The 165,505-nt window shown below is 57.6% G+C and carries 131 protein-coding genes, 2 tRNA genes and 1 pseudogene; 74 read left to right on the top strand and 60 right to left on the bottom strand.

Features of this window, described 5'->3' with window-relative positions; translation table 11 throughout:
* Positions 1-209: 209 nt before the first annotated feature.
* The 11 genes from tssB (at position 210) to AC4HNJ_RS16670 (ending at position 12,271) form a co-directional block, all read left to right on the top strand.
* A complete protein-coding gene (gene tssB / locus AC4HNJ_RS16720; RefSeq protein ID WP_490480731.1) occupies positions 210-716 on the top strand; it encodes a type VI secretion system contractile sheath small subunit in 507 nt (168 codons plus the stop codon).
* A 23-nt stretch (positions 717-739) separates the two neighbouring features.
* Positions 740-2,284 carry a type VI secretion system contractile sheath large subunit gene (gene tssC, locus AC4HNJ_RS16715; RefSeq protein ID WP_490480730.1) on the top strand — a complete coding sequence of 515 codons (1,545 nt, stop codon included), beginning with the start codon at positions 740-742 and terminating at the stop codon, positions 2,282-2,284.
* A 111-nt stretch (positions 2,285-2,395) separates the two neighbouring features.
* On the top strand, positions 2,396-3,742 hold the full coding sequence (gene tssK, locus AC4HNJ_RS16710) for a type VI secretion system baseplate subunit TssK (RefSeq protein WP_490480729.1): 1,347 nt from the start codon (positions 2,396-2,398) through the stop codon (positions 3,740-3,742).
* Positions 3,739-4,386 carry a DotU/TssL family secretion system protein gene (locus AC4HNJ_RS16705; RefSeq protein ID WP_490480728.1) on the top strand — a complete coding sequence of 216 codons (648 nt, stop codon included), beginning with the start codon at positions 3,739-3,741 and terminating at the stop codon, positions 4,384-4,386. The genes tssK and AC4HNJ_RS16705 overlap by 4 nt, the downstream gene beginning before the upstream one ends.
* A gap of 10 nt (positions 4,387-4,396) precedes the next feature.
* Entirely contained in the window at positions 4,397-6,094 is a 1,698-nt protein-coding gene (locus AC4HNJ_RS16700) for an OmpA family protein (RefSeq protein ID WP_490480727.1), read from the top strand.
* 15 nt (positions 6,095-6,109) lie between these two features.
* Positions 6,110-6,595, top strand: coding sequence for an Hcp family type VI secretion system effector (locus tag AC4HNJ_RS16695; RefSeq protein WP_490480726.1), 486 nt, complete (start codon positions 6,110-6,112; stop codon positions 6,593-6,595).
* Between the two features lie 399 nt (positions 6,596-6,994).
* Positions 6,995-7,567, top strand: a complete 573-nt coding sequence (locus tag AC4HNJ_RS16690) for a DUF3828 domain-containing protein (protein WP_490480725.1) — start codon at positions 6,995-6,997, stop codon at positions 7,565-7,567.
* Between the two features lie 63 nt (positions 7,568-7,630).
* The gene (gene tssH / locus AC4HNJ_RS16685) at positions 7,631-10,342 is read left to right on the top strand and encodes a type VI secretion system ATPase TssH (protein WP_490480724.1); all 2,712 of its coding nucleotides are present in this window, start codon (positions 7,631-7,633) and stop codon (positions 10,340-10,342) included.
* Positions 10,339-10,773 (top strand): type VI secretion system baseplate subunit TssE, encoded by a 435-nt coding sequence (gene tssE / locus AC4HNJ_RS16680; RefSeq protein WP_490480723.1) that lies wholly within the window; start codon positions 10,339-10,341, stop codon positions 10,771-10,773. The genes tssH and tssE overlap by 4 nt, the downstream gene beginning before the upstream one ends.
* Positions 10,774-10,885: 112 nt before the next feature.
* Positions 10,886-11,671, top strand: a complete 786-nt coding sequence (locus tag AC4HNJ_RS16675; RefSeq protein ID WP_490480722.1) for an alpha/beta fold hydrolase — start codon at positions 10,886-10,888, stop codon at positions 11,669-11,671.
* An 18-nt stretch (positions 11,672-11,689) separates the two neighbouring features.
* Positions 11,690-12,271 (top strand): GNAT family N-acetyltransferase, encoded by a 582-nt coding sequence (locus AC4HNJ_RS16670; RefSeq protein ID WP_490480721.1) that lies wholly within the window; start codon positions 11,690-11,692, stop codon positions 12,269-12,271.
* 67 nt (positions 12,272-12,338) lie between these two features.
* Here the strand turns inward: AC4HNJ_RS16670 and AC4HNJ_RS16665 are convergent.
* From AC4HNJ_RS16665 to AC4HNJ_RS16655, 3 genes are all read right to left on the bottom strand, one after another.
* Positions 12,339-12,412, bottom strand: a tRNA-Cys gene (locus AC4HNJ_RS16665).
* Positions 12,413-12,494: 82 nt separating this feature from the next.
* Positions 12,495-12,570 (bottom strand) — tRNA-Gly (locus AC4HNJ_RS16660).
* A gap of 369 nt (positions 12,571-12,939) precedes the next feature.
* A complete protein-coding gene (locus AC4HNJ_RS16655; protein ID WP_490480720.1) occupies positions 12,940-14,601 on the bottom strand; it encodes an MASE1 domain-containing protein in 1,662 nt (553 codons plus the stop codon).
* Positions 14,602-15,044: 443 nt separating this feature from the next.
* On the opposite strand from AC4HNJ_RS16655, the gene AC4HNJ_RS16650 reads away from it, so the two are divergent.
* From AC4HNJ_RS16650 to AC4HNJ_RS16640, 3 genes are read left to right on the top strand one after another with little or no spacing between them, the layout of a single operon-like run.
* Positions 15,045-16,400 (top strand): TolC family protein, encoded by a 1,356-nt coding sequence (locus AC4HNJ_RS16650; RefSeq protein WP_490480719.1) that lies wholly within the window; start codon positions 15,045-15,047, stop codon positions 16,398-16,400.
* Entirely contained in the window at positions 16,397-17,479 is a 1,083-nt protein-coding gene (locus tag AC4HNJ_RS16645) for an efflux RND transporter periplasmic adaptor subunit (RefSeq protein ID WP_490480718.1), read from the top strand. The genes AC4HNJ_RS16650 and AC4HNJ_RS16645 overlap by 4 nt, the downstream gene beginning before the upstream one ends.
* Positions 17,480-17,481: 2 nt before the next feature.
* Positions 17,482-20,526 carry an efflux RND transporter permease subunit gene (locus AC4HNJ_RS16640; protein WP_490480735.1) on the top strand — a complete coding sequence of 1,015 codons (3,045 nt, stop codon included), beginning with the start codon at positions 17,482-17,484 and terminating at the stop codon, positions 20,524-20,526.
* A 47-nt stretch (positions 20,527-20,573) separates the two neighbouring features.
* On the opposite strand, the gene AC4HNJ_RS16635 is transcribed toward AC4HNJ_RS16640, so the two are convergent.
* Positions 20,574-21,776, bottom strand: a complete 1,203-nt coding sequence (locus AC4HNJ_RS16635; RefSeq protein ID WP_490480717.1) for a cation:proton antiporter — start codon at positions 21,774-21,776, stop codon at positions 20,574-20,576.
* A gap of 43 nt (positions 21,777-21,819) precedes the next feature.
* The gene (locus AC4HNJ_RS16630; protein ID WP_490480716.1) at positions 21,820-23,277 is read right to left on the bottom strand and encodes an MFS transporter; all 1,458 of its coding nucleotides are present in this window, start codon (positions 23,275-23,277) and stop codon (positions 21,820-21,822) included.
* A gap of 224 nt (positions 23,278-23,501) precedes the next feature.
* Here AC4HNJ_RS16630 and ligA point away from each other — a divergent pair, with 224 nt between their 5' ends.
* Together ligA and epmA are read left to right on the top strand one after the other, a co-directional pair.
* Positions 23,502-25,892, top strand: a complete 2,391-nt coding sequence (gene ligA, locus AC4HNJ_RS16625) for an NAD-dependent DNA ligase LigA (protein ID WP_490480715.1) — start codon at positions 23,502-23,504, stop codon at positions 25,890-25,892.
* Positions 25,893-25,896: 4 nt separating this feature from the next.
* Positions 25,897-26,871 (top strand): EF-P lysine aminoacylase EpmA, encoded by a 975-nt coding sequence (gene epmA / locus AC4HNJ_RS16620; RefSeq protein WP_490480714.1) that lies wholly within the window; start codon positions 25,897-25,899, stop codon positions 26,869-26,871.
* Between the two features lie 40 nt (positions 26,872-26,911).
* Here the strand turns inward: epmA and AC4HNJ_RS16615 are convergent, their stop codons facing one another.
* Positions 26,912-28,297 (bottom strand): aminotransferase-like domain-containing protein, encoded by a 1,386-nt coding sequence (locus tag AC4HNJ_RS16615; RefSeq protein WP_490480713.1) that lies wholly within the window; start codon positions 28,295-28,297, stop codon positions 26,912-26,914.
* A 262-nt stretch (positions 28,298-28,559) separates the two neighbouring features.
* Between AC4HNJ_RS16615 and cyoA the strand changes: the two genes are divergently transcribed.
* The 5 genes from cyoA to AC4HNJ_RS16590 are packed head-to-tail and all read left to right on the top strand — an operon-like array spanning position 28,560 to position 32,808.
* On the top strand, positions 28,560-29,450 hold the full coding sequence (cyoA, locus tag AC4HNJ_RS16610) for a ubiquinol oxidase subunit II (RefSeq protein WP_490480712.1): 891 nt from the start codon (positions 28,560-28,562) through the stop codon (positions 29,448-29,450).
* 6 nt (positions 29,451-29,456) lie between these two features.
* The gene (cyoB, locus tag AC4HNJ_RS16605) at positions 29,457-31,472 is read left to right on the top strand and encodes a cytochrome o ubiquinol oxidase subunit I (protein WP_490480711.1); all 2,016 of its coding nucleotides are present in this window, start codon (positions 29,457-29,459) and stop codon (positions 31,470-31,472) included.
* A gap of 2 nt (positions 31,473-31,474) precedes the next feature.
* Complete coding sequence (gene cyoC, locus AC4HNJ_RS16600) at positions 31,475-32,083, top strand: cytochrome o ubiquinol oxidase subunit III (RefSeq protein ID WP_490480710.1); 609 nt, start codon at positions 31,475-31,477, stop codon at positions 32,081-32,083.
* Entirely contained in the window at positions 32,002-32,436 is a 435-nt protein-coding gene (cyoD, locus tag AC4HNJ_RS16595; RefSeq protein WP_490480709.1) for a cytochrome o ubiquinol oxidase subunit IV, read from the top strand. The genes cyoC and cyoD overlap by 82 nt, the downstream gene beginning before the upstream one ends.
* Before the next feature lie 48 nt (positions 32,437-32,484).
* Positions 32,485-32,808, top strand: a complete 324-nt coding sequence (locus tag AC4HNJ_RS16590; protein WP_490480708.1) for a hypothetical protein — start codon at positions 32,485-32,487, stop codon at positions 32,806-32,808.
* A 13-nt stretch (positions 32,809-32,821) separates the two neighbouring features.
* Here AC4HNJ_RS16590 and AC4HNJ_RS16585 read toward each other — a convergent pair whose 3' ends face one another.
* The 6 genes from AC4HNJ_RS16585 to AC4HNJ_RS16560 form a co-directional block, all read right to left on the bottom strand.
* On the bottom strand, positions 32,822-33,820 hold the full coding sequence (locus AC4HNJ_RS16585; RefSeq protein WP_490480707.1) for an NAD(P)H-quinone oxidoreductase: 999 nt from the start codon (positions 33,818-33,820) through the stop codon (positions 32,822-32,824).
* Positions 33,821-33,848: 28 nt separating this feature from the next.
* Entirely contained in the window at positions 33,849-34,550 is a 702-nt protein-coding gene (locus AC4HNJ_RS16580) for a pirin family protein (protein ID WP_490480706.1), read from the bottom strand.
* A gap of 93 nt (positions 34,551-34,643) precedes the next feature.
* Positions 34,644-36,050 (bottom strand): MFS transporter, encoded by a 1,407-nt coding sequence (locus tag AC4HNJ_RS16575; protein WP_490480734.1) that lies wholly within the window; start codon positions 36,048-36,050, stop codon positions 34,644-34,646.
* 277 nt (positions 36,051-36,327) lie between these two features.
* Positions 36,328-37,533 (bottom strand): acetyl-CoA C-acyltransferase, encoded by a 1,206-nt coding sequence (locus AC4HNJ_RS16570; protein ID WP_490480705.1) that lies wholly within the window; start codon positions 37,531-37,533, stop codon positions 36,328-36,330.
* A 132-nt stretch (positions 37,534-37,665) separates the two neighbouring features.
* Positions 37,666-40,053 (bottom strand): 3-hydroxyacyl-CoA dehydrogenase/enoyl-CoA hydratase family protein, encoded by a 2,388-nt coding sequence (locus tag AC4HNJ_RS16565; protein WP_490480704.1) that lies wholly within the window; start codon positions 40,051-40,053, stop codon positions 37,666-37,668.
* Positions 40,054-40,139: 86 nt separating this feature from the next.
* Positions 40,140-40,796, bottom strand: a complete 657-nt coding sequence (locus AC4HNJ_RS16560) for a TetR/AcrR family transcriptional regulator (RefSeq protein WP_490480703.1) — start codon at positions 40,794-40,796, stop codon at positions 40,140-40,142.
* Positions 40,797-40,984: 188 nt separating this feature from the next.
* On the opposite strand from AC4HNJ_RS16560, the gene ndk reads away from it, so the two are divergent.
* The 12 genes from ndk to tadA all read left to right on the top strand — a co-directional run bounded on the left by ndk (position 40,985) and on the right by tadA (position 53,937).
* Positions 40,985-41,410: a nucleoside-diphosphate kinase gene (ndk, locus tag AC4HNJ_RS16555; RefSeq protein WP_490480702.1), complete on the top strand. Its 426-nt coding sequence runs from the start codon at positions 40,985-40,987 to the stop codon at positions 41,408-41,410.
* Between the two features lie 12 nt (positions 41,411-41,422).
* The gene (gene rlmN / locus AC4HNJ_RS16550) at positions 41,423-42,544 is read left to right on the top strand and encodes a dual-specificity RNA methyltransferase RlmN (RefSeq protein ID WP_490480701.1); all 1,122 of its coding nucleotides are present in this window, start codon (positions 41,423-41,425) and stop codon (positions 42,542-42,544) included.
* Positions 42,534-43,328 (top strand): type IV pilus biogenesis/stability protein PilW, encoded by a 795-nt coding sequence (gene pilW, locus AC4HNJ_RS16545; protein WP_490480700.1) that lies wholly within the window; start codon positions 42,534-42,536, stop codon positions 43,326-43,328. Before rlmN ends, pilW begins: the two co-directional genes overlap by 11 nt.
* On the top strand, positions 43,325-44,371 hold the full coding sequence (locus AC4HNJ_RS16540; protein WP_490480699.1) for a helix-turn-helix domain-containing protein: 1,047 nt from the start codon (positions 43,325-43,327) through the stop codon (positions 44,369-44,371). Before pilW ends, AC4HNJ_RS16540 begins: the two co-directional genes overlap by 4 nt.
* A 119-nt stretch (positions 44,372-44,490) precedes the next feature.
* Complete coding sequence (locus AC4HNJ_RS16535; protein ID WP_490480698.1) at positions 44,491-45,240, top strand: YfgM family protein; 750 nt, start codon at positions 44,491-44,493, stop codon at positions 45,238-45,240.
* Complete coding sequence (gene bamB, locus AC4HNJ_RS16530; RefSeq protein WP_490480697.1) at positions 45,237-46,436, top strand: outer membrane protein assembly factor BamB; 1,200 nt, start codon at positions 45,237-45,239, stop codon at positions 46,434-46,436. The genes AC4HNJ_RS16535 and bamB overlap by 4 nt, the downstream gene beginning before the upstream one ends.
* Before the next feature lie 18 nt (positions 46,437-46,454).
* Positions 46,455-47,855, top strand: a complete 1,401-nt coding sequence (gene der / locus AC4HNJ_RS16525; protein ID WP_490480696.1) for a ribosome biogenesis GTPase Der — start codon at positions 46,455-46,457, stop codon at positions 47,853-47,855.
* A gap of 60 nt (positions 47,856-47,915) precedes the next feature.
* The gene (gene moeB, locus AC4HNJ_RS16520; protein ID WP_490480695.1) at positions 47,916-49,082 is read left to right on the top strand and encodes a molybdopterin-synthase adenylyltransferase MoeB; all 1,167 of its coding nucleotides are present in this window, start codon (positions 47,916-47,918) and stop codon (positions 49,080-49,082) included.
* 78 nt (positions 49,083-49,160) lie between these two features.
* Positions 49,161-50,012, top strand: coding sequence for a bifunctional methylenetetrahydrofolate dehydrogenase/methenyltetrahydrofolate cyclohydrolase FolD (gene folD / locus AC4HNJ_RS16515; protein ID WP_490480694.1), 852 nt, complete (start codon positions 49,161-49,163; stop codon positions 50,010-50,012).
* A 140-nt stretch (positions 50,013-50,152) separates the two neighbouring features.
* Complete coding sequence (gene guaB / locus AC4HNJ_RS16510) at positions 50,153-51,610, top strand: IMP dehydrogenase (protein ID WP_490480693.1); 1,458 nt, start codon at positions 50,153-50,155, stop codon at positions 51,608-51,610.
* Between the two features lie 174 nt (positions 51,611-51,784).
* The gene (guaA, locus tag AC4HNJ_RS16505) at positions 51,785-53,365 is read left to right on the top strand and encodes a glutamine-hydrolyzing GMP synthase (protein WP_490480692.1); all 1,581 of its coding nucleotides are present in this window, start codon (positions 51,785-51,787) and stop codon (positions 53,363-53,365) included.
* Between the two features lie 77 nt (positions 53,366-53,442).
* Positions 53,443-53,937, top strand: coding sequence for a tRNA adenosine(34) deaminase TadA (tadA, locus tag AC4HNJ_RS16500; protein WP_490480691.1), 495 nt, complete (start codon positions 53,443-53,445; stop codon positions 53,935-53,937).
* Here the strand turns inward: tadA and AC4HNJ_RS16495 are convergent.
* Positions 53,908-54,780: an NAD-dependent protein deacetylase gene (locus AC4HNJ_RS16495; RefSeq protein ID WP_490480690.1), complete on the bottom strand. Its 873-nt coding sequence runs from the start codon at positions 54,778-54,780 to the stop codon at positions 53,908-53,910. The genes tadA and AC4HNJ_RS16495 overlap by 30 nt on opposite strands.
* 230 nt (positions 54,781-55,010) lie before the next feature.
* On the opposite strand from AC4HNJ_RS16495, the gene AC4HNJ_RS16490 reads away from it, so the two are divergent.
* Positions 55,011-55,448 (top strand): universal stress protein, encoded by a 438-nt coding sequence (locus AC4HNJ_RS16490; RefSeq protein ID WP_490480689.1) that lies wholly within the window; start codon positions 55,011-55,013, stop codon positions 55,446-55,448.
* A 31-nt stretch (positions 55,449-55,479) separates the two neighbouring features.
* Here AC4HNJ_RS16490 and AC4HNJ_RS16485 read toward each other — a convergent pair whose 3' ends face one another.
* From AC4HNJ_RS16485 to AC4HNJ_RS16475, 3 genes are all read right to left on the bottom strand, one after another.
* Positions 55,480-56,298 carry a CHAD domain-containing protein gene (locus tag AC4HNJ_RS16485; RefSeq protein WP_490480688.1) on the bottom strand — a complete coding sequence of 273 codons (819 nt, stop codon included), beginning with the start codon at positions 56,296-56,298 and terminating at the stop codon, positions 55,480-55,482.
* A 167-nt stretch (positions 56,299-56,465) separates the two neighbouring features.
* Entirely contained in the window at positions 56,466-57,824 is a 1,359-nt protein-coding gene (locus AC4HNJ_RS16480) for an alpha-L-fucosidase (protein ID WP_490480687.1), read from the bottom strand.
* An 85-nt stretch (positions 57,825-57,909) separates the two neighbouring features.
* Positions 57,910-58,659 (bottom strand): IclR family transcriptional regulator, encoded by a 750-nt coding sequence (locus AC4HNJ_RS16475; protein ID WP_490480686.1) that lies wholly within the window; start codon positions 58,657-58,659, stop codon positions 57,910-57,912.
* A gap of 197 nt (positions 58,660-58,856) precedes the next feature.
* On the opposite strand from AC4HNJ_RS16475, the gene fucP reads away from it, so the two are divergent.
* Both fucP and AC4HNJ_RS16465 read left to right on the top strand, forming a co-directional pair.
* A complete protein-coding gene (gene fucP / locus AC4HNJ_RS16470; protein WP_490480733.1) occupies positions 58,857-60,155 on the top strand; it encodes an L-fucose:H+ symporter permease in 1,299 nt (432 codons plus the stop codon).
* On the top strand, positions 60,155-60,511 hold the full coding sequence (locus AC4HNJ_RS16465; protein WP_490480685.1) for an L-rhamnose mutarotase: 357 nt from the start codon (positions 60,155-60,157) through the stop codon (positions 60,509-60,511). The genes fucP and AC4HNJ_RS16465 overlap by 1 nt, the downstream gene beginning before the upstream one ends.
* A gap of 80 nt (positions 60,512-60,591) precedes the next feature.
* On the opposite strand, the gene AC4HNJ_RS16460 is transcribed toward AC4HNJ_RS16465, so the two are convergent.
* Genes AC4HNJ_RS16460 through AC4HNJ_RS16435 form a run of 6 tightly spaced genes read right to left on the bottom strand, consistent with a single transcriptional unit; the run spans position 60,592 to position 66,737 of the window.
* The gene (locus AC4HNJ_RS16460; RefSeq protein ID WP_490480684.1) at positions 60,592-61,797 is read right to left on the bottom strand and encodes an alpha-hydroxy acid oxidase; all 1,206 of its coding nucleotides are present in this window, start codon (positions 61,795-61,797) and stop codon (positions 60,592-60,594) included.
* Positions 61,798-61,817: 20 nt separating this feature from the next.
* Positions 61,818-63,128 (bottom strand): L-fuconate dehydratase, encoded by a 1,311-nt coding sequence (locus AC4HNJ_RS16455; RefSeq protein WP_490480683.1) that lies wholly within the window; start codon positions 63,126-63,128, stop codon positions 61,818-61,820.
* A 44-nt stretch (positions 63,129-63,172) separates the two neighbouring features.
* Positions 63,173-64,048 (bottom strand): fumarylacetoacetate hydrolase family protein, encoded by an 876-nt coding sequence (locus tag AC4HNJ_RS16450; protein WP_490480682.1) that lies wholly within the window; start codon positions 64,046-64,048, stop codon positions 63,173-63,175.
* 13 nt (positions 64,049-64,061) lie between these two features.
* Positions 64,062-64,811 carry an SDR family oxidoreductase gene (locus AC4HNJ_RS16445; RefSeq protein ID WP_490480681.1) on the bottom strand — a complete coding sequence of 250 codons (750 nt, stop codon included), beginning with the start codon at positions 64,809-64,811 and terminating at the stop codon, positions 64,062-64,064.
* A gap of 46 nt (positions 64,812-64,857) precedes the next feature.
* The gene (locus tag AC4HNJ_RS16440; protein WP_490480680.1) at positions 64,858-65,724 is read right to left on the bottom strand and encodes an amidohydrolase family protein; all 867 of its coding nucleotides are present in this window, start codon (positions 65,722-65,724) and stop codon (positions 64,858-64,860) included.
* Entirely contained in the window at positions 65,721-66,737 is a 1,017-nt protein-coding gene (locus AC4HNJ_RS16435; protein ID WP_490480732.1) for an aldo/keto reductase, read from the bottom strand. The genes AC4HNJ_RS16440 and AC4HNJ_RS16435 overlap by 4 nt, the downstream gene beginning before the upstream one ends.
* Positions 66,738-67,582: 845 nt before the next feature.
* Between AC4HNJ_RS16435 and AC4HNJ_RS16430 the strand changes: the two genes are divergently transcribed.
* From AC4HNJ_RS16430 to AC4HNJ_RS16410, 5 genes are all read left to right on the top strand, one after another.
* Positions 67,583-68,713, top strand: coding sequence for a glucokinase (locus AC4HNJ_RS16430; RefSeq protein ID WP_490480679.1), 1,131 nt, complete (start codon positions 67,583-67,585; stop codon positions 68,711-68,713).
* Positions 68,713-69,381 (top strand): alpha-L-fucosidase, encoded by a 669-nt coding sequence (locus AC4HNJ_RS16425; protein ID WP_490480678.1) that lies wholly within the window; start codon positions 68,713-68,715, stop codon positions 69,379-69,381. The genes AC4HNJ_RS16430 and AC4HNJ_RS16425 overlap by 1 nt, the downstream gene beginning before the upstream one ends.
* Positions 69,382-69,547: 166 nt before the next feature.
* Positions 69,548-72,499, top strand: a complete 2,952-nt coding sequence (locus AC4HNJ_RS16420; RefSeq protein WP_490480677.1) for a TonB-dependent receptor domain-containing protein — start codon at positions 69,548-69,550, stop codon at positions 72,497-72,499.
* 63 nt (positions 72,500-72,562) lie between these two features.
* The gene (locus AC4HNJ_RS16415; RefSeq protein WP_490480676.1) at positions 72,563-74,809 is read left to right on the top strand and encodes a glycoside hydrolase family 20 protein; all 2,247 of its coding nucleotides are present in this window, start codon (positions 72,563-72,565) and stop codon (positions 74,807-74,809) included.
* A gap of 158 nt (positions 74,810-74,967) precedes the next feature.
* Positions 74,968-75,234: a hypothetical protein gene (locus tag AC4HNJ_RS16410; protein WP_490480675.1), complete on the top strand. Its 267-nt coding sequence runs from the start codon at positions 74,968-74,970 to the stop codon at positions 75,232-75,234.
* Between the two features lie 57 nt (positions 75,235-75,291).
* On the opposite strand, the gene AC4HNJ_RS16405 is transcribed toward AC4HNJ_RS16410, so the two are convergent.
* Positions 75,292-76,218 carry a polysaccharide biosynthesis/export family protein gene (locus tag AC4HNJ_RS16405; protein WP_490480674.1) on the bottom strand — a complete coding sequence of 309 codons (927 nt, stop codon included), beginning with the start codon at positions 76,216-76,218 and terminating at the stop codon, positions 75,292-75,294.
* Positions 76,219-76,669: 451 nt separating this feature from the next.
* On the opposite strand from AC4HNJ_RS16405, the gene AC4HNJ_RS16400 reads away from it, so the two are divergent.
* The 3 genes from AC4HNJ_RS16400 to AC4HNJ_RS16390 all read left to right on the top strand — a co-directional run bounded on the left by AC4HNJ_RS16400 (position 76,670) and on the right by AC4HNJ_RS16390 (position 80,860).
* Positions 76,670-77,206 carry a low molecular weight protein-tyrosine-phosphatase gene (locus AC4HNJ_RS16400; RefSeq protein ID WP_490480673.1) on the top strand — a complete coding sequence of 179 codons (537 nt, stop codon included), beginning with the start codon at positions 76,670-76,672 and terminating at the stop codon, positions 77,204-77,206.
* A gap of 30 nt (positions 77,207-77,236) precedes the next feature.
* Positions 77,237-79,441: a polysaccharide biosynthesis tyrosine autokinase gene (locus tag AC4HNJ_RS16395; protein WP_490480672.1), complete on the top strand. Its 2,205-nt coding sequence runs from the start codon at positions 77,237-77,239 to the stop codon at positions 79,439-79,441.
* 96 nt (positions 79,442-79,537) lie between these two features.
* On the top strand, positions 79,538-80,860 hold the full coding sequence (locus AC4HNJ_RS16390) for a lipopolysaccharide biosynthesis protein (RefSeq protein ID WP_490480671.1): 1,323 nt from the start codon (positions 79,538-79,540) through the stop codon (positions 80,858-80,860).
* A 51-nt stretch (positions 80,861-80,911) separates the two neighbouring features.
* Here the strand turns inward: AC4HNJ_RS16390 and AC4HNJ_RS16385 are convergent, their stop codons facing one another.
* The 8 genes from AC4HNJ_RS16385 to AC4HNJ_RS16350 form a co-directional block, all read right to left on the bottom strand.
* Complete coding sequence (locus AC4HNJ_RS16385) at positions 80,912-82,096, bottom strand: right-handed parallel beta-helix repeat-containing protein (protein WP_490480670.1); 1,185 nt, start codon at positions 82,094-82,096, stop codon at positions 80,912-80,914.
* A gap of 288 nt (positions 82,097-82,384) precedes the next feature.
* On the bottom strand, positions 82,385-83,554 hold the full coding sequence (locus tag AC4HNJ_RS16380) for a glycosyltransferase family 4 protein (RefSeq protein WP_490480669.1): 1,170 nt from the start codon (positions 83,552-83,554) through the stop codon (positions 82,385-82,387).
* A 34-nt stretch (positions 83,555-83,588) separates the two neighbouring features.
* A complete protein-coding gene (locus AC4HNJ_RS16375; RefSeq protein WP_490480668.1) occupies positions 83,589-84,725 on the bottom strand; it encodes a right-handed parallel beta-helix repeat-containing protein in 1,137 nt (378 codons plus the stop codon).
* Complete coding sequence (locus tag AC4HNJ_RS16370) at positions 84,722-86,401, bottom strand: asparagine synthase-related protein (RefSeq protein ID WP_490480667.1); 1,680 nt, start codon at positions 86,399-86,401, stop codon at positions 84,722-84,724. The genes AC4HNJ_RS16375 and AC4HNJ_RS16370 overlap by 4 nt, the downstream gene beginning before the upstream one ends.
* On the bottom strand, positions 86,398-87,891 hold the full coding sequence (locus AC4HNJ_RS16365; protein WP_490480666.1) for an asparagine synthase-related protein: 1,494 nt from the start codon (positions 87,889-87,891) through the stop codon (positions 86,398-86,400). The genes AC4HNJ_RS16370 and AC4HNJ_RS16365 overlap by 4 nt, the downstream gene beginning before the upstream one ends.
* Positions 87,888-88,943: an EpsG family protein gene (locus AC4HNJ_RS16360; protein WP_490480665.1), complete on the bottom strand. Its 1,056-nt coding sequence runs from the start codon at positions 88,941-88,943 to the stop codon at positions 87,888-87,890. The genes AC4HNJ_RS16365 and AC4HNJ_RS16360 overlap by 4 nt, the downstream gene beginning before the upstream one ends.
* 17 nt (positions 88,944-88,960) lie before the next feature.
* A complete protein-coding gene (locus AC4HNJ_RS16355; protein WP_490480664.1) occupies positions 88,961-89,872 on the bottom strand; it encodes a glycosyltransferase family 2 protein in 912 nt (303 codons plus the stop codon).
* A 23-nt stretch (positions 89,873-89,895) separates the two neighbouring features.
* Positions 89,896-91,068, bottom strand: coding sequence for an undecaprenyl/decaprenyl-phosphate alpha-N-acetylglucosaminyl 1-phosphate transferase (locus AC4HNJ_RS16350; protein WP_490480663.1), 1,173 nt, complete (start codon positions 91,066-91,068; stop codon positions 89,896-89,898).
* A gap of 622 nt (positions 91,069-91,690) precedes the next feature.
* Here AC4HNJ_RS16350 and AC4HNJ_RS16345 point away from each other — a divergent pair.
* Positions 91,691-92,614, top strand: coding sequence for a LysM peptidoglycan-binding domain-containing protein (locus AC4HNJ_RS16345; RefSeq protein WP_490480662.1), 924 nt, complete (start codon positions 91,691-91,693; stop codon positions 92,612-92,614).
* 65 nt (positions 92,615-92,679) lie between these two features.
* On the opposite strand, the gene AC4HNJ_RS16340 is transcribed toward AC4HNJ_RS16345, so the two are convergent.
* From AC4HNJ_RS16340 to AC4HNJ_RS16325, 4 genes are all read right to left on the bottom strand, one after another.
* Entirely contained in the window at positions 92,680-95,007 is a 2,328-nt protein-coding gene (locus AC4HNJ_RS16340; protein WP_490480661.1) for a xanthine dehydrogenase family protein molybdopterin-binding subunit, read from the bottom strand.
* Complete coding sequence (locus tag AC4HNJ_RS16335; protein WP_490480660.1) at positions 95,004-95,465, bottom strand: (2Fe-2S)-binding protein; 462 nt, start codon at positions 95,463-95,465, stop codon at positions 95,004-95,006. The genes AC4HNJ_RS16340 and AC4HNJ_RS16335 overlap by 4 nt, the downstream gene beginning before the upstream one ends.
* Before the next feature lie 182 nt (positions 95,466-95,647).
* Positions 95,648-96,442, bottom strand: a complete 795-nt coding sequence (locus AC4HNJ_RS16330) for an SDR family NAD(P)-dependent oxidoreductase (protein ID WP_490480659.1) — start codon at positions 96,440-96,442, stop codon at positions 95,648-95,650.
* 293 nt (positions 96,443-96,735) lie between these two features.
* Entirely contained in the window at positions 96,736-97,644 is a 909-nt protein-coding gene (locus AC4HNJ_RS16325; protein WP_490480658.1) for a LysR family transcriptional regulator, read from the bottom strand.
* A 123-nt stretch (positions 97,645-97,767) separates the two neighbouring features.
* Here AC4HNJ_RS16325 and AC4HNJ_RS16320 point away from each other — a divergent pair, with 123 nt between their 5' ends.
* From AC4HNJ_RS16320 to AC4HNJ_RS16310, 3 genes are all read left to right on the top strand, one after another.
* Entirely contained in the window at positions 97,768-98,508 is a 741-nt protein-coding gene (locus tag AC4HNJ_RS16320) for an SDR family oxidoreductase (RefSeq protein WP_490480657.1), read from the top strand.
* Between the two features lie 19 nt (positions 98,509-98,527).
* Positions 98,528-99,436: an SDR family oxidoreductase gene (locus tag AC4HNJ_RS16315; RefSeq protein WP_490480656.1), complete on the top strand. Its 909-nt coding sequence runs from the start codon at positions 98,528-98,530 to the stop codon at positions 99,434-99,436.
* Between the two features lie 61 nt (positions 99,437-99,497).
* Complete coding sequence (locus tag AC4HNJ_RS16310) at positions 99,498-99,716, top strand: tautomerase family protein (protein WP_490480655.1); 219 nt, start codon at positions 99,498-99,500, stop codon at positions 99,714-99,716.
* Positions 99,717-99,804: 88 nt separating this feature from the next.
* Here the strand turns inward: AC4HNJ_RS16310 and AC4HNJ_RS16305 are convergent, their stop codons facing one another.
* Together AC4HNJ_RS16305 and AC4HNJ_RS16300 are read right to left on the bottom strand one after the other, a co-directional pair.
* The gene (locus AC4HNJ_RS16305) at positions 99,805-100,545 is read right to left on the bottom strand and encodes a hypothetical protein (RefSeq protein WP_490480654.1); all 741 of its coding nucleotides are present in this window, start codon (positions 100,543-100,545) and stop codon (positions 99,805-99,807) included.
* Between the two features lie 380 nt (positions 100,546-100,925).
* Positions 100,926-101,717, bottom strand: a complete 792-nt coding sequence (locus tag AC4HNJ_RS16300; RefSeq protein ID WP_490480653.1) for an SDR family NAD(P)-dependent oxidoreductase — start codon at positions 101,715-101,717, stop codon at positions 100,926-100,928.
* Between the two features lie 128 nt (positions 101,718-101,845).
* Between AC4HNJ_RS16300 and AC4HNJ_RS16295 the strand changes: the two genes are divergently transcribed.
* Positions 101,846-102,802, top strand: coding sequence for a GlxA family transcriptional regulator (locus AC4HNJ_RS16295; protein ID WP_490480652.1), 957 nt, complete (start codon positions 101,846-101,848; stop codon positions 102,800-102,802).
* Between the two features lie 81 nt (positions 102,803-102,883).
* Here the strand turns inward: AC4HNJ_RS16295 and AC4HNJ_RS16290 are convergent, their stop codons facing one another.
* From AC4HNJ_RS16290 to AC4HNJ_RS16275, 4 genes are all read right to left on the bottom strand, one after another.
* Positions 102,884-103,723, bottom strand: a complete 840-nt coding sequence (locus AC4HNJ_RS16290) for an HvfC/BufC family peptide modification chaperone (RefSeq protein WP_490480651.1) — start codon at positions 103,721-103,723, stop codon at positions 102,884-102,886.
* Positions 103,707-104,657, bottom strand: coding sequence for an MNIO family bufferin maturase (bufB, locus tag AC4HNJ_RS16285; RefSeq protein WP_490480650.1), 951 nt, complete (start codon positions 104,655-104,657; stop codon positions 103,707-103,709). Before bufB ends, AC4HNJ_RS16290 begins: the two co-directional genes overlap by 17 nt.
* Before the next feature lie 69 nt (positions 104,658-104,726).
* Positions 104,727-106,778: a ferritin-like domain-containing protein gene (locus AC4HNJ_RS16280; RefSeq protein ID WP_490480649.1), complete on the bottom strand. Its 2,052-nt coding sequence runs from the start codon at positions 106,776-106,778 to the stop codon at positions 104,727-104,729.
* Positions 106,779-107,317: 539 nt separating this feature from the next.
* Entirely contained in the window at positions 107,318-107,530 is a 213-nt protein-coding gene (locus tag AC4HNJ_RS16275) for a hypothetical protein (RefSeq protein ID WP_490480648.1), read from the bottom strand.
* A 241-nt stretch (positions 107,531-107,771) separates the two neighbouring features.
* Here AC4HNJ_RS16275 and AC4HNJ_RS16270 point away from each other — a divergent pair, with 241 nt between their 5' ends.
* Together AC4HNJ_RS16270 and AC4HNJ_RS16265 are read left to right on the top strand one after the other, a co-directional pair.
* A complete protein-coding gene (locus AC4HNJ_RS16270; protein ID WP_490480647.1) occupies positions 107,772-107,969 on the top strand; it encodes a hypothetical protein in 198 nt (65 codons plus the stop codon).
* Between the two features lie 82 nt (positions 107,970-108,051).
* Positions 108,052-109,065 (top strand): mechanosensitive ion channel family protein, encoded by a 1,014-nt coding sequence (locus tag AC4HNJ_RS16265; protein ID WP_490480646.1) that lies wholly within the window; start codon positions 108,052-108,054, stop codon positions 109,063-109,065.
* A 279-nt stretch (positions 109,066-109,344) separates the two neighbouring features.
* Here AC4HNJ_RS16265 and AC4HNJ_RS16260 read toward each other — a convergent pair whose 3' ends face one another.
* Complete coding sequence (locus AC4HNJ_RS16260; protein ID WP_490480645.1) at positions 109,345-111,096, bottom strand: DUF2334 domain-containing protein; 1,752 nt, start codon at positions 111,094-111,096, stop codon at positions 109,345-109,347.
* A gap of 355 nt (positions 111,097-111,451) precedes the next feature.
* On the opposite strand from AC4HNJ_RS16260, the gene wecB reads away from it, so the two are divergent.
* The 4 genes from wecB to AC4HNJ_RS16240 are packed head-to-tail and all read left to right on the top strand — an operon-like array spanning position 111,452 to position 118,627.
* On the top strand, positions 111,452-112,564 hold the full coding sequence (gene wecB / locus AC4HNJ_RS16255) for a non-hydrolyzing UDP-N-acetylglucosamine 2-epimerase (protein ID WP_490480644.1): 1,113 nt from the start codon (positions 111,452-111,454) through the stop codon (positions 112,562-112,564).
* Between the two features lie 17 nt (positions 112,565-112,581).
* Positions 112,582-114,819 (top strand): glycosyl transferase family protein, encoded by a 2,238-nt coding sequence (locus tag AC4HNJ_RS16250; protein WP_490480643.1) that lies wholly within the window; start codon positions 112,582-112,584, stop codon positions 114,817-114,819.
* Positions 114,816-117,731: an NfrA family protein gene (locus AC4HNJ_RS16245; protein ID WP_490480642.1), complete on the top strand. Its 2,916-nt coding sequence runs from the start codon at positions 114,816-114,818 to the stop codon at positions 117,729-117,731. Before AC4HNJ_RS16250 ends, AC4HNJ_RS16245 begins: the two co-directional genes overlap by 4 nt.
* Positions 117,731-118,627 (top strand): DUF4434 domain-containing protein, encoded by an 897-nt coding sequence (locus tag AC4HNJ_RS16240; protein ID WP_490480641.1) that lies wholly within the window; start codon positions 117,731-117,733, stop codon positions 118,625-118,627. The genes AC4HNJ_RS16245 and AC4HNJ_RS16240 overlap by 1 nt, the downstream gene beginning before the upstream one ends.
* Before the next feature lie 77 nt (positions 118,628-118,704).
* Here the strand turns inward: AC4HNJ_RS16240 and AC4HNJ_RS16235 are convergent, their stop codons facing one another.
* The 3 genes from AC4HNJ_RS16235 to AC4HNJ_RS16225 all read right to left on the bottom strand — a co-directional run bounded on the left by AC4HNJ_RS16235 (position 118,705) and on the right by AC4HNJ_RS16225 (position 123,059).
* Positions 118,705-119,679: a hypothetical protein gene (locus AC4HNJ_RS16235; RefSeq protein ID WP_490480640.1), complete on the bottom strand. Its 975-nt coding sequence runs from the start codon at positions 119,677-119,679 to the stop codon at positions 118,705-118,707.
* A gap of 783 nt (positions 119,680-120,462) precedes the next feature.
* Positions 120,463-122,370 (bottom strand): M61 family metallopeptidase, encoded by a 1,908-nt coding sequence (locus AC4HNJ_RS16230; protein ID WP_490480639.1) that lies wholly within the window; start codon positions 122,368-122,370, stop codon positions 120,463-120,465.
* Positions 122,371-122,474: 104 nt separating this feature from the next.
* Positions 122,475-123,059 (bottom strand): TetR/AcrR family transcriptional regulator, encoded by a 585-nt coding sequence (locus tag AC4HNJ_RS16225; protein ID WP_490480638.1) that lies wholly within the window; start codon positions 123,057-123,059, stop codon positions 122,475-122,477.
* 174 nt (positions 123,060-123,233) lie between these two features.
* Between AC4HNJ_RS16225 and AC4HNJ_RS16220 the strand changes: the two genes are divergently transcribed.
* The 7 genes and pseudogenes from AC4HNJ_RS16220 (at position 123,234) to AC4HNJ_RS16190 (ending at position 130,592) form a co-directional block, all read left to right on the top strand.
* Positions 123,234-124,394 carry a sensor histidine kinase gene (locus AC4HNJ_RS16220; protein WP_490480637.1) on the top strand — a complete coding sequence of 387 codons (1,161 nt, stop codon included), beginning with the start codon at positions 123,234-123,236 and terminating at the stop codon, positions 124,392-124,394.
* Positions 124,391-125,179, top strand: a complete 789-nt coding sequence (locus tag AC4HNJ_RS16215) for a LytR/AlgR family response regulator transcription factor (RefSeq protein WP_490480636.1) — start codon at positions 124,391-124,393, stop codon at positions 125,177-125,179. Before AC4HNJ_RS16220 ends, AC4HNJ_RS16215 begins: the two co-directional genes overlap by 4 nt.
* Before the next feature lie 87 nt (positions 125,180-125,266).
* Positions 125,267-126,334 (top strand): CPBP family intramembrane glutamic endopeptidase, encoded by a 1,068-nt coding sequence (locus AC4HNJ_RS16210; RefSeq protein WP_490480635.1) that lies wholly within the window; start codon positions 125,267-125,269, stop codon positions 126,332-126,334.
* 408 nt (positions 126,335-126,742) lie between these two features.
* A pseudogene (locus tag AC4HNJ_RS16205) lies at positions 126,743-127,732 on the top strand (1-aminocyclopropane-1-carboxylate deaminase); the annotation flags it as partial.
* Positions 127,733-128,331: 599 nt separating this feature from the next.
* Positions 128,332-128,850 (top strand): hypothetical protein, encoded by a 519-nt coding sequence (locus AC4HNJ_RS16200; protein ID WP_490480634.1) that lies wholly within the window; start codon positions 128,332-128,334, stop codon positions 128,848-128,850.
* Positions 128,851-129,107: 257 nt separating this feature from the next.
* On the top strand, positions 129,108-129,791 hold the full coding sequence (locus tag AC4HNJ_RS16195) for a hypothetical protein (RefSeq protein WP_490480633.1): 684 nt from the start codon (positions 129,108-129,110) through the stop codon (positions 129,789-129,791).
* Positions 129,792-129,812: 21 nt separating this feature from the next.
* Positions 129,813-130,592 (top strand): hypothetical protein, encoded by a 780-nt coding sequence (locus AC4HNJ_RS16190; protein ID WP_490480632.1) that lies wholly within the window; start codon positions 129,813-129,815, stop codon positions 130,590-130,592.
* 240 nt (positions 130,593-130,832) lie between these two features.
* Here AC4HNJ_RS16190 and AC4HNJ_RS16185 read toward each other — a convergent pair whose 3' ends face one another.
* The 4 genes from AC4HNJ_RS16185 to AC4HNJ_RS16170 form a co-directional block, all read right to left on the bottom strand.
* Positions 130,833-131,657, bottom strand: coding sequence for an AbiJ-NTD4 domain-containing protein (locus AC4HNJ_RS16185; RefSeq protein WP_490480631.1), 825 nt, complete (start codon positions 131,655-131,657; stop codon positions 130,833-130,835).
* Between the two features lie 25 nt (positions 131,658-131,682).
* Entirely contained in the window at positions 131,683-132,405 is a 723-nt protein-coding gene (locus tag AC4HNJ_RS16180; protein WP_490480630.1) for a hypothetical protein, read from the bottom strand.
* Positions 132,386-133,462: a hypothetical protein gene (locus tag AC4HNJ_RS16175; RefSeq protein WP_490480629.1), complete on the bottom strand. Its 1,077-nt coding sequence runs from the start codon at positions 133,460-133,462 to the stop codon at positions 132,386-132,388. Before AC4HNJ_RS16175 ends, AC4HNJ_RS16180 begins: the two co-directional genes overlap by 20 nt.
* A 663-nt stretch (positions 133,463-134,125) precedes the next feature.
* Positions 134,126-135,262, bottom strand: coding sequence for a hypothetical protein (locus AC4HNJ_RS16170; RefSeq protein WP_490480628.1), 1,137 nt, complete (start codon positions 135,260-135,262; stop codon positions 134,126-134,128).
* Positions 135,263-135,442: 180 nt separating this feature from the next.
* Here AC4HNJ_RS16170 and AC4HNJ_RS16165 point away from each other — a divergent pair, with 180 nt between their 5' ends.
* Complete coding sequence (locus tag AC4HNJ_RS16165; protein ID WP_490480627.1) at positions 135,443-136,432, top strand: hypothetical protein; 990 nt, start codon at positions 135,443-135,445, stop codon at positions 136,430-136,432.
* 1,588 nt (positions 136,433-138,020) lie between these two features.
* Here the strand turns inward: AC4HNJ_RS16165 and AC4HNJ_RS16160 are convergent.
* The 7 genes from AC4HNJ_RS16160 to AC4HNJ_RS16130 form a co-directional block, all read right to left on the bottom strand.
* Positions 138,021-139,001, bottom strand: coding sequence for an ATP-binding protein (locus AC4HNJ_RS16160; protein ID WP_490480626.1), 981 nt, complete (start codon positions 138,999-139,001; stop codon positions 138,021-138,023).
* 84 nt (positions 139,002-139,085) lie between these two features.
* Positions 139,086-139,889 (bottom strand): hypothetical protein, encoded by an 804-nt coding sequence (locus tag AC4HNJ_RS16155; RefSeq protein WP_490480625.1) that lies wholly within the window; start codon positions 139,887-139,889, stop codon positions 139,086-139,088.
* The gene (locus tag AC4HNJ_RS16150) at positions 139,877-140,827 is read right to left on the bottom strand and encodes a hypothetical protein (protein WP_490480624.1); all 951 of its coding nucleotides are present in this window, start codon (positions 140,825-140,827) and stop codon (positions 139,877-139,879) included. Before AC4HNJ_RS16150 ends, AC4HNJ_RS16155 begins: the two co-directional genes overlap by 13 nt.
* Before the next feature lie 166 nt (positions 140,828-140,993).
* Positions 140,994-141,200, bottom strand: coding sequence for a hypothetical protein (locus tag AC4HNJ_RS16145; protein ID WP_490480623.1), 207 nt, complete (start codon positions 141,198-141,200; stop codon positions 140,994-140,996).
* Positions 141,193-141,918, bottom strand: coding sequence for a hypothetical protein (locus tag AC4HNJ_RS16140; RefSeq protein ID WP_490480622.1), 726 nt, complete (start codon positions 141,916-141,918; stop codon positions 141,193-141,195). The genes AC4HNJ_RS16145 and AC4HNJ_RS16140 overlap by 8 nt, the downstream gene beginning before the upstream one ends.
* A 128-nt stretch (positions 141,919-142,046) precedes the next feature.
* Positions 142,047-142,283, bottom strand: coding sequence for a hypothetical protein (locus AC4HNJ_RS16135; RefSeq protein ID WP_490480621.1), 237 nt, complete (start codon positions 142,281-142,283; stop codon positions 142,047-142,049).
* Between the two features lie 1,598 nt (positions 142,284-143,881).
* Positions 143,882-144,199 carry a helix-turn-helix domain-containing protein gene (locus AC4HNJ_RS16130; RefSeq protein ID WP_490480620.1) on the bottom strand — a complete coding sequence of 106 codons (318 nt, stop codon included), beginning with the start codon at positions 144,197-144,199 and terminating at the stop codon, positions 143,882-143,884.
* 119 nt (positions 144,200-144,318) lie between these two features.
* Here AC4HNJ_RS16130 and AC4HNJ_RS16125 point away from each other — a divergent pair, with 119 nt between their 5' ends.
* From AC4HNJ_RS16125 to AC4HNJ_RS16100, 6 genes are all read left to right on the top strand, one after another.
* On the top strand, positions 144,319-144,648 hold the full coding sequence (locus AC4HNJ_RS16125) for a hypothetical protein (protein WP_490480619.1): 330 nt from the start codon (positions 144,319-144,321) through the stop codon (positions 144,646-144,648).
* A 123-nt stretch (positions 144,649-144,771) separates the two neighbouring features.
* Entirely contained in the window at positions 144,772-145,515 is a 744-nt protein-coding gene (locus AC4HNJ_RS16120) for an SseB family protein (protein WP_490480618.1), read from the top strand.
* A gap of 342 nt (positions 145,516-145,857) precedes the next feature.
* Complete coding sequence (locus tag AC4HNJ_RS16115; protein ID WP_490480617.1) at positions 145,858-147,933, top strand: ATP-dependent nuclease; 2,076 nt, start codon at positions 145,858-145,860, stop codon at positions 147,931-147,933.
* The gene (locus AC4HNJ_RS16110) at positions 147,926-149,689 is read left to right on the top strand and encodes a UvrD-helicase domain-containing protein (RefSeq protein WP_490480616.1); all 1,764 of its coding nucleotides are present in this window, start codon (positions 147,926-147,928) and stop codon (positions 149,687-149,689) included. Before AC4HNJ_RS16115 ends, AC4HNJ_RS16110 begins: the two co-directional genes overlap by 8 nt.
* 230 nt (positions 149,690-149,919) lie before the next feature.
* Complete coding sequence (locus tag AC4HNJ_RS16105; RefSeq protein ID WP_490480615.1) at positions 149,920-154,536, top strand: hypothetical protein; 4,617 nt, start codon at positions 149,920-149,922, stop codon at positions 154,534-154,536.
* Positions 154,537-154,701: 165 nt separating this feature from the next.
* The gene (locus tag AC4HNJ_RS16100) at positions 154,702-156,546 is read left to right on the top strand and encodes a J domain-containing protein (RefSeq protein ID WP_490480614.1); all 1,845 of its coding nucleotides are present in this window, start codon (positions 154,702-154,704) and stop codon (positions 156,544-156,546) included.
* On the opposite strand, the gene AC4HNJ_RS16095 is transcribed toward AC4HNJ_RS16100, so the two are convergent.
* From AC4HNJ_RS16095 to AC4HNJ_RS16080, 4 genes are all read right to left on the bottom strand, one after another.
* A complete protein-coding gene (locus tag AC4HNJ_RS16095; RefSeq protein WP_490480613.1) occupies positions 156,543-158,045 on the bottom strand; it encodes a hypothetical protein in 1,503 nt (500 codons plus the stop codon). The two genes, AC4HNJ_RS16100 and AC4HNJ_RS16095, sit on opposite strands and share 4 nt — an antisense overlap.
* Before the next feature lie 380 nt (positions 158,046-158,425).
* Positions 158,426-158,674: a hypothetical protein gene (locus AC4HNJ_RS16090; RefSeq protein ID WP_490480612.1), complete on the bottom strand. Its 249-nt coding sequence runs from the start codon at positions 158,672-158,674 to the stop codon at positions 158,426-158,428.
* A complete protein-coding gene (locus AC4HNJ_RS16085) occupies positions 158,671-159,588 on the bottom strand; it encodes a hypothetical protein (RefSeq protein WP_490480611.1) in 918 nt (305 codons plus the stop codon). The genes AC4HNJ_RS16090 and AC4HNJ_RS16085 overlap by 4 nt, the downstream gene beginning before the upstream one ends.
* Positions 159,589-159,869: 281 nt before the next feature.
* A complete protein-coding gene (locus AC4HNJ_RS16080) occupies positions 159,870-161,003 on the bottom strand; it encodes a site-specific integrase (protein WP_490480610.1) in 1,134 nt (377 codons plus the stop codon).
* Between the two features lie 78 nt (positions 161,004-161,081).
* Here AC4HNJ_RS16080 and AC4HNJ_RS16075 point away from each other — a divergent pair, with 78 nt between their 5' ends.
* The 5 genes from AC4HNJ_RS16075 (at position 161,082) to AC4HNJ_RS16055 (ending at position 165,496) form a co-directional block, all read left to right on the top strand.
* On the top strand, positions 161,082-161,957 hold the full coding sequence (locus AC4HNJ_RS16075) for a DNA-binding protein (RefSeq protein WP_490480609.1): 876 nt from the start codon (positions 161,082-161,084) through the stop codon (positions 161,955-161,957).
* 56 nt (positions 161,958-162,013) lie between these two features.
* Positions 162,014-162,760, top strand: a complete 747-nt coding sequence (locus tag AC4HNJ_RS16070) for a DUF5131 family protein (protein WP_490480608.1) — start codon at positions 162,014-162,016, stop codon at positions 162,758-162,760.
* A 61-nt stretch (positions 162,761-162,821) separates the two neighbouring features.
* On the top strand, positions 162,822-164,003 hold the full coding sequence (gene tcmP / locus AC4HNJ_RS16065; protein WP_490480607.1) for a three-Cys-motif partner protein TcmP: 1,182 nt from the start codon (positions 162,822-162,824) through the stop codon (positions 164,001-164,003).
* Between the two features lie 95 nt (positions 164,004-164,098).
* The gene (locus AC4HNJ_RS16060; protein ID WP_490480606.1) at positions 164,099-164,884 is read left to right on the top strand and encodes a hypothetical protein; all 786 of its coding nucleotides are present in this window, start codon (positions 164,099-164,101) and stop codon (positions 164,882-164,884) included.
* Between the two features lie 51 nt (positions 164,885-164,935).
* On the top strand, positions 164,936-165,496 hold the full coding sequence (locus tag AC4HNJ_RS16055; protein WP_490480605.1) for a hypothetical protein: 561 nt from the start codon (positions 164,936-164,938) through the stop codon (positions 165,494-165,496).
* The last annotated feature ends 9 nt before the right edge of the window (positions 165,497-165,505 follow it).

Below are 165,505 nucleotides of genomic sequence, written 5' to 3'. Positions count from 1 at the left end.
CGTTGGAGAAATCAGGGTCGCGACATGGACGCGACGCTGTGGCTGCCAAGCATTTTTTACTTCAGATGATTGTGAAAGCGAGTGCAGCGAACGCAATCTGAGACATTTCACCCCTTCGGGATGATCAAGTCGGCGTGTTACTTTTTTTGCGTTCCATGCATACCCATGCGTATTGCATCGTGTCTTTATCTACAAGCAAAGGAAGTCTGATGAGCGCCAGCTTTCAGAATGAAGTGCCGAAGGCGAGAGTCAATTTGAAGTTGGATCTTCATACGGGCGGTGCGCAGAAGAGCGTCGAACTGCCGTTGAAGCTGATGGTGGCGGGCGATTTCAGCAACGGACAGGATTTACGGCCGATCGCTGAAAGAACAAAGCTCCATATCAACAAGAACAACTTCGATGCGGTATTGGCCGAACTTCACCCAAGGGCAAAGATTGCGGTCGAGAACAAATTGGCCGGCGATGCTTCAGAGATGACGGTCGATCTGGATTTTGCATCGATGAACGATTTCCGGCCCGAGGTGGTGGCAGGGAAGGTGCCCGAATTACGCGCTTTGATGGCGGCGCGCAATCTGTTGCGGGACCTCAAATCGAATCTGCTCGATAACCTCGCGTTCCGGCGTGAGTTCGAGAAGGTTCTCAAGGATCCGGCGCTTTCCGAGCGTCTTCGCGGAGAACTGCGAAGCCTCGGCGGCAGTGCGTTGTCCGACGTCTGAACTACGACAGGGAGTCTTTATCCATGGCCAAGCAAGAAACCTCTTCCAAATCGTCTGCCGCGGAAAGCGTTGTATTGGACGCGCCCGAGAAAAGCGTCTATGCCACTCTCTGTGAGAAGATCAATCTTTCGCCCGTCGCAGTCATGCCGCCTGTCGAAGTCTTCCAGGACACGGATGCGCTGGCGGAATCGTCGGCTGACGAGCGTGTCACGCAGGCGATGAGTGTGTTCCTGAAGATGATCCAGTCCTCGTCCAGGCAGATCGATCGCCTCGACAAGAGTGTGCTGGATTTTCACATTGCCCAGCTCGACGCGCAGATCAGCGAGCAGCTGGATGCGATCATGCATCACGAGACCGTGCAGAAGATCGAGTCGGCATGGCGCGGGCTCAAGTTTCTGGTCGATCGCACGGACTTCCGCAAGAATGTAAAGATCGAGGTACTGGATGTTTCGAAGGATGCATTGAGGCAAGACTTCGAGGACACGCCGGAGGTGATCCAGAGCGGCCTCTATTACCACACCTACATCCAGGAATACGACACGCCCGGCGGCGAACCCGTCGGTGCGCTTATCTCGAACTATGAGTTTGACCGTAGTCCGCAGGACATTGCACTGCTACGCCACATTTCGAAGGTATCTTCGGCTGCTCACATGCCTTTCATCGGCGCTATTTCGCCAGCTTTCTTCGGCAAGGAAACGATGGAGGAGGTGGCGGGTATTCGCGACATCGGCAATTACTTCGATCGTGCCGAATACCTGAAGTGGAAGAGTTTTCGCGATTCCGAAGACGCCCGCTATGTAGGCTTGGTCATGCCGCGTTTCCTGGCTCGCTTGCCGTACGGCCCGGATACCACGCCAGTGCGTGCCTTCAATTATACGGAAGGCGTCAAAGGACCTGACCATTCTCGCTACCTATGGGCGAATGCATCCTTTGCCTTTGCGGCAAATATGGTGCAAAGCTTCGTAAAGAACGGTTGGTGTGTCCAGATACGCGGCCCGCAGGCAGGCGGCCTGGTCGAAGATCTGCCGATTCATTTGTATGACCTTGGCACCGGTCACGAGGCGAAAATCCCGACGGAAGTGCTGATTCCCGAAACGCGCGAATTCGAGTTCGCCAATCTGGGATTCATTCCGCTTTCGTATTACAAGAACCGGGACTTCGCCTGTTTCTTCTCTGCCAATTCCGCGCAGAAGCCCATTCTGTACGACACCCAGGAAGCGACGGCGAACAGCCGCGTCAATGCACGGTTGCCGTACATTTTTCTTCTTTCCCGCATTGCGCACTATCTGAAGCTGATCCAGCGAGAGAACATCGGTACGACCAAGGATCGTCGCGTACTGGAAAACGAACTCAATACCTGGATCAAGGCTCTGGTGACGGAGATGAAGGATCCGGGAGATGAGCTGCAAGCCTCGCATCCCTTGCGCGATGCCAAGGTTGTCGTGGAAGACATCGAGGACAATCCGGGCTTCTTCCGCATCAAGCTGTTTATCGTGCCGCATTTCCAGGTAGAAGGCATGGATATCAACCTCTCCCTGGTCTCGCAGATGCCGAAGGCCAAAGAGTAAGCCGCTTCTGCAGCGAGCGAAGCGAGCCATGCGGTAGCAAATACCGCATGGTTCTGGATCCGGTATTAGGAGCGGGTGCCTACGCCTCTGCTCCGCCTTTGACACGAGCCGATGAAAGTCACCCGACCTTTGTGGACCAAGGGCGTCTTCATGACGCCGCAACATTTCCAGCAGCAGGCGCTGTGGAGCAGTCTTTGCGATGAGCGTGTCGCGCGTATCGCTAGCGCCGAACCGTGGGGGGTATGCGGCGTCGAATTCGACAAGCACGCATTATCGGTCAGTCGCCTGAAGCTCGATATGTTGCAGGTACGGATGCCGGACGGCACCTGGATCGATAGCGATAATGCCGACCGGCTTCCTGCCGCCCGCAGCCTGGATGACATTCCCAGTGACGTCGCCGCAGCAGTGGTTTGGCTGGGGCTTCCTCTGTTTGACGCACAAGGCGGAAATTGCATCGACGACGGGCAGGAAACCGCGCGACCGCGCCGCTTTGTACGGGAATATCTGCATGTTGCCGATCTTCATGAGGACGGCAAAGAGGAAATCGGTGTCGAGCGCCATGCGCTAACGCTTCTGTTCGATTTTGAGAAAGGCAGCGATTACATCGTTTGCCCGTTGGGGCGAGTCGTACGCAGTCCACAAGGTTACTTTGAACTTGATCCGGCGTTTGTGCCGCCTTCTCTTATGTTGTCTTCCAGCAGCGTCCTGATAGAACACATGCAAAGGCTGTCGGAGGTACTTGCCGCCAAGAGCGCGAGCCTGAGTGCGCGTCGCAAAGAACGTACGGATCAGATCGCCGATTACGCCGTTGCGGATGTCTCGCTTTTCTGGCTGCTGCACAGCGTGAATTCCGCGTGGCCGGAGTTGGCACGTCTGCGGCAGGCCCCGAATCAGCATCCAGAAAGGCTGTATATCGTGTTGGCCCGATTGGCAGGCGCACTGCTGACGTTTTCCACCACGGAAAGCTTGAAGTCGATCCCACCCTATGACCATGTTTCGCCCGGTCCGGTGTTCGCCCAACTGGATTCGCTGATACGCAACCTGCTCGACAAGGTGATTCCTTCGCGCGTAGTGCCCATTGCGCTGGAGCGCGTGCGGCCGACGTTGTGGTCGGGCAGCTTGAATGACGAGAGGCTGATCGAAGAGGGCGAGTATTACCTTGCTGTGCATGCCGCGGTGCCGGCGCATGAATTGATCGAGCACATGCCGCGGTTGTGCAAGGCCGGCGCGCCGGATGAAGTACAGCAGATCGTCAATTCGGCACTTCCCGGCATTCCGCTGATCGCGATGCCGCGTCTTCCTGCAGCCATTCCGGTGCGGGTTGATACTCATTATTTCGCTTTTGACAGCAAGCATCCCGCCTTTGAGCGAATGAAGTGCGCCCGTGCCTGCCAGATCTATGTGCCGGCATCGATACCGGATGTTTCATTGGAGCTCTATGTGGTGTTGCCCGCATGACCGGATCAAGCCTGCCTTTGTTGCCCATCGCCTTTCGGGACACGGCACTCACGATAGCCACGCTCAACCATGACGTGAAGTCTTCCTCTTTCGAAGAGCTTCGCCAGCGTTGCCATGACCAGATCATCCGCTTGCGTGACGAGCTGGTTGCTCAGGGCGCATCCGAAGGCATCGTTGACGATGCCACTTACGCACAGTGTGCGTTGCTTGACGAAGTGGCGTTGAGCCATCTTGATGGCAAGGATCGTGACGCATGGGAACGCGAGCCACTGCAAGTATCGGAATTCCGCACACACCATGCGGGCGAGGAGTTGGTCGAGCGCATCCGCAAGCGTCTTGCGGAACCCCAGCCAGCAAAGCCTTTGCTGGCGATTTTTCGAGCGGTTCTCGCACTGGGGTTTCGCGGACGGTTCGCGCGTGATGGTCAGGAGGCTCGTACAGCACTTGTCCGCGCTTTGGATGAGCGGATTGGGCCATTCGGTGAGTCGTCGGAAGGCGTGATTATCCAATCCCGCGTACGGCAATTCCGGATGGCCCGCCTCTCGCTGCTTGCCTGGATGCTGGCAGCTGTGGCGGGCGTGGGAACGATCTATATCGTGCTGGATCGATGGTTGTCTGCGGCCATTTCGCAGCTCATGCACTGAGGGAGCAAGTGTGTTGCGCTATCCCTATCGTTTGCAGACCGCATGGATTGCTTCGCTCGTGCTGGCATGGCTGACGCTGTGTTCACCTTGGGGCGGAAGATGGAACGCGCTATTCGCGGTGCTGGTGACGGCGGGAGCCGTTTCGATCATCGTGGCGATGACGCGCCGCTTGCGGCAACGACAGGCGGATGTAGCGCAAGTCTTGTCAGCGGTGGATGGTCCCTTTGAGGCGTTTTCCGATGATTTGAAGCGGAATACTCCCGTGGTGCTCGTGGTGGGTGACCCCGCTACCTTGATGCGCGCCTTCAGCGATGACGTGGTGCGCGTGACGGATGCGGCGATCTGGGTGCGATGCGACACGACCAGCTTGCTGAAACGTCATGCTGCTGCGTTGAAACTCTGGCGCGACGGGCAGCGCCCGGATGCCGTGCTTTTGTTGGTTGCGGCTGACCAGGGCGATGTCGAGATTCCCTTGGCAACTACGCTAAGGCAGTGGCGGGCTGCCATCGACGAAGCGGGACGGGCAGTGGGCGCGCAATTGCCTGCCGGTATTGCCATCTATGCCGAAGAAATTCTGGATGCGCAGCAGGCGTGTCCCTGGTTTGGAGCAGCCGGGAGCAAACCGATCGAGATCGGACCGTTGCTCGGTGAGATCACGGGACGTCTTTGGTGTTACACGCAAGGAGCATCATCGGCGGATATGGAAGTGCGCGCGCATCGCGCAGCACGGCTCGGCGCCCTGACCAAGTGGTCGAGTCACGCTGTTTTATCCGTGCTGACGGATAACCAGCAGGACAGCGGGCCATTGCGCATTCTGGCGTTTGGTGTCACCGCCGTTCCCGGCGCTCCAGTCCATGCATCGCCTTTCGGCCAATACGTGGCTGTTACGACTGGATTGCTATATCAACCAATGTCGAAGCAGATGGACCGTAGCCGGTCACGCTATCCATTGCCAAACGCATTGATTCGTGGCCTCCCGCAACCGTCTTTTCGTCGTGCTCTCCCGCGTGCCTTGGTGCATGCTTTTGTGGGTCTGGCAGTGTTTGTGATGGCCGGCTCGGTTGCTGCAGCGTGGCAGAATCGCGATCTGGCTCAGCGGATCGCAGCCGATACGGCGCGCTATGAAGCCACGCCTTCCAGACCGGATGAGCAGAAGGTGACTGCGCTTCAATCCATCCGGCGCGATCGGAACGAACTGGAGCATTACGCTCTTGCCGGCGTGCCTTTACGCCTGGATTTCGGTTTGTATCGGGGAGCGATCTGGTTACCTGTCGTCGATCGATTGATTGCCAGTTATAGGCCGCCCACCAGCTCCGTAATCGATCTGGATAGCATGTCCTTATTCAAGACCGGTAGCGCGATGTTAGGGCCTGGTACCAACCGTCTCCTTGTCCAGGCACTGGAGATGGTCAAGGCGCATCCGGACAAACGCGTGCTGGTAGCGGGGTACACCGACAATCTCGGTAACCCGCAGGCAAACATCAAGTTGTCCATGGCGCGCGCCCAGGCGGTTCGCGACTGGCTGGTCGATGCGTCGGGTTTGCCCATAACCCGCTTCGCCATACAGGGATACGGCGACACGCGGCCCAAAGTTTCCAATGACACGGCATCGGGGCGCGCGGTTAACCGGCGTGTCGAGATCACGCTCATCCCCGACTGCCGCACTGATGACAGTCGTTCAACCCTAGGCCATTCGGCCTGTTCCTGAAGGAGAAAAAAGATCATGGCAATTCCGGCGTATGTATGGCTCAAGGACGATGGCGGTGCCGATATCAGGGGTTCGGTCACCGTGCATGGCCGTGAAGGAAGCTTGGAAATCGTCGCCTTCGATCACGAAGTCTACATTCCTACGGACAACAACACCGGCAAGCTCACAGGTACGCGGGTGCACAGGCCTATCACGATGACGAAAGAGGTCGATGCATCGACGCCTTATCTCTACAAAGCAGTAACCAGCGGCCAAACGCTAAAGTCTGTGGAGATCAAGTGGTACAGGATTGATGATGCAGGCAAGGAAGAGGAGTACTTCAATACAAAGCTGGATGACGTGAAAGTAGTTTCGGTGAGGCCGAAAATGCTGGATATCAAGAATCCTGCTTATGAAAAGCACAATCATTTGGAGGAAGTGCAGCTCCGTTACGCAAAGATTACCTGGACGTACAAGGACGGCAACATCATGCATAGTGATACGTGGAACGATCGCTCCTAGCGCGTTCACCATACGCTGTTGATCGCTGGCGAGATGACCAGTGCGCGATGCCTGGATTGCTTCGGTCCAGGCATCGTATCGATCAAGTGTCCGCTAGGGCAGGGCGACTTGATTTTCATCATCAAACTTTTTTGGAGGAGTGCGTGCCATACGACGGAGCGTCAGCAGCCAGCTACGCAGGAAGCCATGCCCAACCTGACAGTTTGGGGGAATGCGCTAAATATGTGCGAAGGGCCATCGAGTGGGGAGGAATATCTCTTCCAATAACTCAGTACGCAAAAGACTATGGCCCAATCTTGCGAGCAGCGGGCTTTCATGTGGCGCTTGGCCCTCCGCGAAAGGGTGATGTGATTGTGATCCAACCAGCACCCGGGCATCCTGCTGGGCATATGGCCATCTATGATGGAGCGCAATGGATATCGGATTTTAAGCAGAAGCACGGTTTCTACCCTGGCCCTGCCTATCGCAATGCGCGACCATCCTACGAAATCTATCGTTATGACTGAGGGAAAAATGAAACGCTTCCTTTTTTTAGCGATAACCATCATTTCCATCACTCTTGGAATTTTCAGTCAGCAAGCAGCGATGGCGGGAAGCGCCCAAGACACACCTGAGGCCAGAGTGAACGCGTTTTATACGTGGTTTATAAAAAATGACTCCGATCAAGCCTATCCATTGCGAGAAAAGGACATAGAAAAATATGTGGCTGTGGAAACTGTCAAAAGGCTAAAGGACGATTACGCCCGCAACGGACCACCTAAGGGAGTCGACTATTTCCTGAAGGTTCAAGACTACGATAGCCATGACTGGCTTGCGCACATCAAGACGCATACAGCCATCATGCTGGATGGTGTGGCTGTTGTGCCGGTGACATTTGGATCAAAGGATAAGGTTGATGTATTGGTGTTTATGAGAAGACTGGACGGACTCTGGAAAATTACCAAGGTCGCGGATACATCGGATTACCAGTAAGGCTGTCAAGTTGAACTGCCACAACAACCAGCGTGATCCGCGCAAAGCAAAATTGCCTCCTCTATGACAGCCCACAACTACGCTCCTTATCTTCGCCGTCTCAACGACACCTGCGCGCAAGCGCTCGCCGATGCGGCGAGCCTGTGCGAAGCACGCGCACACCGAAACATCGAGGTCGAGCACTGGCTTCTTAAGTTGCTGGAGCAGGACAACGGTGATCTTGCATGGGTGCTTCGCCGCTACCAGATTGACGTGAATGATGTCTGGAATGGACTGCTTGCGGCCATCGAGCGCTTTCCGCGTGATCTACGGGGGCGACCCGGTTTGTCACCGCGCCTTACGGCCTTGCTGGAAAAGGCTTGGCTGCAGGCATCGATGGATGTTCAGCATAAGACGTCACTTATCCGCTCCATGCACTTGCTGGCTGCTTTAGCGGAGCATCCCCAGTTATTGAATGCACCCGGTGCGTGGCCATTGCTGACGATTTCGGCTACACAGATCGAGCGACTCATGTCGCAGCTAGATACGGAACCGGGTGAGGTCGTCATAAAAAAAGACGTGTCCGGAAGCGCGCGTGGCCTGACGGGAGGCGTCGAGAGAGATCACGCGCAATCGGGAGCTTCGATATCGCAGGATAGAGAAGAAAAGAAGGGAGCGGCGTTAAGCCGTTACACGACAGATGTAACGCAGAAGGCGCGCGAGGGCCGGATCGATCCGGTATTTGGCCGCGACGCGGAAATTCGCCAGATAATCGATATCTTGTTACGGCGCCGGAAGAACAATCCGATTCTTGTCGGCGATCCGGGGGTCGGTAAAACGGCTGTTGTAGAAGGGCTCGCGCTCAAAATCGCGGAAGGCGATGTTCCGTCGGCGCTCCGCGGGGTTAGCGTACTGACGCTCGATCTTGGATTGCTCCAGGCCGGGGCCGGAGTCAAGGGCGAGTTTGAGCAACGTCTTAGATGCGTCATCGACGAGACGCAGCAATCGTCTGTGCCGATCCTTCTTTTTATGGATGAAGCGCATACGCTTATCGGTGCAGGAAATGTCGCGGGCGGAACTGACGCAGCGAACTTGCTCAAGCCAGCCCTTGCGCGTGGTGAATTGCGAATGATTGCCGCCACTACATGGTCCGAATACAAGCAATACTTTGAGCGTGATGCAGCGCTGGAACGGCGTTTCCAATTGGTCAGGCTCGATGAACCGGATGACGACAATGCGTGCTTGATGCTACGAGGTCTGAAAGACCGTTATGCCGCGCATCATGGCGTGCACATTACCGATACGGCAGTAACAGCCGCTGTAAGACTTTCCCGGCGTTACCTGACGGGACGTCAATTACCGGATAAAGCGGTGGACCTGCTCGATACGGCCGCTGCGCGAGTGCGAATGAGCATGGATGCCAAGCCTCAGGAACTGACCTCACTTGAGATTGAGCGCTGTTCGCTTGAGGTTGAGCGTAAGGCGCTGCAACAGGATCAGGGCTTGATGGCCATGGATGCCAAGACGCGGCTGGATGAAATCGGGCAACGGATCGGAGCGCTGACGACCGAATCGGACAGGCTGAAGATCCTCTGCGCCGAGCAGCGGTTCATGGTCGAACAACTTCAGTCACTGCGCGATCAGTGGCGCTCTTGTCCTGAGGGCAGCGATGCACGACGTGTCCTTGAGTCGTCAATCACGCAACTGCATGGCACGCTGGCGCAGCAACCCACCACGCAGCAGCTCGTGCGCGCGCAAGTCGATGAGGCTGTGGTAGCGCACGTGGTGGCGGATTGGACAGGAGTGCCGATAGGGAATTTATTGGCGGACGAGTTTGCGTCATTGCTTGATTTGGAAACGGGCCTTGGCGAAACGGTGTTGGGGCAGGAAGCAGCTCTGGCGGCAATAAGCAAGCGGCTGCGCACTGCCAAGGCAGGACTTGCGTCGGATCAGCAACCGCTGGGAGTTTTTCTGTTGGCTGGGCCTTCCGGCGTTGGCAAGACGGAGACCGCAAAGGCCTTGGCGAACGTCATGTTCGGAGGGGAAGATTCCCTCATTACTATCAATCTGTCCGAGTATCAGGAGGCACACACCGTGTCTCAGTTGAAAGGTTCGCCACCTGGATACGTCGGCTACGGGCAAGGCGGCATTCTCACCGAAGCGGTACGCAAACGCCCTTATAGCGTTGTTTTGCTTGACGAGGTCGAGAAAGCGCATCGAGATGTCCTCAACCTCTTTTATCAGGTCTTTGACCGTGGCTTTATGCGGGATGGTGAGGGGCGATGGATCGATTTCCGCAATACGGTCATTTTGATGACGTCCAATCTGGGCAGTGAGCAGATCATGGAAGTGGCGGAAGCAGCAAGCGCGTCGGGCGCTGAAATAACAGAAACCCTGCTCATGCAGGTTACTCGTCCGTTGCTGCTGGATTATTTTAAACCAGCGCTGCTTGCGCGATTCCAGACTGTCATTTACCGACCGCTGTCAGAGCAGGCATTGGCATCGATCGTGCGAATGAAGCTGGATAAGGTGGCTGAGCGTGTTCGGCAGAATTTCGGCGCATCCCTTTCTTGCGAGGGTGGCCTGGTCGAGGAACTGGCACAGTCCTGCCAGCTTGCTGATTCGGGAGCGCGCGGCATTGATCATGTGATGGATCAACAGATTCTTCCGGTTTTGTCGCGTGAATTGATGGCCTATGTTGCTGATAAAAGGTTCCCCGATGTGGTCTCGCTGAAGTATTCCGGTGACGTGGGCCTGACAGTGGATTTCGAATTCGCGGCCGAGCGTGAGAGATGAATGGCATGGGCCCGGGTTTGTTTGAAAAGGTAACGGGGTATTTCGCGAATGGCGAGAATATCGACGAATACGATGCCGCTACGCAGACCTTTTTATCCGTGCGGGACAATATTCAGCGCATTTTGAATAGCCGGCGTCATGGACTTTTGCATATGCCCGATTATGGCGTGGATGACCTTACCGAAGTCTATCGAAGCCTTCCGGCCTCAACCCTTCGTTTGCAGCGGGTGATCGCGGCTACGCTGCTCGCATACGAACCACGTTTGAAGGCGATCGATGTTGAGGTTGATGATAAGACGACGGGCATGTCGCTGAGTTTTACCATGACATGTCATCTGCATCAGCAAGGCCTCGTGCGTTTTGGGACGCACTTTGCGCCGGACGGGAAAACACGTTTGACTTTGTTGAGGCACGAGCAAGAAAGCTACTGATGGGCCTTCGCCTGTTCGGCCGGTGCCGTACAGGCGGCAATGAAGCGCGGATGCATCGCTATTGCCGGGTTACGGCAGGCACGTTGGATGAACGGCTTATAGGAGGAGCGCTATGGCAATTATGAAAATGAATGATCTCGAGATGTATTACGAGATCCACGGTAGTGGCGTACCCATGGTACTCATCGCGGGCTATACCTGCGACCATTCCTTCTGGGAGAACCTTGTTGCTGCCATGGCGGCGCGTTTTCAGGTAATCACGTTGGATAACCGTGGTGTTGGGCGATCTAAAGACAGCGGCGAACCATTTTCGATCGAGACCATGGCTCGGGATACGGCCTGTCTCATGGAACGCTTGGGGCTGTCTCGTCCCATCGTGGTGGGGCAATCCATGGGAGGAGCCATCGCGCAAACAGTGTTGGCACAGTATCCTGCAGCATGCGGGAAATGCATCATCCTCAATTCAACATCATCCTTTAGCGCAAGGACGTTGATGGTGTTTGAGAACTTATTGGCCTTGCGCAAAGCGGGCGTAGACCTTGATCTTTTGCTGGACGCCTCTTTGGCATGGTTATCGGCTAGCGATTGGATGCTGCAACCTGGAAACGTTGCCGCTTTCAAAGCGGCGGTACGAGACAACCCGATGCCCCAATCGCTGTTCGATCAGGAGCGGCAATTCCACGCGCTGAAAACCTTTGCGCCGAGTACCCATAGCACGGCGTGGAATGATCGTTCGTTGGTGATTTCAGCGTCTGATGATTTGATCACCACAACCCGTGAAGGTAAGTTGCTTGCCAAGCGGTTGGGAGCTGAGTATGTCGAGATTCCGGGTGGCCATCCCAGCCCGGTCGAACAGCCGGAACTCCTTTCCCGGTTAATGCTGAAATTCCTCGCTTAGCGCAGCAAGGGCTTCGCCATGTCGGAAGAGATACCTATTCCCGCTTTGCAGACCGAAAGGCTCGTGCTTCGCGGTGTTACCGAGTCAGATGCGGCCGCTTATGAGCGGCATTTCATCGACTACGAAGTTATCCGGCACTTATCGGATAACGTACCTTGGCCTTACCCGGCGGAAGGCGTCCGTACATTCATTCGTCATGTGGCGCCGCTGCAAGGCCGCGATCGTTGGGTTTGGGGCTTGCATCGTAAAGATGGCGAAGGCCTGATCGGCACCATTGATCTGCGACGACAAGGGAAGCCGGGGCACAGGGGGTTTTGGTTGGGCCGCGCTTTTTGGGGGCGCGGTTACATGACCGAAGCGGTGATCCGGGTAACAGATTTCGCCTTTGATGAATTAGGTTTCGAGAAGCTCGTTTTTACTAATGCGGTGGGTAACCGGCGCTCCCATAACGTGAAGATCAGATCAGGGGGCGAGCAGGTCGGTGTGGCGCCAGCAACATTCGTTGATCCTGCATACGATCGACAGGAGATCTGGCAACTCACCAAGGAGCAGTGGCACGGATGGCACCTGCAACACGCACGGGAGCGGTCGTTTTATTGACCATTGCTAGTGTCCGCGCGTGGCAACAAAAAGCCGCCTGGGAGGGCGGCTCGACAAACTTGCGCGATGGAGGCCAGGGTCGGAATCGAACCGGCGTACACGGCTTTGCAGGCCGCTGCATGACCACTCTGCCACCTGGCCATCGCACCAAGTCAGGACCATGATAGGCCCGGCTCGGCGTTAAAAAACAAAACCCCGGTTTACCGAGGTTTTGGCTTGCAACTGGAGCGGGAAACGAGACTCGAACTCGCGACCCCGACCTTGGCAAGGTCGTGCTCTACCAACTGAGCTATTCCCGCGTCGGAGCGGATCACTATAGCAGAAGCCGGCTTGATGTGAATAGCTGACGCGCACTTTTTCTTTCATGCGTGCTGCTTATCGGGAGGCGTTTCATTCACTGAAACCTGAATAGTGATAGACCTTTGAAGGAGGAGGGGAAGGCCAGATGCCCGGCTCCCTTGAATCAACCCATTACGCTGATGCGACGGCACTCTTCGCGCATGGATTGTTCCGGGCGATGCCTAGGGTCTGTTTGCCGCCATACCGCGTCATCGCTCAGTCGCGGACCAACGTACACGCCTTCGCTCTTGCTTGTCTGGTGCGCAAACACCCCCCAGCGTGAGCCATGCCAATAGGGTAAACAGGCCCGAGCTGCTTCGAGCAGGATGTCACTTCACCCAAAGGCGAAGCGGATGCGTAGAGGCCAGCAACCTTTGCTCCACTTCGTGAGACAGGATGTCATGCAGCAGGACCGTAAGAGATAATCGGTCCCTGGATGTGCGAAGGTGTAGCTTACCCTCGAAGACGCGCACCTGATCTCGCATCTCCGGAATATCGAGCGTGCTTGTCCCCAGCTTTGTGGCAAGGCGCTTGCGTTGTTCGGAGTAATACACCGCGCTGGCGATGCCGGTCTCTTCCAGCACACCCTCTACGCGCAACACAATCCAGCGTCTGCCCTGGGTTTCTCCTCCGCGCAGCGTTAAATTGACGCGCGTGCAAGCAAGCTTGGAGGTCACATACACAACACCTTCGCAAGCTGTTCGATATGCAGCGGTAAGGACGGTGGGGGCTAAACGCGTGAAGCCTCGCCCGCTGATCACGCATCGATAGGCGATGCCTGCTTCATCAAGCGCACGGGTGATTGTTTCGTTGAGCGCGGCGGGCAGGCCGCGCTCCCGCCATGCGACGGGATGCATGCTCTCTGCGAGACGGTAGACCTGGTTCTGCATCGCGGCAGCCTGCTTATAGAACGCATGGCTTTCGATATTCGGCATGATGAGACGCACCTGATCGAGCAACCGACCATGGGTGATATGCAATGTACCGGCAAGGTATTCCAGCGCTTGCGACGTCTGGCGCATGCGTTTTTCACTCAATTGCAGGCTTTGTCTGGCGAAACGTTGCACGTTAAGGGCAGTCATTCGCTCTTGCTCTTCTTGCACGAGCTGGGCGCTGATGCGCGCACCGAGTACGAATAGCGATGTTATGGCGATCGTCAGGAAAACCTGGGCTGCATAGGCCTTTGGATCAGCGTCTTCATTGATATCGATGGAGAGGGAAATACAGGCGATCACGAACGGAGCGCTTACCGCGACAGCGCGCCAGCCGTGTTTGAGCGTAAGCCAGGCCATCGGGAAAAACATCGCGATGGTGGCGATCTGCTTGACTTGTTCGCTTCCCGCATGGTCGAGCCAGGCAAGTGCGCCGAGTGAGGGAATCAAGATGGTTACGGTGTCGAGAAGTAACCGGTTTGTCCACAGGCTATGAAGTGGTTTGCGCAAACGCCCGCTTTGGTAGTCGAGTTTCAACATCAAAACCCATGGCACGATTGCAAGGATCGCCACATAGGGGCCGAGGAAGAAGAGGGCCATCCACGGCACGATACTGGTCAGGCTAGTTACTGTGCGCGCTGTCGCCGAGGCGATCCAGCTGTAGGCCATGTTGCCCAGGGAAACCAGCAGGATGCATACGAGCAAGGCCTTGATGTCGACCAAGGGTTCGGATTTCGATGGGAAGGGGGGCATTCGGCTACGGCACCACCACACGATGGGCATGGCGACCGCAAACGGCGGAATGGAACGAATGGCGACCCACGTGGGGCCTAGCGAATCCAGGCATGGATAAACCTCATAGGCGTTCGGCAGGGCTTCGCCGATGAGGAGTGCAGGCCAGAATCGATAAGGCAGCAGCAACAGACAGGCTAGGCGGATTCCAGCATGGATGGGCCAATGCGCGGTGGAGAAGGGGTGGATTGCAAGGTAGAGGAGTCCGTAGCCGACGGCGACGCCAAGCTGCAATAGCCCATCGCTAGCCCACCCCCGCTTCTCCATGTACCCCGTTCCCGGTTTAAAGTCCGCCAATGTTGATACCGCGCTGTTCTCGCCGGCTTGCATCAAGAATAAGACAACCGGCACGGTGAAACGTCCGTGAGCCATCCTGCGGCTCTCAATTTTCGCATGATGTCCGTGGGGATGTGCTTTGCCTGTGATAAGAAGCCGGGGCCCACCATCGATGGAGTCTGGACCGCGGGCTGGCGTAGCACGGCTTGCAAAATTTTACGACGACTGGCTGGATGCGTCAGGCCCGATAAAGAACGACGTTGTCTCACAGCGTTCCATGCTGGATGAGTCCGCTTATCGATCAAGCCTTTGCAAAGTTAGTGCTAAGCAAAGATCGCTAGTCTTTGTGCCTTCGTTATCATCGGAGACTTCGGGTGCGGTTGCTGAAGGATTCACCGCCTATCACAGGAAAATCCTGCTGGCGCGCAGGGACCATGATCGCGGTGTTTGCTGCGTTATGCCTCACGGGGTGTGCCACCTATTCTCCTTTGCCGTTGGGAGATGGCCAGGGAGCCACGGACGCATCGCAACTCTCAGCGAGTACGGCAAAGATGCCGCTCCCCGCCTTGCGCACGCATCGCTTCGATCCCTCGCGGGGACTGGACGTGACTGATGTGGCGATCTTGGCGGTGGCCAACAACCCTGATCTGAAGGTTATGCGGGACCAGCTTGGCGTTGCACGTGCGCAATCTTTCGCAGCGGGCCTGCTGCCGGACCCGCAAATTTCCATTAATCAGGAATACCTTGCGCACCCGCAGCCCGGCTACTTCACGTCCTATGCCTATGGCCTCAGCGAGGACATCAGCAGCCTGATCATGCGCTCCACCCGCAAAGCTGCTGCGAAGAGCCAAGCCGACCAGGTGAATCTGGATCTGCTATGGGCGGAATGGCAAACCATCGCGCAGGCGCGCCTGTTGTTTAATCAAGTGGTTTCTCTGCGGGCGCAGCAGCAGCGGCTTGCCGCAGAACAGGCTGCGCTGCTTTCTGTGGATGGCTACGTGCGCAAGGCGCTGCAGGAAGGCAACTTGACGTATGACGAAGCCAGTTCAGGCCTGAATGCCTATGCCGATGCCGCCAAGCGATGGTCTGATTGCACGCAACAGTTGCATCAAGCCGAACACGATATGCGGTTGCTCCTGGGTTTGGCGCCGACGGCTGCGCTACCTTTGATTGGCGACCGATTCGAAGCGGCACCGACCCCCGAGCAGGTGCAAGCGGCTCTAGCCAGTTTGCCGCAGCGTCGACCGGATTTGCTTGCTCTCCAGGCAGGTTATAAGGCGCAAGAGGCCGCGCTGCGTGGAGCGATTCGCGCGCAGTTTCCGGCGCTGACGCTTGGTGTCGATCGCCAGAGGGACAACACAGATGTGCTCTCCCATGGCATCAATATCGGATTGACGCTGCCATTGTTCGACCGCAATCGCGGCAACATTGCTATCGAGAAGGCAACGCGGCAGCAGCTGAAGGACGATTACGAAAGCCGTGTGCTGACCACCCGCAACGATATCGCGGAGCTCTTGCTCGATCAGGGCACGCTTGCCAGGCAGCGCCATCTGGCTCAAACGCAGTCGAGACGTCTGGATGCAGCGCTCCGCGCCGCCGAGAGCGCATGGCGGAACGGCTTGCTTGACTGGCCAACGTATCTCTCGATCCGAGCCAGCGCGCTCAGCGCTGACATGGATGCCATTGCGGCGCGCGATCTGGCTTCGCAACAAGCCATTGCACTGGCCACCCTGCTCGGTAGTACCGATCTTCAACTATCCCCTGCTGCTGCTTCGATTTCCAAACCATGAATCGACATGTTTCCATGCGTACCGCACTAGCGGTGTTGATGCTCGCCATGCTGGCAGCGTGCCATAGCGGGGATGGTGCGGCTGATGACGACGACGGCCCGGATATCAAGGGTACCGTGCTCGTCACGACAGCCGAGCCAGTGCGCGAGACCTTTCACGACACCATCGAGGCGTGGGGCACGGCTGTGGGCGATCCCCATCGTGCCAGCGTGATCAGCCTGGGACACGGCGGTCATGTCATCGCCGTGAATGTTGCCGCAGGACAGGCCGTACGGCGTGGGCACATGTTGCTACGTATCGCGCCCGATCCCACGGCGCGAAATAACTATCTGCAGGCACAAAGCGCCCTGGCTTTGGCGCGTGGCGAACTTGAGCGCACTCAGCGCATGGCGGCACAGCATTTGGCGACGCAGTCGCAACTGGCCGCCGCGCGCAAGGCGCTGGACGACGCCAGGGCCGGCCTCGATGCGCAGCGTGCCTTGGGCGGAGGCAGTCCAGAAGAAATGATCGATGCGCCCAGCGACGGCGTGGTCACGGCGCTCAACGTCAACCTCGGCGACCGTTTTCAGGCCGGGGCCGCCTTGCTGACGTTTACGCCGTCGCAGGCCTTGATCGCCCGTCTCGGCGCTCAGCCTGAAGATGGTCCGCGACTCAAAGTCGGCATGTCTGTGCACCTGCGAGGTGTGTACGGCTCTGGGGACGTGTTGAACGGGCACATCGACATGGTCGGGCAGGCCATGGATGCACAGACGCACCTGCTGCCTGTGCAGGTGAATCTACCCCCTGATGCCAGTGCCAGCCTGGCAGCCGGCGCTGCCGTGCAGGCGAGCATCGACACGGCAAGCTATGCGGCCTGGGCACTGCCGCGCGATGCGGTCTTGCATGACGATCAGGGCGATTACGTTTTTGCCGTCGATCACGCGCATGCCAAACGCATTGGCGTGACAGTCAAACATCCCGCGGGCGATACGGTGGGCGTACAAGGTCCACTGGACGGCAAGATGCACATCATCGTGCTCGGTAATTACGAGCTCAACGATGGCGACGCCGTGCGTGAGCAGCAGGGGCCGGCCAAGTGAGCATGACCGCATGGATGCAGCGCCATCGGCGCTCGCTCTTGTTCCTCGTATTGATGCTGGCGATCGGCGGCATTGCCAGTACCATGCTCATGCCGGTCGCCTTGTTTCCAAATGTCGCCTTCCCGCGCATCAGGGTCTCGGTGGATGCGGGTGATCGCCCGGCGGACCAGATGGCGATTGCTGTCACGACGCCGATGGAAGTGGCGCTGCGACGTGTGCGCGGCGTGCGCAACGTGCGCTCGACCACCAGTCGCGGTAGTGCCGATATCACCGTCACCTTTGCGTGGGGCACGGACATGAGTCGTGCCTTCGGCGATGTCAGTGCAGCTGCCAGCCAGGTGTTGCCTGAGTTGCCGGTCGGTACGCAGCTGACCACCCAGCGGATGGATCCCAGTTCCTATCCGATGCTGGCATACAGCCTGCGGTCGCATACGCTGTCGCCAGCTGCCCTGTACGATCTGGCGGAGTACCAGCTGCGCCCACTGCTAAGCGGTATTCCTGGCGTGGCGCGCGTAACCGTGCAGGGAGGCGAGATCGCGGAATTTCATGCCGATGTGAATCCTGACCGGTTGCGCGCACAGGATCTCAGTCTTAGCGACGTCGTCAACGCTGTCAGTCGCGCTGCCACCATCCAGGCGATGGGGCATGTAACGGATCACTACAAGCTGTATTTGTTGCTTGCCGACAATCAACCCGGGACAGTGGATGCTTTGCGGCAGGTCGTCGTGCGCGCAGATAGTCGCGGGATCGTGCGTCTGGGCGATATTGCCCGCGTCACGCTCAGCCACGTGCCGCAATGGATCCGTGTAACCGCAGACGGACAGGATGCCGTGTTGATGCAAGTGCAGCAGCAGCCGGACGGCAATAGTGTCCAGATCGCACGTGACGTAAAGCAGCGCCTGCAGGACTATGCGCCACAGATGCCGGCAGGCGTAAAACTCGCCAATTGGTACGATCAATCGCAGCTGGTGGTGGGCGCTGAAGGAAGCGTACGCGATGCGATCCTGATCGGCATTGTTCTCGCTGGGCTGGTGCTGCTGGCGTTCTTGCGAAACACGCGTGTCATCCTGGTGGCGATGCTCGTGGTGCCTGCGGTGCTGACGATCACGGTGTTGCTGCTGCATGTGCTCGGCATGAGCTTCAACATGATGACGCTCGGCGGCATGGCGGCAGCCGTCGGCTTGATCATCGACGACGTGATCGTCATGCTCGAACACATCATGCGCAGGCTGCAGGACTCCACCGGGCAGGTGAGCGAGCGCATTGCGGGCGCGGCGTGGGAATTCACGCGTCCGTTGACGGGTTCCAGCGCCGCGACTGTAGTGATTTTTTTACCGCTGGCCTTCCTTACCGGGATCACAGGGGCTTTCTTCAAGGCGCTGTCGCTAACCATGGCTAGCGCCCTGATTATTTCCTATCTGCTGACCTGGATCGTGGTGCCGCTGCTTGCGGAACGGCTGCTCGACAAGCGGCATACGGTCGACCCCGCGCCGGGCAGGCTTTCGTTGCGCATCAAGAAGGGTTACGAAAATGTGCTGCAGCGCTGGTTGAAGCGACCGCTATGGATGCTTGCGCTAGTGTTGCCTCTGATTGTTATCGGTGCGTTGGCATACAGCCAGGTAGGCACCGGTTTCATGCCGGCGATGGACGAAGGCGGTTTCACGTTCGACTACATCTCCAAGCCGGGTACGTCGCTGGAGGAAACGGGGCGCCTGCTCGATCAGGTTGAGGAGATCATTCGCTCCAACCCTTATGTGGACACCTACTCGCGTCGCACGGGCCTGCAACTGGGTGACGCATTGACCGAAGCGAATACCGGCGACATTTTCGTGCGCCTCACGAATGGTCCACGTCCCTCCACAGAGGAAGTGATGAACGATATCCGCAAGGAAGTGGAGGAAAAGGTACCGGGACTCGACGTAGAAGTGTCGCAGCTGATGGAAGACATGATCGGCGATCTGGTGGCGGTGCCTGAGCCAATCGAGATCCAGCTTTATAGCGACAATGCCGATGTACTGAATGCCACCGCGCAGCGCGTGGCCGATGCCCTGAGCAAGGTTGGCGGCGTCAACGGCGTACTCAATGGCATCAATCCAGCGGGCGATGCGCTGACCATGACGGTGGATCCGGCCAAGGCCGCTCTGCAAGGACTCGACCCTGCTGCCGTTACCGATCAGGTGACGGCGGCGATCGATGGTGTCGTTGCGGCACAGTTGCCGGCACAAGGCAGGATGGTTGGTGTGCGCGTCAGGCTTCCTGTTTCCGCGTACAAGCACCTGGAGCAAGTAGAGGCGCTGCCTATTCGTGCCGCCGACGGTCACTTGCTACCGCTATCGCAAGTAGCGACTTTGCAAGTTGTGCAAGGGCAGCCCGAGATTACCCGCAACGATCTCAAGCGCATGGTCGCGGTCACCGGGCGCATCAGTGGGCGCAGCCTGGGAACGACCATCCAGGACGTCAAAGCCATGCTTGCCAAGCCGGGGATGTTGCCCAAGGGCATGTACTACGAACTCGGCGGCCTGTATCAACAGCAGCAAGAAGCTTTTCGCGGCTTGACGGTGGTATTGCTGGCTGCCATTGCGCTGGTATTTACGCTGCTGCTGTTCCTCTACGAGAGCTTTCGTGTGGCGCTGGCGATCATGCTGATGCCCTTGCTCGCGATCGGTGCCGTCTTTATTGGCCTCTGGATCACCGGCATCGAGCTCAATATCTCTGCAATGATGGGCATGACCATGATTGTAGGCATCGTGACGGAAGTGGCGATTTTCTATTTTTCGGAGCTGGAGGCCGTTACAGCCGAGATGCCGCTGCATGAGGCATTGCTGGAGGCTGCCCGGCACCGTATGCGCCCGATCCTGATGTCGACACTGGCGGCGATTCTCACCCTGGCGCCCTTGGCATTGGCGCTGGGTTCGGGCTCGCAAATGCAACAGCCACTCGCCGTCGCGATTATCGCCGGCATGTTGGTGCAAGTACCGTTGGTGCTTTTGGTGATGCCAGCGCTTTATGCCGTGTTGATGCGTTCGCGGCGCGGGCATGTTTCGTAATAGAAATCCTTGCGCTCCCTCTCGCTGCTGCAGGGAGCGTTGATGTATCAGGCACCAGGAATTTCGGTAGCGGGTGTTGCCTTGCTGGTTCGCTTGAGCAACCAGGCAAGGATGGGGGGCGTGACCATCGCTGTCAGCAATGACATAGCGACAATGATCGCGTACATCTGATCGTTGAAAACGCCAGCGGCCAGGCCGAGGCTGGCGATGACCACACCCACTTCGCCGCGCGGCACCATGCCGAAGCCGACAATGGTCGCACCTATGCGGCCCAGCGATAGCGACCCGAGGAAGCCGCCGAGCAGTTTGGAAACAATGGCGATGACAGTGACGACAGTGAGTGCAATCAGTGCGTCGGCGCTGCCGAGCTGATGCAGGTCGATCTTGCTGCCGGTCAGCACGAAGAAGAACGGCGTCAGTAATGCCAGCAAGGGTTGGATCTGCTTTTCCAGGATGTGTTGCTGCCGTGTTTCGGAAGCAATCATGCCAGCGAGGAACGCGCCAATGATCGCCGCCAGTCCGAACAGGGTGGATACATAGGCAAGGCCCAGGCACAGCGCCAGCACAATCAGCAGTGGGGAATACGCGCTGCGCGGCTTTTCCAGCCAGGTAGAGTTCCAGCGCATGACGCGCGTGCCGCCCCAGCCGATCACCGCGACAAAGCCGATGGCGCCTGCCAGCACCATGATCAGATGCGTAGGATCGAAGCCTTCACCGCCTTGAAGCGAGGCCACCACACCTAGCAGCAGCATCGCCAGAATATCGTCGATCACGGCCGCGCCGAGGATCACCTTGCTTTCCACGCGCTGCAGCACATTGAGCTCCTGCAACACGCGAGCCGTAATACCTGCCGATGTGGCGACGAAGGCCGCAGCGACGAACAGCGATTTGCTCCAGTCGAATCCGCTCGAATGCGCCCAGACGCTGCCCATGAAGAATGGGATCAATACACCCAGTACGCCCACCAGGAACGCTGCCTTGCCGACTTTCTTGAGATCTTCCAGCCGCGTTTCGATCCCGACCGAGAACAGTAGCAACACCACGCCGATCTCGGCCAGCACGTCCAGCGGTGTACCGGCAGCGATTTGTTCGGGCGTAATCCAGCCCAACAGGGAAGGGCCGATCACACAGCCCGCGGTGATCTCGCCGACTACGCCGGGCAGCTTCAGCCGTTGCGCAATCTCGGAGCCGATTTGCGCGGTGACGAAGACGATGAAGAGCGAGAACAGAATCTCGTTGGCGTGATGCATGGTCGGTGTCGGCGATCATGAGTAGATCCGCCATGCTACCGGTTCAGGTGGCTGTTGACACGCGAACGGCCGGCGGTGTCGTGTCGAGTCGGGAAAATACGCGGCTGGCGACTGCCGTAGTGAGGGCAAGCACGATCACGGTCCAGCGGAAGGCGACCACGTATGCGGCGCTGCTCTGGCCGTGCAGCAGCGTTTGCATCAACAGTGTAGCCAGCGCAATGCCAAAGCTCATGGAGAGGTATTGGGTGGTGGACGCCATCGATGACGCCATCGAAGCATGCTTGATGTCCAAGTCCGTATAAACCAACGTGTTCATCACCGTGTACTGAATACCAGTGAAGCCCCCGTAGACGAACACCAGCAAGGCAATCAGCGCCGTGGGTGTGTGCGGACCAAGCAGCGCAAACATGGCGAGCAGCGCAGCCACCATCAGCGTATTGCCAAATAGCAGTCGCCGGTAACCCAGCCGGACCAGGGTTCGGTTCACCAGCCATTTCGCGCAGATCGAGCCAAGCGCCTGGGGCACCATCATCAAACCTGCCATGAGGGGAGACCAGCCACAACCGACCTGCAAGAACAGCACGATCAACAGGAACATGCCGCTGATACCCAGTCGGGTGAGCAGATTGCCAGACAGTGCCACCCACACGCTGCGCACACGCAGCAAGCCAAGATCTGCTACGGGATGTTCCGTGCGCCGGCTATGCCACACGTAGAGCGCTCCGAAAACTATCGCAAGCACAACGAATGTACCCATTTCCATCCAGTGGATGTTTTCGTCGGCGGCAAATTCCGAGGCCGCCAGCAGCAGGGCAGACGAGGCAGCAAACAGCAAGAAGCCGAACAGGTCGAAGCGATTGGCGGTATCCAGTCGGTATTCAGGCATTTCACGCTGGTTGAGCCATACGCCAACGATGCCTACTGGAACATTGAGCAGGAAGATCAATCGCCAGTTGGTGTATTCCACCAAAGCACCACCCAGCAAGGGACCAAGCACAGAGCCCAGCAGGCCGAAGGTGGCGACCGTACTCATGATTTGCACAAAGTCGCGTTTGTCGATCGTGCGGACCAACACATAACGCCCCACCGGCATCAATGCCGCACCACCGCAACCTTGCAACACACGCGCCAGAACCAGTTCCGTCAGCGTTTGAGAGACACCGCAGAGCAAGGAGCCGATAGCGAATATGCTGATCGCTATGCCGAATACGCGCCGCGTACCGAAGCGGTCACATAGCCAGGGCGTTGCGGGAATCAAGATGGCAAGGGTGAGAACGTAACTGGTCAGCGCGCTGCGCATGTTCAGCGGCGTTTGATGCAAGGCTGTCGCGATGGCTGGCACCGCCGTATTGACGATGGTGGAATCGAGCGCCTGCATAAAAAACGCGGCCGATACCAGCCAGATCAGGCCACCGTAGCGCTGGCGCGAAGAAACGCCCGTTACCGCATCTGCCGTGACTACGTCAGTGGTGGCAGATGGAACGGCGGGCGAGGGAGGCATGAGGGGTATGATAACTGCTATGGCAGCTAATTGGATTAAGGATCACTTACTCGCTTTCTGTTTTGAGGGAAGAGTTGGTATGGCGGTCGATCGCATGGAACGGTCATGATTGTGAACTATGGTTCGAATACCTTCCGGCCAAGAAACGAACCTGTCGCAAGGCTGCCGGCCCGCTCCCGGAAAAGGGAGAGGGAACACCGGCACGGAATCGTTACACTTCGCGCATGAGCAAATCGTCAGCATCCCTTACTCCGGCGCAGCGCGCCCAAGACCTTCGTCAGCGGATCGAGCACGCCAACTATCGCTACTACGTGCTTGACGATCCCGAAATTACCGACGCTGAATACGACAAGCTGCTGCGCGAGCTGGAGAAGCTTGAATCGGACCACCCGGAGCTGGCTACGCCGGACTCGCCCACCCGGCAGGTTGGAGCACGCGCGCGAGGCGGCTTTGCGGAGGTGCGCCATGCGTTGCCGATGCTGTCGCTGGCCAATGCCTTCGAGCAGGATGGCAATGACGATCGCGAACGTTATCGCGAAGTGGCGGAATTTGAGCGGCGCATCGAACAGACGCTTGGGCGCCGCCATCCGGTGTTCTCTGTGGAACCGAAACTGGACGGCTTGGCGATCAGCTTGCGCTACGAGAACGGTTTGTTCGTGCAAGGTGCTACACGTGGCGATGGTGAGACTGGCGAGGATGTCACTGCGAATCTTCGTACCGTGCGCGCCATTCCATTGCGCCTGAGAGGGGATGACTGGCCGCGCGTGCTCGAAGTGCGTGGGGAGGTCATCATGCTGCGCAAGGATTTCGAGGCCTTCAATGCCTATGCACGCGAGCATGGTGAAAAGGCGTTGGCGAATCCACGCAACGGCGCCGCCGGCTCTCTGCGGCAGCTCGATCCGGCGATCACGGCCAAACGTAGGCTTAGCTTTTATGCCTACGCTGTCGGCGTAGTAGAGGGGGCCGATTTACCATCCACCCATTCCGTGACCTTGCAGAAGTTGCGCGAATGGGGCTTCCCCGTATCGCGTGAAGTAAGCACGGCCACGGGCTTTGACGGCCTGATCGCCTATTTCAGGCGCATCGGTACAAAGCGCGACAAGCTGCCCTACGACATCGACGGCGTTGTCTACAAGCTGGACGATTACGTGGGACAGCGTGAGATGGGTTATGTCGCGCGTGCGCCACGCTGGGCGCTCGCGCATAAATTCCCAGCGCAAGAACAGAGTACGACGGTGGACGCGATCGAGATCCAGATTGGGCGCACCGGCGCCGCGACACCGGTGGCGCGCCTTGCGCCCGTGCAGGTTGCAGGGGTCACCGTCACCAATGCGACGTTGCACAATGCCGATCAGGTAGCGCGTCTGGATGTGCGAGTCGGCGATACGGTTATCGTGCGTCGCGCCGGTGATGTGATTCCGGAAGTCGTACGTGTGATTCCTGATCGTCGGCCGGCACAAACGCATCCATGGAAAATGCCTTCGCACTGTCCTGTCTGCGGATCGGCCTTAGTGCGCGAAGAGGGCGAAGCCGCATGGCGCTGCTCGGGCGGACTGATCTGCGCTGCCCAGCGCAAGGAAGCGCTGATCCATTTTGCTTCGCGCCGTGCGATGGATATCGAAGGCATCGGCGAGCGTTTTGTCGATGCGCTGGTCGATTTCGGTTTTGTGCACACGGCGGCTGATCTGTACAAGCTGACATTAGACGATCTGCTCGACATGAAGCGCCGCGCGGACGAGCGCGATGGAACCACGCCGGAAACCGTGAAAGCCGGCAAGATCGCCACCAAGTGGGCCGAAAACCTGATCGATGGCATTGAGGCCAGTAAAAAAACCACGTTGGCGCGTTTTCTTTATGCGCTGGGAATCGTGCATATCGGCGAAAGCACGGCGAAGACGCTGGCTTCATGGCTGGGACGACTTGATTGGGTGCGCAGCATGCCGGCTCCGATCTTGCGGGAGCTGCCGGATATCGGCGCGGAAGTAGCTGGATCGATCGAGGCGTTCTTCAAACAGAAAGGCAATGAGGATGTGGTTGACGCGCTGTTAAAGGCAGGTGTGGTGCTTGGCGACGAGGCGGATCCATCGCCGCGCCTGCATCAGAAGCTCAGCCTGGCTGTGCTGCTGGCAGACGCGGGCATCAATGGCATAGGTGGCCGTAATGCCGAACTGCTTGCGATGCATTTCCCTTCCGTGAGCCAATTGCATAGCAGCGGCATGTCGCATTGGATTACGGCGGGTTTGTCGCAAAATGCCGCATCCAGCCTTGATGTATTTCTTGCCGATCACGCCCGTCGCCGTCAGCTGGAAGCAGCCGAGTCGGCCATGCATCGTTTGCTCGCGGCGACGCCACAACATTCCACGAAGCTTGATGCGTTGCCGCTGGCAGGCCAAACGGTGGTGCTTACCGGCACGCTTGCCAGCATGAGCCGCGACGAAGCCAAGGAAAAACTGGAAGCACTGGGTGCCAAGGTGGCCGGTAGCGTCTCCAAGAAGACCCGTTTCGTAGTGGCGGGCGAAGCGGCAGGCTCCAAGCTCGACAAGGCTCAGGAGCTCGGTGTGGAGGTGTGGGACGAGACGCAGTTGCTCAGCCTGCTCAAGCGTCATGGAGCCTGAAGCCATGGATTTCGGCAGGCAAACAGTGACTCCCTTCCGCCAGCGTTTGCAGGGGCGTGCACAATTGTATGCCATGATCCGCGCCTTTTTTGCCGAGCGTGCTGTCTTAGAGGTGGAAACACCGATCCTGTCGGCAGCGGGTAATACCGATCCGAACATCGAAAGTTTCAGCTCTTTGTTTACTGGGCACGTTGATGCCGGTACACGTGAACGTTGGTTACGCACGTCGCCGGAATATCCCTTGAAGCGCCTGCTTGCCAGTGGAGTGGGGGATTGCTACGAACTCGGGCGGGTGTTTCGCAACGGCGAAGCAGGAGAGCGGCACAATCCCGAATTCACCATGCTGGAATGGTACCGTGTCGGGTGGAATCATCGACAGCTGATGGAGGAAGTGATCGCACTGGTCGAAGCCTCCCTGGCATCGGTGGGTCGAAGGGTAGAGGTTGTCATCGAGGGATATCGGCAACTCTTTCTCGATGAACTTGGTTTGGATCCTTTGCATGCGCCTATTGATGCGTTGCGCGCACCCTTGGACGATTATCACATCGATCCGACCGGACTTACCCGCGATGACTGGCTTGATTTGCTGATAACGCACAAGCTGCAGCCAGCGTTTCCGCGCGACCGCATTACGGTGATTCACGATTACCCCGCCACACAATGCGCACTGGCGCGCATTCGCCCCGGCGATCCACCACTGGCCGAACGCTTCGAGCTCTATGTGGGGTCGCACGAATTGGCGAACGGCTATCACGAACTCAACGATGCCGGAGAGCAACGCACGCGCTTTGAACGCGATAACGTCCGTCGACGCGAACGCGGTCTGCGGGAAATGCCGATCGATGAACGTCTGTTGGCGGTGCTCAGCAGGATGCCTGACTGCGCTGGCGTGGCCTTGGGGATCGAGCGCCTGCTGATGTGCATGGCCGGCACCGACAAAATCGCTGACGTGCTCGCTTTTCCTTTTTCGCAAGCGTGAGGCTTGATCCAAGAGCGGGGGCAGAGGTCGCAGGCGGCTCCTAGATGACAACCGGCCTCGGAGAGGGGGCGTGGACTAACAGGTCGACCAGGCGCGTCAGGGCAGCGGAGAGATCCGGGCGGTTCTGCGCGCCGCCCAAGGAAATTCGAATGGCATTGGGCCGTTCTGGTCCGATAGTGAAGGCTTCAGCTTCAGAGACTGCCAATCCTTCGCGTTGCGCAGCACGCGCCAGATCCGGTGAGGTCCAATGATCCGGCAGCTGATGCCATACGTGAATGCCCCCGTGCTGTGCATTGCCTGCCGAAATGAGCAGGCGAATGGCGATATCTTGCCGGGCTTTGGCTTCGCTCTTGACCCCCTTCAGCAAGGACGCGATCGTGCCGTCGTAAATCCATTGAGTGACCAGCCCCATGGTCAGTGGCGTCGACATCAAGGCGAAGGATCGTAGTGCCGGCAAAAGACGATTTTGTTCAGTGCTATCGGGCAATGCGACATATGCGGTGCGCAGACCAGGGGCAAGGCATTTGGATAGCGTTGCAATGTAGTAGACCTGCGTAGGCGCCATTCTGCTGAGCGGTGAAGGCGGGTCCTCGGCGAGCAACCAGTACGGATCATCCTCAATGATTTTTACGCCGCATGCGATGGCAGTGCGAGCAATGTCTTGCCGGCGTTGAGCGGGCATCGTTAACGTGGTGGGGTTTTGCAAGGTGGGATTGAGGTAGACGGCTCGGATACCCTCACGGCGGCAGGCTTCCTCCAAGCCATCGGGCCGCATACCCGCTGCATCGCTGACGATCGGAACAAGGCGCCGCCCCAACTGCTCCGCGATGGAAAGTAGTCCTGGGTATACCAGTGATTCGCATGCCATGGCGTCGCCGGGGCGGGTGAGAGCAAGCATGAGCGCAGCCAGGGCGGATTGCGCGCCAGGGCAGACCATGATGCGATTGGGTGAGATGGTGCCCAACATGGGTTTCAACCAGATGGCGCCGGCCGCCCGGTCCATCGGGCTACCACCACCGAGGTGATAGCTCATCAATTCATGGGCGTCGGTGCGCATTAACACCTGAGCCAATCCTCGTTGCATCACTTCGCGCAGGTCGACGTCGGCGGGCGGCGGTGGGATGTTCATGCTTAGGTCGATGGACTGCGTGAGTTCGATTTTGGCCGCAGCCACATAGGTACCTAGTGCGCCTCTGGCTTTGAGCAGATGCCGCCGTTTCGCTTCCTCGTACGCGCGCGTCACGGTGGTGAGATCCACCTTGAGAAGATCCGCCAGACGGCGCTGCGGAGGCATGCGATCACCCGCGCGTAAGCGCCCCTCTCCGATGGCCTGCTCGAGGGCGGCAACGATTTGTAGGTAGCGCGGGCCGGCGCCGTGCCGGAGTGGGGTAATCCAGCTGGTATGGGTCCCGTCGGTCATCGCCATGCTGCTGTCCTGCGTCACTTTGTCGTCGATGTATGGATATTGTCTCTGCATAGCATGCATACAACAGCACAATAAATCCATGCATTCGACAAGGGGCGGTAAAGCAATGTTGCCCCCAGGTCGAGCGTGCCCTCACGCGAGCGATTCGCATCAAGCAGGTTCTATGACTCGTCTTACCTCGGTTCGGACGGTTTGCTCTCCTCCCGGGAGGCGCCAGTTTCTTGGCTGCTATAGCCGCGCCTTATGGCGTGCGTTGTGCGTTATGCCGCTTTTGCTGCTGAGCGGATGCGATCTGGCGCTTTTTACGCCACAAGGTGAAGTGGGCATCGAAGAGAAGCGCCTGATTCTGATCGCGTTGGGGTTGATGTTGCTGGTGGTGATTCCCGTCATCGCGTTGACCTTGTACTTCGGATGGCGTTACCGGGCCTCCAACCGTGGTGCTATGTACGCGCCGCAGTGGGCGCATTCCACCCGAATCGAGATCGTGGTGTGGACCATTCCTTGCGTCATCGTCGCCATTTTGGCGGTGCTGATCTGGCGTACGACACACACACTGGATCCCTACAAGCCGATCGATTCCAAGACCGCTCCAGTCCATGTGGATGTGGTGGCGCTGAACTGGAAGTGGCTTTTTATCTATCCGGATTACGGTGTCGCCTCGGTCAATCAACTGGCTATCCCCGTCGATACACCGATCGAGTTCAAGCTCACGGCCGCATCGCTGATGAATTCCTTCTTTATCCCCCAGCTTGGCAGTCAGGTCTATGCGATGGCCGGCATGCAGACACAGCTGCATTTGATCGCCAACCATCCCGGGCACTATCTCGGTTTGTCTTCGGCATTCAGCGGGCCCGGTTTTTCCGATATGCATTTCGATGTGGCGGCCACCGACCGTAAGACATTCGATGCGTGGATTCGTCAAGCGCAAGCCTCTCCGCTGGTCTTGGACAAAAGTGGCTATCAGGTTCTTGAGGCACCAAGCGTCAAGCATCCGGTAACGCTGTATGCCCATGTCGATACGGATCTGTTCGATCGCATTGTCGACCAGTTCATGCGTGGACCGAGAGGCAGTCTTATATGCGGTGCGGTGTTGGGAGATGCCTCAAAGCAAGGCACAGGTTTGCGGCGCAAGGCCGCTACAACGTCGGAGTAAGTCACCATGTTCGGAAAACTCACCCTGGATGCCATTCCGTTCCATGAGCCGATCATCATGGGCACATTGGTGATCGTCATGTTGCTCAGTGCGACGCTATTAGGCGCTATCACCTATTACGGCAAATGGACTTATCTCTGGAAGGAATGGATAACGTCCGTCGACCACAAGCGCATCGGCGTGATGTACATCGTGCTTGCCTTGGTCGTGTTGCTGCGCGGCTTTGCCGACGCGATCATGATGCGTGCGCAACAAGCGATGGCGTACAGCGACGCCGCAGGCTATTTGCCGCCGCACCATTACGACCAGATCTTTACGGCGCATGGCGTGATCATGATCTTCTTCGTGGCGACGCCTTTTATCGTCGGCCTGATGAATGTGGTCGTGCCCTTGCAGATCGGTGCGCGAGACGTCGCCTACCCATTCGTCAATTCGCTCAGTTTCTGGCTGTCGGTAGTGGGCGTGGTACTGGTGATGCTGTCGATGTTCGTCGGTGATTTCGCGGCGACCGGCTGGGTAGCCTATCCGCCGCTGTCAGAACTTGGCTATAGCCCGACAGTGGGCGTCGACTATTACATATGGTCGCTGCAAGCCTCTGGTTTGGGAACGACGCTCACCGGGATCAACTTCATCGTGACCATCCTGCGCATGCGCGCCCCGGGTATGAATCTGATGAAGATGCCGGTGTTCGTCTGGACGGCGCTGATTACCAATATCTTGATCGTTGCCGTGTTTCCGGTCCTGACGGCAACCTTGGCCTTGCTGGCCGCGGACCGCTACCTGGGTATGCATTTTTTCACCAACGAACTGGGCGGCAACGCCATGATGTATATCAATCTCATCTGGGTGTGGGGACACCCGGAGGTATACATCCTGATCCTGCCGTGCTTCGGTGCATTTTCGGAAATCATCGCCACGTTTTCCGGCAAGCCGCTGTTCGGCTACAAGTCGATGGTGTACGCCACGTGTTCGATCGGCATCCTCTCGTTTTTCGTCTGGCTGCACCACTTTTTCACGATGGGATCGGGCGCAAACGTCAATGCTTTCTTCGGCATCATGACGTCGATCATTTCGATTCCCACCGGCGTAAAGCTATTCAATTGGCTGTTCACGATGTATCGCGGACGCATTCGTTATCACTCTGCCACGATGTGGACGATCGGTTTCATGGTGACCTTCGCGGTGGGTGGCATGACGGGCGTGCTGCTGGCTGTGCCGGGGGCAGATTTTGTGCTGCACAACAGTCTGTTCCTGGTCGCCCACTTCCATAACGTGATCATTGGCGGAGTCGTGTTCGGATGCCTGGCGGGGATGAGTTTCTGGTTCCCCAAGGTATTCGGCTTCACGCTCAACGAGTTCTGGGGCAAGGTATCGTTTTGGTGTTGGCTGGTTGGTTTCTATCTCGCCTTCATGCCGCTCTACGTGCTTGGGTTCATGGGTATGACGCGGCGCATGAATCACTATGCCGTGCCTGCCTGGCATCCGTGGCTGGTGGTGGCGTTGATTGGCGCGATGATCATCGGTGCGGGTATCGTGGCGCTGATCATCCAGCTCGCCGTCAGTATCAAAGAACGCGAAGCCACTCGCGACCTCACCGGCGACCCTTGGGATGGTCGGAGTCTTGAATGGGGCACGGCTTCGCCGGCACCGTTTTACAACTTTGCACATGTGCCTGACATCACCTCGCTGGAACAACATTGGGATGATAAGCGGGCAGGGCGGGCTTACCGGCCGAGCGCGTATTACGAAGACATCCATATGCCAAGGAATACGGGCGCTGGCGTGGTGATCTCCGCCTTCAGTCTCGTACTTTGCTTCGCACTGGTGTGGCATATCTGGTGGTTGGCGGTGACTGGCCTGGCAGGAGTGATCCTGACATTTATCGCTCGCAGCTACGACCGGGATGTCGACTATCTCGTTCCTGCTGCCGAAGTAGAGCGGATCGAACGGGCTCGTCTCGTGTCATTGCAAAGCGTCATCAGGCCATTTGACATGACGCGCGAACAGCAAAAGGTAGCCTGACCATGAATCATGCTGTCACGGTTGATCAAACCATTCATTCGCATGCCGTGCACGACGATGGCTCCAGGACCACGCTGGGGTTCTGGATCTACCTGATGAGCGACTGCCTGATTTTCTCGGTGCTGTTCGCGACCTTCGGTGTCTTGATGCGGAATACCGCGGGTGGCCCAGACGGGAAGGATCTCTTCGAACTGCCCTTCGTCCTGGCCGAGACAGTATTGCTATTGCTGAGCAGCTATACGTTCGGTCTGGCCACGCTTGGGTTGCGCGCAGGGAAGAAGCGCCTCGTGCTCGGCTGGCTCATGATGACGCTACTATTGGGCGTCGCTTTCATCGGCATGGAATGCTACGAATTCGCCAAGCTGATTCACGAAGGTGCAGGGCCGGACACCAGTGCCTTTCTCTCTTCGTATTTCACCCTGGTAGGTACGCATGGCTTGCACGTGACCTGCGGATTGCTTTGGATCGTGGTGATGATGCATCAGGTGATGCGCTTCGGGCTGGATGATGTTGTTCAACGCCGTCTCGCATGCCTGAGCTTGTTCTGGCATTTCCTGGATCTGGTCTGGATCTGCGTTTTTACTCTTATTTACTTGCGGGCATTTGTATGAAAACGGCAAAGAGCCATGCATCGCATAGTAGTGCACGCAGTTACGCGGTAGGGCTAATCCTGTCATTGGTGATGACGGCCCTGGCCTTTGGTGTGGTGATGACTCAGGCCGTGTCTCCCGACATGCGCCTGCCAGCCATCGTCGTGCTGTGTGTTCTGCAACTGCTGGTACAGCTAGTGTATTTTCTGCACCTGGGCAGTCATCAGGACCAGCGCGCCAACACGGCGATTTTCATTTGCACGGGGTTTCTTATCATCATCGTTGTCGCGGGCTCGCTGTGGGTGATGCACAATGCGAACGTCAATATGATGCCTGTCCAGATGAGCATCGAACGCGCCATGTCGAAAGACTGAGCAACGAAAAGGCATCGTGCGACCCGATCCCCACATTACTGCGATGCCATGCGCTATCTAGCCTTGCTACTGCTCAGTCCCACCTGGCTGGTTCTGATCTGGCTGTATTGGGCTTACCCGAGAACCACGCGCGTTACGGTGGCTCGTCGTCTATACGACGTCGCCATCATTTGCCTGACGTTGTGGGTATGCGTTGGCATCACGACGCTGACGTATGAGGAAACCTCCGTCAGCATCGGAGTATTCGGTCGCCAAAGCGGCGAGATATGGCATCAGGTCAAACCTGCACTTTGCGGCTATGGCGCATCGACAGGGCTCTTGGGTATCGGCTTGCTGGTTCGAGGTTTGCTATGGCGATCCAAACGATCGTAGCGACGACGGGATATCACCAGCGCAATAACAGCTTGCCGATATGCGCGCTGCTTTCCATCAGCGAGTGTGCACGCGCCGCCTCCTGCGCGGGGAACACTTCATGGATAACCGGATGAAGGCGTCCTTGGGCAAACAGCGGCCATACGCGCTCATACAGTTTTTGCGCAATCGCCGCTTTAAAAGCGGTGGGCCGGGGGCGCAACGTGGAGCCGGTGAGAGTGAGGCGGCGACGCATCAGCTTGCTTATGTCCATGGTTGCCGTATTTCCGCCTAAGGTCGCAATCATGACCAGGCGACCGTCATCGGCCAAGGCGTCGAGTTCGCGAGGGACATAATCGCCGGCCACCATGTCGAGGATCACGTCTACGCCGCGACCATCAGTCCAGCTCTTTACCCGTGCAACAAAATCATCGGTGCGATAGTTGATGGCGCGTGCCCCGAGTGCTTCGCACGCCTGGCATTTTTCCGGGCTGCCGGCGGTAGCGAAGACAGGATGACCCAGTGCGTGCGCGAGCTGGATGGCTGTCACGCCGATGCCGCTGGAGCCGCCCTGTACCAGCAGGCTTTCCGGTGAACCGTTTTCGCGTTGACTCAGTCGTCCGCGATCGAAGACGTTGCTCCACACGGTGAAGTAATTTTCCGGCAGCGATGCTGCTTCAAGCACACTCATGCTTTGAGGCACCGGCAAGCACTGGCCTAACGGTGCGATGGCGTATTGCGCATAGCCGCCGCCGGCGAGCAGCGCACATACCGCATCGCCGCGTTTGAGGCCAAACGGATTGGAGCTGCTGAAGTCGCCATCGATAAGTTCGCCGGAAACTTCCAGGCCGGGCAGTGCCGAGGCGCCGGGCGGCGGCGCATAGTGCCCCATGCGTTGAAAAACATCCGGCCGGTTGACGCCCGACGCCGCGACTTTGATCAATACTTCGCCCGCGCCCGGTTGCGGCACTGGGCGCTCCACAGGAGACAGCACTTCCGGGCCACCGAAGTGGGTGATTTCGATGGCTTGCATCAACGGCATCCTGACGCTCCTCTGGCGTTTAGCGGCTCGAATCGACCAGCACCAGTTCACTGTCTTCGAGCGCCTTGACTTCGAGCTGGCTTTCATCGCGGATCGCGGCACCGTCGCGGGCCTGCAGGCGAATACCGTTGAGCTCCACGACACCGGTGGCCGGCACAAGATAGCCATAACGCTGTTCGCCCAATGTGTAGCGAACGGTTTCGCCGGCTTTGAGCGTAGCGCCGAGCACACGGGCGTTCGTGCGAAGGGGCAGGGCGTCGGTATCGTCCGGCATGCCGCTCGCCAGGGTTACGAAACGCCCCGACCGTTCGCCGACAGGAAACGGCTTCGTGCCCCAGGATGGCGCGCGCCCTTGCTCGTCCGGGATGATCCAGATTTGGAAAATGCGCGTGGCGCCCGGCTCCAGGTTGTATTCGCTGTGCGTGATGCCGCTGCCCGCACTCATCACCTGCACATCGCCAGCCACCGTGCGACCTTCGTTCCCGAGATTGTCACGGTGGGTGATAGCGCCCTCTCGCACGTAGGTGATGATTTCCATGTCCGCGTGCGGATGTGGCGGAAAACCCGTCTGCGAGGCGATGGTGTCGTCGTTCCACACGCGCAGCGCACCCCAACCCATACGCTTGGGATCATGGTATCCAGCAAACGAAAAGTGATGCTTGGCTTGCAGCCAGCCGTGGTTGGCCCCACCAAGACTTTCGAATGGACGGCGTTCGATCATGGGACACCTCTGTTGATTTGGATGGCGCCAAGATAAGGGCGGTCGTAGCAGGGCAGAACCATCGCCAGGGAAACAGTGTGTTGCATAGGTTATTTAGCGTTGGCGGTGACCGCTCATCTCATGCCCGGCGTCCGGTGCAAAGGCGCGATGCCAGTAGGTGGAGCTCAGCGATATCAACGTGACGACCAGAAAAGCCGCCGAGAAATTCAGGCGGCTGGGCTCGGTATTGTGACTTACCGTCATGGCCAGCCTGAGAATCAGGGCGCCGAAACAAACCCCCATCGACAACATGAGCTGCTGCAGGGTGGAATAAAAGCTGTTGGCGGCGCTCATGCGTTCGGTAGGAACGGCCTCGTAGGCGATAGTGTTGTAGGCAGCGAACTGGAACGACATCACTACGCCGCAACCCACAAGCAAGCCGAACATCAGCCAGAATGGCCAATCGGCGTGGAAAAACGCGCATACGGCGTAGCTCATGCTGGCCAATACGCCGTTGTAAACCATGGCGCGGCGGAAACCGATCCAGCGCAACACGCGCGTGGTGAGCACGCGGGCCAGCATGGCACCTACCGAGACCGCCAAGACCAGCTGGCCGCTGCGCAAAGCTGAAAAGCCCAGGCCGATTTGCAGCAGTAGCGGAAGTAGAAATGGCTGGGCGCCCTGCGTGATACGCATCAGCGAGCCGGAAATCACCGACAAGCGGAACGAGTTGATACGCAGCAAGGTGAGATCCACTGCCGGGTTGGTGCAGTGTCTGGCATGCCATACGTAAGCGAGGCAGGAGGCTGCGCCGATGGCCAGCAACATCAACGCCGTGCGGAGGTTGCTGCTTTCGCCGAACAGTTCCAGCCCGAACAGCAAGCAACCGAGTCCGATGCTGCAGAGCGCAAAGCCCAACCAATCAAAACGCGCAGGTTGCGTCACGCTATGCACAACGGGGATATAGCGTCTTACCAGCCAATAGCCCAGTACTCCGATCGGTACGTTGATGTAGAAAATCCAGCGCCAGTCCAGATACTCGACGATGAAGCCACCCAGTGGTGGGCCGGCCATGGTGCCGAGCAGGGCGGGTATGAGCGTCCACATCATGGACGAGACTAAGTGACGGCGTTCTACCGTACGCAGGATGACCAGCCTTCCAACCGGCGCCATCATCGCGCCGCCCGTGCCTTGGACCAGTCGTGCCGCCACCATCATCGGCAGGCTTCGGGTCAACGAGCACAAGATGGACCCGACGATGAACACCACGATGGAGCTGTTGAATACGCGCTTGGCACCCAAGCGGTCCGAGATGGCACCGCTCACCGGAATGAGAATGGCCAGTGCAAGCAGGTAACTGGTAATGGCCATGCTCATGGCTGGAGCGGCGACGTGAAAATCGCGGGCCATGGTAGGTAGCGCGGTGGCCAGCACAGTGCCGTCTACCTGCTCAAGGAAGATTGCGCAGCCTACGATCAAAGAAATGACGCGGTAGTCGGGATAAGCCGGCTGGCTCATCATTGTTGCGTCAATCTTGTCCTCACCCAGCGCGCTCACAAGAGGTGCCTGCGGTGAGCGCAGCGTATCTGTGCCTTGTCGGCAAGCATGCGAAGAGCACTCGGGATGTGGGCGCATCGGGGGTGTGCGCCGCAGCGGAGTGCATTATTCGCTTGCTGAGATATCAGAACAAGCGGTTGACGCTGTTCTTGCTGTGCTGGTGGTCAGCCTTCTGGTAAGGCCCTTCCTCACCTGCACCCTCCCCGTGGGAGAGGAGGGTGCGATCGCTCAATCGATGGGATCAGATGGCCTCGAAAATGCCAGCGGCGCCCATGCCGGTGCCAATGCACATCGTCACCATGCCGTACTTCTGTCTGCGACGGTGCAGGCCGTGCAGCAGGGTCGCCACGCGGATGGCCCCGGTAGCGCCTAATGGATGGCCCAATGCAATGGCGCCACCAAGCGGGTTTACCTTGGCGGGATCCAGGCCGAGGTCTCCCATCACGGCAAGCGCCTGCGCAGCGAAGGCTTCATTGAGCTCGATCCAGTCGAGCTGGTCCTGCTTGATCCCGGTTTGCTGGAGTGCTTTCGGGATCGCCTCCTTGGGGCCGATGCCCATGATGTCCGGACGCACGCCCGCGACGGAGTAGCCGACAAAGCGAGCGAGCGGGGTGAGGTTGTAGTCCTTGATGGCCTGCTCGCTGGCCAGCAATACTGCGCCAGCGCCGTCCGAAGTTTGCGAGGAGTTGCCGGCCGTGACCGTGCCGCCGAACTGCCCATTGCGGAACACCGTCTTCAGCTTGCCAAGCACGTCCGGCGTACTGCCTGCGCGAGGGCCCTCATCGGTGTCGATGAGGCGGCTGTCGGTCTTGATGCCGCGCGTGGCGAGATCCGGGTAATGGTCGTTCAACTGGAAGGGGGTGATCTCCTCCTTGAACTCGTCAGCCTTGATGGCTGCCAGGGCACGTTCGTGGCTTTGTGCGGCGAAAGCGTCTTGCGCTTCGCGCGAAATCTTCCACTGCTTGGCGACGTTTTCGGCAGTGATGCCCATGCCATAGGCGATACCGATGTGTTCGTTATCGAAGATGGCCGGATTCATCGCCACTTTGTGGCCCATCATCGGCACCATGCTCATACTTTCGGTACCGCCAGCGATCATCAGATCAGCTTCCCCCAGGCGAATACGATCGGCTGCCATGGCAACGGCTTGCAGGCCGGATGAACAGAAGCGATTGATGGTGACGCCAGGTACGGTGTCGGGCAGGTCGGCGAGCAACAGGCCGATACGCGCCACGTTCATGCCTTGCTCGGCTTCTGGCATGGCGCAGCCGATGATGACATCGCCGATGCGGTGAGGGTCGATGCCCGGTGCTTGTGCCATCACGGCACGGATGACATGCGCGAGCATGTCGTCGGGACGGGTATTGCGGAATACGCCGCGCGGTGCCTTGCCGACGGGGGTGCGGGTGGCGGCGACGATGTAGGCGTCTTGCACTTGCTTGGTCATGGTCTTTGCTCCGTGGCGTCGCGCGTTGCGCAGCGACGCCCTTTGGTTTTCGTCGTCCCGGCGCAAGCCGGGACCCAGTGTCTTCAGAGGTATTCGAAAGCCGCTGGACTCCGGCTTTCGCCGGAGTGAGGGTCAGTTTCTCAACGGTTTGCCAGTGCTCATGGTGTGTGCAATGCGCGCCTGGGTTTTCTCGGTCTGCGCCAGTTCCACAAAGTGCTTGCGTTCCAGCTCCAGCAACCATTCTTCGTCCACCAGCGAGCCGCGTTCGATGGCGCCACCGCACAGTGTGTCGGCAATGCGCGTGGCGATGGCGACGTCGTGTTCGGAGGCGAAATAACCCGCTTGCAGATTGGCAAGCGATGCTTTGAACGTGGCCGTGCCGACATCGCCGGCAACCGGGATGCCGCGTGCGTACAACGGCGGGCGCCAACCGCTTTCGGCCAATGAGTTGGCGACCTGCTTGGCGACGTAGAGCAATTCATAGGCGTTGAACACGACGACATCGCTTTCGCGCAGCAGCCCGAGCTGCTTGGCCTCCAGTGCGCTGCCGGATACCTTCGCCATCGCTACCGTCTCGAACACTTTTTTCAGTGCTTCGAACGGGTCGGAGGGATTGGATTGCGCGGCGCGAATGGCCAACTCGTGCAGGCCACCGCCCGCGGGCAGCAGGCCTACCCCGGCTTCGACCAAGCCAATGTAGCTTTCCAATGCTGCGACGGTGCGTGCCGAATGCATCTGGAATTCACAGCCGCCACCCAGGGCAAGACCGCGTACTGCAGCAACAACCGGAACCAACGCATGCTTGATACGCATGCTGGTGCGTTGAAAGTTAGCGACCATGGCTTCGAAGTCCTTGATCTTGCCGGCTTGCAACAGGCCCAGTGCGCCCTTGAGATCGGCGCCTGCAGAGAAGGGCTCGCTGGTTTGCCAGATCACCACGGCCTTGAGTTTCTCCTCGGCAATGCCGATGGCGTGTTGAATGCCGTCGAGCACCTGATCGTTGACCGTGTTCATCTTGGTCTTGAACGAGATGATGCCGACGTTGTCGTCGCCCAGCGTCCACAGGCGAATGCCCTCGTTTTCCCACACGGTTGTACCTTGGTCGAAGGTCTCGCCAAGGATGGCGTCGGGGAACAGTTGGCGCTTGTAGACAGGGTGCTCCGACCGCGGCTTGTCGGCATGAGTAGCGGCCGAATACGAACCGTTTTTGCCATGCACGCCATGGCGTCCATCGGTGACCCACTTCGGCAGCGGCGCCTTGCTCATCGCCTTGCCCGCGTCGATGTCTTCTTGAATCCAGGTGGCGACTTGCTGCCAGCCGGCGGCTTGCCAGGTTTCGAACGGTCCCAGTTTCCAGCCGTAACCCCAGCGGATGGCGAAGTCGACATCACGTGCGGTGTCGGCAATATCAGCGAGGTGGTAGGCGGTGTAATGGAAGAGGTCGCGGAAGGTGGCCCACAGGAATTGGGCTTGTGGATCGTTCGATGTGCGCAATTTGCCGAATTTTTCTGCGGGATCTTTGATGGCGAGAATGGCTGATACTTCCTCCGAAGCTTTTTGTTCGGATGGACGATAGTCGCGTTTGGCAACATCCAGGACCACGATGTCCTTGCCCGCTTTTTTATAAAAACCAGCGCCCGTCTTTTGGCCCAGGGCACCTTGTTCGATCAGTGCGCTCAACCAGGCCGGCGCTTTGAAATACGCGTGCCAGGGATCGTCAGCCAGCGTGTCGGCCATGGTTTTGATTACGTGCGCCATGGTATCCAGGCCGACGACATCGGCGGTGCGATAGGTGGCACTTTTGGGACGGCCGATGGCGGGGCCGGTCAGTGCGTCGGCGGTATCGAAACCGAGCTTGTATTGCTCGGTGTGATGCATCGTGGCCAGCATCGAGAACACGCCGATGCGGTTGCCGATGAAGTTCGGCGTATCTTTCGCATAAACCACGCCCTTGCCAACCGTGGTGGTGAGGAAAGCTTCCAGTCCCTCCAATACGCTGGTATCGGTAAGTCGGGTTGGAATCAGCTCGACCAAATGCATGTAGCGAGGGGGATTGAAGAAGTGCACGCCGGTGAAGCGATGGCGCAGGGTTTCCGGCAAAGCATCGGCCAGACCATTGATGGAAAGGCCCGAGGTATTACTGGCCACCACGGCAGTGGGAGAGACGTGCGGGGCGATCTTCTTATAGAGATCCAGCTTCCAATCCATCCGTTCGGCAATCGCCTCGATCACCAGATCCACGTCTTTCAGCTTGTCCAGATCGTCGTCGTAATTGGCTGGGATGATGGCTGCAGCGCGACCACTCTCGGCCAGCGGAGCAGGGGACAGCTTTTTAAGATTTTCGATGGCCTTGAGCGCGATGCTGCTCTTGGGGCCTTCCTTTGCGGGCAGATCGAACAAGATGGTTTCGACGTCGGCATTGGTCAAATGGGCGGCGATCTGCGCGCCCATGACACCGGCGCCCAGCACGGCGGCCTTGCGGATGCGTAGGGCCGATTTCAGTTGGGATGGAGCTGTCATTGGCTTCTCCGTGGTACGAATGCATAGCAGAGGGGTGAAAAGCGCTACACCGGGCGGTTGGGGAGGCGTCCGGGTATGAAGAAAAATCAGGGTGCGCGCAGGCCGGCGGCGGCAAAGCGGATGAGGTGCTCGGCGGTTTGCTCGCGGTGAGTGATTTCACTGACGTCACTCTTGCGCTGGATGATGCCGAAGCCGGACATGGCGTGGGTCAGCGCACCGGTGACCAGGTCGATACGCCAGTACAGCTCCTCCTTGCTTAGTTCCGGCAGCAGGCGGGCGAACTCGGCAGTGAACTGCCGCATGACGTGGCCGTAATTGTCGGAAAGGAATTTCCGCAGGCTGTCATCGTGCTCGGCAAAGGCCCTGGCCAACACTCGCATGAACAGGCCCCCGCCGCCGTCGTGGGAGAGGTCCAGCGCCGGTCGGATAAAGGAGGAGAGCACATCTTCCAGCGTGGTTTCCGGTTGCCCAGATACCCGTTTCAGGGCGCCCAGGCGGCGGGCGCTGAGCTGATCCAGGCGGCGGCGGAACACTTCTTCGACCAAATTGTCTTTGGAGCCGAAGTGATAGTTGACTGCCGCCAGGTTCACGCCAGCAGCAGCGGTTAGCTGGCGAAGGGAGGCTGCCTCAAAGCCGCGTTGGGCAAAGAGCGCTTCGGCTGCGGTGAGGATGCGTTCCTTCGTGGAAGCGGAGCTGTTCACGGGCGTCGCCTGTCGATAGGAATCAAACGATCGTTTGAGCATACGCGCGAGCGCCTGGAGCCGTCAAACGGACGTTTACATTGTCTCGGGGCGGGGTTGCTTATGGGCTAGAATCTGTCAAACTTTCGTGAGCTAAATCCTCATTCTGTGGCGGATTTAGTTCTAAAGTCCCTCTGATGTCTTAAGTCAGACCGCCCATAAAAAACAGTCCGTATACCCGGAGCAGACGCATGGCGCTGGAGCGCACCCTTTCCATCATCAAACCTGATGCTGTTGCCAAGAACGTCATCGGCGAAATTTATGCTCGCTTCGAGAAGGCGGGCTTGAAGATTGTTGCAGCAAAAATGAAGCATCTTTCGCGTAAAGAAGCGGAAGGTTTTTATGCCGTGCATCGCGAGCGTCCGTTCTTCAATGCGCTGGTGGAGTTCATGATCTCGGGCCCAGTCATGATCCAGGTTTTGCAAGGTGAAAATGCGATTCTCAAGCATCGCGACCTGATGGGCGCCACGAATCCCAAGGAAGCTGCCAAGGGCACCATTCGCGCGGATTTCGCGGAGTCGATTGATGCGAATGCTGTGCATGGTTCCGATGGTCCCGAAACCGCGGCAACCGAGATGGCTTACTTCTTTGCGGCTACTGAAGTCTTTCCACGCTGAGATAGAGAGCACGTGAACCAGGTGGAAAAAGTCAATCTGCTCGATTTCGATCGCCAGGGGTTGCGTGAATTTTTCGCGCGACTTGGCGAAAAGCCGTATCGTGCCGAGCAGGTGATGAAATGGATCTATCACCACCTGGAAGACAATTTCGAAAACATGACCGATGTGGGTAAGGCGCTTCGCGCCAAGCTCGAGGCGGCTTGCTACATCGGTCCGCCCAAGACGCTCTTCGATAAGGGCGCCGTCGACGGTACGCACAAATGGCTGCTCGGCATGGACGGGGGCAATGCTGTTGAGGCCGTGTATATCCCCGAGCCGACCCGTGGCACATTATGCGTGTCTTCACAGGTGGGCTGTGGCCTTAATTGCCAATTCTGTTCTACTGCCACGCAGGGTTTTAACCGGAACCTGGCGACGTCGGAAATCATCGGTCAGATGTGGGTGGCGGCCAAGCATCTGGGGAATGTGACGCATCAGAATCGCCGCATCACCAATGTGGTGATGATGGGCATGGGCGAGCCCTTGCTCAATTTCGATAACGTCGTGACGGCCATGAGCCTGATGCGTGACGATCTTGGTTTCGGCCTGGCGTCCAAGCGAGTGACGCTGTCGACGGCAGGCTTGGTGCCGATGATCGACAAGCTGTCCGAAAGCATCGATGTTTCCCTGGCTGTATCGTTGCACGCTGCCAATGACGAATTGCGCACAGAATTGGTGCCCCTCAATAAGCGCTACCCGATTGCTGAATTGATAGCGGCTTGCCAACGCTGGATTGCGCGTAAGCCACGCACCTCCATTACGTTCGAATACACCCTTATGAAAGGGGTGAATGACCAGCCTGAGCATGCACGCCAGCTCATCAAGCTGATGCGCCGCCTGCCGACCTGCAAGGTCAACTTGATTCCATTCAATCCATTTCCAGGTACCCGCTTTGAGCGTTCGGAACCGGAAGTGATCCATGCATTCCAGACGCAGTTGCTCAACGCAAATGTTCTGGCCATGCTGCGCCGCACCCGCGGTGATGACATTGATGCCGCTTGCGGTCAACTTAAAGGCCAGGTGTTGGATCGGACCCGTCGCCAGGCCGAGTTCCGCAAGCGTTTGGATGAGGGGGTTGCTCATCATGTGGCGTAATCGCATCTGGCTTGGTGCCTGCTTGGTCATCACGCTGGCAGGCTGTCACCGTTCCATGGTCGTTCCACCCCCGCCTGCCGATCCGAAATTGCCGGAACAGACGAAGGCAGAAAAGGCACGGAGTGCAGCCGACGTGCATACGCGTCTCGCCCAGCACTACATCGAAATCGGTGATCTGCAGGGTGCGCTCGAAAAAGTGAAGATCGCGGTGACTGAGGATCCGTCCTATGCCCCCGCGCAAACAGTGATGGCTTACATCTACGAGCGCATTAACGATACGGCCAATGCGGAAGCTCATTATCGCCGTGCCGTTGAGCTGCAGCCGGATAAGGGTGATACCAACAATAACCTGGGACAGTTTCTGTGCCATGAAGGCAAGGCACAGGAGTCGCTGCCTTATTTCACCAAGGCTGTGGCCGATCCGTTCTATCAGACTCCGGATGTGGCGCTGACGAACCAGGGGGTATGTCAGCTTCGCTTGAATGATCGCGCTGCTGCTGAGGCCAGTTTCAGGCAGGCGATAACGCGTAATCCCAAGAATGCGGAAGCGCTGTTGCAGCTATCCGATCTGTTGTATCTCAATCACGATTACTTCAACGCCAGTGCTTTTTTGGAGCGTTTCGACGCGCTGGGTCGTCCCAGTCCCGGTTCGCTCAAGCTTGGTTACGAAATCGAATCTCACCTGGGCAACACGGATGCCGCCCAGAACTACAGTAAACGGCTGCTAAGCCAGTTCCCGGATTCGGAGCAGGCTCAGGCCCTCAATCAAACTGTACGCCCATGATTTCCGAGCAGTCCAATCCGGCGGAGCACGAGGTAAAGGCCTCTGACGCACCTGCCACGACCGCAGTGAACATGGATGAAAACGCTGCTGAGTTCCGTTTTCATGAGACCCCAGGGTTCGGTTCGCGCTTGCGCGCCGTGCGAGAGGCACGCGGCTTGGACCTTGAAACTTGCGGACATGCCCTGCGTCTTCCGATACGTGTGCTGAAGCAACTCGAAGGCGATGACTTCAGCGGCATCGATTACCAGATTTACCTTGGCGGATATATCCGTAAATACGCCCGTTATCTGGATATCGACGAGGTCGATATCGAAACGGTCGTTGCGCGGCTGAAGCCTAGTCAGCCACCGCTGGTGGCGACAGGTGGTGTCTCGCATTCGCGATATTTGCTCAATCGCTATGCGACTGCGGCGACTTATGTAGTGCTGACGCTTGTGATCGCTGTACCCACCGTTTGGCTGGGCATGCGCGGCACACTCTCCCACGACATGAGCCATCTGGCACCTTTGGATGCAGCGCCTGTCGCCCAGCAAGATGCGCCACCGGCTACGACTCCGGCACCCTCCGGTAATGCCACAAAGCCTTCTGCAGCGCCCCCCACTGTTGCTGGAGCGGCTGTGGCAAGTGCGCCCGCCACGACGACAGCGTCGACGGTGCGTCCTGCGGCCGAGCAGCCTTTGCTCGCTTCGATGGTGCCCGTTCCCAATCTCGACAGTGATGTCACCATGACGCCGCCCACAGCTACTACGTCAGCCGCGGTAACGGGCAGTGGCGCTCATAGCCTCAACCTGGATCTCCCAAACAGCAGCTGGGTTGAGGTCGTCGATAAAAATGGCGATCGTCTGGAATATGGCTTGTTGCCAGCGGGAACCAACAAAACGTACCGTAGCGATCAGCCCCTCGATGTGCGCATCGGCAATGCGGCGGGGGCACAGGTCAGCATCGATGGACAGGCGTTGACGCTCGATCCTTATCGTCACGCCAACGTGGCGCATTTCCGGGTCGATATTCAGGACGGCAAAGCTGTTCCAGCGGGCGCATAAGAGGCCTGCTTTCGGTCTTCCCGTTTGCCGGCGGCGACAGCGCAGGTAACAAGCCGGCGTCGTTCGTGGACGGTGGGCGGTATAGCCTTGTCCCCCCTGTGATCGGTTATGCTTGCACATTGCTTGCCGGCGTGGCGGTCAGTGTCGGCTGTCGCGGAATACGGCGCTCATACCCCTTTTTTGGCGCTCCCTGGCGTCTCTCCAGATACGGTGATTGCATGGCATTTGATGCTTACGACGACTACGAACAAAGTGAACGCGTTCAAAAGTGGCTGCGGCAGAATGGCCTGTCGATCGTTGTGGGTGTCATCATCGGCCTGATTGCCATCTTCGGATATCAGCAGTGGCGCAACCATCGGATGGCGCATCAGATGCAGGCATCCGGCCTGTACCAGCAGTTGCAGGGAGTCATTGATACAGGTGACGCCAATGCCATCGAGTTCCTGACCCAGGAATTGATGAAGGGCTATTCGGACACTCCATACGCGACGTTCGCGGTCAGTGATCGTGCACGCAAACAAGTGGAAGACAAGCAGCTGGACAAGGCGCTCGAGTCACTCGCATGGGCTGAACAGCACGCGCCGAGCCCCGAATTGAAAGCGCTTGTGGAGTTGCGCATTGCCCACGTGCAATTGGCCAAAGGCAATGCACAAGAAGCACTCAATGCGCTCGACCGGATGCCTGCTGACAGCTACGCCATCGAAAGCCAGGAACTACGCGGGGACGCGCTGGTCAAGCTTGGACGGCACGACGATGCCCGCAAGGCTTACAAGGCTGCCTTGAAGGCCATGGGTCCCGACGTACAGCATGACAATGAAGTGCAAATGAAAATCGACGATCTGGCCACGGCCGGGAAGCAGGGTGCATGAAACGTTTTTGGCTGATCGTATTGACTGGCTCGCTGGTCGCGCTTGCGGGTTGCCATTCCTTCAAGAAAGAAAACATTGAGCCGCCGACGCCGCTGGCCAAGAACTTCAAGCCAACCGTGCAGGTCACGAAGGTGTGGACAGCCAGGGTTGGGCACGGGGCGGGCGTAAGCGGCGTTCGCATGCGCCCGACTGTTGTCGATGGCGTGCTTTATGCCGCAAGCACGGATGGCGCGATTGCCGCCTACGATGCCAATAGCGGCAAAAAGCTTTGGGAGACCAAGCATCGCACGCACGGCTGGTTTGGCTGGGGTGACAAGAAGCGCCCGGATGCTTTCTATTCGGGAGGTCCGGCCGTTTCGGGTGATTTGCTGGTGATCGGCACGCTTGATGGCCATGTCTATGGCCTCAATGCCAAAGACGGCAGCCAGCGCTGGACGAGCACCCTGCCTTCCGAAGTCATCGACTCTCCAACCATCGCCGGCGCACTCACGCTCGTCCGTACGCAGGACGGCCGCGTATATGGCTTGGACAGCAAGACAGGTGAACGTCGCTGGGTGAACGATCAAGGCAATGTGCCGCTGCTGAGTTTGCGCGGTAATGGTCCATTGCTGGTGACAAACGGAGTGGTCTTCTATGGCAGCGACGACGGCAAGCTGGTTGCGTTGCGTGAAGACAATGGTGACAAGCTATGGGAACAGCAGTTGGCAAGCGGCGAAGGGCGCACCGACATTGATCGTATGAACGATGCTGATGGTGGCGTCGTGCTTGATGGCAGCACCCTGTATGCCTCGGCTTATCACGGTAACCTGACCGCCGTGGATGGCCCGAGTGGACGGCCGCTCTGGGCGCGTCCGTTTTCCACCTATACGTCACTGGCGATCAGCGGTAACAGTCTCTTCGGCGTGAACACGGATTCCCAGGTCTGGGCATTCGACAAGAGCAGCGGCGCCGACATGTGGAAGAACGACAACCTGAAGTATCGCTGGTTGACCGCGCCCGCTGTGCAGGGCGACTACGTCGTCGTTGGTGATATCGAAGGCTACGTGCATTGGCTGCAGACCGGTGATGGTGCCCTGGCTGCGCGCGAGCGTCTGTCCAAAAAGGCGATTCGTGCACAGCCAGTCGTGGCTGGCGACCTGGTGTATGTCGAGGACGCATTGGGCCATATCGCCGCTTATCGCCTCGGCACGAAATAATTGCCGGAATGATATTTTGTGCTGCCTGTCATCGCCCTGGTCGGTCGTCCCAACGTCGGTAAATCGACCCTATTCAACGCGTTGACGCGCAGTCGGGACGCCCTCGTGGCGGATATGCCGGGCGTCACACGAGATCGCCATTACGGCGTTTGCCGTGGCGGTCAACGCCCTTTCGTAGTCGTGGATACCGGAGGACTTTCCGGTATCGATCAAGGATTGGATGCGCTTACCGCGCAACAGGTACGTATCGCAGTCGGCGAGGCGCAGATCCTGGTCTTCGTGGTCGATGCGCGGGATGGTTTGCTGCCGCAGGATCGCAGCATTCTTGATGAATTGCGTCGCGCCGGCAAACCGATTGTTCTGGCTGTCAACAAGGTCGATGGCCTGGATCTGCAAACGGCCATGGCCGAATTTTCGGCATTCGGCCTGGCGCTTACCTTGCCGTTATCGGCGGCGCACAACCGCGGTACGGAAGATCTGATTGCGGCGCTGCTGCCGCTGTTGCCCGAAGACTCGCACGAGGAGCTTGCTCCGGAGGACGATGGCAGTGTGCGCGTCGCCATCGTCGGACGCCCCAATGCAGGCAAGTCGACGCTGATCAATCGCCTTCTGGGCGAAAACCGCCTGATCGTGTCCGATGTTGCGGGTACCACGCGTGATCCGATCCGCGTGCCACTGGAGCGTGACGGCAAGCGTTACACCTTGATCGATACGGCTGGTGTGCGACGCAAGGCGCGTGTGGAGGAGAATGTCGAGAAATTCAGCGTCATCAAGACGCTGCAATCGATGGCAGCGGCACAAGTTGTTGTCGTGATGATTGATGCGCGTGAAAACCTTGCTGATCAGGATCTCACCCTGATCGGGCATGTACTCGACGAGGGCAGGGCCTTGGTCATTGCCGTCAACAAGTGGGATGACATGGACGCCTACCAGCGCGAGCAATGCCACAAGGCGCTCGAACGACGGCTCGCCTTCGTCGACTGGGCAAAGCAGGTTTTCATTTCCGCACTGCACGGCTCAGGCTTGCGTGAGTTGATGCGCGCGATCGTACGGGCACATGCTGCCGCGACGCATGAACTGACGTCATCTGACCTTACCCGTACGCTCGAGCGCGCCTACGAGAGCTATCAGCCCCCCTTGGTCAGGGGGCATGCACCCAAGCTGCGATTTGCCCATCCAGGCGGCAACAATCCCCCTACCATTGTCATTCACGGCAGCCGTACCAAACACATCGCTCCCGCGTATCGTCGTTATCTGGAGAACTTTTTCAGGCAACGTTACAAGCTCGAAGGTACGCCTATTCGTATTGAATTTCGTGATGGCGACAACCCTTTCGCTGGGCGGAAGAATGTCCTAACCGAATCCCAGCAGCGTAAGCGCCAGCGCATGATTCGCGAAATGAAGCGGCGCGATCGCTGAGCTTTTGTTGCCTTATCCCGTGCGGAGGAGGGGCTTCGTCCGGCGAGTTACACTAAGTGGATGAACACATCTTTAGACCGCGAATCCTGGCTGGCAGACTTGCGTCAACGCGTGCCGGAAATTTCTCCTGCTGAAGCATTGGGCAAGCAGGCGCAGGGTGCGTTGCTGATTGACGTGCGCGAGGATAACGAGCGGGTTGCAGGATCGCCAGTCGGTGCACTGGCGTTGTCGCGAGGGTTTCTTGAACTTCGTATCGAGGATTACGAACCTAATCGCGATCGCGCACTGCTTGCTTTATGCGGCAGCGGTCGCCGCTCCTTGCTTGCTGCAGAGACATTGCAGCGCATGGGCTACCGTAATGTTGCATCGGTCGCAGGCGGTTTTGAGCGCTGGAAAAACGAAGGCTTGCCTATCAGTGCCAGTGAGTTCGATGCCGATTCGGTAGAGCGTTATGCACGCCAGCTGCGCTTGCCGCAGGTGGGAGAGGCCGGCCAGCAGAAACTTGGACAGGCCCATATTGCATTGCTGGGGGCAGGTGGACTGGGTGCGCCGGCCGCGCTGTACCTTGCCGCTGCCGGTGTGGGACGACTTACCCTCATCGACGACGATCGTGTCGAGCGCTCTAATTTGCATCGCCAGGTCATTCACGCCGATGCACGTGTTGGCATGGCTAAAACCGAATCGGCACGCATGACCCTGGCAGGGCTCAATCCTCGTGTGAAAGTGGAATTGCACAACGAACGCCTGCGAGCCGATAACGTGGAACGTCTCCTCGGCGGTCACGATTTGATTATCGATGGCGCCGATAATTTTCCGGCCCGTTATCTGCTCGCTGCCGCGACTCGCCGCTTGAACATGCCCATGGTTTATGGCGCAGTCGAGCGATTTACGGGCCAGGTGAGCGTATTCGATCCGCGCCACGGCGACTCGCCCTGTTATCGTTGCCTGTTCCCTGAGCCACCGGATGCTGCCGATGCTCCTAACTGCAGTGAGGCGGGTGTATTGGGGGTTTTGCCTGGCATCGTCGGTCTGCTACAAGCCACCGAGGCGCTGAAATTAATGCTGGGCATCGGCGAACCCTTGATCGGACGCCTGTTGTCGTTTGATGCCCTGGGTATGCGTTTTCGCGAAACGCGCTTGCCTCGCGATCCCGCGTGCCCGGGATGTGGCTCGTCAGCCGTATTTCGAGGTTACGAAGATATCGAGCGTTTCTGTTCCGCCCGTTGACCGCAGTACATGCAAACAAAGCATGGCGAGTCGTCGGATAAGCCGGGATAATGTGCATCATCAAGGCCAGGGCACACCATGAGCGCACGCATTCTCGACGGTAAACGTATCGCCCAGGAATTGCTGGACCGCATCGCCAAGCGCGTCAGCGAACGCAAGGCGCAGGGCAAGACGGAGCCCGGTCTTGCGGTGGTGCTGGTGGGGAATGATGCGGCGTCTTCCGTGTACGTGCGAAACAAGCGTAAAGCCTGTCACCAGGTAGGGTTTCGGTCCTTTGATTACGACTTGCCGGCCGCTACGACACAAGAAGAACTGTTCGCGCTAATCGACGAGCTCAATGCCAATCCGGCCGTCCACGGCATTCTCGTGCAATCTCCTCTGCCCAGGCATATCGATGAAGACGAGCTGGTCGATCGCATTGACCCCAACAAGGACGTAGATGGTTTTCAGGCTGTCAACGTAGGGCGTCTCGCATTGCGCCGTTTCGGCTTGCGACCCTGTACCCCCAAGGGAGTGATGACGTTGCTTGGCCATACAGATCGCCCCGTGCGTGGTCAGCATGCGGTCATCGTCGGCGTCTCCAATCATGTTGGTCGTCCGTTGGCGCTTGAGCTACTGATTGCGGGATGCACGACGACGTGCTGCCATCGCTTCACCCAGGGCTTGGAAACCTACGTCCGCCAGGCGGACATTCTCGTCGTGGCCGTGGGCAAGCCGGGGCTAGTAAAAGGGGAGTGGATCAAGCCCGGCGCAATCGTCATCGATGTGGGCATCAATCGGCTGGATGATGGGCGCCTTGTAGGCGATGTCGAATTCGATCCTGCTTTTCAACGTGCCAGTTGGATTACCCCGGTACCCGGCGGCGTGGGGCCGATGACCGTTGCCACCCTGATGGAAAACACGTTGGAAGCGGCCGAAGCGCGCGGCTGATTTTTCGCTGTTTAATGCTGGCTAAACGGAGGTGCCAGCGAAGCGGAAAAACGCCTGGATGTGGCACTGTTTTTGTCGGCGGCAGTCGCATTGGATATGGCTCACGCGTATAATCCTCTCTTTGCAGCGGGACTTAACGCATGCGCATCCTCGCCGAGGCCCTTACTTACGACGACGTCTACCTCGTCCCGGCCCATTCCCGGGTTTTGCCGCGCGATGTGGACACTTCCACGCGACTGACGCGGAACCTTCGACTGAATATTCCCATCGTGTCCGCCGCTATGGATACGGTTACCGAAGCCCGGCTCGCCATCACGATGGCTCAGAACGGCGGCATCGGCATCATCCACAAAAACATGACCGCCGAGCAGCAGGCTGCCGAGGTGCGCCTGGTGAAGAAATTCGAAGCCGGTGTCATTCGCAGTCCGATCACGGTCACGCCGCACACTTCGATCCGCGACGTACTTAAGCTCACCCGCGCCCACAACATTTCCGGTGTGCCGGTGGTGGAAGGGGAGCAGCTGGTCGGCATCGTTACCAGCCGCGATCTGCGTTTCGAGCGCAAGCACGATGATCCCGTGCGCAACATCATGACGCGCCAGGACAAGCTGGTTACCGTTAGCGAAGGCGCGAGTCAGGACGAGGTGCTGCAACTGCTGCACAAGCACCGCATCGAGAAGGTGCTGGTGGTCAACGACGCGTTCCAGCTGCGTGGTTTGATCACCGTCAAAGATATCCAGAAAGCGCGCGACAATCCGAACGCGGCAAAAGATGCACACGAGCGCTTATTGGTTGGTGCTGCAGTGGGCGTAGGCGGCGATACCGAGCAGCGTGTCGAAGCCTTGGTCGACGCCGGTGTGGACGTGATCGTGGTAGATACCGCGCATGGCCACTCGCAAGGCGTGGTCGAGCGCGCTGCCTGGGTGAAGAAGCACTATCCGCACGTGCAGTTGATTGCCGGCAATATCGTTACCGGCGACGCCGCCCTTGCACTGCGTGACGCGGGCGCCGATGCAGTAAAGGTGGGCGTAGGTCCAGGCTCGATTTGCACCACGCGCGTGGTCGCGGGCGTGGGCGTGCCGCAGGTCACCGCAATCGATATGGTTGCGACGGCCTTGAAAGATGACATCCCGTTGATCGCGGATGGCGGTATCCGCTACTCGGGCGACATTCCCAAGGCGCTTGCGGCCGGTGCATCCACGGTGATGCTTGGCTCCATGTTCGCCGGTACCGAGGAATCGCCGGGCGAAGTGGAGTTGTTCCAGGGGCGCTCCTACAAGAGCTATCGCGGCATGGGGTCGCTGGGTGCCATGGCACTGGGTTCCAAGGACCGCTACTTCCAGGAAGAAGCCGACGCGGACAAGCTCGTGCCTGAAGGTATCGAAGGCCGTGTGCCGTATCGTGGTCCGCTGCGCAACATCATCCATCAATTGATCGGCGGTCTGCGCGCCTCGATGGGTTATCTCGGCGCAGCCTCGATCGAAGATGTGCGTCACAAAGCCCAGTTCGTAAAAGTAACCTCGGCCGGTGTTACCGAAGCACATCCTCACGATATCCAGATCACGAAGGAAGCGCCGAATTATCGGCTGAATTCTTGATCGGAACGCTCTGGTTCTGCTCGTCGTTCCGGGAAAAGCCAAAGCCTGGTCGGCCAAGTATGTGAGGTGCATCGCGATAGATGTATCTCACGCGTGGTTTGCACTGCATCTTTTCAATGCCGGATGGTGATGAGCAGATGCCGCCTTCTTCTCGATTCTCCTGATTGTGCCGCCATGACCAATATTCACAGCGACAAGATCCTCATCCTCGATTTCGGTGCGCAGTACACCCAGCTGATTGCGCGACGGATTCGCGAGATCGGCGTGTATTGCGAGATCTGGGCCTGGGACCACAATCCTGCCGAGATTGCAGCGTTCGGTGCCAAGGGAATCATTCTCTCCGGAGGGCCGGAATCAACCACCGTGCATGGCGCGCCCAAGGCGCCGCAAGAAGTGTTCGATTCCGGCTTGCCGATTCTCGGCATCTGCTACGGCATGCAGACACTCGCCGCGCAGCTTGGCGGTGCCACGGAAGCGGCCGATGCACGCGAATTCGGGCATGCGCGTGTCGATGTCATTGCATCGGACGCATTGTTGGACGGTCTCAGCGATCACGATTCTTTCCAAGCCCTGGACGTATGGATGAGTCATGGCGACCACGTCGCCAAAGCGCCCCAAGGCTTCACGATTACGGCAATGACGGATCGCATTCCGGTCGCCGCCATGTCGAACGAAGCCAAGCATTGGTATGGCGTGCAGTTCCATCCGGAAGTGACGCACACCAAGCAGGGCACGACCTTGCTCAAGCGCTTCGTAACGGACATTTGCGGTTGTCGGACGCTATGGACGGCGGCACATATCATCGACGACCAGATTGCCCGCGTGCGTGAGCAGGTCGGCAAAGATCATGTACTGCTGGGCTTGTCGGGCGGAGTGGATTCTTCGGTGGTGGCCGCTTTATTGCACCGGGCGATCGGCAATCAACTCACTTGCGTATTCGTGGATACCGGATTGCTGCGCTGGCAGGAGGGTGATCAGGTCATGGCAACCATGGCCGAGCACATGGGCGTCAAGGTGATTCGCGTGAACGCCGCCGAGCGTTATTTCAAGGCGCTGGAAGGGGTGGCTGATCCGGAAGCCAAGCGCAAGATCATCGGTCGCTTGTTCGTGGAGATTTTTGACGAGGAGTCGGCCAAAGTCACTGCTGCCGGCAGTGGTCATGTGAAGTGGTTGGCCCAGGGCACCATCTACCCTGACGTCATCGAGTCGGCAGGCAGTAAAACCGGCAAGGCCCACGTGATCAAGAGTCATCACAATGTTGGTGGTTTGCCTGAGCACATGAAGCTCAAACTGGTCGAGCCATTGCGCGAGCTATTCAAGGACGAAGTGCGCCGCATTGGTGTGGAACTCGGTCTGCCGCGAGAAATGGTTTATCGCCACCCTTTCCCAGGACCGGGACTGGGCGTCCGCATTCTGGGCGAGGTGAAAGCCGAATACGCCGATTTGCTGGCGCGTGCCGATGCGATCTTTATTGAGGAACTGCGTAAAGCAGAGCTGTATGACAAGGTTAGCCAGGCTTTTGCGGTATTCCTGCCCGTGAAGTCCGTGGGCGTAGTAGGGGACGCGCGAGCTTACGAGTGGGTGATTGCGTTGCGTGCCGTTGAAACCATTGATTTCATGACGGCGCATTGGGCACCGCTTCCCTATGACTTCTTAGGGCTTGTTTCTAATAGAATTATCAATGAATTACGAGGTGTTTCTCGTGTTGTCTATGATATAAGTGGCAAGCCGCCCGCAACGATTGAATGGGAGTAACCCATTCAATGACTTACCATTTAGCCGCGAGCATGTGCTGAGTGGCTTGTTTTAAGAAAATCATATAACTCATTGAAATGGTTGAGGTCATCTCTGACGATCCCACGGCCGGCATCTTCAGTGCCGAAGATGAAGCCTTTATGCGTCGCGCCTTGCAGCTCGCCGAGCATGCACGCGATGCCGAGAATGAAGTGCCAGTAGGTGCCGTGCTGGTGCAAGACAGCCTGATCGTCGGTTTGGGCTGGAACCGCAACATTACCCTGCATGATCCGACGGCACATGCCGAGATCATGGCTTTGCGGGCGGCGGGCGAGAAAATTGCGAATCACCGCATTATTGGCGCCACCCTATTTGTCACGCTGGAACCCTGCGCCATGTGCGCGATGGCGCTGGTGCATGCACGTGTCGGGCGTGTCGTCTATGGCACGACAGACCCGAAAACCGGTGCGGCGGGGAGTGTCTTCGACACGCTGGTTTCCGATCGCCACAACCATCGCATCGATGTTCAAGGCGGCTTGCTTGCCGAAGAATCGGCCGTGCTTTTACGCGACTTCTTCCGCGCTCGGCGTTGATGTATCGGCAAGCAAAAACGCCAATGCCTCTGCGCAAGAGTGCTCCACTTTCAAACTCAATAATGGGTCGGCTCGCGTACGCCCCAGGTTGACTGCGGCAATCGGTTTGCCGGCTTTGGCGGCAGCATGGGCGAAGCGGTAGCCCGAAAACACCATCAACGACGAGCCCACCACCAGCATGGCGTCGGCGGCTTCCAGCGCCTGCATGGCAGCGGCTACGCGCTCACGCGGCACGTTCTCGCCAAAGAACACGACGTCCGGCTTCAAGATGCCTTGGCAATGGGGGCAAACGGGAACGGCGAACTGGCTGAAATCGATGCCATCCAGGTCTGCGTCGCCATCGGGCGCATCGCCAGCATCCAAGGCTGCCCAGCCCGGATTGAGTTCCAACAGGTTCTGCTGCAGAACAGAGCGGGGGAAACGATAGTCGCAGCCCATGCACCGCACCGTATCCAAGCGTCCGTGCATGTCCAACACATTCTGACTGCCGGCGCGTTGGTGCAGGCCATCTACATTCTGTGTAAGCAGCACTGTCAGCTTGCCCTGTTGCTCCAGCCGCGTCAGTGCGTGGTGAGTGTCGTTTGGTGTGGCGCTGCCAAAACGGCGCCAGCCAATCAGGCTGCGTGCCCAGTATCGTTTGCGCGTCAGCTCTTCGCCCATGAATGCTTGAAACGTCACGGGTTGCGCGCGCTTCCAGCCACCATCGGCATCACGATAATCCGGAATACCCGAATCGGTGCTGCAACCCGCACCGGTAAGAACAAACAAACGACGATGATTCGCCAGAAACGCCTGCAGCGTATGGCGATGTATATCGGGCAATGGGGTTTCCGCAAGCGTCATGAGATACCTCAACGTCTGGCGCGTTCCATTATGGCGCGATTCGATCGTGCGGCGCGGTTCGGCCACTCAAGTATTAACCGAAAAGAAAGCGCCATGGGATGAACCGATCACATGGTGCAAGCAGGTGTAAAATTCAAGTCAGGTAAGCAGGGCAGCGATAGATCGATCGCCAAGATGGCACATGGATGAATAGGATGCATTCGAGCAGGGCCTGACCCGAAGGAGGCATCATGTTCTCGCATATCCTGATTCCCACAGACGGTTCCGAACAGGCTATGCACGCTGCGGAAATGGGTATCGAATTGGCATCCCGGCTGGATGCCCGCATTTACACTTTTCATGTGCTCTCTCCGCTCGCGGCGGTAGCCTATTTCTCCGACGTTATCCAGCACGCCGAGGATTCCTACGTGGAGCGGGCCGTGGCGCGCGCGCAGGAGCGCTTGGCTGAAATTGAATCGATGGCGAAAGAAGCCGGCGTGGCGTGCCGTGGTGGATATGCCTTCGACCGACGCCCCTACGTCGCGATCGTCGGCGCGGCCAAGCGGGAGCATTGTGATCTGATAGTCATGAGTACACATGGCTACGCTACTTTGGACAGGCTGCTATTGGGCAGTGAGACGCACAAAGTATTGGGATGCTGCACCATTCCGGTATTGGTTTGTCATTGACGGATTGGCTGCATCGTTGCCTGTTGGATAGCTAGCGATTTCTTGGATCCGGCCAATAGCCCGGCTCTGCATCGAGCGCCTTGTATAAGGGCGACATGCTGGCGAAATGTGGAAGGTGTTGGACGACGCTGCGGAATACCTCGAAATCCTGGCGCCAGCCGAGTTGATCCGTGATCGCGGTGAGGCGCTTGATCTTCTCGCCGTATTTCTGGGTGCGGCGCTTTTTCATATCAGCCATGCGTCGTGCTTTGCGAAGAAATTCCAGTTGATATCGCAGATTTCGTGCACGCCGCCGCCACTGGTGATACGCCACCGCCGTCTGTAACGCCTCAGCGTTGTTATGAGCTCGTTTCATCTTGCGCCGCATTCGCTTGAGAACCTTCTTTGCCGAAGCAGGAGTGATGTCTTGCCACGGCAACGCGTTCAAGGCGTCGCTTAGGTGACGTGCCTCGGTACGTCGCTGGTGCCAATCAGGATCTTCTTCCAGCGCTTCACAGAGCAAGTCATCACTCTGTTTATCCAGAGCATCAAGTACATCCGGCGGCAGGCAAGTCTGGTGCGCGGGAGCTAGGAGCTTTGCCGTCGTCGAAGCAATATGGGCATCTCTTAGTGAAGAAAAGCTATGCACTAAGTGCTTCAAAGCAGGGACCAGATCTTTGGCAGTTGGCTCGAACGACAAAAAACGGAGCAAGTTGCGCAACCGTCGGCCTGATTTGCGTGCTGCATGAAGACCATCCTGGCGTTTCTTTTTCATCGCTAACGCGCGTTGCAGCGTACGGCATTCATGCGCTGCTAGCGCTCCCAGAGCGACACCCAAAGTCGGTGGGCTGAAATGCTTGGTCTCGTTCATCACCCAGGCCGCCTCCGGGAATGCTTACTCGTTCCGACCTGCTCCCATCATAGCTGCCCGGTGAAAATTCCAGGTGGAAGCCGGAGGTGGCGAATCGCAAGGTGCGAATGGCTGTGGCGACCTGGCGAACTCTTTAACGCCAGGTATACAAGTCGACCTCTGGCGCGTCAGTGGCTTTGCCCCACATCGAACAGCTGGAATTCCCGAATCCGTGCCGTGCAGACACTGGAGAGAATGTTCAGTCGTACCTTTGACGTTGTCACCGGCATGAAGTGATCGATTTTCATGTGTCCAATGGCTTCGGCCTTGGCGATGGGCGTCCAGGCATCATGCATCCATGCCTCGATCGCATACTTCTGGATGCATTGCCCATCATTCAACCACTCCATGCTGAGCGCATGATCGAAGGTGACGGGCTGCGCAAAATCCACTTCAAGGGCGGCATGCGCTGAGCCATCCGGAGCCGACCAGAATGTATCGCGATCACCATCCAGCGCCGCACTGATATTCGCGTCCGCGGGCAAGTGATTTCGCACCAGATTCTTGTCTGCACCATAACGTGCCTGGAGGGCAGCACCGAAGGCCTTGAGGCGTGCGACATCCGCTTCAGGTAGAAGGCCACGACGATTGGGCGCCAGTCCCAGCATCAACTGTCCACCACGACCGACGCTGTTCTCCCAGATATCCATCAATTCGGCGACGCTTTTGAGTGTCTTGTCGCTATCCGGATGCCAGAACCACTGGAGTCGATGCAGCGGTGTGTCTACTTCCACCGGGCGCCAGCGTAATTCGCCGTGGCGATCGATGACATTCCAGTTCTCGCCATGGATGTGGCCGTCTTCCTGGCCTACCCAGCGGATGTCGCCGTAACCGAACAATGCCACATCGGCAAACACCATTGTGTTGGGCTGATACGTACGCAGTTCTTCCATGTATTTCTTGAAGTTGTAGACATGGCCAACGCTTCCGGCGCCATCCAGCCACCATTCCACCAACGGTCCGTAGTTTTGAACCAGCTCGTCCATTTGCGCCATATAGAACTTGTCGTAAGCGGCCGGATCGCGGTAGCGCGGTTCGTGTCTGTCCCACGGGGAGAGATAGATGCCGAACGCCAGGCCTTCCTTGTGCGCAGCTTCTTCGGTCATCCGCACCAGGTCGCCTTTGCCATCCATCCACGGACTGCTCTTGACGGAGTAAGTGCTTTGCCCGGTGGGCCATAGTGCGAAACCATCATGATGCTTGGCCACCAGCAACATGTAGGTGGCTCCAGCCGATTTGGCCGCGCGTGCCCATTGATCTGGATTCACATGGTCGGGATTGAACACCTTCGGATCGGCAGTGCCGTCGCCCCACTCGCGATCAAGGAAGGTATTTGTGCCGAAATGCACGATGACGCCGAATTCGAGATCCTGCCAGTGAGTCTGCTGAGGCGATGGCTTGATGTCGGCAAAATTCTGGGCTGAGGCGTTGCTCGTGAGGAAAGCCGCAGACAGGACGGCGATCAGAGCAAATCGACGAATCGGCATCGTTTCAAACTCGCATAAGTTAATGGGCGTAAAAACGTCCAGAAGGACGAGGGGTGACTCAGGCCTGGCGAAGCGGTGTGCCAAATTACAATGCTTTGGAAATTTCCGTCGTGGCGTGGAGCAGGGCGCCAATCACGTCTTCCATTGTTTGCGCAGTGGTCTGCTGCTCGATATAAGGAATGGTAAGCGCGCACACAGCATGTCCATGCTGAAGCACCGGTGCAGAAAGATCGGTCACCGCATCCACTACATGACTGCGTTCGCAGGCATATCCGCGTGTGCGTAGCTGCGACAACAATTTGACCAGCTTCTTGCGTTCCAGTGCGGGCTCGTATCGAGCGATGCGATCCAGCCAGCGCTCACGAACCTCATCTTCCTGAAAAGCCAGCAAAACGTGACCTGAGCTGGATTGAGACATGGGGCGCCGATGTCCGACGCGTACGACCAGTGCCACTTCCCCTGGCGGATCCACGCGTGCGACGACCACAATCTGTTCGCCGGACGGCACGACAAGATGGCAAGCCTGCCCACTGGCATCGGCCAGCCGATGCATGACCGGCAATGCCGTCTCGATCACGCTTTTCACTGGCGGTTGCTCCATACCCATGCGAAATAACCTCGGGGTCACGGAGTAGCCGGCGTCGCCTTCGCCTCGAGTGATGTAATCGCGCTCTTCCAGCACTTGGAGCATGCGGAAGATTTCGCCGCGTGAACGCCCGACGCCTTCGGAGATTTCCGCGATGCTCAAGGGGCGATTGGAGCTGGCCAGGAGCTCCAGAATATCCAGCCCCTTATCCAAAGCAGGGGCGCGGTACTTGGGTGACGGATCGGACATCGTGTTTCCTATTCATGGTTCGACCGCGCCTCTTGCCCATTTCATCAGCATGTTGCGGCGCGACTTGTGCTATCAATGAATAACAGTTTCATATTTGCACAAGATGGACGGAGCGTCACGTAGCATCGAAATACCGACCGCCGACAGGTTTCCGAGCAGTTAGCCGCGTTGTGGGAGAAAAGGTGGACGTGCAGGCAGTGATAAACAATATCCGTGCACCCGCAGCCGATGCCACGGAAAAAGGCCGGCGCTGGCTTCCCCTGATACTGATCGTCAGCCTGTTCTTTCTTTGGGGTGGGGCCAACAACCTCAACGACGTGTTGATTGCGCAGTTCAAAAAAGCATTTGTGCTGAACGATTTTCGTGCCGGCCTGGTACAGAGCGCGTTCTATCTGGGTTACTTCCTGGTGGCCATGCCGGCGGGCATATACATGCGCCGCTTCGGTTACAAAAGTACCGTGGTATGTGGCTTGATGCTTTATGGCATCGGCGCATTGCTGTTCTGGCCAGCCGCATCCATCAATGCCTATAGCCTGTTTCTCGGCGCGTTGTTTGTGATCGCCAGTGGCCTCGCCTTTCTGGAGACTTCGGCCAACCCATTCGTGACCCTGCTGGGACCGGCCGAAACGGCCACGCGCCGACTCAACCTGGCGCAAGCGTTCAATCCCTTGGGATCGATCGCAGGCATCTTGATTGGCCAACACTTCATCTTTTCAGGTATCGAGCCAACACCGGCGCAAATCGCGGCGATGAGCACCTCGGCGCGCATGGCGTACTACGCGCATGAAACCCGCGCCGTGCAATGGCCCTATCTGATTATCGGCCTGGTGGTGTTGAGCTGGGCGATATTGATACTGAGCACACGCTTTCCCAAGAGTGCCGCGCCTGCTGTTGAGACAAGACTGGCAGGCCACGGCGTATGGAAGAAGCTACTGCGTGACCGATATTTCGTCGGCGCCTTGCTTGCGCAGTTCTTTTATGTCGGCGCACAAGTCGGCGTATGGAGCTATACCATTCGCTATGTACAGGCCACCATGTCCGGCACCTCGGCCAAGCTGGCTGCCAACTTCCTTACCGCTGAACTGGTGTGCTTCATGATCGGCCGTTTTGTCGGTGCTTTATTGATGAAATACGTGGCGCCCGTTCGATTGCTGCTGATATTCGCTTTGACCAATGTGCTACTGGCACTTTATGCGGTGACGTCGCCTGGTCACGGCGGTGCCTATGCCCTGGTGATATGCAGCTTTTTCATGTCGGTGATGTATCCGACCATCTTCGCCCTGGGCGTGGAAGGGCGTAGCGATGACGAGCGCAAACTCGGCTCGGCCATGCTGGTGATGACCATCATCGGCGGTGCCGTGTTGACGGCCCTGATGGGCTCGGTGTCCGATCACTCCACCATTGCAACGGCGATGGCGGTACCCGTGGCTTGTTTTGCAGTTATTGCACTGTTTGCCTGGCAAAAAAGGCGCTCCATGACACAGGGCGTGGCCTGATGCGGCGCTTCTACTACGCACTCGATCTCAAGGATGATGCAGAAGCCATTGCCGAATACGAGCGCTGGCATCAACCCGGTCATGTGTGGCCGGAAATCATTGCCTCGATCCGCGCTTCGGGTATCGAAGACATGGAAATTTTCCGTACCGGCAACCGATTGGTAATGGTTGTGCAGAGGGCGGCCGATCATGATCAAAACCCTGCGCGAGAAAGCGGGGGCACCGATGCCAACACGCAAGCATGGGAACAGTTGATGGACCGCTACCAACAGCGCCTTCCATGGGCCGAAGCAGGCCAAAAATGGGTGCCGATGAGCTGTATTTTTTCGCTCAAGCAAGCGCTTGCTGCGATCTGACTGATCCGGGTCAAACCCCTTTCCTGCTTGCGTCGCACCTCGGCACTGCGCGTATCGCTCCCTCCACTGGGCGATGCCTGCTAACGGCATCGAACGTCTGCGCTTCCCACTTGGGTATTGAGGATATTGAGCACACCTTCCGGAGGCTTGTGCCAGATAATGTCCGGAGTGATTCGACGCACATCGGTTTGCCCGGTCAGCGCCATGCTGACACTGAGTTCCCGGCGGATCAGCTCGATGGCTTTGGTCACGCCAGCTTCACCCAGTGCCCCCAATCCATAGAGAAACGCTTTTCCGATCAATCCGGCATGTGCGCCGTAGGCAAGTGCCTTGAGCAAGTCCTGTCCACTCAGAATGCCGCTGTCGAACAGCACTTGCGTACGATCGCCGACCGCCTGGACGATGGAAGGCAGCACGTCGATAGTGGCGGGCGCCCCGTCCAGTTGGCGGCCGCCATGATTGGAAACCACGATCGCGTCGACGCCGTGTTCCGCGGCGATGCGTGCATCGCGCGGGTCGAGAATGCCTTTGATGATCAGCTTGCCGGGCCATGCCTCGCGGATCCATTCCAGATCCTTCCATTCGAGGGTGGGATCGAACTGATTGGCAATCCACTGGGCCAGCGTAGTGAGGCTATCGGTATTCGCGATACGGCCCTGCAGATTGCCAAAAGAACGGCTAGGTGCCCGTAGCATGCTCCATGCCCAGCGTGGTTTGCTGAGCATGTCAAAGAGATTGCTGAAGGTGATCTTCGGCGGCACGGAAAGGCCGTTCTTGATCTCGCGATGACGTTGCCCTTGCACGGTAAGGTCGGCGGTGAGCATCAGGGCAGAACATTCGGCTGCTTTGGCGCGTTCGATCAAGTCACGCGTAAAGCCGCGGTCGCGCATCACATAGACCTGAAACCAGAAAGGTGTCTCCACCGTGGCGCGCACCTGTTCGATCGAACAGATCGAGACAGTGCTCAGGCAGAACGGTATGCCTGCCTTGACCGCAGCACGCGCGGCAAGTATTTCGCCGCTGCCGTGTTGCAGGCCGGTGAGGCCGGTAGGGGCGAGCGCGAGAGGCATCGACACCGGCTGGCCCAGGATGTCGGTATTCAGCGAACGATTGTCCACATTGCGCATCACCCGCTGCCGCAAGGCAATGCGTTCGAACGCGGCGCGATTGGCGCGCAGCGTGACCTCATCATAGGAGCCGCGATCGGCGTATTCGAAGAAGGCGCGCGGCACGCGCCGCTTGGCCAGCGCACGCAGATCGGTAACGTTGGTGATGGGAGCGGTCATGGCGTACTCGCGATCAGGGGTTAGGGTGCTCCAATAGGCTCGTGCCATGCCGGGCCATCCGGATAGCGATAATGCGCCAGCGTGCCCGCATGCATTTCAGCGGAAAACCCGGGCGCTTGCGGTGCCATGTAATGGCCGTTGCGCACCACCACGGGATCGACGAAGTGCTCGTGCAGATGATCCACATATTCGATGGCGCGGTCGTCTTTTTTGCCGGTAATCGCCACGAAATCGGCCATGGCCAGGTGTTGCACCAATTCGCACAGACCGACACCGCCCGCGTGCGGAAAAACGCGCACGCCGAACTTGGCGGCCAACAGCAGGATCGCGAGATTTTCGTTGACACCGCCCACGCGTGCAGCATCGATCTGCACCAGGTCGACCGCGCCGGCCTGGAAAAGCTGCTTGAACATCACTCGATTGTGGGTGTGTTCGCCGGTAGAAATCGGGACGGGGGCGACCGCGTGCCGAATCGCAGCATGGCCGAGAATGTCGTCCGGACTGGTGGGCTCTTCCGCCCACGCCAATGGCACGTTAGCGAGGCGACGCAGCCACGTGATCGCATCCCGCACATCCCAGCGCTGGTTTGCATCTACTGCGATAGCAATATCCGGCCCTAGTGTTTCACGGGCCAGCCGGCAACGACGTACATCGTCCTCCACACTCAGGCCGACCTTTAGCTTGATGGTGCGAAAACCTTCCGCGATCGCCTCGCGCGCCAGACGTAGCATTTTCTCGTCGGTATAGCCCAGCCAGCCGGGCGAGGTGGTATAGGCCGGATAACCTTCGGCCAGCAACTGCGCGATGCGTTTGGGTTTATCGTTGGCGCAGGCCTGCAGCATGGTCAACGCTTCATCGGGCGTCAACGCATCGGTGAGATAACGGAAATCGATCGTAGCCACCAGTTGCTCAGGCGTCATATCAGCGATGAAGCGCCACAACGGCTTTTCCGCCAAACGCGCCGCAAGATCCCAGGCGGCGTTGATCACGGCGCCGATCGCCATATGCATGACACCCTTTTCGGGCCCCAGCCAACGCAACTGGGAATCGTCGATCAAGCGCCTCGAGAAACCGCCAAGATCGCCGACAACGTCACTAAGCCTCATGCCCACGACATGATCAGCCAGCGCGTCGATGGCTGCTTTCTGTACATTGTTGCCGCGGCCGATAGTGAAAGCCAGCCCATAGCCCGCCAAGTCTGGCCGATCGGTATGCATCACCACATACGCGGCGGAGTAATCCGGATCAGGATTCATGGCATCCGAGCCATCCAGTTCGCGTGACGTGGGGAAGCGAACGTCATGGGTCTCCAGCGCCGTGATCCTGGTCATGCAGCGATCGTCCTTGAATCCAAAGGATGAAAGGCTCGCCGCCGTCATGCGTTCGGCTTTCCGTGCGATGCTTCATTGGGATGCGCGCGAACCTGCTGGCGTTGCCTGCCTAGGCCATCGATGCCGAGTTCGATCACGTCGCCAGGGCGCAGGTAGATGGGCGGCTTTTGCCCCAGACCGACGCCAGCCGGTGTACCCGTGCTGATTACATCGCCGGGCAGCAGGGTCATATAGCGGCTGATGTGGCTAACCAACTGCGCCACACCGAAGACCATCGTCTGCGTGTTGCCGTTCTGGTAGCGGTGCCCGTTTACCTCCAGCCACAGCCGAAGGTGTTGGGGATCGGGCACTTCGTCGGTGGTGACCAGCCAAGGGCCAAGCGGACCAAACGTATCGCAGCTCTTGCCCTTCACCCATTGCCCGCCATGATCGAACTGGAATGCGCGTTCGGAAAGATCATTGACGACGAGGTAGCCGGCCACATGCGCAAGGGCATCTTCGACACCAACGCTGCGTGTGGTTTCGCCGATTACGACGCCAAGTTCCACTTCCCAATCCGTCTTCACAGAGTTTTCGGGAATGATCACATCGTCGTTCGGACCCATGATGGCACTCGTAGCCTTCATGAAAATCACCGGTTGCTCCGGTACCGGAGTATGAGTTTCCGCAGCGTGTTCGCGGTAATTCATCCCAACACAAATCAACTTGCTTACGTGCGCCACTGGTGACCCATAACGAGGCGCACCAGTCATCAGCGGCAACGTGCCTGGATCGATCGCGGCAAGGCGTGCACGTCCCTGTCGGCCAAGCGTTTGCGCATCGATGTCGGGAATAATGGAAGACAGATCGCGCAAAGCGCCGGCGGCATCCACCAGACCGGGCTTTTCCCTGCCGATGGCACCGTAACGAACGAGTTTCATGGCGTTCCTTTCGTCAAGAGTTGGACCAGCCGCCATCCACGATGTGGACGGTGCCAGTGGTGAAGGCGGATTCGTCGGAAGCGAGATGCAGTGCCAGTGCAGCGATCTCTTCCGGCTCACCCAAGCGTCCCATCGGTTGGCGTTGGATGAAGCCGCGCCAGTTGGCTTCCTCATCACCGCCTAGCGCGCGTACACGCTCACCGAGTGAAGGTGTTTTCACCGTGCCTGGGCAAATGGCATTGCAGCGGATGCCCCGCGACACGAAATCTGCGGCGATAGAGCGCGTGAGACCGATGACGGCAGCCTTGGTCGTGCCGTAGGCAAAACGATGGGGCACGCCCTGGATGCTGGACGCAACCGACGATATATTGATGATGCTGCCTGCGCCGCGCTCCAGCATTCCTGGAAGAACTGCCTTGCAAAGCCGGAACATGCTGTCCACATTGATCGCGAACGAACGCCGCCAACTCGACTCGTCGGTATCCAGGATCGTGCCTGCATGCACATAACCGGCGCAGTTGAACAATATGTCGAAGGCATGGCCTTCCTGTACTAGTGCTTGAATCTGTTCGGGCTGCGTGACATCGAGAACGCGAGAGGATATCGAAGACTCTTCATCCGTAAGTCTGTTCAGTGCTTCAGCATCGATGTCGGTGGCCAGCACCTTCGCTCCTTCTTTCGCAAAAGCGAGGGCGGTGGCGCGGCCGATACCGACACCCGCCGCCGTGATCAGCGCATATTTGCCCGAAAGGCGTCCGCTCATGCATGTGTCTCCTTGCTTCGCGCTTTACCTTGCGCAGGGTGGAAAGTCATTGCGTACTCTTTGTTTCCGGACATTCGATGTTCAGTGCATAGAAACGCACAGCATTTTCAGCGAATACGGCTGACTGCGATCCGGAGGCGTAGCGCTCAGTCAGACGCATGGCCAACTTCAGCCAATGTGTGTAGTCAGCATGCGTGGTCAACACCGGCCAGTCGCTTCCCCATATCAGGCGTTCGGCGCCAAACCGAGCGAAAAGGGCACCCACATAAACCTCGATGGCCTCTTCATGCGCGGGCTGGTCAAGCAAGGTGAGCAAGCCGGAAAGCTTGCAATGAAGCTGGGGGTGCTGGGTCAACCGGTCCATCCAATCGGCCCATTGTCCGAAGCTGCCCTCACTTATCGCTGGTTTGGCGGCATGGTCCAGCACGATATTCAGACGAGGATGTCGGCGCAGTCGATGCAAAAGCGCCGGCAGTTGTGGCATGCCAACCAGCGCATCGAAGGCGAGGCCGCGCTCCTGGATGCAGTCGAAAGCGCTATCGAGGGAAGGCTTCGCCAGCCAGTCCGGATCGAGCAGGTCTTGCGCCATGGGACGCAATCCGCGCAACAGGCCGCCACCATCACACATCAAGCTATCGATGCGCGCATCGATGTCGTCAGCTTCCATGTCCACCCAGCCGACCACACCCGCGACAGCGGGATCCTCATGCGCCAATCTAAACAGATAGCGCGTTTCATCTTCGGTGGGCGCTGCCTGTACCAAGACGCAAAACTGCACGCCTGCAGCAGCTCGTTGTTGGCGGAGATCCTGCGGCAGGAAGGCGCGTTGCAATGACGCCGCTGCATGGGCAAGCCAACCGTAATCGTTCCGCCGCGGCTCCCAGTAATGCTGATGTGCATCAACGATGATCACGGCGTCGGAACGTTATCCTGCAGCAACTTGGCCTCACGCAAGGTACGCCATGCGTCGGAAGGAACCCGTGCCTGGATGCGTGCCACGGCCTGATCGACTTCCATGACGGAACGCAGTCCGCATACCACGCTCGCGACGGCTGGATGCGCTAGCGGAAATTGCAATGCCGCAGCCCCGACGTCGGTATGTGTGCGGGCGAGGATGTCATAAAACTGCTGCGCCCGCGCCCGCGTTGCCTCGCCAGCAGGTCTGTAGTTGTAGAAACGGCCAGGGCCTGCTTCACTGCCAAGAAGGCCGGAATTGTAGGGGGCCGCCGCGAGTACCGTGATGTCATGCATGTGTGCTTGCGCCATCACTTCTCGACTGTGTTGTTGCTCGAAAAGCGTGTAGCGGCCCGCCAGCATGATGGTGTCGAGAGGGAAGCGTGGAATCACTTCCAGGCATACGGCTTCTTCATTGACACCCATGCCGATGGCTCGGCATGCGCCTTGCGCGCGAAGCTCTGCCATCGCCGGCAAGGCCTCATCCAGGGCTTGGCGCATAACACTCGCATGATTCACACCATGAGTCAGCGCACCGATATCGTGCAGCAGTAACACATCGATACAATCCGTCTGCAGGCGCTTCAGGCTAGCCTCGAATGAACGCAGCACGCCATCACGACTGTAGTCAAAGTATGCACGGCGACCGTCGACCATGAAGCCGTCGCGGTGATCGGTTTGTCGGACATCCACTTCGATGAGCCGCCCAACCTTGGTGGAGAGCGTAAAGCTCTCGCGCGGAAATGCCTGGAGCGCGGTGCCGAGCCGTGCCTCACTCAAACCGTAGCCGTAATAGGGCGCCGTGTCGAAATGCCGGATGCCACATCGCCAAGCGTGTGCGAGGGTGGTGATAGCGGAGTCGTCATCTACCGATTCATAGAGATTGCCGATCGGCGCGCCTCCGAAAGACAGGCGCGAGAACAGCCACGGGTGCGGCCGAGTCGCGACGTGATCGGTATCCGGTCTGGCCATTGATTGCGTCATTCGCTCTCACGGTGACTTTTCAAGCTCTCAGGCTTTGCGTTCCACGCGGCGCCTGCCATCGCCCGGACGCATCATCGCGCATCTTACCTGTCGTGTATATATAAACGATTATTTTATAGGTGACCTAAAGTCACTGATGGACGAGCCTGAAAAGATTGAGACGCTTGAGTTCTTTCCTCTGTTAAACATATATAAAATATAGTTTTGTTAATGAACATGCTGGCACGAACGAAATGTCGAGTGAAATGGGAAGGGCCGCTTTCCCACGGACTTGGGCGGGGCGTGTCGAAATGACAGAGATGGCTGTGGGGACGCCTTTGCCGTCCAAACCTGCGGGCGGGCAGGTCTGCGCAATCGAGTGGCGGCAAAAGAGGTGATGACACCTTTTCGTGACCGACATGGGTGGCATGCATGCCGTGTTGCCCTGAAGACGCAAGGGCGAACATGGGAAGTGCGTGCTGACGCTGGAGCAGCGTCTCGGTGTGGAATGCTTTTATCCCGTCATCGTCCAGACCGGACGGCATGCTTCACGTCGCTTAGACCTGGAAACGGCTTCGTATGGCCCAGGTGGTGCTCGATTCGAAGCGGCTCTAGCCACGTTTGACCGTTTGGTTTCGCAATGTGCTGCGAAACCGCAACATTCTGTTGCGTTGCGGCTTGCCTCGATCTAAATTCGCCCTATAAGCTGTTCCCAAATAAATATGAAATGGATGTTCGCATATGAATGGTTCATGGATGAGCCACAACGTGCGACGCCGGAGGGGATATGAGGGGTTCCGTCCAATTGCGTAGAGCAATCGAAATCCGTCCGGTTTCCGGCATGGAGTCGCGTCGTGCCCGATGACCGGAGCCATCAGTACCAGGGTGATCGGGGAGAACTTCCATCGCCTTCGCATGCGCTCGACGGCGCGCCCGGGGAGTTCGATCTCATGTCACCAGTTCGGCTGACATCGTCTTTCAGCGAGCAGGATCTTTTTCTTGCCGCAGACGTGGGCGGCACGCATGCGCGCATTGGCTTGATCCGATTCAAATCCGCGACGGGCACACCGGAGGTATTGGCCTACCACGTTTACAAATGTGCGGATTTCACTGGCTTCGACCTAATCGTGCAGGCCTTCTGCAACAGGTTTGCGGTAGCGCCGCGGCACCTTGCCCTTGCATGTGCGGGCTTCCTGCACGATGGCGCGGTGGTGAACAACAATCTGCACTGGCCTGTCGTACCGGCTGCCCTTGAAAAGGCACTCGGTTTGAGCGAAGTGAAAGTCCTCAACGACTTTGAAGCACTCGCCTACGGTACGGCTTATCTGGATCCTGGCAGCGTTGTCACCTTACATGCCTCAAGACAAAACACAGCGGCGGAAGAGGGCGCTGCAGTCGTCGTAGGTCCAGGCACTGGCCTTGGCGTGGCGGTGCGCTTGCCGGGCGCGCCACCCAAGGTGCTGGCTACCGAAGCTGGCCACATTCAATTGGCCGCCCGCGTTGGCCGTGAGCAAGCGATCTTGAGCGAACTGGCACAAGCGGATTCCCATGTGCCTTACGACTATGTCTTGTCCGGGCCTGGATTGCTGCGCCTGTATCAGGCGCTGTGCCGCCTTGAAAGGGTGCAGGTCGAATTCGATGAGCCAGCGGCCATTACCGCGGCGGCATGTGCAGGCACCCATGCGCTGGCCGTGGAAACCCTGCAACGGTTTTGCGGTTGGCTCGGTTCCTTTGCCGGCGATCTCGCCATGCTCTACAGCGCCACGGGCGGCATCTATATTGCGGGTGGCTTTCTGTCACGCATGACAGATTTCATGGTGAGCAGCAGCTTCGTCGAGCGCTTTCTCGACAAGGGCGTGATGCGACCTTTCCAGCAAACGGTGCCGGTGCATGTCGTGGACCATGCGCGGCTTGGGGTCATTGGCGCGGCGAGCTGGCTTCATAGCCATGTCCATCATGATGCGCAAGAGGGAGCGGCATCCTGATGATCGAGCACCCATCCATCTCGCGCCGCATGGTTGGTTGGGTCGTCATGATCGCGGTGTTTTGCGGTGCCAACGCTGTCGCGATGAATACGCCGCAAAACATCACACCACCGGATGCGGCAACCATCGAACAACAGTGGGTGGCTGCCAATCGCCCTTACGACGCTGTGCGCCGCGCGATTCTCGCGCGGACTCACGCGATGGCCTGGCAAAGTCTCACGGCTTACCGCACGCCAGAATGGTATCGAGACGCAACGTTCGGCATCTTCATTCATTGGGGTGTGTATTCGGTAGCGGCATGCAAGGGGGAGTGGCATTCGCGCCATATGTATGAGCGCACAGGCGAGTACGCTGATTATTATCGGCATCAAATCGCCACATACGGCCCCATGCCGAAGGCGGGCTACAAGGATTTGATTCCGCGCTTCAAGGCCGAGCATTTCGATCCGCAAGCATGGGCGGCCTTGTTTCGCAAAGCAGGCGCACGCTACGTGGTGCCGGTGGCTGAACATCACGACGGTTTCGCCATGCACGACTCGAAACTGTCGGATTGGACGGCTGTGAAGATGGGGCCGCCCCGTGACGTGATCGGCGAACTGGCCAAGGCCATTCGCGCGCAGGGCATGAAACTCGGCTTGTCCTCGCATCGCGATAGGAGGTGGTGTTGAGTCAACGATGACGGAGGGTTGCGTACAACGTTCATAAATAAATGGCACGAAAGAAAAGAAGCATCACCCCAGAAGATCGCCAGCAATACATCCATAGATGCCAACTTCGGCCACGGCAACGGCCGGACGGCAATAGATATTGATTTTCATCGGGAGGGGAGAAGACATGAGTACCATTCGGATACGCCGTGGCGTATTGGCTAGTTCTTTGGCGTTGGCATTATTTGCTCCATGTGCTTTTGCACAGACCGCGACAACGCCGGCAGGCAATTCCCAGAACAGCGCTTCATCCAACAATCAGCAGCCCAAGACGCTGCAGAAAGTAATCGTGACAGGCTCACGCATTCCGCGTTCCACGATCGAAGGGCCGGCGCCGGTCCAAATCGTCACCGGCGAACAGATCAAGGCCCAAGGGTTCACTACCCTGTGGGAATTCCTCGATTCGATGCCGCAAATTTCCGCACCGGATTTCGCCAATCGCATTTCGACCTGGGGCAACAGCGCCGTCAATGCGCGCGTGGTAAATCTGCGTAACCTCGGTCCTGACCATACGTTGTTGCTGATCGATGGCCATCGCGTCACCGATTACCCTATGCCAGGCAACAACGGCGAAACCACGTTCCAGAACTACAACAACATCCCGGTCGGGATGGTCGATCACATTGAAGTGCTGGGCTCCGGTGCGTCGTCCATCTACGGGTCGGATGCTGTGGCAGGCGTGATCAACGTCATCCTGAAGAAGAACTACGTCGGCGACGACATCAAGGTCACAGCCGGTGGCGCCACCCGTGGCGGTCGTCGGTACGGTGATTTTCTCTACACGGGCGGCCGTTCCGGCGACAAGTGGCACCTGATGTATACGTATGAACACACCAATCGTTCACCGTTATGGGCACGCGATCGTTCTTACACGGATTCCGACGGCGACGCAGGTTATGGTGCTTATAACCCGATCGATCGCGCGTTCGGCTATCCGCGCAGTCCTGGCATCTTTCTGAATGGTCCAAGCGCTTTCAATTCAGTGAATCCGGGTACTCCCGGCAGTCCGGGCGCCGGCAACTTGTTCGTCAATCCACCTGCCGGGGCTTGCAGCCAGTTCGGCAACAACTTCAGCCAGCATAATTATCGCTCCGTCAATACCAGTGGCAGTCAGGTGCTGCCGGGTGTCACCCATTGGGGCTCGTATTGCCAGCAGAACGCGCTTTTCGGCAACTGGGTGCTCTCGCCCGGTTATCGCGCCGACAATGTATACGTAGCGGGCGAATATGACTTCAGCGATGCAGTGCAGGCCTATGGCTCAGTGGGCCTGTACACCAATACCGGCACCTCCAATACACAGCTGCCGGAATTCGGACCCGCCTTCGGGACCTTGCCCAACAATTTCTACGATCAGACGTCCGGCCAGGTCATCACCAACTACGGTCGCCAGCTGACGCCGCAGGAAATGGGTACCTATGGCAATACCCATGACTACGAGACCAACTGGGACATTCATGCCGGCCTGAAGGGCACGTTCCTGGATAACTGGGATTGGGATTTCAATCTCGGCAGCAGCAAATACCTCGTGCACGAGGACTACACGGCCCTGAATTACCAGGCCATGTCCAACTTCTTCTTCGGCAAGCAGCTGGGCACCACCACGATTGGCGGTACGACCTATCCGGTCTACGCCATCAACGCGCAGCGCTGGTGGAGCCCGATCACGCCCGCACAGTACGCGACGTTTGCGGCAGGTGGCGAGAACAGTGCTGTCAGCTGGATGAATCAGGCGACTTTGAATCTCACCAATGGCCAGCTGTTCAACACCTGGGCGGGACCGGTGGGCGCGTCGTGGGTATTCGAAGCCAATCACGAGGGCTTTTCGCTGGCACCTGATCCGCGCGGATTCAGCGATACCTTTGCGGATCCGTTCTTCAACTACTACACCGGCGGCGGCACCCGCACCCGGTTCTCAACGGCCACCGAATTCCGCGTGCCGTTGGCAGAGTCGGTTATCTGGACCATCTCCGGACGTATCGACAAATACGACGACCACAGCAGTGCGGACATCGCTAAAACTTGGGGTACGGGCATCGAGTGGCGTCCGATCGATGGCCTGCTGATTCGCGGCTCGTACGGCACCAACTTCCATGCGCCGGATATGCAGGCCATCTATCTCAACGACTCGGTGCAAACCGTCGGCGATTATTCCGACCCGTTACAATGCATCAAGACCGGCGATCGCACCTGCGCGAATTATCAGCACGCCAACTATTTCCAGCAGTTCCAGGGCGGCAGCCCCAATCTTCTGCCTGAAACGGGGCACTCCTGGACCTATGGGTTCGTGTGGGATATCCCGTGGGTTACGGGACTTTCGTTCTCGACCGACTATTGGCATATGGGCATCAGCAATGCGATCTCGTGGATCGGGCTGCAGCAGGCGCTCACCGATGAGGCGGGATGCCTGACCGGCTTGCAGGTCACCGGTGCGCCGTATATCGAGCACCCGCTTGGTTCGGACTACTGCAAAGAAGCGATTGCCAACGTCGTGCGTGATGCTAATGGCAACATCCTCAGCGTTCACACCGGCCCGATCAACGAAGCCTCGCTATATGTGAGCGGTATCGACAGCACGGTGGATTACAAGCTCTCGACCGAAAATTGGGGTCATTTCAATTTCGATTTGAACTACACCAACAACCTGCAATACAAGGAACGCACGCTGGCATCGGATCCGCTGCTCAATACGCGCTACAACTATCCTGCCACCAAAACCGTGGCAAACGTGCATTGGCATATCAATGCCTGGGATGTCACCTTGCATGGGGAGCGTACCGGCGGCATTCGTGCGGCCAACTATGGCGGTTGCGAAGTGCTGCCCAACGGCATCCAGCCAGGAGTGGGCGATCCGAACTGTACGCTCTACTTCGGACATGTTCCGAATTGGGTGATCTTCAGTACGTCAGCCTCTTATGCCATCAACGACAAACTGAAAGTTGGCCTGAGTATTTCGAATATCTTCAACAAGGTCGGCACGATCACGGACTACGCCGGTGGTTTCGAATTTATCCCCACCCAGCAAGGAGCGGATTACACCGGCCGCGAGATATTCATGAACCTGGATTGGAAGATCGACTGACGAGAAACCAAAGAGCCCGACTTGGTCGGGCTCTTTTTTTGTAGCTGCCAAAGAGCGAAGGCGATGTTGAAATACGTTTTGATCTGTTGCGTGGGGTTATCGGCCATCCTGGCGAGTTCGTATTCAAGGGCTGATATCACGATCATCCCCAAGCCGCAGCAGATGGAGGTAGGGGAAGGTGTGTATCGTCTGGACGCGCATACCGGCGTCGATACGCCTGACAATCCCAGAGCGCGAGACATCGCCTCGTTCTTGCGCGATGCTGTCACCCGGCAAACAGGCATCGTGCTATCGCACAGTCATCACGCGCATGGCATTGAACTGGCCATCGATCCATCCATAAAAGGAGCGGAGGCGTACCGCTTATCCGTGACGCCGCGCGGCATCATCATCCAGGCAGCTACCGATAAAGGGCTGTTCTGGGGTGTTCAGACCTTGCGTCAACTTCTGCCGATGAAACATGCGGCATCGGTACAGGTTCCGGTCGTACGCATCGACGATGCGCCGGCTTTTGCCTATCGTGGCTTCATGCTCGACGTGGGAAGGCACTTTTATCCTGTTTCGTTCATCAAGAAACAACTCGATATATTGAGCTATTACAAAATCAACGTCTTCCATTGGCACCTTACCGACGACCAAGGATGGCGAATCCAGATTCATCGCTACCCAAAGTTGACGGAGATAGGCGCGTGGCGGACAGAGTCGGACGGCCACCGCTACGGTGGCTTTTACACGCAAGATGATATTCGCGATGTCGTGCGCTACGCGCAGCGGCGCAACATCATGGTGATCCCGGAAATTGAAATGCCCGGCCACAGCGTTGCTGCGCTCGCGTCCTATCCCACATTGTCGTGCACGAACCAACCCTTGACCGTACCTACTACCTGGGGTGTGTTCAAAGATATCGATTGCGTTGGCAAGCCTGAAACGTTCACTTTTCTGCAGCACGTGCTGGACGAAGTCGTTGCGCTATTTCCGTCACCTTACGTGCACATCGGCGGGGACGAAACGCCGAAGGACCGATGGAAGACATGCGCTTCTTGTCAGGCATTGATGCATGCGCAGGGGCTCAAGGATGAAGAAGGACTGCAAAGCTATTTCATCCAACATATCCAGCGTTATCTGGCCAGCAAAGGCAAAACCTTGATCGGTTGGGATGAAATACTGGAGGGTGGAGCGGACAAGAATGCCATCATCGAGGTTTGGCGTGGCGATGATGAAGCTCGCAAGGCATTGTTGAATGGCAATCGCATCATTGTTGCGGGACCGTTCTACCTGGATGCGCCATTGGACAAGCTCACGACAGAGGATATCTATCGGACACAGATCGCGGGCAGCGGATCGTCAGCGAAGATAAGTGACGCAGACGATGTCTTCCGGATCCACCGCGCGCAGATACTCGGCGCTGAAGCTCCTCTGTGGAGCGAGCGCGCCAATCCGGTCAATGCCGAGTGGAAAATGTATCCGCGTATGCAGGCTCTCGCTGAAAACCTGTGGGATGGCAGTCATGGTGACGATGCCGCTTATGCGAATTTCGCTCGGCGGCTGAAGGCGCAATCTCCGTGGCTGGATGCGCAACAGGTGGCTTATGGCCCCGAAGATGGCCCGGTAGTGACATACAACATGACGGTCGATGCCGATGGCCACGGCTGGCAACTGCATGCCAAGCGCGGGTTTTCCGATTTGCACAATGCCTATACGCAGAATGGCTCCGAACCAACAGATCACTCTCCGATGTTTGACGACGTTCTCCACATCGAGCGGCCTGGCACCATCGATGTCGTGCCTTTCCGGCACGGCCTTCGTTATGACGAGCCAACGCATTTCGTTCTGAGAGCCAATCTGGCGCTGGGGCATCCTATTAGGTTTGCTCAGCCTGCATCGTCGGACTATGCCCCGGGTCGTGTGCTGCTGGATGGGGTCCTTGGCACCACCGATGTCCACGATGGGCGTTGGGCGGCGTGGCATGACAGCGACCTGGATGCCACCATCGACCTGGGCCGGGAGACGTCAATTCATAGCATCGAGGTTGGTTTTTTGCAGGCGCCGCAGTCCAGGATTCTGTGGCCGGGGCGGCTTGTGTTTTCCGAGTCCATCGATGGCAAGCATTGGACGCAGGTCTATACCCAAACCCCCACGCTGGATCTCGCATCGCCGCCGGCCATACAGCGATTCCAATTCCGTGCGGAGAAACCTTTTCCTGCCCGGTATGTACGAATCCAAGCCACTCGCCAAACCGACCTGCCAGCGTCGTTTGCGGACGGCGCAAACGACATCTGGCTGTTCGCGGACGAAATTCTCATTCAGTAATCCATTTTGTCGTCGCAGTCGGTGAGTCACATCGGGGGCGTGCGCTTTTTGAACGCCATTCATGGCCCCCGAGAAGCCCCTTTCAGGGGCTTTTTCTCGTTGCAATTATCGTAACGTTACACTAACATAGATTCATCAAAAATAAGGGGTTACAGAACATGGTTGATCCTTTAGATCCAGGAACTATCGCCATGCTGCTTCCGCAGCGTTCTCGTCGCGGCCGTCCGCCGACAGGGAAAGCAAAAACGGCAGCCGAACGCATGCGCGTATACCGCGCCCGTCATGTGCTGGTCAAATCTGAAGTGCTGCGCACGGTGATTTCGCAATGTCAGGAAATTCGCCAGTTGCTGGACAGCAACCAGGCATTGCGCAGCGAGCTTGATGAGGCCTATGCAGAGATTGCGCGTTTGCGCTCAGGCCAATAAAGGCAAAAAAGACAGGTGCCAACCCGCAGCACCTGTCCACGGAAAAACGATCCCGAATTATGGTGTCGCGTTGATCTGTTCTCTCGCGAAAGCGGCATTGCCTACGAGGCTGGACAGCGGTACCAGCTGACTGAGAAAACGGCCCCACTGCGTGATGGCTGCGGCACCCACCCAGACGACGTCACCAGCTTTTACGTGGAAGTTGTCCGCCAGGGCGAATGCGGCTGGTGAGCGTGCATTCAAGTGATAGACCGTGGCGGGCTCTCGCGCCAGATCTTTCACTCCGCGAATCACGTAGACCGACTTGGCGCTGGCGGTGACGGGATCCAATCCACCGGCACGTCCTAGCGCCTGGGTGAGGCTGAGATCATCCGTCTTGAACGTTATGGCCATCGGCCGCATCACTTCGCCCATTACGTAAATTTCTTTGTTGTCGTTGTAGGGCAGGAACAAGCGGTCGCCGGGCTTCAGATAAATTCTGTGCTCGGTGGCTTTGCCGATCGTGTTGAGATCGATGTGGTAGTTATGCCCATCTCGCGTCAGCACCAAATCGGAGAGATCGGCCTGTGCAAGATTGATATTTGCACTGCCGACGGCTTGCGCCAGTGTGAGCGGAATCGTCGTTGATTGCTGGGGCGTCGTGTTTGTAAAAGCACCGGCAAGCGTGATTTGCTGGCTTCCATAACTGATCACGCTGACATCGACTTGTGGGCTCTTCACGTAGCGGGTGAGCTTGCTTGTGAGTGTCTGCCGCAATTGATCCACCGTCATGCCCGCTGCATGGATCACTCCCGCATAGGGATAGAACAAGGTGCCGTCCGAACGCACAAGACGGCTGTTTGCAGCCGCCTGCTGCTGCGCGCCAGCAGGCGCAGTCAATTCCGGATGGTCCCACACCGTGATGTAAAGCGTATCGCCAGGCCCGATGTGATATGGCTCAGGCCGATAGTTCAACAGCTCCGGCGAAACGGACGGAGTCGACACAATAGGCTGGTTCTCAACCCACTGCGGCGTAATTTGAACCAATTGGACACGGCCCTTTTCTGGGTTCGATAAAGCGCTTTCAGACATGTGCTGCCCAGGCACAACAGCGCACCCATTGAGGAAAAGGGTTATCAGAACAACAGCCAGAACAGTCAATGCTTTCATGTGCACTCCACAGTGGCGCGTTGTGTCGGGATCGCTAAGGAACGAGGGGATGGATTTAAAATAGAACTCTCGAATCGGCCACGTTTAATTAATTAAACCCCCCGTCACCGTTAGTCGGCCGTATATGAACTATGGTCGAGCGCAACTTTTTTTCGTCACTTACGTATAGAGAACGTCTTGCAACGAGAACTGATGCAAATAGATGTCGCTTTGACAAACGAAGTCCTATAAGTGGATTTCGTTGTTTAGATGCGGAAAAGTAAATGTGTATGTGGGTGCAAGTTAGTTGCCATTCGTTTTGCTAGGTGTTTTTTTCGTCAACACAAAGAGGCCGCAACGGGCTGCAAGTCAGTGCCATGGTATCTATGCGGTGGGAGTGCATTTCTGCGTGTTCAAAAGCATTTTGATTGTATGCATAGGCAATATATGCCGTAGTCCTACCGCGGAATTCTTATTTCGCGACAAACTCATGCATTGCGATATTCATGTCAGCAGCGCAGGGCTTGGCGCATTGGTTGGCCGGCCTATCGACATACACGCCATGCGGATCCTGAAAAAGAAAGGTATTGATGCCGCACAACATCGTGCGCGGCAGGTCGAGCCTGAGATGCTGCGTGAGGCTGACCTGATACTGGCCATGGAGCGCGCTCATTTGGCAGCGGCGTCGCGCCTGGCGCCGGAAGCAAGCGGAAAAATGTTTCTGCTTGATAAATGGCACGACGCCAACGATGTACCCGACCCCTATCGCCAGCCGCAGCGCGTGTTCGAGAAGGTGCATAACCAGATCGAGCGCGGCGTCGAAAGCTGGCTTCGCTATTTATAAACGCTTCACCTGTTTGAGGAGCGGCCTTCCATGACCACCAAGCAGACCTTCTCGACACGCGACGATGACATCGATCTGCGTGCATTGCTCGGCACCTTGTCCGATCACAAATGGCAGATTGTTGCCATTACGATCGCGTTTCTCGTCCTCAGCGTGGCTTATGCCATTCTTGCCACACCGGTGTATCAGGCCAGTGCGTCGGTCCAAGTTGAGCAAAAGGCACCGACCTTGCCTGGCCTCGAGGATCTCAGCGAAACGCTCGGTATCTCCACCTCCCAGGCCATCACTGAAATCCAGTTGCTTACTTCGCGTTCAGTCGTCGGGAAGGCTGTCGAAAACCTGAAGCTTGATGTCGAGAGTTCACCAAAGCACTTCCCGATTTTTGGTTCATTCATGGCGCGCCGATTTGTAGCCAATCATCCGGGCGAGGTGGCATCGGCGCCGGCGGGACTTAGCCGGTATGACTGGGGTGGATCGCAGTTGGACATCTATCAGCTGCAAGTGCCGGCCGACTTGCTCGATGAGAAGATGTTGCTGATCGCTGGCGACCATGGCTCCTACGCCCTGCAAGACTCCGACGGCGATGTGTTACTGAAAGGACAGGCTGGCCAGGTCGCTACCGGAAACGGCGTGACGATGCAGGTGAGAACGTTGCGCGCCAATCCCGGCACGCGCTTTACGGTTATCCGTCACTCGCATATGGATACCATTGCCAATCTTCAGAAGCACATTAACGCTGAAGAGCAGGGCAAGGATTCGGGCATCATCGCATTGACTTACAACAATGCCGATCCGGTGCTTGCCACTAATCTGCTCGGCCAGGTCACCGCACTCTATGTACGCCAAAATGTCGACCGTAGCGCTGCGGAAGCAGCCAGCAGCTTGAAGTTCGTAAGAGAGCAACTGCCTAAGGTGAAGCAGGAACTGGAGCACGCGACGCAAGCGCTGAATGCTTACCAGCTGCGTGCTCACTCCGTGAACCTGGACATGCAGACGCAATCGCTGCTGGATCAGAATGTATCCATCGACACCAATCTCGATCAGCTGCGCATGCAGATGGCCGATGTCGAGCGGCATTTCACTCCTGAGCATCCTCAATACCAGGCTTTGCAACAGCAGATCAGCCAGCTGGAGGCTGAGAAGGGTGCACTTCAACATAAGATTGGACAGTTACCCAATACCCAGCAGGAACTGCTCAAGTTGAAGCGTGACGTTACAGTTACCAATCAGACCTACACCAATCTCCTCAACCAAGCCCAGCAATTGGATATTGCTCGTGCAGGTTCGGTTGGAAACGTGCGGATCATCGACCCCTCTGCGGTCAATCTGGCCAAGCCTTGGTGGCCGCGTCCGCTCTGGGTCATTCCCGGCGGTGCCGTGCTTGGCTTCCTTGCTGCGCTGGCATTCATTTTTACGCGCCAGCTGCTGAGTCGTGGGGTTGAAGATCCGGTGGCGATCGAACGTCTGGGCTTGCCGGTGTACGTCTCCATCCCGATGAGCGATGCTCAGCGCAAAAGCGGTATGCGCCTTAGTCGGAGTCGAGCGAGCAGCCATCAACATCTGCTGGCTTTGAAAGCGCCGGCGGATATGGCAACGGAGGCATTGCGCAGCTTGCGCACTAGCTTGCACTTTGCGCGTCTGGAGACGAAAAACAATGTGTTGATGATCTCCAGCCCCAGCCCCGGCGCCGGCAAGAGCTTCACCGCATCCAATCTTGCCGTGGTGATGGCCCAGGCGGGGCAGCGCGTATTGCTCATCGACGCAGACATGCGCAAAGGTACCTTACACAAGATGGTGGGGGGCAGGGCCGAAAACGGCTTGTCTGAATTGATTTCCGGACAGATTGATACGCCGCAGGCGGTCCGTCCCGTCAATGGGGTCAATCAGTTGTTCTTTATTGCACGCGGCAAGGTTCCGCCCAATCCCTCTGAGCTGTTGATGCACGCCAACTTTTCAGCCTTGCTCGAGAAGGTGAAATCACGCTACGACCTCATCATCATCGATACGCCACCTGTGCTGGCCGTCACCGATGCCGCTGTTATTGGCCATCATGTCGGTACGAGCCTGATGGTCGTTCGTTTCGGCGTCAACCAGACACGTGAAATCGCACTCGCCAAGCAACGCCTTGAGCAGAATGGCGTGCCGATCAAAGGCGCGATCTTCAACCTTGTAGAGAAGCGTGCCGCTGGCTATTACGCCTATGCTTACTACGCCTATGCGCCAACTGAAGTCTGACGTGTCCTTAACGGGTAGGGGGTCGGCAAGCGTGGATGGCCTGCCGGCTTCCTTCCCCTTGGCGGTTCGCGTGGCGGTTTCATTTGCTGGCGCGCCATGAATTCATCGACACCGGATGTTCGTCTGAGGATGGCCTTACCCCAAGGTTGGCGTCGTGCGCTGGGTGCCGTATCGATGCTTTGGGTCGCCACGGCACTGGGCGCGGTGCTGGCGTTTCTCACGCAGGCGTTGCTTGCGCGTGAACTTGGGCCCGCCAATTACGGCTTATTCGCATCGTCGCTGGCCACCATCACGATGGTGGCGCCGCTAGCCGGTTTCGGATTGCCGCAATACTGGCTGCAAATCTATGGAGTGGAAGGGTGGGGAGGGAATCGCTGGCTGCGTCCGTCATTGCGTTTCATCGCCGGAAGCACCTTGGTAACGATTGCCATTGTTGTGCTTTGGTCGATCCTGGGTGCGCCGCCAGATGCGCGGGATCTATTGCTGCTGTTGCTGCCTGTCGTGCTGGGAATACTGGCAGTCAATCTGATTAGCAGTCAGTTGCGTCTGGAGGAGCGTCACCTCACCTTGGCGACGTGGCAATTGATGACCCCGGGAAGCCGAGTCATGGTTGTCGGGTTGCTATGGTTTGTTCAGGCGCCCGATCTTCGGCTGGTCGCCATAGGATTCAGTGCTATTTCGCTGTGCGTGGCCGCGCTCGCATGGCCCGCGCTGCTGACGATGTTGCGTGGAGGCATTCGGCTTTGGGGGCATGGTTCCCCGCCTGCAGCGGACCCTACTCAAGTGTCCCCTCGCGTGCGGCAGCTGTGGTCGCAGGCCTGGGCTTATGGCACGGAAGCGGTGCTGTATCCGATCTTTTTCCAGATCAGCACGGTATTGCTCAAATATCTTGGCGGTAACGCGCAAGCAGGCATTTTTGGTATTGCACTGGGTGTGATGACTGCCATCTATCTCATCCCAGCCACGGTGTATCAGAAGTTTCTGCTGTCCAAGTTGCATCGCTGGGCGGTGCACGATCCGGGTAAATTCTGGACGGTCTACCGGCACGCGAACATGGCAATGCTGGCATGCGGTATTTTGGTGGCGGTTGTGCTGGTATGGGTGGCGCCTTGGGTAGTACCGATTATCTTTGGCGAGAAATACCGGCCGGTCATCCATGTTTTGATGATCCTTGCGCTGTGCGTTCCCATCCGCTTCCTTTCCACGGGCGTGAGCTCCGCCTTGCTGAATGAGCGGCACATGCGCTACCGCGTGCTTGCCATGGGTACCAGCGCGGTGATCGTTGTCATAGCCAACATCATATTGATCCCGCGGTATCACGAATGGGGCGCGGCTATCGCGACCGTTATCGGCGAAACATCGCTGTTGGCGGCGATGTTCATCGGAATGCGTCGATTCCACGCCAGGCGCGCGGCCTGAAGAAGAGAGTCGGTCGCATCGCCTGGCATGACGATGCGACCGGAACGGTTTTTACTTCAGGGGGGAAACTTTGTTGTTCGACTGAGAAACATTGGTTGCTGTACTGGCGATCATGATGTCTCTCGCTACCCATCCGGCTGAAAAGATCGACTGGTTGTGTGCATAAAACCAGGCGGCGCCATTGTAGTCGATGGTGTTGTTGTCGATCTGCACGTTATTGGTCGTGCCAGCAATGTCGACGCCGAACAGGTAGTTCTCGCTCAGAAGGCTGTTCGTGATCGAAAGATTGTCAGTACCGCTATCGAACACGCCGTAACCTTGGTTGTTCTCAGCCGTACATGCAGCCAGTACGACGCCGGTAACGTTGTCGTGCAGTTCAAGGCCATTGCCGACGTTGCCCGACATAACCGTTCCTTCGAGGCGCACCTGCTGGGTCTTTCCCTGGGTCTGCGGCTCGATGTCGATACCCGCCTGAGGCGCGGCGCCGTTGGATCCGGTAAAGCTGCTGTCGTACACATATACCTGCGTGGCCGGGCCGATCGTCAGGCCTTGGCGGCGATTGTTCTTGGACTTGACGCGCGTCAGCGTTACGCCCTGCGAAAGCACCGCGCTGCTGCCCGAGCCGGTAGCGCCCACTAATACGCCATCGCCCCAGCTGTTGGAGACGGTCGTGTCGTGCACATAGACCGTGCTCGAACCTTCGATGTTGATGCCATAGCCCCATTCGCCGCCGGTACCCTGGTGACTGTTACGCTCACCAACGAAGTTGCCGCCAACGATCTCCACGTTGTTCACGTTCCACACCTTCACGATCCAATAGCGCTGGGCGTTATTGGGAATGGCGGTGAGATACGCACCACCGTACAGCGACAGGCGCGTGTGCGAACGCATGTTGATGCCCTTCAGGGCGTTGATCATATACGTGCCGTTCGGCACCACGACCGTGCCGCCGCTGGCGGGCAATGCATCGACCGCGGCCTGGAATGCGGCGGTATCATCCGTCGTGCCATTTCCCATGGCGCCCATGTTGCGAACATTGATAACGGTCGAACCGATCGACACCGACGGCGTCGGATTCCACCAATTTGTTGCGGATGCCGGCAAAGACACCGCTGCCATCGCCACCGAGGCGGCGACCGCCAGCAACGATTTACGATAAGAAACGGATTTGATCCCCTTTGTTGTGAATGTGCCCGAATTCGGGGCGATACCTACCTTCACGCTTTTCGGCGTCAACTTATTTTCCACCTTTGAAACAGCCTCTTTTGTGTCAAGTGCGAGGCTAAGGTGCGTCATTTATGCGTGAAAGCGCAAGAGCGGAAATGTGTTTCCGTTCACACTAAATTGCGGTACGCGAAATTAGAAGCGGCAAAACGTTAACTTCAGCGTGAATGACTTCAAGTACATGAATCATATAGACGTCTAAACGTCTATATTATTCATGTATGTGATGGAAATTAATGGGAGTGAGACAAACTGCAAGGCGCCTGTCTGTATGCTTTCCTTGCTTATTTTCTTGGATTTTCACGCCTCGATGCGGGTGACGCGAGCATCGCCATCGTTTTGGAGGAGTTCGCTATAGACGTCGATCGTTTTCTGGATCACGGTGCGCTCATCAAAATCCCGTAATGCGCGCCAGCGCGCGGCTTCGCCCAGTCGCACCAGCAATTCGCGATCATCATCCAGGCGTATGATGGCGGCGGCCAGGGAGGCCGCATTGCGAGGCTCTATCCGCAGGCCATCCACGCCATCCTGCGTGACGACTTCCCGGCAGCCAGGGCGATCGGTAGTTACCACGGCCAACCCACAAGCCGCACCTTCGATCAGGCATTTTGGCACGCCTTCGCGGTAGTAGCTGGGAAGAGCGATCACATGCACACTGCCGAACAAGGCTGGCATGTCGTTGACATGCCCCAGCCAGCGAATCAGGCCGGCATCGGCCCAGCCATGTACCTGATCGGGCGCTACGGCGTGGGGGTTGCCAGGGTCCGGCGAGCCGGCCAGCACGAATTCCACGTCCCGGCCTTGTTGCTGCAAAAGCGCCGCTGCATCGACGAATTCCTGGATGCCCTTTTCCCAAAGCAGCCTCGCAGCCAGCAATACACGTAGCCGCTCGTCCGGTTTGTTCGATCGGCGAGCGGGGTGGAATCGTGTCGTATTGACCCCAGAGCTGCGGATGACGCGAACCCTTTCTGAGGAAACGAGCCCTGCGGTGAGAAATGCTTCCGCGTCATCGGGATTTTGCAGAATGAGCAGCGAACGGCCGCTGCTGAGCGTGGCACGCAGCAGCCCTCTTACGATGGGGCGAAGCACGCGAGCCTTGAAACTGTCGCTGGTAAATACGTACCCCATCCCCGCGACGGCATTAACGACGTGCGGCACGCGCGCCAGGCGCGCCGCGAGTGAGCCATACACAGCACATTTGAGGGTGAAGTTATGCAGCAGATCAGGCCTTTCCCGGCGCAGAACCTTTGCGAGGTGATAAAGCGTGTGGGTTTCCCAGAGCGGATTCAGGCTCGCCCGATCCATAGGCAGCGTAATCCAGCGAAGTCCATGGGAAGCAAAGCGAGCACCGAAATCGCCTGACGGTGAAACCATGACCACTCCATGCCCCTCCGATTGCAATCGCAACGCGGTAGACAGTCGGAAGTTGTACAGATACCAATCTGTATTGGCGAAAAAAAATATTTTCATGGCTGACGAACCGTAGTGGGGAGTTTTCGTCGTGCTACTGCGAGAACGTGTTGCCGGAGGCCTTGACGTCGCTGGTGGTTTTATCGATACGCAGTTCGGCGCTTTGCGAGGTGGTGTGTCCGGACAGCGCCGACGCGAGGCGCCGCACATATCGGGCGCTATTGCCAGCTAGCGTATTTCCGGTGATCTGGACGTGCATCGTCTTGCCGCCGATGGTTACGCCGACCAGTCCGTTGGCACGGATGACATTGTCGGAAATGGTGACTTGCTGTGGATCGACCGTCAGGACACCGTAGCCGTTATTGCCCTGAATGGTGCAATTCTTGATGATCACGTTTTCGACGTTGTAGTGGGACTCGAGACCGGTTCCCTGATTGCCGGTGATCGTGCAGTGACTGATTGTGATATTGCGAGCCATGCCTTGCGCCTGCGGTTCGATGTCGATGCCCGCCTCCGGCTTGGTGCCATGCGTATTGCTAAAGGTGCTGTTCATCACGGTGACCCCATCGACAGGGCCGATTGACATGCCCTGACGGCGATTGTTGGTCGATACCACGCGATTGATCGTTACATTCGTGGCCGGTATTGCATGCCCGTCGGGTCCTATCGCACCCACCCAGATGCCATCGCCCCAGCAGTCGGAAATATGCATGTCGGAAACGCTGACATGGTTTGATGCTTCGATGTTGAGCCCGTAGCCCCATTCACCCGTAGTGCCGAGGTGACCCTCGCGTTCGCCCACAATGCGGCCACCAACGATGCGCACGTTGTTTACTTTCCACACCTTGATCACATGCGAACGAGGCAGGTTGTTCGCCATCGCGGTGAGCTGGGCAGTGGGCGCCATCTGCAGCAGCATGTTCGAGCGAAGGCTGATGGCTCGCGATGCATCTATCAGGTAATTGCCGGGCGGCACCATGACGGTCCCGCCGCTGGCGGGTAAGGCATCGATGGCGGCCTGGATGGCTGAAGTATCGTCATGCACACCATCGCCTTTGGCCCCCTTGTCGCGAACATTGATCACGACCGTGCTACTGCTCGATGTTGCGGCGGCAACCCGCTCAACGATAGCGCCGGAAAACAGCAAAGGGGCCAAGCCAAGCCAAACAGACTGCCGGAGGAAGTCCCGGCGTTTCAGCGAAGCGCAATCGATGACGATTCTATGCTTCATGACAGCTGCCTTTGTTCCGGCGACCGCGAGGGCTTCGTGGGGCTACGCATGCGGCTTAAAAGCCAGGGCAGTGTTATCGCCAATAGATAAAACTTGGACGCAAAATACTTGTTTTCGAGCCGGTCGCGATGTTCTTCCAGCCAGCGCGGAGCGCCGGGCAATAACGCCTGGGTCTGCGTGGCAAAAGCATGCACTTGATCAAAGCGCTGCTGGGCGAGCCCGCATAGGTTGAAGCGGAACGAGCCCTTGGATACGACGTAGGGAAGTTGTTCGAAGTGCCGAGCAATGTATCGGCGCATCAAAACTTTGTTGACGCCTCCGGCGCTGATCAGGCGATCATCAGGGACGTCATTGAAAATCCAGTCGCGGAAACGTTCATCGCAATAGGGATAGACCAGGCGAAGCGCCAACGCGCGGGTGGTATACATGCCTTTTGCCATGGCTGCCGATTCGGCAATCACGACCGACATACGACGTACCGCTTCGGCTGATTGCGCGGCGACGATGTCGGCGTGGAACGTACTCATACGCTGCCGCGAATACTCGGCGACGCTCCAGCCAAATAGCGTATCTACCTCGTCGTCGCTGAAGCGAGAGCCCGGGAAATAGCGCTCGAATTCGTCCATTTGCAACGTTGCGAGCGCAAAGCAAAGCCTGAAGCTGCGACTGATGAGCCGTGACTGGAATATACGTTGGGGAAAATGGACGCCGCGTGCCAGGAAGGCCAGTGCGCGTTCCTTGCCGTGCAGGGGCGTACCGAAGTATTGATCCGAGCCAAGCGCATCAATGATGCCGTCACCGTGGTGCAGGCTTACTTGTGTTGCCAGATCGGCGTAGGAGAGCGCCGCAAAATCAGCGGTAAGCAGTGGCATCCGAGGAACTAGGGCGAGGTAGCGGTCGTAAGCCCGCCCCGGATCACAGACCAGTGCCTCATGCCGCAAGCCGAGCTTCTTGGCCACAAAGCGTGCCGATGCGATTTCATTCTCTTCATTGCCGCCCAGGTAGGTGAGGCATGTGGTGTCCGGACGTGCGTCCGCCACGGCAATTGCCATGGAAGTGGAATCCTTTCCGCCACTCTGCAGCAACCAGGGGGAGCGCATGTCCGTCGTCGAGCGCGCTACGGCATCACAAAGCAGCCGGTGATAGGTTCGAAGAAGTGCTTCGTCATCTTCGGCGTCTGCGGGTGGACGCGAAGGCGCCAGGGCGGACTGGTACGCAAAGTGGAAACGCGGATTCGCATGCATGTCCTGTCGTGGATCGAAGCCGGACGATGCGATCTTTACGTTCCGATAAATGGAGTGGGGCGGATAAACAAAACTGTTGCGGAGAAGATCGGCCACTGAGATCGGATCAAGGCTTGCTTCATGATGCTCAAGCTTTTCGATGGCCGAAAAATCGATCTTGTCCTGGTAGGGCGATATGGCGACCTGAATACGCGATCGCACAGCCGTATTGTCTACTTGTTTTGGCAGCATGGCGGGTGTCATAGGGTTGCCAGGGGAGGGACGTGAAAATAAATGTCGACGAAGTCGGCCAAAGAGTTTTTTACGGCGCAGCAAGGGCGCGCGCGGCAATGCCGCCCGGATTTTGAGAAGACGTGGCTTGGCGCGAAAACTGACGTTGACGCGCCTGTTGGCTGAGATAGGGCCGAAACGGAAGCGCAGGTTGTCGCTCATGAGATGACACCTTCCACACGCGCGACGCCTCTCTGGGGCGCTCCCGCGTGCATGTGGCTCACCAGCCATGGAAGTACCATGGCAAGCAAGTAGAATTTGGATGCGAAGTACTTGTTGTCCAGTCGGCTGCGATGTGCCTCCAGCCATGGGGCGGCGCCAGGCAGCAAAGCCTGGGTCTGCACGGCGAACGCATACACTTGGTCGAATCGCTGCCGCGCCAGGCCGCGCAGATCGAAGCGGAAGCAGCCCTTGGCTTTGACATAGGGCAGATGGTGGAAACGCTTGGCGATGTATTGACGCATCAGGACTTTGTTCAGGCCATCGGGTCCGATCAGGCGATCATCCGGAACGTCATTGAAAACCCAATCACGGAAGCGCTCATCACAGTAGGGATAAGCCAACCGCATCGACATCGCCCGGGCGGCATACATGCCCTTGGCCAAGTGAGCCGACTCACCGACGACCAATGAAATGCGCCGGATCGCCTCAGCGGAAGCGGCAGCCGACACATCGGCTTCGAAGGTCTTCATCCGTTGACGGGAGCAGCCGGAAATATTCCAGCCGAACAACGCATCGACTTCTGTATCGCTGAATCGCGAGCCAGGGAAATAGCGCTCGAACTCATTCATTTGCATCGTAGCCAGCGCAAAGCACAACTTGAAGCTTTGACGGATCAGGCGGGAGGTGAACAGATCCGGGGGGAGGCGCAGTCCGCGCGCCAGCATCGCCAGGATGCGATCCTGGCGATGCAACGGTACGCCGAAATACTGATCTGAGCCGAGTGCGTCGATGATGCCGTCGCCCTGATGCAATCCGACCTCGGTGGCGAGATCCACATACGACAGCGCGGCGAAATCCGCTGTCAGCAGGGGAATGCGTCGGACGATAGCGAGATAACGGTCGTAAGCCCGCCCCGGATCGCAAACTAGTGCCTCGTGACGAAGGCCGAGGTGGTGCGCCACGAAGCGCGCCGAGGCAACTTCGTTCTCCTCATAGCCACCGAGATAAGTGATGCAGGTGGTGTCCGGACGTGCATCGGACACCGCGATAGCCATCGACGTCGAATCCTTGCCGCCGCTTTGCAGAAGCCAAGGATGTTGAATGCCTGCAGTGGAGCGGGACACTGCCTCGCTCAGCAGCCGGTGATAGGTGTGCAACAGGGCCTCATCATCCGCCGATTCCGCCGGCGGACGTGACCGGGCCAGCGCAGATTGGAAGGCGAAATGAAAAGGTGGATCGTCGTGCATGTCCTGGTTCGGGTCGAAGCCCGTTGCGGCGATCTTCACATCCCGGTAGATGGTGTGGGGCGGATAGACAAATGCATTCCGCAAAATATCGGCAATCGAAACCAGGTCCAGCGGCGATGGGCCAAGGTCGTACCCGTCGAGTGGTGAAAAGTCGACTTCCCCTCTATTCGGACACGTGTCAATCTGAATTCTCTTGACGGCGTCCAAAGGCGCTTCCTGGCACTCGCTGAGCGACGCACTCATACAATCACCTGATTGTTGACGTAGTAGTAGAAGACTGCGCATGCAACGAGCAGTCCGCCGCGGAGAAGAATCGGATTGCGAAATATCAAAAGGCGGTTGTGAAAGAAAATAGCCGCGACCATCAATGACGCTGCCAGATACACCGACAGTAGATAGCGATTTGAGAAATTGCCCCATCCGACCAGGAAGAAAGGAAGCAGCATCACGAGGTATACCGCCGTGCTGTCCTTGATGCGGGTGGCGAAGGGGGTTCGCACCATGCGCGCAAGCAAAAACGGCAGCAGATACCAAAAGATCGAGAAAACGGCGAAATCGATGCGGACACCGGATCGATATTCGGCCCCAAGCCTGTAGTCCATGACGGCGTTATAGATAAAGGGGGCGGCCGATCGCACCACGATCATCGTCAGCCCGGTGCAATAAGCCACGAACGCAAGCGCCGCAATAACCCGAAGCCATTTCAGAGGAAGCAGCAGCAGCGGAGCAAAGGCGATGTACAGCAGCGACGAGTAGTGAAAACTGGTGGCAAGTGCGCCATAGAAAATGAACGTACGCCATTGGCGCCGATGGAACGCCATCAGGGCGGTAAACACCGGAAGTGCCGCAAGCCCTTGCCGTACCGCATTGATCGATGCGTTTACGAACATCGGCGAGATCAGCAGGAACATCAGGCAAGCGATGAGAAAGGTCAGAAAGCCGCGTTCGCTTCCCAGGTACGTGAAGTAATGACGACTCGCGATCACCGCTACGACAAGCAGGATTGCGCATAATGCCGATTGATAGCCATCGATGCTGATGCCTGTCGCGCTCAGCAACCGCGAGATGATAAGAAATCCCGGTTCGAATCGCGTCCTGACATAGCCGCCATGCAGTTCATGAAAAAAGGAAGCATAGACATAGGTATCCGTTCCGACATTGACGCCCCGCGTGCCTACCACCATATCGACAAAGACACATGCCATGACGATCAGCATCAAGCTGAGCAAGGCACGCGCGTTCGATGTAATGTTTGAGGCGCCGGAATATTCGATGTATGGCGTGGTTGAGTTCACGGGATGCTCCGCATCGTTTAGGCGTTTCGTCTGGCGAGGAACAGTCCGCCGCGATGTCGTTTGTAAGTGATAAAGCGTCGCCGCATATAGCGCGCCACACTGAACGCGTTCGCAATGTGGAGTTGCCATCCGCTGAGGAGGCCCTGCCGGTGAAGCGTTTTTCTTACGTCCATGGCGGCCTCGTACATGGCGGCGAGATCGCCGCTGAGCCCACTGGCGCCAAAAGGCGGCTTATGCCAGGACGCCAGGATCTGGTTGATTTTGGCGCAGCGGTAGCCGGAGAGCAGAATCTGCGCCCATAGCAGAAAGTCTTCCGCCCGCCTGCGTTGCTCGTCGAAGCGGAAGGGCAGATCTTTGCGCAGCATGATCGAAGCGGTGGGAAACGGGCTGCGCAGCATCAACAAGTGGCGCGGGAAAACCCGCAATCGAAGGGGGTAGCGCAAGGCGGGAGAGGGAGACCATCTCGGTTGCACGTTCATCTCGTGCGCAATCAGCGCAATCTGGGAATCTCCAGCAAGCGCTTCCATCTGCAACTTCAGCTTTTGCGGATGCCAGCTGTCATCCGCGTCGAGGAAAGCAATCCACGGCTGGCGTGCATGCTCCCACCCGCTATTGCGCGCAGCGGAAGGTCCCTGGTTGTGGGGAAGTGCAATGAGCTTGATCCAGCCTTTCGGATACGCGCGGGCCAGTTCCTTCAAGACGCCAAGCGTTCCATCGCCGCTGCCATCGTCTACCAACAGTACTTCAGCCGGACGCACAGCCTGGTTCGCTACCGACGCTATGGCAGCAGCGATCGTGTCCGCGCAGCGGTAGCAAGGGACAACCACGCTGACAGGAGCAACGTCCGCGACAAACGCATGGTCGCTTTCATGGACCGACACGGTCACGTGGTTTGTAAGGGCTGTATGAGTTTGATTGGTTGTATCCATGGCACCCTTCAACCCGTCAGATATCATTGGTCCGAAGACTCCATGGCGTCGTTGGAAAGCTCGTCATTACCATGCTTGTAGGGCGTGCCCAGCGAGGGTGCTTGCAGCTGTGCAAACATCGGATGTCTACGCACGAATGGCTTCAACACCGGCATTCCCGTCGCACTCATGGCGCGGCGAACCTTTTGTGCACGATAGACGCGACCGACCAGTGCTATGTAGATCGCGGCAAGCGCGATGAAGGTAAGCAGGTTGCTGCCAGGTGCAAGCTTGTTCGTCCAGGTACCGATGAAGACAAAGGTCATGGCCACACCGACGAGCACCACCAAGGTGGTGTGTGCACTGAAACCGGCTTCCATCAAAATATGATGAATATGTCCGCGGTCAGGCTTGAAGGGCGATTTGCCTTCGCGGATCCGCCTGACCATCACGGCAAGCGTGTCGAGCACCGGTAGCGCAACGCACCACAAGACGTCGATCGTTGAGAGATGCGGATGCGGTGCCTGGCTGAGTTGAATGAGTGTCCAAGCCAGAAAGTAGCCAATCATCACGCTGCCGGCGTCACCGAGAAACACCTTGCGGCCGATGAGGTCGAGGTTTGCCGCCAGGTCCGGCAGCAGTGCCGCACCCAGGAGCAGTAGAAGAATGATGCTTTGCCAGTGCGAGAAACCTTGAAATACGCTGATCGCGCCAATGCTCACAAGGGTCAGCATGCCGGCCAGTCCATCGATGCCATCCATCATGTTGAAGGCATTTAGAAGGCCGATAACGGCCACCAGGGTCAGCGGTACACCGAAGGCGCCAAGCTCAAGGCGATGGCCGAACAAATGGCCAAGGGTATGAACGTACACGCCGGTGATGGAGATCATTGTCAATACGGATGCAGCCTGGATCAGCAGGCGAAGGCGAACGCTGAGATCAAATCGATCGTCGATGGCACCGGTTAATGCGAGCACGGCGCCCGTGCCGAGCAGGGCATTGGTAAAGATGTGCGATTGACCGTCGAAACACACGCTGACGATGACGCCGAAGAAAGCCGACAAGCCCCCGATCAGGGGGATGTTTCCAACGTGACGTTTTCGATCGCTAGGACGGTCGACCAGACCGATCGACTCTGCATGGTGATATAGAAGGATCATCGCTGCTGCAGAAGACAACACGGCCATGACACATGAAATTAGCAGGCGATATTGCATGGGTTCTCCCGGACTACACGACGTGCACATGTAGCGCGACGGATCACCCCTGATTCCCTCGCGAGCATCAACAACAGGTGTGATGCCTGGTGAGCGATGCTAGGTGTCGTGCGGTGTATGTGGCGTTAAAAAACATGCTTCGTGTCGCATATTTTCATTCAATAATGTGATAGCGGAATTCGGTCATTCAGTGAGAAGCGAGTGAACGTCGTCGTCGAGTGAAGTAGCGCTGTCGGCAAACTTTCGCGTGATTCGTGATCCATCGAAACCATGCATCTGCGGACGGACTCATCCATGAAATGACGAATCAACTATTGCGTGGCTTTTGTGATGATCGGGTGCATCGGCGAACGAAGCATCATGATGTGTTCATCATTGTGCATTCGTTTTTTTGTAACGAAACAAAAGTGCGATCATGCGTCGAGCCTTCATCATGCTCGTCGTGATGACGTTTTCATGACTCGAATCGCTGCAACATCGCGTCTGGTTGGCATCGTCAGCGACACGGTTGGGGAAAGTCAGGGCAATGGATGACTGGCGGGAGGTGCGCAAGATGTTTGAAGTGCTCAGATCCTCACTACGGTCATGGAGGGTTGCGCTGGCTATCGGATGTTCCGCCCTCATGCTGGCAGGATGTACAAGGGTCTTTGTCGAGCCGGCCGCGCATGGCGATGAATCACGTCGCACTATTCAGGCTGACCGCAGATACGACGGCCGTGTAAATGCCGATACCGTTGCGTCGCTGGCGACGATCGTCAATCGGGAATTGCAGAATGGGCATTACGCGGAGGGTGAAAAGGCGTTGCAGCGCTACGTGCATGTCCATCCTGATAATCAGGAGGCGCAGATGTTTCTTCGTCAATTGACCGAGGATCCTAAATCCGCGCTTGGAGCAACCTCCAGTCCTCACATGGTGCAGTCGGGCGACTCTTACAGCACGCTCGCGGCACAGTATCTCGGCGATCAGAATCTATTCGTGGTGCTTGCGCGTTACAACGGATCGAATAATCCTTCCCTGATACGAGCAGGCTCTACCATACAGATACCTGTATCGCGCAGCGCTGCCCTCGACGCAGCGACAGCCACGCAAGCCAAGGTTTCCGTATCGATGGTACCGGCTGAGGCATCACTGCTTCCCGTACCCATGCCGGCACGATCTGCTGGAGTCGGTGCTCCGATCAAGCTGGCGGCGAACGTATCACGATCGACACCGCTGACCGGATCGCCGGAACAGCGGGCGGAGCAATTAAAAATACGGAGCCTTGAACTCTATCGACAAGGCCATGAGCAGCAGGCGCTTGCCATGCTTGACCAGGCCTTGTTGCTCAACCCCCAGCTCACATCCCGCGATCCCGCTTTCGCCACACTGCGCCAGACCTGGATCACGAATCAGCACCAGCAGGCCATGGTGCTGTATCTGGATCAACAACCCGATCAGGCGATTGCACTTTGGAACCGTGTCCTGGCTGTCGATCCGGGCTATGAGCCGGCAGTGATCTACCGGCTTCATGCATTGGAACTGCAGCAGCACATGAAGCAATATTGAAAGCGGCATCTCTGCGGCGAACTTCATGGCATGGCCGCCATGCGGGCGGCCATGCCATGGTTTGCTCAGGCAACCTGTTTCGCCTTGGCCAATTGTTGGCGAATGGGAAGACTGCGGATGCGCTGACCGGTTGCCGCGAAAATGGCATTGGTGAGAGCGGGTGCAATGGGTGGCAATCCAGGTTCGCCTACGCCGCTGAGCGGCACCGAGTAGTCGTCGGGTGCAACCATATGCACATGAATTTCCCGTGGTGCTTCATTCATGCGCAGCACCAGGAAGTCATTGAAGTTGGATTGCTGGGCGCGCCCGTTCTTGAAGCTGATCTCACCATGCAAGGCAAGACCGATGCCCATGATGACGGCACCTTCCATCTGTGAACGCACGCGCTCCGGATTAACCTGCGGACCGCAATCGATGGCAATGTCGACCCGCGGAATCGTCAGTTTGCCGTCGGGTGAGACGTCGACTTCGCAAACCGCCGCGGTGTAGCTGACGAAGCTGCGATGTGCGGCGAGGCCTTGGCCGCGTCCCTGGGGCAGCTTGCGCCCCCATTGCGCGCCTGCCGTTACCGCCTCAATGACACGTTTCATGCGCCCGGTGTCGACCGGATAAAGATCCGGATCTTCACCGTAATTGACGAAGCTGACCTGAGTAACGGGTTGGAATTTGCGGTCAGGGCCAATCAATTCCAGCAAGAAGTCGCGGTGGTCGCGCCCGGCTGCATGTGCCAATTCCGCCACGAAACTTTGAATGCCGAAGGCATGCGGAATGTTGTAGACGGAACGAAACCAACCAATACGCGTATGTGCCTCGGCCTCTGGGTTTTCAACACGGATATTGGGAATGGCGAAAGGCAGGTCGATAATGCCCTGGTTCAATTCGCCGACCGCTTCGTGTTCGATCCCTGCCTGGAAGGTCGATTGGATAGAAGGTGCTGCGGTTCGATGCAGCCAGCCGGTGACCTTGCCGGAGCCATCAAGCGCTGCCTCGAAGTGTTCGGATGAGACGGCATGGAAGTAATCGTTGATGATGTCGTCCTCGCGCGTCCAGAGCAGCTTGACCGGCTTGCCCATGGCTTTGGAAAGCAAGGCTGCTTCCACCACGTAGTCCGGTTTGGATTTGCGCCCGAATCCGCCACCGAGCAGCGTGACATTCACGGTGACATTCGCTTCCGGCAGTCCCAATGCTTTGGCCAGTTCATCACGGGTGACCTGGGGAGCCTGCGTACAGGCCCACACTTCGCATCGGTCACCGACAACATGGGTTACGGCGGATGGAGGCTCCATGGTGGCGTGTGCAAGGTGCGGGATGTAGTAATCAGCATTGACGCGCTTGGCGGCATGATTCAAGGCTTGCTCGATGTTGCCGTCGTTGCGTATGAGTTTGCCTGGTTTGCGGTTGGCAGCTTCCAACTGTGCACGGTAGGCCACGGAGTCGTAGCTTGCATTCGGTCCGCTGGCCCACTGAATGTTCAGTTGCTCGCGTGCCTTGATGGCGGTCCAACTGTTTTCTGCCACGACTGCAATGCCGCCCAGCGGCTGAAACCCGGATGGCGGCGGAGTGGCATCAAGAGGTAGCACTTTCACAACGCCGGCTATTTTTTCAGCAGCCTTGCCGTCGAACGAAGCAACATGGTCGCCATACACCGGGGGGCGTGCGACGACGGCATACAGCATGCCATCCAGCCGGGTGTCGATGCCGTAGTGGGCGTGACCGGTCACGATATCGTGACCGTCGATCAACGGAGTCTTACCCTTGCCGATGAAGCGGAATTCCGCGGGCGTTTTCAATGCCAAGGTATTCGGATCCGGCGCGGGCAGGGCGGCGGCTTTTGTTGCAAGCTCGCCGAAGCCGAGCTTACGTCCGCTCTTGCTATCCACAACGTCGTGGATGCCTGCTTTCACTTGGCTTATATCCACATCCCATTGCGCAGCAGCGGCTTGCTCCAACATCAGGCGTGCAGCCGCGCCGGCGCGGCGCAGCGCAGCAAAGCTTTGACGCAGACTGCGCGACCCATCCGTATTTTGATTGCCGTAACGTTCCTCATCGCCTGGGGCCTGACGAACCTTCACGCGTGCCCAGTCGGCACCCAACTCGTCGGCAATGACCATGGCTACGCTGGTGCGCACGCCCTGGCCCATTTCAGAGCGTATGCAAACCACGGTTACGGTGCCGTCCGGCGCGATCTCAACGAATAAATGGGGATCATCACGGAGACCGTGCTCCATGCCAGCGCCTCCATATTTGCGGGTACTACGGGAATCGGTGGCTGGCCTGGCTGTGGCGCGTGCCAGTGATGGCAGGCCGAACGCCAGCAACAAACTGCCTGCGCCAAAGCCGAGTACAAAGGCGCGACGACTTTCGTTGCAGATCTGTAGCGTATCGTTTTTCATGCCACGCCACCTTCGCCGGCAGCGAGCTTGATGGCGGCGCGAATACGGGTATACGTGCCGCACCGGCAAATATTGCCGGACATGGCGGCATCGATGTCGGCATCGCTAGGGCGAGGATTGCTTTTCAACAATGACGCAGCCTGCATGATCTGCCCCGGCTGGCAATAGCCGCATTGAGCCACGTTAAGCGTCATCCATGCGCGTTGAACCGGATGGCTGCCGTCCGGTGACAAGCCTTCAATCGTAGTCACCTGTTTGCCGGCCGCCGCCACGACCGGCGTAACGCAGGAGCGCACCGCCGTGCCATCCAGATGCACGGTGCATGCGCCGCACAAGGCCATGCCACAGCCAAATTTGGTGCCGGTATGGCCCAACGTATCGCGCAAATACCACAGCAGGGGCATATCCGGTGGGCCGTCGAACTGATGTTCGCGTCCATTGACGTGTAACGTGATCATGGCAAACCTCGTCAAACAAGCAAAAAAAGCAGGGTACTTGGCTAATGTATTGGGGAGCAGGGGACGGCAAGCACGATAGCCATCTCGCTTTGCAGGCTGAATACCGTAATTTACCGGCTTGTTGCCCAATCCTCGAATGATTCAGGCGAAGCGCCGTTACTCCTGTGGTCGGCGAGCAATGGTTAGATAATCGATCGCACGACGCCACCGTCTACTCGCACCGCCGCTCCGGTAGTTGCCGACGCTTGCTCCGAGGCCAGATACACGCATAGATTGGCTACTTCTTCCACCGTGGCGAGGCGTTTGATCAGCGACGTGGGACGGTGCGTGGCGATGAAGTCGCGCTCGACTTCTCCCTGGGAGAGGCCCTTGTCAGCGGCGATCTTGCCGAAGAAATCGCTGACGCCTTCGGAACGTGTCGGTCCGGGCAATACGGCATTGACGGTGACGCCTGTTCCGGCCAGCGTTTCGGCAAGGCCACGCGACACGGCGAGCTGCGCGGTCTTGGTCATGCCGTATTGAACCATCTCTACCGGAATCTGTATGCCTGACTCGCTGGAAATGAATTGGATGCGCCCCCAGCCGCGCTTGGCCATGCCTGATGCATAGTGCCGCGACAAGCGCACGCCGCTCATGACATTGACTTCGAAGAAGCGCTGCCAGTCTTCGTCTGGAATATCAAAGAAAGGCTTGGGCTCGAAGATTCCCAGATTGTTGACCAGGATGTCGGTATCGGGTTCTTGCCTGATCAGTTGCTCGATTCCTTCGCGTGCGCCGAGATCACCCGCTATGCCGCTCAAGCTTGCTCCCGGTATCTGCTTGCGGATGGTGGTGAGCGCTGCATCTACGCGTTCTTGCGTGCGGCCGGTGATGACGACATGTGCCCCCGCTTCAGCAAGGCCTGTTGCAATGGCAAGACCGATGCCTGCGGTTGAGCCCGTAACGATGGCGCGGCGATTTTTAAGGTCGATTTGCATGGAAGCCTCAATGTGACATGAATGGATGAACGCTGTGGCTCAAACTGGTTGAGCGTGGCCCTGGGGGCAATGGCTGATCCTACGGAAAAAATGCCTGAAAACGTTCTGCTCCCTTTACCGCCCCTTGTCATGCCATGGCGTTGAGCTGCAGGTGCCGCTGGGATCGTTAGGGTCTGTTTGCACGCCATGCCGCTTCATCGCTCAGTCGTGTACCGACGTACACGCCTTCGCTCTTCCTTGTCTGGCGCGCAAACAGCTTCCAGCGCGAGCCACGCCAGCAGTGTAAACAGGCCTTAGCGCAATGGTCCGAATTGCTTTTCGTACAGATGGCTCAACCAATCCACAAATACGCGCACGCGCGGCGAAAGTTGGCGCCGATAAGGATATAAGGCCGATAACGGGAGATCGGGACTGGGCCACTGCGCCAATACCTCAATCAGCCGACCGTCGTGTAAGGCATCTTCGACGTGGAAACGTGGCAGCTGAATAAGGCCGTATCCCTGTAATGCACTTATCACATAGTTTTCCGCATCGTTGACCGCGACCCAGCCGCCCACGGCGTACTCGCGGACTTCGCCGTCGACGACCAGTTCGAAGGGATAGTCGATGGCGCCGCTACTGGAGAAGAATTTCACTGCGTGATGGGCCGACAATTCATCCGGGTGTTGCGGCGTGCCGAAGTGCTCGATGTAGGCGGGGCTAGCGCAAATTACCTGCGGCATGAAGGCCAGCTGCCTTGCTACAAGCATCGAATCCCGCGGATGGCCCGCGCGGATGACGCAGTCGACTCCTTCGCGCACCAAGTCCACCAGGCGATCGCCGCTGCTGATGACTAACTCGATACCAGGGTAGCGGCGATGAAAGTCGGCCAGGTTCGGCAGGACGATGCGCGTAGCGTGGGTGCCATGCATATCGAGGCGCAAGACACCGCGCGGGTTCGATGCGACGTTTCGGAGCGAGGATTCCGCATCGTCCAGTTCGCTGAGGATATGCACGCAACGCTCATAGAACGCCCGCCCATCCAGCGTGGGCCGCACTTGTCGCGTAGTTCGTTCAAGCAGCCGGGTGCTGAGCCGCGTTTCCAGTTGCTGGATGGTGTAGGTAGCCGTGGCACGAGGCATGTCCAACATGTCGGCGGCACGGCTGAAGCTGCCGGTCTCCACGATGCGGGCGAAAAGCTGGAGGGCGTCAAAACGGTCCATGGCACGACCATTATTCAGTAGAGATGAATTGTGTTGCCAATTTATCAGGATTTATCCATTGCAATTGAATGGAAAGAATAGGCTTCGACGGGCGATCGGCCCGGCCAGACAGAGGAGCCAGATATGAATAAGCAACGAGTGAAAAGTGCCATCGTGACGGGAGGTTCCCGCGGTATCGGCCAGGCCATTGCCTTGCGCCTGGCGGCGGATGGTTTTGCAGTGGCCGTGAATTACGCCGGTAATACGGTCAAGGCCCAGGAAACCGTCGCGAAGATCGAGGCTACCGGCGGCCAGGCCATTGCCGTTCGCGGCAGTGTTAGCCACCCGGACGATGTGGCGGCCCTGTACGAAAGCACCAGGCAGGCATTCGGACAGGTGGATGTCGTGGTCAACAGCGCTGGTGTCATGGTGCTTGCGCCGATTGCGCAAATGATGATGGCTGATTTCGACCAAAACATCGCCATCAATCTGCGCGGCACCTTCCTGATGATGGCGCAGGCTGCCAAACATTTGGAGCAGGGTGGTCGTTTCATTGCGCTGTCATCGAGTGTCATAGCCAAGAACATGCCGGGTTATGGCGCATATATCGCCTCGAAGACTGGGGTGGAGGGCCTGGTGCGCGTATTCGCCCATGAGTTGCGGGGACGGAATATCACGGTCAACGCTGTGGCCCCCGGGCCTGTCGCAACCGAATTGTTCCTGGAAGGCAAGAGCGACGAATTGATCGCGCAGATCGTCAAGCAGGCTCCGCTGGAGCGAATCGGTCAACCGGAGGATATCGCTAGCGTGGTGTCCTTTCTGGCTGGCTCGGATGGCGCGTGGGTGAATGCCCAGGTTCTTCGCGCCAATGGCGGTTTCGCCTGAGACTTCAAGGAGTGCAATCATGAATGACGTGATCTTGGTGACCGGCGCTTCCAGCGGCTTTGGTGCAATGAGTGCTCGCGCACTCGCCGAAGCGGGGCATACGGTCTATGCCGGCATGCGCGATATGAATGGGCGCAATGCACCGCAGGTCGATGCCTTGAATGCCTATGCGGCAGAGAAGGGCCTTCGTTTGCATGCGGTCGAATTGGACGTGCAATCGCAACCCTCCGTCGATGCAGCTGTGCAACGGATCCTCGCGGAGGAAGGGCGCATCGATGTATTGGTCCATAACGCAGGCCATATGGCATTCGGCCCAGCCGAAGCCTTCACACCGGAGCAATATGCCCAGCTTTACGACGTGAACGTGCTCGGCACCCAGCGCGTAAATCGCGCGGCACTTCCACATCTGCGCCGCCAAGGGCGCGGACTGGTGTTATGGGTCGGCAGCAGCAGCCATCGAGGTGGAACGCCGCCTTACCTGGCACCGTATTTCGCGGCCAAAGCTGCGATGGATGCCGTAGCAGTGAGCTATGCCGGTGAGCTTGCGCGATGGGGCATCGAAACTGCCATCCTGGTTCCTGGCGCCTTCACCCAAGGCACCCAGCATTTTGCACACGCCGGCGTGCCGTCGGATCGCGCGCGTGCCGCCGAGTACGAAAGCGGCCCCAATCAGGGCTTGGCGAATGACATCCTGAAAAATCTGGCGGCTTGTGAACCGCCGGATGCAGATCCGGCCAGTGTTGCGCGCGCCATGGTCGATATCGTCAATACGCCCTATGGGCGCCGCCCTTTCCGCGTACATGTTGATCCATCCGATGACGGCTGTGCCGTCGTTGCCGCTGTGGCGGACCGCATTCGCGTGGAATTCCTGCATCGGATCAAGCTGGGCGATCTGTTGTCGCCGCGCCATAACGCGCAAGTCTGCTAGCGCGTAGACGACGTTCCCACCTATCGCAAATCACTCACTTCTCATTCTCCAGGAGAGCAGCATGCCATTCGCCAATTTCAAATTTCCAGAAGGAATCGTTGATGCAGCACGCAAGGAAGAAATCATTCACCGCACTACCGCGATGTTCGTCGAGTATTTCGGCGAAGGTGTCCGTCCGTACTCGATGGTACTGGTCGAGGAAGTCGCCGACGGTGGCTGGGGGCGTGCTGACGAGACACTTACGCTCGCAAAGATGGGGCTTCCACCGAAAGGCAAGTAGCGCTTAGAAAGCGACCTCGCGCAAGCTATGCAAGGATGGCGCCGGCAACACCTATGCCGGCGCCATGCCACGAAGCGATACCGCGATCTCAACGGGCGTAGAACATATCCAGATAGCGGAATCTGCGTTGGACGAGCGTTGATTTCATCGGCGCATAGGAAAAGACGACTTTTCCCGCTTTGATGATTTGAATGGCATACGGCTGATGAAGCATGGCCGTCATGTCGTGCCATGCAACCAGTTCTGCAACATCGTCGTGCCAGTTATTGCTTCCGTATAACGATGCAAACGGCGTCTTTTCGAACGCCTTATACACACCTATGGCATCTGCGATGGGTATTTTCTTGCCGGCTACATGCCAGCAGGTCGCATCCAGGATGGGGTCGCGATAAGCCGGCTTTGCATGAACGCGATCCTGCCAGATGGCTGCAGTGAGCGGTAATGCCTCTGGATCGACTTTGCCTGTGTCAGGGGTGAAATTGAGGACACCGTCGACGACATGGGTGGCCTCATGCAGAAGAATGTAAACCAGCGCATTCATCTGCCCGGCATCAATGGACACCTTCATAGTGGACCCGCTGGAATCGAAGCAGCTGTTCTCTTTGTTGGTAACGAGCTGAGAGACCGTTTCGTTCAACACGCCAGCACGTATCGTGATGTCATAAAGCTTGAGGGCGTTGTTCGACCGCGCATCCTGGTAGGTGAGCGCATTATTGGGCATGCCCTCGACAAAGCTTATGGATCGTAGATGACCCGTCAGAATTCTTTGCTGCAAAGGTGTCAATTGCGCCAGCGCAAAGGCCAGCTTGTCACGGTCGTTTTCTGTCAAAACATGCGAATGCGCAGACTTCAGGCCAAGCATGTCAAAAAAGGCGCGCGGGGCGGGGCCGGTCCGATCCACTAGCGGCACCGCCGTATCGAAGGGCCTGCGGGACAGTGAGGCATCGGTATGCGATAGGGCAGATTGGCTTGCGCAGATGCCCCATGCCAAGACGAAAGATATAAGCAGTATCCGCATGGAATCCCCGATGTGAGCGAAAAAATGTTCAACGCGTACTTATTATTCCAGCAGACTGCTACCACCGGCAGAGATGCACTCGGTGAAATCCGCTTTCGCGCAGACGGTGGCGACATAGAGGATGCCCGTCGAAAGGCCTGCTTGCTTTCGACGGGCTCCCTGTTGGCATAAGGCAAGCTAGCGCAAACGCGTCAAACGTAGCGAGGCGCCGGGGTATTGCGACTGAACAAACCCGACAGCTCGCGGCGTGCCGCTTCAAAGCTATCCCACTTATCGCCCTCATGCAGGCTCGGAATGGTTATGCGTTCGCCCGCGGCAAGACCTTTGAGAGATGCATCGACCATCGCCTCCGTCGTCATGACGATTTCCTTTGGCAAATGTTCCACCGGCATACCTGCGGTGGACCAGAAATCCGTGGCGGTAGCACCCGGCAATACTGCTTGTACGCGAACGCCTTTGTCCGCCAGTTCATGATTCAGGGAGTGGCTGAAGCTGAGCACAAATGCTTTGGACGCGCCGTACACCCCATTGAGGATTTCAGGGGCGACGCCCACGATCGACGAGATATTGATAATCGTGCCGCTTCCACGCGCGACGAAGCCTGGGACGATGGCGTAAGTCAGGCGCGTAAGCGCTGTGACATTTAACGTGATCATCTGCTCCATGTCGTCCACCTTGCTATTGAGCAGAGGCAGGACCCCGCCAACGCCGGCATTGTTCACCAGCAGGCTGATGCTGGCATCTGTCTTCAGCACGGTTTCTACGCGACGGATGTCCTCGCCGTTGGTGAGGTCGGCCGTCACGACTTCCACGCTGCGACCGGTTTCATCGGCCAGACGCTTGGCCAGTGCATTCAGCTTGTCGCGATTGCGTGCCACCAGGATCAGGTCGTACCCCTGCTTGGCCAGGCGGTCGGCGTAGACGGCACCGATCCCGGAAGAGGCGCCCGTAATAAGAGCTGTGCCCTTGGATGAAAGATTCATTGCTTGGTCTCCTATAGATAGGCGAACCGTCATGGCTCGTCCTTGGAGTGATTTATAGGGGGATTGGTCCATGTCTTAAATGTCGTATATAGTACGTATTTAGGACATGAGCCGATCGAGGTCCAGTCATGCAAACCATAGGCGTCGTGGTGTTCGACGGTTTCCAGTCGATGGCCCTGGCTGCGCAGCCGGTCTTCGAGTACGCCAACATGACCGCTGGCAAGAAAATCTACGACTCGGTCTATGTGTCAGAACACGGCGGCCCGGTTCGTTCGTCCGGTGGCATGACGATCGTGACCGAACCTTTCGACAGCCGGACTTTCGATACAGTGATTGTGTGTGGCGGCGATTCGATCATTGACGACGCCCCGCTGGGAGTGCTTGAGTTCGTGAAAACAAGCGCGACGACAGCAAGACGCACGGCATCCATCTGCTCCGGTGCTTTCGTGCTGGCGCAAGCCGGCTTGCTCAATGGGCGGCGTGCGACGACGCATTGGGCTTATGCGCGGGAGCTGCAGATGCATTTCCCGCGCATTTCCGTGGAAGAAGATCGCATCTTCGTCATTGACGGAAACATCTGGACTTCAGCCGGCATGACCGCTGGCATCGATCTCGCGCTGGCGATGGTCGAGAAAGACCTTGGCATGGAGATGGCGCGCAAGACAGCGCAAAAGCTGGTTGTCTATCACCGCCGTGCCGGAGGGCAGTCCCAGCATTCCGCATTGCTCGAACTCGCACCCAAATCAGATCGCATCCAGAAAGCATTGACGTACGCGAAGGAACACCTTGCTGCTCCCTTGACTGTCGAGCTACTGGCTGAAATCGCAGCCTTGAGCCCTCGGCAATTCAGCCGGGCTTTTCGTGCGGAGACAGGTCAGACACCTGCAAAAGCTGTCGAAAACCTGCGCCTGGAAGCGGCACGCATGATGATCGAAGGCAGCCGGCTCACCATTGACGAAGTGGCGGCTGAAACAGGCTTCACCGACAGGCGCCATATGCGCGAAGCATTTTTGCGCAGCTTTGGGCAGCCACCGCAAGTCATTCGGCGAAATGCGCGTCTTGAAACGACAAGCCTGGATGCGTGACCCGCTTATGCGTGTTGTGTCGGCCGCTTCGCTTGGGTGGCTGATTCAGACCGTTTTTCATTGATTGGGCCTTGGTGCGGACTAAGAATGGCTCGCCACGAGCAGTCCCAATTCTTGCGCCACTGCTGTCCATAGCGTCCAATCGGCGAGCACGTGCTCCTGTGGCATGTCGTGGCTTGCCGCACACTGCGATGTCTGAAGCAGATCGCGTCCCTGACGCAATCCCTCCAGCATGCGGTATTGCCAATAAGTCAGTTGGCAAGCCGATACGCGGTAATGCATGCGCGTGATGGCGACCATGCTTCGTGCCGGTTGGGGGCACGGAACTATTTCATCGCTAGCCCTCATTACCTGCCAAAACGGAATCAGGGGGAGTTTCAGATCAAGCAGCCGCACGCATGGAGGAACTTCCCACTGCGTGACCTCCTGTGCCATCCATGGTGATGCAGCCAGTGCAGCGGGGTGCGCGCGTTCCGGTCCATGATCACGCATGGTTTCGAGCCACGCACGCTCGAATCGCGCCAGTTCAACCGGCAGCAGCCAGCTGCCTTCGGCTGGTTCGGTTTGCGCTGGGCGATGTTGTGCAAGGAAGGTGGGAAAGCCTGCGCCAAGGTCGTAGAGCGTTGGGGATTGCGAAGGGTTTTCCCATAGGAAGGCCCGCGCGAAGAAACCGAATACCTCGTCTCCCATCACGCGTCGCAGCACCGGGTAGTCTGCGGCAAGGCAATCAAGCAGTCGCAACAGATAGCCATCCGCATAGACGGCTAATCGTTGCATCGGGTCGGCGGGGCCGTGAGAGCGAATCAGCTGGTCCACCGCGAGTCCCTTTCGTTGCTGCGCCAGCACCGCACCGCTTCCAGCACCGCCAGGGTTGGTCATGACGGTCAGCAACCAGTGTTGAACGTCATGGAGCGATGGCATGTTCTTCTTCTAGTTGAAACGCGATAGGTGTGGAATAGCCAAGCGGCGTGGAGGTGCTCCCGGCATCGACCGCGTGCGATGCGATCTGTCCGCGCAATGCTTGCCGAGCTTTATCCAGCTCAGCCAACAATTCCGGATACGCGGGAATGTTTGCATCCCATTCGAGCAGGGTCGATACGGCACCATGGCCGGACGAATCCGCGCCACAGTACTGCTGCGCGAGTACGTAAAGTTGCCAGACCCGCTCTGGTACGGGGCGGTCATGGGTGTCGATCAGCAGATCCCCGGCATCACTGGGGCCTGCGAGATGGATTTGTACAATATGGTCGGACGGCAATCGGCGAATGTAGTGTTCTGGGTCAAAACCGTGGTTACGACCGGACACGTAAACGTTATTGACATCCAGTAGCAGACCACAACCGGTTTCCCGGGCAAGAAGCGCGAGAAAGTCGCACTCAGCCATCGGGGAGCAAGTGAATTGCAGGTAGCTGCTTGGATTTTCGAGAATCAGTGGCCGTTGCAGCAGCTCTTGCACGGCTTCCACCCTTTGCCGTACATGCTGGTAAGTGGATTCATTCAGCGGCAGCGGCAGCAAGTCGTGCGCGTTGACACCGACGACACCGGTCCAGCACAGATGATCGGAGATCCACGCGGGTTCGATCTCGTCGGCGAGCTGCTTGAGCTTGGCCAGATAGAGGTGATCCAACGGATCGGTGCTGCCGATCGACATGGAAACACCGTGCATGACGACCGGAACCGTGGCGCGAATGCAATCCAGCGCATGGCGTGCGTAGCCGTGATGACCGATGAAGTTTTCGCTGATGATTTCGAACCAGTCGACACCGGGTCCGTGGCGCAAGATGTGATCGAAATGCGTGCTTCTCAGGCCCACGCCGAATCCGAGGTTAGGTAGGCCAAGCCGGGGAACAATCATGATTTACCTGCTGAAATAATCATGGGATCTCGCTCCCGATGATGGAAGCGAGATCCGGGCTGCGGGCTTTCAGGTAGAAGGGGGCAAGGCAATGCGCAAGTCGGTTGCCTCCGGCGACTTGCCGACCGGCGTGCCGCGCTGGCTCATCACTTTCTGGTAAGCCTCCCAGGCCTTGTTGTACACCGAATCTCCCAGCGCAAACGTCATCTCGCCAATTTTCTTCGATTGATGGCCGGCGCCGACAAAGTCGTACAACACCATGGTGCCGCCCTCGGGGTACAGCTGCGAAGCGGAAATAGGTACCGCACAGCCACCGAACGTGGCGCACTTATTGTCGCTGGGCGAACTGTAGTTGCCCGTGGATGGTTGCGGTGCACCGCAAAGATTGCCCTCTGGTGCGTTGGCGTGGCTCTTGCGACCGCGCAACATGTAGGGCGCATGGCCTTCGGGCACACTGGCGGTCATGCCGCAACCACCGCTGTGGCCGCACGATCCACCGCCACTATCCAGTTGTGCGAAGCCGCAACCGCCCTGCGCTTTGCAACTGTTGGAGCCACGGCATGTGTGATAGACCTCGATGGCTGCGCAGTCGCTATCGTTGCCTTCAAGCGCCATGCCTTGGCAAGCGTGATAGAGCTTGGTGGGGCTTATGGCGCCGACACCGAGACCCAGGTTGGGGGTGATTCCAAATACTGCCCAGCAAAGCGAAACGCGATCGCCGGAACCTGACATGGACGGGTAAGGAAAAACCGTGCTGGCGTTTTTCCAATAATCGTTGAGCACCATCGTGACGCCTGCTATAGCGCCCACCGCAACCTTGCTCAGCAAGGCGTGTTCGGAAGTGCCTTTCGCCTTCAGCCTGTTCAGCGCGTCGGCAACCTGCTGGGGCGGCGGAATGGGGGAGGAAGCGGTGAGGGCGCTGCCGTCCTTGGTGGTGAGCATCGCCGCGGTCCAGCGGTTGTTCGGATCGGCGTGCCATTTTTCCCATGTCATGATCCGGTCGAGTTTGCCGCGAAGCGATTCGAATCGTTCATAGTGCGTTTCAGGTGCGTAGTGCGCGCGAGCTTCGGCATCAGCTGAAGGAGCCGCCCCGCCTTGAGCGTTGTAGGAGGGATAGTCCACATCCAGTGCTGGCCTATCTTCGCGATACCGCTCTTTCACATCAGTCAATAATGCGGGGGAGAATCGATAGCGAAGCAATGACTCGCCGAGCGTAATCAGGCTTCCTTCGCCTTGGTCGGTGATGGCGGCCATCATGGTGATGGCCTTATCGAACGCCGCCATAGGATTGGCAAGATCCTGAGGGCTCAGCTTGGTTTCAAAACCGGGGAATTCGCGCTTGGGATGTCCCTTTTCCGTCACATTGAAAAGATCTTGCTGTACGCAATGAGGTGTAAACAATTTCTCCCACAATGTTTGACCATCTTCATAACGGATGCGCAGGTATTTGGCGTAGCACTCGTACATGTCACCGATAGAACCGAACATCGGCAGCGGTTTGCCGGGATCCCAATCCGGGAACGGCACGCTTGGAAAATACTTGTGACTCTGCCCGGGAAGAATCTCTTCGCGGGCATCTTTCGCGGGCTGCTCGATGGCGCAGAACAGATCGAGCGTGTTTTTGTCGAGCGTGCCAAGAGCAACCTTGGTGGCGTGATATCGCGTAGTGTCCCGGAGATCCACAATGTAAGGAATGGTGGTCTTATCCGGACCATAGCAATGCCAACCGTGATCCTTCGTCTGCAGGGCAGGGCTGGTGAATGTCGGTAACAGCCCAATCGCCGTGCTGATATTGGAGGCCATCTCCAGGTGCAGCATTTCCTGGATGAAGACACTGAATATCAGATTGAACGCTTTGCGCTCCTCGGTATCGGGGTTGGCGGTAGGTGCCATGCCTGGCCAGCATCGCCCCTTGTAGTAGTCGATGTTCTTGGCATTGATCTCATGCGTACCGTAGATGGAGTACATCGCCGTCATGTAAAGCGGGATGGTGAATAGCTCGACGTCAACGGCAGCCTGCGCGATCTGCCACACCGCAGCCTTGTCGGTTTCGAAGTACTTCAAGCTTCGTCCGATGCAAATACCGAGTTCGATTTCCGATCGAGTTGCCAAGTCATTCATGGACTTTCTCTCCTTACAGGCGATGGGTAGGAAAATAGGGAAGGCGGTATGGCGCCCCCTCGTTGATTGGGGGTGATGATCTGGCTGGAATCTTTGCTTGCGTCCTTCCGTTTCCTGGTGGCCGCATCACTGTACGGCCTGCCGAAAAGGGACGTGAGTCGTTGAAGCGGACATCTTGACTACGCAAAGAGTGGCGTCTGGACGCTTGGCCTTCTGAAAATCTTGAGTACGCAATTCTGCGGCGAGCAGGCCGATATGCGCTAAGGCACGGGTCGCGAACAAGTGAATGACTTCACCTGTTGCTTCGACTTCCGTGGATTCGTTCGATGGCCGGATGTTGAAGGCGCGGACACGTTCGGTTGCCTTCCATGTGGCAGAAGAGCTGCTGCTGCGGTTTTTGCTGTCCCTAGCCATTCCAAGTCCCCCAACCCGGATCGCGTCAGCATACGCTTGAATAAGACAATGTGCACGGTGCCATGCAAGAAACTGTTTATGACAAAGCGGTTGCTAAGTCTCACCGACCTCCTTTGACGCCATCTTCACGCATCCACGATGTTTCCGTGTGTGCGTGTCGGGCCAGCATAGAGCCGCGAATTGTTGCGCTTGCGCGTTGCCATCGACTTGTGGGTGGCGAGGTTGCCGAATGCAATCAACACTTCATCATCGCCTTCAAAGCGAGGGGATATCTCGTAGATCGCTTTATGCTGATCGAGGTCGTCAACGTTGACGCCATCACGAAATGAACCATGCACTTGCGTGGCCTGCTGTGTCGGCAGAGGTCACGTGCCCTTGCCCGCGAGGTGAGTTGCCGGACATGCGAGAGCAGGCGGGCATGTCCCATTGGGACGCTCAGCGCGGCAATCGATAGGCTGGACTTGATAATCCTCAAGACATTCCCGGCGACATGGAATGAATATGGCGGCTCAGAGCCGTGCCCGTTTTGTCTGTCGGCCGAGCTGTTGCGAGGCTTAAGCGCGGAAGGAGAGAGCCATCATGACCAAGACCTACCCATCGCTGCCGGAGGGGCCTGTTATCTGCCCGCGCTGTGCCGAGTCCAGCAGTCATGCTGAGATGAAGCGGGATAACCTGGACGTCAGTTACCTTGAAGAGCAGCCTTCTGAGCAAGGTGGCGATCTTCAATCGTATCGGTGCCCGGACTGCGAATATATTGCGGTGTTCCGAGTGAGATGACAGCGCATCCGATGTGCTGCAGGACAGATCGTCTGGATGGTTGCCGAAGCAGGGCAATCGCCGGCATTCCTGAGCCATGGCCATGAACATTTTTGCCGCCGATATCTTCAGTGGATTCGACATCGCCTGTCTGTCACTCGCGATTTTGCTATTGGCATGCGGGTTTATCCAAAAGCTGCGACCCTATCGCCAGCTTCTATGGGGCGGCGGCATCTTGTTGCTGCTTACCGCGATTTATCCCGGACGCACAAATCCGCTCGGACGCCACCTTTTCTTTAGTGCCTCTGGTGCGCAGCGCCTGCCGCCCGAACTTCTGAAGATCATCTGGTGGATACTCGGTGCCTGGCTGTTGAAGAGCCTGCTCGACCTGATCCTTCGGCGTACGATATTTCCAGACGACAATCAGCCGCACGCGCGGCAACTCTTCGCGGATCTGGCTTCAGCACTCATCTACGTAGTGGCGTTCGTCGGCATTGTCGACGTGGTCTTCAGGCAGCCGATCTCCACCCTGCTGGCTACCTCCGGCGTGCTCGCCATCGTGCTTGGCCTTGCACTGCAAAGCACGCTGGCGGACGTCTTCTCCGGCCTCGCGATCAACATCGAACGCTCCTTTGCGGCAGGTGATTGGATTGCGACGAAAGATGGCGTCGAAGGACAAATCATCGAAATCAATTGGCGCGTGGCGCGCATCAGAACAGCCTGCAACGACTTGGTGGTTGTCCCGAACAGCATGGTTGCCAAGGCGATTGTGACCAATCATTCCCGTCTCAGCATTCCGCATATCGGCGCGATCCGCCTCTGCGTTCATCATGACGTAGCGCCAAAGCGCGTGCTTGAGGCACTTAGGCGCGCTGCGGATAAGGTCGATGGTTTGGCGCCGGATACGACGCCTTCGGCTTATGCCAGCGGGTTCGAGGACAATATGATCATGTACGAAGTGGATTTCGCCGTGAATGACTTCACTTTGCTGGCCGACGTTCAATCGAACATGATCCAGCAGATCGCGCAGGTGTTTCAGGAGGCTACCATCGGCATTGGCCATCCCGTTGCTGACATTCGGTCGTTGTGCGGAAGTATTGCGACAGGCAAGCAGTGAACAAGCTGCAGCAGAGAATGGCGATCCCAGTCGTTCTTCAGCAGTGTCAAGAAGGGGTGCGTTCGCAAGCGCATTTATATCATCCGCGATTTGGCCTGCGCCGCGTTTTGGGTTACGTCGTAGTCTTCTACAAGCATTCGCGCCACCTCAATTAACTCGGCAGCCCTACGCCAGACAAGACCGCTTGTGCCGGCGTGAGGCTGCGAGGCAGAGATAACACGAGTGCAATATGCGGCGATGACGGTCACCCTTTCATCGGCGACCGTCATCTATGGCCCATCAACCCTTCGTGATCGTACTCGCGGGCACAAAGGTATAGCCCATCGCTTTCAGGCCGGCGACGATTTGCTGCAAGTAGCTGATGTTCAAATAAGGGTGGAAGAAGAAGCTTTGCACGCTGTCCTGGATCACCGTGTTGCAGTTGGCACTAAAGAGAATGTCGGCAGGAAAGCGCGGTGGATTGTTGTTGAATTCCACCAGTTCGACATTGCCAAGCTGTTCGGGTATTACCACGGAGCCGAAGATGTCGCGCACCAGATAAGGGTAGAACTGGCCGTAGATCTCAGTGTAATCCGGAGCGCCGGTTCCGCAGACACCGTTTGGGCACCAGCCAGCCGCGAACAGGCCGCGCTGATAGAGATAGGCAAAGTCGGCATGAAATACCTGATAATCGATCGCCGAGGCGGCATAGTGCGGCGGTTCGAAGATGCTAGGTGCCGATAGGCCGGCTTTAGTGAATTCCAGTTCGCCGTTCGTAATGCGCCCTTGCGCCCACGACGCGGAATCTACCGGCACAGGCGCGTCATAGATCACATAGTTGGCCGAGTCAATGTGCGCCAGGTAGAACTCGAAATCGTCGGCACTGACTCCGCTATAGGGATCGTCGATGTTGGAGTATTGATGCGTGTATCCATGCATCAGCAATGTGCCACCCTTTGATTGCATGTACTTCAACGCGCTGACCACGGCGGGTGCCTGATAGAGATGTATGGAGACTGGCACGCCATTGTTGTAGTACCCGTTCGGGTCCAAATAATACGGAATCACTGCCACGCTGAAGGGTACGTTCTGGCCGTGCAGGTAATCGGCAATCGCACGCAATGCAGTAGGATCGGCATCCGCGCCAACATCCTCGATGCGCACCAGTGCGCGCTTGCGTGAGGGCATGGATGGATTGGAAACCTTGCTGATCAAGTCGACTGCGGCAAGGTAGCGATCGTTCGGTCCCATGTAGCTGAAGGGAACTTCACCGATGTAAGTGAGGTTGGCACCCCTTGTGGCCCAGTTGATGTTGCCGCCAACGTCGTTGGTGGCGATGGCGAGCGCCTGCGCCTTGGTCGGATCCGTAATCGTTGTTTCCAGCAGACCTGAAGAAACGGCTAGCGCGTTGCGTTGAAGGGCGACGCCTTTATAGGTCACCGTCAAAGCGTTACTGAAATCGAAATACATGGGTACGAAGCCATACTGTGCGGCGAAATTCGAGGCGCGTGCCGACAACTGCCAGATGTTGTCGTTCATCCATAGCACCGGCTTGGTGGTGGCAAGCACATCATCGAGCAGGGCGGTCGGCAACGGCTCATCGTAAGTGGAGCCGATGTAGATGAGCCCCGTATAGTTATTGAGTTCGCCTGCGACGTAGTTCACGGCCGCATGCAGCGTGTATTTGCTGCCGTGAGTCACCAGGTTTCCTGCGTTCACACCGTAGGCTTCTCCGAGCCAACCCCATTGTCCGGTCGTGTCGTACAGCACCAGTGTGTTCTGGTTCGGATTCGCGCCGGGGGCGCCAGCGAAGGCGTTCGACGCTGGTGCTGGCGTTGCGTTACTGATCAGCATCGACAGCCTGGAAATCGCCTTCATCGTGGTCGGCGTCGTGTGCGGCGGTGGTGCGGGAAGCTGCTGGCCGGGTGCAGGAAATAGTATCTGTGCCGCATTGGCGATCCGCATCGGACCGGATGCGGTAATGCACGCCAATACCGTGGCAACAATAAAAGACTTGAGCGTGGAAGGCCCGTGGAGTGTTGGCCTGATCATAGGAGTTCCCCTCGTGCACGCAGTGGTATCGATGCGCAACGGGTGCGCACGTCGTCGGAAGTGCGATGCACATTTCACCTGCTCAGGCCCCTGTCCCGTAAAAGGGAAGCCTCGCCTCCGTGGGACAGCATACGACTCTGCGAATGCTTTGTCGCTACTAAAAATATTTATTTAAGTCAAGAGTGATTTTACGAATAAAAAACGAAATCCCCCTATATTTTAACGTCTAGTTGGCAATATTGAACTTAACGCAGCTCTTTTTCGCTGCTGACATAGCGCGACTGAGCGCCAGGGGGCGAGGGCAGGATGCCCAGGAAGCAAAATGGCGGCGCCATTTTGCAAGGGGAGGGAGTACATGCAAGACGTTCTGATCGTCTGCGGCACGCGTCCGGAAATCGTCAAACTGGCGCCGCTGTACCACTGCTTGCGTACCAGCGGGTGGGTGCGGCCGCATTGGCTGCATACTGGACAACATGGCGAGATGGCACACCAGATGCTCGCCTGCTTCAACATTGTTCCTGACATTTCGCTTGAGCGTGGCGGTGAAGGGCTAAGCGCGTTCAGTACGCACTGCCGCGCTTCGCTCGACGCGGTCATGTCGAGTGAAGCGTGGTCGCTGGTGATCGTGCAGGGCGATACGGAAAGCACCTTTCTCGGCGCGCTGAGCGGTTTTTATTGTCGTGTTCCTGTTGCTCATGTCGAAGCGGGCCTGCGCACCTACGACCTGCAGCGGCCATTTCCGGAAGAAGGGCTGCGACAGATGGTTAGTCGTATTGTCCGTTTTCATTTTGCGCCAACCTCGCGGGCAGGGCTGGCACTGCGCAAGGAGGCTATCGATCAGGAGCGCATCTTTGTCACTGGCAATACCGTCATCGACGCGCAGCACTGGGTAGTGAGACACCATCGGATAAAACGTCGTGTAGAAGGTCGTGGCCACTTGCTGGTTACTGCGCATCGCCGCGAAAACTGGGGAGGCGATCTGCGCGACATCTGTTATGCGATTGCCGATGTCGCCGGTCGTCATCCGGATTTGCAAGTGTTGTTTCCTGTGCACCTCAATCCTGTGGTGAGCCAACCAGTGCATGCCATCTTGGGTGAGTTGGTCAACGTGCATTTGAGTCCGCCCTTCGATTATCTGGAAATGCAGCAGGCATTGATCGATGCCTGGCTGGTGCTGACCGATTCCGGTGGTTTACAGGAAGAGGCGCCCACTTTTGGTGTGCCATTACTCGTGTTGCGCACGGAAACCGAGAGGCCAGAAGCGATCGAAGCCGGTTGCGCTCGCTTGGCTGGCACGCGACGCAGCTCTATCGTGAAGGAGATCGAAGAACTGTGGTCAGACCCGGACGCGTACAGAGCGATGGCGCGTGCGGGCAATCCCTTCGGTGATGGTCACGCCAGCACACGCATCGTCGAACACCTTGAGGACGCACTGGCGCCCTCCGCGCCTCGGCGCGAGGCGATCTAGCGCACTGGAGAGGCAGCATGTGGTGGCTGGACCTGTTTTCGAGCTATCTCTATGGCCTGGGTGCCATCGTCACTGCCATCGCAGTGATGATGTTGATCAGCGGCCTGGATGACCTGTTCATCGATATCGCCTATTGGACAAGGCGACTATGGAAATCGCTGATCATTTACCGCAAACATCAGCGCACCCGTTATGACGAACTGTATCGTCCGGTGGAGAAGCCGCTGGCCATCATGGTGCCGGCTTGGCAAGAAACGGGCGTGATCGGTCACATGGCCGAACTTGCGGCGACTACTTTGGATTATGAGAATTACCACATTTTTGTCGGCACGTATCCGAACGATCCCGACACCCAGCGCGATGTCGACGAGGTATGTGCGCGTTTTCCCAATGTGCATAAGGTGGTGTGCGCGCGGCCAGGACCCACCAGCAAGGCGGACTGCCTCAATAATGTATTGGATGCCATTCTGCAATTCGAACGCCGCGCCCATGTGACGTTCGAGGGGTTCATTCTCCACGACGCCGAAGACGTCCTGTGTGAGCATGAGCTACGGTTGTTCAATTACCTGGTCGACCGCAAGGATCTAATTCAGATCCCGGTTTATCCGTTCGAGCGGCAGTGGAACAATTTTACCAGCTTGCATTATCTGGACGAGTTTGCCGAGCTGCACGGTAAAGACATACCGGTGCGCGAGGCGCTGGCGGGGCAGGTGCCTAGCGCAGGCGTGGGCACGTGTTTCAGCCGGCGTGCTGTGCTCGCATTGATCGATGAGGGTAATGGCATTGCGTTCGACGTACAGAGCCTCACCGAAGACTATGACATCGGGCTGCGCCTGAAAACCTGGGGCATGGAGGAGATCTTCGTGCGCTTTCCGGTCTTGCGCTATCGACGTCATGCCACGCACGGCCACCCTCTTGGCCAGAACGCGCACGACTCGAATGTGATCTGCGTACGCGAATACTTTCCCGATCGCCTGAAGACGGCCGTGCGTCAGAAGTCGCGCTGGATCATCGGTATCGTTTATCAAGGCTATCGCACGCACGGTTGGAAGCACAGCCTGCCACTCAATTATTTCCTGTGGCGTGATCGCAAGGGGGCGATCAATAACTTTGTCAGTTTCGCCGCGATGCTGATCATGATTCAGCTGGCTATGGTCTGGCTGTTGCAGCAGGTATGGACACAAGCGCCTCATTTCGTATCAATCTTCGAGGGGCAGCATTGGTTCACTTTCGTGTTGATGGCGAATGTCGTGCTAATGGGAAACCGCATGCTGCAACGGATCATCTTTGTATCCGGCTACTACGGCGTAAAGCAGGGTCTGCTTTCAATACCGCGGCTGTTATGGGGCAACCTGATCAATTTTCTAGCCAATTGCCGCGCCATCCGGCAGATCATCAAATTCGGCGACCCTCGACGAGTGGCGTGGGACAAGACGACACATGACTTCCCATGTATCGGTAACGAGAACCGCGCCAAACGTTCTTTGGATGAGATGCTGGTTGCGAACGGCGCGGTATCGGCGGCGGAACTGCAAGAAGCGGAACGACATCGCATCGATGGCCTGTTGCTAGGCAGCTCGATGATTCATGAGGGTCTTATTACCTGCGAGCAACTGGCCCGTCCTATTGCCGAGCAGATCGGGGTGAGCTGTGAATGGGTGGATCCCTGTGGCTTGTCGCGCGAGACACTAAATGCTATTCCGGCGCACATTGCACTGCATTATGCGGTGCTTCCGCTACGTAACGAAGGTAGCGTCTTGGTCCTCGCCAGCGAGTCATACATCGATCCGGTGTCACTGGCTGCAATGGCGCGGCAGCTCGCACGGCCAGTGCGCTATGTGATAGCGCACAAAGGGCAGGTTACCGTCGGTTTGCGACGGTGGTACGCGCATGTGCGCGATGGTGGTCGCGATCCCCATCATGTCCTCAATGCTGCTGCGCAAAGCGGGGTCATTCATCGCGACCGCGTGGGATATCTGTGGGAGAGCTATGTATCGCGTCAAGTCATGCTGGGGGAAATCCTTATTGCGCAGGGGCATCTGGACCAGGTTGCTTTCAAAGCGCTGCTGTTGCGTCACGCACGCAGCGGACAACCGCTGGGCGAATTCCTGATCAGCCAAGGCGTGATCAGTCGCGAAACATTAGAGTGCCTGCTACTGCGCCAGACCGCTTTGCAGCCAAGTGTTGCAAGCCTGCTTGAAAAGGAGCGTGCCAGGTCGACAGGATTTGCAGCGCCTGTGTGGCAACCGTCATGAAACAGCCATGGCGTGCCCCATGTGCCGTGGCTCTGCTTGCTGTGGCACCGGCGTGGCCGTTAAGCGCAGAAGGGCAGGAGCCAACCGTCGACACCAGCCACTATCAGCAGTTCATGCTATACCCACACCGGCAAGCGGGGTATGCGGCTATGCGCATGGGCGATGAGCGTCTGGCCCTGGCAGAATTTGAACGTGCACGATCCCTCGCGCCAAGAAATGTGGACACCGCACTGGATCTGGCCGAAGCGTATCGGCATTTTGGTCATGCGGCGCCTGCGCAGGAGGTACTGAATGCGCAACTGCGCTACACACCCGACGATTCCCGGTTACGCGCCGCGTTACTCGCAACAGCTGCAACGTCGATCGATTGCCATCGCGACAATCGGCCGGCTTGCCGTGCTAAGCGGGGTTTCGATGCGTTGCTAGCGGGCCATCTTGCTCAGGCGCAGTCGGAACTCGATGCACCCGATTTCGCACAAACATCCGAAGGGCGCACGTTGCGCCATGCTCTGGCGCAACGCGCGATTTATCTCGGCGACGATCAGCGGGCCAATGCGCAACTTGCAGAGTTGGAAGCGCATGACAAGCTCAGCGCGACCGAACAAAATCAGTGGTTCGTAGTTCTGCTCAAACTCAAACAATTGAATACGGCGCGGCAGCTGCAAGTACGTGACGGCCTGGATACGCCGGCCCAGGATCTGGCTATGGCGCAGGCCATAAGTAGTAGCGGCGACCGCAGGTCATTGGCCGGTTATATGGCGACACAACATCCCTCTTTCAGCAACGGCAGCGACGAGCGGCAATGGTTGAACCTGCTCGCACTTGCCGCGCACGATCGGCTGGATGTGCTGACTGGCTACGCGGTCCGCTATCCGGCCAATCGGGCGTGGCAGGCACAACTTTCGGTGCCTTTGGCGATGGTGCGTGGCGACGATGCACTTGCACGAAGCATGCTGTCTCGCTTGCCCGACGACCGCTTTCGTGAGGACCGTTTCAGTCTCGATCTGAAGCAAGGCCAATATGTCGAGGCTAGACAGCAGGCCGAAGCGCTGATCGCTGCGCCGAGTGGGCGCCATCTGCTGGATGCGCTCAGCTATCGCCTGATGGACGCTGGTGCGTATGGCGAGGCAAAACAATTGTTGCTCGATGCCTATCCTTTTGCGGGTAATCCACAGGCAGGCGCATTATTCGCTCGACTTGCCGTACTGGCGCACGAGCAACCCAAGCTATTTTTGGGCGATGATCGTTTGCGTTTGCAGCGTCCGCTGGAAAGCGTGCCGCTGCGTGTTGCGCAGGTACGTATTCTTGCTGCCTTGCGTGATTGCGATGGTATTCGCCAAGTCATGGCCGATCTTTCCCGGGACTATCCGGCCGGCCTTTGGCGGCAGCTCGGCGATTGCTATGGCAATGACGAATCAGGCCTTGCCGAGTATGCGTATGCTGAGGCCGACAAACGCAAGCCCGACAGTGACACGGCGCGTGCGCTGGCGTATCGGGCGTATAGCGCAAAGGACTATGCGACGGCCCTCCAGGCTTGGCGTTCAGTGCGCGCCGAACACATGCAACAGGCCGACTTGATTGCAGCAGCCACCACGGCGCTTACCGTCGATGAGCCGGCTGCCGCACGCTCCTGGCTGGATGCCTACGTGGCACAAGGAGGGTCGCAGGGTGATACGTACTGGTGGTTGCGTGCCCAGGCCGACGAGTCAGGCGACCCGGTGCGCGCCCGTTCGGATTTGGAAAACGCCGTGGCGATACGTTCGGATCCGCGCTACTACGCTCGTTTGGCTGCGTTGCAAAACCACGCTGGCGACTCACGCGAGGCGTTGGTCTCATTACAACACGCGTCTGCGTTGGCACCCGATGACAGCAGCCTGGCAGCTTCGCTCGGCTATGCCTATCTGCAAGCGGGCGAACCGGATCAGGCTGTGGTGCAGTTCGAGCGCGCTCATCATGTTGACCCGGACGATAAGGCCTTGACTCTGCAGCTGGTGTACACGCACCAGCAACTGGGCGACAGCGAAGCGGCGCGGACCTATGCCGCACAAGCCATCGATCAGCTCAGCGTCGTTGAGGATCCTCCTGCCGATGACGCCCATGGCACGACCACGACGCAGCAAGACGAGCAGCGCTACGCTTTGCGTCGATTGCATGAAGATCTCGGCCGCAACTGGAGCTTCAGTGCCGATATGTCGCTGGGCGACAGCGTTTCCACCGCAGCCAATACGGTAGCGCCGGGCATCTCCTATCGCAGCTACACACAGGTGGAAGCGCAATACCGTTTCGACCCGCAACTCACGGGTGGTGACATCAATACATTGGCAGCCTATGCACGCGTGTTCGCCGGCAGCGGCGCCAGCGGCTCGGTATGGCCGGTGCATGCCACCATGCTAGGCATAGGCCTAAGCTGGAAACCGCTGATCTCGCAGAACATCGTGCTGTCCGTTGAGCAGCAGACGCCGGCCGAAAATAGCCGCTATACACACAATGACACGATGGTGCGCGCCAGCGGTTCGTGGTCGTTCAGCCCGCGACTCAGCGATGACTGGCATGTGGATGCGTCGCACTGGTTCGTGCAGAACTACTATGTCGACTTTGCACATTATTTGCGGGCGGACCAGAGCGTACTTACAAATGACTACCGGTTTGGCGTGCACTATAAGCTGATCGAAGGGCAGACCGTCGAGCCCTACGTCCACTTGCAGTACACCGGCATCGAGCGAGCGAAGGGGGCGGGCTATGAGCGCGATGGACGCATCGGTGTCGGACTACAGTGGAACTTGTGGTATGGGGAAACGCATTACGATGCCTATCCGCACCGACTCACCGTGGCGCTGGAAGGACAGCATGCGTTCACGAGCTATCTGCATGAGAACAACGTGGTATTTCTAATTATCGGGACGAAATGGTGATGCGATTGCTATGTCGTCTGTGCATGCTGCCGTTGCTGTTTTTGCCGCTATTGTGCTGTGCGGCGACGGCAATTATCTATCAGCCACAGCTGCGCGACAGCGCGGTTGCGCAGGCACGATGGCCTGCTCTCTTTATGCAGGTACATGCACAGGGCTTCGATACGCTGGTGGTGCAATGGACGCAATACGGCGACGCGTTTCGCGATCCGATAAAGCACGCGTGGTTGTTGCAGCGTGTGCGCGAGGCGCATGCTGCTGGCTTGCGCATTGTGTTAGGGCTGTATAGCGATCCCGCATTCTTTCAACGCCAGGAAGCATCGCCGGACGCATTGGGCGATTACCTGGCGTCGTTATCGCGGCGGGACAGCCAGGTCGCACGCCGCTGGGCGGACGAATTGGAGCCGAATACGATTGCAGGCTGGTATCTGCCGATCGAGATTGACGACGCGCGGTGGCGTGATGAAAAGGCCCGCCAACAGCTGCAAAACTATCTTGTCTCCGAGCGCAATCAGCTTGATCGGATTGCACAGCGACCGATTTACGTAACCTCCTTTTTCGCCGGCAATATGGTGCCGTCGCGTTACGCCGAATTGCTCGCTGATATTCAGCGTAGCGGCATACGCGTCTGGGTACAGGATGGCGCAGGTACCCGGCACCTGGATAAAGGCGAGCGTGAGTTATATCTGCAAGCCACCAGCCATTGCAGCGCATCGCATGTGCAGGGCTTCGTCTATGAAATCTTTCACCAGACCGAAGTGGATAAGGCGTTTACCGCGACGGCACTGCCTCCCGCCGAAGCGAACGCAGCATTGGCACAGCGCGCTCCGTGCGGCGGTGACAGCGTTTTCTTCGCATTGCGCTACCTGCCAGAGATGGCGACCGTACTGCAGCGTTAGCGTAAGTGGGTACGTCAAAACGCAGAACGCCCCTTAAAGAGGCGTTCTGCCCGACATGTGAAAACGATGCCCGTTGGCTATTGAGGTACCTTCAGCGGGGCAATGGTCTGATCGAGTGTGCTCCAGTACGATTTGGTATACGGAACCATTTCCTCGGCGTAGTACCACCAGAAAAAGCCACCAACGAACTTGGGGTCATTGAACGTATTGACCATCGGATAATACGTCTTGATCAGGTTCGTCTGTACTGAAGTGGGCGCACCGGTGCTCGATGTGCCGATTTCGCCGAAACCGACCTTGGCATTGGGGAAGATTTGCTCCAACGCGTTGAAATCGGCACTCCACGAGGGTGACAGTCCAGGGCAATCCTTGTACGGGTAGTAGCTGAAGAGCACATAGTCAGTATTCCGCAGCACACTGGTGGGCAAGAACGTGGTGGGCCAAGTTTTCCAGTAATCCTGTGGTTTTTCCCAGCAATTATTGCCTTTGCTGTCGTCGTTGTAATAAAGCGTAATGGCGGTCTTGCCACCGGCACTCTTCACGATCGAACTGGCAGCGGCAACCATCTGGCCGATGGCGGCTTCTTCGGCATTCACCGTTGCGTTGCTGCCATCAGGATTCTGTCGAAGCCATTCGCCATTGATCTCGTTGGCAATCTCCCATACGTCCACAGTTCCATTCAGGCCATTGACCAACTCTGTGGTGCGTGCCTTGTAGGTGTTGATGTTGGTCGGGAAGTAAGACGAGTCCATGATCTCACCCATCACGTTCGCAACCATATGCAGCTTGACCAGTGCGGGGTAGTAGTCAGCGGCGCTTGTGCCCGGATCGAATACCACGCGGACGGTGGGGCGATAAGGCAGCTTGGTTAGTGACGTAATGATGGCATTGAGCTTGGAAAGGTCATCCAAGGTGACCCCATAGATAGGCGACTTAAGTGGTGCGGCCTGGGCGGCCGCATCCAATGAAATCGGTGCCGATGCGGCGTAGACAGCAGAAGACAAAGCCAGTGGAATAAAGAGGGTCTTTACGGCAGTTGCAAGTTTTTTCATTGAACAGACTTCACATACGGGGGCGATCCTTTACCCAGTTAGAAGTGGTGGCAGTGACGCTTGGTTTTGCCACGACATAACGAAGGCACCGCGGAAAAAGTTTGCGGAACCGGGCCTGGTTGTGCTCGTCCGAGCACGAGTGGAGATCGTCCATAGAACGGTGCCCCTTCCCATGCAGCAAGGCAGAGGGATACAGACGGGTAAACCGTTGGAATGGCCAGCGAGGGCGACAAATGCCGCATCGACAAACCGGGTATCGCTGGCGGTTCGAGTTTAGCGAATCGATCTAGATAGGGATAAAGATTTGGTTATGCAGGGCCATTAGGGCTTCGTGAGCTTGCAACCAAAGGTCACGCTTTGTTCATCAACGCGGGTAGAACGAACTTTTGTTGATATACGACGGCGACCCAATTTTGATGGTCGAGTTGGCTCAAGCTATGGAAATCAAAGCAGAGCGCGGCGCTGGGGAGAACACGCAAGAACTTATCGTGTCGGGCGACTTGCCCTTCTTCGACATACGTGAAATCGGAGGTGGTCAGCCTCGTCCATGCCGACCGATCACCGCGATGAATGGCGGTGAGCAACAGCTTATCGTTGGCGTACAGCACGTGCTTGACATCGGTCGGCGCGTCGCTCCTCAGAGCATCGGCGAACGATGCGAACCTAGGCGCCTTATCGCGGGTAGGGCAGGTCGGGCTTGGATCCTTTGATGTCAGTTCGCCCTAGGTGGCGTTGCACGCAAGATCTATTGCCCGATATCAGCCTGATGCGCAATCGAAGCCGCTAACGGGACGTGGCTATTTCGAGGAGACGATCCTTTGTTCCGGCAACCCGCTGCAGGGCCGGATACTGTTCTCCGCCGTGATACGCAAGGACGAGTGTCGAGTCGACACCGCTATTTTCAACTGCGCATTCAATGGGAGCCGAGGCTATTTTGGCAGTGCGGATCGCTCGCTTTAATCGATCGATCGAAAAAGGCTGCCCGTTGACGGAAAGAAGTTTCATACCCGGCGCAAAGCCCGCCTTATCCGCGATGCCACCGGCGAGCACATCGGTAATGACGCCGTCCGACCGCACCTTCATAGCGATCGAATATTCGAAATCGTTTTTGCCCGCAAGTGCAGTCCACGCATTCGGTGTGTCTCGGTAGACCAAACGATAGCCAACTTTCGTAAGGCCTCCCAAGGGAGCCTGTGGAGTGAGCTCGTGGAGACGTTCTTTGAAAAAAGACGACCAATCGTACGGATAAACAGCGTTCAGCGCGGTGACGAGATCCTCGTCGGTGAAAGGAAGCGTATCGGGCCCAGTATGGATGCCCTTACCGTAAAAGAGCGCCAGGAAGTCATCGAGCGATTTCTTACCGCCGGTTCCATTGCGAATCGTGGTGTCGACTTCCAGCCAGATCAAAGCGCCCTCGCCATAAAAATCGTAGCCGCCAAGCCGCCAGCTTTCGTAGGCGGAACTGTCGGATGCCCAGAGGATCTGTGCCATCGTTGCTGTATCTTGAAGGTCGCGCCAAGTTTTCCCAGGGCGGTGGGCGAAGCGGGCGGCCGTCTCACTCCATTGATCGAGGAATTGTTGCTGCGTCCAGATGCCGGATCGAACGGCGAGGACTCTTGCAAGATAGTCAGTCAGCCCCTCGTAGATCCAAAGATCGGTGCCAATGAAGGGCATCTGGTAGTTGACGATCATCAGGCTGACAGGGCGCCGATATTGTCCATTCCAGCTGTGGACGAAGTCATGCGCAATATAGTCCCCGTACAACGTGAGTGACCTTGCGTTCGTCAGGAAGTCGGCGGGCCTGCGATTGTCGAGAGACTGGTGATGATCGAAAGCGTTTCCCGCGATCTGGTCAGACAGTGTGACCAGCATGTGGAACGAATCGTAGTGTCGATGATGAAAGAGAATCCCAGCCTGACGAACAAGTTGGCTGAATCGATCGATATGCGATTGATCGATCTGTAGCGATGCCGGCGTGTCGGCCACCAAGTCGAGATAATGTTTCGGGGTGATCTCCGGAGCTAAGAGGATTTCTCGAAAATAACGTCCCGAAATGACCGGCGAATCGACGAGCTGCTCAAGCGAGACAGTGTGGAAGGTGACGGCATTTGAAAGTTCAGATGGAGCAGATACTTCGTTGGACTGCAGGGCTGAGGCGAAACGCCAACCCGCTGGCATAACGATGGTCGGCATGATCTCAATCGAAGTTACTTTCGTAGATCGTCCGTGGTACGGATACAGGAGAACTGTATTCCAATTGAGCGCCGCAATGTTTGCGTCAGTGGATCCCCAGGCTGTTGGATCGGCCGAGGTGATGAAGTCGAAGTTCACCTCAATGGAAGTGGCACCCTTCGGAACCACAATGTGGTAGAGGTAAAGCTCCACGGGGTCGCGTTCCCAACGAATCGGCGTCGCTGCTGCGGAACCAAATCGATGGGCGGTAATAAATAAGCCGGCTTGCTGATCGATAGGTCCAGCCTGGTGAACGGCCGGAAGCCATTGGGGATAAGCGAGGATCATCGGCCCAGGCTCAGCGGGAATGATCTCCGTCGTATGAATGAGTTTGCGCGGTGCATCGCGCAGATCGACCTTGAGAAGAATTGGCGGCTTCGCAGGTGAGGCAACGCTGCAAGTCGTGCTCATGGCAATTGCAAGGATCGCGGTAAGGCAATAAGAAATGATGCGTGGCACGCGCAAAGCCCCGATAGAGGTCAAAGATCAAAAGATTCTCTGAAGGTCGCTGAGGGCACGGCCCATTCCGTCCTGCAAAGAACATGGGACGTGGTAATGAAGGTTCACTTTCGCGGAGCGCGCTTGAGGCCATGCTGCTGCTTCAAAAGGGAGATCGCTCCCGTGATCGCGCGATTAAATGGTTCAGCAGAATTCGCCGCCCGTGCCAGCACGTAAGCACCCTGGAGAACGGCCAGAATGGTGGAGGCCGTATCTTCCGGATTCATCTCCAGGCGAAATTCTCCCGCTTGCTGGCCTTCCACAATGAGAGAGGCCAGTTCCTTCGTCAGCTTCGCGAACATCTCCTGGACCGGCTGCCTCAGTTGCGGGTCGGCAATGATCTCTGGATCTTGAGTCAGCCTTCCAATGCGACAACCGCGTAGTGCATCTCGCTCACGATGGAGATAGGAAACGATGCGATCGAGAGCGGAACAGGGCTGCGCGAATTCTTGCCGAGCCGATTCGCACAGTTGTTCAGCGCTTCGCGCAATGGCAGCCGAAGCGAGCGCCGCTTTGTTTTCAAAGTGGTGATACATGCTGCCTTGCCCAGCAGAGGCCCTGTCCTGAATGGCTTTCGGACTCATGCCGACATAGCCCCGCTCCCATAACAATTCCTGGGCGCTCTCAATCAGGCGTTCTCTGGTATCCATGTATCTTACTGTACATACTAGTAGGTACAATTTGCAATGCCGTGGTATTTCGCTCAAACCATTCCCACTGGTCGGCGTCTATTCGGTATGCGGCTCGACGAAGTTTGAGTTGTTTGCTGGCAACTTGAGCGTCTATTTTGCGACCTGTTGAGAGAGGCTATACGCGCTGTGCCAATGAAAGACATCAACACGCTGCCTCGTGCCGACGCTCGGCTGGCGCCCGCGCATTTCCCGTCACGCGGCCGACCGTGTCCATCCGCGGCGTTGACATTGCTGTTGGGATGGGGGCCTTGCGCGTTGGCATGCGTCATCGGCGCATTGACCGTGCTGAGCGATCAGCCGGGGCTGATGCGTTACGACGCGCTCGTCTTCGTTTTTTATACGCTCGCCGCGCTTCCGATCACCGCGCTTTTGCGAAGGATGTGGCGGAAGAGGACGCCCTTGCGAACAGTATCGTGGCTGCTTCTGGTAATCACTTTTGTCGCGGCCTTGGGTGCCACCACGCTGCTCGTCAAACTCGCCTTATTCACTCACGTGGTGACTGGTGAGTTCCACTGGGAGTCGACCTTGCTACGCATGCAGACCATCTGGTTTCTGCTGATGGCCTACTGTGCCATGTACATCGGTATGGGCTACCACCTCGTGGCACTGGAAGAAACGCGACGGGCGATTGCAGCAACAGCACTAGCCCGGGAAGCGGAGCTCAAGGCGCTTCGCTACCAGGTGCATCCCCATTTTCTTTTCAATACCTTGAACGCGATTTCCACGCTCGTGATCGATGAGCGTCCCGATGATGCGACGCGCATGCTTGCGCAGCTCGCCGATTTTTTGCGCGTAACGCTGGCCAAAAAGACATCGCATGAAGTGACTGTCGCGGAGGAACTGGCGTTTACTGAGCATTATCTGGAGATCGAAAAGGTTCGACTGGGAGAGCGGCTGACCATGAATCTTGCTGTGAGCTCAAGCGCGTTAAATGCAGCCGTTCCGTATTTGCTATTGCAGCCGTTGGTGGAAAACGCGATCCGGCATGGCATTGCGCGGCGCGCCGAAGGCGGTGAACTGCGCATTCAAATCGAGGCGATGAACAAGCGGCTTCACATCACGGTATGGAACGAGGGGGTTAGCGAGCAGGGCGCTGAACAGCCCTCAGGCGAGGAAGAAGGCGGGGCTATTGGGTTGCAAAACGTGCGCGACCGGCTGGATTACCTTTACGGTACGGACTATCGCTTTATGATAAGTGTGGCCGATGACGGCAGTTGCCTTGTGACAGCGGACTTGCCTTATCGCACGCTAACAGACAGTCAAATGTCCTCGAATGTCGCGGTAACTCCATGATGCGCGTATTGGTGGTCGATGATGAGCCCTTGGCACGTCGCGGCGTGACCAAGCGCCTCTCGTTATTCGGTGACGTTGAATTGGTCGGGGAGGCCGCTAATGGTCGCGCAGCCTTGCGAGGCATCCAGGAGCTTGGTCCTGATGTCGTCTTCATGGATATTCAAATGCCAGGCACCAACGGGCTTGATGTCGTACATGCGATGAGACCCGCCGAACGGCCGCTGATTATCTTCCTCAGCGCTTATGACCGCTTCGCGCTCAACGCCTTCGAGGTCTATGCCCTCGACTATTTACTGAAACCGATTCATGAGGAGCGATTTGCCGAAGCCCTGCAACGTGCTCGGGATGTACTGGCTTTACGCAGGGGAGGAAGGCAGGATGTTCGCCTGTCAGTCACGAAACAGCCCAAGTGGCCCGCACGCTTCACAGTGAGGGCAGGGCGAAAGGACCTGGTCGTTGCCGTCGAGGACATCGAATGGGTGGAAGCCGCGGGCGATTACGCCGGTCTTCACGTACAGGGCAGGGTCTACCTCCTGCGGGAGCGCGTACATCGCTTGATAGAGCAGCTCGACCCGTACCAATTTGTGCGCATTCATCGCTCCACTGTCGTGAGGATCAATCGCATTGCGGAAATCCAGGCGCTGACCAACAGGGATTCACAGCTAAAACTCCTGGATGGCACGGTTCTTCGCGTCAGCCGCACCTACAGCGAATCGCTGCGGCAGGCACTTTTCGAGCGAGGTATCAGCGATGGAAGCGATGCCACCCCGGTTGCCGATCGCTAGTTATCTATCACCGGTTCGTCGCACGAAGCTTACGGTTCAACGCATACCCGCGCTCTTGCCGCGCTGCCTCGCGAGAAAGGCGATCTAATGATTGCTCCTGGCTACGAGAGTTACCTCGATGAAACGCGTCTCGATATGCTTTTCCACCGCCACCCGACTCCTGCAAGTTTGCCGGCCACGTCCCAGAGCAAAACGTGCTGGGGCTTCACGTTATCGGTAGAGGGCGTGCGCGAACATATTCGAGGGAAGCTGATGAATCATATAACTCAGAATTGGCGCGAATCCAGGTCGTGGCTACCTCTTGCAGTGGTCGTCGCGGCCTATTTTTTTCAATATCCCGTCGAAAATGCTGTCTGGTCGCCACTGCAGCGACTAGCCGGGTTATCGCTTTTTTCTCACGGGAAGATGTCGTTACTTAATTATGGCGGCTTGATGGTCTTCAGGTTGATGTGGAATGCTCTATTGGTTGCAGTAATCTGGATTTTTCTTGGGAAGCCATACGACGGCTTTCCGCTAAAGGATCGGACTGGAGTGCGCCATTTTACGATCGGGCTACTGATCGGTTTACTTGTAATGGCATTGGTGATTCTTGGCATTGCGAACTTGGGTGACGCAACGATCACAACGTCCGGTCAATCGGGTGTCTCTGCGCTCGTCTATGGCAGTGGCTGGCTCGCATTCGATGCCATCGGCGCGCTGGGTGAAGAATTGTATGGAAGGGTGGCAGTGCTTTTAGTTGCGGAGCGTTTTGTGGGTTGGAAAGGAGCCATCATCATTTCCGGATTGATGTTCTCCATGGTGCACATTGGTAACCCGGGGACGAGCGCGATATGGCTCATTCGTCTTGGTGCACAGGGGGCGTTGCTTGCTTATGCCGTGTATCGCACGCGTTCTTTGTGGTGGTCAGTTGGGTATCACACCGGTTGGAATTGGGCGAGCGCCCCATTATTCGGAGCAGCGGGCAGCGGTTATTTGGATGAAGGACACCTGTTCGGCTTCGACCCCCATGGCTCGGTCTGGATAACCGGAGGCGTAGTGGGTCCGGAAGGGAGCGTGTTCGCTTTTCTCGCGGTCATGATGGCGTTGGCATTCCTGCTCATTGCGACTCGAAATCGGAGAATGGAAACCAGATATGTCGGCGGACCATATCCCTAACCGATTTTATTCGATGAGTTGCGACGGCCAATATTTCAGCTGGAAGAGGCACCTTTCTAAGCGATGAGCGCATTGTAGGCTAGCCTTGCTATGGATGGAGGGTTTGATACTCGGTGTGGTGCTGCCATCGCGCAAGATGCACAGCGAAGTCTTCAGGCGACACAGCCTATGGAAAGGTCGGCACGCCTTCTCAGCGGGCCGTCGATACCTTATTTTTAAAAAATATATGAAGGAATAAAAATACCAAGACGGCCTGAAGTGTGGAATCTCACGCCTTTGTTCGCAACCACGTTTCGCGGTCTTTTTCTACTATTTGGTGGTGCGGCGCCGATGCAAAAGCCCGGCTGTCGAAATCCCATATCCATTTATTCGGAGAACCCGTGTGAATCTTGATCGTTTTCCCGTCACAAGCTGACCTTCGGCCCCACCGCCATTCACGCCTTGCCGCGCCTCAGTGAAGCCTTGGGTGGCAAAGTCCATCTGTACGCGAAGCGCGAAGACTGCAACAGCGGTCTGGCGTTCGGGGGCAACAAGACGCGCAAGCTCGAATACATCATCCCTGATGCCTTGGCGTCTGGTGCGGATACGCTGGTGTCGATCGGTGGCATCCAGTCGAACCAGACCCGGCAGGTCGCCGCTGTCGCGGCCCATCTTGGCTTGAAATGCGTGCTGGTTCAGGAGAATTGGGTGAACTATTACGATGCCGTCTATGACCGCGTTGGGAATATCCAGATGTCTCGCATGATGGGTGCGGATGTACGCCTTGTCAGTGACAGTTTTGATATCGGCATTCGTCGTAGTTGGGAAGACGCCATGGAGAGCGTTCGTGCCGCAGGTAGTAAGCCGTATCCGATTCCTGCCGGCTGCTCGGAGCATCGACTGGGGGGACTGGGTTTCGTGGGATTCGCGGAGGAAGTGCGCGCCCAGGAAGCCGAACTGGGATTCAAGTTCGACTACATCGTCGTCTGTTCGGTCACGGGCAGCACCCAGGCGGGTATGGTCGTCGGTTTCGCAGATGACGGTCGCGCTGACCGGGTCATCGGTATTGACGCATCGGCTAAACCGAAACAGACGCGCGAGCAGATTCTGCGGATTGCACGTCATACCGCAGACCTGGTGGAACTCGGACGGGCGATTCGCGATGAAGATGTCGTGCTGGACACGCGCTACGGCGGTCCTGAATACGGCCTGCCGTCGGAGGGCACGCTTGAAGCGATCCGCCTGTGTGCAAAGACGGAAGGCATAATGACCGACCCCGTATACGAAGGCAAATCTATGCAGGGCATGATCGATATGGTTCGCGGTGGAGAGTTCCCTGAAGGCTCCCGCGTGCTGTACGCGCATCTTGGCGGCGCGCCGGCACTGAGCGCGTACAGCTTCCTGTTCAAGAATGGTTGAATGCTGGAACGTGCCTGTCGGCTTCTGCCAGTGGCACAGCTGAACTATCGGAATCACGGAGCATGAGAATTGCTCAGGGCTGCTGTGAACAGGACTGCTGACATCCGTTGTCTGACGACCTGAAACCGCCCCTTTTGTAAGTGCCTGAATATAAGCCAAAACGGCGATTGGCCATGGCAGTTTGTTAGCTCAACGACCAGCCAACAAACCGCCCCGTATCCGCCGTCTGACCGACAACCCGCCTCCGATTTGCAGGATGTGCCAACAAACCGTCCAGGATTTCCAGGAACGGCCAACAATCTGCCGCGAATTCGCCGCTTAGACGCAGCGTTTCGGTTTGCGCTTCGAGTTGATGTGACGGGCTGACCGTGGCATCCCCTTGCGCGGCCTGAGCTTTCTTTGCTCTACTTTTCGTTGTCGTCTTCGGCATGGGTTCGGCTACGAGGGGTGCCGCCGCAGTCCATAGCGTTGGATTTTTGAGCAGCAGGCGACCTACACACGTCGAGTTCGTCCCTATCGCCGATGTACTCGCACACGGCGTCCGTGAGGCGAGCACAGGTATGTAGCGCCCGAGGATCCACCGCGGATAGCTGCAACCAATGGTTCGCGCCTGGGGCCACGTCAAGGGGTGGGATGAATTTTTCAATCACGCCCTACCGGCCGGGCCCATCCGTCCCCATCTGGATTCCGTCACCGCCAGCACCGCCGAGGTTTTCATGGTCACTGTTCCATTGGGGAGTCCCATCACCGCCGAGGACGTCCTGCGCTTCTTGCACAACGACATCAACAGCCGCGCCGGCTTTGTCGGGGGCACCGTTGCACTGGAATTTGTAGTGCGCTTGCAGCCCAAACGAGGCGCGGCCATTCCGCTGCGCATCAAGGTATGGGAAGGGAATGAGGCCGCCGAGCCGTTCAACTGGATCACCAGCCATTTCGCCAATACGCCGATGGACCAGCACTTCACGCCCAAGAGCAACACGTACGGGGCGAGTGTCATCGATGCGCTGACGAACGCGGTGCACAGCGTCCTGACGCCGATTAACCTGGCGATCGCGGACGGGCACGAGTTCCGGCCGGAATGGCTAGAAGAACACCGCGCTTACGACCGTACCCCGTAGGTCGGCGCGTGAGTCGAGCGCGCTTTTTCGTTACGGGTAATGGAATTATTTTTCGTTACGCATAACGATATCGTGGCGCCGAGGAGGGCATGCGATGCGCGATGAAAACGATCCAGGCAGCAGCGAAGTGGCCCTGCCACCGGGGACGAGGCGTCGTGGCCGACTGCCGCCCCAGGTGCTCGATGAGATCCGTCGAAGGTCCCCGTTGTCAGCGCGCTCGTTGTCCATGGGCGTTGCGCCCCGCGAGGACCGGTGACATGGCAGACTGGCCCAACACCCTGATCAATGGCATCACCGCCCTCGGCGGTGTCGGCTTGGGCGCGTGGCTAACGGGCCGACGCGAAGCGAGCATACGGGTCAATGAGACCCACAAACGAAGTGTGTACCTGGCCATCGTGGTCAGCCAGGCGCTGGAACGGTTCGCATCCGCCGCGGCGAATGTCGCCAACGACGAAGGTCGGTACGACGAGGAGGAGTTGAGACGTCCCCAGGTTCACACCCCGCACTTTGAAACAGCCGCGTTTGACGTGGACTGGCAGGCGGTCCCGGCAGATCTGGCGGACGCGCTACTGAGCTTGCCCTTGCGGATTGACGAAGCCAACGAACGTATCGCGGCTGTCGATGAGCATGACTACGACCCGCCGGACTTTGACGCGTATTTCGACACCCGCCGCCGGCTGTACGCCGAACTCGGCCTCGAGGCCTTGCGCGCGGCGAGAACCTTGCGGGAGCAGGCGGGCTTGCCGCAAAGAGTGGATCGCGAATGGGATGTCGAAGAGGCGCTTGTGCGCGCCCAAGTTGAAAGCGAGCAACGGCGACAGGCGCAAGCGCAGCAACCCCCTATGCCGCTACCGGTAAGCGCACTCGCCGCTTCCAATGATCAGGCAACGCCGGCGACGATCCAACCGGCGGTTCCCGTGAAATCGCTGGGAACCGAATAAGTGCCATCGATAGGGACAGCGATGACCAACGCAAAATCATGTTACGCGTGCAACGCGGCTGCCACGTCGGTCGAGCATGTGCCGCCACGGTGCTTGTTCCCCGCCACGAAGGATTTGCCAAAGGGCGTTTCGCTCCGCAATCAGCTGATCACTGTGCCGTCGTGCGACGCGCACAACGGCGCCAAGTCAAAGGACGATCTATTCCTGCAGTATGCACTTGTATTCGCTGTACCCGGGAACAGAATAGCCAAGAACCATTTTGCAAACGCGGTGTATCGAGGAATCGATAAAAGGCCGGATTTGGCCAACAACATGTTCCTGAACTCGGTGCCCGTCGTCGCGGTGGACACCTTGACCGGCGCCCGCTGGGAGAGCATTGCCATCGACGTGGACCGTGATCGTTTGGATGCCGCCCTTGAAGGCGTCGGACGTGGATTGCACTTCCATCACTTTCAGGCGAAATGGTTTGGACCCATCCGAGTGCATGCCGAGTTTTTGCTTGGATCGGTGGATCCAACGGACGCGCGCGCTGTCAACGAGCCCATGGAAAAGTTGGTTCGCGGGTTCAATACGATATTCGCAAAAGTGCCTTACCACGGGGCCAACCCGGGAGTATTTGAATACCAGGTGATTGCCACGCAGGGCTCGACGCCGACGATGATGCGGCTGCATTTCTATCAAGGCGTCAAAGTCACCCTTATCTTCAACGAATCGTACGGTCCACCCCGTCAGCGACCAATGGTCAGGGCGATTCGTAGCGCCCTGAGTCGACCCGGCGAATTAGCCCGAAAGGGCCTATGAAAAGGCCGGCTGCTTACCTTTTTGTGAAACCCTGGAGCAGTGCCCAAGAGGCACGAACCGCACGCGTCAGCCCAGTAGCAAGACGCGGTAGTGCGTGACGCAAATGACCGCTAGTCGCACACTCATGACGGGCCGCGTTTGTTGTTATTTCAACTGGGGCCGGATAGACGTGACGCTCACCGTCGTACACGATCGGTAGGTAACGACATCCATTCGAGTGAACCGCCAACAGACTGCGAGTTATTGCACGCGCTTCCTCGTGAGGTAGCGACTGACGATTGCAGAAAGTCCGACAATCAATTCGGCTTCCTCGAAGTTCGGTGCTTTTCCCTCAACCAAATGGCGTCCAAAATTGGAGGTATATCCCCATGCCTTTTCGATGAGCACATCCAGGGGCGCGGGGAAAAGTGCCCTGTGCTTTTTGATCACGTCACCGAGCGTATCCCGCGAGCTCGCGTGATCGCGCGCGACACATTCCAGTGCCGCCATGGCGTGTTGAATCGCCCCGGTGGTTTCTGGTTCAGGTCGACGGCTGAGATCCTTGATCGCTTCGTGCAGCTCTGTTGCGGCCGTTGGGCGTCCGGACGCGCGAACGAATTCCTGCACACCATGTAACGCCTTCTCAAAGGCCTCGGTACCTCGGTATTCAATCTTACGGTTGATAATCTGCCAGCCGATGCCCTTCTTCCGGAAGAGTGCGTTGAGCCTCTGTTCAAAATATGGGCATCCAATCGACTCGACGTCCGTGCTACCTGGTCGACGAATACGCGTTAGTGATTGAGGCAGGTCAAGAGCGATTGCTTCAATCAAGTCGTAGACTTCATACCAGGCGATGTCTTGAAAATACCCACGCACCTCACCGTCAACATTCGGAAACTCGCTCCAATTATTTGAATCCGGCTCAACGAAAAGCGTCTTGCATAGTACGCGTCGCAAGCTATTGGGCGTCATACCCGACTCGTAAGCCAGCGCGACGACCCCAGATCGCAATTCGGGAGGGGCCTCGCGTGTCACGATCTCAGCATCTGGCGGCGTGAAACCGTGTCGTTCGGAGAAAGTGGCCATACGTCATCTCAACCGTGGATAAGCCTCAGGGAACGGTGCCAACAGGCGGCACCATGCGCGGGTCAGCCGCCAATTGCATGTCGCCAGCGGCGAGCGCGGCATTCACCTTTGCACGTCCTTCCGCTGTATCGAGTTCAGTTTCCTCAATGATGTCCCATTTCGTCTTGTCGTTCGGTGGGGTAAACATCACTGCGACAAGGTCCGTTTCAATCTGGCGGGATGACCACATCACGCCGGGCAGTGGAAATTGCGCAGTGGGGTCATTTCTGCACTGAGCATCCAGATGTCCTGCATAGTCGTTCGTAGCTAGGTAATTCGTCGTTCGAGTTAGGTGGTCAAGTTCTTTGTCCAGTGCCGACCCTTTTGCAATTCCCAGGCGATGCCTGGCCGGACTGTAGAGTTTGATGACGGGCATCTTTTGTTTAAGGCGCAACTTAACTAATCCGCGGTTTGCGAGCTGCCCAGGTCGAAGATGTACAAAGCCATACCGATCGATGGGACACGTCCGAAGCACAGTTTCAAAAAGCGCACTGCGTTCGCTGGCCCCTATGTAATAGCTATGTCGCGCGACAGTCCCTAACGGGACGTCATTCACCAACGCGAAGCGGTAGTCTGCCGCATAAGTCACCAGCGGGCCGCAGTCGTAGTCCGGTGAGCTCAAGGTGTAGCAATGCCACCACTCGCTGCCCACTTCGAGTTCGCTGATGTAGAGAATTGGCAACAGTGGCTTATACGCGGGCGCAGTCATCAGCAGCATCCTTGCGAGCAAGTTCGATTACAGCGTCGGGATAGTCTTCAAACACATCCGCCGGCATGCGCGGCGTCTCGCTCAAGCCCTCACTGTCGCGTAGCGCCATCAACGGGCTCACCCCGTGGGCTTGTGCTGTTTTTTCTGCCAAGCTCCGCTCGCTAAGTTCTGGCCGCTCCGTATAGAGCCAGAACAAGCGACGCCAACGACCGGCATCTTCGTTTTCTCTGTCACTGAATCCTGGGATACGTTCGAGAGTTTTGAGAAGGTCAGGTATGCGCGGCAACAGCGCTTCCTTGGAATCAGGCGTCCGGTGACGGAATTGAAAATCCGGATGGATATACGTTCCGCCATGCCGGGTCGACCAGAAGCCAAAGAGCTTTTTCTCTCGGCGCAGTGAACTCGTAAAACGCGAGCTGTTTTCCGAAGTGCTTCCCCAAGCACGCGCCAACTCGGCGGCTGTAGGCCAACCTCTGTTAAGGAAGTCCTCGCGTTGAGCTGCCAAACGTTCAGTGGGCGTCATCCGCCCAACCTTAAGCACAGGTGGATCCGTGAGAATGCCATGGCCGGTGGATGCCGATGGGGCCAGGCTAACGCGCAAAGTTGTCCGCAACCTCGCGAACATCTTTTTCATCGCTTCCGGATCCGCCCGAGCGAATGCAGGGTCATCTTGCGGATTCAAGGCCACCTCGACCAATAGCGCTTCGTCGATTTCAGATATTGGCGCGGCCGAGAGCAGAGCATCGGACAAGAAGACTACGTTTCTCGTGTTTTTTATACGGAAGTCGCTCACGTCGCGAATGAGCATCCATGCGTGGTGCAATTTGTTGCCGGCATGGATCTGTACCTCTTGCGGGCCTTCATCAGCCAACACTCGGTCTGCCGACTCCTGCAGGAAAAGGCGCCGGTTCTCCGTCAATGCTCCTAGGTTGTAGATCCGCACGCCGCTGTGGTGAAGGCGTGGCAGCTCTTGCGGACGGATCTTTTCATCGATCGAAACGTCGCCCCACTTTATGGCCTCGCGGGGGTCCACCGTCTGGCGATCTTCCAGGGTCAAGAAGCTCAGAATGCTCATAAGGGTCCTTTTGGCGTCCATCACGCCCAACCACAGGCCCAGTCTGCACCCGGTAAGGTTGGTAATGCAAGTAAGATCGGTAAGGATGGTTCTGAACGGGAGCCTCCATTCCCACCGGCACCGGTGAGAACGCCACGGACAACCCTTCCCGGCGATGGCGTCACATCGAGCGCAAGAAAGTTCAGCCTCTGGGGATAAGTGCGCCACGCCGCCACTGAGGGAGCCTCTATGTTCAAGTTACCTGGCCGCGCCGTCGCCGCGGGTCTTTTCGCGATGGGCATTTCGGGGGTAGCCTGCGCAGGGTCGCCTCAACAAGTGGTCTCGGCCAGGCTTGGCCGACTGCTACCGCGGATGTGAGTTTGAACCCGCAATACCACGTCTACGTTTTCGTCCGCGACGACGTCCGGTACATCCAAGTCAATGAACTCGACGGAACAATTGATGCCGCCGTGGCCACGGCCAATGGAGCGGTAATCGCGGCTGCCAATCGGCAGATCCTCCACGGGTATTCGCATCTACCGTGCGACGACGAGCAGCAATCAACCGCTCGCTATCGGAGCGGCTACCACTACGGTTTATCGCGACGCAAGCCGTGCCATTGCACCTTGCGGAGTGACGCCGCGTTCGGCGCGACGATCGAAGCAATCAGGCGGACTTTAAGTTCGCGTCACTGAAGCGATAGCTCGCCTCGACCGCAACCGTGGAAAGCAGGGGCCGCGCACTTCCTAGGTCGCCCGGGATCTTGTCCGGACCGGTCTCAGTGCCGGCCATGCGCCTTGCTCTGAGGGCATCACGGGAGGCATCCGGCAACTCATCCCACCAACTGGGACGCATCATCAAGTTTTCCTGGTCCTCGAAACCAGCATGTACAGCTACGTTGGCCTTCTGGTCGTCTGCAAGCGTTTCGAAGGACCGCACATAACGCTCGGCCGGGCCATCCAGCTGGCCAATCCAGGCTAACGCCAGGAGGGTCTTGCCGTTCCAAGGCGTCAATGTGGCGCACAGGATGTCGAACGGGGCATTGCCATGGCCCAGGCGCTGCAGCGGTGTGCCATGGACATCACTCTCGGGATAGAAAGCACCGGAGTAGGCCAGTGGAAGAGGGTCGGAGAAGAGCCACCCCGCAGCGTTAAATCCGGCATAGTTTCCGCTGCGATACATCTGGTCCAGTTGGCCCTTCATTGCCGTTAGGTCAGCCGCTAATCGCGCAGACCCGACGTGCATAGGAAGGATCGTCCGCTGGTAGCGCGCCTGTAATCGGAGGGGGAGGCCGGCATCCAACTGGCGAAAGCGTGACACACGCGCAAAGGCACGGGCCTGGCGATGGCGAGAGTACGCCAGCGCACGGAATGCAAGGAGGGAGAGCGCAACCATGTCAACGGATCGCTGTCCCGATTCCACAGACGCGAAGAGAGTGCCGTCATGAGCCTTGCAGAAACCTTCGAACGTGGAAGCGACGCCGATCCCCTTGGGCACCTGGCGCAGCACGCCGTCCTCCAGCACAAGCTCGGTCACGTGTCCGCCCTCGGCCAATACGCTTAAGCCGCTGTTCTCTTGAATGGTGTGCGCTTTGATGATTTTACCGCATCCACTGGGGGCATCTGGATGCGCGCAGGTGCGTGGTAACGTCAGGCGCTTGATTGCCTCCTCTTCGGCTTTTCGGTGCCGGGGTTTGGCGTGCTCGCGGTGTTGATGACACGCTCCGAACGGTAGCTCTGAGAGACACCAGCACGGGGCACCTGCCGCCAGGCTGGCGCGCGGCCGGAGCTGCGGGAGCGGCATTGGCGCCGCCGTGAGGGATGGGTGGTCCGGCATGCGAGGATCTAAGAAGGTGTCGAGCAGGTTCTAGCTTATGATGAACGCTTGGTAGTCGCTACCGCTGCGACCGCCGGCGCCATCAGATGCCGACCTCGCCTTGGCGAGATACGTTGCCCAGCCGCCCATCAAAGTGCGAATTTATCAATGAGTGCAAAAGAGAGAGGCATCAAGAATATTCAAATTGAAGCTCAGATGGCGCTATCTGTAATTAGCGCCTACGAGTTTGAGTTCCTAAAAAGTGAGGCTGAAATACAAGAGCTTCTCAAGCCATGCACAATCTACTTCATTGTGCAGAGGCCTCTCATGTATTTTAATGAGTTTCGCACCGATGAGGGGCTCATCCATTTCAGCATCGAAGATAGTTCAGGAAAGCCTCCCCTCAAATGCACGTTTTGCCCCGCATTAAATGGTCTAACAAAAGACGGGGAGGACATCCAGCTTGACATCAAATTTTACCGAAAGAACGAAGCGACATCTGAACCTTTCAATAAAGTAGCAGGCTTTCAAATCTTGAATGCAGAGGGCGAGTTCAAGCTTTGGCTTACGCCGCAAAAATTCGTTCACCATGCCATTACGGGAAGACTTAAGGCAAAAGTTGATGGGGATATCTTCGGCTACATTGATTACCGAATTCACTATATAGGTAAGGCATTTTCACAGAACATTTGGGATCGATTGACTGGTCACGAGAAAATGCAGGCGGTTCTCACGCGAGAATTTCCATTGGACGAAGACGCCGCCAATTCGGCGCTTGAAATATCGCTGATCATGCTTGATGTGACCGGCTACACAGACGCGTGGTTTTGGCCCAACTTTGAGTTTCTGATAAAGCCGTCTGTTGTTCCGATCGTTCACGAATTTGACTTTTCAGAGAGCAACGATTCGTTTGAAAGGTTCATCACGCCCTCACTTGATCCGTCGGCTGTCGAACTAACAAATGAAGTCGAGGCTATGTTGGTCAATCGTTTTATGCCCGCCTACAACGAGATATCATTCAAAAATTATCCTGACATAATCAGCGGTACACGATCTGTTGGCTACACTGAAAGCAGTCTAGTTCTAAAAATGATGCCAGTTGCTCTAAGTACGGACCATTTCACATTGTCACCCGTTCTTCCGGTGCCAAAAGGTTGAGCGCGTAGGAGTTCTCCATCGCGGATCAGAAGCGTGTGTCTGATGACGTGAAGCCGCCCCATTTGTAAGTAACGGAATACAAAGAAAAGTGGCGATCAATCGAGGGCGGCTTATTACCCCAATTACCTGCCAACAAGCCGCCTCGAATTCGCCGCTTAAACCCAGCGTCTCCCGATGCGCTTCGAGCTGACACGACGGGCTGAGCGCGGCATGCCACGCGTGGGCTGAGCCTTCTTCGCTCGAACTTTCCTTGTCGTTTTCATTTCCGGCGTGGGTTGGGCTACCAGGGGCATTGCAGAAGGCCATGCAATACGTACTTCTTCCAGGCTCCCCTTGCGGCCTTTGACTTCTGCCACGGGAGCTACCCATGTTCGCGTTTGCGGGGCTTGTTTGAAGTGGACGCTGCATAACGCGTCCAAACCCTGCTCGAATCCTTTCACCAGAATGTCTTCAAGCGCGCGAGCAAGATGACCTCGGCCGATAATATTGTCCAAAGCGTTGGATGTTTGAGCGGCAGGCGACCGGCACACGTCGAGTTCGTCCCTATCACCCATGTACTCGCATACGGCCTCCGTGAGGCGAGCACAGGTGTGTAGTGCTCGAGGATCCACTGCGGATAGCTGCAACCATCGGTTCGCGCCTGGGGCCACGTCAAGGGGCGGGATGAATTTTTCAATCACCGCTGTGTTTGCGGCTTGAGGCGGCCACATATCGAATCGCGACCTTGATACCTCTGCCAATCGACAGTGCGTTGAAGTCGACAATCGCGTCAAGGTGAGTGGTCGGTCCACACCCAGCAAGCACCACCCCCAGAACGCGCCGGGTGAGGGAACCGAGGAGCCAGCCGTGTAGGTTGTTATTGTTGCTTCCCTATCGCGCACGGTCCTATTCCAATGCATAGGCGGTCGAGCGAGCGCGGCGAACCCTTTCTGTGCCACGGATTGATCGTGTGGCGCCAAAAAATGGCGGCGCGTTCGCTGAGCGCTCGCCCAAGCCAGGTAGTCCTCAAGAGCGGCTAGGGCATTCTCGGTCGGGAATTGCCACATCGTCGTGCCTGCCACGTCACTGTCAAAGAGATCGAGCCCGCAGGCACATTGACCCAGGTCCAATGCGGCCGTTACATGGGAAGCGTGCGGTCGGTCGCATTGCTCGCAGCGCTCTCTCAAAGGGCATCCGTGCCACGGGCAACGCTCAATAGACGGGAGTTGGAATAACGCGCAGTGATAGCCGTATGGCGCACACTGCGGACAATGTCGCAACGGTAACCCTTCGCCATCCCAGTGACCGTGCAGATCAAGGGGACTCCAGGCGCTCACGTTCCAATATGAGGGCGCCTGCGTGCATTGAAGGCCGATTCGCTCCTCAAACCGAGTGCGAGACAGACCCGGTCGATGGCACGCCTGTAAAAGGCTGGCTTCTGTGGATGCTCGGATCCCTAGCACGGGAAAGAGATCCTTCGGTTCAAGACAACTCAGACGATAGATCCGAAATGCAATGCCAAAGCCTGAAATGAAGGGGAAGGGCTCTAATTCCAGCCCGAGGAATTCGGGCCGGCCAGCGCGCGGCCCGAGGATTTCCTGCCACGCACTCATGCCGCTTCATCCGTCACGATCAAATTGGCGCGGACAAACTCGAGCCTGAGGTATCCGCTCACGCGAATGGCCTGTTCGATTTGCTCGTGCTTAAACTCCCGAAAATTCGGTGTGGTCGGTGCGGTGTGCGCGAGAAGATGCCTAACCGTACCCGTGAAGGTCGCCATCGGCCAGGCATCGCTGGGCGCGAGATTGGCCTCAGTACGGATCATGGCGACGACGTCCATCATGAGCGGCGCCTGGCTCGCAAGGGTCCATCCGTTATCAAACGCCTCACGAGCGAAATAGCGAGAGTAAGGCATATCAGGTGTTGGCCAACAGGCCGAACGATCAAAGCGATCGAGTGCGTGCGTGATCTCCGCGATCCCCGTAAGGGGTAGAAAGGGATGCGTACCCATGAACCAACGGCGCAACATATGGCTAGGGTATTCCGCCCAATCGTCACGCACGTCGACGCCCGACGCATCGCTCTGTCTAAAGAACACGATAAATAGACGTAGCTTGGCATCAGTCAATTGTTCATCGACATCGGCAAGATAATCGAACTCCGCACGCGTAATGCGCTGCGCGTTGTCAATAAACATCACCATGAGGTCCTGCTTGGCCTGACCACAGCGTGCCTTGACGAAATTGATCAATCGGTCCTTTCCCTTGCAGGGTGAGAGTCGATCGGTGTTGGTCAAACGAAGCCCATTGGTCATGGCTGTGTAGAACGCACCATCGCTTCGCCGAGTGCCGCTCGGCATGATTAATCGCGAGGCCACCCCGATGGGGTTACGGTGCTCATCGACGAGCCAACGCGCCGCGTGATCGGTAAGAAACTGCTGCGCGCTCGTCTTACCAAGTCCGCCACCGCCGAAGAACGACGCGCCGTGGTGATCATTTTCGATGTGACCGAGGATGAAATTCGCCACGGCTTCGGTGGGTTTGGTGTAAATCTGAAACCCGTTCGGAACAAGAATCGGATGCTTTTCCATGGGATGCTCCAGAAAAAGGAGAAACGCGGCCCATCGCGACATGGATGCCATGGACCGGGAAAAAGTGGCCGTGTCGCCTGCGTCTTAGGAATCGCGCATGTTGTCCATGCTGATCCATCCGCGTGTGGGCGCGCGCATGGGGGTACTCATGAGTGAATGTCGGGCAGAAGGCGAGGGCGGCTTGGGATGGCGCTGCTGGATGTACGCCAACTGATCGGCCGCTTGTTGCGACGTACAAGCATTCGCGCGCAAAAACTGGATATATGCCGTCACCGCGCACTCCACGCCCTTTAGGCTCAGGCCTCCCGCCTGCTTGCACCACTGTTGAATCAGAGTGCGCGTAGTTTCGTCGTGCCGAGTTTGGTCCCAAGGTGAGCTCGCGCGCACCACCCCGAGCGGCTGACTGGCCGTGCGATACAAGACCAAGGAACGCAGATCGCGCCGATTGACGCGAGCCAGCACGGTTTTTCCAACGAGCTCCCAGCGCGCGTCCAGGTCAGCACTGCGGTAACGGACGTAGGCATAGTTGACGTGCGGGAGGGTGCCGGATTTCTTACTGCCGACAACCTTGAGCGAAATAACGATGCTGTTCATGTCCGCCGCGCAGTGCGTGGCGTCGCTGGGCTGATATAGGCAAATGTCCCGCTTGGCGCGTTGTTGCAAAAATTGCAGTGGACTGAGATCACCTAGCGCGGGGTGCGGCGTGGCGTTGTAATTGGCCACGATCACATCAATGAGTTCTTCCAGCAGATGTAGCTGGATCGGATGATCTTTGGGCGAGATGTTGCTAATGCGAACTTTATTGTCACCCAGCTTGGTGGCGGGCTCAAAACCTCCAGGGAGGAGGCGAAACGCACCTTTCTCCATGCGCGAGTTCAGCTGCTCCACGACAGGCCGAGCGGTCCTGGCAACGCGGAGGGCATGCCTGCGCCCGGCGCATAACGCAACTCCGGAATGACAAGATCGCGCGGCACCCACGTATCAAGGCTACCCGCCATGGTTTGGGTGACGTCTTGGTTATTGTAGTTACGCCCAACGCGGAGCACCCATGAGACGATTGCGCGCGATTCGGTTTCGACTTCCGGAATCCACCAGAGCACGGTAATGGGGCGCGTGACACTACCACCGTTCGGGCCTGGAACCTGCAGTTCCATTCCAATATCCATACGGTGTCCGTCCAGCTCACCGCGATCGAAAATTTCGCCGCGAAAGATATCGGCCAACTTCGACGGCGTGGCGCTGTCGCCCAACACCGATTCCGGCATAGGAGCGGTTTCGATGCGCCGATGGCGAATATAGCGAAGGAGCGCTCGCCGGCCTTTGTCGGGCTGGTTGAGGGGATAGTGGTCGTGAAGGTCTTTTCTCTTCAGTTCCTTGACGATCTTGGAGTGCAGATCGCGAAACTTGCGGGGTAGCCGGCCCGGAGCAAGAGGGATGTTAAAGCCATGCACCCATTCTTTGATGTGCGGTTGCGCGGCCAGCATGGCCGCCACCGCATGGGGCCCCGCTTTGACGGGCATCGTGCCGTCGTCGGCCACCTCCTCGCGGTAATAGCTGCCCCAAGGTACGCAAACCCGGTAGCCAAAGGGCTGTCCATCGAGCGCCAGCTTTGGCGCTCGATCGACCATCGAGCGAAGCCGTTTGCGGCACAACCCCATTTCATGCGCGGCAGCAGTGAGCGTGGCCTCACCCAGGCACACCGCACGCAAGGCCTGGCACTTGGCCACAAAGCGTGGACGGTGCTTGGCGGCAATGGTATCCAGCGGTGGCTGATACCACGACGCGACCTCACCTTCAGTGCAAAGAGCCGTCTTTTCACGAGACATGATCGACCTCCATGATGAAACACATCAAAGGGCATGACGCCGATCGACAGCGCACGCTTTCATGGCTGCGCGAACGGTGTCATCGAATTCATGATGGCAAGCGCCATCGCATCGATAATCTTGCGAGACATCGATGCGAGACGAGCGTTGGGTAGCTACCGTTCCACTACCCGGACGGTGGCGTGTTCTGCAGGGATACAGCGGAGCTTTTACCCACACACCCTTGGCTCGTTGCGACGTAAAGTTCATGGCCTTCGATCGCAGTGGGGAGGGTCTCGAACAACGACAGCTGTTCCGGTGCCACCGGCTCAGCCGTTATGGCGGCAGGTGTCAAGGAGGGGGAACTGTGTGCATCGGAGAGATGATTAGACATGAACTTCCTCCAATACCGTGTCCAAACTGAGTCGGCGGGTCAGGTCAAGGCGTAGTGTTCCGTTATGCACCAGTGATGCGGCTACAGCGAATACCTGGTCCTCGCCGAATTGGGTGAAATAGGCAATAAGCGCGCGGAAGCTGACGCGCGGTGTAACACTGAAATAGGCCTTGATGCCTTGGCTGATGGTCACTCGCGATGGGATACGTCGCGTGTATTGCACATGCGGTAGCAATTCAAAGTACGTGCGTAAGGCGACACTTTCGGTGAGCAAGTCTTGCTCGGTGATATACGTCAGGTTGATCTCATGCCGCTGTGCCGCCGCTTCCATGCGTTCGTGATCGCGCAAGGCGGCGCCCTCGCGGTGATGGCCTGGCGTTCCCACATTCGGCACGCCCATGAGAAACCGCTCGTGATCTTGTTTTGAACGCGTCCAAAACGCGACATCGATCGCGAACTTAGGCGACACAAACATCTTTCGCGGGCGCTCGACGTAGCAGTCGATGGTTGGATCGAACTCGAGCTTTAAAGCGAGCGCTAAATGCAGGTATTCAGTGACTTTGACCGTGCGCTGGTTCTTCGGCGAATGAAACAGGAAAAGTTCTCTCGACGTCGCTTCGCCGAGCGTGAGCGTGCGTGGATGGTAGGGGAGAGACGTGTTGGGGATTTGAAGCGTTTGTTCTTCAGGCAAAGTGGTGGCGCTGACTCCAGCACTCATGGGTTGGATCCTCGTTTTTTGATGGCGACGGCGGCTTTCCGGCGTGCTAAAGCACGCCGGAAGCTACATAAGGGATGCCAAGAGGTCATGGACGCAGGGCGTCTACCCGAGCCCAGTTGCCCGGGGGATTAGGCCGCCATCAGACGCCGGTAGTGTTTTTCCCGAGGCACCGGCCGCAGTCGGTAACTCAGGACATCGAACGTGATGGGATCGACCGTGACATCGAGCAGATACTGGCGCCCGCGAATCCACACAGGGCGAGTGGTATGCACGTTTTCGATGAGGTCGACATCCGCCTCATTGGAAGGCAGGACGTAGCGCAGCAAGGCGGCAGCAGCCGCCTGTTCTAGGTGGTGGGAGTTCATGTTTTGTTTCCTTCTCGGTTGATGGCCCTGAGGGGCCTTGACGACCAACCTGAAGTGCGCGAAGCTGTGATCACGGCTCCACAGTAGTTCGCTCAAGCCCTCGTTCGCCGCGAGGGCTTTTGCATTTCAGGCACACAAAATCTTCACGGAATCAGGGAAGTTTGCCGTTCGATAGAAGGCGCCGCGCTCTGCTAGGCCTTGAGGCTGTTGCAGTCGCAACGCCGGCTCTATTTGGCCCCTGGTCTCACCAGTGGCGTTTTTGCCGCGGATAAGTGCTTGGAAATCCGGTATTTTCTCCTATGAGTCGGTGATTGGATCCAAATGGTTACCTAGGGGACGACGAACCAGGCGAATGTGGCGCCACGCCGTTCATCAATCCCCCCATCCTGTTAGTCCTCCTTGCTGGCATGCTGCTGTTCTCGTTCGAGGGTGGATAAAAGCTCAGCCACTGCCTCGGGGGTCGCGAACCATTGGCGCCGAGGCAGCATCTGTACCAGCGGTACAGGCAAGTGGCCACGCGATCGCGCTTTTCGAATAGCCCAGACCGAGGGATACCTAAGAACGACCGCCAGGTCAGACAGCGTCAGTAAGTCGCCGAACCGGTCTCGAAGGGCTGCTGCGCGCTCCGCTTTGGTCACCATGTCGTTCGTTGTCTTCCCGTGTACCGGGTTGTCCCGCCGAGGTACCGAAACTAGTGCGTTTGAATGGCCAACCAAAGAGCAACGTTTCGGCGAACACCATGCATCTCAAAATATTGGGCTAGACTTCCGGCCAATTTGATGATAGCGGGGTGGCGATGCGAACCGCTTGGCGAATTCTCGTAACTAGGCTCTGTATCCGGTACGCGTTGTGGGCGTCGCAAGCGGTCGATCATGAAGCGTTCCTCCGCAAATTTGATAAATTTGCGTCCCGTGAAACCGGATATGGATTGGATCCACGGCTTGTACGCGCGTGGGAAACGGGAAGGCTCTCTATCTCTGAAGGGCTGGTCCATCGCATCGACACCCAAGTCGCTGGAACAACCATCGTTTATGCGCTAGCGACACTCCTACGGCGGCAATATTTGAGCGCCCCAAATGTCAGAAGAGTGGTGGAGCCTATTTGCGGTCAGAGCGGTAGTGATCGATGGTGGAAGCTTCCTTCTGTTCCTGGTGAAGCTCACGGTACGACCACGTCGTACGCTTGGGATGATTCGGCTTCGCTTGTATCGCGAGGCGATTTTCATGGATTCTTAGCCATTCTCGCCCTGCTTCGTGAATCGGTGGCGACCAGGGATTCACGGGCAGGGCAGTATGTGCGCGACCTTTACACCATATTGCCATCTGTATGCAGGATTCCATGGGTGAGCCAGGACATGGACCTACTGCTGCAATGTATCGAGGACATGAGGGTTGGTGTCCGCTGGCTTCCCGCCTTCCTCATCACGATCGACTGGGGCGCATTTCGCGATGAAACGACCCATCCCTCATCTTGGGAAGATGTCGCACCCTGGATAATCGGTCGCACTGGCTATTTGGATCGCCCGGTGCCTTTGTTGGAAGACATAGTGCCGTTGCAGCCATACGTCCGTCACCGGAACCCCGAACGATCAGCAGTCCTCAAGATTTTTCGATCGATTGTAGGAGCTCGTCCTTCTCCGTCGCCGACAGCGCATCAAAAGCCAGGATGATGCGCGCCAAGCGTTCATCGTCGGCGAAGAGGTAGGCAGTCGGGACCTTCAGCGCTTCCGCCAGGCGAGCAATAGTCGCCATGTCGGGCTCATGGACCCCTTTTTCGTAACGGTTGATGCGCGTGGCGGCCACGAATTGGTCCAGTCCTGCCTTGACGCCTAGCTCTTGCTGGGATAGCTGACGTTCCGTCCGCGCCTGTTTCAGGCGTCGCTGGAAAACCAGCCGGATATCGGTTCGTCTCGGCATCGTACCAATCTCGAAAGGATGACCCTTACGAGATTCGTAACTTTGCCTTGCCGGCGATATTACGAGTTTCGTAATATGGGGCGCAAGCGGCCCTGTACCAGGGCCATTGGGTCCACGGCATGCAGCTGGTACTCAATGACGAAGAGGTCATCCCTATACCTCTGGATGACTTTGTCCAGGAGGCCTGGGTGCTGCAATACAACCGGGCCTCTTTCCAGGGTGGGCTGGACGGGCTTGTGGAGCGTTTGGCGGCATGTTTTGCATCGAGCCTGGCCGAATGCCTGGACCCTGATTTAAAGCTACCTACCGACGCCCAGCTCAAGTATGCGACCGCGATCGCTCGTGATCTCGGTGTCGCGCTGCCGTCCGAGGCACTTCGATTTCGAGGGGCCATGACCGAATTCATTGATCGATTTTCCGACGCACACAAACGGAGGCGGAAATCTTAGTTTACCTGCAGCTCCATCCTTGAAACCCGCTAATACCGACGCAGAAACATGTCTATAGTGAACGTCTTTGAACGCCTCGTTTGCGAGCTAACCGTGGGCTGATACTGCGGAGTCATTGAAGCCATGGCAAAAGTAATCGACTCCCAGCTTGATGAATTATTGGAAGCTGCAAGGAGAGCTGCAGATTCCGGAGAAGCGGCACGCACCCAGGAGGCGTTCTACAAGGCGCTGCTGGACACTACCGTATACGCGCATGTACCTGCCGGGCCCACGCCTCGAAATCGTATTCGGTTTATCCAGTTCGTCAGACCTGATAACGGACAAACTGTGCTGCCGTTTTTTAGCAACCATGCACAAGCCGAAGTCGCCGCAGCAGGGAAGGTCGGGATTGTCGCTATGGCTGGGCGACGGCTCTTTGAGTTGACTCGTGGCGCTACGCTAATGCTTAACCCCAATCGTGACCGCGTTGTCCTGTATCCGCCCGAGATCAGCGCTTTGCTGGAAGGACGTCCACTTGGTGTCTTTAGTCGGGAGACACTACAGACGGACGAGCAGGTTGGGGTATGCCTGCCGTCCGTACCAACAGACAACCTGATATTGGCGCTCCGTGATCTATACGGACGTGAACCCTCGGTGCGAGCGGGCTACCTGGTGGAGGTGCATCGTGGCGCAGATGGTTCTGATGTTTTCTTGCTTCTTACGCTGGTGGTGATGAAGGGAAATGATGAGCGCATAGTTCAGCTGACAACCCTGAAGCTGAGTTCGTTATCGCCAGAATTGGAACTTCCCATCACGATGACATGCGTTCTTCCTGATGAGCCTGTGCCGGAACTTTGCCATCACGGCGTTCAGTTTTACGGCAGCTGAGGAATCCGGCAGGGATTGATACGACCTGCATGCAGCGAGGCGGCCGGACGGCAGATATCAGCTTGGTCCGTCGCCCTTACGCCGGAGGAGTTTAGGGCAGCCGAGGAGGACATTGGCGGAGAAACTTACCAGGCCACCCTGGATGCCGGCTGGCTGCTGAGCCTTTCCAGGTATGGAATTCACTGACTTCTGGCCCATCGGAAGGGCAGGTAGGCCACAGGCCACCGGGAACCATTCGCCTGTATATTTATAAAGCACCATTCGGCGTCTATGAGGTCCGTAGTTTGGGGCCTGTGAAACGTTGGGGCATGTTATTTGATCTAGGGATGGAGGGGAGGGGGCATGCGTATTAATCGAGCAAGGATCAGGAACTTCCGCCTTCTGCGCCGCGTGGCAATCGGGTTTGAGGAGCGGACCACCTTGATCGTTGGCCGCAACAACAGCGGAAAGACCTCAATCGGTGAGATCTTTCGAAGATTGCTTTCTGATCGTTCACTGAGCTTTCGCCTCGAAGACTTTTCGCTCGGATGCCACGAGCGCTTCTGGAGGGCATTGCAAAAATTCCGTACTCAACCGAATGAAGCTGGGGTACTACGCCGGCTACCCGTCATTCGGCTCACCCTCGATATCGGCTATGACGTCAACGCTGCAGACCTTGGACCTCTCAGCGAGTGCATCATTGACGTGAATCCTGATTGTGCGGAGGCGCGATTGGAATTCCGATTTTCGCCCAAGGCAACTGCTCTGAAAACACTATTTGCCGATTATGTAGAGCTGCTTGGGGACGAGGAGGCCGATCGGACCCGTTTCTTTCGATTTCTTGAAACACATATTCAGGACGCTTACATCAGCACGTTAGAGGCGGTTGATCCCAACGATTCAACCAACAGGAAGTCGCTCGAACCGAAAATACTGGGAGCATTGATCAGTAGCGGCTTTATAAACGCCCAACGCGGACTCGACGACGATACGCAGCGGGAACGGGATGTCCTCGGAAAGGTGGTGGAGGTCCTTTTCCAGTCTGCACTGACAGATGAACTAGACAACGCAAGAAGGGCGACGGCAGAGCAATTGAAGGAGGTTGTTGAAACCATCCAAAGTGATGTTCACAACGGATTTAATACCGGACTCACCTCACTCCTCCCAGCATTTGACCTATTCGGCTATCCGGGGCTCTCGGATCCGGGCCTTGTCACCGAGACCAACTTCGACATTAACAAGCTCCTCAAGGACTACACGAAGGTCCGATACCGCGGTGCAAACGGTATAACGCTTCCGGAGACCTACAGCGGTCTTGGAACACGCAACCTTGTCTATATGCTGCTCCAGCTTTTACGTTTCTTCAGGGAGTTTCAGGCTACGCCAACCACCGCCGGCGTCCACCTGATTTTCATTGAGGAGCCTGAGGCGCACCTGCATCCTCAAATGCAAGAGGTATTTATCCGTCAACTTGATCACGTGGCCAGCACTTTCGTGGCGCAGCTCAATGCAGATAGGCCATGGCCTGTACAGTTTATGGTCACGACACACTCGCCCCATATCGCCAATGAGGCACGTTTCGAAAGTCTACGTTACTTCTTGTCGATCGCTGACGGTGATGGCTTTCGGCAATCGATCATTAAAGATTTGCGGCAAGGAATGGGGAGTGCTCCTGCACAGGAGCGAGAATTCCTGTACCAGTATCTCACGCTTTCTCGATGTGACTTGTTTTTTGCGGACAAGGCGGTGCTGATAGAGGGGACCGCTGAGCGCTTGCTATTACCTGCAATGATCAAAAAAACGGACGCTGACGCTCAAGGGCAGCCGCCGCTGCGGCGCCAGTATTTGACAGTCATGGAGGTTGGTGGCGCTTATGCACATCGTTTTTTTGATCTTCTAAGTTTCCTGCAACTGCGGACTCTCGTCATAACCGACATTGATTCGGTTGCGGTCAGTGCGAACGGCAAGCGCATCGCGGTTCCTGTTGCCGAGGGCACATTCACGAGCAACGCCTGCATCAAACATTGGTACGAACCTGACGTTTCGCCGGCAGAGCTACTGGCAAAAACGCCAGATGAGAAAGTCGTGGATGGGCGCCGTCTCGCGTTCCAAATTCCAGAAACCGATGGAGGACCCTCGGCGAGAAGCTTCGAAGACGCTTTCATCCTTGCTAATCAGGAACTGTTCGAACTGGGCGAAGGCGACCCCGCAACCCGTGCGTACGAGCTTGCCGCCGAACAAAAAAAGTCGAGCTTCGCTCTGACACATGCGATCGAGCAGACTCAATGGCGCACTCCTCGGTACATTGCGGAGGGATTACGGTGGCTTGCCGAGGGAAATTTGGCGCCTGTTTTGTTGCCGGAAGCCGTGGCCGCGAGGATTGAGGCCGACGTCGCGGTGGCAGAGGAAGGTGGAGCGGAGGGGCAGCGCGATGCCTGAGGCAAACGAGAATCCCGCTGATGTTGCAGGTCGTGTGGCGCTGGAACGTGTGTATGCCTGCCTTGAAGAAGGGAAGAGCTTTCGTCTTGAGGCCGGTGCCGGGGCTGGCAAAACCTACTCCTTGGAACGAGCCCTGCGGCATTTGATTGAGCGGCGTGGCGCGACGCTTGTCCGCAACCGGCAACAGATTGGCTGCATTACGTACACAAACGTGGCCAAAGACGAAATCATATCGCGTGTCCAAGCACACCCCGCAATACGGTCGGAGACGGTGCATGGCTTCTGTTGGTCGGTTCTGCGGGACTTCCAACCCGATCTGCGAGAGTTCATTCCTAGACTTCCTGGTTGGGCCGACCGGCTGGCCGAGGCCGGAATAGAGTTTCCGGGTGCCCGCTCCATCCAGTACGAACTGGGCTATCCGAAGATTACGGATGACTTGGTGTCTCTTCGCCACGAGGATGTACTCGCCCTGACGTCAGAGTTTCTTGCGCGGCCCAAATTCCGAGCAGTTCTTACCGCTCGGTATCCGGTGCTGCTGATTGACGAATACCAGGACACGGATGCCGGCTTCATTGATGCCCTTAAACGGTACTTTCTCGACACTGGCACTGGCCCGGTCGTCGGCCTGTTCGGCGATCACTGGCAGAAGATCTATGGGGAAGGTTGTGGCGCCGTCGAGCATGCGGTGCTCGAAGTGATCGACAAGAACGCCAATTTCCGCTCCGCAGAGCCGATCGTGGCGATGCTTAATCGCATGCGTCCGGCCCTTCCACAAATACCAAGCGATCCAGATGCGCCTGGGGAGGCGCGTGTCTTCCACACGAACGCCTGGCCAGGGGCGCGGCGCACCGGTCAGGGCGGTGGTCATTGGACCGGCGATACCACACCAGAGGCGGCGCGCGCCTACTTCAATCTCCTCAAAGGGCAATTGACCGCCGAAGGCTGGGATTTCGCGGTCGACCGGACGAAGATTCTGATGCTAAGCCACAGCGTGCTCGCTAGGGAGCAGGGCTACGCGAGAATTCAACAGATCTACGGGCAATTCAACGACGCATGGCTGAAAAAGGAGGATCCACACATCAAGTTCTTGGTGGATCAGATAGAACCCGCCTGCGCGGCCTTCAATGCCCAACGTTACGGCGACATGTTCCAGAGTCTAGGTGCGGGTAAGCCTTGCATTCGCGCCCACCGCGACAAGATCATCTGGACACAATCGATCGAGCAGCTCATTGAGCTCAAGGCTGTGGGTACCATTGGTGACGTCGTGAACTTCCTCAGAGCGCAGCCGCACATGTTCGTGCCCGAGGCTGTCGAGGCGCGCGAGCAACTTCTGATGCGTGCCGACGCTGAACCAGCTGAAGAGGAGTCGCGTCGCGTGACACAGTTACGAGCGCTGCGTGCAGTACCCTACAGCGAACTTGTGGCACTAGCCCAATTCATTGATGGTCACACCCCTTTTGCCACGAAGCATGGCGTAAAGGGGGCCGAGTTCGAGAACGTTTTAGTCATCGTTGGCCGAGGCTGGAACAAGTATAACTTCGCGCAGATGCTCGAATGGATGGACGCAGGACCTCCAGCCAATCGAGAGGAATTCTTTGAGAGCAACAGGAATCTATTCTATGTCTCGTGCTCGCGTCCCAAGCGGCGCCTTGCGCTGCTCTTCACTCAGCTGCTGAGCGACGTCGCACTCGACAAATTAACGATGCTTTTTGGTGCCGCCAATGTGCTGATGCTTCCTGCGAATCCGGAAGCGTAATGAAGCTCAATGTCCTTCAGTGCAGCAAGGTTGGGGAGGTTTCGGTCATCAGCCGTTCCAGGCTACCTATTCTTTCACGGGTAGGTGACAACCAGCTGATAGAAACGCGCAACGAAGCTTCGGGATTCCTTGTACTCATTTCAACGTGAGCACGTCGGATACCTGCATGTATTGGATCGAATATACCCCAAAGTGGCGATCAATCATTTGTGCCAGGACCTTTGAACACTATGTCTCTTCCAACGATTGACTTCAAAGAAATCCGTCCTCTCGATGGATCTCAGCACACGGGTTTTGAAGAGATATGCACCCAACTGGCGGCACTGGATCCTGCCGCCCCCGGGGCTATCTTCATTCGCAAAGGTCCGGGCGGTGACGGCGGAGTCGAATGTTTTCGCCAAAACCCAGGAGGATCTGAGACAGGATGGCAGGCCAAGTATGTATTCCAGTGGGACGACAGTTTGGCAAGCCAACTGGGCGATTCAATCGAGACGGCACTTGAAAAGCATCCGCACCTTACCGAATACATCGTATGCCTACCCTTCGATTTGCCTGATGCGCGCAGCGGAAGGGGAAAAACCGCCCGTGAAAAATGGGAGGCCTGGAAGGCGGGGCGGATCAAAGGGGCACAAAAACGCAAGTTCCCGCTGTCCATAACGCTTTGGGGAAGAACCGAACTCATCGGTCGCCTTACACGCGATGCGTCGCAGTTTGGCGGAAGGATGCTTTATTGGTTTAACAAAGACGGATTCACGCCCGCATGGTTTCGTGAACAATTTGAAAAAACCAAGGGTGCTTTAGGCTCGCGCTATACACCGGAATCCAATATCGAACTTCCCATTCGCCAGGATTTTCTTGCGCTGTCGCGCGACGAGAGTCTCCAGCGGACCATCGATGCCTGGTTCATTCAAATCAGCGATCGCGGAAAATCGGCTGTCAAAGCCATCAATGATCTTCCCGTGCAGGAGGCGTCATCGAGAGCCACCGCCCTTCAAATCACTGTCGACGGCCTTGCCAAGGGTTTGGGACGCGAGCCCATAGCGCTGGACCAGGACTACCCGGTCACCGAATGGGAGGTGGCAGCGTCGGTATGCAGGCAAGCAGCGGCCGCGCTCGTGACATGGTTATACACGCTGCCCGTGCCGGAAGGGATGCGCGGCGGCGATAACAATCCCTTTTCCCAGGCTCGACATGCTGTCCAACAGCTACTGGACGCCGTGTCGGATATCCGAGAAGACTTATCCGGCCAGCGTTGGAAGATGGCAAACCAGCGGGCGATTTTGCTAACTGGCGATGCGGGCACAGGCAAGTCGCATCTGCTTGCGGACATCGTGGAATACGAAGTGCAATTGAATCGACCGGCGCTAATGTTTTTGGGGAGTAGTTTGCGTGACGAAGAGCCATGGCGGCAGCTTCTTAGCGAACTCGACCGACCTGTGACGGAACAAGTAAAGCATTTCCTTGGCGCTTTGGATGCAACGGCCGAGATGGTCGGAACCCGGGCAATTGTCTGTATCGACGCGCTCAATGAGCGTAATGGCATCCATATCTGGCCACACCGGTTGGCGGCCTTCCTAAGGATGGCCGCCTCGTTTTCCCGAATTGTGATCGTTGTGTCGTGTCGGACGACATACTTGCCCTATGTGATTCCCGGCGATCTTGGAACGGATGCACTCTATCGTGTGAACCATGCGGGTTTTGCCGGAGATGCCGGAAGGGCGGCGGCACTCTATCTGGACAAACGGGGAATCGTCCGGCCCGGCGCACCCAGCCTTTTACCCGAGTTCGACAATCCTCTATTTCTCAAGACCTGCTGTGATTTCCTGGAAAAGGAAGGCAAGCACGAGCTACCGAGAGGACTTCGCGGTGTCACGTCAATCTTTTCGTTTTACAACGCGGCCGTGACGCGAGCGATTAACCAGCGAATGCGACTGGATCCCAATTATGAGATCGTTCCCCGTGCAATCCTTGGTTTCGCTGATCAATTGGCCAAGTCTGGACGTGGCTACCTCGGGAAAGCCGCCTCCATCGCCTTCTTCGAAGACCTTCACCCCTCCCAGGGTGCGCTTGAGAAGAGCTTGTTTTCTCAGCTTGTCGCCGAAGGGGTGTTGTCCGTGGAGCCCATCCCGCAAGACGATGGCGCCTTGGTCGAGTACATCCGCTTCACTTTCGAGCGATTCAGTGATCATGCGATCGCCTCGCATTTACTCGACACCCATCTGAAGGAAGACGACGTCGTTGGATCCTTCGCCTCCGGAACACGATTATTCGAGTTTATCTGTGGTGATGATAATTACGAATACGCGGGAATTATCGACGCCATGGCAATTCAACTCCCTGAGCGTACTGGCGTAGAGCTGATAGACGCCTGTGCTGAGGAAGAATGGATTCTATGGCAGGCTTTCCTCAATAGCCTGCTTTGGCGCAAACAGGAATATTTCACTGACCGCACCCTTGAGATTGCGAAAGACCAACTGGACGAAGATGCGCTCAACGATCTGATGCTATCGGTCAGCACGGAGCCTGAAAACAAATTCAATGCCCGTCACCTGCATTCGCTCTTGAAAAAGATGCCAATGCCGGAGCGCGATGCCCTCTGGTCAACTTATCTTGGTGATAAGGGCTTTTGCGGCGAGATTGAAACGATCATCACCTGGTCGATTCAAAATGGCTTCGCTTATATCGAAGAGGAGCGCGCGTACCTCGCCGCCCTGATCCTGACGTGGCTCTTTACTACCTCTCATCGTTCGATTCGCGACAGAGCGACCAAGGCATTGGCATCATTACTAGCCTCTCGCCTCAAGCTGGGCGTGACGATGCTCAACGACTTCAATGATATCGACGACCCGTATGTCATGGAGCGACTGCTGGCCGCCTGCTACGGCGCCGCTTTGCAAGGGGAGACACTGGGACTGGGGGAGTTGGCGGAAGCGGTCTATCAGCTTCAATTTCGGCGCGGTAAGCCGATCGTCGATGCGCTAGCGCGTGATCATGCTCTTGGCGTCATCGAATACGCGCATTGGCGAGGAGTGCTGTCTCCTGACGTCGACCTCAAGGCCTGTCGGCCGCCATATCAGAGCCCATGGCCCATTGAATACGTGCCGGACGAGCTGATTGAAAGCTATGTCGAAACCCACGAGAGAGGGACCTTTCAAGACGACATCGTCAGTTCTACCGTCAAAGACGGTGATTTCGCTCGTTATCAGATCGACTATAAGGTGGATGATTGGAGTCCGGTACCAATCGGCACTGAGACACTCCCTAATGCAGAGAATATCTTCAATGAGTGGTTCGCTGAATTCCGGACGTGGGGATCGCGCAAACAACAGACGGCCTTCGAGACGCTCTTGAAGGCTTATGACGCGGCACGGGAGATTCGGGACTACCAACAGACACCGGAGATCGTCCAGCTAGAAGCATTGCAGAAGAAATTTCAGTTTCTTCTCTCCAGTGATCAATGGGAAGATTTTCGAATTCGCGCCAAAGGATTCTTGCGTTTTGAACGAGGGCAAAGTTGGCGATCCAATAACCCAGAATCTTTTAATCGCGCCTGGGCACAGCGCTGGGTGTGCAAGCGTGCTCACGATTTGGGATGGACGCCAGAACTCTTCACGAGCTTCGATCGTGCGCATTACTCCCGTGAACGCATGGATCACGAAGTCGAGCGTATTGGTAAGAAATACCAGTGGATTGCATTTCGTGAACTGTTAGCGCGGATGGCCGACAATCTGGCGTGCATTGGAAAGCACTGGCCGCAAGATGGTAAGTCCGTTCCTTATCCAGGGGCACGACAAGCAGGATTACGCGACCTCGACCCCTCATTGCTGATCAGTGCCACTCATTACGATGGATGGGCCGACTCCCGTCGAACATGGTGGGTCCCTGTGCAAGTGAATCTGCGCCCAATGGAAGCCAACGAGCGGCTGGCGTGGCTGGAGTCGGATACTGACATCATAAATGGGGTGCCGCTGATTGACCTGACCGATGGCAAGGCACGGCGGCGCTGGCTGGCACTCTCGTCATTAGTGCATGCTCGCGGCCACGGCCTACACGACGGACACAAGGAATATCAACGCGAAACGTGGGCTAGACTTCAAAGCGTCATCGTGCGCGAGAAGGACTTGAGGACGTTTGTGGAGGGGTTGGAGAAGACTACGCTGACGGACCCTCATAGTTTGGCGCATGCCCAGCTCGACCATAGCTTCTATGTTGGGGAATATCCCTGGCATCCGGATCTGAGCGACGTAGATCCTTGGATGGAAACGGGTCGACGGCACATGCCTGGAATACTCGTTCGCCCAACGACGGCCAGCTACTCGTGCGAGCGTGGTGGCTACGATTACTCTATCGATCGCACGGTCAGCGTTGAAATTCCTGCGCCTTGGTTAGCGGTATCAATGGGGTTGCATATGGCGAATGGACGTCACCCTGTTTATAAAGATGCCAATGATCACGTGCTCTTCCAGGATCCTTCCGTCGACGAGCCCGGTCCGGCAGCCGCATTAGTCGACCGTGATGCTTTCCTAAGCATGCTCCAGCGGGAAAAGTTGGCAGCCGTATGGATCATCGCTGGCGAAAAGTCGGTGTACGGCGGTCGAGACATCGGGGGTGGTTTTGGCGGAAGGCTCACACACACCACGATTTACTGGTTCGATGGGCAGTGGAAACAATCGCAAACGCATAAGGTCTTGCAAAAACCCTCCACGGAACAGCTGGCCTCCTTATTGAGTACAGGTGTCGCGCCAAGCGATGGGACGCCATCGCCAGCCACGCCACCTGTGACTGCGGTGTCTCAACGCCGCAGTACTTCCAAAAGCGCTAAGAAGGCAAAAACGAAAAAGCTATAGCCGTGCATGTTCACGACGTCACGAGGTTTTTCGAAGTTGGCGCACAGTCTATGTTTGATAAACCCGCCGATTACTGCAGGGCATGGCTTTGTGCCACAGGAAGCCACCAGGGCATGCAGGTGGCCGGTTGGTCATGGCAGATGAAATGGCGTCGGGAGAGAGAGAATGTCTGGATTTTTTTCCAAGCTATTCGGAAAGGGCGCGATCAAACCATCGCAAGCACCGAAGGGACTGAAAGTCTTGGATGCCCGGTCGAAGAGAAGCTCCGGCAGACGTGAGCCACCGACACCGCTTGATTGGTCTCGGGCCTTGCAAATCAGGCTACCACCTTCACCGCCGACGTGGGAGGTCGATGGCCGTACTGAGTTTCATCGGGACTACAGCGACCCGGTGGCTGGGCCCGTAATTCAGGCAAGCTTGGCAAGCCGGCACGCCAAGGCGCTCAAGTTGGCTGGCGCGCTCTCCCCGGAGCAGCGGAGAGGCTATGCCGGCGAAGTCATTGCAAAGGCTTACACGAAGCTCATTCTTCAACGGATCAAGGCCGGTCAGCTTGCCGCGGCAGCAAAGCAATGTCTGGAGATGTTCGCGCAGGTCCCTGATCACGTCGGAGACGTTGATCGTCGCCGCTTCAATCGCATCGTGACGCAGATGGATAAAGAAGGTAAGAAGCACACTTTTACGCGCGTGGCGATTTCCAGCTCCCCTAGCAGGCCACTTTTTGCCACATCGGATGGCGCTCCTTGGACGCTCGTGGACGAACGAAAGCTGTTGGGCGAAGAGCGTCCCGATACGGCCTTTGATATCGTGTCCATCGACAACCACGGGATTTGGTTCATTGATCGTGCTAGTGGTAGCGCAGCCCGACCAGAAGTAAGAAGCCGACTTCGGCGCACTGATCCGCGCGGTGTCCTCGTTGGGCAGAAAGATTTGTCTCACGATGTTTATCGTATCGGCACGGCGGGACCCGGTATCGCCATCATGGATTCCGGCGGAGTCCTTCATATCTATGACACCCAATTGAACGCCGTGACGGAATCTGATCTTCGCGCAGATTCTCGCGTGGTGGATCACTATAGGACCATTGAGACGAATTACTGGGGAGAATTCAAATCCCAAGTGCGTGCCGTGGACGTTGACCTATCGAGAGATAGGTACCTCTTCACGTTAGCCGATGAAGTGTGGTGCTGTACGACTTCACGTCATGCGGTGTGGGGGCGCGTAATGCCCCTCAAAGACGGTTGGAAACGTGTCACAGGGCAGGGCGAACGCCTTGGCGTTAGCGAAGACATTGAGAATGCGTTGCAAGTGCTGGGTCTGTCTCTGCCAGTCGATGCCGAAGACATCAAGCAGCACTATCGCAGATTGGCGTCAGCCAATCATCCAGACCGACATGGGGGTCATCCGTCGGCGACTGAGAAAATGAAAGCCTTGAACCACGCGTTCAAGATCCTGACCGGCATTGACCCTGCGACGTTGGACGTGGAGGAAGCCAGCCTCACTCGCTTTGCCCGAACCGGCCCCGACAGCGTCATGGAGGTGGGCGGTATCCGGCTGGAGATAACGATGATAGGCGGCGTTCCTCAGGATTGGGTGTACGCCGCCCGCTTTGCTCCGCATGGAGGCGCCTACTTGGCCACTTATTCGGGCAAAGTCATCTTGGTGTCGCCAGAGGGCCAGCCCGAGGTGGTGTACGACATTGGAACCTGCCCGAGCGACATCATAACTGCCGGGCGGTATACGTACTTTCGTACTCCCACGCGACTTTATGTTATGGAGGACAACGTAAACCTCGTGGCGCATCACGATGTTTTCCAACAGGGGCAATTGCTTGTCATGCCAACCGGATTTGGATTGCTCGCGGGGAAGCGCCTTCAGTGGTTCACGGCAGCGGGAACGAAGATCGGAGAGTTGGTCGCACGAGACCCCATCCGAGCTGTTTATATGACAGATGGCGGCGCGGTAGTGCAGACTCGGCAACACCAAATTGAAGTACGCGGGCTGGTTATCTAATGGGCCTGCAACACCGCAGTCTTGCTCGCAAATTCGTCGATGTCATTGAAGACGACGATTCGCAAGTTATCTGTAACGACAGGAAACCTTGATACGACGACGTGCTGAATGGTCTGAAGCGCGAACCGTTCCTTCAGGAGGTGCTCGCGGTTGCGTTCCTTAACCAAGGCTCGTTCGTAGTAGCGCACAAGCATGTGGTTGTAACGCGCAAACCGAGCGGCGTCCGAGTCGACGCGATCGATGTCAATGAAATTGTTTTTGCACTGAACGTTCCATATAACTTGATCACGAATCATCACAACGTCGAATTCTTGGCGGTTGAGGCGGACAATGTCTTGGATGACAAAGCCTTGCTTAGCCAACGCCTGCTTGACAGCGTCTTCAAAAATGAAGCCTGCGCGAATCTGGAAGCGCTTTTGACGATCCAGGACCCGTGCCCGCCAGAAATACACGAAGCGACTCAAGAGGGTGACGGTCGACAGATAGCGGCCGTTGAGATGCACCAATGGGGCATAGCTCGATAAACACTCCATATAGCTTTGCGCATGACAAACCAGTGCGGCCCGAAGCCCCGGTGAGGCACTTACTGCATCCAAGAGAGTGCTTAGTTCATCCGATGTAATTGCGATCCAAAAATCACGATCAACGTGATCGATGGAAAGTCGCCGTATTAGCGCAGCCGCAGCAGTAAATTCCGTGCCACCAAGATCGAATTCAGCGTAGGCCGCTTCGATGGAGAGAATGTCGTTTCGGAGTTCCGCCGCTGAAAAGAGCCTATCCGGCAGCAAAGGTTCTGGGGACGCAAGCATGTTCCGACCTTCGTGGGTCAAGGACATTTCCACAATCGGCGCCCGTTCCGGCTCAAGGTAGAGGGCGCTGAGCATGCGCAGTGGGGCAGCTTGGGCAGCGGTAATACCCAGTCGCTCCTGGGCCAACGTTTCCATCAAGCTGTACTGGGCCCCCATCATGACCGTGCCATAACACTCGACGATGGGCAGAAAAATGTTGATCGTGTCAAATTGATCAACCCGCTTTGAGCCACGGCACGCATGGGGAAGGAGCTGCAGTAGCCCCACGAAATGACGCCGTCGTGATTGGAGGTAGCCCATCATCGCGCGCAGGCTCTGGAATCCACTTGCTGCCTCGAAGAGACCATGCACAGCGAATACGCTCGCAACAGCAGACCCCTGAATTACTAAATTGCAAATCCGGTTGGCGAACTTCTCGCTGAACCGCGACACGAGTCGTTGGCGAATGATCTGAAAATCGCTACCGTGAAGGGCAAGCTGGAAGACCGGGAAGGCAAAGAGCTGATGTTCGAAGGCGGCGTCCTCCCAGTCGATAGTCCATAAATTGATGATCTCCTCAATCGCTCGCAGGGTATCCAGCCAGAAGCAGATGGCTGACTCGGCCTCGTACGGCGCCAAAGCAGACACGATGTGGCCCTGCATGCTGGCAATCCGAACTTCGAGTTCGTGTGCGGTGAGATGTGGCGCCATGACGTGTTCACCGGTTGTCGTCAAAGCATTGCGAGCCCGCACACCGCATCGTTTTACGTGCCTTCATGCACCTTCTCCCATAAGTGGGCCCGCTTTGCCGCGGGAAGGAATTTTATCGGCCAGCGATGACTACGCCTTTTCCATCGCAATTGCGGAAAAACGCCTGAAAGAGCGGCGAGATCGTCGGCGCAACGGATCATCGGTCGGACGGTGCGCCGCTTCCATCGTCGCGCGCGAGGTAGCCGACACTGCCGTCCCTCGGATTAGCCCACCAGCGGCTGGCCTGAAGATACTCCATGCGATGACGAAATCGGCACGACTCCACCGCCGGCTACACAGTCAAGCGTAGAGCGCCCGGCTCATCACCGGGCGCTCGTCGATCAATCGATGATGCGGCCTTCCGCGTCACGGGTGTAGTCGGAACCGCAATCTCCGCACACATCCTCAATCGAGACGCCGTCGTCACGATTGAAGAGTTCGTAGAGCAAGTCCAACGGCAGATCCGCCGGATCGTCGATACCAGCGTCCCGCAACACGTCATCATCGACCCAGCAGGGCACCAGGTGCTCCGGGCCGGCCCGCCGGCAGTCAGGGCAGGGCACCAAGAGCTCATCATCGAGGCGGATCATGCTTCGTCCTCCAGCATGTCCACCAGATCGGACAAGTCAGGTCGTGTGGTCATGAAGCAAAGTTCCGCCGTGCGGCCGGGGAAGTGTTCGATACACAGATGGGTGAGCGCCGCGATGACAGACGGATCTGGGGAGCGGGGCGGTCCATTTTCCGGTTTTGTGCCGAATCCACGCACAAGAAGCTCCGGCGGGAAAAGGCCAGTGGCACGCACCGTCCCATCCGGGCGTTCATACGCAGTAAGGAGCCAGTCTTGGTACGCAGCGAAGGCCACTCCCTCAACGTTTCGCGCCCGGCTCCGGCCAACGTAGTCGACCAGATAGGCCGGTCCTGTCGCCAACACTTCCAGCTCCGCATCTGAAGGGCGTTGCCAGTTTGGCGCACCAACCTCAATCGCACGGGCAATGTACGCACGGGTGTCGCACAGATCGGCGAAGGAAAGCCCGAGCTGGAGCGTCATGCTGTTGAGCTGGGTCAAAAGATCGAGCATGGCCTGTGAGTCGGCGAGTCCGTACTCATGGGCGGCGCTGTCTTCCAGGCGGAGACGCGCCTTGTTTCGGCGCAGATTGGCTGCATTCGGCATGCCGGTTCCGTCTAATTTTCCCTCGCTGACCAAACGAGACACGCGCTGCACACGCGCACGCCACGCGGCGGGCGTCGGGTCCACGAGGAGAACGCCGAAATAGGCTGCCGCGACGAGCTCGCGATGCAAAATATAGGGAAGGCCATGGTACAGCGCGCGCATCACCGGATGGCGCATGCACGAGGGATCGAAGGTTCCAAGCAGGTGGGTTCGCTCAGAAAATAGCTCTAGGTGCTCATGAGCTGTATCTAGCGCGTCAATACTTCCACCATCGAGTGACATGGCGAAGTTGGCCGGCAATGGTTGGGGTTTGTTATGAGAGCGGTGGTTCATGGGTGTTCTCCAAGACGAAACAGAGCGCAACGCGAAAACGCGTTGTAGGGTTTCGTCGGGCACCGCGCTGCAGTTCCGTGCTCCCGGCAGAACACCTCAGCGAAGGCGAACCTAAAGCCGAGTGTCGAAATGCTCGCAATGCGACCGGCTCGGTGTCAATAGCGCCGCTTATGTCGTTCCATGCACGTATCCAAGCGCAACCCCATGTCTAGGTCGGCGAGGATCGTTCACAGGCTCAAGTCGCATCCTCGCGGCGTGGCCCGCATTACGTCCTCGCGGCATCAAGGCGGAGGCGGCTCGGGGGCCTGACCGTCCATCCCCGGCGCCGCCCCACCTGCGATCGCTGGGGCTAGCAGCTCGGCTGCGCGACTGGTCAACAGGCTTCCGGCTTGGAAATACCCCATCACGGTGCCGACACCGCGGTGCTCGGTCATCGCCATCACCTCGCCGAGCGGCACGCCCTGGCGGCCGGCTTCGGTGACGAAGCCCGAGCGCAAGCTGTGCGCCGCCCAATCACCTTCGAGGCCGGCCAAGGTCGCTCGGCGCTGGACCATGCGCGCGACGTGATCGGCAGTCAGTGCGGTGGTGCCGACGGTGCCACCGCGATGCAGGCGGCGAAAGAGGGGGCCGGTGGCGGCGGGGGCTGCGGCCAGCCACGCGGCCAGGGCGTGGGCGGCAGGTCCCTTGAGGGGTTTTTCGCGCCGGACGCCGCTGGTATCGGTCTTGGTGGTGCCAAGGGCATAGACCCAGGTATCGGCATCGAGCCGGCGCACGTCGGTGACCTGCAGGCCTACCACTTCCGAACGACGCCGGCCACCGCCGCTCCACGCCAGCAGGAGCAGGGCACGATCGCGCATGCCGCGCAGTCCGTCGGTGCAGGTGGCGAGCATGGCCTGTAAGGGCTCGGTGACCACGGCAGTCTTCTTACGCACCGTGACGCCGCGCCGCGCCTGCGCCTTGCGCGCCTGACGGAGCAACGTCTTCACCGTGGCGGTTTCCGTCGGGCTGTCCCAGTGGTGCATGCGATGCCAGGTGGCCAGCACTGCCAGACGATGGCTGACCGTGCTGTACGCCAGCGGCCCGGCATGGCCCTTGATGCCGGCTGCGACCAGCGCCACGTCCAGCGCCAGCGGCAACGTGTGGTCCCAGCCGCCATCTTCCGTGGGTCGCGCCAAATGATCGAGCACAAACTGCACCACGACCGTCGCTGGCAGCGGTGCGTCGCCGAGCGGCGCTCCGTAGCGACCATGCAGCCAGGCGGCCCAGTAGGTGAGGGCGCTGCGGTAGCTGCGCACGGTGTTCGCCGCGGTGCCGGCGGCGACAAAGGCTGCGGCGGCGGCCTGGCTGGCCGCGTCGAGCGAGGCCAGGTCCAGTGGGGCGACTGGTGCCGCTCTCGGAACAAGCGTACGATTCATTACGTCCACCGTATCAAAAACAGCGATGAGGTCGGATAAGGTTTGATTATCATACCTAATCGGAGGAGGGGGCAGGGCATGGCGATCGGGGTACCCGAAACCGAGGTTTTCGCGGCGGCGGATGCGGTGCTTGCACGCGGCGAACGGCCGACGGTCGAACGCGTGAGGCTCGAATTGGGGCGCGGCAGTCCCGCGCGGGTGGGCCAACTGCTCGAACAGTGGTGGGAGCAGTTAGCGCAGCGCCTGAAAGGCCACGCGCTGTTGCCGGACTTGCCGGGCGAGGTCGCGCACGCGTGCGCCGAGCTGTGGCGCCAGGCCCTCGCACAGGCCGAGGTCACCGCCCGCGCCCTGCTGACGGCGGAGCAGAACGCCCTCTTTGCGGCGCAATCCGACCTGACCCAGGAACGCAAACTGTGGGAGCTCGCGCTGGCCGAGGCCCAAGCGACAGCAGCTGACAGCACGGCCAAACAGACGCAAGCCGAAGCGCAACTGCACGAACGCCAGACCTTAGTGGACCAACTCACCGTCCAGGCGGCCGACCTACGGCAGCAACGCGATCGGTTGCAGGCACAACTCGAGCAGCAACGCGCCGAATTCACCGCCTTGCGAACCGAACATGCCGCGGCGCAGGAACACATACGCGTCGTCGAGGATCGCGCGCATCAACAGGTGGATCAGGCGCGTCAGGAACTCAAAATCCTCCAGCAGCGACTGGAACGCGACCAACGCGAGCATGGGAAAACGGTCACCCAACTCACCGCAAAGCAGGACGCACTGCGCGCTGCGCTACGCGACGCCGAACAGGCGGCCGCACACCAGGCGGGGCGCGTTGCCGCCCTGGAAGCCGCCGTAGCGCAGTGGCGCGGCCCCTCCGCCCGTACACCCCGTAAGACGACCAACGCGGAGGCGAAACCCTCAACCAGCCGGCCCCGTGCCCGCCGGCGCAAGCCGTGAGAAGCCCTCACGGTGATTGACGCCCCCAGCTATGCTGCACAAAAGGAGAAACGGCCATGACCACCACCTCGCGGATTGAGTGGACCGAGCAGACCTGGAATCCCACCATTGGGTGCACCAAGCTTTCGGCAGGCTGCAAACACTGTTACGCGGAAACCATGGCCAAGCGACTCCAAGCCATGGGGGTCGACGCATACCGGCAAGGGTTTCGCTTGAAGTTGCTGCCCGACCGTTTGAACGAGCCGCGGCTGCGTGCCAAGCCGACCATCTACTTCGTCAACTCGATGAGCGACCTGTTTCACGAGCGGATCCCTGATGCCTTTATCGACCAGGTGATGGCGGTCATTGCCGACACGCCGCAGCACCGGTATCAGATCCTCACCAAGCGGCATGACCGCCTTGCCCAATATTTCGCCCAGCGAACCGTGCCCTCCAACGTCTGGCTCGGGGTATCCGTGGAAAACCGTCGCCACGGCGTCCCTCGCATTGACGCCTTGCGCCACATTCCGGCCAAGATTCGCTTCCTGTCCTGCGAGCCGCTGCTGGAAGATCTGGGCGCACTTAACCTGGATGGGATTCACTGGGTGATTGTGGGCGGGGAGTCCGGCCCGAAAGCGCGCCCAATGCATCCGGATTGGGCGCGCGCCATTCGCCAACAATGTGAGCGGCAGGGTGCTGTGTTCTTCTTCAAACAATGGGGCGGATGGGGGGCCGACGGACAACGGCGATCCAAGAAGGCCAATGGGCGCGACCTAGACGGCCGGCAGTGGAACGGGATGCCCGAGTCCGTGGCCGCCGGATGACCTTAAAGATTGGCGCGCTGACGCCGATCAATCAATAGCGTTTTGCCAGCAAGGATGAGGAATGAAACGACGCTCACCCCAGCAAGCTCTGAACGACTACACCGATCGCGAGCATTCCCAGGTCAAGCACGCCATTTTGGAATCCTATCTGGAGCGTTGCCTGATGATCATCGGGCGGCATTTTTCCAAGATCGCCTACATCGACTGCTTCGCGGGGCCATGGCAATCGACGACTCCGGACCTGTCCGACACGTCACCCGGCATTGCCATAAAAACCATGGCAACCTGTGACCTCGCGCTCAAGAACAAACACCACGCGCACGCTCGATTGCGTTCCATCTTTATCGAAGCGGACCCCCAGCGCGCGGATCAGCTGGATGCGTACGTGCGGCGGTGCCCGTCCAACATCACACCGCCCGAGGTGTGGCGGAAGCCCTTTGAAAATGCGATCCCCGAGATCCTTGCGTGGCTGGAGCCGGGCGAATTTGCCTTTATGTTCGTCGATCCGTTTGGCTGGAAGGGCGTCGTCGACCCGAAGGTGCTCGCGCCGCTATTGCAGCGAACGAACACCGAACTCCTGATCAACTTCATGTGGAATTTTCTCAACCTGGCGACGGGCCATGAAGACCAGCACCAGAACCTCACGGCGATATTCGGGAAGGATTGGCAAGAAGCGGCCACCGGCTCGTCCGAAGACAAACGCATTCGGCTCATGCGTCGCTATCGGCAACAACTGGTCGAGGCGGCCAACCACTCTACCGCGCCCTTGCGGACCGCCATGCTTCCCGTGGAGTACGTCGATCGCCGGACGATCATTTTTTATCTTGTGTACGCGACGCACAATGCAACCGGTCTGGTGGTGTTTCGCGAGCAGGCCGAGGAGGCGGCCGAGCACCAGGCGCAGATTAAAGTGCAGCACAAGTTGAACAAGATCGCTCGCGATACGGGCCAGGATGACATGTTTGGTGCCGATCAGCATAGGCAGGAACAGCACTCGCTCTTGGTGGATATGAAGGCCGTATGGATGCAGCAATTTCCCAAGGTTGGCGACGAGGTGGTGGTCGACTATCGCTTTATGGCGAACCTCATCGAGCACTCCGAATTTCTGCTGTCGGAACTTCAGACCGCACTGCGCGAGCTGATCGGAGAGGGCATGTTGGCCAACTTGGATGCCAAGGCAGCACGCCCCAAAAATGCCGTCAACTACCGCCGGAAAGGCGAGCGCCTTAAGCGGTTGCGCTAAGACGGCAGATCATTTGCGACTGAAGAAAGCTCAGAAACCTAGGGCCGCGCAGCAATGAAGAAACACTTCCATTCCAGGTTACGGCGGGTTCTCACATGACGTGCATCTGCTGCAAGACCAACAGTGTCTCCGCTCACGGTCACATCATTTCCAACTTTATACGAAAGCGAGTCACTGGCATCGAGACGGGGAGCGGAAAGAAATTTGAGTTCCATTGGTCCAGCCAAAAAGGTCCGACGCAAGATCTTCAAAAGCGCCTCCTCATGTGTAAGGCGTGCGACAACGGGGCGGGAAGCGCCATTGAGGAGCGTGCCGCGACACTTTTGATGCCGCCAGACCCTTCGAACCCTGACCAGTGGGACGAAATGCCTCTTGTTCCGGTCGAGCTGCTGGAGTTCGCGGGGAAGCCGTTCAAGTTGGCCTACTACGATTACGAGTCAAGCGTGGATCAGGATTACCTCGATGCATTCGCGCTTCTTACCGCTTGGCGGGCGGTGCACGCACTAGCGTTGGACGGTCAGGCGGCGGCAAGTAAGTTTTTGAATTCACCGAAAGGGAAGGCGGTGGACATTGAAGTCGCGGACTATCTGCATGAGGTGCATACCTCGAACCAGATAGCTCCACCGCCAGTTCCGACGGCCACCTTGTACTGGCAAGGCCCGCGCATGGCTGTAATCCTGTCGGGAAAAGACGATGAAATGCCCTTCGCCTGGGCGGTCCTTGAGGATACTGAGCCGCTAGGCGTCGCGGTGCTCTTCGGATTCTGGGTGATTCTCTGGCCCTTCTTTGACGAATCGGACGAGCCGGAGAAGTACGAAACGCTCAAGCGGAAGTGCTTCATCGACTGGAATGTCGAGATCATGGCATGGCAAAGGCGTTAGCCCCATGTCGTGAGCTCCCCAACGCGAACGTGTACCTTATGGAGATACATTTTGACCAGTAAACCAGCGAATCACGATGAAAACCGCCTTCACAGCGAGTATGAGAAGGAGCGCGCACTCTTAGAGTATGGGGCGAGCCTTGAGCACGCAAATGCCCGTGAGCAACGCAAGCACGAATGGCGGCTCATTGTCGTGGAAAAACTATGGATCACCATATTGGTGCTTGTCATTTCTGTGGGAGCTACAGTCTACGGCAACGTCATTCTTGAGAGATATAAGGACGGCAACAGCGCAAGGCACGCGAAGTCAGAGGTGGCACGGCAAGCCAGCGAGGAAATATGGAAGAAGCTCAGGCACGTTGAGCGATCGGTGGACGAGTACGATTACGACATTCAACAAATCCAACGGGATCATGATGTGGCGTTCTTCAAAAAGGACATGCCAAGCGATACAAGTAAAGTCTACAAAGATGCGGGGGACTTGAAGAAGGAGTTTTCGGATGCATACAACGCGATAGATGACTGTAGTGGCCTAATCCCCTTGGACACCCCGATAGGTCAAACTGACCGTCGAGGTGAATCATGGGACGTAAAGAAATCAGCGAGGCCGTAAAAGCCCAGG

Source organism: Dyella sp. SYSU CM1112, assembly GCF_058216415.1.
Note: the sequence above shows the minus strand (reverse complement) of the source record. Positions and strands in the feature narration are given on the sequence as shown.

Excerpts from the sequence above, each read along its gene's own strand:
- epmA (WP_490480714.1), top strand. The coding sequence starts at position 25,897 with ATGGATTTCGGCAGGCAAACAGTGACTCCCTTCCGCCAGCGTTTGCAG.
- ligA (WP_490480715.1), top strand. The coding sequence starts at position 23,502 with ATGAGCAAATCGTCAGCATCCCTTACTCCGGCGCAGCGCGCCCAAGAC.
- AC4HNJ_RS16460 (WP_490480684.1), bottom strand. The coding sequence starts at position 61,797 with ATGACCGCTCCCATCACCAACGTTACCGATCTGCGTGCGCTGGCCAAG.
- AC4HNJ_RS16565 (WP_490480704.1), bottom strand. The coding sequence starts at position 40,053 with ATGACAGCTCCATCCCAACTGAAATCGGCCCTACGCATCCGCAAGGCC.
- AC4HNJ_RS16445 (WP_490480681.1), bottom strand. The coding sequence starts at position 64,811 with ATGAGCGGACGCCTTTCGGGCAAATATGCGCTGATCACGGCGGCGGGT.
- AC4HNJ_RS16390 (WP_490480671.1), top strand. The coding sequence starts at position 79,538 with ATGAATTCATCGACACCGGATGTTCGTCTGAGGATGGCCTTACCCCAA.
- AC4HNJ_RS16615 (WP_490480713.1), bottom strand. The coding sequence starts at position 28,297 with ATGGCGATGACCGACGGGACCCATACCAGCTGGATTACCCCACTCCGG.
- AC4HNJ_RS16375 (WP_490480668.1), bottom strand. The coding sequence starts at position 84,725 with ATGAAGCATAGAATCGTCATCGATTGCGCTTCGCTGAAACGCCGGGAC.
- AC4HNJ_RS16645 (WP_490480718.1), top strand. The coding sequence starts at position 16,397 with ATGAATCGACATGTTTCCATGCGTACCGCACTAGCGGTGTTGATGCTC.
- AC4HNJ_RS16585 (WP_490480707.1), bottom strand. The coding sequence starts at position 33,820 with ATGCAAGCCATCGAAATCACCCACTTCGGTGGCCCGGAAGTGCTGTCT.
- AC4HNJ_RS16315 (WP_490480656.1), top strand. The coding sequence starts at position 98,528 with ATGAATGACGTGATCTTGGTGACCGGCGCTTCCAGCGGCTTTGGTGCA.
- AC4HNJ_RS16095 (WP_490480613.1), bottom strand. The coding sequence starts at position 158,045 with ATGGCGCCACATCTCACCGCACACGAACTCGAAGTTCGGATTGCCAGC.
- tssK (WP_490480729.1), top strand. The coding sequence starts at position 2,396 with ATGAAAGTCACCCGACCTTTGTGGACCAAGGGCGTCTTCATGACGCCG.
- AC4HNJ_RS16630 (WP_490480716.1), bottom strand. The coding sequence starts at position 23,277 with ATGCCTCCCTCGCCCGCCGTTCCATCTGCCACCACTGACGTAGTCACG.
- AC4HNJ_RS16220 (WP_490480637.1), top strand. The coding sequence starts at position 123,234 with ATGAAAGACATCAACACGCTGCCTCGTGCCGACGCTCGGCTGGCGCCC.
- AC4HNJ_RS16225 (WP_490480638.1), bottom strand. The coding sequence starts at position 123,059 with ATGGATACCAGAGAACGCCTGATTGAGAGCGCCCAGGAATTGTTATGG.
- AC4HNJ_RS16090 (WP_490480612.1), bottom strand. The coding sequence starts at position 158,674 with ATGATCCGCCTCGATGATGAGCTCTTGGTGCCCTGCCCTGACTGCCGG.
- AC4HNJ_RS16330 (WP_490480659.1), bottom strand. The coding sequence starts at position 96,442 with ATGCAAATCGACCTTAAAAATCGCCGCGCCATCGTTACGGGCTCAACC.
- AC4HNJ_RS16200 (WP_490480634.1), top strand. The coding sequence starts at position 128,332 with ATGGTTCGCGCCTGGGGCCACGTCAAGGGGTGGGATGAATTTTTCAAT.
- AC4HNJ_RS16395 (WP_490480672.1), top strand. The coding sequence starts at position 77,237 with ATGACCACCAAGCAGACCTTCTCGACACGCGACGATGACATCGATCTG.
- AC4HNJ_RS16650 (WP_490480719.1), top strand. The coding sequence starts at position 15,045 with ATGATCGCGGTGTTTGCTGCGTTATGCCTCACGGGGTGTGCCACCTAT.
- AC4HNJ_RS16490 (WP_490480689.1), top strand. The coding sequence starts at position 55,011 with ATGTTCTCGCATATCCTGATTCCCACAGACGGTTCCGAACAGGCTATG.
- AC4HNJ_RS16675 (WP_490480722.1), top strand. The coding sequence starts at position 10,886 with ATGGCAATTATGAAAATGAATGATCTCGAGATGTATTACGAGATCCAC.
- tssC (WP_490480730.1), top strand. The coding sequence starts at position 740 with ATGGCCAAGCAAGAAACCTCTTCCAAATCGTCTGCCGCGGAAAGCGTT.
- AC4HNJ_RS16265 (WP_490480646.1), top strand. The coding sequence starts at position 108,052 with ATGAACATTTTTGCCGCCGATATCTTCAGTGGATTCGACATCGCCTGT.
- AC4HNJ_RS16145 (WP_490480623.1), bottom strand. The coding sequence starts at position 141,200 with ATGTCTAATCATCTCTCCGATGCACACAGTTCCCCCTCCTTGACACCT.
- AC4HNJ_RS16135 (WP_490480621.1), bottom strand. The coding sequence starts at position 142,283 with ATGAACTCCCACCACCTAGAACAGGCGGCTGCTGCCGCCTTGCTGCGC.
- AC4HNJ_RS16245 (WP_490480642.1), top strand. The coding sequence starts at position 114,816 with ATGAAACAGCCATGGCGTGCCCCATGTGCCGTGGCTCTGCTTGCTGTG.
- AC4HNJ_RS16695 (WP_490480726.1), top strand. The coding sequence starts at position 6,110 with ATGGCAATTCCGGCGTATGTATGGCTCAAGGACGATGGCGGTGCCGAT.
- AC4HNJ_RS16100 (WP_490480614.1), top strand. The coding sequence starts at position 154,702 with ATGTCTGGATTTTTTTCCAAGCTATTCGGAAAGGGCGCGATCAAACCA.
- AC4HNJ_RS16150 (WP_490480624.1), bottom strand. The coding sequence starts at position 140,827 with ATGTCTCGTGAAAAGACGGCTCTTTGCACTGAAGGTGAGGTCGCGTCG.
- AC4HNJ_RS16485 (WP_490480688.1), bottom strand. The coding sequence starts at position 56,298 with ATGAACGAGACCAAGCATTTCAGCCCACCGACTTTGGGTGTCGCTCTG.
- AC4HNJ_RS16115 (WP_490480617.1), top strand. The coding sequence starts at position 145,858 with ATGCGTATTAATCGAGCAAGGATCAGGAACTTCCGCCTTCTGCGCCGC.
- cyoD (WP_490480709.1), top strand. The coding sequence starts at position 32,002 with ATGCCTGAGCTTGTTCTGGCATTTCCTGGATCTGGTCTGGATCTGCGT.
- AC4HNJ_RS16435 (WP_490480732.1), bottom strand. The coding sequence starts at position 66,737 with ATGGCCAGACCGGATACCGATCACGTCGCGACTCGGCCGCACCCGTGG.
- tssH (WP_490480724.1), top strand. The coding sequence starts at position 7,631 with ATGACAGCCCACAACTACGCTCCTTATCTTCGCCGTCTCAACGACACC.
- AC4HNJ_RS16165 (WP_490480627.1), top strand. The coding sequence starts at position 135,443 with ATGAGTGCAAAAGAGAGAGGCATCAAGAATATTCAAATTGAAGCTCAG.
- AC4HNJ_RS16465 (WP_490480685.1), top strand. The coding sequence starts at position 60,155 with ATGCGGCGCTTCTACTACGCACTCGATCTCAAGGATGATGCAGAAGCC.
- AC4HNJ_RS16575 (WP_490480734.1), bottom strand. The coding sequence starts at position 36,050 with ATGATGAGCCAGCCGGCTTATCCCGACTACCGCGTCATTTCTTTGATC.
- bamB (WP_490480697.1), top strand. The coding sequence starts at position 45,237 with ATGAAACGTTTTTGGCTGATCGTATTGACTGGCTCGCTGGTCGCGCTT.
- AC4HNJ_RS16655 (WP_490480720.1), bottom strand. The coding sequence starts at position 14,601 with ATGGAGAAGCGGGGGTGGGCTAGCGATGGGCTATTGCAGCTTGGCGTC.
- AC4HNJ_RS16580 (WP_490480706.1), bottom strand. The coding sequence starts at position 34,550 with ATGATCGAACGCCGTCCATTCGAAAGTCTTGGTGGGGCCAACCACGGC.
- AC4HNJ_RS16215 (WP_490480636.1), top strand. The coding sequence starts at position 124,391 with ATGATGCGCGTATTGGTGGTCGATGATGAGCCCTTGGCACGTCGCGGC.
- guaB (WP_490480693.1), top strand. The coding sequence starts at position 50,153 with ATGCGCATCCTCGCCGAGGCCCTTACTTACGACGACGTCTACCTCGTC.
- AC4HNJ_RS16590 (WP_490480708.1), top strand. The coding sequence starts at position 32,485 with ATGCGCTATCTAGCCTTGCTACTGCTCAGTCCCACCTGGCTGGTTCTG.
- AC4HNJ_RS16350 (WP_490480663.1), bottom strand. The coding sequence starts at position 91,068 with ATGCAATATCGCCTGCTAATTTCATGTGTCATGGCCGTGTTGTCTTCT.
- AC4HNJ_RS16160 (WP_490480626.1), bottom strand. The coding sequence starts at position 139,001 with ATGGAAAAGCATCCGATTCTTGTTCCGAACGGGTTTCAGATTTACACC.
- AC4HNJ_RS16380 (WP_490480669.1), bottom strand. The coding sequence starts at position 83,554 with ATGAAAATATTTTTTTTCGCCAATACAGATTGGTATCTGTACAACTTC.
- AC4HNJ_RS16310 (WP_490480655.1), top strand. The coding sequence starts at position 99,498 with ATGCCATTCGCCAATTTCAAATTTCCAGAAGGAATCGTTGATGCAGCA.
- AC4HNJ_RS16365 (WP_490480666.1), bottom strand. The coding sequence starts at position 87,891 with ATGAGTGCGTCGCTCAGCGAGTGCCAGGAAGCGCCTTTGGACGCCGTC.
- AC4HNJ_RS16270 (WP_490480647.1), top strand. The coding sequence starts at position 107,772 with ATGACCAAGACCTACCCATCGCTGCCGGAGGGGCCTGTTATCTGCCCG.
- AC4HNJ_RS16210 (WP_490480635.1), top strand. The coding sequence starts at position 125,267 with ATGATTGCTCCTGGCTACGAGAGTTACCTCGATGAAACGCGTCTCGAT.
- AC4HNJ_RS16690 (WP_490480725.1), top strand. The coding sequence starts at position 6,995 with ATGATGGAGCGCAATGGATATCGGATTTTAAGCAGAAGCACGGTTTCT.
- AC4HNJ_RS16320 (WP_490480657.1), top strand. The coding sequence starts at position 97,768 with ATGAATAAGCAACGAGTGAAAAGTGCCATCGTGACGGGAGGTTCCCGC.
- AC4HNJ_RS16125 (WP_490480619.1), top strand. The coding sequence starts at position 144,319 with ATGCAGCTGGTACTCAATGACGAAGAGGTCATCCCTATACCTCTGGAT.
- AC4HNJ_RS16110 (WP_490480616.1), top strand. The coding sequence starts at position 147,926 with ATGCCTGAGGCAAACGAGAATCCCGCTGATGTTGCAGGTCGTGTGGCG.
- AC4HNJ_RS16415 (WP_490480676.1), top strand. The coding sequence starts at position 72,563 with ATGTTGAAATACGTTTTGATCTGTTGCGTGGGGTTATCGGCCATCCTG.
- AC4HNJ_RS16075 (WP_490480609.1), top strand. The coding sequence starts at position 161,082 with ATGGCGATCGGGGTACCCGAAACCGAGGTTTTCGCGGCGGCGGATGCG.
- moeB (WP_490480695.1), top strand. The coding sequence starts at position 47,916 with ATGAACACATCTTTAGACCGCGAATCCTGGCTGGCAGACTTGCGTCAA.
- tcmP (WP_490480607.1), top strand. The coding sequence starts at position 162,822 with ATGAAACGACGCTCACCCCAGCAAGCTCTGAACGACTACACCGATCGC.
- AC4HNJ_RS16235 (WP_490480640.1), bottom strand. The coding sequence starts at position 119,679 with ATGAAAAAACTTGCAACTGCCGTAAAGACCCTCTTTATTCCACTGGCT.
- AC4HNJ_RS16705 (WP_490480728.1), top strand. The coding sequence starts at position 3,739 with ATGACCGGATCAAGCCTGCCTTTGTTGCCCATCGCCTTTCGGGACACG.
- AC4HNJ_RS16290 (WP_490480651.1), bottom strand. The coding sequence starts at position 103,723 with ATGCCATCGCTCCATGACGTTCAACACTGGTTGCTGACCGTCATGACC.
- AC4HNJ_RS16060 (WP_490480606.1), top strand. The coding sequence starts at position 164,099 with ATGACGTGCATCTGCTGCAAGACCAACAGTGTCTCCGCTCACGGTCAC.
- AC4HNJ_RS16640 (WP_490480735.1), top strand. The coding sequence starts at position 17,482 with ATGACCGCATGGATGCAGCGCCATCGGCGCTCGCTCTTGTTCCTCGTA.
- AC4HNJ_RS16105 (WP_490480615.1), top strand. The coding sequence starts at position 149,920 with ATGTCTCTTCCAACGATTGACTTCAAAGAAATCCGTCCTCTCGATGGA.
- AC4HNJ_RS16280 (WP_490480649.1), bottom strand. The coding sequence starts at position 106,778 with ATGAATGACTTGGCAACTCGATCGGAAATCGAACTCGGTATTTGCATC.
- AC4HNJ_RS16335 (WP_490480660.1), bottom strand. The coding sequence starts at position 95,465 with ATGATCACGTTACACGTCAATGGACGCGAACATCAGTTCGACGGCCCA.
- AC4HNJ_RS16340 (WP_490480661.1), bottom strand. The coding sequence starts at position 95,007 with ATGAAAAACGATACGCTACAGATCTGCAACGAAAGTCGTCGCGCCTTT.
- guaA (WP_490480692.1), top strand. The coding sequence starts at position 51,785 with ATGACCAATATTCACAGCGACAAGATCCTCATCCTCGATTTCGGTGCG.
- bufB (WP_490480650.1), bottom strand. The coding sequence starts at position 104,657 with ATGATTGTTCCCCGGCTTGGCCTACCTAACCTCGGATTCGGCGTGGGC.
- AC4HNJ_RS16190 (WP_490480632.1), top strand. The coding sequence starts at position 129,813 with ATGACCAACGCAAAATCATGTTACGCGTGCAACGCGGCTGCCACGTCG.
- AC4HNJ_RS16635 (WP_490480717.1), bottom strand. The coding sequence starts at position 21,776 with ATGCATCACGCCAACGAGATTCTGTTCTCGCTCTTCATCGTCTTCGTC.
- ndk (WP_490480702.1), top strand. The coding sequence starts at position 40,985 with ATGGCGCTGGAGCGCACCCTTTCCATCATCAAACCTGATGCTGTTGCC.
- cyoB (WP_490480711.1), top strand. The coding sequence starts at position 29,457 with ATGTTCGGAAAACTCACCCTGGATGCCATTCCGTTCCATGAGCCGATC.
- AC4HNJ_RS16195 (WP_490480633.1), top strand. The coding sequence starts at position 129,108 with ATGGCAGACTGGCCCAACACCCTGATCAATGGCATCACCGCCCTCGGC.
- cyoA (WP_490480712.1), top strand. The coding sequence starts at position 28,560 with ATGCCGCTTTTGCTGCTGAGCGGATGCGATCTGGCGCTTTTTACGCCA.
- AC4HNJ_RS16480 (WP_490480687.1), bottom strand. The coding sequence starts at position 57,824 with ATGCCGATTCGTCGATTTGCTCTGATCGCCGTCCTGTCTGCGGCTTTC.
- AC4HNJ_RS16250 (WP_490480643.1), top strand. The coding sequence starts at position 112,582 with ATGTGGTGGCTGGACCTGTTTTCGAGCTATCTCTATGGCCTGGGTGCC.
- AC4HNJ_RS16080 (WP_490480610.1), bottom strand. The coding sequence starts at position 161,003 with ATGAATCGTACGCTTGTTCCGAGAGCGGCACCAGTCGCCCCACTGGAC.
- AC4HNJ_RS16495 (WP_490480690.1), bottom strand. The coding sequence starts at position 54,780 with ATGACGCTTGCGGAAACCCCATTGCCCGATATACATCGCCATACGCTG.
- AC4HNJ_RS16140 (WP_490480622.1), bottom strand. The coding sequence starts at position 141,918 with ATGAGTGCTGGAGTCAGCGCCACCACTTTGCCTGAAGAACAAACGCTT.
- AC4HNJ_RS16260 (WP_490480645.1), bottom strand. The coding sequence starts at position 111,096 with ATGATCAGGCCAACACTCCACGGGCCTTCCACGCTCAAGTCTTTTATT.
- AC4HNJ_RS16560 (WP_490480703.1), bottom strand. The coding sequence starts at position 40,796 with ATGCTCAAACGATCGTTTGATTCCTATCGACAGGCGACGCCCGTGAAC.
- AC4HNJ_RS16295 (WP_490480652.1), top strand. The coding sequence starts at position 101,846 with ATGCAAACCATAGGCGTCGTGGTGTTCGACGGTTTCCAGTCGATGGCC.
- folD (WP_490480694.1), top strand. The coding sequence starts at position 49,161 with ATGAGCGCACGCATTCTCGACGGTAAACGTATCGCCCAGGAATTGCTG.
- AC4HNJ_RS16450 (WP_490480682.1), bottom strand. The coding sequence starts at position 64,048 with ATGAAACTCGTTCGTTACGGTGCCATCGGCAGGGAAAAGCCCGGTCTG.
- AC4HNJ_RS16130 (WP_490480620.1), bottom strand. The coding sequence starts at position 144,199 with ATGCCGAGACGAACCGATATCCGGCTGGTTTTCCAGCGACGCCTGAAA.
- AC4HNJ_RS16085 (WP_490480611.1), bottom strand. The coding sequence starts at position 159,588 with ATGAACCACCGCTCTCATAACAAACCCCAACCATTGCCGGCCAACTTC.
- AC4HNJ_RS16420 (WP_490480677.1), top strand. The coding sequence starts at position 69,548 with ATGAGTACCATTCGGATACGCCGTGGCGTATTGGCTAGTTCTTTGGCG.
- AC4HNJ_RS16240 (WP_490480641.1), top strand. The coding sequence starts at position 117,731 with ATGCGATTGCTATGTCGTCTGTGCATGCTGCCGTTGCTGTTTTTGCCG.
- AC4HNJ_RS16070 (WP_490480608.1), top strand. The coding sequence starts at position 162,014 with ATGACCACCACCTCGCGGATTGAGTGGACCGAGCAGACCTGGAATCCC.
- AC4HNJ_RS16425 (WP_490480678.1), top strand. The coding sequence starts at position 68,713 with ATGATCGAGCACCCATCCATCTCGCGCCGCATGGTTGGTTGGGTCGTC.
- cyoC (WP_490480710.1), top strand. The coding sequence starts at position 31,475 with ATGAATCATGCTGTCACGGTTGATCAAACCATTCATTCGCATGCCGTG.
- AC4HNJ_RS16355 (WP_490480664.1), bottom strand. The coding sequence starts at position 89,872 with ATGGATACAACCAATCAAACTCATACAGCCCTTACAAACCACGTGACC.
- tadA (WP_490480691.1), top strand. The coding sequence starts at position 53,443 with ATGGTTGAGGTCATCTCTGACGATCCCACGGCCGGCATCTTCAGTGCC.
- AC4HNJ_RS16570 (WP_490480705.1), bottom strand. The coding sequence starts at position 37,533 with ATGACCAAGCAAGTGCAAGACGCCTACATCGTCGCCGCCACCCGCACC.
- AC4HNJ_RS16170 (WP_490480628.1), bottom strand. The coding sequence starts at position 135,262 with ATGCCGCTCCCGCAGCTCCGGCCGCGCGCCAGCCTGGCGGCAGGTGCC.
- AC4HNJ_RS16180 (WP_490480630.1), bottom strand. The coding sequence starts at position 132,405 with ATGACTGCGCCCGCGTATAAGCCACTGTTGCCAATTCTCTACATCAGC.
- tssE (WP_490480723.1), top strand. The coding sequence starts at position 10,339 with ATGAATGGCATGGGCCCGGGTTTGTTTGAAAAGGTAACGGGGTATTTC.
- AC4HNJ_RS16370 (WP_490480667.1), bottom strand. The coding sequence starts at position 86,401 with ATGAGCGACAACCTGCGCTTCCGTTTCGGCCCTATCTCAGCCAACAGG.
- tssB (WP_490480731.1), top strand. The coding sequence starts at position 210 with ATGAGCGCCAGCTTTCAGAATGAAGTGCCGAAGGCGAGAGTCAATTTG.
- AC4HNJ_RS16670 (WP_490480721.1), top strand. The coding sequence starts at position 11,690 with ATGTCGGAAGAGATACCTATTCCCGCTTTGCAGACCGAAAGGCTCGTG.
- wecB (WP_490480644.1), top strand. The coding sequence starts at position 111,452 with ATGCAAGACGTTCTGATCGTCTGCGGCACGCGTCCGGAAATCGTCAAA.
- AC4HNJ_RS16540 (WP_490480699.1), top strand. The coding sequence starts at position 43,325 with ATGATTTCCGAGCAGTCCAATCCGGCGGAGCACGAGGTAAAGGCCTCT.
- AC4HNJ_RS16475 (WP_490480686.1), bottom strand. The coding sequence starts at position 58,659 with ATGTCCGATCCGTCACCCAAGTACCGCGCCCCTGCTTTGGATAAGGGG.
- pilW (WP_490480700.1), top strand. The coding sequence starts at position 42,534 with ATGTGGCGTAATCGCATCTGGCTTGGTGCCTGCTTGGTCATCACGCTG.
- AC4HNJ_RS16185 (WP_490480631.1), bottom strand. The coding sequence starts at position 131,657 with ATGGCCACTTTCTCCGAACGACACGGTTTCACGCCGCCAGATGCTGAG.
- AC4HNJ_RS16120 (WP_490480618.1), top strand. The coding sequence starts at position 144,772 with ATGGCAAAAGTAATCGACTCCCAGCTTGATGAATTATTGGAAGCTGCA.
- AC4HNJ_RS16345 (WP_490480662.1), top strand. The coding sequence starts at position 91,691 with ATGCTGGCAGGATGTACAAGGGTCTTTGTCGAGCCGGCCGCGCATGGC.
- AC4HNJ_RS16410 (WP_490480675.1), top strand. The coding sequence starts at position 74,968 with ATGGTTGATCCTTTAGATCCAGGAACTATCGCCATGCTGCTTCCGCAG.
- AC4HNJ_RS16455 (WP_490480683.1), bottom strand. The coding sequence starts at position 63,128 with ATGACCAGGATCACGGCGCTGGAGACCCATGACGTTCGCTTCCCCACG.
- AC4HNJ_RS16325 (WP_490480658.1), bottom strand. The coding sequence starts at position 97,644 with ATGGACCGTTTTGACGCCCTCCAGCTTTTCGCCCGCATCGTGGAGACC.
- AC4HNJ_RS16300 (WP_490480653.1), bottom strand. The coding sequence starts at position 101,717 with ATGAATCTTTCATCCAAGGGCACAGCTCTTATTACGGGCGCCTCTTCC.